Here is a 230686-nt window from a genome sequence, read left to right as displayed (position 1 = left end):
TTGTCGCTTCATCGAGAATAAGCATCGGTGCATTCTTGAGCATCGCGCGGGCGATCGTAAGCTGCTGCTTTTGACCGGCGGACAGATTGACTTTGTCGTTCAAAACGGTATCGTAGCCGGAGCTCAAGGTTTGGATGAAATGGTGCAAACCCACCGACTTGCAGGCTTCCTCAATATCTCTATCGGTTACCCCGGTTTTGTTATAGACAAGATTTTCTCTAATCGTGCCCTCAAACAACCAGGTATCCTGCAGAACCATACAGAATTGGTCATGGATGTTTTCTCTGGTTAAACTGCTGATCGGAGTGTCGTCGATGTAAATTTCCCCGCCGTTCAATTCATTGAACCGGATCAGGAGGTTTACCAGGGTGGTTTTACCTGCGCCGGTAGGGCCGACGATCGCGATTTTTTGCCCGGGCTTAACCTCTGTAGAGAAATCTTTAATGACAGGCTTATCCGAATTCTCATATGCAAATTGCACATGCTCAAACTTTACTTTGCCTTTGACGGTTTCAAGGCGGGCTTCCTTATGACTTTCATCGTCCATTTCTTCGGCCTCGAGGAATTCAAAGACTCGTTTGCTTGCCGCGGATGCCGATTGCAGGCTTTGTGCGGCTTGCGCAATTTGGGAGAGCGGTTGTGTGAAGTAACGGACATACATGATGAAAGCTACGATGACCCCGAAAGATATCTTCCCGTTCAAGGCAAGCACGGCACCTGCGACACAAACGGCCACAAAGCCCAGATTTCCTATGAACATCATAATCGGCATCATGAGACCGGAAAGGAATTGGGCTTTAAAAGCGCTATCCTTAAGGCTCTGATTCAATCCTTCAAAGGTGCTGCGCATTTGCGCTTCGCCGTTGTAGGCTTTGACTACAGTATGACCTGTATATACTTCCTCGACATGGCCGTTAATTTTCCCTAAATATTCTTGCTGGCTTTGGAAGTACTTTTGGGATTTCTTCATGATTGCCGCCATCAGACCGAAACCGACGACGGTGGCCACGATCGCGGTAATCGTCATGATTACGTTCGTTTTGAACATCATGATAAGGGATCCGACAAACATGGAAATCGCGGTAACCAGCATACCGACGCTTTGATTCATGGCTTGCCCGATCGTATCCACATCGTTTGTAACCCGCGATAAAATATCACCGGTTGTTGATTTGTTATAATAGGAGATCGGAAGTTTATTAATCTTGCGGGAGAGATCGGCTCTTAAGCTTTTGGAAACTTTTTGCGTAACTATGGACATGATCAGCCCTTGCGCTAAGGATAGGAGAGAGCTGAGGCTGTAGATCAAGACAAGGAAGAGTCCGATGGAAGTTACGGCGTCCATATCAATGCCGGTGACGATACCCTTAGTGATCAAGTCGGTCATCTCCGAAAGCTTATCCGGACCGATCAAAGTCAGTACCGTACCTAGGGCCGCGCTGATAACCGCAATAAGGACAACAGGAATATGGCTTCGGCAGTAGCGGAGAAGTTTGCTCCAGGTGTTGGGTTGCTCTTTGCTCTTGGTCATTAGGCCAGCTCCTCCTTGGAAAGTTGAGAATATGCAATCTCTTGATATACGCTGCAGGACTGCATTAACTCATCATGCGTTCCTATGCCTGCAATGCGTCCGGCTTCGAGGACAATAATTTTGTCCGCGTCTTTGATCGTGCCGATCCGTTGCGCGACGATCAGCATGGTGGTTCCGCGGGATTCTTTCTTCAGCTCGCTGCGCAATTTGCGGTCCGTCTTGTAATCAAGCGCCGAGAAAGAATCGTCGAAGATCAAGATTTCCGGACGCCGCGCGATGGCCCTGGCAATCGACAGCCGTTGCTTTTGCCCGCCGGACAGGTTCGAACCGCCTTGCGCGACATGGGCCTCGTAGCTTCCATCCATTTTTTCGACAAAATCCGAAGCTTGGGATGTATAAACCGCGTCCACGACATCCGAGGACAAATCACTGCCATTATCTCCAAAAGCAACATTGGAAGTCACCGTGCCTCCGAACAAGACCGCTTTCTGGGATACGTATCCCATTTTATTGCGCAGGGCGCTTTGGTCGTATTGGTTGACATTGATACCATCCACCAACACCTCGCCTGAAGTAGCATCATAAAAACGGGGGATCAGGTTAACGACGGTACTTTTCCCGCATCCGGTCGATCCGATAAATGCGACGGTTTCTCCTTGTTTCGCCGTAAAACTGATGTCCTTAATGACATATTCATCCGCATCCGGATATTTAAAGCTGACATTTCTGAATTCCACTTCACCAACCCGATTTGCCGGGGAGGAGGTGAGTGATCCGTTCTCCAGACTCGGCTTGGTATTCAGCACCTCGTTGATTCTTTTTGCAGATACGTGGGCCCGCGGCATTAAAATAAAGATCATGATCAGCATCATGAATGCCATAACCACTTGCATCGCATAGGATGAGAAGACAATCATATCTGAAAATAGCCCCATCTTAGCGGTACCATTCGCATTTTGAATCAGCACGGCACCGATCCAATAGATAGCGAGACTTAAACCGCTCATTATCAGAGAAATACTTGGCATCATCATGGATAACACATTATTGGCGAATAAATTTGTTCTGGTAAGTTCATGGTTGGCTACGCTGAATTTATCTTCCTGATAGCTTTCCGCATTATACGCGCGAATGACACGAAGTCCGGTAAGGTTTTCTCTGGCCACCCGGTTCAGGTTATCCGTCAGTTGCTGCAATTTCTGGAATTTCGGCAGCACGAGTACGATACATATCCCGACGATCAGAATCAACACGCCAACGGCGACACCGGTCGAAAGCGACCACTGCCAGCTCTTACCCGTGATTTTGAGTACCGCCCATACCGCAAGAATAGGGGCTTTAATCAGCACCTGCAAACCAATAACTATTAGCATTTGCACTTGCGTGATGTCATTTGTCGAACGAGTAATCAAGCTAGCCGTAGAAAAGTTGTTGATTTCTTCCATAGAGAAGGACTGTACTTTGTCAAACAATTTGGAGCGTAATCTGGAGGAGAAGTTGGCTGCAATTTTGGCGGCAATCCCTGCCACTATAATTGAGGTCGCCAAGCTTCCCAAAGCACAGAGCAACATCCAGCCTCCGGCGGCGATGATTTCGCTCATTTCACTGTCCGGCGTCTGCACAAGGCGGGTGATGTCGCTCATATAACCGGGTAATTCCAAATCCAGCCAAACCTGTGCAACGATGAAGAGAAGGCTTATACCGATTAAAGCCCATTCCTTCGATTTCAAGTGCTTGAGTATTGTGAGCATATGTCTGACTCCTTTATGTGATGTTGATTGTATAATATCGAAAAAAGATAAACTCAAGATTAACTTTTCTGAAAAATAAGAAAAAGTCTTGAAAGAACCATCCGGTTCTTTCAAGACTTTAGTTACAGTTCGGTTGGTAATGAAATCGTAAACGAGGTTCCCTGGGATAAGGTGCTGTCGCAAGTAATCGTCCCGTCGTGCAGATGAATGATTTGGTTCACGATCGCAAGTCCAAGACCATTGCCAGCAGTCGCGTGGGATGTATCCTGCTGATAAAACTTATCGAAGATCCTGGGCAGGGCATCCGGATCAATACCACTTCCGCTGTCACGGAATAGAATCATTAACTTATCCTCTTTTTTCTTCATGCCAACTTCAATTTCGCCGCCGTCCGGCGTGAACTTGATCGCATTATCCAACAGATTTAACCAGACTTGATTCAACAGCTCCTTGTTACCCGAGATCTCGTAGTCTTGCACGTTAACATTCAGCGAGAGGTTCTTTTTCTCCATTTTGGCTGCCAAGAGCAGCACGCATTGGCGAATTTGCTCCCCGACGTTAAACCGCCCTTTGTTCGTCAGGATCGTCTGGGCCTCAATTTTCGAAAGCTCAAGAACATTCGAGGCGAGAGAGGCCAGTCTGGCCGACTCCTCGATAACAATGTCCAGATATTCATCTCGTTCTTCTTTGGACAGATCATCGTACTTTAACACTTCGGCAAATCCTTTGATCGATACAATGGGTGTTTTAAATTCATGGGAGAAATTGTTTACAAAATCGGTTCGCAAAATTTCGATTCCCCCGAGTTCCTCGGCCATACGGTTAAAATTTTCGGAAAGAATTTTAAATTCCGGGGGACCTTTAAGCTCTAGACGGATGGAAAAGTCCCCGCCTGCAAGCCGGTCCGTGGCTTCTATAAACATCCGAATCGTCTTTACCATTCGTCGGCTGGTGAAGGCCGAGATCGTAGTGCCGATAATGGTACAGGCGATTAGAATAATTATGGGCAGAACGGTCCCGTCCTGAGCGATATCTTCATTCAACAGGCCAAAAAAATGCGCTAAAAAGAACAGTAGGCCAGTAATACTGACAGTAATGAGAAAAATGAAAAATACGGCAATGGAGAAATAGATGGGGAGGCTGATTCTATTGTTTAATTTGGCAGTCATTTTGCTCAATTTGTTCTCACCGCCTTGTATCCTAATCCGCGAACGGAAACCAGTTCGAAATCGGGATAAGCTTCAAAACGTTTTCGCAAACGATTAATGTGCACATTCACCGTTGTGTCGGTGCTTTCGCTTTCCATGCCCCATATTTCGTCCATGAGCTGAATTCGCGTGAAAATCCGATCCGGGTAGGATAATAGCTTATATAGCAAATAGAATTCTTTTTGGGGAAGAGTTTGCTTATCATCCTCTCGCGTCACCGTCAAAGCTTCATAATCAAGGGTGACCTTACCCACAACGAGCTTACGGGCATTTGCAATTTGGGAACGGCGCAGCAACGCTTGTATTCTGAGAAGCATTTCTTCGGTATCGATAGGCTTGGTCATATAATCATCGGTCCCGAGCCGGAACCCCTTTTTCTTATCTTCGGGAAGATGCTTCGCAGTAGCCATTAGTATCGGGATTAAACTATTGGCGGCCCTTACTTCTTTGGCGAATTCATATCCATCCATATTAGGCATCATGATATCCAAAATGATCAGATCAATATGCTGCACTTCAAGAACTTCCAATGCTTTTAAACCGTCTTCGGCAGTAAAGACATCATAGCCTTCCCGCTTAAGAACCGCTTCAAGCAGTCTCCTTACGTGCTTATCATCTTCCACAACAAGTATATGGATCATGGTTTCACTCCAATTCTTTTTCATCATTATTGCCAATAGAAAACTGTAAATAAAAAGCTTCAGAGCCATATTATCATCTTTTTTTCGTATATAACAAATTTAAGGCCATTAACTTTAGTCGCGATAGGCGAGTTAGATGTCACTTTCTGCTAGTTACAAAAGGACATGAGGGAGTTACTATAATAGCTGTCTCATTGACAAGCAGGACACTCTATCACAACCAAAACTGTTAAATGATAAAGGGGGCAGTAAGTATGAAGTCTCAATTCTCTGAACGTATCAAAATACCGCCGGGTTTTTGGGAAGGATTGCGTCAAATAGGGATCGCCGCCCATGATGTAGCTCGCAAAGCACAACTGCCGCTAACCATAATTACGGAGCCAACCGTCACTACCGCCCAATATTTTGCAATTTGGCAGGCTTATTCCGATCTTGTTGGCGACACTGCCAAAGGGATCATCGAGCTTGCAACCGTCTTTGAAACGGCAAAATACCCGCCGCCCGTCTTAGCGACATACCACGCTCGCGACTACCGCGACGCTCTAAAACGAATGGCTCGTTACAAACAACTGTGTCCTCCGGAAAGCTTACGCATCACCGAGGAGGGCGAGCATTGCACAATCGTGCTGGAATGGCTGAATACCGAGCAATCCGGCCCGCCTTTGCTGGTTGGCATTACGCTGGCATTTCTGGTGGAACTTGGGCGTCGGGGAACGGGTCAACATTTGACGGCGCGGCTCGTCGAGTTTTCGGACTCCATGGGCGATGTACAAGCCCTTGAAACTTACTTCGGTTGTAAGATCGAGATGGGGGCCAAATGTAATCGGTTGACACTACATCGAAGCGATCTGGACCGCCCCTTTGTCTCGTACAACGAAGAGTTGTTGGAGATCCTGACTCCAGCCCTGGACCAATCGCTTGATGAACGGCAGCGCACCCGCTCGACTACCGAGAAGGTGAAATGGATCATGAAGCGCAGCCTGACGGGAGGGCGCCCCGACATTCAGAACATCGCAAAGGAGCTCGGAATGAGCGATCGTACCTTGCAGCGACGGCTTACAGAAGAAAATACGAGCTTCAAGCATCTGTTGTCGGAAGCTAGACACGAGCAGGCAAGAGAGTACTTGGCAGACCCCTCGCTTGATATTAAAGAAGTGGCTTTCCTGATCGGATATGAAGACCAGAACTCGTTCTACCGCGCTTTCCGTCTTTGGGAAGGGGATACTCCTTCACAATGGCGAACCGAACATTTGGGGACAAACTGATTTTTTTGCATTTGGCGTGTTAAACAAGAACTTTGGCGTATTACGCTAGTTACCGATTGATTCAGACAAGGTAATATATTTCCTATCCGAAGCATAAGACTGCTTTGAAAATGACTTATATAGGAGAAATGCATGATGGATATGGGATTGAACAATAAAACGGCGCTAGTCACAGGATCAACGAAAGGTATAGGTAAAGCGATTGCCATAGAACTCGCCAAAGAAGGGGTCCACGTTCTGATAAATGGGCGAAATAATGAAGATGTGGAACGAACCGTTCATGAAATAAAGTCAGCTTTTCCGGCTACCTCTCCGCAAAATGCTGCAGCCGATATTGCAGATATCGGGCAAAGAGAAGCTTTATTCGACAAATACCCAAGCATCGATATTTTGATCAACAATACGGGCATTTATGAAATCATGCCATACGAAGACGTTGACGATGAAGTATGGAATAAATACTTCCAAACCAATGTTCTTGCCGCAAACGGGTTATCAAAATATTATTTGCCCCAAATGTTGAATAATAATTTTGGCCGCATTATCTTTATTGCGAGTGAAGAAGCCATTATGCCTTCAGGGCAAATGCCACAGTATGCCATGACCAAATCCATGCTGTTATCCTTGTCGAAAAGCTTGTCCAAATTAACAAAAGGGACGGAAGTTACGGTCAATACGATCATGCCGGGACCGACGCTCTCCGAAAAGGTGCAGCAAATCATTGAGGGCGTGTATGCAAATGAAAATATGACTTTTTCGGATAAAGAGAAAAAATTTATGGCTTCTAACCTGCCTCAATCCGAAATCCGGCGATTTATCAGACCAAGTGAAATAGGCAGACTTGCTACTTTTGTATGTAGCCCTTATGCATCCGCATTCAAAGGCTCTCCAATCCGCATGGATGGGGGAATGGTACCGACAATTTTTTAAGAAGGAATCTATAATGCAGTAAAGTTCGCTTCCTTTTCCGGTATTGGTTATTATAAACTGGATGAAAGTACTTAAAATTAAGGAAGTGTTGAATAAATGAATCTGGACATGGTAATGCAGGAGCTTGAGTCGCTCGGCAAGGAACGAACCAAGAAAATGTATATATCCAATGGGGCGCATGAACCGCTTTTTGGCGTAGCTACAGGTCAAATGAAACCGATCTTCAAGAAAACCAAAATAAATCAATCTTTGGCGGATCAGCTTTATGCAACCGGCAACTATGACGCTATGTACTTCGCCGGCATCATAGCCGACCCTAAAGCAATGACAGAAGACGATTTTGATCGTTGGATGGATGCGGCCTATTTTTACATGTTGTCCGATTACGTAGTTGCAGTAACCCTGGCAGAAAGTGATATTGCGCAACAAGTTGCCGATAAATGGATTGAGAGCGGGGAAGAACTGAGAATGTCCGGGGGCTGGAGTTGTTATTGCTGGCTTTTGGGCAATCGTCCCGACAGCGAATTTTCCGAAAGTAAAATTTCCGGGATGCTTGATATGGTGAAAAACAGCATTCACGAAGCTCCCGAACGAGCTAAATACGCGATGAATAACTTTATATACACCGTGGCGGTTTCCTATCTGCCGCTGCATGATCAGGCTGTCGAGACGGCAAAAGCCGTCGGCCCGGTAGAAGTCAACAAGGATCAGCCAAAAAGCAAATTCCTCAATGCTTCCGAAAATATTCAAAAGGCAGTAGACAAAGAGCAGCTTGGGTTTAAACGCAAGTATGTAAGGTGTTAAGCAACAGCAGCCGGTCCGTGCGACCGGCTGCTGTTCTTTTTTTCGGAGTAGTTTGAATTTATGGCATGACCAAAGTTATGATGGATACAGTGTGCTAAGACGAAGGAGAATGGAAATGTTTATCTTGATCGGGATCATCGCCATGCTAATTTATGGCGGACTTGTATACTATATCGGTTGGCGCGGGTACCGCTGGCTTCGACCGACTAAATCGTCCGGGAGATTCAAGACGATTTACATGATTGTGTTAGGATTGGCTGCCGTTTCATTTCTGATCGGCCGGATTCCTGGGCTCAAGATTCTGGGGATCATAGGCGCTTATTGGATGGCAGTATTTTATTTATTACTAATGCTAGTGCCGCTTGCCCATATTACCGTCATTTTGCTGCGGTTCACTCGGCTTCCCCGGCACAGAACCCAGTTCTGGGCGGGGCTTACGACGCTGGCATTGATGATTTCATTGCTGGGGTACGGTACTTTTAATGCCTACAACCCGATTGTAAGTACATACAAGATCAAGATGGATAAAGGTGCATCATCGGTCGCTTCAATTCATATTGCAATGGCGGCGGATACGCATTTTGGGTTACTGTCGGGCAAAGACCATGCGGAGCGGCTGGTAAAGGAAATGAAAGAACTAAAGCCGGATCTCATTTTGCTGCCGGGGGACCTGTTTGACGACGATATTCAGCCCTTCATCGATCAGAAGATCGATGTGATTTTATCTGAACTTCAAGCACCATATGGCGTGTACGCTACGCTTGGCAATCATGACAAACATAACGGCACGATGCAGGAATTGATCGATACGTTAGAGCGCAGCGGAATTAAAGTTCTATATGATGAAACAATAACTATAAATGACCAGCTGGCACTAATTGGACGCAAAGACAAGAGCGATCTCGACCGGCTCTCACTGGACAAGTTGATGAGCAATATCGACACGGAGAAGCCGGTAATTCTAATGGATCATCAGCCAACTGATTTGGATGTCTCCGAGCAAGCGGGAGTGGATCTCATCGTTTCAGGCCATACCCACCACGGCCAAGTGTTTCCCGGAAACTTGATTACAAATGCGCTCTTCGAGAATGACTGGGGCTATCTCAAAAAAGGAAACATGCATTCCATAGTTACGTCCGGTTTCGGATTCTGGGGACCCCCGATTAGGATCGGAACAAGGTCTGAAATCGTCAATATAAAGATAGAGTTCGAATAAAGAAATCCGATGAATCGAGCCGAAATTTTCGCCGGGAGCAAGCCTTGTATATTTTTGAGACGAGTATGATAGAATTAGGATTAACATACAATTATTGAGGAGTGAGGGCAGTGGAACACTTTTTGTTCAATCAATTGGCATTTGTAAGAGGCCAAACCTTAAAATTGTTGGATGGAGTCACGGAGGAACTCGCAGACCGGATCCCCGAAGGATTCCGAAATACGATCCGCTGGAATTTGGGGCATATTTATGTGGTATGTGAACGGTTTGCGTTTAAACATTTGAATCTTCCGCAACAACTGCCGAATGGGTTCAAAGAACAGTTCGAAAATGGCACTTCACCGTCAATCCAACCTGTATCTTTTCCCATCCCTACCTTGCCGGAACTGGAGATCCTGCTAAAAGAACAGCAAGACCGGATACGAAATGCCCTGGCGCATCGTTTACAAGAAAAGATTGTCCCGCCATATACTACGTCTGCCGGGATGACTTTGGAAACTCCGGAACAGTTCCTCAGTTTCAATTTATATCATGAAGGCATGCACCTGAGTGTCATTAAACTTTATAAGAAGTTATTATCCTGTTAATTCAACAAGAACCTTGCCTTGAAGGGCAAGGTTCTTGTTTTTGTACAAATATAGATCTTCTGAATTTACCGTTTGCAACCTTATCCGGCCATATTGAAAGTAAACTGCCTTCGGAGATAGCACATTTCTTTAATAATGAAGACTCTGAGTGAACAGTCGCCTAATGATCCCCTAATGAATATATCTGAAGTAAAAGATGATTCAGGAGAGGATGTTGGCCGTGCAAGCTGTTCCTCATGATTTCGTTCAAGGATGGATTGCCTACACGTCAGACCGCGGCGGAATGTTCGACATTTGGCTGTACCGACCGCAGAACGGTCGTAATATTCAACTTACACAGGGGCTTGGTGCGGAATTTTCCGTTCCCTATTGGTCTCCGGACAGCCGGCGAATCGCTTTCATCGGCATTGGCAATGTGGTTCACCTGCTGGATACCGTCACGTATGCCGTTGCCAGGATCGACCAAATCGAACCCTACACGCTGCTGGACTGGTCCCCGGACAGCCGCTATCTCGCATATGTAAAAAACTCGCGCATCGTAGTTTATGATACTTTTTTACATAACAGTCATTCTATCCCGGAGCCGGGTGCTAGCGATGTCCAGTGGTTCCCTTCGGGTACGGAACTTCTGTTCGCAGCTCCGGATTCCACCGGCAGCACCCAGCTCTTCCGCATCCGGGCCGATGGCTCCGATCGAAGACAAATCACGCAAAATACGAACGGACCGCTCCATGATGTTCGGATTTCCCCGGACGGAACCTTCGCACTTTATACGTTCCCAGGCGTAAGCATCTCCATCATTTCGACGGTGGATTTGGCCACGGGCACCGTCTATACGCTGGAAGGCGGACCGCTCGCCAAGAACTATTTTCCGGCCTGGTCGCCAGACTCCGGGAGCATCGCCTACAGCGCTACCGCTTATAGGGAGCCGAATTATTATTCTCTTATCCAAATCGATAGCCGTACCGGTCAGAATCAAAGGACTTTGGCGCTTTCAGACTGCTTCGCCACTCCCGTCGACTGGTCTCCGGACGGTGTAAAAGTATCTTATTTATCGGGATGCTCAGGTGTAGAAAGCGCAAGTCAGCTCTGGATTGTCGATCTCAGGGAGCAGATGCCTGTGAACGTCCTCAGCGGCGGCCGGATTACCGCCTTGCAGTGGTCTCCGCGAGTCGGAAGGGTTCCGGAAAGCATCTTCACAAGCTTCGTGTACCGGGTATCCTTTCCGTATCCCGCAAACTGGCTCCGGGTGAGCGAAGAGAGGTACGAAGGGGCAGACGGTTTCTTTCAGGTCTCCGCGATTTCAGCGGGCGACCGGATTGCCGATGTATGCCGCTCCGAAGCTTTTCATCCATTGATGCCTTACGGTTCTTCTCCTAAGATTGTTATGACGAAGATACAAAGCTGTGAGGCGTGTTTCATTTTTCCGTCCGCCGACCAACCGGCGGAGATGAACAAACAAGCCGCCCTCATCGTGAAATATCCCCGACCTGTGCAAATCGGGGAAACATTCTACAATTATTTTATTCTGTGGGCCGACTTCAACCACATTCGCCAAATTGGCGGGCGGCTGTCGTTCATATAGCCAACATCCAGATTGGCTAAGTTTATAGCACGAACGCAGATTTTCATACCGGAACGCTTGAGCACAACGCACACCCTGTATACGATTGATGTCAGCATGTGAAGACATGAGGAAGACGAAGACAGTTCCTTTGACCGACATTGGTCATTCCCTTCATATGCAAAACAGCAATATAATCATTAATAGCGATTGTATCTATCGTGAAGGAGATGAATTGATATTGGCTTACATCACTGCTTTTGAGGAAAGGGATTACGAAAAGCTTGTACGAATATGGCACGAGGCGGTTCGACGCACCCATCACTTCTTGAAGGAAGAAGATTTTGAATTCTTCTATCAGTTTGTGAGAAGAGGCGCTTTACGAACCTCTGAGCTCTGGGTGGAAATGAATGCAGGAGGAGAAGTTGTCGGTTTTATGGGATTGGAGGAAAGCAAGATCGCCACGCTATTTGTCGATACGGATCATTTCGGCAAAGGAGTTGGTCGGCGCTTAATTCGGCATGCCAAAACGTTGAAGGGAAGTCACCTGAAAGTTGATGTCAACGAACAGAATGAAGGAGCCTTGCAATTCTATTTACGATGCGGATTCGTTCCTGTCGGGCGTTCGGAACGGGATGATTCGGGAAAACCGTATCCTTTGGTTCATTTAGAAATGAATCCATCTTGCGAATAAGTTGAAGAAGAGGAGGAGGCGAATTGAAAGATTCCATCATTGAAACTTTCAATAAGCTGGCAATGAGAATCAGGATTCGCGTGAGCGCCCTTGCTTTTTTCAGTTCACCATCCATTCATCAATTCGACAACCGAATGGTTTGATCTGAAACGTATCTTGGAACCGCAGCCTGTCAACGGAGATATGAACGACATTACTTATCGTAACTGGCATGCCAAATGTTCGGACCCCTGACTAGCCGTCCTCATTTTTTAATCGTTCAAGCTAATAAATCCTAATTCTGCACACGAAAACAGCCTTATACCTGTAGATTCGATTACGCTCAAGGATCTACCGGATAAGGCTGTTTATTATTCTCGAAGATTTTAATAATTATTATTAGATTTCAAAAGCTTTAATCAGTTCTTTTAACTCGCCAATCATGTGATCCAGAGACTGGGCCGACCCTTTAATATCTTGCATGATACTGGATTGCTCCGCCGATGAGCTTGCCACAGATTTTGCATTCTCATTCGAATCCTTAGCGATGGTAAGCATGCCTTCCAGGGAAGCGGAAATCTCCTCCGTGCCGGCAGAAATCTCCTCGGTGGTTGCGGATACTTCCTGAATCTGTGAAGATACCTCTCCAATGGATTGCCGAATATGGTCGAATCCGACGCCGATTTGTTGCATTCGGTCGATTCCAACGTTAATTTCTTTCACACTGTTCTGCATGGAGCTTGTCGCATTGCCTGTAGATTGTTGAATGAATTGCACTAACTCGGCGATATGGATAATCGATTGGCTGGTCTGCTCTGCAAGTTTCTTAACTTCGCTGGCGACGACAGCAAATCCTCGTCCATGTTCACCGGCTCTGGCAGCTTCAATCGAAGCATTTAGCGATAATAATGATGTTTGTCTGGAGATGGCGGATATCACGTCAACAATTTGGCCGATCTTTTGAGAATGGTTATTTAATTGTTCAATATCCATAGCCGTTTGATGTGCCGTCGTGTTGATAACATTCATTTGATTAATCGCCGATTGGATCTCCGCATAACCCTTGTTTATCTCCGAAGTAACCTGCTCGGATTGTTCGGCAACTTGACCGGAAGCTTCGGCGATTCTTTGGATGCCGATGGCCATTTCCTCGGTCGCTTGAGCAGATTGTTCTGCTCCTTGCAATTGTGAGTCGCTGCCCTGAGCAACTTCCTGTATAGCTATACTTATCTGATTGGAAGCCACGGCGGACAGGTTAGCTGAAATCAGCAACGCATCCGATGCATTTGTCAGGTGACTGACGGTTGCCTGGACTTTTTGTACGATATCGGACATTGATTGAATCATTAGATTGATATTCTCGCTCATTTGTCCGATTTCGTCTTTGGATTTCACATTAACTCGTTCGTTCAAGTGTCCTTGCGCAACCTTTTTCATGACCTGAGATACGGCAACAATGGGTTTGATTGTAAATCTGGACAACAGAACAGAGAAAAGCAACACCATTACCGCCACGGCGACAGTAATAATAATCGTCAACACTTGGGCCCGATGGACAGTAGCGAATATTTCGCTTGTCGGAACAGAGATCAGCATTTTCCAATGAGTTGAAGGAACCGTTCCGTAGTATGAAATGATTTCTTTGCCATCTGTGTCCGTATAAGTAACAGAACCACTTTCATTGTTCAAAATCGTTTGAATCGCTTGTTTCATTTCATCTGTTGTGGCGTAATCCTCCATTTTCTTTCCGAACCGTTCTTCGTCAGGATAACTGTAATACATCCCCGTGTCCGATATGACGTATCCGAACCCGGAGTCGGCAATGCGGATGTCCTGGTTCATTTCCGTGAGCACGCCAGGGGTGATGGAAAATGCAATTGCACCGGCTGCTTTATTGTTTTGATCCGGAACAGGAACCACCGTCGAAATGATATGTTTGTTGAGTTGTTCAAGATACGTCATTTCCGCAAAAGCAGGTTTGTTGGTCTCCAGCATTTTAAGGTAATAATCGCTTGCCGACATGTCGGCCGTCATATTCATCATATTGGTTAATGTTCCACTTTTATCGATGATGCTATAACCTTCGGATTGTAAATCGCTTTGCTCAAGGATATTTAATAACGGGAAAATTTGATTTTTATCAAACGACTGAAATTGCGGATTTTGGTTGATCAATTCTTCTACCGCCGAGGTCTTCGAAAGGATCCAATCGTCAATTCTGGCGATGTTGATTTCCAAGGTGTTTTTGGCAAGCTGCTCGCTGTCGTTTTTTATAACTCCGTTAAAATAGTTAAGTAAAAAAGTCGTCGTGAAGAGTAACGGAATGAGCGAAATGCCCATAAAAACAAGCAATAATTTCTTTTGAAAGGACATTCCGTGCTTCATCAACCCGTGTCTTTCTTTTTTCATTATTAACCTCCGTGTTGTGAAATGATAATATGATAAACCACAAGAGATAGTGGATTATTGTCGTAATATGTAGAAATATATCGAAAAAGAAAAACGTATCTTGATAGAATATCAACATTCCGATATTTTCGTTATGACATTTTTCATCAAAATTAATGTGATAGTTCAACCGTGGCGGGACAGTTTCCGGATTACTAAGGTGTGCTAGATGAGAGGGAAAGCAGTCGATGGCTGCAATCTCTTCTATACATATGGTCAACCGTTGACTACTGCCAGGCTCGGAAGTTATTCTTTTATAATCAACAATATTACGATAATACTGAATCATTCAGTTATGGGGGCCCCCGGAATGAACATAAGAACAATTCGAGCAGAAGATAACAGCACCATAGAATCCATTATCCGAGAATGCTTGATTGAATTTGGCGGAAACCGCGCAGGTTTAGCGTGGGAAGATGAGAGTTTAAGCCATCTGTCCGATTTCTATAGCAGGGAGGGCAGGGCCTACTGGGTTGCTTTTGATGCAAACGGCAAGATGCTTGGCGGTTGCGGGATTGCGGAATTCGGAGTTCCCGGGGAAGGGATTTGTGAACTGCAGAAGATGTATTTGCTTCAGGATGCCAGAGAAACAGGGATCGCTGCGGATTTGTTGCAGACTGCAATCGCGTTTGCAAAACAGCATTATAAGGCTTGTTATCTGGAAACATTGCAAACGATGCAAGCAGCTAACCGATTTTATTCGAAACACGGTTTTCTAAAGTTGGAAGCGCCGCTTGCCGGTTCTGAACATTTTGCCTGCGACGCCTGGTATATTCACGATCTGGTGGATGCCGATCGGCTCGAATAGACTCAACTTTCTTTGTTCCGTATACCCAAGGCTCAGCGCAACCGCTAGTCATAGCGAACCGCCAGGCCTCGTATTGGACGAAGGGTCCGGGAGAGATGAAGATTTGACACTACCCAATGCAAAAAGTTATTATGGGCACATAAAGTCCATGATTGAGGTGAACGTCACTCTATGAAATTTTCAAAAGCGACAAACTATGCTCTTCACACCATGCTCTTTCTTGCCGCATCCCCGCCGAACAAACTTATCGGCGTACAACAATTGGCGGAACGGCAGGACGTTTCTCCTACGTATTTATCCAAAATCCTTACCAAGCTGGTTAAGGCGGGAATGATTGAATCCACTTCAGGCGCCAATGGCGGATATCGCTTAAAACGGAATTGGGAAGAGATCTCGTTCCTTGATATTATCCATGCCATAGAAGGTACGGCCTCCTTGTTCGAATGTGATATGAACCATGGTTCCGAATGTTTGATTCAGAAGGTGATGTTATCGGCGGAAGAGGAGATGGAGGACTATTTAAGAAACCAGAAGATATCTGAGCTCGCAAAAAAAATGACGGTTGTTCTGTGAAGAACGACTGTTTTTTTTGGAGAATATAATAGATATAGGGAATCCGTAAAGTCCCGAAAGGAGAATGATCGTGATTAACGATTTATTCAATGAAGCCGTTTGGGAAAAAGCATGGAAGGAAGATAGGCATACGGCCGTGAACATGATGAAAAAGGCAGGAATGGATCCGGCCCACGTACTTGATCACAAAGTAAACTCGTTTAACGAGCAGGCGTTTAATGAAGACGGTAGGAAAGGAACAAAGCGGATTATGAACTGGCTGGCAGGACAAGGAGTCAACTTTCAAGATGCATCCATATTGGACATTGGAGCGGCCTCGGGCGGTTTCTCCGTGCCCTTTTCAGAAGAAGGAGCGAGCGTTACCGCCGTGGAATCCAGTCTTCCTATGGTCCGGCTGCTGAAGGAGAATGCTGCTGGATTAACCAGCGGGAAGGTTGAGATTGTGGCGGAGCCGTTCGAAGACATCGATATTCAGTCCATGGGATGGGAGAAAGCCTTTGATTTCGTATTTGTTTCCATGTGCCCGGTGATTCTCGATTGGGAGAGCGTGGAAAAGGTGCTGCGTTGCGCACGAAAGTTTTGCTATATCAGCTTGTCTGTCGGCTCCAGAGAGCGTAGTCTGGTAAACGAGATCTGGCCTCTGGTTACCGATCAGCCCATGAAAAACGAACATCTGGAAATGGCTTATTTGCTCCATTTATTGTATCTGAAAGGCTATTCTTATGAATCGCTCGTAACCCGGGAAATGAAAACCAGGGAGGTATCTCATGGAACGGCGCTCGAGGAAGTCATGGAGTGGTTGAGTCTATTTGAAATGCCCGCAGACGACCGGAACCGGCAAATCGCGGCCGATTCGGTAAAGTTTTGATTCGTTTGCAGGATGAATCCATGTATACCGGGGAGTTATAATGGAAACCAGGCAAGGAGAAAAAAATTGAAATTATCCAATTTGCGATCCTTAGGTTATGTTACCGTGGAACGAGAAGGGCGGAGACTTTATATGTTAAGCGAAAACAATAAGAGAACACTGGAACGGATGGTCCGGGAACAACATTTCGAGCATGCGCTGGATTATTTAAAAGAGTCGGTGCGCCAAGGCGTACGCTTATCCAAAAACGGGATGGAAGATTACGCGGAAATATGCCCCTCCCGTATCGGCGGAGATCCGGATCTGCCACCGGACGTGGAATGGCCGCTGGATCCCGACGGAACGCCCATGACGTTTCTCGCCCAACTCCGGCTTCGTGATTTGGCGCCTCATGACGAATTGGCTCTGCTTCCCACAGGAGGCATGCTTTATTTCTTCATGGGGTTAAATGAACAAGCCTATCACATTGAGCACAAAGTGCTTTATCTTCAAGAAGAACAGTTGAAGGAAGCTCGCCGTCGCTCCTCGCCTGAAGTGACAACCCTAAATGAAACATTTACAGGTTACCGGGTGTCGGCAAGAGCCACGTTAGATCCACCAAATTACGGCTATGTAGATAACGAGCAGATAGAGGATGAGGAGCATGATTACGAGCTTTACGAGGAATTATGCTTCGAGTTGACCGGAGTGACTTCCAACGATCTTGCGGTCTTGTTCGGTTATCCGGCAACCCAGCATGGCGATTGCGAGTATGAAGCGGCGCTGATGCTGTTGACCGGTTCGAAATACAACTATTCCGTGAACGAGGCTATGGAGGAGATCACCGCGCATTTGAACGGCGATGCCGCCAAGGCGGAACAGGAAGTCCGCGATACGTTGTTGCTGCTCGCACTGGATTCTGACCGGGAGGTTGGATTTTGCTGGTGGGATGCCGGAGAACTGCAATTTTTCATTCGAAAAGAGGATCTGCTTGCAGGGAACTTTACGCATACTTATTGCTCCCTGTATTCGAGTTAATCGGACGATAGCGATTTCTAAGTAGAGAAATGCATGGAAGAAGGAACTATGCTTAATACAAAGAAATATGAACAAAATGAAGCTGCTGGCAGGATCGGCAGCTTCATTTCGTTCATCCTATATCCTCCAGATCCATAGAGGATTTGAATACCACCAGTTAATTAAGCTTGACATTTGTACATAATCGTTTAAAATTCCTCTTATTATAAGTATTTTAAAAACTGATTAAGAAAGGACATGCCGCCGTGAACCCTACAACCCATAATACACTGCAAGTCAAAAAAATTAATGTCGAGTTAGTGAAAAACACGTTAAAAACTGTGGGCACAGGGACGAAGGCAACCATAGCGAATATGACGCGATTAAGTGTCGCTACTTGCGGTACTATACTGAATGAGTTGGTTCAGAGCGGGGAAGTTCTGGAAAAAGAACTGGAGGAATCCAGCGGCGGTCGCCCGGCCAGACAGTACATGTTTAACGCCGATTACGCTTATGTTCTTTGTCTATTGGTAAGAACGGAAGGGGGCCTTCATTCTATTACCTACGCACTCGTTAATCTGATTGGCGAGAAAGTGGAAGAGGGAACAAGAAACTTAAATTTCATTGATGTTGAAACCATTGATCAAATGATTGAAGAATTCACACTGCAATATAACAATGTAAAAGCGATTGGAATTGGCATCCCGGGAGTTGCCCATCATGGAATCATTGGAATTTGCGATGTGGCCGCTCTGGCGGGAGAACCCTTGGGTCCTCGGCTTGAAGAAAAATACAACATTGACGTCATTATAGAAAATGACATGAACCTAACGGTTTATGGGTTTTATAATATGCAAAATTTTGAGGAAGATAAGACATTTGCCGTTGTGACATTTCCCAAGAATCATTTTCCCGGTGCAGGTTTTATTGTAAATGGACGTATGGTAACGGGCACCACCAATTTTGCAGGCGAAATATCCTATTTCCCCTTTGGAATCACACGCGAAGAACAACTGGAACAACTGCATAACAAAGATGAATTTGTTTCATTAGCGGTCAAGCTGTTAAGTTCGATTATTACGATCATAAATCCCGTAACCATTGCCATTACGGGCGATTTAACGCATCCTTCCATGTCGGAAGCATTAATCAACGGTTGTTTGCAGTATATACCGGGAGAACATATGCCTGCGCTCTTAATTAAGAACGACACTCAGGAGGAGTATTTGACTGGAATAATAGCACTCACGTTGGAGAGTTTAACTTATCGTTTGCAATTGGTGGAGAGAAGATGAGGCAGATTTCGGTAGCCGCTGATTGATTTAGGAGGATTTCAGAATTGAAACAACGATCAGAAAAATTTAATAAGATTTATGCCATGCAGCTGGCCACGACCTTTTTAGGCTTTATTATTTTTGGTATCTCAGAGAATATTAAAGGCCCTGCAATTCCAAGGATTCAATTTGATTTTAATTTGAATGAAGAACAATTGGGTAGTTTGTTATCCCTCAACGCCTTAGGTTATTTAATTGCTTGCTCGTTTACCGCTATTTTAGTGCGGAAATGGGGGATCAAAGCTGCAAGTATTCTATCTTTCGCCTCTATGTTAATTTCGGGTATTTTTATATTTATATCGCAAACATACCCGCTCTTTGCCGCTTCTTATTTTCTGATGTACATCGGAAACGGAATGTTGGAGATTGCGCTGGCGATATTGGGAGCGAGGATCTTTGTCAAGAATACGGGAACAATGATGAATTTGTCTCATGCCTTTTATGGATTAAGTTCAACGGTCGCTCCTTTGATTGCAACAGGGATCATGTCGGTTCAGGTGTTTGGCCATGCGCTGGATTGGCGCGGGATGTATCTGGTCATGCTTTCATTATCCTTGCTCCCGATCCTGACTGCTTTGCGCAGTACATTTCCTGGCGACGATCTTCCGAATGAAAGCCGGACTCCATTAAAGGAATTGATGCGAGATCCCGCATTGTGGTGGATGGTGCTTATTCTCTCTTTCGGCGTCGTATCCGAATTGGCTGTAGGGGGTTGGTTGGTCAATTTCCTGGAAAAAGCCTACCACTGGGACACCGTTAAGGCTTCCGGTATGTTGTCCATCTTCTTTCTTCTGTTTGCTCTTGCCAGACTCTTTTTGGGACCCGTGACCGATAAAATCGGATTTACTTTTTCTCTCATTATTTTCTCCGGTCTATCTGCGCTTTGTACATTTGCTGCTATTGCCGGGGGAGAAACGTGGTCTTTTCTTTTTGCAGCAGCGGGGATTGGGATCGCAATGATCTATCCGACAGTGATGGCCTTTATAGCAAAACGCTATCCGCGCGGAAGCGATACCGCGATTACTTTTACGGTTACTCTGATGGGGCTTGGTAGCGTTATCGGCAACTACGTTATCGGATTTGTCATAGAATTAGTGAAATCAATGTACGGTGAAGGTGACTCCATCGGATTGCTGCGCGGACTACAAGCGGGCTATGGATTTATTGGCTTATGTGCTCTTTTATGTACCGTCTGTGGTTGCATTTTATATCGTTATTTAAAAAAACGCGGTGAATTAATTTAATAATTATTCAATGAAGGAGTTCAAAACAATGACGATGATGAAAATGGATTGGAAAGCCGGGAGATGGCTCAATTCGCCCTTGTCCACCAGAATAGAAGAAAATTGCCTGAAGGTTGTGCCTGAAAAGGGAAGGGACTTCTGGAAAAAGACTTTCTATGGTTTTGAATATGAGGATGGGGCGGCTTTGTTGGCGGATTGGAATAACGACATGGCCGTGGAGGTATCATTTCAACTCTCGTCCTTCACGGAGCTTTACGATCAGGCAGGCATTCTGTTGTATCATGGCCCGGAACAATGGATTAAAGCGGGGGTTGAAATGAATGACGGGATTCCACAGCTTTCCGCAGTGGTAACAGACGGCTATTCCGACTGGTCGCTTGCCTCCGTTCCGGAATGGGTTGGGGAAGAGGTTACGCTTCGCGCTTCGATTATGAAGGATGCCGTGATTATCCGCGCACGGACTCAGCATCATGCTTGGCGTACGATTCGCGTTGCGCGTTTTCCGTATCCTGCCGGAAATCATGCAGGACCCTTTGCCTGCTCTCCGACCCGAGATGGATTCGAGGTTACTTTCACTCGCTGGGCTTTTACGAAACCGGATCAAGACCTCCACACCGATCCAACAGTAGAATAAACGAACAAGCGTTGTAGAATAGAAGTCTGATTGCATGAAGAAACACGAAAAAAAGCCGCGGAACCCGCGGCTTTTTTCGTTTTAACGAATTGTAAAGGTTGAATCAGGAATACACGCAGCTAAAACGTGTGAATTCAGCATTGCAATCGGGGTTTTCTCCGGTGGCATACAAACCGATAAGTACACCCGTAAATCCTCCCGCTACTTCCGAGGAGAGATATCTCGTTTGTGCAGCTCCAAGTAAAGTCTCAATACCATCCATCTGAATATAGAAACGATAATGAGTAGGGGTGGCTTTAATCACCAATGTGGCATGATTGCATTGGCCCAGATCTATAGCTTTTTCAATGGATTTGATATCTCCTATATTAAGTCGTTCGATGACCTCGTATCCTTGTTGACCGTTACGCAATGCCAAATCATAATGGTGATTTTCGTCCATATAGAGAGTAATGCCGGCTTCACCTCCGGTCAGGCTGATTTCACATGAAATGACCGCGTTGAAGTCCTTTTGACGAATACCTATAAATGTAGGGGATAGTGGAATATCCAACGTAATTCCAGTTCCCTTAAGCTTTACTCTATCGGATTCTAACAGATAATGTTCCGGAACCGGATGACGAAGATAACACCAGTCCAGATTCCAATCACTATTTTCGAACGTAAAGATCTTTTTCTCCTGTTGAATGATCGAGTCGGCGATGCGATCCGTCTCAAAACTCATAAGTGTGGTGCCATTATGACCTGCGGTAAACCAGCCGTCTTCGCCAAAGGTAACCGGAGTCAGGAAAACTTCGCGTCCCAAGTGGTGATAAGTAAGCCACTGGCCGGTCTGCCGGAATCCGAGATGAAAGAGCCACCAATTCCCTTCGTGGTCTTGAACCAGATCACCGTGACCAACCCCTTGCAGCTCGTAACCGCCCAGATTGCGATTAGTCAGTACGGGATTGTTCGCATAGGGTTCGAACGGGCCGGAAGGAGAATCTCCCCGCGCATAAGTTTCCATATGGCCATATTCTGTTCCGCCTTCAGCTGCCAGCAAATAATAACGCCCATCAATTTTGTACATATGAGGGCTCTCCAAATAACGTCCGCCTGACCCTTGCCAAATCGAACGGCTTGGCGTCAATTTGCGTCCGGACTCGATTTCGATTTCGCACTGGACGATACCGCCGACTCCATAATCGTCGGTTCCATTGCTCATGAAATACGTTTTGCCTTCTTCAAAGTATAAATCCGGATCAATGCCCCCCTGATCGACATAAATCGGATCGGACCATTCTCCGTAAATATCGTCAGTCCAGACATAGAAGTTTTGGTGAGTAGTGTCATTTGTGGTGGTCATGTAAAAACGGCCGCCATTGTAACGCAGGGTGGGAGCAAAGACACCTCCGGAACTGCTCACGGTCTCCAACTGAACCTGGCTCTTCCGGGTTAAACAATGACCGATTTGGGTCCAATTAATCAGGTCTTTACTTTCAAAAATCGGAACTCCGGGAAAGTACTGAAAAGAACTGCAGACCATGTAATAAGTGTCGTCTACTTTGCAAACGCTTGGGTCGGGATAGAACCCTTTAATGACCGGGTTATTGTATTTCATTGTTCCACCTCTTTTATATATTTACCTAAATAAGAATCCAATATAATTAACAGATAAGAAAATTAAACACTAATACCTGGCATCTTTCAATAAAGCGTGGTTGAATAATCATGTTTTAATCAGTTAAATTAATATAAATGTGATTTCAATTTGTGCGTTCAGGAGATTATGATCATGATCAAAGCAAACGGGGAAGCAAAATTCATGGCATTATACGAAGCTCTTGCAAGCGAAGTCCGCTGGAGAATTATGAGCCTCATTGCCGATAACGAAATGAATGTAAAGGAAATTGCGGCTGAGTTAGAGCTTAGCCCCTCCATCGTCACCATGCACATCCGGAAACTCGAAAATGCCGAACTAGTCGGAAGCCGCAGGGTCCGCCAAAACGGAGGGACGCACAAAATGTGTTTCCTCAAACATCAAAATGTCGAAATCGAACTGCCATCCCCCAACCAAACCGCGAAGATCAAGGAGCAGTCCATTTCAGTCGGTCATTATACCGCTTTTGAAGTTCATCCTACCTGCGGGCTGGGCACGCGTGAGAAGGAAATCGGGATTTGGGACGATCCGCGCTACTTTCTTGATCCCGAGCGCGTTCACGCCGGGATTCTGTGGTTCGGCAAGGGGTATGTTGAGTACAAAACGCCTAACTATCTGCTTCCGGATCAAACTGCCGAAGCCATTGAAATTTCGATGGAAATTGCTTCTGAAGCGCCTGGCTTGAGAGATCATTGGCCTTCGGATATTCAATTTGCGTTCAACGGTGTTTGGCTTGGAACCTGGACAAGCCCGGCAGACTTCGGAAGAGCCGCACGGGGCCGATATACGCCGGAGTGGTGGCATCGTAATGTCAATCAATACGGATTATTAAAGACAATCCGCATCGATGCCTTGGGAACATTTATAGATGGAGAACGAATGTCGGACGTAACCGTCGCGGATATCAAGCTACGGGAACAGTTCTGGAGTCTTCGTTTCGCGGTTGACGAGAATTCAGTTAACGTTGGTGGATTAACGCTCTATGGAGCCGGGTTCGGTAATCATGACCAGGATATTATCATTCGCGTATATCTTTAAGCGTCCCAATACGGAGCAAGCATTAAGGAAAAGTAATAGAGAGGGAGCGGGATCGCGCCGTAGGATCAACCAAAAATATTCTAGATAAGAGAAGTACTGAATAATCACGCGTTGTGACAAAAATGTTATGTTCGCGTGATTTCTGTTATATAAATCGATGGGTTCAATGGACGTTACTCGGTATACTTATTGTTAAGACATTCAGAGTTTGACGGAAGGGGGATTCTCACGATAACTGTGCTTGCGGCACGAGGTCTCAGCAAGATATTTAGCTCCAAGGGGGATTATCATTCATTTTAAGTAAGGAGAATCGAACATGAAGTGCTTCAGAATTCTTATCATGACCGTGCTTGCATTCGTGAGCGTTGTGACACCAAACACAGCGAGTGCAAATTCAAACCGTAGTATACAGTTAATTGAACAATTCGTTGAGGAACAACAAGAGTTAAGCAACATACCAGGACTATCCCTTGTCATCGTAGAGAAGGGAGAAACAGTTTATCAGAAAGGATTCGGATATGCAGATCTGCAATCGAAAAAACCAGTAACGTCTAATACCTTATTCGAGATCGGATCCACTTCCAAAGCATTTACAGGGCTAGCCATTATGCAATTGGAAAGGGAGGGGTTATTAAAACGAACCGATGATGTTCAGATGTATATTCCTTGGTTAAAACTAACTTATCAAGGCGAGCCCCAAACCATAACTATCGATCAGCTCCTCCATCATACAAGCGGCATTCCTTCGAATTCGATTACGCGCATTCCGGAGAGCACTGCCGACAACGCTCTGGAATTGACTGTAAGAACGCTAGTGAATCAGCCTCTGAATCGAAAATCAGGCAGTTCATTTGAGTACGCCACGATTAATTATGATGTCCTTGGACTTGTCATCGAGACCGTCACGAAGACGCCCTTCGATGTATATATGAAGCAGAAGATCCTTGAACCATTGGGCATGAACAGTACATTTGTAGGACGTCATCAAATGCACTCCGGCATGGAAATGGCTTCCGGTTACAAAATCGGATTTATGCAAGCGCAAGCTTATACTGCTCCCATATACCGGGGGAATATTCCTGCCGGGTATTTCATCACCAATGCGAATGATATTGCAAAATGGATGAATGTTCAATTAGGTTACGATCCGAGCAATACGATACACCAAGAGGTTTTCCGCGCATCGCATATCCCGGATCAGACTGTAGCGCCTTTTGACCAAGATACCTACTATGCCAGCGGTTGGGAAATTAAGGAGAAAAACAATGAACGTTATGTCTCGCATGCGGGACAAAATCCAAATTTTACTTCTTATATCATTCTGAAGCCTGAAGAACATGTCGGTGTTGCGGTCTTCTCCAATTTGAGTACGAGCCATACGACGGCTATTGGTCAAGGCGTGATGGCATTATGGGAAGGGGAAAAATTACCAACCATACATACTGACGGTTATCAAAAGTTGGATCAAATCGTGACCGTTGCGTGCATCGTACTCGTAGGAGCCGGTATAATGTTTCTCTTGTCAATACTAATGATGTTGAGGAAGCTGGTTACCAAACAACGCATTCGGGCATCGCTCAACGGCAAGAGGTTGCTACTATTGCTTGTCCATACTCTCATCGTAGTTGGAATCATAGCGTTCACAATCATGCTACCGAATTTGTTATTGGGTGGCTTGCCATGGTCATTTATTCACGTATGGGCACCGACTTCCATCACGGTTCTCCTGTATATTGTCATTGCGATAAGCCTTATTTATTTTGTTATGGGGGTATTACGCTGCCTGACCATTAAAAGAAATACCGCAGGGGAAGATTTTCATTCCATCGTTAATGGATAATTACCCGCAAACTTAGCGGTATAGGCGAAGGGAAGAATAAAATCAGCAGCGGAATACTGCTGATTTTGCTTTTTTTTGGTGAATATTATTAGAGCGGAGAGCCTAGCCTAAACAAGAAGAGGCAAAGAGGGTGAAAAATCATGATAGAGTCTTTCGTCTCCTCCAATAGCACGTGTACCGGTAAATGCCGAACGGTGATATGCTTTATTGCCGGCGTTCTGACCTATCGGAATAATTTTGAAGCCGGAGCGGGAGAAATCGCCAAAAGATTTCCCCATGCCAAAATCGTGGCGGTCTTTCCTTACGGGACAGCGGACGGAGCTAACCGTTCCTCGTTTATTACTCTGTTGGTGCGGCAGCTTACTCAAGTCGGATATGATCTGAGCCATAACCTATCTCGGCGCGTTAAAGCCGCAGCGCAGATCATTCTTGAGCATGCGGCATTTTCGGATCAGCTTATTCTGATCGGTCATAGCGCCGGTGGGGTAATTGCCTACAGGACTGGATTAAATCTGGAAGAGAAGTTCGGATTTCAGCAAGTTCATGTATTTGCTGTGGGGAGCCCCAAATTCCATTTGAAGGATATCACTTACAATAAGCGATTCACCTATATTACCGGTCAGAAACCGGACAGGATCACCCGGATCGGCAACTGGCGCAAACCGGGTTCGCGGGTATACCGCGGAAAGCCCGGACGGGAAATTCAAATGGATTTTAATCCCGGGCATCAAGGGTGGAAGTTTCATGCTTCCTATTTTCTGAAGTCGGCCTGGAGTGACGCAAACCAAGTTTTCCATTCCAATGCGGAAGATCTCATTTCCAAAATCCATGACCTACTAAACTCGGAAAACCCATGAAGGGTATGTATTAAGAATAGGTTTTAACGAAGGTCGGAATTTGAGCTGAGGGTGGTTATCTCAAATAACAAATAGTCCCATGGCGAATGAAATTCAAAATTGCAATAATGTACTATAGGGTCTTTAAACTAAGATGTAATATATGAGAATGACCGGAAAGAGGGGCTCTCATGGATATTACATCTATTTTGATTTACTGTATGGTTGCTACGTTTACACCTGGACCAACGAACATTGTTATTTTGTCCACCGTGCATCATCAAGGGGCGAAAAAAGCGATGAACTATTCGTATGGAGCAACGGTTGGTTTTGGTTTATTGCTGGTTATTTCCGCCTTATTGAATACGATACTCATTACGTTCATCCCGAAATTAATCATTGTGATGCAGATCATCGGAAGCATTTATATGCTCTATCTTGCTTATATGATTTACAGAATGGATGCATCAAACCCGACTGAAAACGAAACGGCTACCTTTTTATCGGGCTTACTGATGCAGTTTCTAAATCCCAAGGTAGTGCTGTTTACTTTGACTGTAATTCCAACTTTAATCATGCCGAAATATAACACGACCCCCGCGATAACGATAAGCATTTTAGCGATCACAGCCATCGGATTTCTGGCCTTTATTACATGGGTGATATTCGGGACGGTTTTCAAGGCGTTTTTACAAAGACACAGCAAGATCGTTAATATATTCATGGCGTTATCCCTTGCTTGTGCCGCTATCATGATTTGGATGTAGGGAAGCTTATGAAGAGGTGAATGGAATGAACAAATTTATATATAAAAAATCGGCGGGGATTACCGCATTGTCGGCAAGCATGACTGACTTTACCTATAAAAAGCACGCTCACCAGGAGTATGCCGTGGGTGTTACATTACGAGGGATTCAGGAATATAACCTGGAGGGGAGTTTACAATTATCCTATCAGAACGGCGTTATGTTATTTAATCCGGAACAGGCCCATGATGGAATGGCACATGATCGGACAGGCTTGGATTATGTCATGCTTTACATTGAGCCCCAACTGCTTATGGAAGTCATAGAAAAAAAGGATATTCCCAGGTTTTCAACCCCCATTGTGTATGATGCTCATCTTGAACAACGAATCATAAACCTTTCCGCGGCCATATTGAAAGAACAAGATGAGGCGTTATGCAGCGAATTATTCCTGTCCCTCACGAATAGCCTCGTCCAAACGAAGCTTTCCGTTGACGATAGGAAGGAAAATGTGCTGATTCGCAAGGCAAAAGAGATGCTTCATGCCAATCTGGAGCATGTTCTTAAACTTGACGAAATCAGCCGTGAGCTTCATTTATCAAAGTTTCAGTTTATCCGATTATTCAAAGCGAATACCGGAATTTCACCCTATCAATACTTTCTCAACTGCAAAATCGAACGTGCAAAGCGTTTGATCGAGAAGAATAAAGATGTATACTCCGCAGTAACTGCCTGTGGTTTTGTTGATTTGACTCATTTAAACAAACATTTTAAAAGCGTATATGGTACGACAGCGTTTGAATATATGTCGCATTTGCAGTAAGGGATAGTCATCTGGTAGGAGCGATCGATCCCGGTAAAATCTTGGGCTTCTTAGGCTGCAAGTAACATGATTGCGGCCTGCCATAATAATTCATCTTCCGTGATTTTCCTTCACTATATAACATAACTACTTTTATTTACTAATACTGATATTTTTTGCATCCAATATTTCCTCAATTTTCAGCCTTTTTTTACCTTAATGAAGTAATTGTCACAGACTATGAAGGAAGGACAAACCTATGATGAGGGGGAGTTCATGAACACCAATACATATTTATGGGAGGTAGTTTTATGAGAAAGAAGTCTTTCATTTCTTTAGCTCTAATGCTCTCAGTCATCATGTTGGCATTCACTTCAATTCCTGCAATAGCTTCAGAGGTTCCAAGCGACAAGTATACTTATTCAATATCCGGGGAAGTAGGTACCCAATCGGACAAAATCGAACTTGAAGAATTTGACGATAATCAGCGGTTTAGAGATATTCTTGCCGAAGAAAACTATAAAATCGTTCTCGTTAAAGAAGGCGCTGAAATCAAATTTTCACCAAAGGAAAAAATGCCTGCCGTAGTTAGTTATTATACTGTCGATGGAAGTTATGGCGGTGCAATGTCCTGGTCGATTGACGGTTCGGAACAAAGCGTAAGTGAACTTGAGGCAAATAAAACGGCAACCGTAAAACTTTACAAGAGATATGGCGGCTATACTTGCGATCTTTTTTACGTATTTAGTTTCGGCGATGCCGATAAGAGCTCCAAAATCATTTACATAGTTTCCGAAGGCGAAGAAACTGCGGCTTCAGCCCCTGCTGAGCCCGCTTCAAATCCTACTGAACCGGCTGCAAATCCTGTTGAACCGACTAAAGAGCCTGCTATAAAACCTTTGAAAACGGCAACTGCCGCTCCATCGGTTTCAAAGGTTTTAGTGGATGGCAAGCAGGTTTCTTTTGAAGCATATAACATTAACAATAATACCTATTTCAAGCTTCGCGACATTGCTAAGGCCGTGAACGGAACCGCAAAGAGCTTTGAAGTAGGTTGGGACGGAGAGCATAACGCCATCAGTCTGACAGCGGGTGAAGCATATACCGCCCAAGGAGGAGAACTGGCCGTATCTGCGAATCCAAAAGCAAAGAATGCAACATTATCGACATCTAAGGTTTACTTGGATGATCAGGAGGCACAGCTTACCTCGTATGTAATTGGTGGAAACAACTACTTCAAGCTTCGTGATATCGCGGATGCGCTCGACATTACAATAACTTTTGACTCCAAAACCAATACGATAGGCATCGAAACAACTGCGCAAGACGAATAAATAATGTCGTTAAAGGCTTGTGAGCCGTTTTTGGCTTGCAAGCCTTTTGTTTTTCCGGTAATGACCGATATGTCAAAATTATCTCAAGCAGATCAGCCTATACCGTCGCTTTCTAACAAGGAATAAAAATTATCACGGTCTTGATCATCAAATTTGCCGAGTGCCCGCACCCTGACATATTCATGTCCGCCATACATATCCATTTCCTCGCCGTACCCATTGTAAAGCGCGATCATATTGCCATCCTGATTCAACTCCATGTACCCGAAACAGTTTGCTTCAGACACTTCACCGTAAAAGACCGTAAATCTGATTTTAATCACTCTGTGCATACGGACATCCTCCTTTTCCGTCTTTTGTAATTGGCTTGGAATATATACAGTATCCTCCATCCAATGTCAAGAAATAAGTTTTTATGAGAACCAACTCCGGTTGCGGGACTCGCCCAGAATCGGGCTGGTGCCAGATAACAAGAGCTAACCTACTTGGCCGATATTGCCGTGTCCGATGCCAGTCCGTTCATGGGCCATATAATTTAATTCGCTCTTGTAAACCTTCCAAGACTTCCTCCGGCATTTGCCTGACCTTGATATCCCTACCCAGGAATAACAACCAATTTGTTATTTCGGTTAATTCTTCCGAATGTTGAACATGGATAAACGTCTTTAAAATAGCTGTCGTTTGGTAAGGGTTCGTATATGAAATTGAAACTTTTAAAGGATGATATTTTTTGAATTGGGCTATCGCCTGAGGTCCAAGCTCAATGACCAGGTTGGACGCTTCTTCCTGTTTACTTAGTTGTTCTAAAATCTTTTTCTTGCTTAATCTTCTTTTCGCAGGGTATGGTTCTACATTGATGAGATTGTCTACCGTAATAATACGTCTTTTTTCTCCCTCAAGGTCAAAGCCTTCAATTTGCCATAAACTTTTTTCACGATATAAGTGCAAAAGATAAATCGGATAAGACTTTATTTCATCCGTTTCTTTAACGCTAACCAATAAGTAACTATCCAAAAGAAGAATCTGGATCAATTTTTCCAACATAGGGTGGGGGAGGTCCGATAGATCAAGCAGGTCTGGATTATGGGGGTTGGTTCCTTCAAACAGCAAAATTTGATTCAATAAAACAAGGTCGTCTTGCTGGTTTTCCGAGATAAGTCCCAGTAATTTCTCTGCTAAAGAGTGCCGACTCTTTAAATAAGGGAGTTGTAGATTTCTTGTGGCCATAAAGGCAATAAATAGAGCTTTAATTTCATTATCCGTAAAGCGGACCGTGGGGAGGACGGAGTTGTTCATGACAAAATAACCCCCATCTCGCCCGACTTCAGCGACAAGCGGCATCCCCATGGCTTCAATTTCTCTGATATCCCGAATCGCGGTCGATCGAGAAATATTAAATTCTCGCATGATTTCAGAAATGGTAAAGTGGGCGCGGTTGTTGATATATCTCATGATGACATTAATCCGTTCAACTTTTTTCATCGGGCCCCCTAAACAGTATCATATTTTGACATGATTTAAGGTTATTATAAACCCATCAAGTAAAAAGACAAGTCAATTAAAAAATTTAAAGAGGACGGTGTTAAGAATGCAAGAATATTCTTTTCAGGAAAAAGACAGCTTTATCGTATTAGGGATTGGAACTGAGCTTAAGAGCGATTACACGGATTATGCTGGCATTAACAAAGAGAAGGAAGACTTTTGGACGGCCGTCAAACAGGATGGAAGGCTTGACACTTTAAAGTCCGTTGCCGCAAATGACTACATTTTTGCCGTGAATGAAGCAGTGAATAACAAGATGATGCATTATGCTGGCGTCATGACAGAAGCATCCGTACCTGAAGCAACCAGAGCGATCCAATTTCCTAAGGGAGAATACCTGGTCGTTAAGGGAGAAGGGAAGACGGCTGAGGAGTTGAGTAGCAAGCTTACCGGCATGGCCTTTGGTCAAGTCTTGCCGGAAACAAAGAATTTCGCCTATGTTGGCGGACCAAATGCAACGGTTGAGATGGGTCAGCAAAACGGCTTAATATTTGGAGAAATGTGGATTCCTGTGGTTAGAAAATAAAGAGTTAAGGAGAAATGCAAATGTCCTGCATCGTTGATTTCAAAAATGTGTCCACGGTTGGTTTAGAGTCTTCACCCGTAGCTGCAGCGCTTGCTGGCCTACGAGCTAATGAAGCCCGTTACTTTATGAACAAATATAAACATGAATATGCGGTTGTTCCCGCTAGCGAGAGCCAAGAAACCCTTGAATACGTGAACCGGATTTTGAAAGAAGAACGTAATATTGAGTTTTCGGCCAAACCTCTGGAAACATCCCGTTTTCAAGTGGAAAATATTCAATTTGCCTACGTTTTTTATGAAGATGGTCTAGGGCTCAATGTCATGTATACGGTGGACGACCCTAAGAAGCGGGCCGTTGGTTTTAAGTTATCTGAGGGGATGGAGGTACCAACGGAGTTAGAGGGGAAGTTTAAGTTTGCTAGGCAGAAATCTAAACTGGCTGGAACCATTCGAGGCTCGTTTTTTGTAATTAAAGGAGAATATTAAAGATAACAATCGAAGGCAATTTCGATTCCAAAGGCAACTAATCCTCGGATTAGCTGCCTTTGTTTTTGTCCAAGCCCCATGCATCTTGGGTATATTTGGAGAAAAGAGAGGGTTAACCCGATACCCAAAAGGTCATCATATAATCTCCGCAGGCGGTAAGCGTTCACGGCTCATTTCGCGGTTCTTCAAGAATAGTGTAATTCGCCCATGCGCCTGCGATAGCGCCGATCCCAGGCACCATCTGTGTGTAAACAAACTTCGCGTTTCTAATCCTTTATGGGGGTAATAACTCATAAATAATCATATTTTTATAACGAATCATATAATGATGTCGCTGTAACAGTAAGCTATGCACATTAGCGTAATTAAAGATGTATGGAATAACGATAGAAAGGCGTGATCAACCATGTATCAAAAGTATTCTGCTTTTATGAAGATCTCGTTTCTAGCCATGGCACTATCACTTACCGCTTGCTCCGGAACAACTGAACCTCCCGTGAGCCAGGAAACTTCAACACCGACTAACGAAGCGGTCACGGCTCCTGCGACTGATGACGAGAAAGAACCCGGCGCGACACGTCCCCGGACCGAAAATTTTGATTTGATGACTGGTGAGGGCAACCAATCTCACGCGGCCACCTTACATCAAGGTGAAGGCTTTTCTTTATACGTATTTGAAAAGTTTGCTTTCGATGCGACCGATGGACGTCTGTATCTTAGCAGCAATCCTGAATACAATGTCGATATCGAATCGCTACCTGCTAATTATGATTTAACGCAGCTTGAATCTGCCGGAAAAGAGGAATTGGAAGAGTTTGGCGAAGTATCCGATTATAGCGGGGAGCTTATCGAGCATCCCCTGGGATACGCCGAGATCTATCTGCAAGGCTCAAGTAGTGAAGGGATTAACGACTATATCGTGTGGAAGTCAGAAGCAGGCGACGCATTCCTTTTCCGACTTCACAATCCAAAAGGAGAGGAAGCTTCGGATTTTGCCGATCCGGTCCTTGTTTCGTTATCTACGGTTCAAAGTGATTCAGAATGAACGAGGTTTTAGCGCAAATTCGATTTCTTGCTTAAATCAAAAAAAGAACCCGGATTGTTTACCAGGTTCTTTTTTATTGCATACAAACAGGTACGATGATATAATCAGATCACGACTGTGTGAGTTGTGCAGACATATTTAACGCATCTTACACTTTAAATATAACATGCCACTAAACCCTTGTCAAATGTTTTTTCAATTTAATGGTTAGGAGAGATGTTGCATGAGTACTTTGGTTCTCGGTTTTCAGGAAATGGAAAAAACGCAGCTTTCGCTCGTTGGCGGAAAAGGGTTACATTTAGGAGAACTTTCAAAAATCGAAGGAATACAAGTGCCTGAAGGATTTTGCATTACAACCGGGGGATATCGAAAGGCCATTGAACAAAACGAAACGTATCATGCTTTGCTCCATCAACTAACCATGCTAAAAGCGGAAGATCGGGAACAAATCGGCGAAATCAGCAAGAATATTCGTCAAATCCTAATGGAAGCAGAAATTCCTTCAGAGGTTGTAGAAGCAGTTACTCGCAATCTCTCCAAGTTTGGGGAGGAGCATGCTTATGCCGTGCGTTCCAGTGCGACAGCTGAAGATTTACCCCATGCCTCTTTTGCCGGCCAACAAGACACCTATTTAAATATTATCGGCAAAGAAGCCATCCTGCAGCATATCAGCAAATGTTGGGCTTCCCTATATACGGATCGCGCGGTCATCTACCGGATGCAAAATGGATTCGACCACAATCAAGTTTATTTATCCGTTATCGTTCAAAGAATGGTTTTCCCGCAGGCTTCCGGAATCCTATTTACCGCTGATCCAATTACCTGTAGCCGAAAGGTACTATCCATCGATGCCGGCTTCGGACTTGGAGAGGCATTGGTCTCCGGCTTGGTATCAGCCGATGGTTATAAAGTACGGAACGGGGAAATCGTCGATAAGAGGGTAGCGACCAAAAAGTTGGCTATCTACGGACGGAAAGAAGGCGGAACAGAAACACAGCGGATCGATCCCGATCGGCAAAAGATTCAAACGCTTACTGATCAACAAATTTTACAACTGGCCCGCATCGGAAGACAGATCGAAGCTTTTTTTGGCCAGCCCCAGGATATCGAATGGTGTTTGGCGGATGATACATTTTATATTGTCCAGAGCCGGCCAATCACTACTTTATACCCGATCCCTGAAGCGAATGACGAAGAAAATCACGTGTATCTATCTGTCGGTCATCAACAAATGATGACGGATCCTTTGAAGCCATTAGGACTGTCTTTATTTGAATTAACATCCTATGGACCGAGGTTTAAAGCTGGCGGAAGATTATTTGTTGACGTTACGCACATGCTCGCTTCACCTGACGGCAGAGACATGCTGGTAAACAACTTTGGCCAAGGCGATCCGCTTATAAAAGACGCACTAATGACCATCATAGAGCGGGATTTCATAAAATTGTTGCCGGGTGAAAATAAAGAAGGGAGCCCCAAAGGAGTTCCATCTCCGGGATCACACCCGCAAATCCCTAGCGACCCGGCAATCGTGGCGGATTTGATCAAGAAAAATCAAACTTCCATCGAGCAGTTAAAACAAACCATCAAAATGAAATCCGGATCCGATTTAATGGACTTTATTCTGGAAGATATCCAGGTGCTGAAGAAGATTTTATTTGATCCGCAAAGTTCGGCTGTGTTTATGGCCGCAATGGATGCTTCCACGTGGATTAATGAAAATATGAACAAGTGGTTAGGTGAAAAAAACGCGGCAGACACCCTTACTCAATCCGTTCCCAATAATATTACGTCGGAAATGGGCCTGGCGCTTTTGGATGTGGCCGATGTGATTCGTCCTTACCCTGAAGCCATTGAATATTTACATCATGCAAAAAATGACGACTTTTTGGATGAACTCCTGAAGTTTAAAGGCGGACAGGAAATCCAGGCGGCTATTTATGCGTTTCTTCAAAAATACGGAATGAGGTGCGCGGGGGAAATCGATATTACGAAAACCCGGTGGAGCGAAAAGCCAATCACGCTTGTCCCCTTGATCCTCAGCAATATCAAAAACTTTGGGCCTCAAGAAAGTCGACGGAGATTTGAGCAAGGGCTGCAGGAAGCTTTGAAAAAAGAACTAGAGTTGTTAGCGCGGTTGAAGCAATTGCCGGATGGCAAACAAAAAGCCAAAGAAGCAAAAGAAAAGATCGACCTGATCCGGAATTTCATCGGGTATCGGGAATATCCCAAATACGGCATGGTGAATCGCTATTTCGTTTACAAACAGGCTATACTGAAAGAAGCCGAACGACTCGTACAAGCGGGCGTCATTCATGACAAAGAAGATATATACTATCTCACTTTTGAAGAACTACGCGAAGTCGTTCGTACGCATAAACTAAATGACCTGATCATCGGGAATAGAAAAGACGAGTACAAACTATATGAGAAACTAACTCCTCCACGCGTGATCACGTCCGACGGCGAAATTATTGCGGGCAAGTATAAACGAGAAAATCTCCCGGCCGGAGCTGTTGCGGGTCTAGCCGTTTCTTCCGGGGTTATAGAGGGGCGAGCGCGTGTGCTATTAAACATGGAATATGCCAATCTGAAACAGGGAGATATATTAGTCACCTCCTTTACGGACCCTAGTTGGACACCCTTGTTTGTTTCCATAAAAGGCCTGGTTACCGAAGTCGGCGGACTGATGACCCACGGAGCCGTTATCGCGCGGGAATATGGTTTGCCGGCCGTTGTCGGAGTGGAGAATGCCACCAAGCTGATCAAGGATGGACAACGAATTCGCGTGCATGGTACCGAAGGGTATATCGAAATATTGTAAGGGCCCTATTTGAGAATCATCGAAATGGCACAGAATGCCAACATAGCCGCGGAGTCAGTAAAACGATGATAGGACAAATCGAAAGAGGAGAATCAAGTCCAACGCTTACAACGGTTTGGAAAATTGCCAACGGATTAAAAGTTTTCTTTACCTCCCTGATCCAAAATCCGCAGCCCGATGCTGACGTCGTTTTGAAAAAAGAAGTGAAGGTTTGTACCGGGGACGATGGCAGGTACCGGGTTTACCCGGCATTTCCTTTTCAAGAGGATCGGCGTTTTGAATTGTATTCCGCAGAAATTGATCCGGAAGGGGTGCTCCGTTCAGAGGGCCATAAGGAAGGAACCGAAGAATTCATTACGGTTTTTGATGGAGAATTAACCATCCGCGTCAATGAGCGCAAATTTTCGTTGTTAAGCTGGGATTCGATCCGTTTTAAGGCCGATAGGCCTCATGTTTACTCAAACTTTGGGGAAGCTTGTACGCGCTTAAGCATGACGATATATTACCCAAGTTGATTACAGGTTCCGCGATGATTCCAAACTATCCCATGGAATGCCGCGCTTCACGGGCGAAACATATTTACTTCTTCGGGGGGTCAACGACTCGATTGAACATGCGGAGGCGATAGGTAGATTGTTGCGGGGAAGGGGATCTGGTGAGCATTTTTATCACGTAAATCTGATTCCTTACAATTCAACGGATGTCACCCCAAGAAGTTATCGGACATCCGATGCTAGCCGAATTGAAAGCTTTGTTCGGGTTCTGAGGTCAAATGGCATCAAAGTGACCATCCGAACGCAATTCGGATCGGACATCAATGCGGCATGCGGACAGCTTTATGGTGCAAGTAAACAAGGATGATGACCAAAAGGATGTCGCAATAAAACAAAACGGCAGCTTAATTCGGCTGCCGTTTTGAATTTAGCGTCTCATTCGCTTTTTTTCATAGAAAAATGACAGATATGAAGGAATTGCTTATTATAACTGTGATGCAATAAGTTTACTGGATTGAAGGGGATTCGAATTGAAAATCATTAAAGAAGCTGTAATTATTGCTGTAGTTATCGTGGCTTTTAATTTAATTCTTAAACTTATATTTGATCAAAAATTCATCGTAGACATATTTAAAGATGGATTCCTACCGGGAGTCGGAGTATTTGTATTTTTACTTATATTTGCTTTTATCATGATATTAATTATCTTAAGTATTGTTAGAATTATTTCTTCGCTGAAGAAGATAAGGTAAGCTTTGATTGATATAGCTGCACCGATCACGATGAAACGGGTGAAAGCTGTTCACGAAGCGGGGTACAGCATCGCGGTCCTAAATTCGCAGAATAAGACAGGTAAAAGGAGTGCGTTCATGATCTATTTGAGAAGCTTTAAGCTTTCCGATTATACGGATCGAAATCCAAACATATACCCTGATCATGCCTTAAAACACGTGGCTGGAGAGGTGCTTTTGTTTGATCGGATTACCGTGTTGTACGGCAATAACGGCAGCGGAAAATCCACTTTACTCAATGCAATTTCCAACAAGCTAGGAATCCCGGGAGCTGAAAGAATGACAAACTATGGGCATACGATTTATGCTCAGCGTTTCCTTGATTTGAGTAGTTATCAGCTTGGGCATGATAAGCAAGAGCATGAAATCAGGCAACTTCCGGAAGGAAGCCGATATTTGAAATCAGAGGATATTTTATATGAGATCAAAAAGATACAGCAATCCTCCGTGCTGCGTGAGGGGATCATGTATGAGCAAATGAACAAAGGGATGACCAAAGCTCAGGCAACACAATATGAAGCTACGTATGAGTTTAAGAAGAAGCTGGAGAATATTCAGTTTTCGCAAGAAAAATACTCCAATGGAGAAACGTCCATGCAGTTTTTTGAGGAATATCTGTTACCTGGGCAGTTGTATCTATTGGACGAGCCGGAAACGTCACTTTCTCCTGCCAATCAAATAAGAATTGCAGAACAAATAAATGAGCTGGCACGATATTTTGATAGTCAATTTATTATTGCCACTCATTCTCCCTTTGTTTTAGGCACGTTACATGCAAAAATTTATAATCTTGATGCCAAGCCTCTTCAAACCGCCGAATGGTTTGAATTAGACAATGTACAATTTTTTTATCGATTTTTCAATAAGCATAAGCAATTGTTTAAAGGAGAGTAGGGCATTATTGATCATCTAAAATGTACCTGCATAGTAGTACCTGTTTCTCCTTCAATCCTCACTCCTTTTATTCCTCGACGGCGATGCCGGCAGCTTTCAAATGTCCGTAGGCAACGATTCTACTAAACTGGGATGAAACCTCTTCTGCAGGAAGAGGTTTATCGTTTTTAATCCACCAAATTACAATCCCCATGAAAGACGATACGAGATATTCGAACAGCAATTCCTTGGATATCGTTAAAGGGGGATTTCCCTGAGCGGGATTCCATCCTTCTAATTTATCCTTAATGATATTCTCCATTTTCGTCCGAAACGAATAGATTCTATTTTCTTCAATCAACATGACGTAGTAAAAGGGGGTATTACCCGAAATATGCTCCAGTACAGTTTGCATTACTGTCTCTAGTATAGAAATACTGAAAGGATTCATGCTGATGGGACAAAGCACGACCGCTTCCTTTAATCCGCTTAACAATTCATTTATGCATGTATCCAATAAATCAGGTTTATTGGGGTAGTGAAGGTAAAAAGTGTTTCGATTGATCATGGCCCGATCGGCAATATCCTGGATGGTTATCGCTTCATAGCCTTTTTCTTGAATGAGCTCATAAAACGCTTTTCGAATCGATTGTTTCGTACGCACTATTCTTAGATCGGTTTTCTTACTCACGTTTTTCGTTCCCCCTAAATTATTTAGAGTCGTTAAGCGACAAAAGTTGATGAGTTGTCTTTTATCCCCCAAAACCAAAAATATTGAATATTGAGCGTGGTATTAACCTCCATTATAATGAGCAACAGATAAATAAACAACATAGCGTTCATTATTTATCTAATGACTATTAATTCTAAGGAGGATTTTTCCATGACATTCACCCATCAAAACGAGCTTGTGCTAAAGGCCATCGCCGTGCTGGAAAGCTTTGAGAGCGGCAACCCCGAAGCAATTACAGCTTACGTGCATCCCGTTCGATATATCCAGCACAATCAGGGCTTACCCGACGGTAGAGAAGCCATGCTTGGCGCCTTGGATCATTTAAAGGAGATTGGCACCAAGGTAAGCGTTAAGCGTGCAATAGTCGACGGAGATTACGTGGTTCTTCATTCCATTTATGATTTTTTCGGCCTCAAAATCGGCATTGATATTTTCCGTTTTGAGCATGGATTGATTATAGAACACTGGGACAATTTGCAGGAAATGGCGGAAAAGACACCCAGCAATCATTCGATGATTGACGGACCGGTCACGATTAAGGATATCGACAAAAGCGATGCGAACAAAGCATTTGTCAAAAGCTATGTTGAGGACATTTTGCTTGGGAAAAACCCTGAACGGCTTGCCGATTACTTTGATGGAGATACCTACATTCAGCACAGTCCGCATATTGCAGACGGCCTATCCGGCCTTCATGCGGCTTTGCAGGCACTGGCGGAGAAGAATATTGAATTTCAATATACTCGTATCCATCAGTTAATCGGACAAGGCGATTTTGTGCTTACGGTGAGCGAGGGCCTCTTTGATGGTCAGCCTACAGCTTTTTACGATTTGTTCCGCGTGGAGAACGGAAAGATTGCCGAGCATTGGGACGTCATTGAGGCTATACTGCCGGAGGAGAAAAGAAAGAATTCCAACCGTAGATTTTAAGGTCGATGCATCTAAATCACATGAAAGACATCACCGAATTAAATTACGGTGATGTCTTTCGCATCATGAATGTGCTTGGAGTGATTAATTTTGTTTTCAATGGGATGAGGAGTAAAAGATCATGAACATACTGAAACAAAAAATGACGTGGCTAGGAGTACCGATCGTCCTGGTCGTGTTGATTATTTTCGGGGCGGCAATGATGGGATCGGTGCTTGGATCGAAGCCGAAGGAACTCCCGGTAGCCCTCGTCGTTCTTGACCGGCCGGCGGAGCTGCCGACCGGAGAAGCGTTTACGGTAGGGGAGATGATCAAGGAGGAATTGGTTACGAACCCGGCACTCCCGTTCGTCTGGCATGTCGTGGATTCCGAGGAAAAAGCACGTGCAGGAATGGATAAACGCGAATATTACGGAGCGCTAGTGCTTCCGGCGGATCTGAGCAGTGGATTGGTCTCGTTAGCAACTTCCTCACCGGTTCACCCCAATGTGAAGATCATAGCCAACGAAGGGATGAGCAATCAAGCATCTACGGTCTTAAGACAGACATTGGGAGAAGCGATGAAAATGATCGGCAGGGAGCTGTCGCAACAGCAACTTGGTAAGATCGGGCAACAAAAGGAGCAAATTTCCGTGGAGGCGGCTAAAGCTTTAATCACACCGCTTAATGTTGAGGAGGAAGTCATACATCTCCCTGGAGTGAACAATGCGTCGGGAAATGCTCCGGGATTGTTGACCCAAATCCTGTGGATCGGGAGCCTGGTGACCGGAATAGTCTTGTTCCTGGCAAGCCGGAAAGCGGTCGCCGCCGGTTCCCGGAGATGGACGGTCAGTGTGCTTCAAGCGATTGCAGGACTTGCGATCGTCAGCTTCGCAGCGGGCTTTACCGTGTGGATGGCTTTGTCGTGGTACGGCATGGAATTGGCGAACACGGGGGAGACTTGCTTGTTCTTAGGCTTGGCCGGATCGGCGTTCTTCTTGCTGCAATCTTCCTTGCTGAATTGGATCGGATTCAAGGCGATGCCGCTACTCGTACTGCTGATGTTCTTTTCCTTGCCGCTGCTGAACATGTCTCCGGAGTTTTTGTCGCAAACGACGCAAGATTGGATTTATTCTTGGACGCCGCTGCGGTTCGCGGCAGGAGGGTTGCGGGAAGTGATGTACTTCGGAGGACTGGACGCGGCCTCTGTGAACGCCTCCGTATTGTGGGGCGTCTCCGGAGGATTTCTGATGCTGCTGCTCGCTTCCGGATTTAAGACCGGTCGTTAATCGAACGAAAAATGGGGGAGGGGCCTTCAAAAAGGCAGTTAATCCTATGGATTAGCTGCCTTGGTTTTTGTCCAATTAATTCAAGCCGCGAAATCATCGTGCAATCTGCGCAGGCGGTAAGCGTTCATGGCGAATTCGCGCAGCTCCTCGAGAATGGTGTAATTCGCCCATGCGCCTGCGATAGCGCCGATTCCGGGTACCATCTGCAGCATTTTCCGGAAGTCGATGGCATCGCGATACTCGATCTGAAATGTTTCCCAGTCCATATTTTGGGAGTATTCGGCGTCGGAGGACCATTGTTCCTTTTCGATATGCCAATTCTTGATGGAAGAGAGTAACCTGGCACGGTTTTTCGGTCCCGAAAACGTCATTTGAAAAACCTTGAGAATGAATACCCGCTCGGAAAAGTGTTTAGTGTCATAGCCATACACATGCGCTAGCTCGAACAAATATTTCATCTTGATCGCAATTAGCGCCGGAAAGTCTACCATGCTAAGCATAATGCCGCCAGCTCCAGTTCCTGCTCCTTCGGCAACCGCGATTTTTTGGTACAGGGCAAACAACTCTTTCGCTTCTTGGTCGGCAGATTCCAGTTCCGAAGTGTACTGTACCGGACGGCTGGGCGTATATTCAGCGCCGAACAAGGCTGTGCGCACGATCGATCGAATGGTAGTCGTAATGATGCTGTGTGCCTTCGGGGGAATCAACTGATTAATTCGAGTGCCGATTGTTTTCGATGCTTTTTCCAGCAATCCCGGCGGTTTGAACATTTTTTGTTCCCAGTCGGCAATTTCCCTCTGTACTTTATGTTCATAATTCATAATTAATCGCTCCTCCAAATGACACAGATTTAGCTATATTTTAACGAATATCTCCGTGATTCGAAACAGACCGCGGCAGGTAACGAACCTCGACTAAAGTCCAGTATATCAAAGGAATACATGGTTATTGACACTCGCATTCCCATCATGTTATTTTTTAATAATACCCATTTTATGGGTCCCATTTTAAGGAGTGTTTTGCATGAGGTTACCGGTACATGAACAATTTCTTGAAAGGGCAATAGAGATTTTACGACAAGATCAACGAATTACAGGTCTGCTTGCAGGCGGATCTATGGTGTACGGAACTATGGATGAGTTCAGTGATTTGGATCTAATCATTGTCTACCGCAATGAATTCCGAAATGAGATCATGGAACAACGACTTTGGATTGCAGAAGGGCTAGGTAACCTGCTGTCGGCATTCACGGGCGAGCATGTTGGCGAACCTCGTTTGATTATTTGTTTGTATGGACCTGTTCCTCTTCATGTAGACCTAAAATTCGTACATCCGCAAGAACTTGAATCCCGAATCGAAGATCCGCAAATTCTTTGGGAGAGAGGTTCTGACATATCGGCAATACTTAAAAAGACAACTGCGTCTTTCCCTTACCCTGATCCGCAATGGATTGAGGACCGCTTTTGGGTCTGGGTTCATTACGGAGCAACAAAACTAGGGAGAAGCGAGTTTTTTGAATTAATAGATCTTTTAACCTTTCTGCGAAGTACAGTTTTGGGACCGTTGATTCTCATTCGTAACGGCCAGCAACCGCGAGGGGTTCGCAAATTAGAGAAATACGGTGTCCATGAACTAGAGGACCTTAGAGGGACAGTTTCCCTTCACAGCTTTGATAGTTGCTACCAGGCTTTAAAAAATACGATAAAGATGTACCAAAGTTTACGTCAGGCTTCGGAAATTGCAATAAAAGCGGAGGCTGAACGCATCTCCATCGAGTATCTTAATCATGTATATTCAGCCCATTTTCAATAACACAATAGCAACTTGTTATAGATTCCAAATAAACTGGGAAAGCAGCTGAACATAAAAAACAGACCCCGCGATTCTTCCATCGAAATATAACTCCGTAAGCAACGATTAGATTTCTATATATTTACATAATTTGGAACACATGCTATATTTGCTATGAAAGCGCATCCATGAGTTGATAGATTGCATAATTATTTATCAAATTTTACATGGAAAGGAAAGATGGAAATGAAAAGTTGGCTCAAAAAGGCAATCATGATGATGCTGACATTTACTCTGGTATTTCCTCTGCTGCTTGGATTGATGACAGTGCCTGTTCATGCAGACACCGCACTTTTTACGATTGAAAGCGAGAATGCCGGGCTGACCTCCGATCTTCAAGTGGCGACTGAAATTTACGGGCAACCCAAGCCCGGATTCTCCGGGAGCGGATTTGTCTGGATGCAGAATTCCGGCACAATCACTTATACCGTGACCGTCCCGGAAACCGGCATGTATGCGATCTCCACCCGGTATATGCAGGAGTTGAGTGCCGACGGAAGGCTTCAATATTTAACAGTTAACGGCGTTACCAAGGGTTCGTATATGCTGCCCTACACGACCGAGTGGTCGAATTTCGATTTTGGCTTCCATAAGTTGAAGGAAGGAAGCAACACTATCCAACTGAAAGCTGGTTGGGGGTTCGCTTATTTTGACACCTTTACTGTGGATTATGCCGATCTTGATCCATTGGATGTGCAGCCTGTCCTCACCGATCCCGAGGCCACCCCGGAAACTCAGCTTCTGATGAATTATTTAACGGAGGTTTACGGCAACCACATTATCTCCGGCCAGCAGGAGATTTACGGAAGCGGAAATAACGGAAATTATGAGCTGGAGTTTGATTGGATCTACAATTTAACCGGAAAGTATCCGGCGATTCGCGGCTTCGATTTTATGAACTATAACCCGTTATATGGTTGGGAGGATGGCACAACCGATCGGATGATCGATTGGGTGAATAACCGGGAAGGCATTGCGACAGCTGCCTGGCATATCAATGTGCCCCGAAATTTCACCGACTATGAGCTCGGGGAGTTTGTGGATTGGAAAGACGCCACCTACAAGCCGACGGAAACCAATTTTAATACAGCCAATGCGGTGGTTCCCGGTACTAAAGAATATCAATACGTGATGATGACGATTGATGATTTGGCGGAACAGTTGCTGATTCTGCAAAATAACAACGTGCCGGTTATTTTCCGTCCCTATCATGAGGCGGAGGGCAACGGCGGGTTGAATGGGGAGGGCGCATGGTTTTGGTGGGCTTCAGCAGGCGCGGAAGTGTACAAGCAACTGTGGGATCTGCTCTATACAGAACTTACTGAGACGTACGGTTTGCATAACTTGATCTGGACATACAACAGCTACGTGTATAGCACTTCCCCCGCATGGTATCCCGGCGACGATCAGGTGGATATTGTCGGCTATGATAAATACAATACGATCTACAACCGCTATGACGGATTGTCCGGCGTACCTAATGAGGATGCCATTACCTCGACTTTCTATCAGCTTGTTGATTTAACCGACGGTACGAAAATGGTGGCCATGACGGAGAACGATACCGTCCCAAGCGTACAGAATCTGACAGAGGAAAAAGCGGGATGGCTCTACTTCTGCCCCTGGTACGGCGAACATCTTATGAGTTCCGCTTTTAATTATCCGGCCACCCTGACCACGCTTTATCAAAGTAATTATGTTATCACGTTGGATGAACTACCAAATTTAAAGGTTGACGATCCAACTCCAAGCGCGTCCATCACACCCGCAAGCGTCGAATTTGATAAAAATGCTCCTGATCAAAGCGACCAACCCATAAGCGTGAATTTTAACGGCAATACGTTAACCGCTCTCCGGGAAGGCGCCAATGCATTGGCCGAGGCTCAGGATTATACCTTAAGCGGAAGTACGCTGCTCCTGAAAAAGACATTCCTGGCTGGGCTGCCGGTTGGCGAGCATTACATCGTCTTTGATTTTAATCAAGGACAAGATCCCGTATTAAAAGTTAAAATCGTCGATTCAACACCGAGCGCTGCGATTTCGCCCGGAAATGCGACATTTGATAAAGCGGAGAATCTGCAGCAGGAAATAGCCGTATCCCTTACCTTAAACGGACACCAGCTTGCTAGCATATCAAATGGAAATGATACGCTTGTATCGGATCAGGATTATACGGCATCAAGCGCTGCTGTCATTCTGAACAAATCCTATCTTTCCACGCTGCCGTTAGGCCAGCATGCGATTACCTTTCATATCAGCGGAGGAAATAACGCTGTTCTTACGGTAAATGTTGTGGACAGCAGTGTTCCAGTACCTGCGGGAGACTTGACGATCCAAGCCTTTAACGGCAACACGAGTGCCTCCACCAACGGAATTTCACCCAAATTCAAAATCGTCAACAGCGGTGATTCGGCGATTCAGTTAAGTGATGTAAAACTCCGGTATTACTATACGATAGACGGGGAAAACGCACAGAGTTTCTGGTGCGACTGGGCCAGTATCGGGAATGCCAATGTAATCGGCAATCTCGTTAAACTGGATACTCCGGTTGCCGGAGCCGATTATGTTCTGGAAATGGGCTTTACGAGTTCGGCCGGAACGCTTAATCCCGGTCAGAGCGCAGAAATTCAAGCTCGGTTCTCCAAAACCGACTGGTCCAATTACAACCAGACTAACGATTATTCGTTTAAGGCATCCAGCAGTCAGTTCGTAGACAATGAACAGGTTACCGGGTATTTGAGCGGTCAGCTGGTGTGGGGGATTGAGCCGTAAAAGGATAAGAAAAAGGGTTGGATCGGGGAATACCCTGCTCCAACCCTTTTTGACGTTTTAAGCAAGGCGCCCTTAGCCAATCATGGATTCAATGTAAGCAACGTGAAAGATTTGTATGTATCGATCTCCATAGCAGGAGGGGGGCCCCACCTCATGGTTTCTTTCGATAACTCTGGCGCGGATTCCGGTTCAATTGGCGGAGACGTCTGCTCCGTAGTATTTCCTGCCGTCTGATTATGTGCCGGCCCTTGCTTGGATTTCGCGGCTTCTTTGTTTTAATATTGATTTAATCTTGTTAACTGATATTGATAATCAATATCAGTTAAAGTAAGATAAGAGCATGTGATTTATCGATTTAATTACTCATTTAGTCAGTAAAGGGGAGCGGAGAAATATGAAGTTAGACATTAACAAGCTCGCGGAGCATTTTGCGCATACCTCTTTTCAGGTAGAACAAGTTAGCCGTTACTGCCAAGATCCGGGAAGGCACTGTGAGGGCTATACCGAATCTTTTCCGGGCTTTGTATTTCCTTTAAGGGGGGAAGCAGAATTTGTCTTCAACGGTAAGCCATATCTACTAACTCCGGGAACTGTGGTTCATGGTGGAGCGAATATGAAATTGGACAGAAAGGTTATTGGCAATACCAGATGGGAGTATCTGCTTGTCCACTATCGGATCTGCGCTCCTGAGTCACCGGGCTTTTCTCTGCCAAAAAACCATTTCCAGCTTTCACCGGGCCAAAGCCCCCGTCTGACGGAACTGCTTAAGCTTCTGTGGCGATTATCCCGCCAGCCGGGAGGAGTTACGGCATTTCAGACTAAGACGATATTCCGTTGTGTACTGGAGGAACTATTCGTCTGTGTCCGAAACCAAAGCACCGACGGAGAGCAGGCGCTATTTGAGCAAATATCAAATTACATACACGAGCATTATATGGATGCACTAACCGTGCGCGCGTTAGCGGAACAAAACGATATAAATGAGAATAGGTTATTTTATGTGTTTAAGAAGTACACAGGTATGGGACCGGGAAATTACTTGATGGCCTATCGTCTTAACCAAGCCAAGGATTCCTTGTTGTCCAGCGATGCGCCGATCGGCGAGGTGGCCACCTGCGTCGGTTATGCCGATGCCTTATATTTCAGTCGTCTGTTTAGAAAACAGTTCGGAGTCTCGCCCGGTGAGTTCAGAAGTAATTTCAGGAATAATCCATATGGATTTCAGGATGGCTCCATTCACATCTAAAATTTGCTTTGCTAAACTGGCATAGCCAAGTTAGACAAGGCAAAACAAAGAGATCATTGGAGGAGTTAGCATGAAAAGACTTATGGGACTGATCGTCTCCATTGCGCTATTGGCAAGTATGGGCATATTAGCTGGGTGTACCGGAACACCTAAAGCTAACAGCTCTGAATCACCGAATCTTGCATCGTCTGTAACGGAGGTCGCCAATTCCGAAAACAACGAGGTGGAAGCGAATAAATGGCCGAGAACTTATGTGGATGTGCTTGGCCGAGAGGTCGTGTTAGAGAAAAAACCTGAAAAGGTTGCCCTCCTGTTCTTCCGTAATTTTGAACATTTGTTTTTATTGGACGAATCTCCCGTAGTCGCTACGGATATTAATGTGCTTGACGAGTGGGAATCGTTGGCCCCGTATAAGAACAATGCAATTGAGGATATCGGTTCCATAACCAGCCCCAATATAGAGAAATTGCTGGAGATTGAGCCGGATTTGATTATCGCGGTCTCCAGCCGGTATGAGAGCTACAACGGACAATTGGACAAAATCGCTCCTGTCATTACCGTGGACAGCAACGAAAACAATTGGCAAGGCGCGCTGCGGGAATACGGAAAGATATTTGGAAAAGAGCAGAAGGCGGAGGAGGAAATCGCGCGGATTGAAGGGTTCGTAGCGGAATCAAGAGAGCAATTACAGGCATATAGCGACAAAACGTTTGGTGTTACGATGCTGGGAGATAAACAATATTGGGCCTTTACCACCCAATTTGTATATAACAAAGACAATGGTCTTGGTTTAAATCCTCCAACCCCTTATGTCGATATGTCTTCAAAAGGAGAAGTGATTTCTATGGAGGGACTGGCGGCAATGGACCCCGATTACATGTTTGTCGCGGATATTGGGGGATCCTCCGAGAAATTGAATAGCTATTTGAAAGCCTTGGAAGCCGACTCTGTATGGAATTCTCTTCAATCCGTTAAGGACAAGCATATGTTTCCTCTAGACAGTTCGATTGCGGCCGGTGGGCCATTGGCTATTGAACTGGGTGTCCAAACGATTGTTGAAAATATTTTATCTCAATAGACATGACTCGTTGTAAGGGAGAGATTCAGATGATGAACCACGAGGACTTATACGACGTTACAATCATTGGCGGGGGACCTGCCGGTCTGTTCGCCGCTTTTTATAGCGGTTTACGGGAAATGAAAACCAAGTTGATTGAGTATCAACCGGAGTTGGGCGGAAAAGTCCATGTCTATCCGGAGAAAATGATATGGGACGTCGGTGGCCTACCACCGATTCTTGGCAAAAAATTAATTGAACAGATGATTGAACAAGGATTAACATTTGATCCGACCGTGGTATTGAATGAGAAAGTGGACTCGATTGAACGGGATGATTCCGGTTTATTTGTACTGCGGGCTGCATCTGGAGAACAGCATTATACAAAAACGGTCATCGTAGCGATCGGTGGAGGCATTCTTGAACCTCAAAGAATTGACCTGGAAGGCGCAGAGAAGTACGAGGTGGCGAATTTACATTATGTCGTCAAATCGCTCATGCGATTCAAGGACAAAACGGTGATTATTTCCGGCGGAGGGAATTCGGCGGTGGATTGGGCCAACGAGCTCGAACCCATTGCCCGTCAAGTGTATTTGACTTATCGAAAAGACGCTTTGTCGGGACATGAAGCCCAGGTTAATCAATTGCTGAACAGTTCTGTAAAATGCTTCTTTAACACCACTATAACGAAGCTGATTGCCCATCCCAACCACGATAATATTGAAACTGTCGAGCTGACCAACCATCTGACGGGCGAGATAGATGAACTACCGATTGACGAAGTAATCATCAATCATGGTTATGAACGAGACCGGTCCTTATTGGAGAATAGCAAAATAAATCTTAAGCTAATTGACGGACACTTCATTGATGGTCAAGCAGCAAGCGGCACTTCTGTGCCGGGCATTTACGCAGCGGGAGATATTCTGAAATATGATCAGAAACTGCACTTGATTGCAGGAGCATTTCAAGATGCGGCGAATGCAGTGAACCAGGCTAAGCTATATTTGCAGCCCGAAGCGCATCAAAGCGGAACCGTATCTTCACATAATGATATTTTTAACAGTCGGAATCGGGAGTTAATTAATCAGATCATGGTCAAGAACCTGCTATAACGGACATGCATGATCAAATATCGCAATTCTAAAAGGACTGCTCAAAAGTAGAAGCACCGCTTCAAGCCATATATCGGCTATGAAGCGGTGCTTTTTTTGCAGACCGCCATCTTCGCTGAGGAAGAAAAGGTAACTTTTCATTGATATATCTGTTTTAAATAGAAAAGGAAGGAGAATGTAATATGACAACAAAATAGTATAAACGCAACAAATGTTATATCGGAAGCGTCTAATCATGTATAAAACACAACTAGAGGGGTACAACAGATGAATGTAAAAATGATGACGATACTTGGTGCCGTGCTCGGTTCCATGCTTATTTCGGCGGGAAGTGCGGCTGCAGGAGAACGTTTTTCCGATTTGCAGCATTCCAAGTGGGCAGAGGACAGCATTAACTATATGGCTAAGAGGGGAACCGTTGCCGGGTACGGCAATGGCAAGTTTATGCCCGAAAGGCAGGTAACAAGAGCGCAGGCCGTGACTTTCATGGTTCGCGAACTCTATCCGCAACAGTTGCAGTCAGGAACGGAAGTTTCAACTTATTCCGATGTTCCAACCACACATCCTTTTTATCGTGAAATCGCCATTGCGGAAAAAAACGGGCTGGCCAGCGGATTTCCGGACGGCACATTTCATCCGGATACCGCGATGAGCCGCGCAGAGACTGCAGCATTCCTTACCCGCGCATATTCACTTGTGGCAGGGAAGCAACCCGCAAGTTTGACGGACACGGTAGATCATTGGGCGGCAGCTCCTATTCTCGTTATGAGCTCCAACGGATTGATCGGCGGTTATACGGATGGCACCTATCGTCCGAATCGACCAGTCACGCGGGCGGAGTTTTCCGTGTTTATGACCCGGGTGATTCGTTTCGAACGTGAAACAGCCATTCAGGCGCACGATTGGGATAAGCTGATATCCTATATGACGGTCAGCGAGCAAGTCGGACAAATGTTGATGCCGGATATCAGGCAATGGAAGGGTCAAGTGACAACGACCGTCAATGAAGGTTTAAAAAGCAGTATCCAAGATCTGGACCTGGGCGGACTTATTCTTTTTGACAAAAATATTATAGATACTCGGCAGGTCACGACACTCACCCATAATCTGCAGATGGAAGCGGGTGATATTCCGCTATTTCTCGGTATCGACCAGGAAGGGGGCGTTGTTAAGCGAATCCCAGGCGGGACGAATCTGCCCGGTCAAATGGCGCTTGGCGCAACCGGTGACACGGCGCTAGCCGAAGCAGCAGGTAAGCTGACAGGAGAAGAACTGAAGGCGCTCGGGCTGCAAGTCAATTTTGCCCCGGTGCTCGATATTAACAGTAATCCGGACAATCCGATCATCGGGATGCGTTCGTTTAGTTCGGATGCGGACCTGGTATCCCGGCTTGGGGTTGCAACCATAAACGGGCTGCGTCAATCCGGGGTTATCGCGGCCGTTAAGCATTTTCCGGGGCATGGTGACACAACGGTAGACTCTCATCTGGGCATGCCGGTGTTGACGCATAGCCGCGAACGACTCGATGCGGTCGAACTGAAACCGTTCCGGGCCGCGATCGAAAACGGCGTGGAGATGATCATGACCGCACATATTGCTTTCCCAGCAGTAGATAACGAGCACGTTACTTCACTCAAGGACGGAAGCAGCGTTCCAATCCCTGCCACGTTATCTAAAAAGGTGCTGACCGGACTGCTTCGGGAGGAGCTTGGATATAAAGGCATCATCATTTCCGATGCCTTCACCATGAACGCTATCGCGGAGCATTTTGGGGAAAATAAAGCGGTGGAACGTGCGGTTTCCGCAGGCGTGGATATCATCCTTATGCCGCAAGATCCGGCAGCTGCACATCAAACGCTAGTAACCGCGGTGAAGAACGGGACAATTCCGACCGAAACCATTCATAATTCGGTGAAACGAATTTTGGAGCTTAAATCTGAATATGGCTTGTTTGACCGCACCGAAAGCCTTACTCACAAGTTGAACACACTTAGCGCCGTTATTGGATCCGAGGAGCATCGAGCGGTGGAACGGAAAATTGCAGAGCGGGCGGTCACCTTCTTGGCCAGCCGCGACGGTGCGCTTCCGGATCAAATTCATCAGGGAGACCGTGTTGTTATTGTCGCAGCCGAGCAGGAGCAGGCCAAACAGCTTGAGAGTCAGCTGATGCAAGCCAAAGGCAACCTATCGCTGAAGACGGAAATTTCCGTTATCGGTCAAGGCAAAACGACGGAGGCTCTCAAAGCTGTCGAAGAGGCGGATTACGTCATCCTGGCTACGTATCAGTTCCGTAATGTGGCCAGTCAATTCGGATGGAGCGATGTTCAAACCTTGATTAATGAGATGAACAAGGATAATAAACGATACACTCTTTTATCGCTTGGCAACCCGTATGAGAATATCTATTTACAGAACATACGCTCGGGACTCGCGGTTTACGGAAAGCAGGAGCCCAATACAGCCGCTGGAATCAAAGTGCTGCTAGGCCAATTGAAAGCCAAGGGCATGTTGCCGGTGACAACGGATCAAAGCACAATGAGTGATAAATAATTCTCACAGGTGTAAGATGACTTGAATATCTATCTAATAAAAAACCGCGCACTGCGCGGTTTTATCTTTTCTTGGAACTGTTTCGCATCGAGAGCCAGGAACTTTTCATAATTGACTGTAGGCTTACCAAAATCCTTCACCTTACGCAATTCTTTATCATAGACATCCTTATCAAAATCAGAGGGGATGAAGTTCACGCCTAAACTAGAAATATAGATGTCTTTGTTTTGGTAATCCCCGCGGACATCAATGCCTAGTAATTCACCTATAAATCTTAAAGGGACAACTGTTCTTCCGTTAATAATCTGACTTAAATTTTTTATACATTATTCTCTTCTCCTAAACAATAATAATCTATTATAAAATATCCCTAATCAATAAAATATAACAATAGAAGATTCTATAACACGAAAAGAGTTCGGATCTGAACTAGCGTGGTAAGGAGGTAAGTCATGGATGACATTTCACTTAAAAAAGCGGTATTAAAAATGAAACGGTGGCCTAAAGATCCCATAGCGGCGGGTCGTCGTCATACCGTTGGTCTTAAGTCGGACGGAATGGCGACAGCTGTTGGGAATAAAAAAAATGGCCAATGCGATGTAAACGAATGGTGCGATATTGTGGCGGTTGCGGCTGGTAATGTTCATATGGCGACAAATACGGGTAATTCTCATACCATCGGACTTAAATCAGATGGCACGGTTGCGGCTGTGGGTTGGAATAAGCATGACCAATGCGATGTAACCGACTGGCGCGATATTGTAGCGGTGGCGGCAGGTTGGTGTCGTACTATCGGTATTAAATCGGATGGTACGGTTGTTGCCGCGGGTCGAAATAATGAAGGTGAATGCAGTGTAAGTGATTGGCGCGATATTGTGGCGGTAACCGCGGGAGACTGGCATACCGTCGGTCTTAGATCGGACGGAACGGTGACAGCTGTAGGAAATAATCGGTATGGCCAATGCAATGTAAACGGCTGGAGCGATATCGTGGCGGTAGCTGCGGGTTACCTTCATACCGTCGGACTGAAATCGGATGGAACAGTGGTTGCTGTGGGTTTGAATAAGCACAACCAATGCGATGTAAGCGGCTGGCGCAATATGGTGGCGATAGCGGCAGGCAGTAATCATACCATCGGCCTTAAATCGGACGGAACAGTGGTTGCTGTGGGCTCGAATGGGCATGGCCAATGCAATGTAAGTGATTGGCGCGATATTGTAGCGGTAGCGGCAGGTTGCGTTCATACTCTCGGCCTTAAATCGGACGGCACGGTGGTTGCTGCGGGTGATAATGAGTATGGCCAATGCGATGTAAGCGGCTGGCGTGATATCCAACTAATTGAGGGTGATTTTGGGGAATGAGGGTGAGTTTACAAGAAAAGTAAATGAATTGACAACGATTAATGAAAAAGAGGCTTTTCTCGACAATCATGATATGAGCTTTATCTATGTATCCACTCCTGATTGCAGCGTCTGCCACGCTCTGCTCCCCAAGTTGAGGGAACTCTTGGCCGATTATCCCCATATCTCTTTCGGTCATGTCGACGCCAGTCAAGTTAAAGAAGTGGCAGAAAAGTTTCTGATCCTGGAGGCACCGACCATGCTCTTCATCATTGAGAACAAAGAATATTTGCGAGAGGGTCGATTTGTGCGTTTCGGATTTTTGAAGGAACGGCTGGACCGTATTTATCGAATATATGACAAATAAGATTCAACCTGAGAATAAATTGTAAATTATTAACTCTTAACGAAACAGGAGCAGATGGCCTACGTGCATCTGCTCCTGTTTACTGTACAATCCAATGGTTAGCAGCCGCATTGAGCGGGGCAACAACAGCAGTTGCTAATCAACTTGGATCAACCTTAGTAGTTTCACTCCCAATAATTCGAGAATTAAGATAAGGAATTTTCATATTGAGTTATTGGGCATAGCCGTAACCTCATCTAGTTCCATGTTCGGGAAAATAACGGTTTAACTTTCGGTTATTTATTACGTCCATACTGCTTCCCGTAAGACAGAATTTTATGATATAAGCTCTTATCTTTTAATGCTTTTAGTGGGTATATTTGCGGCCGCGTGTTCACTTCCAGAATCCAGGCTTTACCTTTGGAGTCAACTGCCACATCCAAACCGAGTTCTTTGAATCCTTTATAATTTCGGTCAAAATTTTTGCCAACGGCAACGCCAAGTCTTTTGAGATCCGACTCCAGCTGTGGAGTAAAGGTGGAACTGAATTTAGCACCATTCATTGTATTGCGGAATGTTCCAATAGTGCCGCCTTGATTATAATTGGTGGCTACTTTCTTCGGATTGCCGACTTTGGTGAAGAGGGCGGTGCTGGCCCAAGTTCCTTGTTTGGTTTTCTGAACCATAACCCGGACATCGAATGGCTTTCCATTGCTTTTGGCTAATCGAATTCCCTTTTGCAAAAGATAAGGTCTGGTCCCCGCAAAGCGGTTCAGGTCACGAAACAACTGAGTTGTAGTTGAATATGACTTTCTAGTTGTGTTCAACTGGGTTTGGTAGCCACCGGCGGTTTTGCTGATACGAATAATGTTATTTCCGCCCGATCCATTTGTGGGTTTAAAGAAGACGGTGGTGTAGTTGGCAAGCATGCTGGAAAGATTTTTTTTGTTAAAGGGTAATGTGATTGGGATATACTTTTTAATATAGCTATCTTTAAGCAACCATTGGGTTTTCGTCCACTTACTCTTGATCGTGCTGCTTTTGTATTTCATTATGAAGAGTATCACCTCTTGTTTTTGATTAGCATATGCCGAAAAATCGAACGAGTCACCCTGATGGCATTGAACCAGTATATAAGCCTACGACCATTTTTATATAAAAATAAGTTGAAATTAATGCTAGCTACTTTTCCGGAAAAGTTCTTGATTTTCTGTAAAGAATGTTTTATCATTGACCCATCAACTATTGACGGGTCAATGGGTTAAAGGAGGTCTTTATCATTTCTAAATGTCATACAGAAGATCTGCTGTACTTGCTAATGCATCTAAACAAGCATATTGCGACCCGGTTTGAACGATGTGCTGGAGTTAGTCCCAATCGGCTCGAACTCCTTTGTAAACTGACAGGTGGCCAAATTAGCCAGTCGGATCTGCAAAAGGCTGTGTCTATTGATCCAGCTGCGGTGACCCGTCATGTTCAGCAATTGGAAGCAGAAGGAATCCTTATGCGCACTAGGTGTGAGAGCGACAACAGGATTACGTTAGTTCAGCTGACCGAAGAAGGCCAAAGTAAAGTAGCGATGTTTAAAGCGGAGAAAGACCGGTTTCTGGAGGAACTCCAGGCAGACCTCACGGAATCGGAACGACTTGGTTTAGTTCAAGCTCTACAGAAGCTGAACAGCCGGATTCAACAAATGAAATAAACCAGTAAAACCAATTAACTATAGAGATTAGGAGAGAATAACATGACTGCAACTACCCTAAGCAATGATTTTAAAGAAATTATTACTACCCGGCACTCTGTGCGCGTATACGATCCATCGGTCAAAATCAGCAGTGAGGAAATGACCGAAATGTTGGAAGAAGCGACTTTGGCCCCGTCATCCGTTAATCTTCAGCCCTGGAGATTCCTTGTCATTGATAGCCCGGAAGGTAAATCGACGCTTGAAGAACTTGCGCCAGGCAACAAAAACCAAGTTACAACCTCATCTGCAGTCATTGCTGTGTTCGGCGATATGAACGCATTTGACAATGCTGACGATATTATGAGTACTGATGTAGAAAAAGGCTTTATGCCACAAGAGATTAAAGAACAAATCATGGCTAACTATACTGATCTTTTCAGCCGTATCCCGGCCCAAGCTTTTCGCGAAATGATTCTTATTGACGGCGGCCTGGTATCCATGCAGCTTATGCTTTCCGCTCGCGCCCACGGATATGATACAAACCCGATTGGCGGATATGACAAATCCCGTATTGCTGAAGCCTTTGGTATGGAAAAGGACCGCTATGTACCGGTTATGCTCATTTCCGTAGGTAAAGCGGCTAAAGAGCCACGCAAAACTAGTCGTCTTCCTATTGACCGAATTGCGCAGTGGAAGTGAGGCTCTGACTACGATGATTATTATTCATGCAGAAATGAAAGTTAATCGCGAAGCAGAAGCGGAATTTCTGGAGTCCGTACAAGAACTTATTGAAGCATCCCGCGCGGAAGCAGGGAATGTATCGTATAAGCTCCTGAAGGATACGGATCAGGATGACACCTATCTTATGATCGAACAGTGGAAAGACCAAGAAGCAGTAGCGGCTCACAATGCAAGCAGCCATTTTCAGGCGTTCGTTGCTCAAGCACCAAAATACTTGACGGCTCCGTTACAGGCTCAAGCTTTTGCAGGTCAACCCATCAGCAAATAATTAAAGATCTAAAGACTGTTATTAAAGTTAATCATGGGATTTGAATGAGAAGCCTTAGAAGAGGAGTTCTCCTTCTTTAAGGCTTCTTTATTATTTATCTGATCCAAAGACATCAGTGGGTTGTCATTAACCGAAAATGCTGCACACGGACAAAGGTTGCTGCAGAGGCAAAGTGCTATGATGCGTAATGCGGAGGGGAAGGCGCAGGTCGAGAAGACTGCCGAGCAAAACCAAAAGCAAGAGCCGGAAGAGCAAGTGCAGAAGAAGGTTCAGGACTGGAGCCTCGCCAGTTATTATCTTCCAGACGCTGCTTGGCTCGTCTCGCGGCATCAATCCAAAGCGGGTGCGTTCGGCTTCGCCGCCAAAAGCGGGAATAACGGTGAGCCGCATAATCATAACGATCTTGGCCATTTCATTCTGTATGGACAGGGAGAGATATATGCCGCTGATCTCGGCAGCGGGGAATACACGGCCGATTACTTTGGAGATGGTCGCTATGGATATGACTGTAATGGATCGCAGGGGCATTCGGTCCCGATCATTGACGGTAAGTATCAACGGGAGGGGCCGGATCACAGCTCGACGGTACTTCGTGCCTCGGCTGCGGCGGACAGGGACGAGTTAACGCTTGAGTTGTCCGGTGCTTACAGAGTTGAAGGCCTACAGCGGCTGGTCCGTTCGATGGTGTGGCATAAGGAAGAATGGCCCCGGCTTGAGCTGACGGACGAATACCGGTATGCGGGTACGCCGGAGTGCTGGACGGAACGTTTTGCGACCTGGCGGCGCCCGGAAACGGTGCGGCCGGGTATGATGCGCATTCCCGGGACAACGGGTAGCGGTGTCGAGATTCAATATGACGGCCAAATCCTGGAGCCGGACATTGCCAGGCATGTGTACCGTGGCCATTTCGGCCGGGAGACTGTTTGGCACAGCATAGATTTTCATGTGAGCGAGCCTGGGGAGGAAGAGAGGTTCAGTTTTGTTTTTCAATTCGTGCCACTGGATTAAAGCGGTAAATTATTTTATTGTTTGTACGTAGTGATACTTCAAAAAATATGCATTGAATTAATTCACATATTCAGAAGTTTTGTATTCCTGTAAGAAGTCGCCTATACGGCGGCTTTTTATGTTTGAAGGGAATAAATCTCGTCCCGGAGTAATGAATGGCTATATCTATAGTTGACCTTTCATCGTTGTCTTCTTTTCAAATATGATGTTATTACATTGCAAAGCAGATACGATTGGAGGACTTCATAATGAGCGAAATAAAAGCCGAAACTTTGACACAGGTTTTAAACAAAACGCTCGGTACAAAAATAATCTGTGCAGATTTCCAAATCAAACAATTACATGGAGGTACACTGGGGGATGTACAGCTTGTAACGGGCAATGCCGAAACCACTGACGGCAGGAAATTACCCTATGAAATCGTTTCAAAAACGCAGCAGAAATTTGAACGCTACGGCGATCCCGATTCATGGCGTAGGGAATATGATTTTTATAAATCCAATTTCGGATCTCTGTTTTCTGAATCATTCCGTTGGCCTGAGTGTTATCACCTAGAAATGAACGAAGGAGAAAACGAAACGCAAATATGGATGGAATATATCGACGGCATATCGGGTTTAGACTTGACTGGCGATATGTATGAACGCGCAGCCGAGGAATTAGGACGGTTCCAAGGCAAGTTATATGCCGAACAGCCGGCTTTTTTACAGAACTTGACCAACCTGAGCAAGGTAGAGTATATGAAGAACTTCTATCTCCATTATCGGTCATGGAATAGAGTGTACGATTATATACGTTCAGACGATTGCGAAATCCCGAAACACCTATGTAAAATGCTCATCGACATTGATGAAAACGCAGACGAAATATTCAACCGGATTGATAAGCTCCCCCTCGTGCTGTGCCATAGGGATTTTTGGGTGGCAAACATAATCTATTCGGACGGTAAAATCATACTCATCGACTGGGATACCACGGGGTGGGGCTATTTAGGTGAAGATATGGCAAGTCTTATCGCGGACGAAGCCGATATTGAACATATGGTTGAATACTACCATAGATGTATCCCGGCGTATTACAAGGGATTTTCGGAATTTACGGATATTTCACACATAACGGATAACTGCGTTTATGAATTGATTCTACTTATGTTCGGATACAGGCTTGTAGAGTGGTATATGGACGCAGGATCGGGAAACAAACTCCAAGAAAATGATGATGAAAGAATATTGCACATCCATACCTTACAAAAAATCTATGAGATAGGGAATGAACAATGACTGAGGAGACTTGAATGTTGACGGCAAAGCTCCTAGAGCTAAAGCATTACAACTCATTCTAAATACCTTAAAGCTCAATTCCAAAATCAAAACGATGCTTGAGCTTTTATAGTAATTATATTGGTACAACAAAAAGCGCCAGGTTTTTGAGCGCTTTTTTTCTTTAATTATGCCTGGCCATAATATCTTTACGTATCCTAATTGCGAGGATGTCATTGTAAATAAATGTTGGATGACAATTCATAGTCACATTAACGAACGATAAAATAGTATCAACTGGAAAGCATTTTTTAAATTGTTTTAATCTGTCTAATAGTAAACTCTATTTAAAGAGAGGGATGTTACTTGAAAAGAAGCGTATTATACATTGAAGATAATGAGAAAATAGGCAGTTGGGTCAAAGAAGAATTGGAACAGCGAGGGTTTTCGGTTCACTGGCTGCTTTCTGGCGAAGGAGCCGAAAAAGAAGTAAATCAGTATGAAGTCGTTATTTTGGATATCATGTTACCCGGATTAGACGGTTTTACGGTGGGAAAACGATTAAAAAAGGCGGCTCCCGCTGTTCCTATCTTGCTGTTATCTGCTCGTACATCAATCGATGATAAAGTAGACGGATTACAATTTGCTGATGACTATGTAACGAAACCCTTCCATACGGATGAATTGGTTGCAAGATTAGAAGTATTAATCCGTAGAAAAGGTGGAAAACATTCCGAACGAATTTCATTAGGAAATCAGATCGAAGTAGATCCGGAAGGTCAAATGATATTTGACAAACGGACAGGAGAAGAAATTATTTTGACAGGGAAACAGCATCAAATATTAATGTATTTCCTGCGCCACCCTAATCAAGTTTTAACAAAAGAACAAATCTATGAAGCTATTTGGGAAGAAGCATACATAACCGGTGATAAGACATTAATGGTACACATCCACCGGCTGCGTCAAAAGCTGGAACGTCATCCCGATTCCCCGGAGATCATTGAAACGTTGAAGGGAATAGGCTATCGGGTGAAAATATGAAGCAAAACAGATCCTTATTTCGTCGTTTCCTAAAAGTACATTTTCTATTTATCTTTTTTCCACCCATAATGCTTATTTTCATCAGTGCGTTTTTTGGGGTTTCAGATCTCCATGAAAAAAATGTAAATACATTAAATCTGTTCTACGTTACCGTGCTATTGTTCGGTTTTATTATTGTCGCATTTGTTATCTTATCTTGGCTGTTCTTCTTGAAACTTCAAAAACGCCTCGCCTGCTTGCAGGAAATCATGTCATTTTCAGCTAAAAACAACTCCTTTCCTGAGCCCATATCTGTTCAAGCGGATCGTATGGATGAAATAGATCAGTTAGGAAGTTCATTTAACTGGATGATTCATCAGCTTGAGGGAAGCCGCAAGCGGGCATATGAAGAGGAATTGCTACGACATCGGCTCATCGCGAACTTATCTCACGACTTACGAACGCCGCTTACCATTTTGAGAGGGCATGTCACCAGATTAAATAATGAATCCATGAGTTTAGAAGGACAGCATTCCTTAACTGAGATCAACCATACGATAACAAGAGTCGGAGATCTAATGGATGATCTACTCTCCTATACCTTGCTTACATCAGGGAAACATCCTTATATTCCTGCTTCAACAGACATTGTACGTTTAGTAAGAGCATCTGTTGCCGCATGGTATCCAGTATTGGAAGAGAACGGATTTCAGCTTGATGTTGATTTACCGGCAGAGGAGACTTTTTATTGGGAAGCAGATCCTAAATGGATGACAAGGGTTCTGGATAATTTGTTTCAAAATATTATTCGCCATGCAGCAGAGGGGAAATATGCAAACATTGTGGTGGATGTAAAAAGAGAACTGATCATTGTTGCGGACAGAGGTCCCGGTTTGGATAAATCTTCACATGAGGGCGGGGCGGGGATAGGTTTGTCGACTTGTCATTATATGTTGAAAAAAATGAATCTGAAAGCGAATTTTACATCAAATGAATATGGCACAAAAGTAACTATTGGTAGAGCTTAACCTAAAGGTAATCCAGAAGTAAACAGGTTGAAAAACGAGATGTAACTTTGTTTCTCTATAATTGGAACCATAACAGAAAGGAAGTGTTATGGTTGCTTGAAATTAATAACCTGGTTAAACATCGCGGATCTCATGAAATCTTATCGGACATCAGCTTTAAGGCTAGACCTGGTAGAGTAACTGGTTTTTTAGGTCCGAATGGGGCAGGTAAAAGTTCTACACTTCGCATCCTGCTTGGGTTGGATCGTGCCACCTCAGGGAGTGCACTCATTAATGGCAAGCCATTCGCAGAATTACATAATCCTCTAGCTACCGTAGGCGCCGCACTTGATGGATCTGGAGCTCACCGCAGGCGAACGGGACGGGCACACTTGCGTTGGATTGCTCGTGCCGCAGGATTGTCTCGCTCACGTGTCGAGGAAGTTCTGGAAATCGTAGGTCTTGCTGATGCAGCGGGTCAAAGAGTAGGGAAGTATTCTCTGGGTATGGGGAAGAGACTAGGAATGGCGGCTGCGCTGCTGGGTGATCCCCAAATACTGGTTTTAGATGAACCTGTAAATGGACTCGATCCGGAAGGTATTCGCTTTATTCGGACATTTTTACGTAAACGTGCTGAATCCGGAAATACCGTGTTACTATCCAGTCATCTAATGGGAGAACTTGCGGAGACGGTTGATGACGTGGTGATTATTAAGCATGGAAAAATTGTTGCCGACGGAACCTTGGAAGAAGTTATAGGTAATCATTCCTCGCTGGAGGAAGCCTTTTTTGCCCTGACATCTGGCAAAGCGGGTGACACGGTATGAAGGCATTCAACGCGGAACTATCCAAATTGTTCTCCTTGCCGGGCATTTGGCTTGCCTTTCTTATTGGAGCATTTGCCCCAGCGGTCATAGCTGCCTTGGACAGTATGGCACAAAAAGAAGATATCCTTGCTGGAGTTGGCACACGGCTATCGGAAGTTGGATATATTGGATTAGCTCTTGGTTTGCAAGGTGTCATTATTCTCGGTGTGCTTGCCGTCAGCAGTGAGTATTTGACGGAGAGCAGTGAATCTGGTGGAGGACAACAGATTACAACAAGCTTAACGGTTGTTTCATCAAGGCTTCATTTTTTGCTGGCAAAAGCAGGCGCTGCGACAGTAATTAGCATACTGCTTAGTATTGTTGCTATTATGACAACTGTACTAGCAACCCATCTTGTTCTTGGTGAGTATACCCCTGCATTTGAAGGGTCTAAACTGCTCGGTGCTGTCTGTTACTGGACATTCACCGCTCTTATAGCATTTGGGATTACTGTTCTGACTAAAAATGGCATAATCCCGCTTGCTGTTCTCATCATAAATACATCCGTTGTATCATTCAGTTTCCTGCTTTCTAAGGTTACGAGGTTGGCGTTATACTTACCGGATCGGGCCGGCATGGACATGTTTATGTCTATGAGCGACAGAATTCATGCCCCGTTTACAGGCGGTTTAGTCATGTTTGCCTGGGTAATCGTTCTTTTCATTGTTGCGGCTATTGTATTCCTTAGGAGGGACGTTGCAGCATGAGTGTCTCTTCTGGTAGAAAAATAAAACGAATCCTTCGTGCTGAATTGGATAAATTAGTAACATTACCATGGACATGGCTCACTCTAATGGGCACATTCATTCTTAATTTACTTTTAGCCGCAGCTTTTACTTCGGTTGGTCTACAAGGTGCAGCAGGAACGCAAAGTATATTGAATATAGGGCTTGCCTCTATGGGATATCTTCAAGTAGGGTTCATTATTCTTGGGATCTTAGCTGCTTGTTCGGAGTATTCCGGTGGACAGATTCGAACTACATTAACAACGATACCTTGGCGTGGGCTTCAACTATCCATGAAGTATTTGGCATTAGCAATCATAACCACTCCCGCAGCGTTTATTATTGCTGCATCCGGTGTGCTCTATACCTTTGTAAGGATGAGAGACACAGCAGTAGGGTTTGAAATAGACACCGTGATAAAAGCATTAGCAGGTGCTTCGGGTTATCTAACATTAACCACACTTCTCAGTGCAGCTATGGGAGCTTTATTAAGACGAACCACTCCAACTTTAGTGATATTGCTTGGTTTTTATTTCGTTGTCAGTCCGTTGGCGAGAGATTATTTACCTCGTATTACAAAATTTTTTCCGGATACGGCAGGATCTTATATGTATATGGCGCCTTCCTCTGATGAAGTAAATGTCCTTACGCCTATGCAAGGTACAGGCATATTAATATTATGGACATTGATCTTTATGACAGCAGCTATTGTATTTTACCGTAGGCAGGATGCTTGAGGTTCGGTTTCCGGAAAAGGATTTCCCGGCGCTGGAACTCGCCCTACAAATTGGGCAGACGCATGGGAACTTTATTGTTATGGGGCTCTTTATGAAGTATATTCATGCTGGCAATGGACAACGCTTAAGGTTAAGTTATCTTATGCGGGAGGTTATCGCTGCTTGAAATTTGAACTAGGACGATGCTTATTGAATGAACGATTAATGGAATCCGGAAAGTCGGCGGAATGGCTGGCAAAAGATTTGCTTTTCAAACCGGAACGAGTTTACGACTTTATTGAAAACAAAAGAGTGATGCCACTCAAAATTGCCATATCGATCGCCGATTCCATCGGTTGTGATGTTCGTGCCCTTTATGAATTAATTCCGAACGATAATGAAGTAAAGGGAGATTAACGTATAAGTGGTAGGTTGTATTAAGACTATAACGGCGATCCATTAAGCTAAGCTAGCGGGAAACAATAGCTCAATCAAAATTAGAAGGCAGCCGATCATTGTGATCGGCTGCCTTTGTTAAACAAACGGCAGTTTAAATTAAAATATAATTACATTTCGAGTAAAGGGGAAGAAAAAAGGAATGATGTCGGAGGGCATCCCCAATTATTCAGGAAGTATATTATCGAAATTGGAGAATGGTTGGACAGAAAGAAATTGCTTTGAATATGAGGAGTAGAGAAGTTGAACTGGAGTGTTTTTATTTAGCAAAACGCTTTGAGAATGATGGCTTTTGACGGTACTGATACTGTGAAGAATTGTGCTGGAGGAAACAAAGAAGTTATGAAACTGCTCTAATTTCATTTAGTTGATTTAGTCAAGTAAAATCGATATAATGCATTTAGTTGACTTAGTCAAGTAAATGCATTGCGTTTATTGTAATACAGTTAAGCTAGGGGGCCTCCTTATGGATTCAGAAACATCTATAATTCCGATTATTCGAAAATTCAACCGATTCTACACAAAGGTCCTCGGGTTGCTCGATAAGCATCTTCTGGACAGCAATTTTTCACTATCAGAAGTTCGGGTGCTTTACGAAATCGCTAATACGGAGTATTGCACCGCCAAAATGCTCATCGACCTTCTAAGTATTGACGCGGGCTATTTAAGCCGGATTCTCAAACGATTTGAAAAGCTGGGCCTTACCTATCGCGTCCAATCACCAAACGATGGTAGATCATCTTTGCTGTACTTGTCGAGTTTTGGAGAAGAGACATTGTCAAAAATGAACACCTTGTCTGACGACCAGATTCGCAATTTGATCGTCAAACTGCCGAATCAAAGAAAAAAGAGCATTGCCAGAAGTATGACCGCCATTGAAAGGGCGCTATCTGGCAATCCTGAAGAGCGAAGCGTAAACATCCGGTCCATATTGAAACCAGGAGACGTTGGGATGCTTATTCATATGCATGGGTGGATCTATGCAATGGAATGCGGTTATAATCATTTATTTGAAGGATATGTCTGTAAGACGTTTTACGATTTGCTCCGCACTTACAACCAGGACGAAGATCGATTCTGGATAGCGGAAGAGGATGGAGAAATTGTTGGCAGTATAGCGATCATAGGCCATTCGAATGAAAAAGCACAGCTCCGGTGGTTTGTACTGCATCCGGATTACAGAGGAATAGGCATCGGAAAAACGCTTTTTCAAGAGGCGATGCGTTACTGCAAAGAAATGGGCTACCAGCGTATTTTTTTGGAAACAACGGAAGACCAGAAGACGGCTATTGCCATGTATAAGAAAGCAGGTTTTAAAAAGATAGCCGAACAAGAAAACGAATCTTGGGGGATACGTCTCATCGAACAGACTTATGAACTTAATCTGAGAAGCAATTAAGCTTGAAATCGTTGGCGGCCGGCTACACCCAGGATTCCCGGGAGCGGGTGGTGGCATCAAAGAAAAAGTACTATACGCGCAATTTGAAATCCAAAAAGACATTTCAAGCATTTCATGTTTCGCATGCACGTTAGCTTATTATTTAATCTTTTAAATTTTTTAAGAATCCGATGAATCAGGTCAATCGAACAACGTTTCGTAGTCCTAGTCAGATTATTAGAAACCTATTAGCATGTACACGTACCAAATGGGCTCTCTTAGCATATGAATAAATCGAAGCAATGCGCTAAGTGCGAAAGAGAGGTCCCCTATGAATAAAGAACTTACGAATCCAAGACAAATTCCTCCCTGCAAAGATCCTTTAATTTGCCACACTGTAATAGGTAAAGGCGATCATGAAATAGAGGCTATCGTAGATTTGTATTCTTTGGGAGGTTACGAGATCGATTTAGTCAAAGTACAGTTTCGCAAAAAATCCTCATATATGATTGTTCAGGGAACGTCCGAAACCCGGGTTTTATTGGATCAGGATAAGTTGGAGCAAGACGCCTGTTTCGTATCGGGATTACGGGATTGCCCGCAAACTTTCCGGGTACGTATCAGCTATGTTCCTGATGTGGGGAAGACCAGCGGCAGAGTGTTTGTACAGGGAATTTTGACCGACTATTTCGGAAGATCTCCCCAATCGTTGACTTATTTGATTGCAGCATGGTCAGGTTTTACGCCTTTATGTCCAGATACAACAGGTATTCTAAAACATATAGGACGCACGCATGAATGCGGGCCGCTCAAAATTTCAGTCGATATTCATCAAAACGTGCCGGGAGGTTTTTTAAATGTTGCCGAAGTCTTCTTCTCGGATTTGTCCACTAATACTTGGATGGTGAGGGACTACAAGCAAGGTTCCAGAAATGAAGATCCCTTGATCCTGTTCAATCAAAATATTGAAGAACATGATGTCCTTCTGTGCCCGGTAAACGGAAACCACTCCAAAAGCACGGTCCAGCAAGTCTGGATAAAAAGTATTGACTTGTTTATCCCTCAATTTCATGTTTGCGGCAAACTATGCATAGACGGAATGTTTATGATTAATAATATCTGGCATAACATCCAGCCACGAATATTAGCAAGCTGGACTCATGAAGGCAATGAATGCCCATAGAACAACAAGAAGTTTACACATACAGGGGTGACATTCCATGAAATCCGCTCTTCATTACTTGCCTACGGATCATACTTACAGCTTCTATGCTGCCGCAGAAATGGATACGGTAGGATGGCGGGGATTCCGGCCAAGAGGAACACTTCAATCCAATTCCTTGTCTTTAGGCGACGCCTGGAATAACAAGGGCATCTTCGTGTTTGCTGTTTCGGAGCCGGATTATGCCGATCTGAACGAGGCTATAAAGCTGTTGGGAGATCAACATGACCAAACCTGGCTGATATGGCTCAACCCCGATGGCTCCATACAAAGACCTATTGTAAGATTAAAACCCAATCGGCCGTCGGATTATCTATCTGCTAAGGATTATGATGTATCTTTAGGAGAGAGCATATCATTTATCATTGACAGCAACACAGCGGTGAAATTTAATTCGGATAAAGAACAACTCGAGTTTGTATTTAACAGGGAATCGAAAAATATTAGATTTATGGAAGAACTAGACGAGCAACCGCTTATCCAAAGTGTTGCGGTACTTTTACCCTTCGGCGGCAAAGATGGAGGAACGTTCCGGTTTACCGTCGAAATTGCGTCGGAAGAATTGAATAGCAAGTTTAACTTAGGTTTGAAATACTTTTATCTCAAAAAGGATCAACCAACCCCAACCGTCCCCGAGCAGTTCTATCCCGTATTTGAGCCGACGCCGGGATTAAAATTATTATTCCGCGTATCCTTGGATCCGACCGACCCGTATAACCGTGAATTTGCTCGGACTCCGCATGCCGGCCTGCGCTCATATATGGCATTTGATCGTACGAAAGATTCAATAATCCCCCTGTTACCCAGTCACTTCCGCACCTCTTTCGGGCATAAGATCACGCTTCTTCCGCAACTTGAGTTTGACAATCAATCCATATCCGAGGAGCCCCGCCCCTTGGCAGACAGCGCCCTACTGGTATTTTCCCCCGATTACAAACAAACAGCCTATACAATTCCGCAAGGGCATTTCTCCTTATCCATTGAAAAGCCCGTTCAATCCACAAATCTGCTCTGCGGCACCACAGGAACCGAGTCCGTAATTTTCAATCCCGCTTTCGGTGCTTATGCGGGCGATCGTATGTTGTTTGTGCCTGGCTGCGCTGCTTATTGGCCTGCCGATCCGGCACATTCCGGGGAGTTGTTGTCGGTTCCCGAATTAGAGAACTCCGCTTCTACAGCCTGGATATCGATTAGGCCAAGCGAGAACAGGCTGCCGGAATCGCCGCCGATCGTTTATTCCTCACAGCCAGAAGAAGAGCCCCATCATCGGCCTCTAACGGATGGAGTGAGCAGGTTTCATGAGCCCAAACTATATGATTGGATGAAAGAGGACCATAGTGTGCCTCTAGTCCCTTTTCAAGGAATCCGGAGGGAAAATGCCCCGGATATGGAGGCGGCATTGTCCTTTGAGCGGTTGGCCATCGCTCCTAACCGAAAACGGCTCATGGACCGTTTTTCCGAGTCCGCAAGCGCCGCACGTACGGCGAATTCATCTTCGGAAGACGGCTGGTCCGCAACTCCGCAAGGGTTGCTCGTCAGCGAATCGGCGGGCTCATGGGATACTCTTGTGCTTGGCCAGAATGACAGGAATCCCGATTCGTCAAAACTTGGACCGGAGAGGGAAAGAGTTGAATTCATGGGGCTATCGAATACTTTTCGTAACACTATGCTGTCCAGCCGCCTCTTTCTTGTGATGTCCATAAACAGTAAGACGCACTGGAATCAGTTTAGTAATAAAATCTCTATTTCGGATTGGCCGTTTCAAATAAATATTCCTGAATCTCTTCCGGGAGATCCCGAGAACCGCGATAACCGTAACATTGTAATTATGAAGTATGCCCCGGGAAAGCTGGCCGAATGGCTGAAGAAACCCGCCCTTTGGGGAAATCCGGAACAATTTAACAAACAACAGCTGGGCAAGCTTTCCGATGCGCTGATAAGTTATTGCCGAGTGGACGAAGAAGAGGATCGACTGCCGCCGGAGCTTATACCCTTTTACCGCCTATGCCACAAACCGGATTGGACAGGCATATTGGCATTAAATGTGGATATTAGAAAAGAAGATATGCCGATGGAGCTTATTGGATTGCTCGGGGGCATAAATCCGCAGAAACCGTTCCGGGCTCATCACATCGGCCTGAATGGCGGCAGGGTCGAATGGAAAGATGACGGATTAAGCATGGACAAGCTAAGTTCTTGGTTTGGGTATATCCACTATCAAGATGATGCCGATGTTTGGGGGAGCCAACCGTTCGGATTTCGGGTAACCGAACTAAAAGCACGTTTTGAAAACTCCAATATCGAAACTTTCGAGTCAAAAATGCAGCTTCTCATTCGGAAGTTATATGAAACCGAGATGTTTATCGGGGATCCAACCCAAGACCCGGTTGTGACATTAACCGGCTCTATCGAAAGGCACGAAGGAGTCCCTTCCTATGTTTTTCAAACGGACAGTGCAACTATTGCCAAAATGAAAGGTACTCACCCGATTTTAGAAGCTATGAAGATGATCAAGGTCAGCTTTCAAACTACGGATGCCACAGATATAAAGAACATTAAATCGCGATTCTCGATCTGGGGCTGGAAGTCCTTTATCGAAAAATTAATCGGTCCCATTCAGGCCATGGACATATTGGGGTATGGGGAGGGCGATAACGGTTTATTGTTCAATAATTTGGGAATCACCATGGAATTTAATGTAAGTGATCCTTTTACTCCACCGACCTTTGGCTTTGATCCGTTTCAGATCGAACTCGATCCTGACAAAAGCGCTCAGCGCATTAATAGCCTGGGTGATCATTTTCCGCTACGCCTGCGCAAGTTAATGGTTGCAAAAAACAAAGATGAATGGAAGCAAGCGGGGTATATGGAAATAAAACTAGACGGTTTAGGCGGTTCTCATCATGATGAGAACTGGTACGGGCTTGAATATGCCATCGATTTGGGAACCTTGGGAAAATTGGTACCGGAAGGGGCATTAGTCGGCAGTTTCCTTATTGGATGGAATGCACATGAAGAAGTCTATTGCGGGATAAAGATCCCCGGAGTAGATCCCAGCCGAGGGATGATGGCATTGCAGGAAATGATGAATTTGGTCATGCCGAATGCCTTCAAATTGTCGGTGAGTGAAAATAATACTTACCGTATGGTGACTGAAGCTTCCGTAAATTTGTTCGGTAGAAACTACAGTTTCAATTTTGGATTCTATGAAGATCCTCAAAATAAGAAGCGACTTGGTTGGTACGCAACGACAAATATTAAGCCGAGAGGAGTGTAAGGTTGTGAAAGAAGAATTTGCAGCGCTTGGGCAGTTTATTACTTCGGATGAGCTGGATGAATCCTTATCTGTTGAAGCTACGGTTGATAAGATGGAGGAAGTATTTGGACCTGCCGGTGACTCTTTCCCGGATAATCTAAAATATGACCCCAACAGCGGATGGATTGCCGGGCTTAAGTTTAAACCCCTTCGTTATATCCACTTGGCCGCATTGTTCCAGGATCTGCATCATCGCTACGGGCTTTTTATCGGACTCGATGATGATGGAATGGCTGGTCCGTTCAAGGGCCTGCAGGCAGAAGTGCAATATGAGAAAAGAGAAGGGGCCCCGGGCCTTTTTTCCGGAGCAATTCAACTTCCCGACGCGCAACGTTCAACCGATATGGGAGCCGTAAAAATAGTCATTCCGGAGGTTTCCTTCGATTTGTACCGTAACGGGGACTTTAAGATAGATATCGGATTCCCGGCAGGCCTTGATTTTTCACGGTCTCTTTGCATTGAAGCGCCTCCGTATATCGGCTGGGGAGGAATTTACTTTTCTCGCAAGAGTAATGAAACCTCGGCATATGCCAATGTCCCCGAGGTTAAAGAAGATGTAGGCCGCTTTGAATCCATCATTGAAGCGGGAATAGCCGTAAAGCTCGGTTACGGCAAGTCATTCGGACAAGGGATTCTGGAAGCGGGTTTGAGTATTACTGGAATTGGCATTCTTGAAGGGACTATCGCCACATTTAGATCAGCTGATGACATTCCGAAACACGACAAATTTAACTGGTACAAGGGCGTGCTTGGACTGGCAGGGAATATTTTTGGGCGAGTGGATTTGGAGGTCTTGACGGCGGAAATCGATTGTGAGGTAAGCACCACCGCCAATTTAATCATGGAGGCCTACAGAAGCTCAGATATTGTTTTTGATTTCAATGTGGACGCTTCGGGGGAAATTGAAGTCAACTTCGGATTCACTAAAGGAAAGATAACGAAAGAGTTTCATGAACATTTTGAAATGGACTTTACGATGGGCGAAGATCGGCCCGAAGACGCTCCTTGGTATAGTCCTGCTCTATTGTTGGATGCACCGGCATTTCAAGATGAAGATAAATTGGTCTGGAAGCGGGTTTTCCCGAAAAGCGGAAAAGAGAAAATTTCGCTGTACTTCTTGCCGCATCTGTCTATTCGAGACGAAGGGGGGAACAAAGATGCTCAGTGCGCAGCTATGCTATATATGTCTGCTCCGGGCTCCGAGGCAACAGATCCTTCTTTTTCGAAGTGGATCGAGGGATTATTTCTATGGGCGGTGAATGCGTATTTATTCGGCAGGGACACGAATTATGACGAATTAATGAGTCAGAACATCAGTGGACAGCAGCTGAAGAATATTCAAGATTTATTAATTAAGGACGGGATTTCGCAATCTCCAATTGATTATGAACAACATATCGTCCCTTTTCTAAATGATTATTTCGAATTTCATGTATGTCCTCCCGAGGCAGATGACTGTACTGAAGATCCTGAGGCAGAGATACAATCGTTCGTATTTTTCCCAATGCTTCCCGATTTTAAGTTGACCCTGGAAAAAACGAAGAATGATGGAACGATTGAAGATGACAAGTGGGATTATGACAAAAAAATGCCCCGTTCGAAACAAAATATCCAAAAAATAAAGAGCCATATGTACAAAAGTATGGCGGATCAACGAACGGATTCCCAGCGAAAATATGACGAATCTCTTCTACAGCCAAGCTCGAATGTATCAGCCCGTTCAAAGACGATGTGTGTGCACTGGATGCAAGACGCGATAACCCTGGTCATTAAGTCAATCATTAACTTTGCTGTGAGAACCATCGGCGATAGAACGGAGCGTATTGAAGTATTTATCAAAGAATTATTGGAAGCTAAAACGAATGATGATAAGACGACTCTCGTATCCAATCTGGCCGCCATGAAATCCCGGTTTGCGCTGTTTGGACTGCGCGTCACAGAGGGAGGTACCCAAAACTCCATTTACTCCGAAATCGGACAATTATTTGCAATCCAACCGGATGAAATCTCGAAATTAAAGTTTACCCTTGAGAAGGGAAACAAACTAGCGGTAAAAATGAATACATGTACGGAACCTCCTGGAGATGAAGATAAGCTGGAGGTCACTTTCCCGGATTGCGAACTCCAACGTATGCGGGATCTGTTGGATGTGGCAGTTCCATCGCCCGATCAAGAATGGCCCTGTATTCGACCGCTTCGGCCTTATGCCGAAGTCCCGCAATCCTTCCCGGCCAAGCCGGGAGCTAACTGGAGTATTAACTCCAGACCAAGTAAGGGTCTCCATGTATTCTCGGCGGCGCTGGGCCGCAGGCTTATGAGCGACGACCCTCCATTACTAAAATTGTGCCGCAGAGATCAATTAGAATGTAAGGAAATACAACGCTCGGAATATGATTTGGCAACCTTCGTGGAAGTCAAGCTGGTCAAGACACAGTATGACAACCTTTACGAATTGCGCGGTGCAACCGGCTATGGACAAAAGCTTCTCGAACGGCTGGCTCGGAAACTTCCGACGGACAACTTTCCGGCGGATGAAGTACACTTGAAAAGCGTTCATATCCTGCATTGCGACAGCCAGACAAGCGAATGGGTTTCCCATAATGAGCCCGTGATGATTTTCCGGAGCAATCTGACGACGTTCAGTGAGCCAAAAGATAGTGAAGGACTAACTCTAACCAATAGTAATAATGTATTGGATATCTTTGCCTCTTCGCTATATAAAAGCGGAACCGTAAATTCCGGCGGGTTTTATTTAAAATATATTTGCAGCGAGTGGTCCAATTACGGGAACGGCGATGTCTTCGAGGCTCAGCTAATATTGAGCTACAGTTCGCTTGCAACGCTCGCCCCTTACATGAATGCAGTAGTTACATCCGCACCTGTAACGGACAAGCCGGCCAGTTATTTTTTCCTGGATGAGTTGTTATTCAAAAAGGTGCCTATACTCCAGCCCGGTCATGTAGGTTTGGAAGTATATCGTCCGCATCCTGCTCCAACTCCGCCGGGTTCGTTCGATCCGGCCACCTATCTCCGCCGGATGTTTCATTTGATCGGTACGAAAGTTGAAGGAAACGGAGTATTTGACGATCAGGATGCTGCAGATGTACCCATTGCGCCTGTGTCCGTCGTTAATGTACTCCCATGTCCCGCGAATACAAATTCCGCCGAACCGGAGGAATGGCGGAAGTACCGTTCCGTGCTGCGCATTGAGAATATACCGCCTGTATCTGGCCCAATAGTTGAATGTCAGGAGCCCGAGTATGATCCATATTCCCATATCGGGGAGAACTTGCGCCTTAAGCTTACTCCCCGGGACGGATTCGGAAATGTGCTTGATAGCTGGAGTAAACAATATGAAATGCCCATTCTGTACCGGGACTTTGTCGTTCCGGTCCATCAATGGCCGGGAACAACGATGGCATACCGTTTGGAGAAAGGCATGTCGTTAAGCATCAGTCTCCATTTCGATCCGCGGGAGCTGGCGGACCCGGAAGTGGCCCAAGATATTTATGCTACGGCATATCATCATTTATCACGCACTGATGTGCAGGCATATTTAAGTTCCTCGATCGGTAATCATCAAGTTACGGTAACGACGGATTTGAAACAATATGCTCTGGAATGTTGGTGCAGCCTGATGTCAATAACGGCCCCAAGCCCAATTACAACAGTATTATCTGCAACAATTGACGTGAATTGGGACATTAAAGAGCCTGTTTTTGAATTCACCGTGGATCTGTCGATCAAACGAACCGAAGCGAAGCTAATCGATCCGGAGCTCATGAGCATTCCTGAAGCGAAAAACGGAAACAGCCGAATTGCTCACGAATCCGTAACCCAATTGACCGGCCAGCCCGGTCAACCTGGAACTTATGTTCAAGACAAGCAAACATTGAAGCAATTGGCCGATGTGATAGAGGAGAACCAAAAATACAAATTAGCCCGGGGAGCATGGATTGAGGGGGAGGATGCCAATCGTTTGTGGATAGTCGGCATCGGTGAGCACGGCAACATCAAAATTGAGCTGCAAACCGATACGTTCCTTTACGCGGCGGCCCCTTTAGAAACCGTGAAACATAAACGAAGCTTTCTTGTACAAAACTATGAAACATTCGCGGAGCCGGGGGAATCCGTTAATGATCCTGCGCTATTTGCCGAGCAAGAGGCAGATTTGGATCAATGGACCTTGGAAACATTTGAGTTTATCGATGAAATGCTTCGGCCGCCATATCTTCAGGTTATCGGGGAGATCGATCAAGGTCTGACCTTAGAATCCATTCTGAAATGCAAGGAAAACATCGCAAATTCGTTCACAAGCAATGTCAACCACCTTGGGAAGTTGTTGAAAGAGGCAACCTTCAGTCAAGATGATTTACCTGCCGCCCGAAAACGTTATTTGGACGCTATGCTCGTACATCTGTCCGCTTCCTATGATCAAGATACGATTATACAGCAGCCGGTGCGCGTCGAATTAGAGAACGGGGATCCCGAACTGATGAAATCCATTGGCCTCTACGGATCGATTACGGCGAATGTTACCGGGATAGAGGAGAAGTCAGAGCAACCAAGTGTCACAAAGATTCAGGCTTCTTTTTCTAAAGCCAAGCTGTCCCTGTCGGAAGGGATTAACCTGTTATCGTACTTATTCAATGTCAAAGATGCCGGAAGATATTCCCGGTATATGGCGAAAGATATTACTTACAAGGTGAGTCATATCGAGCATGTCGCAAGTGATGTGAAGGGGTTCAAGTCTTCTGCCTGGATTAAGTTGGTCAATCCTTCAGAACTCAAATTGGGGGATCGAATGATACCCGTTGTGCTTAAAGGACACCCCGTCCCTCCTGAATTAACGCGGCATGAATGGTCCGCCCCGGCGGACTCAAGCAGTTTGGAAGAGGTACGGAAATGGGACTATGCCTTTTCCTACAAATTAGGACACGATGCTCCTGCTCAGGAGGATGTAAAATATGTAATCGAATGGAATGAAGATGACTCGCCGGTTCTCCTTACGGAGGAAGACACTCTTCCGCAAGCGATGGCCCAGCTTCGGCATATTAGGAAAGACATCCGAACCCATATGCTTGATACGGGCAAAGATAAAGCAGTCGCTTGTTTGCTTAAGGCAGTTCAAGGTATCGCGGACAGCTGGAAGTCACCGACAAGACGACTTCCTAAGACCAAATCATCCGGTTTGTTCACTACATTTCATACCTGGACACGAATCGGTCAAGCAGAGGAGGAAGAGGGAAATACGACATTGGAAATGGTACTCGATTCAGTAACCGGACCTATCCCGGCATCGGATATCCAGATTCGGTTTGGCGGATATCAATCCGAAACGGTTTCAAAATCTAATAATCAATGGATATTCCGATTCTTCATCGAAGAGACGCTAAATGACGCCACATTCAAGCGGTATTTAACGAATAAGGAGAAGCTTCATCTGGCGGATATCGAAGAGACAGTAAAGTTTACCGGGATCGATATTCTTAGCTTTAGGAGCGCTCGTGCTTCTTTATACAAGACTCGGAACGAGTCGTTGCTTAAAGGAAGTTCTACCTACCAAGAGGCAACGGCGGAAGCGTTTGTGTATCGTGCTCCCAAAGTGACGCCTGCTGATCCTGTGGCGCCTGTTATTAAAAGCAATGCCGGCATCGATATTTCGGTGTTAAAGTCAAATGCATCGACCCAAACGGTGGAGGCCCACATTAAAACGCTGTTGGAGGAATTGTTCAAGCCCGGGTCGAATGAGATTTATCCTTGTACGCTTGTTTGCTCGGCCGTTTATCGATACCCGTATTTAAAGGTACAACCCCCTCACCCCTTAATGGATCAAGAAGATGAAGCGGAGGTATCTATTCCGATTTGCTTAAAGCATCCGTTCCTTTACACGGATGACGATGTTTCGATTAAAGCATTTTGCAGCGAGCTGGAGTACTGCTTGAATAGGGTGGACGGACCGATTGGAGAACAAGGGAGGTTCGTAATCAATCTCAAGGTTTACCCACACCACCCGGAGACTACCAATACGAAGCCCGTTCTTTCCTTGGGTAGGCTTGAACTCCCATTGAATAAATTAAGATAAATTAAACAAAAATTTTAGATATGAGAAGGCCCCATAGGAAGAGGATCCCATATTAAATTGAACAACCGACAAAGAACCCAGGAAAGGGTTCTTTGTCGTGCACCGAACAAGTGGAAGAATACGTGATAAAAATGAGTAAGGCGTGTTTCGCTTCCTATGAATGTTGGAGTACCCCGATATGAAAAAAGCATAACGGCTTGTTTAGATTTCAAGTTAGCAAATAAACTAAATAATCCTTGTTTAAACTCATTCTTTCTAACTTTTCCTTGTTATTGATAAAATATTTCATTCCTTTTTTTTCTAATATCCCGTCTTCATGGAATTGGTTAAGTGTGTATAATAAATGTCGATAACTCCTCCCCCAAGTATTCTGCTGTTTCGGTATGCTTCTCTTGAAAGCATCCATCATTTTCTATTTGAAGAATATATTTCGCCAATCGCTCAGATGGGCATTAAAGCGGTTAGCATCTCGTGTATCCTCATCGTTTTCGTCATTCATATACCTAAATACCGGCTCCCTTCCTACAGGAGAAAATACAAGGAATAAGTGAGAAAAGCGGCTAATTCTTAGGGCTATAATAGATTTTTCTCTAACATTATCGTCACTTGTTCTTCCATCATACGAGGGGGGTAAGGCATGCCATTAGTAAACCACCATTCCACGAGTCCTACGTATGCCGGCGCGAAAAATTGTATCATAACCTCCTCATTTAACCCGATCTTTTTCCCCTCAATCATTTCCCACCCATTGCGGATATCCTTGATGACAAAATCAAGGAATCTGCTGCGGAAAAAAGGAGCTCCTTTACTAGCAATCATAACTGAAAAAAATGAGTATTCTCTTTCGAAATACTCGAACCAGGTTAAATGAGCTGCGGAAGCTGATTCCGAGTAACATATATCCCAAAGTTCATTTATGTGCTCTTCAATAAGCTTATCCAATAAGTCATATTTATCCTTGTAATGAAGATAAATTGTTTTTCGAGTTACGTTTGCTCTATCGGAAATATCTTGCATCGTAATTAGATCGAATTCTTTTTCGTTCATTAATGCTACAACTGCATTTTTAATTGCTTCTTGGGATTTTAATATTCGCCGATCTATTTTAGACATAAAAACACCAACTTTCAAAAAAATAATACACAATATTTCACTTCATGTTTCCTAATACACAAATGATCCTGATCTGGTCATTGCAGAAAAGGTGACAACTATATAATAATACACACGAGGGTATTAATCCATCAGAGTGAATTATTTTTTTGAAAAGTGATTAGGGAGGTTGGAGTGGAAAAGAAAAATGGTTTGTTAGTATGGATTTTAACACTAGGTGTTTTTGGTATCCTCAGTACGGAAATGGGCATCATTGGTATACTGCCTCAAATTGCTCAGCACTTTGATGTCAGCATATCTAAGGCTGGGTGGCTGGTCAGTGTCTTTGCACTAGCGGTAGCTGTTTCTGGGCCGACCATGCCATTATTGTTTTCGGGTATAGACCGCAGGAAAGTTATGCTGCTTGTCCTTGGTATTTTTATTATGAGTAATATTGTCTCTCTTTTTGCAGCAAACTTTACGATAGCACTAATTGCTCGTGTGGTCCCAGCCTTTTTCCATCCCATTTATTGTTCACTGGCACTGACAGTAGCTGCGACTTCTGTCAATAAGGTGGAAGCTCCAAAGGCTATTTCTAAAGTCATGTTGGGCGTATCGGCAGGTATGGTGCTTGGTGTACCCATAAGTAATTTTCTTGCCAATCAAGCTTCGCTTGAAGCCGCAATGTCATTTTTTGCGATCGTTAATATCGTAGCACTCATTGCGACAATCCTGTTTGTTCCTTCCATGCCAGTTAAGGAGAGACTCTCTTACGGAGCACAAACAAGCGTATTAAAAAGATCGATGGTTTGGCTATCGATTGCTGTGTTTCTTTTTATCGCTTCAGCAGTATCTGGGGTTAGCAGCTACATTTCAGAGTATCTGGGTACGGTTGGAAATATCTCTGGAACCACTTTAAGTTTAATGTTATTTCTTTATGGTTTGGCAAGTATTATGGGCAACATTATGGCAGGGAAATTAATTGCCAAAATGGCTGAGAAATCCGTGGCATACTATGTGATCGTTGTAGGGATCGTTTCATTACTGGCATTTGTTGTCGGAAAGTATGCCAGTCCGCTGGTTTTGATTATTGTTTTGATTTGGGGAATTCTATTTGCAATAGGGAATAATATGGGTCAATATTTGATCGCATCATCTGCTGAAGAAGCACCAGATTTCGCGAATGGTTTATTTCTTACTTGTAGTAACTTGGGAACGACAATTGGAACTGCTGTAGGTGGATTAATAATTTTTGGAATGGGTATCGAATACCTTGTTTTAGGAGGAGTCCTATTCCTGATCTTGAGTGCAGCAAGTCTTATGATCAGAAACTATGTAAATAAATGAAAAAGCAGATCTCAAAACATTATAAGAGTGAAAATTCGAAGGATAGGGGAATGAATGATGCAAAAAGTAGTACTGAATAATGGCGTTGAGATGCCTATTCTTGGATTTGGCGTTTATCAAATCGAAGATCCAAACCAGTGTGAACAAGCTGTTTATGATGCCCTTATGGCTGGTTATCGTCTGATTGATACGGCAACTTCTTATATGAATGAAGAAGCAGTGGGTAGAGCCATCAAAAGAAGTGGTGTTCCAAGAGAAGAATTGTTTATTACGACAAAACTTTGGATTGCTGATGCTGGTTATGAAAACACAAAAAAAGCCTTTGCAAAATCATTAGAGAAACTGCAATTGGACTATTTAGATTTATATTTAATTCATCAGCCGTTTGGGGATGTATATGGGTCTTGGCGAGCTATGGAAGACCTTTACCGTGAGGGTAAAATAAGGGCAATCGGGGTCAGCAACTTTTATCCGGATCGTCTGGTAGATTTGATTTCTTATAATGAAGTCGTTCCGGCCGTAAATCAGGTTGAAACTCATCCTTTCTGCCAGCAAATCGAAAGCGCAAAAATTATGAATGAGTATAATGTTCAGATCGAATCCTGGGGGCCTTTTGCTGAGGGAAGAAATAACCTCTTTAAGAACGAAGTTTTAATGTCCGTGGCTGAGAAGTACAATAAATCAGTCGCTCAAGTGGTTTTACGGTGGTTGACACAAAGAGGAGTTGTTGCAATCCCAAAATCCGTTCAGAAGCAAAGAATCATTGAAAACTTCAATATCTTCGATTTCGAATTAAGCCAGGGGGATATGGAGATCATTACTACGTTAGATACGGGTAAGAGCTTGTTCTTATCGCATAATGATCCGGAAATTGTAAAATGGATGGCTAACTATACGTTTGGTGAAGAAAATAAATGAACAATCAATTTAATTAGCATTAAGGAAGGGTGTATTTGAATGTCTAATATTCAAGATAAAGTTATTGTTATTATGGGAGCATCAAGCGGGATTGGTGAAGCTACCGCCAAGAAGCTTGCACAAGAAGGAGCAAAACTAGTTATTGCTGCTCGTCGTGAAGACCGCTTGAAAGCACTTGTAGAATCGCTGCCAAATGCTGAAATTTCGTATTTAGCTGCAGATGTAACAAATAAAGACGAAGTTCAAGCGGTTGTTGACTTAGCAATAAAGAAATATGGTCGTATAGATGTACTTTACAATAACGCTGGTATCATGCCGCTTGCTCTAATGTCAGAAAATCACTTTGATGAGTGGCGACAAATGTTAGACATCAATGTAATGGGGGTCCTTAACGGGATCGCTGCAGCTTTGCCAATCATGAAAAAACAACAATCCGGTCATATCATTACGACTGATTCCGTTGCTGGTCATATTGTTATCCCTACCGCCGCTGTTTATTGCGGAACGAAATTTGCCGTTCGAGCTATTATGGAAGGTCTGCGCCAAGAGGAACATGAAAACAATATCCGAACTACGATGATTTCACCGGGAACAGTGGATACTGAGCTGCCGAACACTATAAAAGACCCACAAGTAGTACAAGCTTTAAAGGAAAATGCAAGTAAGGAAGGTTATGGATTAAGATCAGAGGATATTGCTGATGCAGTAGCTTATGCGATTAACATACCTGAAAGTGTTGCTATCAATGAAATTTTAATCCGTCCAACTAAACAACCGATGTAATGAGGGAACCTAAAATTTGATAGATACCGCTTTTACGCGTTTGAAATCATGAGAAAAACCGAATTTCCATTCAGGAGCTTCGGTTTTTCTTATTAAGATTACAGTGAAGTGTAGTTTTTCGTTAAATATATTGAAATCATTTATAAATTGTAAAAGGACGTATAGCAATCGTAGGGGATGCTGCACATCTACCTACACCATTAACTGCATCGGGATTTAATGCATCATTACAAGACGCCGCTACTTTAGCCGAATGCGTTGCAGTTAGAATCATAGGAATGACAGCAACTGAAGCTCTTTTAAAGTATGAAACTATCCGTCTTAGGGAGGCGCGCCGTATTGTTCAATCCGGGCAATCCTTTAGCCGATCTTTCGGACGGTAAAATGTATACCTGCCTCTCAGTTACCAAATAAAAAAAGTTATTTTTAGTCCACCAGAATTAAACTAACGGAAACGTTAATTCAATGGAACAGCGTCGCTTTGGACTTTATTTTCTCGTTCTTTATTGTCGTTGTTACATTTACTAGGCTCAGTCTAAAGCTAATTTTATGGAATCTGACGGGAAAAAGGTGCGGAATAAAGTCATCCGTCTCAAAAATACTTAGTAAGCGCTTAAAGCCTATGCATAGAGAGCAAAACGATACATCTTTCGGATGTAACGCCTCTTTTTTGTGCTTGTTCATATTCCGTTCATATTGCCGTCTCGAAGGGGACATCTTCCTTGATTAAACTTTAAATATGTCGCCAAGGTGGATCTACAGATATAAGGACAGGAGAAGATGAACTTGATAGAAACGGTGAAAATAAAAAAAACCGGGACCAAAAGCCGCAAGAAACGGAACTTATGGTTAAAAATAATTGGAGGTATTCTCGGGGCGCTTGTGCTGTTCATGGGCATCGTGTTTATCGTTAATGCAATCAGTAACGGAGTCGAGAGAAAGAAAATCGAACCGTATGGCCAGTATGTCCATGTGGATGGAAAAAAAATGAATGTGCTCATTCAAGGCAGAGGCGAACAGACCGTCGTCCTCCTTCCGGGACAAGGAACTCCGTCGCCTGCACTTGATTTCAAATTGTTGATCGATGAATTAACTCCGAATTATAAAGTCGTTGCGATCGAGCCTTTCGGTTATGGATTGAGCGACGAAACCGAGAAAGAAAGAACAACGGAGAATATCGTCAGCGAAGTTCACGAAGCTGTGCAGCAGTTGGGGATTGACCGTTACGTTCTGATGGGACATTCCATCGCGGGACTTTACGGAGTGTCCTATGTGAACACCTATCCGGATGAAGTTCTTGCATTTGTCGGCATCGATAGCAGCGTCCCTAATCAACCCGGCATGGATGTCAAATTACCTTTGAAATCCATGCAGTTTCTTCAAGAATCAGGTCTGATGAGATTGCTCAAAAAAGTGAGCGGAGATCCATATGAGTCGCTTGCATTCGATGAGCATACCAAAGAACAGATGAATTTGATTTCGAATCAAGTCACGAGCAATCCAACGATGATGGATGAGTTAAGACACCTCGGTTCCAATTTCAAAAATGGAGAACGACTCACCTACCCTCGTGATTTGCCGTTGCTTCTCTTCGTTCAATCGAATAACGAGAACAATGAGCAGTGGGTTCCGCTGCATGAGGAGCAAATCAAACAATCTGCACAGGGCAAAATGATCCCGATGGAAGGTTCACATTACCTGCATCATACGAAATTCAAAGAAATCGCTGAGGAATTCAAAGCGTACATGAAGCAAATCCAATAGTATGGTTGATAATTTGACTGCGGTGCCGAACTCGGTGCCGTGGTTTTTTTGTTTTATCGGTACAAGTTCATGTCCCAAATGCGAGGACAAGAACATGTTCCGATAACCCTTAGGAATATATCTAATTTGAAAACGAACTTCTCAATAAAGTTTTTTAGGCTTCAGTGAACGATTTCATGAACCTCTTCGTAATATGTTTGATTGCATGAGTCGCGTACGTGCTGATGTGGTCATATGGCAAACATGCGGGAGAGAAGGAGCGCAGAACGCTCGAAAGTCTGCCGTTCGCCCCGATCGAGGTGAAAGACCTGTTCATGGGTAAATTAGTAGAGGAGGCGAGTTCATATGTCAGATAATTCATACAAAATAATCAATACGTCGACTTGGAAGAGAAAGCTTCATTGCGAAATTTTCAGGAATGCACTCCAACCACAATATAATGTGTGTCTTGAACTGGACATTACAAATTTCATAAAAAAGGTAAAGGAAAATAAATGGTCGTTTTCTTTAGCCTTTATACATACTGTAACGAAATGCGCCAATGATATTGAAGAATTTCGATATCGTTTTTTAAACGATGAGGTTGTTCTATATGATACTATCCATACCTCTTTTACTTACTTAAATGCTGAAACTGAACTGTTTAAGGTCGTAAATGTCCCCATGATTGATGACATGGAAGAATATATTGAAATTGCAAGAGAAACCGTCGCTAATCAAAAGGAGTATATTACAGGCCCAGTTGCAAACGATGTATACCAATTTTCATCTTTACCCTGGATCCAATTTACACATTTTTCGCATACACATGCAGGGAAAAGTGATAAATCCAATTCTATGTTTGATTGGGGAAAATTCTTTGAGAGAGACGGAAAAGTTTTACTGCCATTTTCTATTCAAGTGCATCACTCTTTTATAGATGGTTTTCATGTTGGGAAATTGGTTGAGCATATACAGAAACATCTTTCGTACAATAGCTAAAATTGGAATTGATGTAAAGAAAACTTACCCCGACTATACAATGAAAATTATTCGACAGTTTGAAGATGATAACTATGTTATTTCAGAGTTCATAATGGAAGGAACACATGAAGGTGAATGGCTCGGTATGAAGCCGACACATAAAAAGCTTACTTTTACAGGGGTTGATATTGATAAGGTAGTAGATGGAAAAATAGTTGAACATGGCGGCGCTGTAAATACTTTTGACACTTTATATGCTGAGGGTATGTTAAAACCTGTATAACATGATGCGCTTTTCAACATGAGTTGAAATGTGCATGGGTTATTAAGCTATAGCTGCCTGTGTGATCGACCGTTTTAGGTGAGTTTTTAGATTTCTCAATTAAATGATTAAGTATCTTTGAAGAAGAAGCCGTCTCCGAATAGATGGCTTCTTCTATTTCTAAGGGTGACGAAAGATTCCCCTGGTACCAACGTGTGCAATAGCCGCGATCTTGAAATATTTTGTGTATAAGTTTGAGGAAGAATTTTCTGATGACAAGCATTTTCAATTTCAAACTCTCCACTATGCCACCACTGTATAATTTGATGGTATGTTTCTTATGATAACTCTGGTAGAGGCAGCAGAAACCCAAGGAGGTGGATTCATCATGACATATAAAACCGCTCAAATAGCAGCATTAGTAGGAGTCCATCCCAATACCATACGGCTTTATGAAAAGCTGAAACTGCTTCCTCCGATACCAAGGACTGAAGGCAACTACCGAATCTTTAATGACAGACATCTTAAACAGCTTCGGCTGTTGCGTACTGCCTTCCGCGCGGAGATTATCAGTGACAGGCTCAGGCAGGAAGTCTATGAAATCGTGAAGATTGCGGCAACGGATGATATTGAGGGCGCGTATCAAAGCACATTGAACTATTTAGAGCATTTGCTGATCGAAAAAGTCAGAGCGGAGGAAGCGATCAGCATCGCGCTTAATATCATTGAGAACAGCAAAAAATCAGTAGAAACGATTGTGTTCAATGGCAGAGTTGAAGCTGCCAACGCTCTCGGTATCACAAAAGACGTTCTTCGGGATTGGGAGAGAAACGGTTTGATTGAGGTGCCGCGGAGTGCCAACGGATACAGAAGATACGGCTCCAAGGAAATGAGCCGGCTGAAAATCATCTCTATCCTTCGGAATGCCCATTATTCCATGATGTCCATTCTGCGCATGCTGAATCGTCTGGATCGTGGAGAAGGAAATATACGAGAAGCTATTGATACGCCAGGCGAAGAGGAAGACATTGTTTTCGCTACGGATCGGTATATTACGGCACTCGACATGGCAGAAGCGGATGCACAGGAAATGCTGAAAATACTTGATGCCATAAGGAAAGGCAATGTCGAAAAACATCAAAATTAGGAGTAAAACAATGACAGTTATTTTATCTGATGAAATAAAGCATCTGAACATGATCATGGAAAAATTGGAGGATTCTTTAGATGAATTGAATCAAACGGTCTCCAGATATGAAGATGAATTTAAGGAATCCATGAAAGATCTTTGGAAAAATAGAAGTGATATGGATTCCATGGAGATTTTTTCAAACGAGCAGTCGATTGGCCGAAACGTAAACTTAGGTGAATTCACCGTAAAAAGGCGAGAAATGATCGAAAAGTTAATGGATTCGCCTTATTTCGCCAGAATTGATTTCAGGCCTAACGATGAGGGCGGAGCAGAGCCGTTTTATATTGGACGGTTTTCTTATGTTGATCAAAAAGGCAATATGCTGATATGCGACTGGCGAGCCCCGATATCCGGGATGTACTACGATTTTGAGCTTGGGCCTGCCTTTTATGATGCTCCTGTGGGCAAGATCGAAGGGGAAATGACCCTGAAAAGGCAATTTAAGATTAAAAACAGCATTATGGAATATGCTCTTGAGAGCTCAATCGGTATTAGTGACGAGGTGCTTCAAAAAGAATTGAGCCATACCTCGGATCAAAAAATGAAAAATATCATTGCGACCATCCAAAAAGAGCAAAATCAGATTATCAGAAATGAAAAGGCCAATGTCTTGGTCATTCAGGGCGTCGCCGGATCGGGGAAGACATCCATTGCCCTGCACCGGATAGCTTACTTTTTATACAAGTACAAAGACCGATTAGCCGCTCAGAATATTATGATCATTTCCCCTAACAGGGTATTTGCCGATTATATCTCTAACGTATTGCCGGAGTTGGGCGAAGAGCCTGTGACAGAAACGGGGTTTGAAAATATTGCGGCGGAGATGCTGAATAATTCCATCGATTTCGAGAGATTTGCCGAGCAGATTGAACTGACCCTAGAAGGGAATGACAAAAAGCTGGCGGAACGAATTCAATTCAAGTCCTCCATGGAGTTCCTATCCCTTTTGGATGAGTACCTTGAGTATGCGGATGATCATCTTTTCTCCCCCTGTGATTGTTCTTTTGGACAAACTGCCATTTCAAAGGATTTTATCCAAACGAGATATCATGCTCTGAAAGCAAGGCCAATTCTTCAAAGAATGGAAGAAATCGCTGGAAACATTCTTGGGAAAATAAAATCGGAAACCAGAACGAAGCGAAACATCCCTGGAAAAAAGGAGGTCATAAAAAAGCTAGTTTCAATGTTGCATTATGATAGTACTTTGTCATTCTATAATGGCTTTTTTGAATATATCAAAAGACCGGATTTATTCTCGCTTAAAAGCAAAAATAAATTAGAAGCATCGGATGTGTACCCTTATCTCTATTTGAAAATATTTTTTGAAGGGATACAGGGATATGATGACATTAAACATGCCGTGATTGATGAGATGCAGGATTACACGCCGGTGCAGTATGCGGTCATTAACAAGCTGTTTCGTTGCAGGAAAACGATTTTGGGTGATTTCGGTCAATCCGTTAACCCTTATAACTCCATTTCACGAGAGGATTTTGTTAAGCTCTACGAAAATACAGAGTACGTAACACTCACTAAAAGCTACAGATCCACCTATGAAATCATCAAATTTGCTCAGAATATACAAAACAACAGCATTGAGCCTATCGAACGACATGGAAAGGAACCGGAGATTATCCCATGTGATGATTGGATTTCTGAACTGTCTGTGGTAGACGGTAGGCTTAAGGAATTTAAAAACAGTGGTTTAGCAACAGTTGGTATTGTCTGCAGATCAATCGGTCAAGCAGAAGAACTCTACCGAGAATTGAAAAAGAAACATGAAGTTACCCTTCTGAATTCCGACAGCTCAAAATTTGAAAACGGGATTATTATCACCACTATATATATGGCCAAAGGTCTTGAGTTTGATGAAGTAATTGTTCCTTCCGTAAACTCTGATGTTTATCAATCGGAATATGACCGGAGCTTACTGTACATTGCATGCACAAGGGCTATGCATAAGCTTACACTGACCTATCACGGAGAACTTACTAGCATCCTTAGTTCCATTCAGCGAGGGCACAAACGAAATCAACGGTGAATAAGTCTCCATTATGCCACCAGTTGATAGGCTGGATGTATACTTTTTTAAGTAATTATTTTTGTGGTGCTTGGTAGGAGGAACAACATGAATCTTAATAAAAAACAATCTCAAAGCTGGAAGGGAAGAGTTGCGGCTTTTCTGTTCGGGCAGGGCATTTCACTATTCGGCTCCCAACTTGTACAGATGGCAATCATCTGGCATGTAACGCTGGAAACCTCGTCAGGGATTTGGGTTACGATACTGACATTGGCTTCATTCCTGCCCCAAATGCTGATCTCACCCATTGCGGGAGTATGGGCGGATAGATACAACCGCAAAGTAATCATGATTCTATCCGATGGGGTTATTGCCATCACAACCCTGCTGCTCGCTCTGTTTATGATGTCGGGTAACACCGGCAATGCGACTCTGCCGGTAATCATTATCGTATCGGCCATCCGATCTCTTGGCGGAGGAATTCATTCCCCGGCAGTAAACGCTGCCCTTCCGCAAATCGTCCCCCAGGACAAGCTTTCCCGAATAAACGGATACAATGGCACGATTCAGTCCATCGTGCAGTTTGTTTCCCCTATAGCGGCAGGTGCGATTATGGCTATCGGTCCGATCTACAACATCCTTTTTATTGACGTTGCGACTGCCATGATCGGAATCGGTATCCTTTCGACTCTAAAAATACCAAAGCATCAGCCCGTTCCCAAGGCAGAGAAAACATCTGCATTTGAAGAAATGAGGGAAGGGTTCCGCTTCACATGGAATAACAGATTTTTAAGAAAGCTGTTCGCGACTTACGGTCTGTACATTTTCCTGTGCGTTCCTTCGGGATTCCTCGCAGCCCTCATGATTAAACGAACCTTCGGCGACAATATCATGTTCCTGACTGTGAGTGAAGTGGTTGGTTTTGCCGGATCCGTGCTTGCTGGCCTACTGCTCGGTGCAACCGGAGGATTTAAGAACAGAGTTAAGACTCTTTTCTTGGGGATGCTGGTTTATGGTGTAACATCACTTGCAATTGGATTCACAAACGTATTTTGGCTCTTTGTAGTGCTCATGTTCTTTATCGGTTTTACTATACCGTTCGCTCAAACATCGGTTTACACACTGGTGCAGGAAAAGGTCGAACCTTCGATGATGGGCAGGGTTTTCAGCTTGCTGAATGTCATGTTTAGCGGCTTCATGCCCCTCGGCATGGCCATCTTTGGTCCCTTAGCCGATGTTGTGCGAATACAGACAATGGTAATCGTGTGTGCTGTCCCGATTATCCTTCTTGCTATGAATCTCCGCCTGTCTCGAAGCTTCTATCGAGAGGGGATCTATACTTCGGAAACTAGAGAAATGGGCGATAATCAAGTGTAATATCGTACCCTGTACACACACTTAAAAGGCTTCTCCAATTATGGTAATTGGGGAAGCCTTTTTTGCATGCAGAAAGCACAAGGAAATGAACAGATTATAAGTTAGCTATTTTGGCAAATAAGTAACGCATGGTTACTAACACCTACGCAGGACGGGCTTTGACTCATAACGTCAGACAGTACCATCCATTGCTCCAATTGTTCATCAGACATTGCATTAATTGCTTCTGCACAAAATAAAAAATCAACTCCAACATTTTTAATAACGGTTAAGTTGTGTTTGGTGGCGGACATTTCCATTTCTTCTGGACTTGTGAAGTAGAACACCTCTGGTCGTATATCGTCAGTTCCTTTATTGAAAACGAAGTCGGTAGCATTTTTACTCGGATAAGCTTCAGGTGCCATAAAGCAGCCTCCCAAATAAGCACCAACTTTATTGATATATGCAAAAACGATAGTACCATTTTCTTTACATATTCGTTTGCTTTCTTGTACTACCAAATTGCGTTCCTCCGGCGGGAGGTGATACATCGGGCCCAAAATTAATACAAGGTCATAGCTTTTATCTAATATGCCTTCGAGTTTTGTTGCGTCACCAACTTGAGCTGTAATATTTTTTAAGCCGGAGTTCAATATTTTCTGATTAAACAATGCGATGTTTTCGGGTGTAATATCAATGCCTAAATAAGAACTGCACTTTTCAGCAAAATACATTCCATAGTGACCTGTTCCACAGCCAATTTCAATAACATTCTTTTCTGAGGAAAGATACTCGCCAATATACTTTTTAGTATAGAAAGACTCCATTTGGCTAGCCTTATCGCGAAGAAATCTTTCATCCTCTATTAAAGCATCTTTATAGTTCACACGAATTTTCTCTTGATTTGATGACATGGATTAAACCCTCCATCATATGTAATTAAATTTCAGTTTACCATATGTAACAGATAAGTGAAGGGCGAACTTAAAGCCCCTCTGGTCAGCTTGACTACAACAAATTATGGGTGGTATTATAAATTAATCATTACTAAGGAGAAATGTTTGATGTCGGCGGTAGTTCTTAACTAACCAAATTCCATACTTGAAGTTTTCAACAATCCCAAAAACCAATTGCTGAAATTGCATGGTTTGTTTCTTTATGGACATTTTGAGGGCTTCGGAATTAGTTAAGAACAACGGATATTAATCTAAGCCTTAGTGCTGACTATTGTTATGCACCCGCAATCCGTGCTGTTTTGAGCTCGGATTTTTTTGTTTTTTTGAGGTGTATATTTAGGCAGTTTCCAAAAAGGGCAGGGATGACGTATGTTCATTCCTGCCCTTTTTGTATTTTCACAATGGCGAATTTACAATTTTAGGAGGGATTGCATGAAGAATTATGTTGAACAAGCAAGTGAGTATGTTCGGCTGCAAGAAGGGCCACAGGTGATCGAGCAGCTCTTACTCGAATGTTATTTGAACCCGGGAATTTCAACGAAAGAATTAGCGCGAAAAACGCTGCTCCCGACCCCTGTCGCTGCGGCTATTAAACGGGAATTGATTAAAGCGGGGGCACTCGTGCAGGATCGAGGTGTCCGCTGCACAACTGACGGACTTGCATGGATCGAGCGGGAATGGGGGTTCCGCGGCTTGAACCATTCCCTTTATCACAATTTGTTTGATGAGACAAAATGGAAAGAGAGTCTAAAAGATATATTGCCTATACTGGAGGAACTATTATCGCATCGGCCGTCTGTGGATGTTCAGATCGATCAGTCCAAATGCACGCCAGAAACAAGCTTACGCCGAGCTATTCTTTGTTTGAAGCACCATGCGTTGATCGGAAAGAAGATTTTATGTGTCGGAGATGATGATCTGGTAAGTGTGTCTATAGGTATGCTGCTACAGCAGTTGTTTCCGGATACCGGGCACACCGTTACCCATGTGGATGTTCTTGATATAGACGAAAGATTCCTAAAATATATTGAATCGATTGCAGAGGAGCGGGGATTATCGGTTAGATGCCACCGAGTTGATTTGAGGGAGCCACTACCGGAAAACCTTCACAAGCAGTTTGATTGCTTCTTTACGGATCCTCCGTATACGCTTCAGGGAATGGGGCTGTTCGTATCACGCGGTATTCAAGCTCTGAAAAGAGAGAAAGGACTGCCGATATTTCTCTCTTTTGCCCATAAATCGCCTGCCTTTATGCTTGCCATGCAGCGGGAATTTGTCCGCATGGGGCTGACGGTCAACGCGAATTTCCCGCAATTCAACGCCTACGAAGGCGCAGAAATGATCGCAGGCCGGAGCCAAATGTTTATACTGCGGACGACGGATCAGACGAAACCCGAATATACGGAGAAATTCACGGATGCCTTGTATACAGGCGAGGTGAAACAAACCCTTCGTACTTACCGCTGCAAACAATGCACAAAAGATGTGCTTGTCGGTATCAACGAGGAGTTTGCGACTATAGAGCAGTTAAAGAATGAAGGGTGCGGGGGCTGCGGCCATGATACGTTTGAACTGGTGGCCAAACAACGGGTCTCTTCAGAGAGGAAAGACAAGGGGGATCATTCGACGGATTTAAGCTCGTGAATTGACCGAGGTAGCGAAATGGGAGCGGGGGAATCAAGGACAAGAATTTGCACCGATTGATGGCATAGTGGTAGCTGCCGGCTTAAATCTATATTTTCACAGACGAATCTGTTAGTTCGAAATACCATTCTAGAAAAGAGTTGAAGCTTTTCCATTGCGGATTCAATTTACCGGCAAAAAAATCTTCTAACTGCTGACCCAATCCTAAGCCTAACACTTCGTCTGTGTTCTTATTATAGAAAAAGCAGAACTCCCCTTCAAAATTATCCAAGGGAATATATTGTTCAGGTAATTTTAATACTGCGTGAGTTCTCTCCATACCTAACCGATAATCAGAAGAATTGACCATAAACCAACAAATCTGATAGATTTCACGTCGTCTATGAATGAAAGTCGGCCCGTCCTCTGCATGCAAATAGAAGGCGGCAAAATCTGAACCCAAATCGATGCCTAACTTTTCTAAAACTTTTTTGTACTCTTCTAAAACGTCTTCAAACCACCAGTTTTTGCTTTTGCAATAATTGACTACTTTTTCTGATAGCATCTCGACGGCTCCTCCGATGATATATAATATAATAAACTATCTTAATTATTTCCCTGAGTATAACATATCTTCCCATTATAGAAATAAAGACACAGATGAGATCTCTATCGCCAAATCTATTGACGGAAGAAATATTTTCCTGATACTCTTACAAAATATGACACCCGGGGGAAGCATTTTATTACAGTGAATTATGGACCAGTTGTCTTCATTTAATTAAATTGGAAAAGAGGTTTTGAATCAATGAACAATAGCAATATTATTTGGGGGACAGTATTTTTATTGCTGATTTTGTTTCTGAATCCATTATTGGAGATTGTCGGGCTAGATGAAAGATTGTTCGGATTGCATTTGCAAGGTGAGACTGTGTTTTCATTGAGTCCATTCTTAGTTCGGATTATTCTGGCAGTAATTGGGGTAATCATGCTTATCATCGGCGGTATGCAAGTTGCAAAGCAGAAGAATAAATAATTGAAAGATATTCGCCGTCGAAGGGGATTAATATGGACAGTTGTGCTATTTTTGGCGGGATGGCCCACGTCCTAGCTGAAACGTTAGAAGAGATAAGACAGGGAGAATATAAGGATTATAGCCATTTGAAAATGGTATGCATCCTTCTTGAGGATAAACTAGAATCCGGGGCAATTGAACAGCCTTGTCTGGATTGTGACGATTGCATGACCTTTGTGGAGAACAGATTGTTAGTATATGGCTATTTGTTTGAAGGCAAAGAGCTGCAATGGTTGAAAGAAAGTGAGCAATATGTGAGAAAAGCAAGAGGCCAGGATCAAATCCTTCGACACTTGCATGCGAGTCAGGCAAACCCTGAAGATTTCAATAGAACCCCATACATACCGAATAATAAACAACTTGTTTATTTGGACCACAATGTAATTGACAAATTCCATAAAGAGGAAGAAAAGAGGATAAGGCTTACCCCTGGCTATGTTGACGTCGAATACGTCTTCAGTCCTTCTCATCTTGAGGAAATTAAACGCATGAACAATGAAGAAGAGGAACAAAAGATAATATCAAATATCCGGGAAATCACCAGTTCTCTCTTTATTTCCAATTTTGATGGTAACGAATTAAGCCTAGCATACGAGGATCCGGAATATGGTATGCGCAGGGTACTAAAAAGTGAAGTCGCATCTGACATCGAAGCTTACCGAATTATTACCACGGATGATCGTAAAATATTTCATCCCGAACGTACCGATGAAGTCTACCTGAGCAAATTAACCTTTGATCAGGTATTTAACCACCCAACTGTTATTGGTGTATCTGAGAAGTTTCAAGAGTACATCGACGATAAAGGTCGAATTAAACAATATTCTTTTGTCCATCAAGCTATATATGCACTTGTTCGTGCGTTAGATAATCTAGGATATAAGACAGATAAGAAACGTGCAATAAAAAGCAGTGCACACGATATCGAGCATATGAGCTATGCAGCGGGGACGGATCTTTTTGTTACAATGGATAAAAAGTTAAAGGAACGTTCGATGTTAATCTATCAAAGACTCGGTATTAGCACTAACGTTATGGATTGGGACCAATATAAGAATTACTTAGATTCTTTGGTTCAAGTAAAAGTCCGGAACATTATTAAAAAAGATGATTTTCCATTAAAAATCTGTCGGATTGGTCCGGTAAAAATATGAATCTCTTTACTTAAACAATGATCGAGGAGTATAATCCGTTAAGACATCGGAGTGAGAAGAGGGAAATTGATTATGAACAACGGATTGGTCAATGCAATTATCGCTTATATCATGTGGGGGATTCTCCCGCTTTATTGGAAGTTGTTTAACGATGTGCCGGCAGGAGAGATTCTGTCACATCGGGTTGTCTGGTCGTTCGTCTTTATGGGTATTCTCGTCGCAGTTCAGCGTCGCTGGGGTGACATGAAGCGGATTGCGTCTAGCCGCTCGCTACTGCTGTCGCTTACCGCTAGCGGACTGCTGATCGCTGCTAATTGGCTCATCTTCATCTGGGCGGTCAACAACGACCATGTCGTCGAGACAAGCCTTGGCTATTATTTGAACCCGTTGCTGAACGTGCTGCTTGCGGTTGTCTTCCTTCGTGAAAAGCCAAACCGTGGCCAATGGCTCGCGATTGCCATCGCTGGCGCCGCGGTGCTGATCATCGCCATCGACTACGGACGATTCCCATGGATCTCGATCTCACTGGCCGCGACGTTCGGCTTGTACGGCCTCGCGAAAAAGAAAATCGGACAAGACGCTTCTGTAGGTTTACTATCGGAGACGGCTGTAGTCCTGCCCATTGCGCTCGGCTACTGGATCTATTTGGCAGCCGCGGGAAAGACGACGGCATGGACGCTGCCTGCGTCCACATTCATTGAACTGCTTCTTTCAGGCGTAGTAACAGCGCTGCCGCTGCTTTTCTTTGCGCGAGCGGCAGCCCGGATGTCGTTGTCCACGCTCGGCTTCGTACAATACATCGGGCCGACGATCATGCTGTTACTGAGCATATTCGTGTTCAAGGAATCGGTCTCACCGGTTCTTCTCATCGGCTTCGCGCTTATCTGGACAGCGCTTGTCGTATACGCCACGGCATCGGTTCGCGGCATGAAACTAGCGAAGGCGAGCTGACGGCAAACGTGTCCACGCGGTACCATCATATCAGCCATTTCCGTCCGTAGGGGAGGAGATGGCTGATTTCTGTTTGGGGTTAAACTCCCTCGGTACGATGCAGTTTTCTCACGAATGCTCGCTTATTCGCAGGATTTCACCAATGATAAATCGTAAGCCGTATAGAATGGGACAAGAGCCGTCTAAATGGGCAACCGGCGAGCATACGGGAACAGAAGGGGCGAGTTTTCGTGATTTCAAAAAGAAATATGACCCCGATGGAGAGATTAACTTTTTTGTGGTGGATCCTAATATTCTGTGCGCCCGTGAAATGGCGGCCCGCCTTGGTCTAGCGATTATAGGTCAACCCATTAGCTTTTAGGGCTTTTAAAAATACCTGGTCCGGAAGCTAAATCTTTTATTGACCAATCAGTCTATAAATGTTATGATCAAAATCAGAAAAATCGAGGAGGAGAGCAAGGACATGTAGAAAATTAAAATTTTTTTGATCTTTCCGGACTGTTTGGTCTATAATAAAAAGGGGGGGTTAATTGATAATGAAGTATCTTCTGCAATTAATAACTTCATGGGGAGGCGGATAAGCATGGCGAGAAGCAAGGAATTTGACACGACACAAGCATTACATAAAGCGACGCAAATATTCGGGCATTATGGGTATGAAGGTACTTCCCTTCAAATATTGCTCGATGGTTTGGGGATAGCGCGTCAAAGCCTGTATGATACATTTGGCACCAAACAAGAGCTGTTTACAAAGGCAGTCCACCATTACCTGAATGAAAAATCATCCGCGGTTGTCAACTATCTGCAACAGCAGAAGTCCGTTAAACAAGCGATTAGTGTCATTTTCAATGAGATCGTTACAACGCTTCAAGATGCCGATCGGCGAATGGAATGTTTCATTCTGCACAGTGCGATTGACCAGGTACCACACAATCCGGAAATCGCATTGTTGTTCGAAAAGGATAAAGCGCTATTGGAACAAGCCTTCTTCGATGCATTAGTTCGTGCCCAGCGTAACGGTGAAGTGGATCGGGATAAGGACTTGCACTCGCTAGCGCAATATTTGTATCATTCACGGTATGCCTTAACACAAATTGCCAAGTTGACATCAGATGTTCAAACACTAAATCATTTTGCTGCATTTACTCTCGCGGTTTTGGAGCATTAATTTAAGTTAGAGGCGGCATTGAGTCGCTTCATTATTTTTCTCTATTCTAGAATGTTTAGTCAAAAATTTTTAATCAAATTGGACTAATCGGTCCATAATAGGAGAGTTGTTAATAGTGAATACCAAGCGTTTTAAAGGGTTAGCATTACTCATTCTCGCCATCTCACAGCTGATGTTGGCGCTTGATTATACGATTATTTTTGTTGCCATGCCTTCTCTGGGAAGTGAATTGGGATTTTCAGCGAACAATCTACAGTGGGTTGTTAGTGCATATTCGCTTATTTTTGGTGGGTTTCTACTGATCGGGGGGCGTCTTTCAGATCTTATTGGGCGTCGACGCATGTTTGTTGTAGCAATGGCGTTATTCGGATTAGGTTCGTTACTTGGAGGACTTTCCGATTCTCAAATCATACTGATTGCGGCTAGAGGCCTCCAGGGGCTTGGGGGAGCGATGTTATCACCAGCCACGCTATCGCTTATTATGTCTAATTTTGCAGAGGGTGCTGAGCGAAACCGCGCAATGGGAGTATGGGCTTCAATGGGCGGAGTAGGAATGTCTCTTGGGCTGCTGCTAGGGGGAATCCTTACAAGTTACGTGGGTTGGGAATCGATTTTCCTCGTTAATGTACCTATTGCACTATTGGCAATTATCCTTGCTCCGATCGTACTAGCAGAAAGCAAAATAAAATCCCAAACGAAGCATTATGACGTTGCTGGCTCAATTTCTGTGACGGCGGCTATGCTGCTGATTGTTTACTATTTGATTCAAGCACCTGTTGACGGATGGTTCAACATATTCACATGGCCATTCGCTCTGCTTGGTATTTTACTGCTGCTGGCCTTCGTAATGATTGAACAACGCTCCAAGGAGCCTCTGCTTCAGTTTAAGTTGTTCCGCAACCGAAATTTGACAGGAGGAGCTTTGATTGCCTTTTTGTTCTCAGCTTCCTTCGGCTCGTTATATTATTTTCTGACGCTATACACGCAAGGGGTACTTCATTATTCTGCGATTGAATCTGGATTAAGTTTTCTCCCTTTAACACTCAGTGCTTTCCTGGGGGCAAGGCACATAAACCGTGTACTGTCTTTTGCAGGTGTATCCGGTACGATCGCTATCGGGATGGGGCTTGGTACATTGGGTTTACTGCTGCTCACCCCGATATCGCCTTCTGGTAATGCGTGGGGAATCATTCCGGGAACGGTTATTGTTGGTTTGGGTCAAGCCCTTGTATTTACGACGATGTTTATTGCAGGCGGAACAGGGATTGAGCCTAAAGATCAGGGCGTAGCTTCCGCAATTATCTCTACGGGCCAACAAATCGGTGGTGCTATTGGACTGGCGGTGATTATGGCCATTATTTCTGCAAGTCTAGGCTTTAACACGACGCTGGAATCGATGCACCCTGCAGATTTGAATTCTGCCATCCAGACTGCCTTTTTCATCTCGGCTGGCATTACGCTAATAGGCATTTTCTCAGCCTTTCTTACACTTAAGTCTAATGAGGGGAAGTCGAATGACCAAGCTTCAGTGTAATCTTTTTAAAATCGCAGAGGATCAGTATAAGCAGCTTTACTACTCGTGCTTTAAGTTTATTTCATAAAAGGAGAACAAGATTAGATGATGAATCAACGAAAGATACTTATTACAGGCGGAAAAGGAAAAACAGGAACGAGAATCTCCAAAAGACTGGACCAATTAGGATATTCGTATATCAGTACTCTTAGGAACCCTAAAGACATAACAGACCCGATAAAAGAAGTACATTTCGACTGGTACGACAACTCTACATTCCTTCCGGCTTTACAAAATGTCGATCGAGTTTATCTGGTCGCACCTGTAGGGGATTTTGAACCGATAAATACCATGAAACCTTTTATTGATTTAGCGTTGGAACAGGGAATAAACCGTTTTATTCTACTCAGCAGTGCATCCATACCGGAGGATGGGCCAGTACTTGGACCAGTTCATCAATATATAAAGAAGGTAGCCCCAGAATGGGCTGTGCTCAGGCCTTCCTATTTCATGCAGAATTTCACAGAAGGTCAACACGTAATAACCATAGCTCAACAAAATTTAATTATCAGTGCTGCAGGGCAGGGCAACATTGCTTTTGTGGCAGCTGAAGACATTGCAGAAGTCGCTTTAAGAGCACTTATCGATGATGAAGCCCATAATACGGAGCATATTATTACAGGACCGGATCCGCTTTCATATGATGACGTCAGCCGCTTTATTAGCGAGGTAACGGGGAGGAGCGTCGTCCACAAATCAATTTTAGATGAACAACTAACCAATAGTTGGTTAGAAGCAGGGCTAAGCATGGAATACTCTGTTTTCATGGCGGATCTGGATCGCAGAATACGTGAGGAAGGCGCGGAAGAAATAGTTACTGATACAGTACGAAGGGTAAGTGGGAAAGATCCTGTTTCCTTCCTTCAATTCGCAAATAAAAATGCAGGTGTTTGGAGGCTTGCAGATACCCCATTTAAGATTGATTAATCAAAATCCAGGTATATTAAAGATAGAATACAGCAGTCGCCAAATTGAAGGATTGTCGGTCTGGATTTGGCGATCCTATGGTATTCCTGTTAGAAGTCGCCTATACGGCGGCTTTTTTGTTTTAAGGATCAAGGAAATATGTATGTGAGCTAACGGGTAGGCAAACCGCAGTGAGCACACAAGTGGAACATGTTGGTGGAGGGCAAGAACATAATCCCATAAGAGCCCGCGCCATCACGGATTTGCTGTTTTAGGGACCAAGTTCTTGTCCTTTTCTATGGAATCCGCGTTGTTCATTACTACGGAGTGTTACATCCGGTTTCCGCTTTTGACCGTGCCTAAGCAAGGGGAGACTGTGGCTTGAGGAAAATGAGATTTTGGAAAATTGTGGGTTAAAGTAGGGGCAAGTTTTAGTATAATGGGTTACAAGCGGAGAAAATTTATTTTTTCTAAGGAGGTGGTTGTATGAGTGAAAGCGATATTAGTGATATTACCTCGATTATAAAACCAAAAATTAGAAGGAGATGCTTTTATGAGTTACAACCCCGAAATTCCAAGAAGCCGATATGATAACTATGGTGACCGTGAATGGACACGTCTTGAAAAAGATGGGCATGGCGAACTTTTATATCAGGTACATCTTGATATTTTGAAGCGTTATATTAAACTAACCGATAAAGTTTTAGAGATTGGTGCGGGTTCAGGAAGATATACAAAGGATATTGTTGCAATGTGTGCTGAATTGACCGTTGCAGATATATCTAGTCATCAAATAGAGTTCAATAAGTCCAAAATGCGCGAGCTATCACTGATTGACAGAATAGAGGCATACCATGTTTTAGATGTTCTTGATATGAGTGTTTTTGAAGATTCTTCTTTCGATTGCGTTGTCTGTATAGGTGGTGTAATCAATTATCTTTTGGACAAAGAGAAAGATGGAATACAAGAAATTCTAAGAGTATTAAAATCGGATGGCGTATTGATTGTTGGGTCCATGAGTTTCATTGGCGCTTCGCTTTATTATCTTGAAGGTATAAGGTATGAAAAAGACCAATTCGGGCTTGAAGCTACAAGGTGGGTTTTTGATACAGGTGTTCAAGACGAAGAGCATTATCCAGTTGAAAGCAAGCATTACGTCCATATGATGAGAAGCACCGAAATGGATGCTTTATTTGCTCAGTTTCCTGTAAGAGTTCAAGAGAGAAGCTCCGCTGGTTTATTTACGCAAGCAGGGGATTCTGCTTTAGAAAATGCTCGCAACGACAAAGAATTTTGGAAGCTAATTCTCGAAAAAGAAATTGCGTTTACCAAATTACAGGGCACTCTTGATTGTGGAATGAATATAATCTATGTTGTGCAAAAGTTGTAATTCCCGCCACTAATAAGCATTTTCTACCGTTTCGTTTAACCGTTCTGCAGCTTATTGAAAAGTTAGAGAATCACCTCAGAACAGAAGGTGTATCATTAAACCAGTTTGACTCTGTTGCTGAATTCGAGTCATTTTACAAAAGAAGGCAGCCGGCCATGTGTGATCATCCAGGATGAAGTTGAATGGCACGAATCCCTGTCACATTTCAAAACACAAACAAGGAGCAAGATCCATAGTGATCTTGCTCCTTGTTCTACATGAGGAATAGACTGCTGTTTAATTCAGCGGCTCGGTGCCACTTTTATGATCATTCTGGATGATATAGATGTTCTAAGAAATTATTTCGTTTAAACTGGATCGTCAGGTACTTCTTTGCTTAGATTAGTGATAATTAGTTGATTTTCATTTGGCTTCTCCTCATTCGTTTATATCAAATTTAATAATTCTTTTCCCTTGGTTAGGGCCTTTTTCAAAATCCAGATGAGCTTGTTTAACCGAATCTAGCATGAATTGGTATATTTTAGAAATTTTTAATTTTAGTATTCCTTCGCTATACAAGCGGATGATAGAAGCAAGGTCTTCTGGGGAAATCAATCCCATTGTATATGTCGCCTCAATACCCATTGTGACGGCTTTATCTTTGTCTGGAACACCATTTGTAGAAGTGAGTTTTGCCCCTTTCTTTACTACTTGATAGCTTTGCTCGAGAGTAGTAGGGCCAGTTAAATTAACGACCAAATCCACATTAGAAACTAGTTTGGTAAAATCTTGGCTTCTATAATCGATTACTTCATCTATACCTAATTCCATCAAGTATTCTTTTGAATAAGAGCCAGCTGTTCCAATTACATAAGTCCCGAAATGTTTGGCGAGCTGCGCGGCCATACTACCAACCCCTCCGGCAGCACCATGGATTAGAACTTTCTGACCTGGCTCTACTTTTCCATTTGAGACAATGGCAGCCCATGCAGTGGCAGCTGTTACGTATAAGCCACCAAGAGGGACAAGGTCTAGGTCTGATGGTACTTTAGTCAGAAAACTGTTTTCGTCGAGAGTGAGATACTCGGCACTAGTGCCATTCAATGTAAGGCCAATTACGTGGTCACCAACGTGGTATTTGCTTACACCATCACCAACTGCAGTAATAATTCCAGAGAAGTCCTCACCAATCATGTGTGGAAGAATAGGTCGTAATTCTTTGGGCATAGTAGGGAAGGGGCCATTTTGCCTGATTTCAATATCTGGATCATTAACGCTTGTTGCAACAAGCTTAATCTGTATTTCCCCTTTTCCAGGAGTTGGGACGGGCTCATTGATTTCATGAAGAACATCTACAGTTCCATATTCATTTAATAAGATTTTTCTCATTATAGATTCTCCTTATTTACTATTTATATTGCATTTTTTTCGTTGTTACATACAATATATTTGATACATATTTTTTTGAAAAGTACGTTATTTTTTGATAGGTACTATCAAATATGATAGTACTGGAGGGAATATGGTAGAGAAGGATAATGAAATCGTAGATTTGAGCTGTCCTGTGGCAGATGTACAAAAGATAGTTCATGGAAAATGGTCAATGGTTATTATCTACTTTCTAGGTCAGGGCACCCTTCGATTTGGAGAAATTAAAAGGAGAGTGCCATATATTACAGAAGCTAACTTAACAAAGGAGCTTCGCATGCTTGAACAATACGGACTCGTGCATCGTGAAGTTTATAAGCAAGTACCACCGAAAGTGGAATACTATCTAACTGAAATAGGGAGAGAATTTTTACCTGTGATTGAAACACTTGCGAATTGGGCAGAAAAATACAGGGAATACAATAAAGATAGTTGATGGATATTGAGGATTATAATGAATAGAATCGAAGTATACAACGGCGTGAACAGAATGGAGAGAGCGTTCCCCTCTCTCATTGCGCTAACGGGAAACGAAAGCGCTATGATAACAGGCTTTCGGGATCATCGACAGCCTGTTCACATTTACTATGACTTCATCCGAAATGCCCGCCACATGGATATGCTGATTGTGGCTGATTTAGATCCGAGTGCGACAGACTTCAACTTCAAGTCAGACACTGGCGACAAGTGCTCCTGAGAAAGCGGCATTGCTTACCGAACAATACGGTACGACCAGCGTAGCTATGGAGATTGTTCTACAGCCAAAGCAACTGCCGCGGTAAAAGTCAAGGCAAAGGAAATCCGAGAGTAATGGGACGGAATGGCAGCCAGGAAAAGTTAAAGGAATATAATTCCGGTGCCGTGTCGGGAAGTCGAAGCTCTTTCTTTTGGGAGCGGCCCAGTAATTGAGTACACATTAACTACTGAAAAATTGGAGAAAGATGGTCATATCAAGAAGGGGAACGGGCCACGTGAACTGTAGATTGTTGAGCGGTAAAGACACAAACTGTGAATGATCCAAGTTTACTTAATCCAACAATTCAATATGATTTCGCACAATTCTCCAGGCTGTAAAAACTAAAAGGTAAGCAACATAGTAAGAAATAAATGTCCATCCTATGTTCCAACCATTGTCGTATATAACAAGATCAAATTTTAATGTAGCAAACTCCATTAATGTAGTTAATACGCTATAGAGCAAGTGAATAACTATGGGGTGAATTCCAAAAGGCTTTTTTACAATGGAATAAATAAATATCGTTCCTAATATGGCGTATAAACCCACATCTAAAGGCATTGCCGAGAGAGCTTCATACTCTTTAATTATGGGCTTGAAGTGCCAGTAATCAAAATAATAGCCAACAGTATTAATGTATATCGATATTAACGCAGAAATCGGGCTAATAACGATAAATAGTTTCGGCTGCTTCAAAGTTAGTGGGCTAACCATGAACCAAGGTAAAATAAATCCCCAAATAATGTTGTGAAACATTAGCTACAACTCCCTTTGACTACTTTCTTTAAAATCATGGTCAGAATAAATAGTCAATATTCATTGGAAAAGTGATTGTCGAAAGCTGACCCCTTGCTGAGATTGAGAAATTGAACAGAATGATGTTCAACTTGGTGGAATCAGGTACAAGCTGCGGGTTGATTAAAAGGGGTATCCAGATAAGGATTAATTAAAAAATAGCTTAATGGGGGAGTAATCATGCTGGATATGAACATTAAACGTGAGTTTTGAACTCATAGCTCAACAGGTTTCCGAATCCATAAACTCGCTCCACGAAAACTGGATTTCATATGTCGATATTCAAAAGGGTATTCTTAGGGGACCGGAAGAGCTTAAAGAGCTTTATGAAGATTACAGTGAAAAGGTAGGAACCATGTCAAAAGTTGTAGGCGGCATATGTACCATTGACTCGGTGTGCCCGACTAAAATGGCTTGCGTCGGATGTGGAGCAAAGGTTCCACGACCGGAGTTTAAAGAGGAAATAACCGCCTTCTTTAATTGGGCGGACGAGAGTGAAAAACGATTTGAACAGTTAGGCTTACTCCTTGAAGCGAAGAAGATGAAGATCGCAAAAAATAGAGCTAAAAACGAGCTTAAGGAGATCCAACTGATAGAGAAATCTCAAAGGGATGAGACATGTGCGCCGGAAATCCGTATCTCAAACAAATGTCGAAGGACAAGAACATAGTCCTTTAAGAAACCGCGGCCCGCGCGGTTTTTCTAATTTAAGGGATCAAGTTCTTGTCCTTTGCTCGAGACAAGAACTTGATCCCTTTGCCGATAATGGACAAGAACTTAGTCTCATTGCCGATTTGTTAAAGTAGAGGTAACAAGAGCTCAATAGTTACGATGGATGAGTACCTAGTAGCTGTAAATGAATCATTTCATAAGATTATCTTATTTTCTTTTCCTAAAGGCATACTACAAGAAAACAACTCCCCGCAAATATGGTAAAATTTAGGTATAGTTGGAAACATATAAAAGGAGCTGTCGAAATGACGCGAAAATCACGTTTTATGCGACCGCTGACATACACCTTTATACTGCGCAAATGGAACAGTCGACAATCGTTGTTTTTATCGTAGATGAGCTTGTCGGAAGCGGAAAAATCGAGGATATAACGGGCAATAGCGTGAGAATCGGCGGTGAGATGTTTCTTCGCGGACTGTGACGGGTGATCATACTTCGATTATGCTTGACCTATTCTATAAGAAAGTCATCAAAAATATGAACGATAATGGTGCAATATCATGAGTAAAGATTTGATTGAACGGCTTAGACCTCTTGGTGAAGGATTCGATAAAGAGCCATTCGATGCGTATAAGTTACGTGTTGCATCGAAACTGCCGAATTTTCCTGAGTGTGCGTTGGAGAGTTGGATTTATAGACACTATTCTCAAATTAACGATTATTCGTTCCTAGGGTTTGGAAAGATGGTCTTTAACGATGAGCTATGGTCAAAAGAAGATATTTTCAATAACATCAAGTCATATTACTCTGATATGATTGATTCCTTGGGGTATCAGATTTATGAACGGCATGATAAAACATGGTTGCAGAAATATATGCTTGAGCATAGGACATGGAATGTGCCTATTATTGTATACCAGAACAACTCACATCCAAACATGGGTAAACCATATCATTTGATAGAAGGTCATCTTCGTCTAAACTATTTTAGGACGATATACCGCAACGAGAAAGAGACACTGAGGGATACACATAGGCTTTGGGTGGTCACAATACCATGAGATAGGGATGATTAATAATATTTAAGTGAAGGAACGTGAGAATTCAATGGGAGATGATTCTAAAAGCAATAGAATGAATCAGAAAGATAGACGGTGTTCTGCACACGAGTGTATTTGATATGTGTATTTGATATGTGGATTAGACATTATGATGGGTCGAAATATATCGCGAGGTAAAGTATGAAGTAGAACTAAACAAAAATGATCCTCGGAATGATAGAACTCTGCGCCAGATGATGGATGGCATATTATTAGTCGGAGGACAAGAACATGTACGCTTAGCCGAAATGGACAAGAACATATAGCCATACTCGAATCATGACAAGCAGCTTTACGGATTCATTGAATTTTCAAGACATTAATACGAAGGATAATTCAACTACAAAAGGGTGATCGTTTTGCGGGGGATAGATTTTGAAGATGAAATAAAAGCAATAATCCTGTCCAAGAGAGAAGATGATTACTGGGACTTTAAGCAGCAGTATCATTCCAATAAAGCCAACCTGCTCCACGATATTATCTGCATGGCAAACAACCGTGTTGACAGGGATGCCTACATCATCTTCGGTATTGCTGATGGAACCTTTGATGTGGTCGGAGTTGAGAATGACGAAAACCGCAGAAATCAGCAACAGATGATCGACTTCCTGAAGCCCAAGAAGTTTGTTTCCGGAATCCGACCGCGAGTAGAAATGCGGACATTAATGCTGGCTGGACACGAGGTCGATGTCTTGCTTATTAAGAACAGCACCGACACACCTTATTTTTTGACCGAGGACTTCTCTGACAACGGCAGAAAGGTTCGCGCCAATCACATCTACACCCGCGTTGGCGATACCAACACCGATATAGATAAAAGTGCGGACATCAACAATATAGAGTATCTCTGGAAGAAGCGCTTCTTATTGACGCGCTCTCCCTTCGAGCAGATCATCAGGCGTCTTAAAAACAAGGATGAATGGAACCGCGATGAGGATATTTACTATAATATCTTTAATCCAGAATTTACAATCACTATGGAATATCATGCTGATGGACGGGAAATCCCACCGCAGTTCTATTCTTATGCGATGACCAATTCATCAACTATGTTTCAAATGTTGAATATCAAATATTTTGGAACGCAGTTATATGGAAGACAAGTAGCGATACTGGATGGTGGCAGGTATACGACAACCATACCCGAATGGGCTTATCTCTCGTTTGGTGAATACAAAATTCACCCTGATTATGCATTGAAATATTTCACAAAGGATAGTCCGCACTATAATTTAAACGAGTTCTTATTCGACGAAGATAATCACGAAGAGGGGTATGCCCGACGGAGGTTCTTCGAAGTCGTTTTATTGTTTGAGGACTTGCTGGAGAAGGACGCGTTTCTTAAATATGTCCATCAACATCAGGATGATTTCTTGAAAAGATTGGAAGCCCTAGACGGTGAGTGGTCTTGGATCGAGTCAAATACCCAACGAGAGCAGGAGCAAGTCTTGATCCGATTAAAAACTGGAAAAGTGCTGAATCAAATGCTTGGAAGTTTTCGAGAATCAGAATGATGGAATGATTGCGGAATAGAAGGAGGGTTTTATTTTTGCTAAATTTTACTGAATTATCCCAAGATGGTACCGACCTAGAACGGTTAGTCAGAGAGATTTTTGTCCGTGAGGGGTATGAGACTCATTGGACTGGGAAAGGTCCCGATGGTGGTCGAGATTTATTGGTTGTTGAAAAAGTGCAGGGACCCTTAAGTAAGTTTGAACGGACTTGGTTGGTTCAATGTAAACATAATGCACATTCGGGAAAGAGCATTGGAAGAGAAGAGTCAAACTCCTTAGTAACTGATTGTATGAGTGCAAAGGCTGGGGGTTACTTACTGGTTTGTACAACTGCATTGACAACTGGACTTGTTACTACTTATAGAGAATTACAGACAAATAGTAATCTAGTTATTGACTACTGGGATGAAGTTAAGCTAGAAGATAGGCTCTTAAAACCTTGTAACTTTTCTTTAATCGACCAGTTTTTCCCGAAAAGTTCTAAAATGGTAGGCTGGAAGATTCATAATACATATTATCCTTCATTCTGGACTGCTCACTATAAGAAGGCATTTTTATATCTATCTTCTAGATTAAGCGTTCATTTTAGTACCGTGCGGTTTATTACAAAAATCTATGATTATGTACAAGATGTTTTCACCGAATTGGATCTCGGCATCAAAGGAATAGATTTGCAGTTAAGGGCAATTTATTATGATGACAAATACACAAATTACTTAGCATACGTTGATTTTCTAGCAGATAAAACTGATGCACCTGATAACCCATTTGAATTATCAAGTTTAACGAAAGAGATTGAGAATACCTTTAGAGATAGCTTGTTACCTTACATGATTGAATTGGAGGAAGGAGGGGGGATTTCACTATCGTGGGATGTAAAAGCATATTTTGTTCGTGGTCATAATGATGATAGTTTCGATCCTCATGATAAGGACTTCTATGCCCCTTATATTGATAACTTTAAACAAGGGTATGGTAGATAATTGAAGGACTCGTATACTTCTAGAAGCAACAAACGAAGAGTGGGATACATGCTCTTGTCCCTTTCTCTAGAACTTGGTACTATTGCCGATTTGATATCCATTTAAACTTACCCTACATGTTTTAATTCAAACTTCGGAAAGTCGGGCGCTCCGATTGGTTTCCGGATTAATGCAACGTCCGTCGCGCCGAATGACCGCAGTCTCTGCAACTTTAGCTTCAATGATAGTGCAACGGCTCTTACGAACAGGCAATGGTTATTGGCTTGAAAGAATAGGAAACAATTGGCTAAATCTGAATCTCTCTGCAACACAAAGATGGTCAATCTTCAACAGTCAGTACCGTTAGAGGCAAGTAATCCAATCGGTGCGTCTTATGGACATTTAGAGAGATATATGAAGAGTATGGGGTTCACAATGCGGGTATGAAGGGATATAAAATAAAAAAACAAGGCAATGGCCGGCGGACTTCGACGTTCTTTTTGCTGAAGAGTGTGATGGATATGAGCTGTTACACAGTTCATTTTAATCAAACCGCTTAGTGCGAGATATAGACGAAGCTGCTGACAGAAATAGGAGCCTCGTTAATCTATTTGGGTAGTTGGCCAATGCTAACCTCCCTCGGATGAAAGCCAAATTTGATGTCATCGGCAAGCAACTCGTTATGCATGTATACGGAATCGATTTTACTGCCACTTATCACAAGCCAATCCTGAACAACGTAATGGTCTTGCTCAGAAGGGATTTGGATCTGGAATTACACTTATGCGTTATTACTCCGGCGGAGGTCATTACAGAGCTCTTAGACAGGGTATTTGAGGTCGATTACCGCTCCAGAGAGGTAAATATAATATGGCAGGAGACCATAAGCTTAGGAAGCTAGTTATGTAACCACTTTTCAATTGATTAAACTAGGGAGATTGTTAGAAGTTGTAAGATACAACAATTGAATATGACTGATTAATGTGAGATAATATTTAGAGAACATAGGTTCTTAATACAAATAATAGGACTGTGATAAATGGGGAAAGCCATTGATGCAATTAATGCCGGTATGACGTATCAAAATCTATATTTTTGGTTTTTTGCATCCGAGTTACTACATAATAATACCAATATTAAAGAAGTATCCTACGAAGATGATCGAATTAAATCTCTTGATGATGTTGTAGTAGAGTATTTCGAACCCATAACAGGTGATTATGATGTTGCAGACGAAATCACCATGGACTTTTATCAGGTCAAATATCATGTCAAGAATACACAACAAATTGAATTGTTAGACCTCATTAATCCTTCTTTCATTAATGCCTCTACACACTCGTTCTTAGATCGTGTACGCGATGCTTTAACGCAAGGGTACACCAACGCTCGTTTTCATTTAATAACACCCTGGAACATAAAAAAAGGCGATCTTTTAGAAAAGTTATTGGATAATCATCACAATAAATTAAATTTGAATGATTTTTTTGACGAAAAAAAAGGAACTAAAGTAGCACTGGCTCGAAAATCCATGATGAAATACCTTGGTTTAAATGATGAAGAAGATCTGCGGAAAATCTTAAGAAGTATCCGCATTCAGCATAGTAAACCCGGTATTTCTATGCTAATTAGAGATATGCTTAATTCGAAATTAATGCTTGCAGGGCTTAAACCCATTGATTTTAAAGTGCTCGTTAATCCTTATAACGACTTAATCGTTAATTGTGCGAGCAAAGGAAGTAAGCGTTTCAATAGGGAAACTCTCTTGAATTTGTGCCGAAGAGAGGGACTATATACGGGCCTGCAACTAATTATAGACGAGATTCCTGTTGGCATTCGTAGTTTCTTTTCCCATGCAGAAAATTTGGAGGAAGAGACTAGCCACTTACTATGTCTTTGTGACCACTTCGATGGAAGACTTATTAAACCAGAAAAAACCTGGAACGACGATATTGCACAGAAGTTAAGAGAGTTCTCAAAGGAAGTCTTTTTACCAGGTAATGCCTACTTACTTCAGCTCAACGCACACCTCTCCATAACATTTGCTTTAGGATTAACCCTAAATCCTAAATCAGGAGTAAGAGCATTTCCTGTACAGCGCGGAGACGGTTTAATTGCATGGATTCCCGATGTACAATACCAGGACCAAGGTTATTTAACTTTCATCGAAGAGGTTTCAGATGGTACTTCAACTGAAGGAGATACGGTTGTTGCCATTAGTGTAACTCGTGATGTAAAACCTCATGTTGAGTGGCACATTGAGAATAGCCAACTCTCCGTGAAAACCTTTTATCATTTCCGTATGCCATCAGAAGGATTTAAAGCTGTCAAGGATGGTACGCATGCCTGGAAACTAGCTGAGCAAGTAATCAAAGCTTTAGATAAACGAAATCCTAATCAAAGGAAAGGTAAAGTTCACTTTTTTATTTCGGGGCCTAATGGCTTTGTTTTCTTCCTTGCTCAACAAGCTGCAAATATTCCAGAGATTGTTCTATATGAACATAATATTTCTGGCGATGGAACATATATCCCGTCTTTTTTTCTCCCAAACTAATAAAATGGAGGTCTTAATATGAATATTCCAACTTACTTTGCAAGATTCCTTAAAGAAATTCGGCTAACAAGTAATCAAGTGAATGATCTGATTAAAGGTCACACTACTTTAAGGAAAAGATTAGAAGAAGACGAAGAAATGTCGAAGATAATTGTAAGTACGTTTCTTCAGGGAAGTTATCGAAGATCTACCGCTGTTCGACCAAAAGGAGAAAGCCGCTCCGATGTCGATGTCATTGTAGTAACAAAATTGAGTATGGAGGAATACAGCAATCCTGAGGATGCTCTTCAAGTTTTTGTACCGTTTATGGAGAAGTACTATGCTGGCAAATACAAGATTCAAGGTCGTTCAATAGGAATCTCTTTAAGTTATGTTGACCTAGATGTCGTCATAACGGCAGCGCCTTCAGAAAGTGAAGAAGGAATTCTGGAGTCAATTAGTGTCACTGATACTCGTGCACTGGAAGAGATTGAAACATGGACCTTAAAGAAATCATGGGCAGTCCTTGATGAAACGTTGGATTCAAACTTTGTATGGAAGACCTATTCCAACGAAAATGAACCTGAATGGAAGTCGGTTCCTCTCTGGATACCTGATCGAGAGGCTAAAGAATGGAAACAAACCGACCCTTTAGCTCAAATTAAATGGACACAAGAAAAAAACAAATCATGCAATCGTCATTATGTCAACGTAGTTAAGGCTTTAAAGTGGTGGAGAAGATTGAATGATGTGCCGAAATATCCAAAGGGTTATCCTTTTGAACATTTGATCGGCTTATGTTGCCCTGATGATATCAGTAGTGTCGGCCAAGGGGTAACTGAAGTTTTAGAGGCTATTGTTAACGATTACCCAACAAAGCCTTTTATGGCAGACCATGGTGTACCTGAGCATGACGTTATGGGAAGGGTTACTGATGAAGAATACGATGAGTTCTATAAGCTTATCCAAGAAGCAGCTATAATTTCGAGGAAGGCTACAGATGCGACCACAGTAAAAGAAAGTGCAGAAGAATGGAATAAACTCTTCGGTTCTAAATTCCCTACATCAGAGGCAACAACCGACACGGATAACAGGGCAAGTGTAGGATTTTCAAAAAGAGAAAATCCTACGACTCCTAATATTGTAGGTGGACGTTTCGGATGATTAAATCAACCCCTGAACGTATAAATACTGGATGTGTTCACCTAGAAGTATTGGAGGGGTACCAGCAGCTAGAAGAGGTGTACTGGTTTGAGAGGCTTAAGAGTTGGGTTCTTCATTTTAGCTTAAAGGTACCGGGGCTAGATATAAATTCATCAATACCCAGAACAACGCAGTGGTATTTGCTTATAGATCCCCTTTATCCAAGGGGATCTATAAGCATATTTCCCGATAGAATAAATAGTATAACCCTGACCTATCAACATATGAATGAAAATATTGAACGTGATCACCTCCCTTGGAGGTTAGGAAGGATTTGCACTGATTGGGATACCAGTCAACTGGAATTACTGTCTGACAGTGATGAACTCATGGATGCAGAACAGCGCATTTATTGGCATGTGCAGCGACTGAAACAGTGGCTGCTTGCTGCTTCAAATGAATCTTTAGCCATGCCAGGAGACCGTTTCGAATTGCCTCATTCTCACTTCGAACCGAAGTTTTCAGTGGTTTTTGCTGAAGAACAAAAGCATCTTAAAATATGGAACCAAACCAAAATAAGATCAGGACATGTATCTCTTAAGGAGGTAAATGAATATCCTGACACTTTATTTGTGTCGAATTTCTTTGGTAGGAAGTCAGAGGTGATCCATACATATGATTGGGGAAAACTTATCGGAGCTGATTCTAATAAGTTATTCCTTGGTGTATGGGTGTTGCTTCCGTTTCAACCTATAGTAAAGCCCTGGTTCTATCCAAGAACCATCAGAGAGTTGGAAAGACTCTGCAAAGAACACCATTTTGATCTCTGGAATGAAATTTATGAACATATGAATATTTTCAGATTAGAGAACCAGAACCGAAATTTTTTGCTAATTGGATTTCAAATCCCTGAACACATTGGGGGACAAAACGCAGTCGTCCACTGGATCAGTTTTGAAGTCGCCAGGTTAACAAAAAAAGTGAAAAAGACTAAAGGATTTAGACGAGCAAAAGATTACTATTTTCACCGTGATCGCTTGACTCAGTTAAAGCCAGAACGAGAATTAAAATATATCCGTGCAGAGAACTGGAGTAAGGAAGCGATTCTGAGCCGCGGTAGTTTAGATGAGAGAGTCCAGAGGGATGGAGCCATTTTAATCGGTGCTGGTGCACTCGGTTCAGCTATTGGAGAATTACTAAGCCGAACCGGTATATCAAAAATCTTGGTCTGTGATGAGGATATTCTAAAAGTCGGCAACCTTTCTCGGCATACACTTGGCATAAACCATCTATCTATGAATAAGGCAGAGGCTTTATCGAACCGAATAAATCATAACAGTGTACACGTCTGGTCCTCAGCTATAAATAAGTCCTTTCCGAATTTGTCTGAGGATGAGGTGGATATAGTAGAGGGATATGACATACTTATCGATACTACAGGTAGCGATACAGTTATCGATCACTTGTACTCTTTCGACTGGACACTACCGAAAAGATTTGTTTCTGTATCCCTTGGGTTTGGAGCTAAGAGGATGTTTATTTTCCTATCGAACAAACACCCGTTTCCTCGCCAAACTTTCTATGATCTTGTCAAACCATGGATTGAGTTAGAACAAGATGAAAACAAGGACATTATCTTACCTAGAGATGGAATCGGATGTTATCATCCCTTGTTCCCGGCTCGTTCCGATGATATTTGGGTTATGGCTGGATTAGCAATAAAAGAGATGGAACCATGGTGGCTCAATCCGCTCGGTCCCAACATATTCGCTATCTATGAACAACAGCAAATAGATGGCATGCCGGCAGGTGTTATACTAAAGCATCGCGAGGTGTTTTAATGCTTGTTCATAGATACAAAGATATTGAGAGCGATCTTGAGGTTGAGTTCTGTGACGACATTTTAGCGTTTATGTTGGCTCATTGCAGTTCAAGTGGGGATTTAGAAACTGGGGGTATTCTGGCTGGATATTATGATGACGCATTAAAAAAAGCCGTTATTGTAAGGAGCAGTGCTGCACCCAAAGACTCCAAATTCACAAGAACTCGATTTTATAGAGGCGTAGAAGGTTTAAAGGACTGGCTCGATTCGTTATGGAAAGCCGAGAAGGCATTTTATCTGGGAGAATGGCACTTTCATCCTTTTTCCTCGAGCAAGATGAGTACCATTGATTCCAAACAAATGATTTCTATATCTTCTAATAGGTCAATGAATTGTCCTGAACCTATTTTGCTAATTATTGGGGGAGATCCTAAAGGTCAATACTCAGTGTCCATCATTGTTTTTATTAAAGGTAAGACTCAAATCGAACTTAGAGAATATTCATCTATAAGAATGTAACCAGTCTGATTGAATGGTTTTTGAGAACAGTGTGTTCTTATTTGTCACATGACAAGAACATAGTCTTTTAAGAAACCACGCTGCGCGTGGTTTTTCTATTTTAAGGGATCAAGTTCTTGTTGTCCTTTGCTCGAGACAAAAACTTGGTCCTTTGCTGATGATGGACAAGAACATGGTCTCATTGCCGATTAGATAGTTATTAAATCATATTTCGGTGGTAAAATCACGCAGGAAAATATACATTCAGATGAAATATCGACACTTTAGGCACCAACGAAGTGAGAGACAAGATCAGACAGTTTTATATCAAGGACTATGTTCTGGAGGTCTTGATCGAATACTGTTCGAAGTACCAGGTAAGTAAAGTGGATCATAATAACCTTAGTATTCGACTTTTTGTAATGCTTCTCAAATTGGAGAGAGAGCAGTCAAGATCACTATCTTAATAAAATTCAGATCCGCCCAAAGAATCCCCTCAACCGAAAAATATGAAGATTGGCGAAACAATTGACGTGTTTAACCCCTATATATTGACGGATACAAAGAAAAATCAAGATCGTACGTATTTCGCCCTTAATTTAACGAATAATGAGACGTCTATAATACCCAAATTCTTCATGTTACAATTGAATCATGAATAGTGGAGGTGGAGAAATGTCAATCATTACTGCAGAGAGTCATATACGAAATTATATTAGTGATCCAAAGAAAGTCGAAAAACTCTTGTCTTATATGGATAGACACGAAACCATCGGAGAAGAAATATTTCCATACCTTGGTGAAAGTGATAACCGACTATATTTCAGCGCTCCGTCAGTGCCCAAAGAAGTTTTTCTTACGCGCATCCCTTTCTATTTTTACAAACCGGAAATAATCAGCCTTGAAAATATAGGTGATCTTAATGAATACATCATGGGTATATATAGTACGCCAAGGTTAGCCAAGAATGTTGCGGAAAATACGGACCTTCTATACAGCGTTATAGAGAAGATGCACTATCACCATCAACTCACAATGAAACAAATATTTAACTATCCTCATCAACAAACAGGCATGGGAAGCCAGACTGAGTTTGTTTTTAAATGGTCGCACTACTTGGATCTGACAGAGTCTTTCCCAGGTGCAGAGAAAATGCCGAAGAAGTTTATTGTATCCTATAACAATATACTTGAAAGTGTCGGACTTCCACCGATAATTTATTATCTGCAAGAAAGTTACACATACGAATATATCAGTCGGAAGGGCCAGGTGTTCGAAGTCTCTGGTACATTCCCATGTGATGACGATGGGAAACCAATACTTAGGTGGATCGGGCTCAAAATAAAAAATCCAATGCGAGTATGGGCTGAAGTAAACAAACGTTTTAAGGGCAAGATTTTCATAGAGGCTGGTCCAAAGACAGCTATTTGGGGATTGAATCTATGGGAGGAACCTGAAGATGTTGAGGAGCTATGGACTCCTTTGCACATAGGCCCGCAGCTTATGGAATTTGATAATATTGAACTCAAATATATTCGCGATCGTGAAGGGTACACTCAGAAAGAAGTTGCCACAGCAATCGGTACATCGATTCGCACTTATCAAAAATGGGAATCTGGAGAAACCACACCTGACAGCCATAATCTACTTCGACTTATGAACTTTTTGGATATCAGCGATACTAAAGAATTAACTAGGTATATGGACATTAAAGATGTATCTACCGAATGATATTCCAGAAACTGCAGCATTAGGGTCCGTAGCTGGTCAGCACGCACCAAATCTTCGAAGGCCGTTCTGTGCCACGGCAGCCTTGGGGCATCCCCATTTCGCTCTTCAAAGGCTGAATGAGCGGCTTACTTATGTACTGATGAGCGAAGTGTGCCGTATGAGGCGAATCCGGACTACGATCGGCGCTGGTGTGGATCCATAATAAATAAAACTGCCGGAAGACAAGAACTTATATCGTTAGATGAAATAAACAAGAACTTGTATTCGCCAAGTAGATAATTGTACACCAATACAAGTAGCCAGGGACCCTGTATGGAAATTACATAATTAATTTAGGTTGTGGAGCAGCACAGGGCGAACTCGAAACACCGCAACAGAAGAGGGGGAGTAATCGCTAATTAGTAACTCAAGCATTCTGAGCTTCTCCGGAATAAGTCTGATCAGTGCAAACGACCCTGCAGCGCGAACTTAGTCTCATCCCCGATTTGTTAAAGTAGAGATAAATTAATGATAAATTTAATTTTCTAACCTCGAGGAAGAGAATATAGTCTCTTGACACCGGTAAGAATAATGGGTATATTTGTTAACAAATCCGAAAGCATCGGTCAGATTGGTCTGCGAGTTCTGCTTGCAGACTTTTTTGTTTATTATTATCAATTAGATTCTTATAGGTAGGTATTTAATATTATTAACTATATTTGCATAAAGGAGGATTTAAAATGAAAGAAAAGGTTACGGTAAGAAGTTTAATAAAACATAAAGGTATCGATAAAGACTTTACACCTGTACCAACTGGATTATTTGATAATGGTTGGATGGGGGTTCTTCCAGTTTATGACGCAAAATTAATCACTACGTTAGCTCATTTAATAAGTATGGGACTCACGAAATCCGAGGTTCTCGAGAAACTTGATCAGTATATGGATAAAGAAGATTTCAATACATTAGTTTTGAAAGATAGTTTTGAAACAGAAGAAGAGGGGGAAGATTTTTTAGTATCATATCAGCGTGAATTTTCAGTAAAAGAACGGTTAGAGATGAATGGATACTCTTATCCGAGTAACATAGAAGAAGCTCTAGCTTTATTTTTGGAATTTAATATATTAATGGAAATCGTTGAAGATAATGTTGAATACTTCGATTTAGCAATAAATCCATTTCCAAATCCAGTAGATTATTTTGACAAATAGAAAATGTAAATCGGTAAAGCTACGCGTACTTGACATAAAGCCTCGTCTTCTAAGACGAGGCTTTTAAAAATATTTTACGACTGCAATATGTGTTGAATCTAGTCGAAATGAAGAAGGGGTTCGAGTAACGAGTAGGGAATTTTACTATACATAGGGTTAGTGAAATATTTTTAGAAAAGAGTGATTAAATGGAAAAGTATAAACCGTTTGATGAAAAAAGCTCAAAGCAGCTTACTGATATATTGAAGGAGTTATTTGGAGACAGCGAACCGTTCCCAGTGCTAAAAAGTGAATATAAGCCAATCCCATTAAAACAAAAGGATGATATTAATTACGAAATTCAATGGCAGACCGATAATATTGAGAATGAAGGACATAAGGTAATCCATGTAGACCAGAACCGACATGGTGAAACTATAATAATCTATCGTTTGGTGTACCAAGATGATATAGATGATAGGAATATTCACTTGCGTATAAGGATCATTACTCCGAAGGGGGTTAAGGCACCTGACTCGAACGCTTTCCTGGTTATCTACCCTGAAACCAAGCGTATGGAGATTGCGGACATACGAATTGAAGGTGACAGAGTTAGTCGCGGCTACGGATCAATCACAATGAATGCCATTTTGAAGCTTGTCGACCAGATGCATATCCGGTTTATCACTGGTTGGATTTCGAGTGTCGACTGGGATCACATCAACCGATCGGAGCAATTTTACAGTAAGTTTGGCTTTGAGTGCGATCTAAACCATGAAACTAAGTATGGCACGATCACTTGGATCAATCAATCACTCGGGGCTACTCGAGAAGAACTAAAGAACCTAATGAAACCTATAAAGGCAAGATCAGAATAAGTCTCAATGAATTTATTTTACAACATTTTCCTTTCTGTTCAATAGTATTGCCTAATCATTTTTGGAATAATCAAATGGCTGCTTGCACTTAATGAACCGATTATAGGAGGAGTATGTTTGGCAAATGTAACAGTAAGAGAGGCAGATGGAAATTCTTTACCTCATATTCTACGCATCTATAATCAGGGGATTGAAGATCGTATCGCAACGTTAGAAGTTGAGCCAAAAGACATGGATTACATGGAAAACTGGTTCAACTGTCACCAAGAGAGGTATAAAGTTCTTATCGCCGAGAGCGAAGATCAAATTGTTGGTTGGGCTTCATTAAATCCATATTCACATCGGTGTGCATATAAAGGTGTTGCCGATCACTCAATTTATATAGATCGGAAATTTCGAAATAAAGGAATTGGCAGCTTATTACTGCGAAGCTTAGAAGAAGTAGCTGTAAATGAATCATTTCATAAGATTATTTTATTTACTTTTCCTATAAATACGCTAGGACAAGGATTGTATAACAAACTGGGTAGTTGGAGTATTTGAAAGACAAGGGATAATGGACAATAAATATATAGATGTAATAATTATGGAAAAAGTTCTTTAACAAGTTGGAAATATCAATTTGATAATGGTTAAGGTATGAAAGAAAGCACCTTATGCAGGGTGCTTTTTTTCATACCTAATGATTAACATAAATTCTTTCTAATGCTTCCATCTGAATTGGTTTGATTGAGAGGATAGGGCGAATTTTCTTAGCTTGAGCCTCAGCTTCCTGGAAGTTCGTTATCCGTACAAGGGTAAGAATCACAAAGCAGATGATAAGATCCTTGACTTATTGTTTAGCAAAGACAGGAATAACTACAACTGATTTAACCAAAAAAATCAAATCTAATAAAAAAGTAAACACGGGACCCTCTTAAAGGTCCCGTGTTCTTTTATAAAAATTCCTTTAGTATTGTCTTTACTTTCTTTAAATCAGATCGATCAATTTTCAATAGTATGTCTAGCGTCTCTTGGATGATCGGGTCCTGATCAATCTTTTTGAGTCCTTTACTGTAAGAGAAAAAATCATATATTTGGACTTCAAGAGCTGCAGCAACTTTTTGTAAATTTATTAAGGTTATATTTTTTTCTCCACGTTCTAGGCCACCAATATATGAGAAATGTAAACCAGCTTTCTCACCAAGTAATTCTTGTGACCAACCTTTTTGTTTTCGTATATCTCGTATTCTTGCTCCAACTAATTTCAAAATGGAAGACATTTATCCACACCTCTTATTGAAAGTGTAGACAAAGAATAATGTTAAAAACATACACTTAAAAGTATCATAGTTACTATTTGATATATATACGTATTAAATTATTTATGAATGATTATACTACTACTATAAATCACCAAATTTAAAAGGAGTGTAGTAGTACATGAATATTGATGAAATTAAAGTGGGTGTAGCTAGAGTAACAGCCGACGGCCTGGTGTTCAAAGGGAATATTTATACCAATGCTCAAATGATTAAGCACCAGTGGTTTGAACATGCCGCTAATTATGGGGAATGGGAATGTCCAGTTGGGTACATCGAATCAAATCTCGAGTACCTTGTATTGTTTAATCAAAAAGAAATGGAGGTAGCAACTAGTGTTGAAATAAAGGGATTACTTCCAGATGAAGCAACGTTACAGGCGTATTATGAAGGTATAAATAATTTAAAAACAAAATTCTTTTCAATGCGAGAACACAATAATTAAGCTGTTACAAGTAAAAATAATTGATACTGGGAAGTACCAACGATGTATCGTATACTCTTTCACGGTAATAAATCATGTATAGAAATCTGGAGAGCATCGGCAATTCGATAGAGATAATGAATCCGAACAGGTTGACGACCAACTTCAATGTTTGCAATTGTAGGTCTGGAAAGTTGAACGATCAGTGATAAAGCTTCTTGGGTTAAGCCTCGATTTTCTCTGTTAACCCGTATTAAATCACCTATTTCTTTATAGCATATTGTTTTGCTCATCTTTATTTCTCCTCTCTGAATCTACAAAGTCTAGTATTTCCAGAATACAAGAGATCTAGAACTTAATCGTTCAACATTTACATAATGATTAAAACATAAACAATTAGGAAATACAGAGTATAAATAATCTATGTTTAGGAATGAAACGTTCGATGAACAAAAGGATGTTACCCTATACACCTATAGTGATGCCCAGAAATAAAAAATACGGAAACAACTATTGGAAGATGAGGGGACCAAAAGTTAATCGTAATGTGATTCTGTACAGTGATTTAGAATACGATCATTGGGTGACAGTGGAGACAGATCCAACTGTGATTACTTATTGCGAGCAGCCTTTAGAGATCACATATGTTCTGGAGGGGAAACAGCGTAGAACGATATTTGATATGTGCGTGCTTAAAGAGGATGGTAATGAATATTTTATTGAAGTGAAATATGAGAAGGACCTACTCTCAAGTAGTCGGAAGTATGATCAAACCATGCGACAAATTGAAGCACAGAAAGAATGGTGCCGGCTTAAAGGAAAGTTACATGAAGTGAGGACGGAAAAAGACATCCGCACAGGGCCCTATGCCATTGAAAATCGCATTAAGGTTTTAACGAGCATTTCAAATTCTATGGCTTCCTTATCTCTGCAAGACATTTCTTTATGCATTAGTAGTAAAAAAACTAGCATGAGGGATCTTTGTAACCAACTTGGCAGTTTTAATACTTATGATGTATTTCTTGCATGTTACAGGCTTTATTACAAAGGAGAAATTAAAGCTGACTTAGAGTCAACAATTTGGAATATGGATATGGAGGTGTGGAAAGATTGAGCCGAATAAGGATATATGAAGCGGCAGATTTACTTCCTGAACAAATAAATCCTGAGTTGTGGCCAATCGTTGATGAGTTGCTTTTAGCTGAAGAGGATAGGAATATTTATATTGCCCGAAAAAATGCTGTTAATATGTATTTCAAAGGTACTAAAGTAAAGGAAATTCATGAACTGACAGGTATTCATCCTAAGAATCTTCGCAGAATCGTTCGACGCTGCATGTCGATATCTGATAATGGAGTTGTTTGGGGATTTAGAGCGTTGATTCCACAAAAAAAGGTAAAAAACTATCAGCTTATAATAAAAAATGGAAAGAAAAATGCAAGTAGAAAAACAGGAGAGTTTAATCTTCTACTGGAAACTTATCCTGTACTTCCAGATTTAATTAAGGATCTTTATCTGGGAAATCACCGTCGATCACTGGAACCCGCTATGAAGCCTAAAGACATACATAAAAAGTTTATAGAACAATGCAGAAACTTAGGTATTCCCTTAAGCCAGTATCCCTTTAATACGGATCATCTGGGTTATAAAGCACTACAAAGATATTTGAATAAATTGAGTTGCATTTATTTTGGAAAAGGCAAAACTCGTTATGGCCAAGATACTATAACTAAAGCTAAACATACAGGGGAAGGGGAACAAAATCACCCTTCAACACTACATCCATATCAAAAAGTACAATTCGATGCTCATCGTATTGACGGATTTTTTATTATAGAAATTATGACACCAGAAGGTGATTTGGTTCCTGTTGTGCTTGATCGATTTTGGGTTCTGACATTGATTGATGTGGCCACTAGATGTGTTTTGGGATACGCAGTCAGTCTAAGCAAAGAATATAGTGCTGCAGATGTTATGCATTGCTTTAGGAACGCTGTAATTCCTCATAAAAAAGTTAGCATCACTATTGATGGTCTAAGGTATAACGAAACCGGTGGGTTCCCTTCCGAGATTTATCCAGATGCAACCGCCTGGGCTGTCTGGGATGTGATTTGCTTCGACAACGCTAAATCTCACTTGGCCAACCTGGTACAAGATCGACTCACTCATTTAATTGGGTGCGCAATGAATCTGGGCCCAGTTGCTTTACCCATGAGAAGGGGAATTATCGAACGTTTTTTCGAGACATTAGAAGAAACAGGGTTTCACAGACTTCCTAACACTACAGGAAGCAATCCTGATGACCCAAGAAGAACAAAGCCGGAGAAGAATGCGTTGAAATATAAAATGACATTTGAACATCTAAAGGAACTCATTGACGTGCTTATTTCTGATTACAACGGAAAACCGCATGGAGGAATTTATCACCAAACACCTCTTGAACTGCTGGGTAAACGTATGGGCGTTGGATTGCTACCCAGACTTTTAGAGGAAGAAAAACGAAGAGAGGTGTTATTTATGCAGACTACACTGTCAAGAACTATCCGGGGCTCTCTAAAATCAGGAAAGAAGCCATATATTCAGTTTGAAGGTGTCGAGTATAGAAGTGAAAAACTTGCCCATTCAGCTCATTTAATCAATAAAGAGCTTGTTATTCATGTGAACGTTGATGATCTGCGAACGATTAGAGCATTTTTATCTGACGGGAGCGAATTTGATTATCTGACTGCAGCGGGCAAATGGTCTATAACTCCTCATACATTACAAACTCGAAAAGCAATAAATTCATTAGTTCGCCGGCGATTAGTTTACCTTACCACTTGGGATGATCCCGTATTTATCTATACTGAGTATCTCATGATGAATGCGGCTAACGGAAAGAGAGGAGCCGCAAATAAAGTTACACAAGTAAGAGAATCAACCAAACAAAAGCGAAAAACTGTTAATGAACCCGAGGGTCAGACGATCGCATTAGAGGAAGCTGAAAAGCAAAATTCTGCTCTAGATAGAGCTAGAGAACTTGCGAAAAAAGAGCAAATTGATAAGGAGTTTGAAGAGTATAAAGATTTGATGAAGTTGTATAAAACGAAACTTTAAGTAAGGGGATTGTTATGGATAATACACCTCATGTGAAAATAGGGACACATCCGATTGAAACAGGTGACTACATTATACCTACCAAAGAAGTTCTACGATTAATGGGAAGCATCATGAAGATTGTGAATAATCGTCTCCCAGGAATGATAGTGTACGGCAGACCGAGAATCGGAAAAACCTGGGCTCTGAAGTTTGCTATCGAGCATTTACCTACCAGCTTTGGAGCTCCATTGCCCATTCTGTTAGCAAACTGTAATTCATATAGAATGCCAAGTGAAGAAAAGTTTTACTCAGATCTACTTGATGACTTTGATTTCCCTTTTGCCACAAAACGTAATCCATCAGAGTTACGAAGACAGATCGTCAATTTAATGCTTGAGAAAGCTGAGAAATCAAAGATTCGTCGTTTGGTACTTATAATAGATGAGGCTCACCGATTGACGGAGTTTCATTATAGTTGGCTAATGGATATATATAATGCACTGGTTCAGAAGAAAGTTAGCATGACTATTATTTCAGTCGGCCAAGAAGAATTGTTAGCACGCAGAACGTTTTTCCTGGAACAAAAAAAGTCTCAGATCATTGGTCGCTTTATGACACATGAACATCATTTTCATGGAATACGAACAATAGAGGACATTCAACTAATTTTAAGTGGTTATGATTCTCCAGAAGTCTCTTGTTTTCCGGAAGGAAGCGGTTGGAGTTTCAGTCGATACTTTTTCCCTGAAGGTTACAATAAAAAGGAAAGATTAGAGAAAGAAGCTAAAGTCTTGTTCAACCTATTCGTGGAGCTGCGTAAAGAACATGGAGTTTCTGCAGCTTTGGAGATACCTATGGAGTATTTCTCCTTTACGATAGAAAATGCTTTGAAAAAAAATGGATTACATGGAGATCAGCATTACTGGATAAACAAAGCACAATGGAGAGAAGCCATTGAAATGTCGGGGTACGTAGAATCGGAAATCTACATGGCCCTTGTTTAATTAGAAAAGAGGGCGATTCAATGAAAGCGATTTGGAGGAAAGAATGGATACATGACTATGAAACTCCCTGGTCAATGTTTGAAAAATTGTCTTTAGCTAACGGCGTGAATAGGGACGATATTCTTGTAATTCTTGGTAATGACCACGTCAAGAGACTAACAAAGAAATCCATCGGGGATACGAGAAGAGAATTATTTGATCTTAGCAGTTTTGATGAAACAACTTTAGAGCTCATATTTGGATTAAACATCATGAAATTCTCTAAGAATTCAATACAATCGTTGACGTTTCCGTTAAGAAATCAAAAATATCCAATAAAGTCTTGGTTCTATCAACATCTACGGTGGTGTAAACATTGTATTTCAAGTGGATATCATAGCTGGTTCCACCAATTTAAACTAATGAATTATTGTCCTTTTCATAACTGTGAATTGCTAGAAGTATGCCCTTATTGTAAGGGACAAATACCGTTTCTTTTATCAAATAAACAAATGGGAAAACCATTTTCTTGTAAGTGTACATATGAGTTATCTGATTTTTCCAAATCACTATGGGATAGCTGGGAGAATCAATATTCAATCACTGATCCAGCTACATTACAATGGCTATCAATGAAAGAAAGTTCACATGAGGGGAAGTACTTGTTTTTCCCAGAAGTCAGTGATTTAAAGGTTTTAGTAGATCCATCCTCTATTATTTCAAAAGTACTCTTAAAACAAAATGAAAATCTCGTATCTATAGACGATTTTTACTCTTTATCGAGTCTTAGCAAAGAACTCTATAAAAAAAATGTTGATTCCTTTCATACAATTGATCGTTATATCAGAAGAAAGCTAGTAAAAGATCATTTACATTGTATTAGACAATTTTGGGATCTTCTTAAAAATGAAGATGAAGAGTTTCCTGAGATTTGCCCTGTTGCATATGCTTATGTGAACTGGAGGAAGGCCCTTTTGAAATCAGCGCATTTTTATCGATACTCAACGAGGAAAAATAAGGTACCTTTAATTAGTGGTCGATATGGGTATCAATTACTGACAAATTCGATAACTGACGAGATAAGAAGTATATTAGATGGATTTTTAATGATGAAAGAGGAGGGAGTCAATAGAAAAATTCTAGAATGGATACAAGAACAATGGACATATCAATTTAGCTTAAACTTTTTTTATAACTGTTTATCATCTTCTAGTTTGATACTGCAGCAAGATAATAATAAAGTATTATATTGGGATAGATTACTCAAAAAAACAAAAGAGGAGTTTAAGGTTGTTTTTAGATATTCTGAAATACAGGATAGTCGCTTAAAGAACATCTTAACATTAGAAATGATAACGAAAAATAAAAAACGTGCAAATATCTCAGAAAATCAATGTCCTAACAATAGTGTAAGTAAAAAAAGAGCCATTTCAAAAATGGAGTCATTCTCACCATTAAGATTGGCTATTGATGCTATGGATGGGTTAAACAAAAAACAAATAAAATATGTAGAAGCATATATTAAAAAGCATGATTCATTAGATTAAGTCCAAATCATGGGTTTTTTTTTGTGCCTAGATTTAGGGAGAATCAGCTAAGGGATCAAGTTCTTGTCCTAGAAGGGACTATGTTCTTGTCCTCCGACAACAAATGAGCTGGAATGGCTTCAAGCATACGGAAAGGGATTTGTACGATTTCTAGACATATGTACAAAATACAAGTTTTGTGAATATGTAATTCAAAAAGACTGTCAGAACCGGCTTCGACCGGTTCCTGGCTATCCGTATAACTCGATTTATTTATCCATATTGTTAACGGCAATGCGCATCTCTTCATCCGTTAAGTGCGTATAAATCATCGTGGTTTGAATCGATGCGTGGCCTAATTGATTTTTAAGCCGCGGTACGTCATTGTTTTCCTGATGATATCGCGTGGCAAAAGAATGTCTTAATGCATGTACGGTCAAAGCCGGTTTACCGTAAGCTGCAGCGTATTTTTCGATAAGTTTTTCTATCGATCTTGGCGTTAATCGCTTGTCTTTGCCTTTGCGTCCGATTGGCGCCGCCATAAACAAGTATGTTTCCGATTTTTCCGGTTTATACCGATTTTCGCGAACTTTTAAATAATTGTCCAAATCCGACTTTGCCTGTTCGCTAAAATATACGTATTGTTCTTTATTGCCTTTGCGAATGACCCGCACCAAACCCTTGCTTAAGTCGAGATCTTCCAAGTTGATGCCGGCGACTTCCGATAAACGCAATCCGGATCCGAGAATCAAGGAAACGATCGCCGTGTCGCGTTCGCGGTTGAATTCGTGAAACTGATAGAGCCGTTTATTGTCGCGGTTTTGCTCGCCGAAATCATAAGCAACGAACTGACGGAACAACTCAAAATCATCCGCGCGTAAAATTTTGCCTTCGATGCGATTGGCGATCGTTTCCTGGCTTTCTTTCATGGTATTAAATTCGATTTTGGCCATCACGTTGCGCTCAAGATATGGTTTAAGATCAGCGGTTTCGGCTTTGTTTTGCAAGTAATCAAACAGCGATTTAAGTGCCGAAAGTTTCCGGTTAATCGTGAGCTTCGAATTACTCAATTGATATTCCAGGAACGTCAAAAAGCTTTCGATTTCCCGGACCGTCAGTTTTTCAAGTACCGAAAGCTCAACGTCTTTACGGCTGGGGGCTGCGAAACGTTCTGCTACGAGCCAATCAAAAAAGATAATATAATCATGGCAATAATTCAATAACGTGGTGTGCGACAATTTGCGTTTGCGCGTATCGATGTATTCGGTCACGTACCACGGTAAATCCGTCAGTTTCTCATCGATGCGGCTCATATAATGAGATTTCGCGATTTTGTCCATTTTCGGCACGCACCTCCTTGTTCTAGAATAATCCATATCTATTTATTCGTCAAATTATTATTTTACGTAATAATAAATATCTTGCGTTGTCCTCCTGATAATATCTACCTCCGATAATTGATTGATGATTTCTGTATCACCATCTTCTGACGAGAATCGCTTACGTATCATATCGACTTCCCATAACTTTAGCGCGGGTAAGAAGCACCCACTGATTAACTTCATCGTATCCAGATACTTCGGCGATCACACGATAGCGTGGGTACATCCATTCAGCAGGGGTTTCAGATTTCAGAGCGGATGTATCCGTTAGACCTACGGCCTGAGGCTCTAATAAGTTAATCAAGGTACCTTGTGGAAAAAAAGCTTCTATATACCCTTCCACTCGAGTCCCGACAGGGAACAGACTTTGGGTCCGATACCAGCCTTCCATACCGAGTTGAAGCTGCTCTTGCCAGAGTTCCTCGAATTCCGCCTGACTAATTTCCTTGTAATAAGATTCCTGCGCATCTAGTGGGTGTTCTGCCAGCATGAAATGATTGGGATCATGATTTCGATTCGATGTGATACAGATCCCGTCATCATGATAAACCATCTGTCTGTATGCCACACCGTCGTTGTCAATTTCAAAATACCAGGTTCCCATTCCCGGTTCCTGTATATCTTTTAAATATTTCAAAACAGTCACTCCTATCAGCTTTAGATAATTCCCTGAAATCGATTTCCCTGAATGATATCCTACGAAGGTGCTCCCTCGATTATCTCTTGGTCCTTTTCCCCTCCCGTAATAACCCATTGTCATATATTTTAAAGCACGATAGTGCAATATATAAAGCTTAATAAATATTTAAATCTAATTATTTATTCATTAATCCCTTCGCGTTTAGCTTCAGATCCATCATAAAATTGATTATAAACTCATTTATTTCTGTTAAGCCCGCAAAAAAACAAGCACACCGATTATATTGGAGTAAGCCCAAATTAACTGTGTGCTTGTTAAAATGTCATTGTAACGAGATATATCAACTACTATTCCAACGAAATGTTAAATGAAGATCCCGCCGTTCCAGCAAATACAATCGTTCCGTTCTCAGGGAGAACAACTTCGTTACTGCCGCTGATTATGGTGTAGTTCACGCATGTTCCATTTCCGTCGTATACCGCATATGCTCCTTCCTCTGGCATCGCTACTATCATTTTTTTACCAGCAACTGCTTGGGGTACGCTATACCATCTGGCATGGCCATCAGTTTGCACTGTAACGGTAGAATTTTTCCCTTGATAGAGAGGTTTTACTTTATCCTCACTGACATACAAACTTCCAGCCGACTCAAAGTATTCGATACCTTCTTTCATATATAAACGAAATTCAGCACTATCTCGGCTTCCCGTTCCAGGGACTTGATGCTGGCTTACTGCAGTATCCGGTCCCGTAATTTTCTTATCCCCTAGATAATCCTTTAATTCCGGGGTACGGGAAACCTTGACGGTTGGATTAACCATGTATACAAGAGAGCTATACTTCTCACTCACAGCGAAATAGGATTTGCCTTCTCTCTTTTCCCATACCTCTTCACTCTCTTTAGATAAGGCCTGACTTTCCAGCTTCTCGGCTGCGTACTGAGATACTGCCAATTGTCCCAACCCCGGAACGTTTGCATATTCTCTAGTCCAAAGGTAGGTGCGTCCATTTTTTTCAGTTACAATGTTGATTTTCGAACTTCCTTCTTGGTTAACAAAAGACCCATCCGATGTATATACATATTTCTGCTCTGGATACTCGGGGACACTCGGTACCGATATTGATAGTTCTCCATCCTTTATAACAACTTTAAATTGTTGCCCTGTAGCACCATAATAGCCCGAGTACTTTGTGATATCGCTAGGCATGTCAGCCTTAACAGGCGTGCCGAATGATTTCTCCGCTTTAATGTCTTTGATTGCCCCCTTCTCTTTCAACGCCTGAAGAAGAAGTTCGTGTGCCAGAAGTTCGTTTGTCGAACTGCTTCCGCCTGAGGAGAGAACTGCAGCAGCCATGTTCTGCTCTGGAAGCACCACGAGAGAAGCGTGATATAAAATCGTGTCTCCGCCCTTGCTGAGACCCTTTATTTTATAATCACCGAACGGAAATAAATTTACACTATCCCAACCCAGCCCATAGTCAATTATATTATCCGCTTCTTTGGGCCACATCCCTTTCTTGTATTCCGCTTGCTCCATTGCTAGTACCGAACTGTCCGAGAGAATATCTTTATCATGTTTCATAAATATTTGCGAAAATTGTACCAAATCCTCTGCTGTGGAATAAATTCCACCCGTTCCAATCGCGTTGACAGTTTCATTTGGAAGCTGCTTTTGAAATGTTGGATAATAAAGACCAGGGAATTTGCTTGATTCTAATGCATCTTGCGATGTCTTCGTATGCTTCATATCTAACGGTTCGATAATATATTTATGAAGAAATTCGGTAAATTTCATACCACTGACTCTTTCTACAAGAATCTCAGCCAGGGTAAATCCGTCGTTGCAATAAACCGAGAATGCCCCCGGATCAGCTTTCAAACTCTGTGTAGACAATTGCTCTAACAGGTTATCATGCGCATACGTGTCATTATCATTGAACAGAAATGCATTACCTAGACTCGACCCTTGTAGTCCGGAAGAATGATTCAGCAGCATACGTGGCGTAATTTGTTTATATCGTTCATCTTCCATTTTGAAATCAGTTAAGTACTCCACTAAAGGGGTATCCAGATTGATTTTCCCTTCATCTACCAATTTCATGACGGCAACCGTCGTAAACATTTTGCTCGTTGACCCGATACCATACATGGTTTCTTCGGTTAAAGGGACCTTCCCTTCAATATCGTTTAATCCCGCCTGTCCTGTCACAGTAATCTTGCCATTGTCGATCAGTGCATACTGTACGCTGGTCGTACCGTACTGTTCGGTAAGCAGTGCCGCTTTCTCAGAAGCAGTAGTCGCCAGTGCCTGATTTGAAGTTGCAACGTTCTCGCTAGAAGCTAGTGCTGCAGTCGGGACAAGCGGTGCTAGTGCAATAGCAGCACTCAGAATCCATAGCAACCTTTTTTTCATTAAAAAACCTCCTTAAATATATAACTTATTTTGTATTACGTTTCATAAGATTGAATGGTTCATATTTCCACAAGAAAAATCTAACTCGATACAAAAGTCCCGCAATCAACTTTCATAGATTGCGGGACTTTTATGTAATTGATTTTCTACTACAGGATTTATTTATCTTTAAGTTTATTAATTAAAGCTAAAATTCGGTTATTCTTTGTTTCTTCCTTTATAGCAATTTCAATATAATTTATCTGCTCTCGCTTAATGTAATCAGGCTGAATTAGGAATGTATTCAGAATGTGGTGATCTTCAAGTTTTTTTGTAATGTAATCTGGCAAAACCATATTACGGTCAGTCTCGCATTTTTTAAGAATTACACGGAGTTTGTCACCGAGCTCTTTATGTACTGCTCTTCGAATAAATTCATTATAAACAAAATAATGCCCATTTTTTGACGGCAACAACGTATGGTCAAACTCGTGCCCGTCAACGATGATTTGAATAGGTACTCTACCATTAGTATTGAATATTTCCTTTACTGAGTATGGGAAATAAACTACTTTCCATTTCATTTTACCTTCCAGCATTTTTATCTCACTATCAAATTCATAAACCATATAGGATAACACTCCTCATTGTAGGGAATCTAATTCCGATTCCATAATTTAGAACTGTGACTATATTCTTGATCCCATTAAACAAAACCTTTTCTTTCTCAGCAGTGCTATTGGCAAATTTGTGAACCGCAAAGCTAGCTCCGCCCAATAAAACTACGGCGACCTGAGATTGTCTTTACTGTTGCTAAATTCATGACTGCTAATATCTCGGTCTCCCTCTTCAGTGACAAGCATACAATAAGAAAGCAGGACTGGCTTGTTACTCCAATCTATGAAGGATGATTGATTCCATATGAACTTGCCGTTCATCCCTAACCGATACAAAGCACTCTTCTATCGCCGCGTCATCAAGAAATTTGCCCTGATCACCGCCGGATCCGCCATGCAGGGCTTCGCCATGGCTGTTTTTCTGTTTCCTCATGCCATTCCTTCCGGAGGAGGGGCAGGAATCGCCGTTCTTTTAAATCACGCGTTCGGTTTGCCGATGGGCTTCGGGTTGTGGTTTGCTAATATTATTTTTCTTGTCTTTACGGTCAATTATTTGGGAAAGATCAGTGCCATAGGTACCGTATTTGTCATTACGGTAACTTCCGTATCCGTTAATTTCTTCGAGGAGTTCATTGACCCTCCGTTTGCAAACGTATGGATCGATCTGTTGTTCGGTTCGGCCATTCTCGGGACCGCCGTCTCCATCCTGATCAAACAACGGGTATCAAACGGAGGAATCGGTTATGTAGCCTTGGCGATCTACAAATACAAAAGAATCAATCCCGGTACATCCTTGTTCTGGATGAATGGATTTATATTCGCCCTAACAGCATACGTGATTGATTGGAAAATAATTATTCTTGCCGTTGTGTGCCAGTGGCTGTCAACCCGAATTATCAACGGGCTCCATCAGTTCCCTGGTTTGAAAGCGGCCTTTTCGCCTGCATGGCGCAAAAAGTAAAAACCAGCCTTCAGATAGGCTGGTTTTTTCACGGAGTGTTTTGATGTTTTTCAAGCTGCAAAATGAGTTTACTGTGCCTGCACCTTCTCGATAACCGGAAGTTTGTCCTTATAATTCACTCTCATAACAAATTCAGCGGATAGCTCTTGGGTACAAAACGCAATGTCCTCTTTCAAGAAGTCCGGTTTCCCATCATCATAAAATTTTTCAGCCGCTTCCGATTTTCGAATCCGCTCGATCGTTTCATCAGCCGATAAACGGCTGGTATCTTGTAAGATTCCCGATATATATTGCGCGCATGCCAGGTCGTCGTCCCCGGATGGATGCGAAGCAATTAAATGAATAGAGGACACCGCCGAGCCTTCATTCAATAAGTTATTCTTTATAAACTCTGCCGTCGTTCTTGCATTAGTGAAACCCGTAACAAAAATATGATCAGCATTTAAGGAGTTTAAGGTTGCTTTTACTCCGTTAGTTGTTTTCTGAATCAGGAATTTTCCCCGAAGATCTGCATTTTGCAAACGTGAAGGCGAATTGTCCAGATCAAAACCCGCAATCGGAAGCCCCTGTATTTCTCCCGCTAAAATAAACTCCGGGTATTGATTTTTTAACCGGAAGGCCTCGTCTAAAGTATCTGCCAGAATAATCCCTTGAGCTCCATTAATAAAAGCGTAATGCGCTACAGCAAAAGCTCGTATTACATCAATTATTACATTAATTCTTGAAGCTTCAGGTGTATGGTTGTGCCCCTGTATAATTTTTATCTCCATTTAACGTCCCCTTCAGCCAGCATAATGTGATTTGTAATTACAGTATATTGGCCTAATTTAAAGAGGTGCTCTTCCAAAGTAAACATTAGATATTCTGAGAAGTCACCATTCCTAAGAAATAAAAGGAATACTAATTTTGTAGTATACAAATAATAACCAAACATACCAGGTCAAGGGAGCTATTACAAAATGGAAAAAACAAAATCGCGAAGACTAAATATAAGCTTCCAGAGCGATATAGCCCAGACGGAACCTTCAAAGAAAAAGAACGCTGCGGAAAAATCGGATCACGGTTCAAAAGGACGCATCTGGGAGTTTATTGCTATTGCCACGATTCCTATCGTGCTTGTCTTCGGCAACTCCATGCTGGTACCGGTTCTCCCTGAAATGCAAAGAGAACTCGGAATCAACAAATTTCAAAGCAGTTTGATTATCTCCATTTTTTCTTTAGCTGCAGGAATCTTCATTCCGGTCATCGGCTATCTGTCAGATCGTTTCGGCAGAAAGGTCATTATAGTCCCGGCCCTGATCATTTATGGCGGAGCCGGTATCTTGGCCGGGTTTGGTGCCATATGGGACTCCTATGCAGTTATTATTGCGGCTAGAGCGATCCAGGGCCTCGCTGCGGCGGGAACAGCTCCGATTGCTATGGCGCTCGTAGGCGATTTATACGACGGCGGGACGGAGAGTAAAGCTCTTGGCTTAATCGAAGCATCGAACGGGACGGGAAAAGTTCTCAGTCCCATCATCGGTTCCCTGCTTGTTTTGATCGTTTGGTATGCCTCTTTCTTTGCCTTTCCCGTTTTTTGCGCTATGTCCTTGTTAGCAGTGATTTTTCTAATAAAGGAACCAAAACACAATGAGAAAAACGAATTATCAAAATACATCAAAAAAATAGGCAAAATATTCAAGGAAAAAGGCAAATGGCTCATAACTTCATTTTTTGCGGGTTCGTTGGGGCTTTTTATATTGTTTGGGATTCTATTTTATTTGTCCAACATTCTTGAAGAGAAACCTTACAATATCGACGGCGTCATGAAAGGATTGGTATTGGCCATTCCCTTATTAGGTATGGTCATCACTTCATATACCACGGGAAGCCTGATCAAAAAAAATGGCAAAGTAATGCGCTGGCTTATGAATATCGGGTTGGTTGCCATGACGTTATCTCTCGCCGCCACCTTGTTCTTTTTAGAAAATATATATGTATTTATCGGGTTGCTAACGATCAGCAGCATCGGAACCGGCATGCTTCTCCCCTGCTTGAATACGATGATCACAGGCGCGATTCAAAAAAGTGAACGGGGTATGATCACGTCCCTATATAACAGTTTGCGCTTTTTAGGTGTGGCGGCGGGCCCTCCTTTGTTCGGCTGGATGATGGATAAATCCGATAACCTAGTTTTTATAACGGTTTCCGCATTATCGTTGGTAACGCTCGGACTTGTGTTTTTCATGATTAAACCTCCTCCTCAAATTGACTGAATAGCTTTTAAATTTCAGGGCAATGGGCACACCACAAGAAAACTCAGCATATGATGCCTATGTCATTGGAATGAAGCGACAAGTTAATAAGAATTGAGGAGAATTCAGATGAAAAGTTCCTTACATGAAATCTGGCCAACAGAATTATGTGACCCGTGCGGATTTCGCAAGCAATCTGTACTTGAAAGTACGCGCAATACAAGCAAAATCACAAGTCGAGGCCATACCATGGTCATCGATAAGGGTCTTGGCAGAAACTCATTTATGGATCTGATGGAAACAGGTTCAAACTATATCGATTGCGTAAAATTCGGGTTTGGAACAGCGCCCCTCTATAATACTGATTTGTTGCTCTATAAGATCAATTTGGCCAAAATGCATGGGGTCACGATTATGCCGGGCGGTACATTGTTGGAGACGGCAGTACAGCAAGACGTAGTTTCGGAATTTTTCAACACCATATGTAATCTCGGTTTTAACGGGGTTGAAATATCCGACGGGACCATTGAACTCCCCCGGGAAAAACGTACAGAATTGATCCAAGAAGGTAAAAAGTGTGGCCTTAAAGTCTTCACGGAATATGGTAAAAAATTGTCGGGATCGCTAATCGATGCAGCCGTGCTCGCCGACACGCTTGAAGCCGATTTGAAGGCTGGGGCAGAGTTATTAACGATTGAAGCCCGTGAATCAGGTATCGGGGTCGGTGTTTTCGATGAACATGGAGAATGCCGGTTGAATCTTCTGGATGATGTTCTGAAGTTTGTAACGGATACGGATCAATTGATATGGGAGGCGCCCTTAAAGAATCAACAGGTGCTGTTTCTGAACAAATTTGGCCCTAATGTGAACTTAGGCAATATTTCACCAAGCGATATTCTCTCTCTGGAAACGCTGCGGCGAGGTCTCCGTCAAGATACTTTTACCTTTGGGGTAAAAGCGAAAATGGAAAAGGAAAAAGAATATTTTTACGTGATTTAACCTCAGATATTCATTTCGCAAAAAAAAGAAGCCACCTATTAGGTAGTCCTTAATAAAACAGTATGTATTCGGAAGTGTGGCGTAGCGTAAAAGCTACGCCATTCCTTCGTTTGCAACTGGTCTGATATACTTAAAAAAATGTTCCGGATTATAATATAAGTAAATTATTCTACCGGGGGACGTATCAAAGCAGTAACCAGTGCCCGCAAAATCAAAAGTTGCCATAGACTTTTCAATCTTTTCCTCCACACTACGATTTTCTTGATCATAATCGAATGACCCATGTTCAAAAACAATATACTCGGCTTCGGGAACATCAATCATAAGCATTTGGGGTGGCACTTCGCCTTTATAATCAAAAGGAAGTCGTACACCATAACATTCTACACGGGGAATACCCCAATCGCAGAGTCTGCCGTCCGGGGCATTGATGTACGCCATAATTTGGCCGCTGCCTCCGTTAGTTTCACTCCCACCATCGTCATCCAATTTGCCCTTGATGCTATCGAGCAAGCCGCAAATTGTTTCGCAGTCCTGTCCCGGAATAAGACTTTGCTTTTGCCAAAAATCCCAATACCCATTACTCTCATAGTTTTTAATATGCAAAAATTTGTGTGCGGGAATGGTTACAAAATAAACTTTAACATCATCTGTGGATTTCATCATCCCAATCTCTCCCAATCCTAAAAAGTAGCGGTCAAAAGGGTTTATTTTGGTGCGGAGAACAACGGGCTTAGGCTTTTTTCGGTATTCACTTGGAGTTACGCCATATGTTCCTTTGAAAGCTCTGGTAAAGGCTTCATGTGATGAAAAACCATAATCAAAAGCAATATCTAAAAAGCTTTTTTCACTATCCCGAACCTCTTTTAGTGCAAAGGCCAATTTTCTATGCCGCAGATAATCCCTAAATTGCATACCCGATATTTCTTTGAATTTTCTCGTTGTATAAAATTCGGAATAGCCCAGCCCGCGAGAAAGAAAGCGTAGTGTCAAGGCTTCGTCATTATAATTTTTAATACATTTGTCAATTTCATCGACAATTGTTTGAATTTGCTTCTGCCACTCATACATCTTTCTGTTCACCTCGTTTCAATCGCCCTGCATTAATAATAAAGAAATAGGGTGATTACTACTTGATTTTACTTGCTGTTATTCGTACTATAAACAGAAATTTTGGCGGTGTAATATTTCTCTGCTTATTAAGACAGAGAAAAAACAAGCGTATCGCTCATTGTGAACGATACGCTTGTTTCATACATTTTACTTGGCAGTTGCCATAAACATTATAGTTTTCTTATACTGTCTTATGCAGGACTGCCTTTAGGGTGGCTTCTTTTTCAAAGTCGGTTAGTTTCGAATCAAATAATCGAAAGCGCCTAAGGCCGCGGTTGCCCCGGAGCCCATCGAAATGATGATTTGCTTATAAGGGCTATTGGTGCAGTCCCCTGCTGCAAACACGCCAGGAAGAGTCGTTGCGCCATGGCGGTCGACGATTATTTCACCCATTTGGGTCCGTTCAACCGCACCGGCGAGCCAATCGGTATTAGGTACCAGACCGATCTGCACGAACACGCCTTGCAATTCAACATGCTGTTCTTCCCCGGTGTCGCGTTGGACGTAGGTAATCCCGTTGACCTTGTCGGTTCCGGTAATTTCCTTGGTCTGAACATTCTTGAGCACCGTGACGTTTGGAAGACTGTAAAGACGATCTTGCAACACGGAATCCGCCTTTAATTCCGGCGCAAATTCAAGGACCGTTACATGACTGACGATTCCCGCGAGGTCGATTGCCGCCTCGATCCCGGAATTGCCGCCGCCGATTACCGCAACATGCTTGCCGGCAAACAACGGACCGTCACAATGCGGGCAATAGGCAACACCCTTGTTCTTGAATTCGGCTTCACCCGGAACACCGACGTTACGCCAACGCGCACCTGTGGACAGGATAACGGTCTTGCTCTTCAGCACGGCTCCGTTTTCAAGTTCCACTTCGATGAGTTCCTTTTTCTCCAGCCGTTTAGCGCGCTGGAGCTTCATGATATCCACGTTGTAATCCTTGACATGCTCTTCCAAGCTTGCCGCGAGCTTCGCACCTTCGGTATGTTTAACGCTAATAAAGTTTTCAATACCTACCGTATCCAACACTTGACCACCGAAACGTTCAGCGACAATCCCCGTGCGGATACCTTTACGTGCCGCATAGATAGCGGAGCTGGCGCCCGCCGGACCGCCCCCGATAACAAGCACGTCAAACGGTTCTTTATCATTGAATGCAGAAGCGTCCGGAGTATCGACTAGTTTGGCGACGATCTCTTCGATGGACAGACGTCCGCTGCCGAAAAACTCTCCATTCAGATATACCGATGGGACGGCCATGATGTTTTTGCTCTCGACTTCTTCCTGGAATGCCGCTCCGTCAATCATTGTATGCGAAATACCGGGATTCAGAATACTCATAAGATTCAGAGCTTGAACCACATCCGGACAGTTATGGCAGCTCAAACTGATATAGGATTCAAAAGCATACTTCCCTTGAATGCCCTTGATTTGATCAATCACGCTTTGTTCGACCTTCGGTGCCCTTCCGCTAACCTGTAACAAGGCCAGGACTAGCGACGTGAACTCATGCCCAAGAGGAATACCGGCGAAAACGACTCCGGTGTCTTCTTCACCGGTCCGATTTACGCTAAAGCTCGGAGTTCTATCCAATTGAGCCTGTTCCATCGTAATCCGGGAAGACATACCGGCCAGTTCGTCCAAGAAGGCCAGCATGTCTTTGGATACGGCGTCGGAGCCTGCGCTAACTTTAATTCGCACATCTCCTTCAAGGAGCTGAAGGTATTGGTTTAATTGTTGCTTGATATCAGCATCCAACACCACAAATCGCCTCCTTAAATTTTACCTACAAGGTCAAGGCTTGGTTTCAATGTTTGCGAACCTTCTTGCCATTTTGCCGGGCAAACTTCGCCTGGATTGTTACGAACGTATTGAGCAGCTTTGATCTTGTTGATCAACGAGCTGGCATCGCGGCCAATGCCGCCTGCGTTGATTTCTACCGTTTGAATTACTCCGTCAGGATCGATGATGAACGTACCGCGGTCAGCCACGCCTTCCGCTTCAATCAGAACGTCGAAGTTGCGGGAAACCGTATGGGAAGGATCGCCGATCATAATGTAAGTAACTTTGCCGATCGTTTCGGACGAATCATGCCATGCTTTATGTGTAAAGTGGGAATCTGTCGATACGGAATATACTTCAACACCAAGCGATTTCAACGTTTCGTATTGATCTTGAAGATCTCCAAGTTCCGTTGGGCATACAAAGGTGAAATCTCCAGGATAAAAGCAAACCACGCTCCATTTTCCTTTGAAATTAGCATCGGTTACTTCGAAGAATTTCCCGTTTTGGTAAGCTTGTGCTTTAAAAGGTAGTACTTCAGTTCCAATCAGTGACATGTTAAAAATCCTCCTATTTAATTTAATTTTTAATTAACTGAGAACCATTAGCAGTTAATAATCATTATTATCTGCTGCTGATTTAAATAATATCATTAGTTACCCAATTTTGCATGAAGAATACATGAAGACAGTTTGACCATTATGTGAACAAATGAACATCACTTCGAAACTAAAAAAAAGCCTGCTATGAAAGCAGACTTTCAAGGTATCCAGATAATTAGTACAAACTCTCCTATCCCAAAGCCACATCAAGAATCATCATTAAGATAAAACCAAACATTAAACTCATCGAAGCCAGATCCTTATTGCCCTTTTCTTGGGAGCTGGGAATCACTTCTTCCACTACGACGAAGATCATGGCCCCCGCTGCAAAACTTAATGCATAAGGTAATAAAGGTTCGACAAATGCAACAGCGAATGCGCCAATGACCGCGGCTATCGGTTCAACCATTCCTGAAAATTGTCCATAGAAAAAGCTTTTTCTGCGCGACATCCCTTCGCCTCTCAGAGGCATGGACACGGCAACCCCTTCGGGAAAGTTCTGAATGCCGATTCCAAGCGCCAAGGTCACTGCTCCGATGAGCGCACCTTCGGTCCCGCCGTTAGCAAGTGCGCCAAAAGCAATCCCTACCGCCAAGCCTTCCGGGATATTGTGAAGCGTGATGGCAAGCACCAACAGCGTACTTCTTTTTCTTTTATTCGGATAAAATCCTTCCGCTTTACCAATCGACGTATTCGGATGAAGGTGAGGCAAAATCTTATCGATTCCCCAAATGAAAATGCCCCCAAACAAAAATCCAAATGCTGCCGGAAACCAGGTTCCAATGGCATTGTTCTCCGACATTTCAATAGCGGGAGCCAATAAGGACCAGTAACTGGCTGCAATCATGACACCGCCGGCGAAACCCAACATGCTATCCAATAGTCTCTGGTTCAATGTTTTTGTGGCAAACACGAGAGCTGCGCCCAAAGCTGTCATTCCCCATGTAAACAAAGTTGCCAGTAAAGCTTGTAAGATAGGATTAAGATTCTGAAAAAAATCTACCAATAGAACAGCTCCTTTTGCCGAAAAGATGAAGTTATAAAAAATTGTTTCTCTCAGTAAACATTTTAGCCTATTCTTTAAAACCGTCAAATACTTTTCGCTTCAGCATATTCGCGTTTGTATGGGGCTGTGCCTAGCAATTTAACTACATAAATTTCCAAGGTGCCAAATGTTGTGGGTTGCCCTCTCTCTTGTTCCAACATAAAATCAGTCAGGAAAGGAAGTGATGTGTAAATGAAAATTTTTCGTGCATTCATCATATTTATTATTGCAGCATTTGCAACAGGATTGCTCGGCGGTTCCACGCAAGCGGCAGCTCCGGGCAAATTAAGCGTGGGCAGTACAGGCGGCGATGTATGGGATCTGCAATACAGGCTGAAAGCGCTTGGTTTATTTAATTTGCAGCTAACCGGCTATTACGGAAACTCCACCAAAAGCTCCGTACAAAGCTTTCAGCAAACTTATGGTCTACAAACTGACGGCATAAGCGGTTCCCAAACCTGGCAGGCGCTAAAAAAATACTCTCTAAATCAGAGTGAAATGGATATTCTGGCAAGAGTGATCTATAGTGAAGCACGTGGAGAATCCTATAAAGGGCAAGTGGCCGTCGGTGCCGTCGTCATGAATCGGATCCAGTCCGACCAGTTTCCGGACAATATCAATGATGTTGTCTTTCAACCGGGCGCATTCACGGCGGTGGACGACGGGCAATACTGGCTGACACCCGACAGCACGGCTTATAAGGCCGCACTCGATGCCGTACGGGGATGGGACCCGACATATGGCTCTCTTTATTATTTTAACCCGGACACGGCGACTAGCTCCTGGATTTGGTCTCGTCCGCAGAAGATCAAGATAGGAAATCATATTTTCGCCGGCTAAAAAACAAAGACAGGATCGCAGAACTGCCGATCCTGTCTTTTTCATGTTTTTATTGGCGACCGGAGCTTTACCGACCACATTAAACCAATTGCATAGTGGTGATGCAAGTGTTATCGCCTTCGAATGTCGATATTTCGGAATTCGCCGTTTTCCCGTCATGACGGATCGTTACTTTATAGGTTCTGTCCCTTGGCAACCACAAGTCTACAAAGCCATTATCATAGGTCTTCATCTTCTTATCCACGACCGTATTCCCCTCATCGTCAACAATGGTGACGTCAAATTCCTGATCTGCCATTTCCCCCTGACAGCCGGTCAAACTATGGATTTCACAAGGATGCGTACTTTCGACGAACGGAGCAATGGATACGAAAAACTCGTCTTGGGGCAGATCATAAGTAGAAGTATCCTCTTCCCCATCGGACACGGTAAGTTTATGCGACGTAATTGAAGCTGAATCGGCTGCCTTCATTCTTGTGCTGTAATCCTGAACCAGTTGTTTGATATCCTGGGTGCTCGCGCTCTTTGGTTCTTTATTATTGCTATTCGATAAGATGAAAGCGCCGCCTAATGCTATAACTATCAATCCAACCGATATTGCTAGAGTTTTTGTCTTCATTATAAACACCTTTCCTATCGTTTATTTAAGCCTACTTAAACAACTATACCATATTATGTAAGTATCGGGATAGACGGCTTTTCTTATACCGTTTATAACACTACCACATAAAACAAAGCCCCAGTCCCTTATAGGCTGGAGCTTTATTTCTTACAATGATTCCTTAATAACGCGCTTATAGAAAAGTACCGATAGAAGCCCGAAGATGGAATATAGCACCGTGTACAGTAACATGACCAGAATCATTGGGGTCCACAGTTCGGTTCCGAACAAGAACCAGCCGGATTTGACGGCAAAATAGCTATGGGACAATCCGACGACGAGCGGGATGCCGAAATTGAACATTTGCTTGAATTGAATTCCCCGAAGCAAATTTCCCCGCGTAAATCCGAGCTTTCTTAAAATCGTATAATTCGGACGTTCCTCTTCTCCTTCGTCCATCTGCTTGAAATACAGAATACAGCCCGATGTGATCAGGAAGGTTAGGCCCAAAAAGGCGACGATAAACATGATCAGACCCATGTTGCTTTTTTGATTGTTAATAAGTTCTAGTTGAGAGAAGTATCCCGGTTCATCTTTAAAACCCATTCCCTTAAACAACTCGTTTGCCTGATCGAGTAAATCCGGATTCAGGATATCGATCCCTAAATAAGTCCGGCTTTGTCTTTGAAGATCCGGATTCAAATCATCGGCCAATTTGTCAAAAACACTTTGATCGACGATCGCGGTCGGCATGTTGGCCGTGTAATACCACGAAATCACGGCCTCTTTGTTCAAACCGATCAGATTTTGCTTCCAGGATCCGGTCAGCCCTTTAATCGCAAGCTCGCCTTTTTCTTGGATGGACATGAATTGCATCAGCATATCGCTGGTACCGCTAAATAAGGTCTCTTCCGGAGTAACGTCCACCCCTTCAAGAGATGTATCGCTAACCACGGCGGCCGTAAAATCATCGCCAAATTCGCTTATGCCGCCCCCTACGATTTTGGACACATCCAAATCCGCTTTAATGACATCCCGTCGGATTTCCTTGAATTCGATATGATGATCGCGGAGCGCTTGGCTAAACTTGGCGAGATCGTCTTCATACAGGACGGAAAAATGGTTCGGCACGCTTTGTTGCGCTGATTTTTCCGCGGAATAGTATGAAATGTAACTTAACGATAACAAGCCGATGGCAAGCGCCGATACCGTAGTAATAATGGTCAACAGCAACGCGTTCGATTTCATCCGGAACATAATGGACGAAAGCGACAATACTTCGTTTAGCGATAAATAACCGCCCTTGCTTTTACGTATCACATTGAAAATAAAGCTGACGGAGCCCTTATAGAACAAGTAAGTCCCGAGAATGACGGAGCCCAAAATCAGAATCATCGCCATAAACAGCTGGGTCATTTCCGTGAAATCCCCGCCGAACAGCTTTGTCGATACATAGTATCCGAGCAGGATAAGACCAATCCCGAGAAGACCGATCAGCATTTCGGAAAGAGGCATTTTCTTGATTCTGTTCTCGGTTGTGGATACTACCCTAAATAGGGACAAAATGCTTTGGCGTTTGATAAACATGAAATTCATGATCATGATGAGTAAATAAATGGCCGCAAACACGATAACTGTTTGAATTAACGCCTGCGAAGAAAAATTCAGGGAAGCCTCGGCGTCCACGTCAATGATTTTGAACAGAATCATCAGGAGCAGCCGTGAACAGGAAAAACCGATGAAGATACCGATCAGCATGGACCCGAAATACAAAATCAGGTTTTCGCTGCTTAAAATCCTGAAGATTTTTCCTTTTGTTAATCCGATTAATTGAAACAGGCCGATTTCCTTGCCCCGCCGTTTGATAAAGATCGTGTTGGCATACAGCAGGAATATCGCGACGATGGCGACGAGAAGCACGGATGCGGCGGCAAGACCGGCAGCTCCCTTCACCGATCCCTTGATCTCGTTCAGCGACGGATCATATTGCAAGGTGACAAAGGCAAAGTATAGTGCAACGCTAAAAATCAACGCAAAGACATACAGGTAATAGTTTTTGATGTTCTTTTTCAGATTTCGGTAAATCAGATAGTTCATGTTCATCCCTGAACACCGCCCAGCACGCCTTGGGTTTTCATAATGTCATTAAAGAACGCTTGTCTCGATTGCTCACCCTTGTTCAGCTGAGTATAGATTTGACCGTCCTTGATAAACACGACTCTGCTGCAATAACTTGCGGCGACCGGGTCATGCGTTACCATAATGATCGTCGCGTCAATTTTCTGATTGAGCTCGCTTAGCTTGTTCAACAGATCGGAAGCCGATTTAGAGTCCAGCGCTCCTGTCGGTTCATCCGCAAAAATGATGCTGGGATCATGGATAAACGCTCGCGCGGCGGAGGTCCGCTGTTTTTGCCCGCCGGATATTTCATTCGGATACTTATCCTTGATTTCATAGATCCCCAGTTCGGATGCCACCAGTTGAAATTTCCGGTCGGCTTCGCTTTTGGACACTTTCTTGATGGAGAGCGGGAGAAGCACATTCTCTTTAACGGTCAACGTATCCAGCAGATTATACTCCTGAAAAATAAAACCCAGATGATGCTTCCGGAATTCAGCCAGTTCTTTCTCTTTTAGTCCGGTAAATTCTTTCCCTTCGATTTTAATGCTGCCCAGGCTAACCTTATCGATGGAGGAAAGCACGTTCAGCAAGGTTGTTTTCCCGGACCCGGACGCCCCCATGATGCTGACGAACTCGCCTTTTTCTACGCTAAGGTCTATCCCTTTCAGTACCTCTTGTTTATTGAACTTGTTGCCATAGGTTTTATGAATTTTATTTGCTTCCAGTATCGCCATATTCACTCACTCCTTTAAGTATGTCCTTATCATAACCGCACCGGGTTCCTTTTTCCTTCGTTTCCCCGAACAAAGTACAAAAGCATGTGACGATGTTGTCACATGCCTGTCAGGTTCATAAAATCGTTCTTTCTCGGAAACGTAAGCTTAAAGGTAGTTCCTTCGCCAAGCTTGGATATGACATCTATGGTGATGGATAAGGAGTCGGCAACCTTAAGCGCCAAATAAAGCCCCATACCGGTAGCCGCGCTGTCCTGGTGCGCCGTCGTCGACGTAAAGCCTTTGTCGAAGATACGGGGAAGATCCTTGGGGTCGATACCCCGCCCGGAATCTTGAATTTGGAGACAGACTTGCCCGCCCTTCATGCCGCTTTCGATTACGATATCCGAAGCCTCGCTGTATTTCACGGCATTCGTCAAGAGCTGCCTCATAATGAAACCGAACCATTTGGCGTCTGTGAGTACCTCGACCACCGGCAGGGAAACATCAAAGCCGATGCCTTTTTGCATGCACCAAGATTTAAGTGCCTTGATCTCCGCATAGATGAGCGGTTCCAACGCTGTAATCTCAATAAATACGTCGTTCTTGATAAACGGAATTCGCTTTTGATGAAGCTGTTGGTCCAGCAGCAAATGAATGCGAAGCCATTCGTACATCATCTGTCCTTTAAGCGTTTCGTCGTTCAATCGCTCGATCATTAATTGCAGCGTCGTAAGCGGCGTTTTCACTTCATGAATCCAGGACAGCAGTTCATCCTTCTCTTGCTCAAGTTCGATCCGAAGTAAGGAGGAATCCTGCTTGTATCGCTCGGCCTGCAAGTTCAGCACGCTCATCGCCATAACCTCAAATGGACTTTCCGGTTCAGGGATGGAAGTTACTTCGTAGGTATCGTCCCACGATTCCAGATTTCTGTAAAATTTGGTCTCCTTCTGATACCTGACCATTAGAAAGATCGTAAAAATCAATACGGACAAAAACACGATATATAGAACCGACAAAAAGGGAATGGTCGTATCCAACGCGGCAACAGATAAAACCAGCAGTTGCAGGACCGCAAACATCAAGATCCAGCTAAGCCGTTCCCTGAGATATTTCGCAATCACAAGGAATCCGCCTCCTCCGTTGCCATATACCCCTGACCCACCTTCGTTTCAATATAAGGCTCCAATCCGATCTGCTCCAATTTTTTGCGGAGCCGGTTAACGTTAACGGTCAACGTATTGTCGCTGACGAAGTGCTCGTTGTCCCAAAGACTCTTGATGAGTTCTTCCCGGCTCAGAATCTGATTTTTTCGCTCAATGAGCATCTTTAGAATGAACATCTCGTTCTTGGTAAGTTCCACGAAGCCCTGTTGAGTAGTAATGGTATTTTTAACATATTCTACGGTCGCCCCGCGCCAGGTGCGGAGTTCAACGCGCTCGGTGTTGTAATTATACACCCGGCGGAGCGTAGCCTGAATCTTGGCGATCAGCACCTCAAAGTGAAACGGCTTTTGGATAAAGTCGTCCGCGCCAAGCTGCATGGACATCACCATATCCGTCGGATGATCGCGGGAAGACAGGAAAATGATCGGGACATTGGAATGGGACCGGATCATTCGGCACCAGTGAAACCCGTCGAACTTCGGCAACTGAATATCAATGATAACAAGATCAGGCCGAAAATCCGTAAATTCCTGCAGGACTTTGCTGAAATCCTGAACGCCGTAAACGTCATAGGACCATTGCACAAGCCGTTCTTTAATCTCATGAAATAAAGTGATATCATCTTCGATCAGCATAATTTTAAACAAGGAAGTCACCACGCTTTATGTAATCGGAATGCCTCGTATTCCCTTTCACAGTTTATAGTAAAACTGTCGGTTATGCCATCAAAGGATGGAAGTTTACATAATATAAGTTATGGTACTTCTCAGGAACGACATTTACATTTCATTATAAAAAGTATCACTGACCAATTTCATCAGACGTGTTGAGCCAGGATCAGACGCCATGAGTTGCAATAGCTCATTCATATTCGTGGTGAGCCTTTTTTCCATCCTTTTGATCTGTTCTACTTGATCGTCCGATAAATCTACGCTGTAATCATCATTGCCGATGACTTTATTTTTGACTGCGGCTTGCATTTCTTTTCTGAATTCCTTCCAATCATCTTGAAGCCAACCATACGTGTCGTATTCCTCATTCGTTTCGAACGGCTCATTCGAAGCATAACGATTCAGTTCGATCTGCAGATCCAATTCCGCATAAGCATTAAAGGTGTTCCACATCGAGCCGCCTTCATATTTAATCTCGTTAAACATTTCGGCATCGGTTATAATTTGTGACAGCAGCTTCTCATATTGCCGAACTTGGTTGGCCAATGCTTCTTGTCCGGCGAGTGCGGCTTCTCTATGATCGGCAAAATATTCTCCGATCAATCCGACCAAGCGAATCTCGTCAGCCGGCGAGTTCTGAGAAAAAATCAACAAGGAAGCATCTAAAGCCGCATAATCCAAATCTCCGGTATGAAGGAGCTTTCCATTGCAGATCAAAGATGCTAAAGCTTTGATTTCTTGCTCAATCTCCGTATTGTCCGCATTCGGAGAGATTTGTCCCTGTATCCGGCGGCCCTCCTTCACTAAGTTATTAATCGTATCGTTTTGGCCTGAGTCATCCAGCAAATCATTGTACCACGGCAAAACCGTATAATATTCCCAGGTTGAAAAATAGACGGCTGCCCGCGTAGCCTGATCGCCGCTTTCCGCGGATTTGTATTGGCTTAGGATCTGGATGTCCTTTTTGCCGTCCGCATTCATATCCTTGAAAGCTATGGCTTTGATGTCCGTAAATGTATCATTCCCGGTTTCCACGACAGGTAAAGTATAGGTTACGGTTTGATCCGAATTCAGGATATGATATACCGGTTGTTTGACTCCATTCTCAATATAATAGCCGGAAAGAAATGTGATTTTCCCCCACGGCTGCATTTCCGTCTCGAAAGATTGATCTTCAATTATCTGATAACCATGATCCGCCAATTGCTCCAGGGTTGCATTTTCATCCTGCAAGGCGTAGTTTGGCTTCTCCGCCGTATCATCAGAGACAACTTCAAGTACCTCATCCGAGGCTTTGATCTCCCCTACTTCCGTAACCTCTTTCGTAAAGGGCTCGACGTGGATTAAGCATAGGCCTGGGACAAGCCCTCCCGGTTTGGTAACTTCATACTCCATGGTTCCGTCACCTTGAAATCCGACAAAAGAATCATCCAGTTTGCCATCAAGCTTATATCCCTGCTCTAAAATCAGTGTGGTTACAAGCTCTTCCAACGCAGAAATATACGTTTCTCCATTCAATTCATTTAAATTCGGGGACTCGATCAAGACGTTAAGCAAAGGCGACCCGCTAACGGCATCCACTACGGTGCCTGTTCTTGGATTCAGGTTATATTGCGCAGTCTCGGTCCCTTCGGGGACATCGGCGTAAAACACCAGCATCTCATCCGCAGATCCTTTAACGGATTCTTTTCCCCGGTATTTCAAGTTTTCGCTGATATGGGTCTGCATCAGCTTGGTCAACCGCTCGAGTTCCGTTTCACTCTGATTCTGCTGATGATTCTCCGCTTTGCTCGGCTCCGCATTCCCGTTTCCCTGTTTTGATGTGCAAGCCGTTAAATTCATGGTCAACAACAGTAACGCAATGATTCCCCAACATCCCATCCGTCTCTTTCTGGACATGATTTCCTCCTTCTTGGACTGTTCGGCAGCCCGACCGTTTTCCACTTTTTCCCTCAAAATCCCCCTTCTATTATTTCGTCCAGAACGGTGTTATTCCTCCACGACAAAACCCGACGGATACAAAAAAATCCCGTTCACAGACTAATGTCTTGGGAACGGGATTCAAGTCACGAAGATGGTCTGTCTTTTTTGCTGTTTCTAAGATTCTTCACATTGGACAGCACAGTTCCTTGCGGGACCGGAATCCAAAGGCTTTTAGAGATACCGATCTGCTGCGAAGTATAAATGCCGGTATGTCCCGAGAACAAGTAGCTTACGATGCAAGCGATAAAGAGGTAAATCGCTCCGTCCGAACCGAACAATTCAATCCCCATCAAAAAGCAGGCAATCGGCGTGTTGGTGGCGCCGCAAAACACGGCGATAAATCCGAGACCGGCCAAAAAAGGCGCATACAAGTGAAGAAAGCCGGAAAGCGCGTTACCCAATGTTGACCCTATCACGAACAAAGGCGTAACTTCTCCTCCCTGGAAGCCTGCACCGAGCGTGAGAGAAGTAAACACAAGCTTGTACAAAAAGGCGAATGGCGATACCAGTTCCGAAAACGAACTCTGAATTAATGGGATACCCAAGCCCAAATAGTCTCGGCTGCCCACGACATAGACCAACGCGATAATGACCACGCCCCCAACCGCACTTTTAAGTACTGGGTTCTTGAACAGCCGTGCGTAGCCTCTTTTCAAGGCATGAGTCAGTTCGCTGAACACCCTGCTTGTTAGTCCGAACAAGATAGAAGCAAATATGACTTTAAGGACAACAAGCCAGTCCAATTGTGGAATTACGCCCATCGAGTAATGAATATGGGAGACGCCCCAGAAAGAAGAAGTAACCAGATCGCCGACGAAAGCGGCAATAAATGCCGGAATGATCGCTTCGTGGCTAATGAGTCCGATCGCCAGCACTTCCAGGCCAAATACGGTTCCTGCCAAAGGAGTTCCGAAGATCGATCCGAATCCGCCGCTAATCCCGCATATGAGCAAAATTTTGCGGTCGACCGGACCGACGCGCAGCAATTTTCCGAACCATTCGGCCAGGCTTCCGCCCATTTGCACAGCCGTGCCTTCCCTGCCGGCCGAACCGCCGAACAGATGCGTAACAATCGTACCGAACAAAACAAGCGGCGCCATACGGAGCGGTATCGTTTCATGCCCGCCATGGATTTGCTCCAGGATCAGGTTGTTGCCCTTGGCGCTATTCTTCCCGAATTTCCAATACAGATAACTGACCAGGGCCCCGCCTGCAGGCAGAAGAAATAATAACCAAGGGTGTTCCAGCCGGAGGTTACTCGCCATATCCAGGCTCTTCAAAAAGAACGCGGACGCCGTGCCTGCCAGTATCCCCACTCCGCTCCCCAGGAGGATCCACTTGAGCAAGGTGCCCGACAGGGCCAGCAGGTCCCATTTTTCCGGCCGTTTGGACCAGATTTGTCTAAATTGTCTCATCTCTTCTTGTTCCTTTCCATTCCTCGGCGAGCAAAAAAATAGACTCCTACCAGGGAAATGTTCAAATCTCTGGTAGGAGTCATCAGCTCTTCAGCGGTTATGGCGAACTCCATCGCCTATAATAGATAATTGCATTTTAATATAGCCAAGTAGTTCAGTCAACCGACAATTAGTGTACAACTTGTCGGTTTTGCGCCGGATGCCAAGCTACTCCCGGTTCTCCAAGTATTGACTTTTTAACAGGGAAAAGATCACGCCGTCCACGAATTGATTTTTTTCATAAAAGCACTGCTTCAAATAACCTTCTTCATGGAATCCCGTTTTCTCCAGCAAAAATCTGGACCGGATATTGTCCGGGTCGATATAGGCTTCAATCCGGTTGAGCCCCAGATCTTCAAAACCGAACCGCATAATTTCCTGCAGCACTTCGGTCATGACGCCTTGCCCCCAGTAAGCGGGATTCAGTTCGTATCCGATTTCCGCTTTGTAATGCCGCTTGGCCCAATTGTGATAACCGATCGTTCCGATCACCTTGTTGCCCGGTTTGACCGTGATCGCCCAGCGAAATCCTTTTTTCTCCATATACCGGCTGTTCCAGGATTGAATCAGGTCCTCCGCCTGCCGAAGCTCCACAAAACTGTCCACGTCATAATACTTGGTTACTTCATCATTGGAAAAATAATGAAACAAATCGCCGGCATCTTCTGAAGTCAGCTTGCGCAATATGAATCTTTCCGTCTCCAATTGAGGGAACAGCTGCATGGCATTCGGTCCTTTCGTACTGAATTGGTAATCTATATTATAGGCGAAAGGACGAAGCAGAGAAAGCCCTTTCTGGGGGCTTAAGATTCAGATAATACCGTGACCTTCTCCCGCGCAAACGGAATCAGGACTGCACGACAATCTTCATCCCGATCCCGAAAGGATCAGTGAGCGAGATACAATCGGCTTGAGACTCGAACGAAACGCCCTCAGCGCTAATTCGACGCTCTATCTCAGCAAGTGCCCCCCGGTCGGGAGCCGTTATCGTGAAGTAGCGCAATCCAACGGCGTCTTCAGGTGCAGCCGGGGCACCGGCACCGGCCCAAAGGTTCAAGCCGATATGGTGATGATATCCCCCTGCGGAAATGAACAGTGCTGCGCTTCCATAGTGTGCGACGATATCGAAACCGAGGATGTCGCAGTAAAAATGCTTGGCGGTCTGCAAATTCCCGACATGGAAATGCACGTGGCCGATTTTCGTTCCGGACGGCAAGCCGTTCCACTCCGCCCCTTCCGAAATCGCCAGCAGGCCATCGATATCCACCGGATCGGTGGTCATCATAATTTCACCCTGATCGTCTCTTTTCCATGTATCACGGGGCCGATCTGCGTACACCTCAATCCCGTTTCCGTCGGGATCGTTCAAATACAGTGCTTCACTGACCAAATGATCCCCTTGCCCGAGCGGGATTTTATGATGGGCCATATTTCGCAGAGCTACCCCAAGAGTAAGGCGATCCGGTACCAATATGGCAAAATGGTACAGACCTGATACGGAGCGCTCCGGCAATCGCCGATACTGCGGGTCTTCCTCAAGAATGAGCAGCGGACTTTGGCCGTCTGTGGTAAGCTCCGCAACCGATCCCTGCCGGTTTAAAATCCGTAAGCCGATCACTTCCTGATAAAACGTGAGCGAATGCTCCATATTCGTAATTTTCAAGCGCACGGCGCCAAGTTGAGTTTCCGGATGAATACTTTTAGACACAGCTTCATCCTCCTTTTTTATGATTTTTAGTTGTAAACAAATTTAAGTGTAACTTAGCTGGTTACAGTTTATCGATGTAACTAGTATAGTTACAGTTATTGCTCATGTCAACCCACGAATCTGCCCGCTCTTAAATTTGATCTATAAATCACTGTTTATTATTAAGTGATTCCTCCAAAAATATAATGACAACAAAAAAGCCCCAAAAGGGGCTTTTTATAGTTCATCAGGTTAATTATTTATTCGTTTTGTTTTATCCGCAGGAATCTTCACTTTCCGACGACTGAATCGAACCGACAATTTCTTCAAGCGTTACCCGCTCCAGCGTAAGTTCCAACGCGGCTTGAGCCGATGAAAAAACGGGCTCGATCGAGGCCTGGATATGGCGTCCGACCGGACATTTTGAATTCGGTTTATCATGGATCGAAAATAAAGCATCTTCTTCCACGACATGTACCGCACGGTAAATATCAAGCAGCGTGATCTCAGATACCGGCCGCTGCAGCTTACTCCCGGCAACGCCGGACCGCACCTTTACCAGCCCGGCCTTATTCAGCATGCCGAGGATCCGCCGGATGACCACCGGGTTCGTATTCACGCTTTCTGCAATATACTCCGAGGTATTGACGCCTTCCTTGTTCAGTTCAAGCAGGGACAAAACATGAATGGCAACGGAAAATCGCGAGCTGATCGTCATGGCTATCCCCCTTTTCCTTTTCACTGTAACTATAATAGTTACACAAAAGGCCGATGTCAATCCCTCTTGATGATTGCTCCTTATCCTTAACGCTCAAACAAATTTCCGAGTCCTCCAAGCAGACTGCCTTCGTCTTTTCCTCCATGACGCGCAGCGGAAAGCACCTTATCGGCCAAGCGGCTAAACGGAAGCGACTGTACCCATACTTTACCAGGGCCGCGGAGCGTAGCAAAGAATAAGCCTTCACCGCCAAACAGCGCGGTTTTTACGCCCTTAACGAACTCGATGTTATAATCGACTGAAGCGGTCATCGCCACGAGACAGCCGGTATCAAGACGCATTACCTCGCCAGGAGCAAGATCACGCTCGAGTACTAACCCGCCGGAATGGACGAAAGCGAGGCCGTCCCCTTCGATTTTTTGCATAATGAATCCTTCACCGCCAAAAAAACCGGTCCCCAACCGACGCTGGAATTCAATTCCGACGGATACGCCTTTAGCCGCGCAAAGAAAGGAATCTTTTTGGCAAATCACTTTGCCCCCCAGCATTTGCAGGTCAAGCGGAATGATTTTACCGGGATACGGTGAAGCAAACGTCACGCCCTGACGCTGATAACCGGCATTGGTGAACACGGTCATGAACAGACCTTCACCGGTAATGAGACGTTTTCCGGCTCCCATCAATTTCCCCATCAAGCCTCCGCCCTGGTTGCTGCCGTCTCCGAAGATCGTCTCCATCCGAATGTCGGGATCCATCATCATAAAGCTGCCGGCTTCCGCCACTACGCTCTCTCCCTGATCAAGATGTACCTCGACGCATTGCATTTCCTCACCGATAATCCGATAATCGATTTCATGAGCATTCATTAGTTTGGCCTCCCGCTAATAATTAATTATATTAATTATGTAAAATAGTTACCGTGAGCGTTAAAGTCTTTCCAGCATAATCAGCATATGATCCAGCATTTGCGGCAAGTCTGAGGCAACCTCTTCCCCAAACCTTCTGTTGAATTGAACAATGATTTCGTCCAGCGGAAGAGACTGGGCATCGCCATAAACCGAGAATATCCTCTGAATCTGATGGATATGACTACCCCATATTTCCGTAGTCAGCCGCTCGATCACCGGACACTCGCCAGCAGGATCTTTCAGATGTTTGTAGAAGACCGGCTGCATCTGACATCCAAGTGTGACGGAATTCAGCTCCAGTATTTCACCCGCCAAATCCTCCGTATCCGCCCACAGCCTTAATTCGGCCCAGACCTCCGGTTTATCGGGCAAACTGAATTGAATCGAGTAATACCTGGACATCGTCGACAACTCCACCCGATCAATTCGACCGCTAATACGAAGCTGCTCACGCAGGTCCAAATCGTATACGGCGCCTTCAAGTACGACCTTCAAATTGTCAAATACCGTAGGATCAAACATGCCGATACTCCTTTTCCAGGATAGACATGATGTACAGCGAAACATAGCCATTACCGCTCTCATTGCGGAAGCGGTCGCGAAGCAATCCTTCCTGAACGAAACCTTCAGACTCATAAAGTCCCTTCGCTCTTGAATTGATACTTTTCACATCAAGCTGAAGCCGATGCGCTCCTGCATCATTGAAAGCCCAATCCTTCACGAGTCTCAGGGTTTCGCGCCCGTAACCTAGACCTTTGGAAGCAATGACAAGACGTTTCAAATCTATACATCCGCTAACTAACAAGATTCCTTCCAGCAGCATATACCCGACATATTCCTTTGTTTCCTTGTTCTCAATAATTAAATGAAGATGATCTTTTTCAAGTTTGAACTCTTCGTGCTGTTCCCGTAGCCAAGGGCTAATGAAGCGCCGGTTTTCCTCATGATGCTCCAGCTCCAGTACAAAATCCATGTCCGCACCCGGACGGCTAGGCCTGATCCGCAGGCGCGTCCCCTCCAGAACAAATTCCCGTTGCTTCATATGTTCTTCTCCTTACCGCTTCAACATGGAAGCTATCACGGAATAGGAGATGAGCGGGCGAGCCTCGGTTACGGATCGAACCGCATTCGGGTGCTCGCCTAATATTCCATTCTGCAATATGGCCGCACCGAATCCTCGTTCGCGGGCTCCGTTGTAAGTGAAGGTCACGCAATGCTCTGCAGCGAAGCCGCAAACAACAACGAAATCAACGCCTTGTTCAAGCAGTAACTCCTCTAAAGGAGTTTTCCAAAACGAGTTTGACCACTCTTTTTCAACGCGCAAATCAGATTCCTGCACATCGATTTCGGGAATCAGTTCGAAGCCTTCACTCTCTCTGCCGCATTCGGTGTCTTGTACGATCACAACCGGTAGACCGGCATTCCGAAACAACTCGGAGGTTGCATTAATGTACTCGCATGCCCCTTCAATTTCCCCGCGTCTTCGCGGACCGGAAACAAAACCTGTTTGCAAGTCGATAATCAATAAAGCCGGTTTCATTTGGTTCCTCCTCCATATGAATTGGCGAATTTACGACTTCTGTCCCGACAAGCTGACCTTCATTCGCTCATTTCATTATACACGGTTCGGATACTAGAGAAAAATAGATTGACCCTAACACTAATGTCAGGGTTTATAATGGCAGTACGTTACCGAAACCGCACTAAAGGCAGGTGAAGCGTAAGCTATGAAAATCGGCGAATTATCCAAAGCCACGGGGGCCAGCATTCGCTCACTGCGTTACTATGAGCAGCAAGGATTGATTGCCTCGCGGCGGATGGACAACGGATATCGCGACTACAACAGCCTATCCGTTGAGCAAGTCAAGACGATTCAGTTTTATCTCCAGCTGGGTCTGACCACCGAACAGATTTCCGGTTTTCTAAACTGCGTAATGGCTAGCAAGGAAGCGTTTTGCGAACAGATTATGCCTGTTTATCGCAGCAAACTGAGAGAAATCGAAGAGCAAATCACTTTGCTGTCCTCGATAAAGTCCAATCTGCAGGAAAGGATTGCTTATCTGCAGGAAGAAAATCCGAATTTAAAGGAGAGAAATGAAGCATGAGTATAAAAAGAGTAACGAGCCCCACGGAGTTCAACCAGGAACTGCTGGCTCAAGGAGTAACCCTTGTGGATTTTGATGCCCCGTGGTGCCCGCCGTGTAAAGTACTAGGGCCTATCCTCGAACAACTGCACGAAGATTACAAGGGAAACGTCAACCTGATGAAAGTGAACGTCGATGAATCCCCGGAACTCGCGGCAACCTACGGAATCATGTCTTTACCGACCGTGATCTTCTTCAAGGGCGGCGAGCCGGTGGAGAAACTGGTCGGATTAAGACCTAGAGAAGTCTATGATGGAATTATCGGGAAATATCACTAAGCATCCAATCCGGTACGTAATAAAAAAACAGCCGCTTATTGAGGGCTGTTTTTCTCTTGTTCGGGAGAAATAATGTCCAAAGCCGGCAGGATCTGCTTTAAGGCTTTAAAATCACTTTAATGCAGTTTTCTTCTTTATCGTTAAATATTTTATACGCATGCTCTCCCTGGTCGAGAGGCAGACGATGCGTGATAATGTCCGTTGGATCAAAGCGCCCCGTCCGGATTTGCTCATACAGTTCGGGAATCAGATGAATCACCGGAGCTTGCCCGGTTTTAATGTTGATGTTCCGTTCAAAAAGGTCGCCAAACGGAAACAGATTATATTTCAGGCCGTAAACTCCCGTTACCTGGATCGTCCCCGCTTTTCGAACCACTTTGGATGCCAGGTTAAATGCGCTAAGGGAGCCGCCCTGCAGCATTAAAGCGGTCTCCACTTTTTCGGCAACCGACTTTTTGGCGTCCAGACCTACGCAGTCGATTACGACGTCCGCGCCGCCTTGCGTAATTTCTTTCAAGTGTTCCTCCAAATTGTCCGTTTTTTCAAAATTAAACACCTCAACCCCATTGCTCCGCTTGGCGTGTTCAAGGCGATAGTCGAGATAGTCCACGGCTATAACCCGTTTGGCTCCTTTCTGCCAGGCGAATTTTTGCGTAAGCAATCCAACCGGGCCGCAACCAAGGACGATAACCGTATCCCCGGCCTTCACGCCTCCATTGATTACGCTCCAATATGCGGTCGGGACAATGTCGGACAGAAACAGCAGTTTCTCGTCCTCCATTTCCGCATTCTCGGGAATGACGAAAGGTACGAAATTGCCAAAAGGAACCCGAAGCAGTTCCGCCTGACCCCCTGCATAATCGCCATATCTGGAGGAATATCCGAAATATCCGCCGGTATCCCGGTTATCATTGGCATTGTCGCATTGGCTCTCCAGCTGATGCTTGCAAAAATAACATTCTCCACACGCCACATTGAACGGGATGATCACGCGATCCCCTTTCTTTACCCGGGTTACCTCGGGCCCGACTTCTTCCACAATCCCCATCGGCTCGTGACCGATTACATAATCATCGTACATCCCGAGAATTTCCCCGTTATAAATATGCAGATCCGAACCGCAAATCGCCGTCGAAGTGACGCGTACGACGATGTCGTCTTTTTTTTCCAGCTTGGCATCTCTCACGTCTTTGACACGGATACTCTTTTTTCCTTGGTAAGTAACTGCTTTCATGAAATCGCTCCCTTCATTCATGTTCATTTTGCGTAAGTGAACGGCAAACTATGATTCATTACCCGAACAAATCTTCTTTCGATCATCGTATGAAATTAAAAAAGGCTCCCCGCGTATTTACGCAGGAAGCCTTCTGACATTTATGAACTTGCTTATTCGTATACCGTCATGCCTCTGACTTGTTTAGCCAATTCAATATAAGGCCCATCAGCCAGATTGTTGAACGCCAGATGCGTAGCTCTCAAACTAAGCAGCTTGTCACCAGGGTTCACGCCGAATTCGGCCCATGTTTGCAGCGGTAGCTGAATGTAGTGATCACTGCCTAGATAAGTCCAGCAAAACACTCGTTCTTTGAAGGTGATCGTTTCTCCCTCCGGAATTGAGAAGCTTTGCAACTGCGGCAGGCTCGCAAACACCTTGGCCAGCGGAGAATTATCGATCAGTTCTTTGCAAACGACGCTAAATCCTTTGGCGGTATTGCGCCCTGACATCAAAATGACTTTCGAATCGGTCCGGATATGATATTCCTGCAGGGCTTGATCCGGCAGGTAAAAGGATCCATCGGGAAGTATCTTGCTCCAGGCATAAAAGTACTTCCCGTTTTTGGCGGTTACTGCCATTTCTTATCATCCCCCGAGAATTTTTGATAACCATTTTATTAGGTTAATCATCTCGCAAGGAGTGGAACTGGTGATATGATTTTCGTCACCAATTCAATTGGAAATGGAAATATTTTGGATTACGTATTCAGTTCCTCTACCTTCTCGGACAAAAAGATTTGATACACGCGAACCACGAGTATTTTCACCATCATATACAGCGGAATCGCCAAAATCATCCCCAAGATTCCGCCAAAGTCACCGGCAATCAGCAACAGCACAATCGTGGTTAGCGGATGAATGTTGATCGTTTTTCCATAGATATAAGGTGAAATCAGATTTCCTTCGACTTGCTGCGCAATGACTACAATAATGATGACCCAAACCACCATGGAAGGAGATTCGGTAAAAGCGACGATCACGCAAGGAATCGCGCCAAGCAGCGAACCGAAATACGGAATGAAATTGAATAGCGCTCCGACAATAGCTAGCAGCAACGGGTATGGCAACCCGATCAGCCAAAAACCGAGGAAGCACATCACGGCAAGCACCACGGCACTGATCATTCTTCCCGCAATGAATCCTTTCAGCATCGTGTCGATGTCATGCACTACATTTTCGCCCTCCCGGCGGTAACGCTTAGGAACCATGCGCACCAGTGACGGGGTCACCCGGTGATCTTCTTTGAGCATGTAATACAACATAATCGGTACTGTACCGACGACAATAAAGAAGTCGTTCAAGAAACTGAACACATGGGAAATGTACCCCGTTGCGCTCTGAATGCCCGCATTAACATACTCCGTGATTTTGTCCATCAGTTGCGTATCTTTGTTGTCGAACATCGAAAAATAACGGTTGTTCCTGATTTCATTCATTTGGCTTTGCAAGCCGTCGATCAGTTTCGGCACGTTATTGATGAACTCGGTAATCTGCTTCTGAAGCGGCGGCCATACCACCATCAGAAATATAGTGACAACTCCTGCAAACAGCAGGTATATGAACAGAATGGACAGCATCCGGCTCATCTTTTTTTCTTCCAGGAATTGTACGATCGGCCGCAACAGATAATACAAAAACCCGGAGATCGTTAATGGAACGATCAGTATCTTGATCAGCGTCACCAGTGGATTAAAAATAAAATGAACCTTGTGAATCAAAAAAATGATGGTCAGGATCATGATGATCCCCAGACACCTTCTGTAAAAAGGTTTCTCCATCAATGACGCTCCCCCCTTTCTTTGCTCACTCCGATTCCGATTCCGGAAGCTTGCTCAAGGCAGCCTCCAGCAATTCATCAAACCGTTCGTCATCCTGTTCGACCATTTCGTCCACTTTTACAAATTCCGCTTCAATCCCGGACTCGTGGGCATAATTCAAACTATAATCCCACTCCTTGCCACGCTTGCTGAAGAACGTAATTTCATAAGCCGCCTTATGGCCTTCCACTTCAAATATGGTTTTACCCAAAAAAGCTCCTTCCTCATCTTTATGCATGTCCGCTTGCACAATGTTCAGCTTCATGACAGCCATGACTCCTTTTTCTGTAATTTCTCATCTAAAGTCGATCAAATCCGTTGTTTCTACTATAATAGGATGATTAAGGAACGATCTAGCCATCCTTATTGAAATATCGTACCATGTTTTACGTCAATAGCAAGATCATGTATGAGGTGAAAACACATTGTTTAGAAAACGCAGCAAGACCAAAAAAATTCAGGCCTTAACTCCGGCCAAAACCTTGTCCTACGGCTTCGGTATCATCATCATATTGGGTACCTTCCTGCTATCGCTGGGTCCCGCCTCAACCGACGGAAAACCGATGAAACTGATCGACGCCTTTTTTATGGCAACTTCCGCCACTTGCGTAACCGGGCTGACCGTGGTCGATACGGGAACGCACTTTTCCCTGTTCGGGGAAATCGTGATTGTGGCGCTTGCCCAGATTGGCGGCCTCGGATTTATGACCTTCGGCACGTTGATCGCCCTTGCGTTTAACCGGCGGATTTCGCTACGGGACAGGCTCTTGTTGCAAGAAGCCATGAACCATAATTCTATGGAAGGGCTCCTTACGCTGATCCGGCGCGTTATTACTTACGCATTAGTGATCGAAGGCACCGGCGCGCTGTTGCTGGCCGCAAGATGGGCCATGGACATGCCTTGGCATCAAGCGCTTTATTTCGGTGTCTTCCACAGCATTTCGATTTTTAACAATGCCGGCTTCGACTTGTTCGGATCGATCCATGGCAAATTTAGCGGTCTTGCGGAATACGGCAGTGATCCGTTTGTCAATATCGTCGTTATGATTCTGATCGTGCTTGGGGGTATCGGATTTATAGTCATTTCGGACTTGCTGCATTACTCCCGTACCCGGAAGTTGTCCCTGCATACGAAAGTGGTCCTGAGTATGTCGGCGCTCCTGATCGTAGGCGGAGCCCTAATGATGTTTGCCCTTGAATTGAACAACCCCGATACCCTGAAGCCGCTTGGCTGGGGGGATCGGGTCATGAGTTCGTTCTTCCATTCGATCAGTTCCAGATCAGGTGGCGTCACTACGCTCAGCATGGCCGACATGGAGCTCTCTACACAATTCTTGTTCATCTTGCTCATGTTTATCGGGGCCGCCCCAGGATCCACCGGCGGGGGGATTAAAGTAACCGTGTTTGCCATCCTGCTCGGCGCTATGTATGCCATGATCCGGGGGCGCGAGGATATTGTCTTCTTCCGCAGACGCTTGTCCAAAGGATCGATCATGCGGGCGATTACCCAAACCTGGCTGGCGCTGTTCCTCGTCATCTTCGCGGCGATGATCATGTCCGTCATCGAAGACAGGGAGTTCCTCCCCCTGTTGTTCGAAACCACGTCCGCTTTCGCTACGGCGGGACTTAGCCTCGACTTAACCCCGCGGCTAACGGACATAAGCAAAGCTGTACTTTGCATCGTCATGTTCCTGGGAAGAGTGGGTCCCGTAACCTTGGCCTATGCATTGGCACCGAAATCGGACAAAGAATTGTTCAAATACCCTGAAGGAAAAATAACCATTGGTTAATTGGATAGAATATCTAATTCGTAGTATGATATAGCAATAACCATTTTTCTATATGGAGGAACGAATATGTCAGATTTTCAAGAGAAGTTGCAGAAATACGCGGAATTGGCCGTCAAAATAGGTGCCAATGTACAACCAGGTCAAACCCTGATCGTAGTCGCTACTGTGGATTCGGCTGAACTCGTACGTTTAATTGTAAAGCAAGCTTATGAAGCGGGAGCAAGATTCGTGAAAGTGAACTGGAGCGATGACACCGTCACCCGGTTGCGCTACGAGCTGGCAGCGGAAGAATCCTTCCTGGACGATCCGAAATGGTATGCGGGAGAAATGCTTGAATACGTGGAGAACGGCGCAGCCGTACTGCACGTCATCTCTTCGGATCCGGACTTGCTGACCGGCGTCGATCCGCAGCGGATTACCAACCATCAAAAAACGTACGGCAAAGCAATGAGCAAGTACCGTGAGATGCAAATGGCCGACAAGTTCAGTTGGTCGATCGTTGCCGTTCCTTCGAAGACCTGGGCGGCTAAAGTGTTCCCCGATGTTCCGGAAGCGGAACAAGTGGACGCATTATGGGAAGCGATTTTCCGGACCGTAAGAATCGATCAGCCTGATCCGATCGCCGCTTGGCGGGAGCATATTGCCAATCTGACCGAAAAGTCGGAATACCTGAATGCCAAACGATACAAAAAGCTTCACTATGTAGCACCTGGCACGGATTTAACGATCGAACTGCCGAAGGGGCATCTGTGGGTCGCCGCAGAAAGCATCAACGCACAGGGTAACACCTTCCTGGCGAATCTTCCGACGGAAGAAGTGTTCACCGCTCCGCTTAAAACCGGGGTCAACGGCACTGTGTCGAGCACCAAACCGTTAAGCTACAACGGAAACATTATCGACCGCTTCAAACTGACGTTCGAAAACGGCCGAATCGTGGATTATGCTGCGGAAGTCGGAGAGGCAACCCTCAAGCAGCTCGTTGAGCTGGACGAAGGCTCGCATTATTTGGGCGAAGTCGCCCTGGTGCCGCATGGCTCGCCGATTTCACAGTCGGGAATCTTGTTCTATAACACGCTGTTTGACGAAAATGCATCCAACCATTTGGCGATCGGCAATGCTTACGCCTTCAACCTGGAAGGCGGCAAATCGATGAACAGCGAAGAATTGAAGCAGCATGGACTCAATGCAAGCTTCGCGCATGAAGACTTTATGGTCGGTTCGGCGGAGATGGACATTTTCGGCATCACGGAAGACGGCAAAGAAGAGCAAATCTTCGCGAAAGGCAACTGGGCGTTCTAAGCAGTTTTATTTAACAAATGCCGCACAATATATTAAATCACCCCGCCGGGATTCTGGCGGGGTGATTTATTCCTAAGGGGCTTATTTACATGGACAGGTCCAGTAAGCCTACCAGCAGCAAGGCGATCACCAAGATAGAGCCGCCATAAATCAGCGTCAGTTTGACGAGGTTCTTTTTCGTCCGCCGGTCATAATCCGGGTTACCCGTACGATTCTCCTTGGAATTTCCGATGATTAACGTGCCGACCGCGGCAATAACCACGAGCGCAATGATCACGACATACAGCCACATACCATATCCCCCCCTTGACTACTTACCCCCATTGTAAGATAAAGCTGCCCTTGCGTCACCCTCCTTCATTCCCGGGTAAACCATACTTAGGCTGGATCACGGAGCTTGGCCTAATTATTTGAGGAGGGAAAGTTCATGAGCCATCTGACTAAAACTCAGCTTCAGTATCTGAAAGAGTCTCTTCAGGAAGAAAAACAGGAATTTGAAAATCATTTTGACACGGAGTCGTCACCTTCCCATTCCGAGGAGTCGCTTCGGGCATCCACCGGAGAGCTATCCGCCTATGACAACCATCCGGCCGATGTCGGAACGGAAACCTTCGAACGCAGCCGCGATATGGCGGTTGACGATAATTTGGCAAGACGCCTCAAAGACATTAACAGGGCATTGGACCGGATCAACGATTCCAGCTACGGAACTTGTTCCGTCTGCGGGAATGAAATCCCTTACGAGCGCCTTGAGGCGATTCCTTATACCTCGTACTGTGTGGAACACACCCCGGAACGGAATGTCGGTGACTACAGGCCTGTTGAAGAAAATCTGATCACCTCCCCTCCAAAAGGAGCTGGGGAGAACAGACAGCGCGATGCGGGAAAATTCGACGACGCAAGCGCATGGCATTCGTTGGAGCAGTACGGCAATTCCGATTCGCCGGCCATGGCCGCCAAACGAAATGCTATAGATTATGATTCCTTAACGGTGGATGAAGACTAATACCCGATAACGTATATGTGGAATTTTTATCCAAGGTTCAAAGGCATTCTTCTGGAGAAGTCTGCCTTTGAACCTTTTTTCTTTGGAAAATCATTCCTTTCGGGAACGCGTTATAGTATTATCGAGGTATTGGTTTTTATATAGATTGACTTGCCTTAACGGCTAGAGAGGGGAGTACCATGCCGGAACGGTTGGAATGGCTGCTCGGAGCCGACTTTCATAATTTGTCAGTCAACATTCAAGAAGAAGTCTATTATGCTTTTTATGATCTTGTATATGGGACCATCTTCTATCTCGTGAAAGATCATCAGGCTACCGAGGATATTATTCAAGAAGCTTTTATTAAAGTTGTAACGAAGAAACCCCATTTCGAAAATGAAAGCGTTATGAAATCATGGCTAAAAACAGTGGCGCGGAATACGACCATTAATTATTTTAGAAAAAATAAAAAATTCCGTAACCACTTGGACTTAGAGCGTGTTTATATGGATATAGATCCTATTAGTCCGAATGTCCCATCCGTAGAACAAACCGTCGAAGCCAAAATGATGGAAGAAGCGATCTACGCTCATTTGAGCAAGTTGAAACCGGAATACCGCCAATTGATCGAATTGCGCTGGAAACAGGGGTTAAGCTATAAAGAAATTGCCGAGCGGCTGAATCTCTGCGAGAATATCGTCAGACAGCGGCTTTTTCGTACCCGGGAAGGGATCAAGAAAATGCTATTCAGAGAGTGGGGTGGCGAATATCAAAAACGAGAACATGGAAAATCAAAAATATCCCGCTGAGTTTGAGACTTTATTTAATGATGCTTTTCAAAAAGCGATCGACACCCTCCCTACTTATTCTGAAGCAGAGCGCCGCAAATCCTGGGAACAGATTCAAAAGAAATTGAACCGGCGCAGAAACTTCGGCAAGCGCCGCCGCCATGCCAAGCTGTTTGGCATTGTTGCCGCCTCCATGATCCTGGGAGCCGTCTTGTTCAGTCCTCCTTTAGTGACTAAAGCGATCTCCCCCATTTTCCAGGAGCTCAAAAACCTGGGCAGCGGGATGTCGCAAATTGTATTTGGCAATGTTCCACAGCAACCGGATCCTTCCAAAGCCAAGACGCCGCCTCCGCCGGACGGTTTTACCGAAGAAGAACTTCAGGAAATGAGTAAGTCGGTCCATCTCGTCGACTCGGGAACGTATTCCCATGTGGAGATGGATATGGATCAAGCACGTGAGACGCTGGCCTTCTCCTTGCCTCGGATTAGTTATATTCCGGACCGTTTCACCTTGAAAACGCTGGAGGTCGTCATTCCGGCGGGTACCCCTGATGATCCGAATACATTCGGCAAAAGCGCGCACCTGCTCTACACGACGCAGGATAACCAATCGCTCCGGCTGATTTTCGATTTGTTGATGAATAACGAAATCCTCTCCACCATAAGCAAAGAAAGCACGGAAGAAGTTGAAATGAATAACGGCAGCATTGCCTATATCAGCACCGGGACCGTAACGGAAATTAATATGATGCTGGGTAATGTCTACTTTAACGCATTCGGCGATGTCGACAAGGAAGAAATGATCGCGATAGCCAACGGGTTAAATCAATAAACGAAACGGCGGGCAGACCTTATAGGGCTGCCCGCCGTTTCTACATGTATGTTATGCGCCGGCTTCCTCGATGGGAATGAACTGCTGTTTAAACAGCTTGACGCGCGAAATTCTCTTGTTGTCGGTCTCCTCCACCATATAAATGTAGCCTTCGTATTCCACGGTTTGACCGATTTGCGGCGGAAGGATTTCAATCCTGGAGTACAGCCAGCCTCCGATCGTGTCGTAATCCTCGGAATCCAGTTCGAAGCCGAACCGGTCGTTGATCGATTCGATCAGCATGAGGCCGTCTATGGAATAATGATTTTCATCCAGTTGCTCGATGCCTGGCCGCTCTTCATCGAATTCGTCCTGAATTTCTCCGACGATTTCTTCGACGATATCTTCCAGCGTGACCATCCCGGAAGTGCCTCCGTATTCATCGATAAGGATGGCGATTTGCGTTTTACCGCGCTGCATGCGTTTCATGAGCTCGCTGATTTGAATCGATTCAGGGACAGCCATGATCGGGCGCAGCAAGTCGCGATAATCCTGGGTATTCGAGCGGATTAAATCTTTAATATGAATAAATCCGATAATATGGTCCTTGTCGATGTTGCAGACAGGATATCGCGTACGCGTGCCTTCCAGCGCAATCGTCAGATTTTCGTCCAGCGAATTTTGCGTATACAGGCAAATCATTTCCGTGCGAGGAATCATGATCTCCCGGGCTGTCGTTTCGGCAAATTCGAAAATATTGTCAACGAGCGACATTTCCGTACTGTCGATCAGTCCGCTCTCCGTACTCTCCTTCATCATCACCCGGATCTCTTCCTCGGTGTGCAGCGAATCCTGCTCCGATACGGGGGCGATTCCGAACATTCTCAGCAGTCCGGAAGACAGACGGTTCAGCGTCCAAATGAAAGGAAACATCAGCTTGTAAAAAAAGCGCATCGGACGAGCCGACATAAGCGTGATTTGTTCCGCTTTACGTACGGCGATCGTTTTGGGGGCAAGTTCCCCGAGAACAATATGCAATACGGCAATCAGTAAAAAGGAAACCAGCAGCGATACGATATGAACCGGTTTTTCGCTAAAACCCGCAAGCTCGAACAAGGGGTTAAGCATCCGGGCCACCACCGGTTCGCCGAGCCAACCAAGCCCCAGGGAACAAAGCGTGATTCCCAACTGACAAGCGGATAAGTATCCGTCAAGGTGGTTTAATAAGCTTCTCACGATAACGGCGTTTTTGCGTCCTTCTTCGACCAAGGCATCAATCCGGCCGCTTCTGATTTTTACGATTGCAAATTCCGCAGATACGAAAAATCCGTTAAGCAGGACCAATAACAGCATCAGTCCTATTGAAAAAAGACTCGGTAAAGGGTCAGTCAATACGTTTCCTATCCCCGCCATCAGTGCGGTGAATAGGTGCACCTCCTTCGCGGTTTGAAATGATATTGATGTTTAATGTCGGCATATATCGTCAACTTCCCAATGGATTCATCTCCCCTGCTTTGAACATTTAAAAACGGGTTGCCACCAACTAAATGAATTACTATTAATTATATAATTATACACTACACAGTCAAACCCTGGTGTATGCCATGGAAACAGGCCTGCATCCGCTCTATTTTTTGGGATGACGCAAAGAGGACCTCCATAGGAGGTCCTGATACCATGCGTGCTTTATCTGCGGGTCGTCGGCGGGTTGCCGATCGTTCCGGGATATTGATAAACCAGCGGTTGATCGAATGTGGCGTAATCCAGGTTTACCATCAACAGGATCGTACGCACTCCCGTATTCGGATCGCTTATGATAATGTGATCGCGGCCGGCAGCTTCGAGCACCCCTTTAAAAATCTTCGCATTCCATTGGGAATTGTTCTCGTAAGTCATGTAGAACGTACCGACTTTCCCCAAGTTTAAGCGCAAAATGTTCTCGATGTAGGATTGCTCATAAGTTGGGATTTGCACGGGCATTACGGTTCCGGATGGCGTCATCGGGCTGCCGCTGGGCACTTGCGGCGGCTGATAACCCGCAGTTCCGGTGCCGGTGCCGTTGCCGGTTCCGGTTCCTCCTACGGATGGATAAGCACCTGCAGGGTTTCCTCCAATTTTGTAAGTCACCGGCCGATAAGGTTGATTAAACATGGACATAATTCCTCCTCAATGGTTTCTTGCTCTTGTTTTGAAGCCTTGCATGTATTGAAAAATCACAATGGTGAGCCTTGCCATCATTTCAAGTCAATATACAGCCGGGCAGTCTTCCGCGGTCGGAGCGAAGAAGCAATGCGCCTTGAATCTGCCGGTGTTCGTCTGGTTATACCAGGTCCCTGGACAACCGCCTGCCGGTCTGAAGAACCAGAGCGCATTGGATGCAGGCCTTATTTTTTCTCCGTTTATGACGCGCTGGGCCAGCCGGATTTCCCGGTCACGGGCCCTTTGATAAAAATAGCCTTTTTGCGTGGCCTCGAATCCCCCTGGCGATTGAAAGACCATATCGTTCATGCTGCGTATATTCCGAAAGTCCAGGCAACCTCCGAGAATCCGGTTAACCCCGACGTTACCGACCATCAGCATCCCCTGCTCGCCTTCTCCCTCGGCTTCCGCCCGCATCAGCCTTGCGAGGAGTCTTACATCCTCGGAATTGGTTTTGATAACGGCCAAATCCCGTTTCCCCCTTTCCTCACTTCTCAACGGTATATCCTATGTGCGAATGCCTATCATGGTGCAGATGCCTAACAAAAATTGCCGACAACGCAGAAGATCGCATCCTAGCCTGTCAAGGAAAAATTCTCATTCCACTTATGAATGCGATTACAAATTTGAATATTTAGTGTCCGTTTCTATGGACGCGCTTACATGAATAGCATATACTGTTAAATGAATACGGTTTTTGCACAAATGGATTTCTATCATACAGAAACTTTTTTCATTCAAAACCTTTTAGGAGGTTCTCCCATGAAAATCGCAATCATTGGCGGCGGTTTGGCCGGTTTAACGGCTGCCGCATATCTGTCCGACAGTCCGGATACCGAAGGAACGGTGTTCGAACGCAGTCCTCAATTGGGCGGGCGTGCATTTACCTATGAGAAATCCGGCTTTACGTTAAATTACGGTGCCCATGCGGTTTACGGCATCGACAGACACACGCTGCAGGACATGGAACAAGAGTTACAACTCAAATTCCAAAGCAAACAAGTGGATAAGCGGAAAGTCGTTTACGCCAAGCACGGCAATTTGACGCCCGCTCCCCTCGATTTCGTCAACATTATGAAGACCGACGTGTTGAGTACGTTCGAGAAAGTGAGATTCGTGGCCGAAATCGCCGCGGTGATTGGAAACATCCATCATTTGAAGCGCTACCGGACACTGGGGGAGTATTTGGACCAATCCAATGCCGCCCCGGACGTCAAGGAATTATGGGAGCATTTGGTCAGTTCCAACTTTTTTATTACGCCCGAAGATGCCCGTAAAGTATCCGGCGAAGTCATTGCGGACTATTATCACAATTTGTTCCTTTCCTCTAAACCGGTCAACTATATTCTCGGCAGTTGGGCAACGATCACCGATCAACTTGTGCAAAAAATCGGCGGGAACGAGAAATGGGATATCGCGGTTAAAGAGCCGGTGGAATCGATCGCCATGGAAAACGGGAAATTTAAGCTCAACACCAAAACCCGCGAAGCGCTTGAATTCGATCAAATCATTTTTGCAATGCCGGTACAGCAAGTCTCAAAATTGCTTGAATCCTCTGCTTGGGACGGGCAGCTTGACGCTTATAAAGACAACAGCTGTACTGAAGTGATGGTTTACGACGTTGGATTCTCGAAAGTGGTAGCCCGCCCTTTCCATTACATCAGCGATATGGATAACAAAGTATTTATCAGCGACGTCTCGGCGACGGACTATACGGTAGTACCGGTAGGCGGCCAGCTTCTTCAGGGCATCGCCTATCTGAATGACGATTTCACGGACGAGGACCAAAAGAAGCAATACCTGGAAAGCAAAACACAGCAAATGGAAGCATTGTTCGACACTTATTATCCGGACTGGCGCGAACATACGGCTGTAAAACGGATATCCAAAAAAGCCATGGTATCCAGCGTCAAAAATATCCATACCAACAAACTGCTTCCGAACAAATTGCAGGGTGTTCCGTTCCTCTTTTGCGGCGATGGTTGCGAAGGCAAAGGCGAACTCGCCGAACGTGCTTTCTCCAGCGGCAGGGCAGCCGCACAAATACTGCTGACCGAAAAGGTGAGAACCAAAGCATTGGCGCATTAATTCATGAGTATAGGCGAGCAGTAGTTAGCCAACATACAACAAAAAGAGCTGTCCGCCGGACAGCTCTTCATTATTTGATCAGCAAGGTCATTCTAATAGTGACGATACTCTTGGAGCGCAGCACGATAAGTTTTGCTAAGCCTCTCGAATCCGAAATACCGGCTTCCTTGAAAAGTCAGCTTCCCTTCATCTCCTTCCGAGCATTGGCCGTATTCCTCTCCGCTCACCAGGAATTCCATCCGGTCCCCACTCTCCACCTCAAACGTCAAATAATATTTGCTGTCCGAACGGTTAATGGAGAGATCCGTATCATGCCTATGGGTTACTTCCGTCCGTTTGGATACAATGACGGACGAAACGATAAGCACCGGCTGCCGGTTGTTCGACAGGTGTCTTTTTAAGCCGCCAGCCGTTGTTAGAACGATAATACCGAGAATGACGACGACGAAGATCGGGAAAGCCGTATTCATCACCCCGAACATTTCCATCCAAGATTGCACGCTTCTCCCTCCTTATCTGGCGCCGGCCAATGCAGCAGCCTGCTCGCCCTCTCCTTCTCTCTTATGTATATGCCGTCCAAATCAAAACTTGTTATTCCGGCACTTGTGAAAATATGCCACCCTTGTCCGATTATTTTGTTTTCTTCAAGACAACAAAAAACCTCCGGTTCCTGGGCCAAGAACCGAAGGTTATTTGAAAGATGAGGTTGATGAATTATGCATAATAGAATTGCAGAAGTTCACGAGTTTCGTCCGCACCGTCTGCTTGTTGCTCGCACAGTCCGTTTTCCGCCCAGCAAGCTTGGCAAGCTTCCTCGGTTGTGCACAGGTGAGCATCTTCGCAAGTATAGCAAAATTGGAGGAAGTTACGGGTAATCGTTTCTTGGTCAGCTGTTTTCATTTTGACTCACTCCTATAATTTTAGTTAAAATTCTGTCTTTCATTGTCTTTCGTTGTCTGTTTCCTTCTTACAAGTTAAATATATCACAAAGTCTGAACAGTGCACGTGATAATTTTCACAAATTAATGAACATCACATTTTATGCTATTTTCCTTTTCGGTTCAGACAAAAAAAGTTGACGCTACCGGTTAAAGTACGCGCCAACTGATTCCGCCGTCCTGCGTTTGCAGGAGCAGGGATCGTTTTTTATCACTTTTTTCAACAAGCAGCCAACCTGTCTTGGCGGAATAAAACTGGATTTTTACCACTACGGGATAATCGGCAAGCACTTTGTTCAGCTTCTTGCTCTCCGGCAGCAAGGTCCAGCTATTGCCCTGATCCAAGGTATGATATAAACCGGAGTCCTGAAGGGACCAACCTTCTTTGGTATTAATAAACGTGGTTGTCATGTTCCCATAGGAGCCGGCTTGCCATGGCAAGCCAAAAGGAGCCAGGCTCCAGCTTTTTCCGCCGGAGGTAGTAAAGTAGCCGTTGAATTTTAACGCATTTTCCCTTCCGCACCCGAAAGGGATCCATCCCGTGTTACCGCTATTAAAAAAGCTTGGTTCTCCCACTGTAAAACGTTCGCAGGTAGTGAATTTATCTTGCTCGAAAAACCGGTCGCTCATCACCCAATGCCTGCCTCCGTTTTTTGTCGCATACAAAGCGGGGAACCCGGCTTCAACCATCGTGATGTAGCCGTTTTTGTCATCCGTGAACACCATGCCCATGGGATCTCCCAGTTTCGGAAGCGTTTGATCCACGACCGAAGTATCGGTCGGGAGAATCGGCGTACTCATAATTTTTTCCCAGGTTGCTCCGCCGTTATTCGTTCTGTATAACGTTTTTGCTTCACTGCTGTCCGGTCCCTGTCCCACCGTCAAAATCCATCCCAGACTCTGATCCAAAAAGTAAATGGAAGCAACATCATCCGCCTCTGGCAGCGAGGTCATTTTCCAAGTCGCTCCGCCATCTCCGGTCCGAAGGACAATAGCTTCACCCGCTCCGAGTGAATTGCGAACGATCCAGCCATGGTCCGTATCCACGAAGAACAAATCCTTACCGTACTGAGGATTATTGGGAAACTGGACGGAAGCGGCCGGCGATATGTTGATCCATGTCTCCCCGTTATCCTGAGTCACATAGAGCCGCAATTCGCTTCGTGTTGAGCCCCAGGCTAATCCCTTGGAAGCACTCAACAATCGGAAATCGGTTAGCCGGGTTTGGATCTGATATTTCTTCCCCTCTTCCGTGGATGGAAGATTTGTGGAGTTACTCATGGAGGATTCAGGATTGATGACAGTTAGCGTCTGTCCTTCTTCCTGCATCTCTTCCTCCTGACTGATAGGACTATTTGGGGCCGGCGGTTGCTTCGAAGAGCAAGCAGTCAGCAGCAGACAGGCCGCAACAGCGCATCCGGCTGCTTTGTACCACCATCTCACCAAGAAACCACCTCTCCTTCAAAATCTCGCAGATTCAATTAATTATAGCATAGGCGGAATACTAGACTACAAGCGCTCATCTTTTGCAAAGTTTACGGAGAAATGCTGATCCGGTTTATATACAGCGAACGAGTACCCTTTTTTCTTCAAATACTCTATGATTTCCGGCAACGCCTGCACGGTCTGCGACTTCTCATGCATGAGAATAACTTCGGTATCCCGATGAACCTGACGCTTGATTTCCTGTATAATCCGTTCCGGCTTGCCGGGATAATACCAGTCCTTGGAATCGACGGTCCAGTCCCACATCTTAAATTTGGCGGCTGCGATATCATCGAGGAATTTGTCGTTGATTTCCGGTTTGCTGCCATACGGCGCCCGGATTAGCCACGGCTTGGTCCCGGTTATTTTAGAGATCATTTCCTGCTCTTGTTTAAACTCTTTAATGAATCTAGCTGAACCGGAGCTTTTGTATAGCTTTTTCTTATCGTGGGTCATACTGTGCAGGCCTACGTAATTCCCGTTTTCCGCTGCCGTCTTTATTGCCTTCTCATTGCCGGAAACCTGGTTTCCGATCATGAAGAAGGTGGCATGGATTCCATGCTTGTTTAAGATACTTACTATCTGATCCGTATATTTACCCGGTCCGTCATCAAATGTGAGATAAATGACTTTTTGCGCTTTCTTTTTCTCGGATTTCGCACCCGTCTTCGCTTCCTTACCTTCCTTTTGCGGGACTGCCGGAGGAGTCTGGGTAGTAACGGAATCGCTTGCATCTGCCTGCGGTGCATCTTTAGGGTCCGTACTCTCTGTAGTCACTCCCGGAGTTTCATCTCCAGATTCCGATTCCGGTTCGGTTATATCATTTTGATGATTAATGAGCTGCTCTTCTTCGCCTGTAGACGGTTCGGCGGAACCCGCAAATTTTGGAGTGACTGCCGCCGCAGAGCCGTGGCTCGCTGAATTGCCATGCCAGATGTTGTTCGCGGCAAAAGCGGACATAACCAAAGAGGCGGAAGACAATACTAATGCTATAATGACCATGGACTTCATCCTGCGGGATGATCTCTTATCTTTGTTTCGTTTTGTTTGCCGAAGCTGTTGTTCCTCTTCCATTCGTTGTATGTAAGACATTTAAAATCACCATGGTCCTCTCTCTATTGATATTACTAGAATAATATAAAAAGAGCCACGGCGTCCTTACAGAATGGTTACATACACGGTTACAAAGTTCTCATAATCCAAATTAAGTTTACATAACATTTTTTATGTATATTATATTATCTATTTATATATTAAAATTTTTAAATATATGATTTTTCCATGTTTTACTTTAAATTTTTGTTGTTTCATGTACAATGTAGGGAGTAATAAGTACATATCCGCAAATTTTTCAAAAAGCGGATCGTTTCTCATTCCTTTGCCAGGCTTCTCGGGCTGATTAAGGAAACTTATTCTGAGCATCCTATAGGTTGGAAAACAAGAATCAAGGAGATGATGAAATCATGAAAACTCAATTGCGTTCCAGTAGAGTAGTTATTATTGGGACCGGTGCGGTGGGCTCGACAACCGCTTACACTTTGCTGCTTCGCGAGCGGGTGTCCGAACTCGTTCTGATCGACGCCAACAAAGATAAGGCGCTTGGCGAAGCACTCGATATGAACCACGGCTTGCCTTTTACCGGCGGCGTTAAGCTTTGGGCCGGAGATTACAGCGATTGTGCGGATGCCGACATCATCGTCATCGCTGCCGGGGCCTCGCAGCGTCCGGGTGAAACCAGAATCGATCTGCTGAAGCGCAATGCCGGCATTTTCGACAGCATCATTCAAAACATCGTTAAATATAACGATCACGGTATCATTTTGGTAGCTACAAACCCGGTTGACATTTTAACCTATGTATCTCTCAAAAAGAGCGGCTTCCCTTCCAATCGGGTCATCGGCTCGGGTACCCTTCTGGATAGTGCCCGTTTCCGCTACCTGATCGGACAAAATAAAGGAATTAACCCGCGCAGCATTCACGCGCATATCGTCGGCGAACACGGGGACTCCGAGCTTCCGCTTTGGAGCCTTGCCAACGTGGCCGGAATCGGGCTTGAATTCTCCGATCAGGACCGGGAGGATATATTCAACAGTACGAAAAATGCCGCTTATGAAATCATCAATGCTAAGGGTGCCACTTCCTATGCCATCGCTCTCGCTTTGGACCGGATCATCGTGTCCATTCTGCAAGATGAAGGCTCCGTGTTGAACGTTTCTACCCTCTTGAGCGACTATAACGGCGTCTCCGATGTCTACCTCGGCGTGCCGAGCATCGTCGACCGTACGGGCGTACGCCAGGTTCTGGACCTCGAGCTGAGTGATCAGGAGCTGATCCAGTTCCAAAATTCGGCGAACAAGCTGAAATCGGAAATCGCCAAGTTGGAATTATAAATAATAACAGCCGTTCCCCATATCGGGAACGGCTGTATTTTTGTGTTACGGTTATGGCTTGATCCCTTCCACGGACAACAGGTACATCTTCTGGAACTCCGCTTGCCCGGCCGCCCACTTCCGGTATTGCTCTTCCGCTACCGCACGTTCGCTCTCTTCCATATACCCGTCCTGCACCATCTGTACACCCTTAAAGCTAGCTACGCCCGCCCAGATCAGGGTATGGCTGTCAAAATCGGGAGCGCCCCGCAAAGCAGTCTCATGTTGGGCTGTCACTCGAATCCGGCTCAAGCCTTGTTGTTCAAACAAGCCAGCCAAATGGTCGGCAATTTTGTTATCCATGCCGGCATCCTTCCGCCACCTCAGGAAAGCAGCATAGAAGTTGACCATAGCTTCCGGAATCTGCGGATGCCATTCGATCTTTTCGTGATTGTAATCCAGAACAAGCACGGTTCCGCCGGACCGCGCGGATTGAACCATCTGTCCCAGCGCTTTCCCCGGATCTGCGAGCCATTGCAGCACTCTTGCGCAGGTGACGACATGAAACCGGTCTTGATACGGGAGCCGGTAGATATCTCCGGTTTCAAAAGACAATCCCGGAATCCCCTCATAGTTGTGACGGGCTTTGGCGATGAGTTCCGGGTTGTAATCCACGCCGATTACTTGGCCGGTCGGGCCTACAGCCCTGGCGATGCCGTGCGTGATCGCTCCCGTCCCGCATCCTACATCCAGTACGGTCATTCCTGGAGCCAATATTTCTGCCAGCCTCATATGCGAAGTCTCTAACGATCGGGCGTCGATCACGCCCGAATGAGATAGAACCGCTCTTTTAGACGCCTGATCCTGGTTCATGCAATGCCCCCCGCTTCCCGTTTTATCCCTTCCTGCCTTAATAAATGACGATATTTCCTTCCCGTTCGCGTTCCTGACGTCCAGCCATCCGGTTCATGGCATCGATATACGCCTTGGCGCTGGCTTCGATGATATCGGTGCTAACACCGCGTCCCGATACGGCAACGTCATCCTGTTTCAGCACGACATGGACTTCTCCCTGGGCGTCCGTACCTTGCGTGACGGAATGGATCGAGTAATCTTCCAGCTCTGCCCGGGAGCCGGTAGCCTTAGCCAAGGCCTGATACACGGCGTCCACAGACCCGTTACCTACCGAAGCTTCATCGGTGATGGTTCCATCCTGTTTAATTACCCGGACGGAGGCGGTTGGCAGCGATCTGTTTCCGTAAGAAACATGAATACTGTCCAACACGAAAGGCTTAGGACCGCTCACCATGTTCTCTTCAAGCAGGGCCCGGATATCTTCGGCAAGCACGTTCTTCTTCCGGTCTGCGAGCTCCTTGAATTTGGCGAAAGCAATGTTAAGCTGCTCTTCATCCACCGTGTAACCAAGGTCCGCCAGCTTTTCCTTGAAGGCATGACGGCCGGAGTGCTTGCCCAGCACCAGCTTGCTGGAGCTCGCTCCGATCGTCTCCGGCGTGATGATTTCATAGGTGCTGCGGTTCTTTAGCATCCCGTCCTGATGAATGCCGGATTCGTGCGCAAATGCGTTGGCGCCGACGATCGCTTTGTTCCCCGGTACGCCCATCCCCGTCATTTTGCTGACCATCCGGCTCGTTTGATAGATCTCGCCAAGATTCAAGCTCGTTTTGGCCCCGTAAAAGTCGCTTCTTGTCTCCAAGGCCAAAGCCACCTCTTCGATGCATGTATTGCCGGCACGCTCACCGATTCCGTTGATTGTTCCTTCGAACTGATCCACGCCGTTCGCGATCGCGGCCAGCGTATTGGCCGTCGCCATACCGAGATCATCATGACAGTGCGTGCTGAGCTGAATTTTCTCGATTCCCGGAACGTTTGCTTTTATCGTTCTGAACATCGCTCCGAACTGTTCAGGCGTAGCGAAGCCTACCGTATCAGGCAAATTGACGACCGTAGCCCCGGCGCGGATCGCCATCGCCGTCATCTCGCACAGAAAATCGATCTCCGTCCGGCTGGCATCCTCTGCGGAAAATTCGATTTTGTCAAAAAATTTCCGGCCATACCGAATAGCGGCTTCCGCCGTCTCCATCACTTTGGCTTTATCCATCCGCAGCTTGTATTCGCGGTGGATCGGCGAAGTGGCCAGCACCAGATGCAGGCAAGGATCTTCCGCATCTTTCAGCGCTTCGACAGCCGCGTCGATATCCTTGGTGTGGCAACGGGCCAAACTAAGCAGCGTGGCGTTCTTCACCTGCTTCGCCACTTCGCGGATGCTTTGCAGATCCCCGGGCGAAGTCGCCGCAAACCCGGCTTCAATTCGATCGATGCCAAGCTTCTCCAGTTGAAGGGCGATCGCCACCTTCTCTTCCGTTGTCAGGCTGACGCCCGGAGATTGTTCCCCATCCCGCAAAGTCGTGTCAAATACATAAATTTTCCGCATGCTTAATCCCACCTTGTTATAATTTTTGTAAAATAAAAAACCTCTTTCGCTCCTGCTCCAAGCCATAAGGCTGCAGCAGGGGCGAAAGAGGTTGCTTTCACGGTACCACCCTGATTTACCGCAGGCTTCACAATCGGCGGTCTCGATAGGAACAGTGCGGGTAACGCATCGGTTCCTTGTACGGTAACGAGTACAACCCGGCGTTCCTTGTTCCTGCTTGCAGCCAATGAATTGCCGCGGCAAGTTGGGGAACGCTGCTCCAAGGCGAGTCGGCACCGGGATTAAGACGGCGATTTCAGCTTGCTCGCCGCTCTCTGGACATAAGAGCCCGTTTGGCCTGCTCCTCTTCTCTGCTTCTTTCTGTATCCGAATTAAACAAATATACAACTAAAAACCCCTCTCATCCCGTACGCCAAACAGCGCACTATAGGGACGAAAGGGGTTATCTTCCGTGGTACCACCCATGTTCACCGCGTCATTTCCATGCCGCGGTCTCATGATCAAACGGACCTGATCCGCTTGACGCGCACGATAACGGGTGCTAATCCGGTTGTCCTTACTCCTGAACTCAGGAATCGGGACAACGGCTCCAAGGCGAGTCGGCACTCGGGGTTAAGACGGCGATTTCAGCTGGTTCGCCGCTCTCTGGACATAAGAACCCGGTATGGCCTGCTCCTCTTCACTGCCTGTGTCATTGAGGAAAACTTGGTGCTATTATATGCCGATATCTAAAATTTAGTCAACACTTGATTTCCACAAATTCATAAACAAGATGGTCAACCCAAGATAGTTAATATGATTAATCTTATATAATTAATGCGCTAAATTAACATCATTTAATGTTATTAACTAAATATTCAAAGCCTATAGAATGGCGGAAGATCGTCCTTATCGGACTCTTTCCAACATCCGCTGAGCCGCCACTTCAAAATGATCCGGCAGCAGCAGCTCAATCGGCGAAAATGCTTTGTCTCATCAGGCCACTTATTTTCGACAAATAGAACTGCCGGGCTCGACATTAGGTTTACATAATATTATTTATGACTCCTACATTCAAATAATGAGCATTAATGCCCCGCTCCTGCGTGATCCACATGCTTCACATGATGCTGATTGCTCAGAATAAGCACCACGGACAGCAAGACGAATCCAGCGCCGACGACAAACGGAATATGCGGATTAAACCACTCGGCCAGTTTGCCGGCCAGAAAAGGAGCTATCGCACCGCCCAAGAAACGAAGAAAGCTGTACGCCGCCGAAGCCGTCGAGCGTTCGACCGGAGAGGCATTCATCACGGCTGCGGTGATCAATGTGTTGTTATTCCCGAGCAGAGCGCCCGCAAAGACAACGGCTGCGATAACAACCCATTGTACATTTGTCCAAATACCCATCGTAAGCAGCGTCAGTGCAAAAAGAAACAGCATGACACTCATGGATTTGACCGTTCCAAAGCGTTGTTGAAGTCTGGGAGCCATAAACACCGAAGTAAAGGCCAGCAGAACCCCCCATCCCAGAAAGACGAAACCAAGTCCGTGTTCATCAAGCCCCATTACGAATGGAGCATAAGCCATTAAAGTAAAGAAGCCGAAGTTATAAAGGCATGCGGTCAAGCCGAAGATAACAAGCGAACGGTGTCTCAGTGCACGAAACGGCTCCATGATCGAGGTTTTGGGACGTTCTTTTTTTGAAGAATCAGCCGCTTTCGGCATTAATGCACTCAGTCCAATGAAGGCCAAGACCATGAGTACGGCAACTCCAAGGAAGGGTCCTCTCCAGGTAATTGCGCCAAGCCAGCCGCCGAGTAGCGGCCCTACCGAAATACCAAGTCCTACGGCCGCTTCATACAAGATTACCGCTTGGGTGGTTCCGCTGTTCGACAACGAAACGATCGCCGATAACGCCGTGGCCACAAACAGCGCGTTCCCGAAGCCCCAACCGCCTCTCAATCCGATAATCGTCCAGATGTTATCCGATATTCCGCCGAGCGCGGAAAAAATCGCAATCACGATAATCCCGAGCAGCAAGGTCCACTTCATCCCCAAACGCGATGAAATGGTCCCGGTTACCAGCATCGCTACAGCCATAACAGCGTTATAGCTTGTGAACAGCAATGTTACCTGGCTCTGGGAAGCATTCAGATTTTCAGCGATCGCCGGCAAGATCGGATCGACCAGGCCGAGCCCCATGAAGGCGATAATTCCCGCAAAAAAAACAGCCCATACGGCTCGAGGCTGCCTGAAAAATCCACCATTCTCCAATGTGGCCGATCCCGTATCGGGATCGGTTTGAACTACATGATTAGACATTCATGATCTCTCCCTTTAATCTATATATAGAATCTCGATCAACATTTACTTTCAAAATAACTAGTTGTATGATGAAAGTACATGATTGTATTATACAACTATAAGTAAATATGTCAACATACTATGCCATTAAATAAGCGAGGTTACGAACATGGATGAACATACTTTGGATACGATTGAAGTGGAACTGGCCATTCTGTATCGCCGGATTTCGAACCGAAAACACGGTAATCTTGACCGCTCTGCCTATCTTCTGCTCCATCAAATTAATACGAACGGAGCCGTTGGAGTTAAATCGCTTGCAGACGAATTCCACCTTGACATTTCAACGATAAGCCGGCAAACGGCTGCTCTGGAACAAAAAGGCTATGTTACCCGCACTCCCGATCCGGCGGACAGAAGAGCCTATTTTCTGCAAATTACGGAACACGGAAAACAGGAATTGCTGCATTCCAAAAAAGCCCGTACCGAGCGGATCGAGTACTTAATCCGGGACTGGACCGAAGAAGAAAAGAATATTTTCGGCGAACTGCTTACTAGATTTAACCGGACGTTTTGATTAAATCACTGTTAATCTCTATTTAAGTGAGATAAGTAATGATGAATGTTGCATTATAGGTGCAGAAACTAAGTACATTTTTGCAATATCCTGTTGTGAATTTTTCACATGATGTTGTTTTCGAATTATAATGGTATAAATTTACAAATTATTTTCTTTCCACTATATTCGGATTGAATCCGGTCCAAACAGAGTACAGCAACTTACAGTAGTCGAAATCGACCAAAAAATTATAGAATGGAACAAGACGGTTTTGACTCCGGTCTCCAGGCACGCCTTTTTCCATCCAGAGAGTAGTCTCATGCATGCCGAACGGCGAACCGGACTACCTATTTTTGATACAGAGCTGATTTAATACGGATACCAGCCGTAGCCGATGACATTGCGGGGGTGTACAGATGAACATTCAAAAAACAATCGACCGGAAAAAACTCGACGAGCGCATTCCTTCCATGCCTTGGTTCGTACAACAATTTATCGATTACAAGCTGCCGGACTTGTCCCCTTCCACGCTGCTTGAATATATTCGGGATTATGAGCAGTTTTTTAACTGGCTTCGGGCCGAAGGGCTATCGAATGCCGAAGCCAACGGGCAAATCACATTGAAAGATCTGGAAGTTTTGCGTATGGAAAGCATCGTCGGTTACCGTTTGCATTTAACGACCAGAACCGAGGGAACGAACGCGAAAATAACCGTTTCCCGGAAGATGTCTTCGCTCCGTTCACTTTTTCATTATTTGAGCCAGATTGCCGAGGATGAAAACTTTTATCCGCTGCTCAAACGGAACATCATGGCCAAAGTGGAGATCAAACGGATTCATAAGCCCAAGGACACCGCGGCTAAGTTGAAGGGAAAAATACTGGAAGAAGACGAACTTATCGAATTTATCGCCTATATTGCCGAAGGATACGGTCAAGATATCCAGGAGAACAAACAAGCATTGTACTCCTATGAACTCAACAAAGAGCGGGACGCCTGCATCGCCAGTTTGATTCTGAATTCGGGACTACGGGTATCGGAAGTCATCAACCTGAACGTGGACGATCTTGATTTGGCCAACAAGCTTCTATATGTGTATAGAAAAGGGAATAACGATGAGACGTTCAAAACGCCGGTTTATTTTCGCGAACAATCCAAAGACGATTTAACCTATTATTTAAACTTAAGGCAAACCCGCTACCGTACGCCCAAACGTGAAAAGGCCTTATTCGTTACGATTCCTAACGGGCAGAAGGAAGGTAAGCGGATGACAAAACGGGCGATCCAGGCCATGATCATCAAATATGCCAAGCGGTTCGGTAAACCTTATCTGACCGTGCACAAGCTTCGCCATTCTTTTGCCACGGACTATTATTTGCAAAACGATATTTATAAAACCAAGGAGCAGCTTGGCCACGCTTCTACCGAGACAACCGAAGTTTATGCCCATCTCACCGACAAGACGATGTCGGAAGCGATTGAACGCAGAAACGACGAAGCTTAAACAAGTGACTGAACGTTGACTATATACTCCCCGCTAATGAAAAAAGGTGGTTGTGCGGAGTTAAACTCCAGCCCAGCCACCTTTGTTTTTTATTGTTCCCTATCCCGGCGTTTTGCGATGAATTCCGCGATCCTCTCCACTTCATCGGCATAAAAGACCGGTACTCCATATTCTATCGCCAGAGGAGTTACAGAAATAACGTCAGCGCTTTCTGTATCACGCCGGATCACCAATGCGATCAAGCCGCTCACCTGATGGATCAAGCCCAGATCTTCCGGGGCATGGATCAGCACGATTTTCGGATATGGTTCCTGCTTGAATCCTTCTACCAGAATTAGATCGTAGTATTGAAACCCTTCAATCAGATCCTGGAGCGACGTTTCCCGTTCCTCCACGACCGCCGTTCTCCAGGGGGATGTAATAGCCGTAGCTGCGGCACCGGCACTCCGGAGCTTAAACGTATCCGTGTCTTTCACGTCGCCCTCAAAACCGTGCAGATCATGCTTGATGACCGCCGTAGAGATATTCATGCTGTTAAATAACCTCAGCAAAGAGCTAATCAGCGTCGTTTTTCCGCTGTTCTTATATCCGCAGATCTGAACGACCGATTTCATCGCGACCCCGGAAGCTGCAACACCGTTACCGTTTCACCGGCCTGGACACCGCGGCTTGAAGGAGGAATGACGATAAGCACGTCGCTGTCCTTGATCGTAACCATAACGCTGGATTCATCTAGCGCAGCCGGGTATGCCACGAGACGGCCTTCGGCGAGTTCGAGCCTTCCCCGCACAAACCGCGTAAAATTGTTGACCTTCACATACTCCCGCCCTAATGTCGCCTGAATCTCTTTCAGGAAAGGCTGACTTATCCCGAGCATAGTTCCGATGGCCGGGCGGACAAACAACTCGAACCCGACAAAGCAGGCTCCAGGATTTCCGGACAAGGCAAATAAGAGCTTGCCGTCCTTCACCGCGGCGGTCGTGACGCTCCCCGGTCTCATCGTGATCTTGTTAAACAGCATGTCGACATCTTCACCGGACACCAGATCTGCCATGATGTCGAAATCGCCGACGGAAACGCCACCAGTCGTGACTACAATGTCGTAAAGAGCGAATGCATCCTGCACTTTTTGCCTCGCCGTAGCCAAATCATCGGCAATGGCCTCCAGAATGTAGGGCTCACCTCCGGCATCACGGATTTGGCAGGCCAGCATATATGTATTGCTGTTGCGGATGCGACCGTCCTGCAGCGGTTCCTCCACGCCCAGCAATTCCGAGCCGGTTGAGAAGATCGCGACCAATGGCCGCTTGATGACCGGAACGCTATAATTTCCGAACGTTGCAAGGACCGAGATTTCCCCGGCCGATAACCTGCGCCCCTTTTCCAAAATGAGGTCGCCTTCCTTCAATTCCAGGCCGACCGGCGTAATATTGCTACCCGGTTTGATTTCTCTTTTTAGCTGGATATAAGCCTTCCCCTGGCTTTCCGTGGATTCCGTCATTTCAAACATCACAACGGCGTCGGCTTCGTCGGGAACCTTCGCCCCCGTCATAATTCTGGCGGCCGTACCCGGAACAAGAGATACCGAAGGCAAGCTGCCGCAAGGAATCTCGTCCACGACTTCCAAAAATAACGGCTTGTCGGTGGAGCACCCTATCGTATCGTTACTAAGAAGGGCAAATCCGTCCATTCCGGACCGGCGGAAATGCGGATAAGGATGCGGAGCGTAAATATCCTCGGCGAGAATTCTTCCCTGAGCCTCAGGCAAAACAACCCGTTCCGCTTCGCCCTGACCGACAAACGATAAAATCTTTGCTTGTCCTTCCTTGACGGATATGGCCTTTCGTTTGAATTTTTCATCTTGACCGTCCCGATTTAACGCACTCATATAGACCCCCCGTTCTGCTTTCAGCCAGCAATTGCTCCAAGAGAGATTTCGTAATTTGAGATATTTGCTGTATTTCTTCTCTGTTCAAACCGTCATAATGGATGCCCATGACTACGGTAACCGTACGCCGAAGGTAATTCGCGGCCCGCTTGGCTAACCCGGCGGTCAATACATGTTCTTTATGGCCCGGCACGGCCGATGTCTGAACTTCGATCCCCTGATCCGAAAAATAAGCGGTAGAAGCAGCTCCGATATGAGCTTCTCCTCCCGTCAGCGTAAGCAGCAAATCCCGCCCCATCGGTATAGCTTGCAGTTTGATATCGTCAAAGTTGTTCATTCGCGAGACCTCCTTGGCATTGCCTGATCTCTATTCTATAGGATGCCGCGAATTTCGTCCAAATTCGTCAAGTTCTGCTGAGCCATAAACTGTTCCAAGCCTTCGATCAGTTGAATGCCCGCTCTTAAGTTAATAAAGTTATAAGTCCCCACTTGAATCAAGGAGGCCCCCGCCATGATGAATTCGATGATATCCTCGGCGCTGGAGATGCCTCCCATGCCCATTACGGGAATGGTGACCGCCTTGCTTACCTGGTGCACCATACGCAGCGCGATCGGCTTGATCGCAGGGCCCGAGAGACCGGCATACAAATTATCAAATACGCTGCGGCGCTTATAGATATCGATTTTCATGGCTGAAAAAGTATTAATCAAAGAAACGCCATCCGCCCCCTCCTGTTCGCACATTGCAGCCATGCCTACAATATCTTCGGCGTTCGGGGAGAGTTTGATGACGAGCGGCAGCGAGGTGACCGCACGGATTTCCCGAACCACTTCCCTGGCCGTTTCAGTCTTGATGCCGTAAGCCATGCCGCCGGCTTTCACGTTAGGGCAAGAGATGTTCAACTCGATCATATCGACGGCCGTACGTCCCGCTTTTCTTCTGGCAGCCGCGTCTTCCTCGATCAAAAGAGCGCCATCCACGTAATCCTGCATGCTATTTCCGCCCAAATTAAGGATCCGCGCCGTATCCAGTTGCTCCCACCTCGGACACTCATCGCGTAAAAATGCCGGAATGCCGGGATTTTCAAGTCCGACACTGTTCAGTAACCCTGAAGGAGTCTCATAGACGCGTAGTCCGGAATTCCCTTCCTTCGGGTGAAGCGTAAGCCCTTTGCCGGAAATGCCGCCAAGCATGTTTAAATCATAATATTTGCCATACTCTTTGCCGAATCCAAACGTCCCGGAAGCCATCACGACCGGATTTTTAAAGTGCACACCAGCGATTTTACAGGACATGTCCATCATGACAACACCACCTCTTCCGCTCGAAATACGGGGCCGTCGGCACAAGCCTTTTTACGGCTATCCTTGCACTTGACGCTGCAAACGAGACATGCGCCGATACCGCAAGCCATCCGGTTTTCCAGCGACACATAAACCTGCGCTTTCGTTCCCGAATGGATCTGCTCCCGCTGCACGGCTTCGAGCATCTTATGCGGCCCGCATGTATAAATAGTGTCGTAAGCGTTAAAATCGACCTTGTTCAAAATCACGCCGCCAATATCCACGACGACCTGCCCCGTTGTTCTGCCGCGGAATTCTTCTACCATATATGGCTCTTTGCTGAAGCCAAGATAGACATCGGCATCGGGTATTTGCTCCAAGGCATAATAAAACGGAGCGATTCCAATCCCTCCGCCAACGAATGCCGTCTTCCCGGCCGGTTTAGAAAAGCCGTTGCCCATCGGCCCTTCCAGGTTAATCCGGTCGCCTGCTTTCAGCCTGGAGAACAGCTCCGTCCCTTCTCCGGCAACGAGATACAGAAACTCTATCCTGTCTTCCGTTATATCAAATATACTCAACGGCCTGGAGAGCAGAGGATAACGATCCCAAGCCCGCAGCATATAAAATTGTCCCATATTCCCGGCGAAATTACCTGCCACCGCAAGCCGGTATACCCCCGCCGCAACCTGCTCGTTAATCAAAACTTCCGACATACTTTTCTCTCCTCTCTAGTAAAACGCCCATCGCTTTGCTTTATGCTTCATTATAAGATGCAATTTTTCAGCCCTTCGAGTCTGTGACGAATGTCACAATCAAACCGCACATAACTTCGGGAAATCCTGGGCATACCTAAGCTTATTACGGTTTCCGGGTAAAGGAGAGGTTTTTACTATGTTCAGAACAGTCAAACAGCGGTTAAGGGCCGCAGGAGCCGCCTTGATCATGACGGCTTTGTTCTTTTTTGCACTCTGCCCGGCCCCCGGAGCCGCAATGCCCCTGAAGACGACAGCGAAGCTCATAGCCGCCTCAAAGATGATAGAGCCCGATGAAGCCAAACCTGCCGGCGTCACGGCAGAAAAGGGCACAAAGCCGCTAAACTTAGGGGAACTGCGGCGGAAGTATTCCGAAACATTCAAATTCCGGGGGCCGGAAGTAAAGCAGGTCGCGCTGACCTTCGACGACGTTCCCGATCCGCGGTTTACTCCGCAAGTGCTCGATGCGCTCCGCAAAGAGGATGTCAAGGCCACTTTTTTTGTCGTCGGCCACCGGGCTAAAAAATACCCGAATCTGCTCCGCAAAATCCATCAGGAAGGTCACATCATCGGCAATCACTCTTATAGTCATCCCCAGTTTAAAAACAGGTCCCTGAAACAATTTCAAAATGAAATCCTCCGGACCGAAAAGATCATTGCCAACGTTATCGGTTACCGACCGAAACTGATACGTCCTCCCTACGGAGAAATCAACGAGGAGCAAATCAAGTGGGCGAAGACACACGGCTATACGATCGTAAACTGGAATGTAGATTCCCTTGACTGGAAGGGGCTTAATGCGGAAAAAGTGAAACAGAACGTACTTCAAGCCCTCGGTCCGGGATCCATCGTACTCCAGCATGCCGGCGGCGGCACGGGATCCGATTTATCCGGAACGATCCAGGCCTTGCCCGACATTATCCGGTCTCTAAAAACGCAAGGATACCATTTCGTAACGCTTCCCGAGTTATTGCATACCCCGAAATACAAATAAGAAACAAACTAAAAAGCAGCTTCCGAAACGGAAGCTGCTTTCGTTGACTTAAATTTATTCGATAACGTAAAGCTTGACGTCCTGATATCCAAATTGGCTAACCGACTGCTGACTGCCCGGAATGAAAATATCGATGCGATTGCCTTTAATGGCCCCACCCTGGTCGGTTGCGGTCGCTACAAAGGCATTCTTCGGCAAATTGGCATGGGAATGTCCCGTCACCAATACTTTTGTGCCCATTGGAATTACTTTGGGATCTACCGCAATCGTACCCAGCTGCAGCGGTTCACCGAAATAATCCACCGCTCCCCACTTGCCATTCTCGCTGGCAGCGGATGAATAAGCCGTTGCTTTGACGTCGATCGTTTTGGAATAGGCGAAAGATTTGCCCCAAGCTTCAACAACCTTGTCGGACGTTGAGACTTTCAAAGCAGACAAAGTTTGCGGGTTTTGCGTTTCGTTTGCGCTGGCGGAAGCCATCGAAACCAAGGCGTTCGATCCGGTTCCCGGTATGACGATATCCAAGCCGCCATAAATGTTAGTCGCTTTAATACTCGGATTTGCGCTGATCAGCTTGTTCAAATCGACGCCGTACTTCTTGGCGAGAATGTAGAAGGTGTCTCCCTCCTTCGCTTTATGTACCGAATCCGCATGAACAGGAATAGTTTGTAATGCTCCTGCCATACCTACTGCAATGATTGCCGCCTTGAAGGCAAGTGCCATGTTCTTATGTTTGATCATGATGTTCCTCCTTTTACTTTCGCCTGCGGAGTTAGTTGTCGGGTTCGGGAAAAAAGGATTGGTTCCCTGCGTCGTTTCTTACGCTTCACCCCAAGAACGCTGTCCACGGTTCAAGTCTGACAGCATTTCGGTAAATCGTCCCCCGCACCTGCGCCATGGCAGGTTTTGGCCTAATCAATATATCACAATTTTGTAACCAAAAGGCGATGAAAATGTTTCCATACTACAAAAAATGGCGGGATGACAACGAAATTCGATCGTCATTCCGATGACAATTTAGTAAGAGGATGGATCAATTACAACAGCAAAAAACCGCCGGTCATCCTATTCCGGCGGTTTTAGTGTTATTGATAAGATTACAGCACTTTGCTGAGAAAATCTTGAGTACGCTGATGTTTCGGCGCACCGAACACATCCTGGGGCGTACCTTGTTCCATTATGACGCCCTGATCCATGAACAGGATCCGATCGCCCACTTCGCGGGCAAAGCCCATTTCGTGCGTGACGATCACCATGGTCATGCCTTTGTCGGCAAGGTTCTTCATGACGTCCAGCACTTCGCCGACCATTTCGGGATCCAGCGCTGATGTCGGCTCGTCAAACAGCATGACGTGGGGCTCCATCGCCAGCGCGCGGGCAATGGCGATCCGCTGCTTTTGTCCGCCGGACAGCTGCGAAGGATAAGCGTCCCGCTTGTCTTCCAATCCGACCGTCCGCAGCAAATCCATAGCAAGGATTTCCGCTTTGCCCTTCTCGGTTTTCTTCACGCGGATCGGCGCCATCGTAATGTTGTCGATCACGCTTTTGTGGGGAAATAAATTGAACTGCTGAAACACCATCCCCATTTTTTCCCGGGTTTTATTGATGTCGTGGCGTTTCTCGGTAATCGATTGACCCTCAAATGTGATTTCGCCTTCAGTCGGCTCCTCCAGCAGGTTCAGGCAGCGCAGAAATGTACTCTTGCCCGAGCCGCTGGGCCCGATAACGACAACGACCTCTCCTTTGGCGATTTCCAGGTCGATGCCCTTCAGTATGTGAAGCTGACCGAACTTTTTATGCAAATTTTTAACGGTGATCACTAGCTCTCAACTTCCTTTCGAACAGACCCAGAATGCGGGACAATGTGAATGTCAAAATAAAGTACATGATAGCAACAATCAGATAAGGCGTCATGCCGTCATAAGTAATGGTTACCACGGCACCGGATTGGAACATGAGTTCCGTAATCCCGATAAAGGATACGATCGATGATTCCTTGATAATCGTGACAAACTCGTTCCCGATCGCCGGAAGTACCGACTTGATCGCTTGCGGAACAATGATAAAGCGCAGCGACATCCACCGGCTCATCCCCAAAGAACGAGCGGCTTCCCCTTGTCCGCGGTCCACGCCCTGAATCCCCGCACGGAAAATTTCCGCGAGATAAGCCGAGCTATTGATGGAAAGCGTAATCGCGCCGGACTGAATCGGCGAAAAATTGATGTTGAAGGCCGTAGAAAAACCGTAGTGAATAATTAACAACTGCACAAGCATCGGGGTTCCGCGCAAAAATTCAACCCAGGCATGCCCGATAAAGCGGACAATTCTCCAAGGAGACATCCGCAAAAGAGTGATGATTAAACCTAAAATAAATCCGCAGAGCACCCCCAGGGCAGCCAGAAGCAGCGTGTACTGCAAACCGGTCAGAAAATAACTGCGGTACTCCCAAAACATCGTAAAAAGCTCCATGTCCCAACATTCCTCCTATTTTACCTCAAAAGCCTTGACAAAAAAACAGAAAATAGCGAATAGGCTCCGCTATTTTCTGCAACAATCGGTCCGTGATTATTTTTCGGCAAGCGCGCTGGCTTCGGTAACGAATTTATCGATCGAGCCATCGCTCAGAAGACGGTCAAGCGTTGCGTTCACTTGATCGAGCATTTCCTTATTGCCTTTCTTCACGCCGACGACATAGCCTTCGTCTTCGGTTACCGGTTTGGCGTCAGTGATGCTGAGGCCTTCCACGTTTTTGACGAACGATTCGGCAACAGGTCCTTCGATGATCGCCACATCCACGCGGCCCGATTTCAGTTGCATAATGATATCGTTAATTTTCCCAAGGGAAGTCAGCTTGGCATTAGGCACCGTTTTGGCCATATCTTCTTGGATCGAACCTTTTTGTACGCCGATTTTCAAACCTTCCAGCGACTCCATGGTCGCGTATTTATCTTTGTTTTCCGTGAGCGAAACGATGGATTGCTCGGCTTTGTAATAAATTTGGGACATATCGATTTGCTCCGCACGCTCCGGTTTCGGGCTCAAGCCCGAAATGACCAGGTCCACACGTCCGCTTTCCAGTTCATTCAGCAGGGAATCGAACTGCATATCCTTGATTTCCAGTTCGGCGCCAAGGTCCTTGGCGATTTCCTTAGCGATTTCGATATCGAAACCAACGATTTCGTTATCGCCTTTCTCGTTTTTGATCTTGAATTCATACGGCGGGAAATCCGCGCTCGTACCGATGATCAGCTTCTTGGAGGCTGCACCGTTATCGGCCGCTCCCTGGTTATTCGCCGGAGTGTTGCTGGCATCGTTATTCTTATTTTGTCCGCATGCGGCAAGTACGGTTGTCACCATCATCAGCGCTACAAATAAAATACCCCATTTTTTCATCTGTCTCTCTCCCGTCAAAAAAATATTTATGTTCGACAATTAATTTACTGGGCTAATTATAAATCAACCTGTATATATATGCAAAGAGATTTCTCAATGATTCATCATAATTTCACACATTATTTTTTATAATTATTTATAATACGCCATTTTATTATAACTTTGGTCAATTTAGCGTGAATGTTATTTGGTGAGTTAATTCAAAATTTATTATAAATTTTTACAATATTCAGAAGGCTCATATTTTATATTCCCCAAAACTCAGCCTATATATCAGAGATTCCTTTCATGCATTCCGGCTGTATTTTTATTAAAATTTATAATTTTCAAATATAGGCGAACTCTTCGGTCAAAATAAACATACATGTGTAAAGTGTGGGAATAATGGTTCATATCAGGTCTCATTTGGTTATTAATTAGCTGATAAACATGACTCATTTTTCCAAGCTACGTAAGGAGGTGGCCCTATGCTACTTGAAGCTCTATACCATGTACCGCGAGATAAATGGGCCTATGCCTACGACACTGCAACTATACATTTGCGGGTGCGAACCAAGCGGGACGACGTGGAGCAAGTGTTTGCGATGACTGGCGATAAGTATGACTGGGATGGAACGTATCAGGAAATCCCATTGGAAAAAGCGGCTCACGACCGGATGTTCGATTACTGGGAAGCCGCCGTGAAACCCAAATTCAAACGCCTTTCCTATGCTTTTAAACTGATTGCGGGATCTGAAACCGTGTATATGCTGGATACCGGAATTCAGCATGATGGACCGACTCCGCCGGGAGAACTTTACGAATTTCCGTATATCCATGAAATCGATTTGTTCAAAGTGCCGGAATGGGCAAAAAAAGCGGTGTTCTATCAGATCATGCCGGAACGGTTCGCCAACGGAGATCCCTCTAACGATCCCGATCAAGTTCAGCCTTGGGGCGGCCAGCCGGCTGTCAATAATTTTTTCGGCGGCGATTTGAAGGGCGTCCTTGATCACCTGGATGACCTGATTGATCTGGGCATTAATGCGATCTATTTTACGCCGCTCTTCGTATCCCCCTCCAATCACAAATACGACACCGTGGATTACAAAAAGGTCGATCCCCACTTTGGAGACAACGAACTGTTAAAAGAGGTCGTGGAAGCGTGCCATGACCGCGGGATCCGGGTCGTGCTCGATGCCGTATTCAACCATTGCGGCGAACAATTCCCCCCTTTTCAGGACGTGCTGCGAAATGGCGCCGACTCCAAATATGCGGACTGGTTTCATATCAATGAGTACCCGGCTCAAATCAAAGACGGGATCCCTACGTATGATACATTCGGCTTTTTCGGCAATATGCCCAAATTCAATACCGCGAATCCCGAAGTCAAAGAGTATCTGCTCGGTGTCGCAGATTACTGGATTCGCGAAATCAAGCTCGACGGCTGGCGGCTTGACGTAGCGAATGAAATAGACCATCATTTCTGGCGCGACTTCCGCAAGGTCGTCAAAGAGGCTAATCCGGAAGCCTATATTATCGGCGAAGTTTGGAGCGATTCCCTCACCTGGCTGCTTGGAGACCAGTTCGATTCCGTGATGAACTATCCGTTTGCCGACAAGGTGCTGGAGTTCTTTAACGGCGGCATGGACGGCTATAATTTCTCGAACGAAATGGGCTCCTTGATTATGCGCTATCCGCAACAGACGAACGAAGTGGTATTTAACATGCTGTGCAGTCACGATACCCCTCGGCTGTTGACCCGGGTGGGCAGCGATAAAAGGAAATTGAAACTCTGCGTCGTGTTCCTGTTTACGTACATCGGCACGCCATGCATTTTTTACGGCGATGAGGTAGGAATTACGGGTAACAGCGATCCCGATTGCCGGAAATGCATGGAATGGGATCCCAAAAAGCAGGACCGGGAACTGTACGATTTTTATAAAATGATGATCGCGCTGCGCAAGAAACACGGCGCCCTCCGCCACGGACGGTTCCGCTTCCTGCAGGCGAATCCTAACGATCCCTGCATCGTTTATGAACGAATGGACGAACACATGCATTTCACGATCTGGATGAACAACACCGGAAAATACCGTACGCTCTCCCATCCGATGGAAACGGAAGACTGGCGGGATGCGCTGTCCGAGGAGAAAGTAAAGCCCAAGGACGGGATGATGAATATCGGGCTCGATCCGTTCGGATTCCGGATTCTGTACCGCAAATTAAAATAACCTCGCAACAAAATCCCCCTGTTCGAAGCTAGCTTTCGAACAGGGGGATTTTTGCTGTTTGCTGTCCCTAAGACTTTTGGGCAAGGCGTTTGTAAATATCGATATACGCTTCAGCCGAGCTGTCCCAGCTGTAATCTCCGGCAAAGGCGTTAGCGACGATTCTTTTCCAATCCTCCGGACGGTGATAGAACGAGACGCCTCTTCGCAGCGTATACAGCAGATCATGGGCATTGAAATTCTGGAAGGTGAACCCGTTGCCTTCCCCCGTATCTTCATTGTAAGCATGCACCGTATCGTTCAGCCCGCCGGTTTCCCGGACGACCGGAATGCTGCCGTAACGAAGGGCTAACAACTGGCTGATGCCACAGGGTTCAAACCGCGAAGGCATCAGAAACAGATCGCTGCCGGCATAGATCCGGCGGGACAATCCGTCGCTGAATTTAATCTGAACCGACAATTTCTCCGGATGCCGGTATGCGGCTTCCCTGAACCAGTCTTCATAGGCACGGTCTCCGGTTCCTAGGACGACGAATTGAACATCGTCAAAATGCAGCCACTCATCCAATATCCGGGTGACCAAATCGAGTCCCTTCGGCTCCACGAGCCGAGTAATCATGCCAATCAGCGGAACTTCCGAATTTACGGGCAGACCGAGTTCCCGCTGCAGAACGGCTTTATTTTCCCGCTTCTTGGCCAGGCTCGATCGGTAACGGACCGCCAGCTCGTGATCGGTAGACGGATTGTAAAGCTTCACGTCAATCCCGTTTACGATGCCCGACATGCGGTCTCCGAGCGAACGAAGCAAACCGTCCAGCCCGTAACCGTAATGCTCGGTTCGAATTTCGGAAGCGTAAGTCGGACTCACCGTAGTCACATGATCGGCGAACACCAGGCCTGCTTTCATAAAGCTGACGTTCCCGTTATACTCGACCCCATCCGGCGTGAAGTAGCCGTGCGGCAGGCTCAGCAAGTCACCAAGCACCTCGTAAGGAAAAATCCCCTGATACAGCAGGTTGTGAATGGTGAAGACGGTCCGGATGCCGACATAATCGGAGTTCCAGCGGTAATGCTCCTTTAACAGCAACGGAATCATTGCGGTATGCCAATCATGGCAATGCAGCACATCCGGGAAGAAATCGATGGCCGGAAGAATTTCCAGCACGGCCCGGTTCAAATAGGCGAACCGTTCGCCGTCGTCCCAATAGCCGTACACCCCGTCCCGGCCAAAATAATATTCGTTGTCGATAAAATAAACCGGTACACCGTCCCAAACCAGATATTGGATCCCTCCATATTGCTGACGCCAGCCTACAGGAACGGTCACTTCGCCCAGATGCTGCAACATCTCGGTATAAGCTGCCGGGATATCCTTGTATTTGGGAAGCACGACCCGGACATCATGCCCCGCCTGTTTAAGCGCCTTGGGCAAAGCCCCGATCACATCGGCCAGTCCCCCGGTCTTGATGAACGGTCCCGCTTCGGCGGCTGCGAATAAAATTTTCACTTTTTCTTCCTCCCTTGCGTTGTCGATTTTACCGTTGCGGCTGCGGTTCTTTTCCAAATGGAAATACTAAGCGGCGGCAGGGTCAACTCCAGGCTGTCCTTCTGATTATGCCAAGCGATTTTGTCGCTCTTCACGCCCCGCTTGTTCATAAGTCCGCTGCCTCCGTAATCCGGAAGTTCACTGCTGAATATTTCCTCATACAAGCCGGCTCTCGGAACGCCCAAGCGATATCGAGCCCGAGTTACCGGCTGAAAATTAATGATGACAAGCAGCGTATCCTTGACCTTTTTTCCCATACGCAAATAACAAATTACGCTCTGATCGGCGTCATCCGCATTGATCCACTGGTAACCTTCAAAGGTATGGTCCAGCTCCCAAAGCGCCGGTTCCAGTAAATACAAATGATTCAGATCAGCCACATATTTCTGCATTTTCTTGTGCGACTCGTACTCCAGCAGGAACCAGTCCAGTTCCCCCTGATCCCGCCATTCGATAAACTGGCCGAACTCCCCGCCCATAAACATCAGTTTCTTGCCCGGGGAGGTTATCTGATAACCAAGCAGCAGCCGGAGTCCGGCGAATTTCTCTTCATAAGTGCCCGGCATTTTGTCCAGCAGCGATTTCTTGCCGTGGACCACCTCGTCATGCGAAAGAGGCAGCGTGAAATTTTCAGAATAAGCGTAGCATATCGGAAACGTAAGCAAATGGTGGCGTTTCGGACGGTCTACGAAAGGCGTTTCCACATAAGCAAGCGTGTCATTCATCCATCCCATATTCCATTTGTAGTTGAACCCTAGCCCGCCGTCATGAACCGGGGCCGTAACGAGCGGCCAGGCGCTGGATTCCTCCGCCATCATCAAGGTATGGGGAAAATAACGGAACACAGCCTCATTCAGCTGCTGCAGGAAAGAGATCGCCTCCAGATTTTCCACACCGCCGCGCTCGTTTCTGACATATTGCCCTTCACGTTTCTCGAAATCCAGACGCAGCATACTGGTTACGGCATCTACGCGCAGCCCGTCAAAATGATACAGTTCGAGCCAATAAAGCGCATTGGAGATCAGAAAAGACCGGACTTCCGGCTTGCCGAAATCGAAGCTGAGCGTGCCCCAGCCCGGCTTCTCCGCCTTCGCCGGATCATCGTATTCGAATAGCGGCGTGCCGTCGAACATACGCAATCCGTGGGCATCTTTCGTAAAATGTCCCGGAACCCAATCGAGCAGCACCCCGATCCCCGCCGCATGGCAGCGGTCAACGAAATACATCAGATCTTTCGGTTCACCGAACCGGCTGGTTGGGGCAAAATAACCCGTAGCCTGATAGCCCCATGATAAATCATAAGGATGCTCGGTCAGGGGCATAATTTCGATATGCGTGTAACCCATTTGTTCAACGTAGGGAATCAGCAGATCGGCCATTTCGCGGTAAGTGTACAAGCTTCCGTCTTCCCGCTGTTTCCAGGTCCCGAAATGAAGTTCATAAATGTTCAGCGGTCTTTGGTAAGGAGCTCGTTTTCTCCGCCTCCAGGCCGCATCCCCCCAGGAATAACCATCAATCGATTTTACGACGGAGGCGGTGGCCGGTCTTACTTCAGCAAAAAAAGCATAGGGGTCGGCTTTCAGAAATTTGTTGCCGTCCGGTCCCGTGATCTCGTATTTGTAAAAAGTTCCTTCCGGTACCCCGGGAAAAAAACGAGTCCAAATCCCGGAATCGGGTATCTTATATAATAAATCATTCTCCCCGTTCCAACCGTTCCAATCGGAGGCCAGGGAGACTTGACGCGCGGCTGGCGCCCATACCGTGAACCGGACCCCGGTCAGGTTGTTTTCTTCCGTTACATGTGCGCCAAATGTCCGGTAACTTTGGTACAGCGTTCCTTCATGAAATAAATAAATATCTGTCCCGGATACAGCATCATTTTTCAATAATTCAGACAATTGATCACCTGCTTTTATGTATAGTCCCACTTAAATATTTACCCAGAAATCCGGGAAACTGAACAACAAAATTTAGAAATGAAAAAATAAATGTAATATTTTCTTCAGTTTTCCATAATTCTAGTTTCAACCACATTATATCTCGTTTATGTATGTACTACACAGACGAAACCTTACGGGAGGGAAACGAAATGAAAAAGAAAGACTGTATTGCTATGCTGCTGGCCGGTGGTGAGGGTAGACGATTGTCTCCGCTTACGTCCAAACTCGCCAAGCCCGCCGTTCCTTTTGGCGGCCATTATCGGATCATCGATTTTCCTCTCAGCAATTGCGTAAATTCAGGAATTGACACGATTGGTGTACTTACTCAATATGAAGCAGAGTCCTTGCATGAACATATCGGAGAAGGAGAAGCCTGGAACCTTCCGCGATCGGCTAATAACGGAATTTCGCTGCTTCCTTCTTACAACGCTGGCGTGGAGGAATATGCTGGAACTGCAGACGCTATTTTCAAAAATATTGAGTATGTAGACAGTCATGATCCGGAAAATGTACTGATTTTGTCGGGTGACCATATTTATCATATGGATTACCGCGAAATGCTCCAGTTCCATATTTCATCAGATGCATCAGCAACGATTTCTGTCATGCCTGTTCCATGGGATGAGGCTCACCGCTTCGGCGTCATGTCCACGGACGAACAATCCAGAATTACGGAATTTGCCGAGAAACCGGAAAAACCCGCCAGTAACCTGGCTTCAATGGGCATTTATTTGTTCAAGTGGGACTTCCTTAAACAGCATTTAATTGAAGATGCCATGAACGAAAACTCCAGCCATGATTTCGGGAAAGACGTAATACCGAAAATGCTGGCCGGCGAAAGACCGCTGCACGCTTATGAATTCAAAGGCTACTGGCGGGACGTCGGTACCGTTCAAAGCCTGTGGGAAGCCCACATGGACCTGCTTGCCAAAGATTCGGACTGGAAGTTTTTGAATGAAGCATGGCCTATGTATACCCGGGATCAATCCAGTTCCAAGCCGAGAGCCCTGAAAACGCGCAGCGTTCAGACCAAGAGCTCCCTGATCCACGATTGCTGTGCGCTTGAAGGATATTCCGAGCGTTCCGTCCTCTTTGGCGGGACAGAGGTCGGCCGCTACACCAAAATCAAAGACAGCGTGATTATGCCTAACGCCCGAATTGGACGCGGAGCTTTAATCGAACGGGCGATCATTGGCGAAGGCGCAGTGATTCATGACGGTGCGGTAATCAAAGGCACGGCGGATGATATTATCGTAATCGGTCCATACGAGACCGTGGTAGCCAAACCGGCCGTACGCCCTCAGCCTTCCCGCCTGTTGAAGGAAGTATACGACAAGACGGCCCGCTTGCGCGCCGAAGGTTTGTCTTCCTAACCGCATCATCAGTGTTTCTTTATATAAAGAAAGGGTGTCAGCCAAGTTGTCTTGGCCGGCACCCTTTGTGTTTGTTCAGGTTAAACCGTTTGAAAAACCGTCGCATTCATCTCGTACAAAATATACTGCCTGCCGTTCAATTCCCCGAGGGCCTGTTCTTCCATGCCCAAATCCCGGTAATAGGGATTCAGCTTCCGGTTCTCGTTCCAGCAGTCAAACCGCAATCCTATCCGCCCCAAACTGCGGCTGCGCTTCGCCGCCCAATAAATCAATTTACGGCCCAAGTCATGCCCTCTATAGTCTGGCCTTACGGTTAAACGGTGCAAATAGTTATACCCTTCGTCGTTAAGCTCCCCCCAGTAATCCGGATCCGATGTTTGCAAGGTGAACAGCCCTGCGGGTTCATGATTGTCAGCCCTTAATAACAAGTAAATGTCCCGATTGACAAAATAGGAAGAGATTACTTCCTCCGTAAATTGTTCCGGATTCCACTGTTTGATTCCGGAGGATGCCATCCAATTCGCCGCTTCAATCAACAAGTTCCGTACAAGCTCTGAATCATTCTTATCCGCAAGTGCGATTTGAAAAACACCGGCAGTGGTTTCAATGGTATCTAGCGACTCTTTCATAACGTTTCCCCTTCTCCGTCTGTGCCTGGCTTGTTATCGGGTCGCTCTTCGACTGAGAGCGTGCTTTCCCCCGCGGCGTCGTTGCTTTCCAGCTCTTCATCCTCAGGCTCCGCCAGCGGCAGTTTGACGGAAACCGTGGTCCCGACGCCCAACTCGCTGTGGATGTCCATTTCCCCATGATGAAGCTCAACGAGCTGCTGGCTGATCGCCAGCCCGAGACCGGTTCCGCCTCCCTGGTGGTTAACCTGGAAGAAGCGGTCCTTCACTTTGTTCAAGTGCTCCTCGCTGATCCCGATTCCGGTATCCACCACTTCCACCAGCACTTTCTCCGGTTCGGTCCGGCTGACGACAAGGTGGATCCAGCTGTTTTCATTGGAGAACTTGATGGCATTGTCGACCACATTCAAGAAGACTTGTTTCAACCGGTTGCCGTCCCCGATGACGGTAATATTTTGCATGGTCCGGTCTTCCAGTTTGACTTGAATTCCTTTTTGCTCTGCTTTCGCCCAAACATTCAGCATCGTCTCCTGTAGCAGCTCCTTGAGATTAACGCGGCTGATGACGAGCTTCATTTCGTTCTGCTGCAGCTTGGAGAAATCGAGCATCTCTTCCACCAAGCCGATCAGGCGGTCCGTTTCTTTCGCGATAATCCCCATTCCGATCTTCGTTTCCTCCGGATCAAAGCCGCCGAGCGTCAACGTTTCGCTCCAGCCCTTGATCCCTGTCAGAGGCGTTCTAAGCTCATGGGAAATGGAGGAGATAAAATCGTCCTTGATCTGGTTACTCCGCACGATTTCCTGTGCCATATAGTTGAGCGTAGCCGCGAGTTCCCCCAGCTCATAACGGTAGTCCCCTTTAATCCTGGACTCAAACTTGCCCTTGGCCATCTGGGCTGAGACCGCCCTGATATTATTGATCGGCCTCACGATCGAATTGGCAAGCCCGATACTGAATAAGGTGACGAGGGCTAGAACCGCCAGGCACACCGCTGAGGACAATAGCGACAGCTTCATCAGATTAGAGTTGACCGATTCCAGAGAGGTGACGAACCTGACGATATATCTGTTTTCTCCCCGGACTTGAAGCGGCGTTGAAACGGCCATCACCATTTCCCCGGTGGACGGCTGTCTCCCGATCCATTTACCTACGCTTCCCGCTGCCGCCTGCGATACGTCGCTCGTCTGTATGGCCTTATCCGCCTGAAAAGCGTTACTGCTGGCCTCAACATCGCCCTTCCGGTTTAGGATCATCAATTCCGTATTATCGAGTTCAAACGTACGGAGCATTTCCGTAAAATAATCGGGATCACGCTCTGCGTTCAGGCGCACGAATTTTTGGAAGAAGTCGGAAGCCCAAGTCGAGTGAGTGGACATATGATTATAAATCGTATCGTAATAATAAACGCGAATGGCCAACGAAAAGATCACTTCGACCATGAACAAGGTTACGAATACGACGATGAAGTACTGTAAAACGATTTGCCGGCCGATGCCTTTTTTGATCATTGTCCCTCGCCTTTCCACTTATAGCCGTGTCCCCACACGGTTTGCAGAAAAGCCGGCTCGGACGGATTGTTCTCGATCTTTTGCCGCAGCCTGCGGATATTCACGTCAACGATTTTCGGATCGCCCATGTATTCCTTGCCCCAGACATGATCCAGCAGCAGATCGCGGCTGAGCGGCGTGTTTTCCTGCTCCAGAAAATACTGGATCAGCGAAAATTCCGTCGGTGTAAGCTCTATAAGCAGACCGTTCTTTTTAAATTGCTTGGAGATCAAATCCAAGGTAAACGGACCTGAAGTAAAAGACACTTTGGCGCTGCTCTCCCGGTACACATTAACCCGCCGCAGCAGCGACTGGATTCTCGCGATCAGCTCCGTCGGACTGAACGGCTTGCTGACATGATCGTCCGCACCGACAGACAAGGCGTAAACCTTATCCTGCTCCTGAACCTTGGCCGTCAGAAAAATAATGCCGATCCGTTCATTAGTCTCCCGGATCCGCCGGCACACCTCGAACCCGTCGATTCCCGGTACCATCACGTCCAGTAGCGCAATATCTATATCCGGCACGCTTTGCAGCTTGGCCAAAGCCTCATTTCCCTCTGCCGCTTCTATGACCTCAAAGCCGTTACGCTTAAGGTTGATCACGATAAAACTGCGGATGGATTCTTCATCTTCCAATATCAATACTTTGCTCAACTTGGTCTCCTCCCTCGTATTACTGTAACTTAACGCTTGATCTCTTTTTCGCCTTTATTGATTTTCAAGTCGGTGTGGCTCAGGAATCCAATGACCTTGTCATTGTCGCGGGCCATCAACTCCCAATCTCCTTTGTTTCGTTCCCATTCCGAAAGCGAGAAGAACTTGATTTCCGCAACGGTTTCGCCCGTCTCGATCTTGGTAAACCAAAGGTGCTCATTTTGATCCGATTTAGGATCAATGGTGATTGTCCCCCACCATTCTTTCGGAAAATTGAAATAGAAACGGCCCGCTAAATCCATATATTGCTGCATGACGAATTTCAGACCTTTATCTTCTTCCCATTGAAAATAGGAAAATAGCGGTATATCATCGTACGGCCGTGTTTCCCAACCTTTCGGCTTCTCGGAACGGCCGACCTCCAGAATGCCGTCGCCATCCACGTCACCGCTAAGGACGGGATAATTCTTAAACGTGGAGTCTTGCGACGGTAACAAATCGATCAGTTTCCCGTCTTTCATCACGACCAGATGGGAATAGGCATAATGGGTGCCAAAGGCGGCATCCAGCACGATCCCCTTCAGTTTGGGGGTAATATTGCCGCTGACCGAATTGTAGTATTCCTTAATCGGATCATCGAGCTGGATATGGTCCAGTTCCTGGAACGAATCGTTGTACTGGTACACCGTTACCGTTGCATTCTGATCCCGTTTTAATGTCACGACGGTCAAATCGAGCAAACCGTCCTGGTTGAGATCATCGATGAGAAAATCGTTATAAGGCAGTGTCAACAGGTTCTCGACCTCAGAGCCGTTATAGGTGTATACGGTCAGACCTTTCTGAGGATCCTCTTCGCCGCTAGTAAATCCGGCGATAATATCCAGATGGCCGTCTCCGGTAATATCCCGAAGCTCAAAAGTCTCCAGCACCTGTCCCTCGCCGTCAAACTTGACCTTCGGTACCCAGGTATCCCCCTGATGTTCCAGGATCATGCCGTGAATCCGTACCGCTTCATCCGGGGTTTCGTAAAAGACGATCGCTTCCTTTACCCCGTCATTGTTCAGATCAGGCGTACGGATCGAACTGATGTCGCTGACATCCCGGGGCCGGATAATTTGCGCCCCCTTGATCTCGGCATTAATCACGCTGATCAGCGACTCCTTGTCGGAAGTCAGCTGCGGCGTTTCCATCAGCGATTTCGGATCCTTGATAATACCGCATCCGCTTAGCGCCACGAGTAGCAAACTTCCGGCCGCCGCGGTAATCCATGCTTTGTGAATCAATTTCATCACTCTCTTCATACCAGATCGATCGACCGCTTCTCGCCTTCGGTCAACCGTCTGCCCGATACATCGAGCTTAAGTTCCCCTTCATAGAGTCCCCAAATTCTCGTACAATAGCGCTCGGCCAGTTCAATCGGCAATGCGGCGACTACCGTTTTGCCCTGATCGCTGCACAGCGAACGGAGGGTTGTAAGCACGCGCTCCGCCGATTGGGGGTCCAGCCCGACTACAGGCTCGTCTGCAGCGATAAACCCGGCTCCATGCACCAGCGCGCGGCAGATAGCGACGCGCTGACGTTCGCCGCCGCTCAATTTGCCTGCTTTTACATGAGCTTTGTCGAGCAATCCGAATTTCTCGAGCTCGTCCATTGCGCCCATATAATCATCGGACCGGACCATCCCGGTTACCCGTCTCAACAGGGGAGTTTGTCCGGCTTGTCCGATCAGCACGTTTTTCAGCGCCGTTTTATCTGGATATAATGAAGGATTTTGTTCCAGGTAAGCGCATTTCGACCGGTATTTTTGCGATCCCTTGCCGCCGTTCTTGATGACCTGGTCCCCATCCCAGGAATATTCCCCGGCATTCCAGCTTTCGCGCAGGGCGAGACAGCGGAGCAAAGTGCTCTTACCGCTTCCGCTGGGACCGACGACACCGATGATTTCCCCTTGTTCAAACCGGGTGCTGATATCGCGCAAAACTACTTTTTTATTGCCATCCACACTTTTTTTCAAGTGGTTTACTTTCATCATCTGTCCGATTCTCCTTTGACTGTTCCGCTCTTCTCTTAGTGTATTGGAAATAGCGTTGAAAATCCATTACAGCATCTTCATATTTACTCCTAAATAAAGCAAGAAAATCGCAGGAGAACCGGCGACTTTCCGCATGGTGACATTCATGTAAGCTTTTAGAAAAAATAAAGTCACACTTTTCCAATCATCTATAAACATTATAGTAGACAAGCTCATTGCCAACAAGCCATAATGAACATGTATGCATTGACTTGTAGGAGGTTTAGTCATGTACTATGACGTGAAAATCGACGTATCACCGGTGTATGAACTACTGAGCAGCTTTATTATATACACAACCCGGAAATGGGTAAACAATCTGGATGTCGGTTCGGAATGGATCCAATCCATTGAAGCCCGTATTGACGAGAAGGAGCGGCATAGTTTCGCGGAAGCGGCAGAACTGCCTTTTTCGGATTACGATTTGCTCTACGCCTTGATTTTGGAACGGAAGCCGGACGCCGATATCGATCGGTTTTTAACCGAACTAGCCGAAACTGACGAGAATACGCTACTTCATATCTTGAAATCCTATATTCGAACTGTGAATAGTGAGGATATTTCACGGCTGAAAAGTTACGTTCCGCTGCTGCGCATTTGGAATGACTTATATTTTCGCCACATTGAAAACCAATATGTTTCCCTGCTGGAAGAAGATGCAGCTGAGAAACAAGCGCTGATGCAAAAGATGGATCCCGATGCTCTGCTGGAATACGCCTCGGGCGGATTGGTTCTGGAACCTCAGCTCCCCATCGAAAAGGTCGTATTGCTGCCTTCGATTCATTTTCGGCCGATCAATACCTATTGCTTCTATGAAAATACGCTTTTGATCCAGTATCCGCTTGATTTGCCTGAACTAGACGAGAATGAACCGCCGATCTGCCTCCTGAGGTTGACCCGGGCCCTCGTCAAACCCGAACGCCTTCGCTTGCTGCGCTATGTTGCGGATGAGCCGAAATCGCTTCAAGATCTCGCGCAAAATCTGCACGAATCCGAAGAGCAACTGATGCACCACTTAATGCGGCTTCGCGTAGCCGGGTTGCTCCGCATTCATCTGGTCGACCGGGATACCGAGAAATTCAGCATCCGTCCGGACGGCGCTTCCGAACTGCAAATGTTCCTTGAGTCTTATATCCGCCTATAGCGTTGCCAAGATATAATCCCTTTTTCACCGGCATTTGCTTTTCCGTCAACCCTTCTGCTATGTTAGGATACATAATAACCACCTGCTTTTCTTCAGAAGGAGTGACCAACATTGAGTAAGCCGCTGCGGCAACAAATCATATTTGACCTGGACGATACCCTGGTCCATTGCAATATTTATTTTGACCAAATCCTTGACGAATTCGCCGACTTGCTTGCCGATTGGTTGAGTGAATACCGCGTAACAAGCTCTGAAATCCGGAGTAAACAAATCGAAATCGATGTCGCCGGCGTTCAGAAAATCGGGTTTGTCAGCAGTCACTTTCCGCAAAGCCTGATCGATACCTACCGCTATTTCTGCCGGATCTTGGGGCGGGATCTCCATATTGCCGAAGAAGACAGACTGATGCAGCTAGGGATGAGCGTTTACGATCGAAAGGTGGAGCCTTATCCCGGAATGGTGGAGACGCTGACCCTGCTCACTTCCCACGGACACGAGCTATTCCTGTATACCGGGGGAGAAACCGTCATTCAACAACGAAAAATCGAACAGATGAAACTGGCCGATTACTTTCAGGACCGCATCTACATCCGCCAACACAAAAATATTGAGGCGCTGGAACAAATTTTGTCTTCCCGCACGTTCGACCGGAAAAACACCTGGATGATCGGCAACAGCCTGCGCACGGATATCGAGCCTGCCCTTACCGCAGGCATCAACGCGGTGTACATCAAACATCCGAACGAATGGACCTATAACCTTATTGAGCTGAAAAAAGATGCCGATACGGTCATGTACACCGTATCCTCGCTTGAAGCGGTCCCCGGCATCATCGCCGAGAGCCTGACAATGGCGCAAGCCGGCCGCAGCGCGACCCGCAATTAACAATTGAAAACGGCAGCCCTGAACTTGTGAACTTGTTCCGGGCTGCCGTTTAATTATTCAGGAATCCGCTCGCGAAATCTCCAACTTGCCGCTACCGGGGTCTGCCAATTGAATCCGGGCTTTGAAATCGCCTTCCGGATGCTTGAATGTCAACAGCTGTGTCTGTCCCTTCTCCAACAGGGCGTTAAGCATGTTCAGCGAGATCTGTTTACCCTCGAACTCCTTCCAGACCACAAAGCCGCAGCCCTGTCTGAAATGATTGCAGCCGTAGCCTTTCTTGCCTTCGATCAATTGGCCGCCGCAGCCTTCACGCGGGCAAGGGGCCAGCGGCTGCAGGCCGCCGGTTACCGAGGATGACGCACGCAGCGTGGTCTTTTCGGTCCCGGACCCGCTATTCCCTTGCCTTCCGCTGCTTTTGGCGGTTGCCTTACCTTCATCCTTCCCGGCTCCGCCTGTACGCTTGCGTTTTCCTTTATCCTCTTCGGTGGGCTCAAACAACGAAGCGTCCGCCTTCCGCTGCGTCCGCACCTTATCGATGATCGAAACCGTAAACCGTTTGACGTTTTCCATGAACTTCTCGCTGGCCGCTTCCCCTTTGGAAATCTGATGCAGCCTCCGCTCCCACTGCCCTGTCATCTCGGGGGAAGTGAGCAGCTCAACGCCTGCATGCCGGATCAGTTCCACCGCCATCCGGCCTTTCTGCGTGACCGTGATTCTCTTTCCTTGCATCGTAATGTAGCCGACCTTCTTCAGGCGTTCGATCGTTGCCGCACGCGTAGCCGGAGTGCCGAGTCCCGCCTCCTTCATCGCTTCGCGGAGCTCTTCGTTCTCGAGCTGTTTCCCCGCGCTTTCCATCGCCTTCAGCAGCGTACCTTCGGTAAAAGCTTTAGGAGGCTGGGTAGCCTTCTCCTTCGCTTGGGCATCCGTACACTGCACCGGCTCATCCCGGTTGATCGTAAACGGCTCGCTCACAAGTTCCTCCGCGTCGTCCTCCTCGTCTTGCTTCTTGCCGCGTCCCGAAGCTTTGGAGCCCCCGTCATCGCCGGGAAGGCACACTTTCCAGCCAAGCGAGAGCAACTCTTTAACGTTCGTCTTGAACGTTTCCGACTCGACTTCCGTCAGCAGCGTATGCTGCTTGTACTCTGCCGGAGGGTAGAAATGGGACAAAAAGCGGCGCACGACCAGATCATATATATGCTGTTCCTCTTTCGTGAGCGTTCCCGGACGTCGAAGCGTAGGCAGAATCGCATGGTGATCTTCCACCCGGGAAGGGTTGCAGACCGACTTGTTGTTCACGTGCACGATGCGCTGATCCGCACCCTCCGCCAGGTCCCGGTAAGGAGACGGAGACGACTTCAGCATATGCAGCGTCTTGTGCATCCCGTCGATATTTTGCTCCGTCACATAGTTGGAGCTTGTCCGAGGATACGTGATCACCTTGTGCTTCTCATACAGCGCCTGGGCCAGATCCAGCGTCTTCTTCGCGGAATAGCTGTATTTCGCGTTCGCTTCCCGTTGCAGCAAGGTCAAATCGTACAGCTTGTAAGGATACTCGCGGGTATCCTTCACTTCATATTCTGCGATAACGCCTTGTTTCCCGCGTACCTTGTCCGCGATCGACTTCGCCTTCTCCCCGTCGGTCAACCGCTCGCCCTGCCAGGTCCCGACATATTTACGTTCCTGCTGTTCAAAATCCGCCTTGATCTCGTAATACGTGAGCGAGTCAAAGCTTTCGATCTCCTTCTGCCGGTCATAAATAAGCGCCAATACCGGGGTCTGTACCCGGCCTACCGACAACAGCGTACGATGTTTGGTCGTGAATGCGCGCGATGCGTTCATGCCCACAAGCCAATCCGCTTCGCTTCGCGCCCTTGCCGCCAGTTCCAGATTCTCGAACTCGGAACTGTCGTGCAGCCCCTCAAACCCTTTGGCAATACTTTCCGCAGTCAGGTCGGAGATCCACAATCGTTTTACTGGCTGTGTCAGTTTCAGCTGCTGACGGATCAAAGCGAAGATGTATTGGCCTTCCCGCCCGGCGTCACAGGCATTAACGATCGCTTGGCACCGCCCCGCAAGCTCCCCGATGATTTTCAGCTGGTCCTTCGTTCTCGGATTGGGCACAATTTTAAAATGTTCCGGCATGATCGGCAGATCACCGAAGTTCCACCTTTTGTACTTCTCGTCATAGGCGTCCGGTTCGGCCAGCCCGAGCAAATGGCCGATCGCCCAAGTAATGATGTAACGGTCTCCTTCCAGATAAGACCGGTTGTTTTTCGCCCTCGGCTCGATGACCGCGGCGATCGTTCGCCCCATATCCGGTTTTTCGGCGATAACGAGCGTTTTCATCTTTTTTCGGGCCCCACTTTCTTGCATGTTTCGCATATATTTCATAGGATAACGCTTAAACTCAATAAAAAGGGCCGCGCTCCGCGCAGCCCTGTAGCTGAAACTAGTATATCATATTTTGGTAGCTTTCTGCATGCTCTGTTCTTGTTTATGCGAGAACGGTAGCGCCCATCAAATATTTATCCACTTCCCGGGCCGCCTCGCGCCCTTCATGAATCGCCCAGACCACGAGGCTTTGACCGCGGCGCATGTCCCCTGCGGCAAACACTTTGTCCACGTTCGTGTTGTATTTGCCGTAACGGGCCTTCACATTGGTGCGACGATCCGTTTCAAGACCGAGCTCACCCACGATCCCTTGCTCCGGTCCGTCAAAACCGATGGCGATCAGGGCCATCTGGGCCGGGAACACTTTCTCCGTACCCGGAATCGGCTGATAAATTTTGCGCCCCGTCTCGTCCACGATCCGTTGAATCTGAATCGTATGCAGTTCTTTCAGGTTGCCTTCCTCATCGCCGACGAACCGTGTTGTCATGATCGAAAATTCGCGCGGGTCGCTGCCGAACAAGGCTTTGGCTTCCTCCTGGGCATAATCAAGCGTATAGACATTCGGAAACTGCGGCCAAGGGTTGTTGATACTGTCCCGCGTAAGCGGAGCCATGGCATGCGTCCCGAATTGCGTGATGCTGCGGCAGCCGTGACGCAGCGCTGTAGCCACGCAGTCGGATCCGGTATCCCCACCGCCGATGACAATAACATCCTTGCCTTCGGCCGACACGTACTCGCCATCCTGCAGCCCGGAATCGAGATAGCTCTTGATCGTTCCGTTCAAGTACGGCATGGCGTACTGCACACCTTTAAGATCGCTGCCCTCGATATTGAATTCGCGGGATTTCGTCGCCCCGCCGCAAAGCACAACGGCATCGAATTCGTCAACAAGCTGCTGCGCTTTGATGTCCTTGCCGATTTCCGTATTCGTTACAAATTTAACGCCTTCCGCGGCAAGCAGATCTACCCGGCGCTGAACGACGGCTTTGTCTAGCTTCATCGTCGGGATGCCGTACATTAGCAGGCCGCCGATCCGATCGGACCGTTCGAACACGGTTACCTCATGTCCCGCTTTATTCAACTGTGCGGCGCAAGCCAATCCCGCCGGGCCGGAACCGACTACGGCCACTTTGCGTCCGGTCCGCTGTTCCGGCGGCTCGGGAACGACCCAGCCCTCTTCGAAGCCTTTGTCGATGATCGCCTGCTCGATGGTCTTGATCGTGACAGGCTGTCCGATCAGTCCTACGGTACAGGAGCCTTCGCAAGGCGCAGGGCAAATCCGCCCCGTAAACTCCGGAAAATTGTTTGTTTTATGAAGACGGTCGAGCGCATCTTTCCAAAGGCCGCGATACACAAGATTGTTCCATTCCGGAATCAGGTTGTGTACCGGACAGCCGGAGGTGCCTCCCGTCATATCCATTCCCGTATGACAGTAAGGTGTGCCGCAATCCATGCAGCGTGCTCCTTGCGTCCGCAGCTCTTCATCCGACATATGCTTATGAAACTCCTGCCAGTCCTGGACCCGTTCGGACGGGCTCCGGTCCCCCGGAAGCTCTCGGTTATATTCCATAAACCCCGTTGGTGTAGACATCAAAACTTCCCCCATCCGTTAGACGTAAAAGCTTCTAAATCGCTCCGAAACTCTCACATTTCAGTGTATCTTGATGTTAGCATTCGCGGGATTTCTTATTAATGGATTAATGATATGATAATTTGCACTATTGCGCAGCAGTCTTGTGCCGTTCGTAAGTCAAAAAGCGGTAAGCATAAGGATTTTTCTCATCACGAATTCCCTCTTTTTCAAGAACCAATTCAAATTCGGACCAGTCGAAGTGGGGGAAAAACACATCGCCTTCGACGTCCTCATCGATTTGGGTAACAAGCAGACGGTCGGCAAGCGGAAGAAAATGCTGAAACACGCCGGCCCCGCCGATCACCATGAGTTCTTCAGCCTTGGCAAACTCCATGGCTTCCTCAACGCTATGGACGATTTCCGCCCCTTCTGCCTTATAAGCATGATCCGCCGTCAGAACGACGCTCCGCCTATTCGGCAGCGGGCGGCTGCCCATGGACTCCCAGGTTTTCCGGCCCATCACCATCGTCTTACCTGTAGTCTGCTCTTTAAAAAACTTCAAATCCTCAGGCAGACGCCATGGAAGTTGATTGTTCCGGCCGATCGCCCCGTTTTGCGACATTGCCCATATTAGCGTTACACTCAAATCTGATCGCCCCTTTCGTCCTTTACAGTTTGCATTTTTCCGTTATACGGCAACCGTTGCCTTAATCGTCGGGTGATGCTGATAGCCTTCAAACTCAAAGTCTTCATAAACATAATCAAAAATCGAGTCCGGCTTCCGCTTGATCACAAGCTGAGGCAACGGGAAAGGTTCGCGCTCCAATTGCGTTTTCACCTGTTCCAGATGGTTGCTGTAAATATGCACGTCGCCGCCGGACCAGATAAACTCTCCCACCTCAAGACCGCACTGTTGAGCTACCATATGCGTTAACAGCGAGTAACTGGCAATATTGAACGGCAGACCCAGGAAGGTGTCCACCGAACGCATCGTCAGCATGCAGGACAGTTTGCCGCCAGCGACATAAAACTGAAACACGAAGTGACACGGGGGCAATTTCATGTTGTCGACTTCAGCCACATTCCAGGCGCTGACCAGATGACGCCGGGAATCCGGATTTTTCTTGATCGCCTCGACGACGTTCGCAATCTGGTCGATTCTGCGGCCGTCCGGCGCTTCCCAGGCGCGCCACTGCGAGCCGTAAACCGGGCCGAGATCCCCGTTCTCATCCGCCCACTCATCCCAGATGCGGACGCCATGCTCTTTTAAATAAGAGATATTGGTTTCTCCCTTTAAAAACCATAACAGCTCATGAACCACCGATTTAAGATGTATCCGTTTCGTAGTTACTAAAGGAAATCCCTTACTGAGATCGAATCGAAGCTGTCTGCCGAACACGGAAATCGTTCCCGTGCCCGTGCGGTCTTCTTTCGGCGTTCCATTTTCCATAACGTCTTGCAGCAAATTCAAATAATTTCGCATCTATAGCACACCCCGTAACATTATATATAAGATCTTGTCTATTATATCAAAGTAATAAAGAGAAGGAATGTCCATTTTCAAAAGGCCGTTCATGTTCAGGAGAAGAGGACCGGATAACATACACCGTTCTTGCTTAATCTGCCCAGGATTTCTGTAAAATACTGCGGTAGAGATCGTTACCGGTTCATGTATTGATCCGCCTACCCTGTTCCTTCATCACAATAAGGAACCTCGTGCCCCGCTCCGACGAGACCGCTTAATCCATTTTCATAATACGGCATTAAGACGTCCGCCCGTTCAAGCTCGATCCAGGATACCGCGGAAATCTCGTCCGGCATCATCGTAACTTCCCGGCCGCCGGTCATCTCCGCCCTGAATGTCAGGAGCACGAAATGCTCTTCCTTGTCGGGAAATACGACTTCATTCACCGCCATAACTCCGTGAATATCAATCTCTATTCCGGCTTCCTCTCTCACTTCGCGGCGCAGCGCCTGGACCAGCGTCTCCCCGGGTTCAACCGTTCCTCCGGGCAAAGTCCACGTATTCCGGTTATCGCGGTTCTGGACCATCAATACCCGCTGCTTGTCCGGGCTTGTAATCAATGCGTAGACGATATCGATTCTTCTCATGGTCTGCCGTCCTTTCTATTGATGAACATGTTAATGTACATCTGCCCTATAAGGTCAAATAGTAATGGTAAAATTCATCGTCCCGGACATATCCGAATTGCTCGTACAGCTTCTGAGAACCGAGATTACCGACTCCGGTTTCCAACGCGATTCCTTTGGACTTGGTGAAAACGGCATATTCCGAAACCGCAGCCAGCAGTTGATGCCCGATGCCCTGATTCCGGAATTCCTCCGCAACAAACAGATCGTTAAGAATCCATGACCGCTGCATGGACAAAGAGGAAAATACCGGGTACAGCTGGGCCAAACCCGCCGCCTTTCCGCTTTCGTTGTCCCTGGCCAGAAAAACGACGGATTCTCTATGCTCCATCAGACTGTGCAAAAATGCTCTTGCCCCGTCCAAATCGGACGGTTTTCCATAAAAGACCCTGTAATCGTTAAACAAAACTGCCGTATCATCCAAATCCTTGATCGAGGCTTGTGATATATGTACATGTTTATTCACTTTCTTTCCCTCCCCAAATTTTAAACCGCAACAAGGTTACCTATGCCTTAACAAAAGAATTGCTACTTAAATAATTTAAGTTACCCTGATTTTTATGCAACCCATTTTTCACTTATTTAATCCAATTGATCAAAAGAATTAAATTATTATTGTATTTATATTAGAACACCACAATATTTAATGCATCGTTTATAATCATAAACAACATAGGAACGAGAAGGAGCAGTGATTTTCATGGATAACGTAGATGTTCAAATCGTTGAACTGCTAAAGCAAAACAGTCGCATAACCAGTTCAGAAATCAGTAAAGCCGTCCACCTGTCGGTTCCCGCCGTATCGGAAAGAATTCGCAAACTTGAAGAGAAAGGCACCATCGAGAGGTTTACTTTACGCCTGAATCGGGAAGCGGCCGGCCGACAGTTGTTAGCCTACATATCCGTCATCATTGAACATCCCAAGTATATTGAAGCATTCACCAGACAGGTGGTCAAAGAATCATGTATTCTGGAATGTCATCATTTGGCCGGAGACTACGATTACATGTTAAAAGTCGGCGTTCGGGACATCAACTCCCTGGAACAATTTATTTCGGGAACGATGAAACAATTTGCGGGCGTCGTGAAGACCAAAACGACCATCGTGCTATCGACATTGAAAGAGGATTAACAAAATTTCGCTGAACTTATTTAAAGGAGATATTTCGATATGATCCTTCTTATTCTTATTAAGAGTATGCTTACGGGGGCCGCCATTGCAGCTCCCATAGGTCCGATGGGGATGTTATGTATACGATCCGGCCTTCTTGGGGGATGGAAAAAGGGAGTAGCCGCCGGGATGGGAATTGCGACCGCTGATGCCTGTTACGCAGCTATTGCTGCATTCGGCGTGAGCGCCATCTCCTCCCGATTGATGATGTATAGTCATGTGAATAAAATCGGCGGCGGCCTTCTCATCATCCTCCTCGGTCTCTCCGGCTTTCGCCGCAAGCAGCCGGCCTTGCAAGATCCGAATCCCGCACGGTCTAACCGCAAGCTGCTCACCTTTGCCTCCGCTTTCCTGCTTACTCTTACGAATCCGATGACGCTGATTTCCTTTACGGCATTGGCCGCAGGTTTAGGATCGCAGTCATTAACGACCTCCTGGGTGGGGGCTGCGGCCTTCTCAGCAGGAATCTTTCTTGGCTCAGCCTTGTGGTGGATTGTCCTTACGACGGCTGTGAACCTGTTTCGCAAGCGCCTACTGGCACCGGCGACCGTTCGGACGGTGGACCTCGCCTCAGCCTTGATCTTGACGGGAATGGGATTATGGAGCGTGCTTTCGGCTTTGTTTAATACATAACTTAAATAAAGGATAACCTTTGTCAGGACTCGGGCTCGGATTTGTTGAATTTTTCCTTTGCCGCTAATAACGAAGCCCGGGCCGGAATAGTTGCCTATTCCGAGCCCGGGCTTGAACAATATATTGAATTTTAATGGAAAAATCCGGCGATCCCCGCCACCAGAACAATGATTGCAAACACCATCCGATAGTATACGAATACTTTCATCGGTTTCTTCTGCAGGTAGGAGATAAACTTGCTGATGACGGCAAGGGCCACCAGGAACGATACGACAAAGCCCACGCCCAGCGATATTAGCTCGGTAGAGGTCATGCTCGAAAACCCGCCGATTTTCACGATTTTCAGGAAGCTCATCCCCACCATGACCGGAATGGCCAGGAAGAACGAAAATTCAGCTGCCGCTACCGTAGTCAAACCGGCGACCCAGCCGCCGATGATGGTTGAAGCGGAGCGCGACATCCCCGGGATGATCGCCAGCACTTGAAACGCACCGATAATGAGCGCCTGTTTTACCGTGACGTTCAGTTCGTCACCGCCGCCGCCGAGGCCGTTGTTGCGGAATTTTTTCTCAGCATATAGCATCCACAGGCCGCCGAAGAACAAAGTGAAAGCAACAACAACCGGCGTAAACAGATGCTCATCCGCCCAATCATTAAGCAGAATACCGAATACGCCGCCGGGAATGCAGGCAATCGCCAGCATCAGCCAAAACCGGAATCCGGATTTCTCGAACCCGACTTTCTGAGGAAAGAAATGGATCAACGTATCTTTGATTTTACCCCAATACAAAACGATGACCGCCAGGATGGCTCCCAGCTGAATGACATAAGTATACATTTCAACATAAGAAGGCGTCGTGCCAGTGAAGCCCAGAAAATTTTCAAAAATAACGAGATGGCCCGTAGAAGACACCGGCAAAAATTCGGTGATCCCTTCTACAATCCCCAAGATGATAGATTTAAGAATTGAAAAAATCGTTTCCATTGCCTTTAGCTCTCTCCTTTTCCAATCAAACTTCTAAATTAGCTTCATATTCTACACTGAAAATTACTATGTACTCCAATAACGGGAGATAACACCGGTAGAAACATTGCAGCATCCATCCTACCACAAAAGCGAGTCACCAGGCTACTGCGGCTCGGATCAAATAGGTTCAAAAGAACTGCTGCATTACAACGACGGTGTGACCTTTTTACTTTAACAGTCCGTATACAGTTAATGCAACCAACACTCCGCCTAGTAATATTTAACGGAGAAAATATACCTTCTATATCATCCTATTGTTGCTGCTGTTAGCATATTCGTCCCGCAAACCGGATCTGCTTTGTAGATTAAATCATATTTGACAACTAAATTTATATATCGTAATATTGCGATATAGCAATACAAACTATGACTGGAGTGATTCATTTGGACAACAATTTCAAAGCTTACGAAGAAGCTGCCGAAATCCTGAAGGCACTGGCCCATCCGGTCCGGTTATGCATCGTCAAGGGCTTGATCCAAAAACGCGAATGCAATGTCACCTATATGCAGGAATGCCTGAATCTGCCCCAATCGACCGTTTCCCAGCATTTGCAGAAGCTGCGCAGCATGGGCATCGTTGAAGCCGAGCGGAGTGGGCTTGAGGTCAAATATCGTATAGCGGACGACAAAATCAATCAACTGATAAGCATTTTATTCAAGGAGGAAATGTGATGAGCAAAAAAGTCATCATTGTCGGAGGTGTCGCCGGAGGCGCGTCAGCCGCAGCCCGATTGCGCCGTCTGGACGAAGAAGCGCACATTATTATGTTTGAACGGGATTCATACATTTCTTTTGCCAACTGCGGCCTTCCCTATTATATCGGAGACTCTATCAAAGAACGTTCCAAGCTGCTTGTTCAGACCCCCGAGGCGATGTACAAACGCTTTAATATCGATGTCCGGATTGATAGTGAGGTAATTGGAATTAACCCTGTTAACAAAACGGTAAACGTACGAAGCAAAGACCGTGGAGAGTATGAGGAATCGTATGACGCGGTCATTTTGTCTCCCGGAGCGAAGCCGATCCGGCCTAATCTGCCGGGGATCGATAGCCCGAAAATACACACCCTGCGTAACATTCCCGACACAGACCGGATTAAAAAACGCGTGACAGAAGACGGAATTTCTTCCGCAGTCGTCATCGGCGGCGGTTTTATCGGCGTGGAAATGGCGGAAAATCTGAAAGAAATAGGGCTGAATGTAACATTAATTGAAGGCGGGCCGCAAATCTTGGCTCCATTCGACGCGGAAATGGCAGGTATTCTTGCCAAAGAACTCGAGGATCATGGCGTGAACCTGCTCATGTCGCAGAGCGTTCAAGGCTTTCAGGACAAGGGGGAGCTTATTGAAGTTACCACGGCCGGCGGAGTCACCTTGAGTGCCGAAATGGTTATCCTGGCGATCGGCGTATCGCCGGATACCGGATTCTTACAAGGAAGCGGCATCGAATTGGGACCGAAGGGACATATTCTTGTCAATGATCATTTGCAAACTAGCCAACAGGATATTTTCGCGGCTGGCGATGCCATAGAAATTAAAGATTATGTCAATGGCACGAAAACAGCCATCCCGCTTGCGGGCCCGGCCAATAAACAAGGGAGAATCGCAGCGGACAATGTTTGCGGCCTTGGCACTACGTTCAAGGGCGCCCAAGGAACGTCCATTATCAAAGTGTTCGGCATGACCGGCGCAAATACCGGAAATAACGAAAAAACGCTGCAGCGTCTCGGTTTGCCTTACCATGTCACTTATGTTCATCCTAATTCTCATGCCTCCTATTATCCGGGAGCCACGCCACTTACGCTCAAGCTGCTGTTCAATAACGATGGAACGGTGCTCGGCGCGCAAGCGGTCGGATTTGACGGCGTGGATAAGCGAATCGACGATATCGCAACAACGATCCGCTTCCGGGGTACGGTGAACGATCTTACAGAACTGGAGCTGGCGTATGCCCCTCCATACTCCTCTGCAAAAGATCCGGTCAATATGGCCGGTTACACGGCGGAAAATGTATTGACCGGCAGAACCGCCGTCTTTGTTCCTAAGGATCTGGAAAGCCGGGATGAAGACACTACCCTGCTTGTCGATGTGCGCTCGGAAATGGAGCATCGTAACGGACACATCCCGAATTCCTTGAACATTCCTGTCGATGATTTGCGCGCCCGGCTCGGCGAGCTGGATCCCGCCAAGGAAATCTGGGTGTACTGCCAGGTTGGTCTGCGCGGATACACCGCCTCGCGAATTTTGCAACAAAAAGGATTCCGGGTACGCAATCTGACCGGCGGTTACAAAACCTACCTTATGTCACAATATCGACCTGGCCAAAAATCCAGCATTGGCGGAGGGAATGAACCTGCCAAAGCTATCCCGGCTGAAACTGAACGCAGCACCAAAGCGGCTCAGGAAATCGCAGCCACGGCCCAGTCTCCAATCGGGGAACTGCGTGCCGATGCCGAACTGGACGCCTGCGGTCTCTGCTGCCCGGGCCCGTTGATTCAAGTCAAACGGACGATGGACCGGCTTCAGGACGGTCAAGTTCTACGAGTGACCGCATCGGACCCCGGTTTTTACGAAGATGTACAGGCGTGGGCCGTCATGTCCAAGAACAAAATGATTCAGGTCCATAAACAAGGCAACGGCATGATCGAAGCCTATCTTGGCAAAGGAAGAGATTTGAATGCAACCGAAACCGAGCAGCCTAAAGTGCCGGTCTCGTCCCAGGATGGTACTTCCATGGTCGTATTCAGCGGCGATCTCGACAAAGCCATCGCTTCGTTTATCATTGCGAACGGGGCGGCCGCAAGCGGTAAAAAGGTAACGATGTTCTTTACGTTCTGGGGGTTGAACGTCATCCGGAAATCGGAAAAGGTAAACGTATCTAAAAACCTGATCGGCAAAATGTTCGGGGCTATGATGCCGCGCGGAAGCCGGAAGCTTTCCCTGTCAAAAATGAACATGATGGGCATGGGTGCGAAAATGATCCGCGGCGTCATGAAGAACGGTAACATCGCTTCCCTTGAAGAACTGATGCAAAGCGCGCTAGACCAAGGCGTGGAAATCGTTGCTTGCCAAATGTCCATGGACGTCATGGGGATCAAACAGGAAGAATTAATCGAGGGCGTCAAAATCGGCGGAGTCGGTTACTATTTAGGCAAGGCCGATCAATCCGGCATTAATTTGTTTATTTAATTCATAAAAGATAAGCCCGATCCCTGAACGATTATCAGGATCGGGCTTTATTCATTCCACAAATTCGGTTCCGTCAAAACGGAACACCTTCATCTTCGTCTCCGGTTTGCCCACGACGGTTTCATCATCGTCAGCCAACTTGGTGAACGTTTCCCAGCTATACAGCGTGTTATCAATAACCTGATAGCTTCCCGCAAGCAGGGAATGTCCGTCCGGAACCATTGCAAACCTTTCCTTCATGGTACCTCTCCATGCCTCCTTCATGATACCATTGTCCAGATACCATAGGTGGGCATAATGCACGTCGATTCCCGTACCACCCGTCCTTTCCACCGTTTCAAATACTTTCTTCAGTTCCACATCCTTCGCAACCCCCGGGTCCAACTGTTCGACCTTCCAATTTTTTTCCGCCAGCAGTTTATAATTGCCGGAAGCGTTACGATCAAAAATAAAAAACTGTCCCAGATGCACCCCGCCGTCGATTCCCGCAATCACTTCAAGTTCGTCATCTTCATCCAGCTGAACTTCTTCAAACGACAGCCCTTCCAGATAATAGTTCGATCCGGCTCCCTGTTGTTTGACCCAGGAAGCAACCTGCTTCAGGGTTACTTTGGTATCTTCCATACCGTTCTGTGCTTCGGAATCCCCAGGGCCACTTTTCACATGAACTTGGTTTCCTTTCGGATCCCAGGTAACGCTAGCCCCTAATGATTCCGCCAAGGAGCGAACCGGAGCCATGATCATGCCGTCTTTCCGATCCACCCGCATATCCTGCGGCTTTCCGTCTATCCATAAATTCAAGGAAGGGTCCGCCTTGGCCGGACCGGACAATAATATACCCGCCGTCAACAACAAAATAATTCCCGCCGATCTTATTCCGGTTTTTCTGCCCATGAAGACTACGCTCCTCGCCGTATGTGCTGTCTATATCCCAAACGTATCCAGAAACTGAAAAGTTAGTTTTATTGTAACAGCTTGGCATGGGTGGAAGGTGATTATTTTGTCATTTACAGGATAGGATTTTGTAAAACTATGTCCTAGCGCAAAAAAACTGCTTGAGCACTATTGCAGCTAAAAAAAGGGCAAGACCGATTGAATTCGGTCTTGCCCTATCAATTAGCTTAGGAGATCTCCTGGCTACCTAAATTAAGCGGCTCGGAGTGAGAAATCAAACATTAACGGGAGATCACGTGGATCGGATGTCCTTCGACCAATTCGGCCGTTTCCATCACGATTTCGCCCAGTGTAGGGTGAGCGTGGATCGTAAGCGAGATATCTTCCAGGGTTGCACCCATTTCGATCGCGAGTCCGAGCTCGGCGATCAGGTTGGAAGCTTCGATTCCGACGATTTGCGCACCAAGCACCACGTTGTTTTCTTCGTTGGCTACGATCTTGATGAAGCCGTCAGGCTGATTCAGCGAAGTTGCACGACCATTGCCCGCGAACGGGAATTTGCCGGCTTTGACTTTGTAGCCTTTTTCCTTCGCTTCTTTTTCCGTATAGCCCACGCTGGAGCATTCAGGATCCGTGAAGACTACAGCAGGAATAGCTTTGTAATCCACCACGGACGGAAGTCCTGAGATAACTTCTGCAGCAACTTTACCTTCGTAAGAAGCTTTGTGGGCCAAGGCAGGTCCGGCCACGATATCGCCGATGGCAAAGATGTTCGGGTTGCTCGTACGGCCTTGGTGATCGACTTCCACCAGACCACGGTCCGTAAGCTTAACGCCAGCCAGATCCAAGCCCAGGTCTCCATCCGTGTTAGGGCGACGTCCAACGGTAACGAGCAGGTAATCGGCAGTCACTTCTTTCGTTTCGCCGTTTACGGAATATTTCACAGTAACGTTCTTGTCGGTTTGCTCAGCACTTTCAGCTTTTGCATTGGTGATGATTTCGATACCCGTTTTTTCCATGCTCTTGGTTACAAGACGGGTCATATCTTTGTCAAAGCCGGCAAGTACGGAATCCATACCCTCGATAATCGTTACTTTCGTGCCGAATTTCGAGAACATTTGGCCCAATTCAGCGCCGATGTAGCCGCCGCCGATAACGATCAGGCTGCTAGGGATTTCAGGAAGTTCCAATGCTTCCGTCGAGGACAGGATGCGTCCGCCAAACGGGAAAGGCTTCAGTTCGATCGGACGGGATCCGGTCGCAAGAATGCAATGCTTAAAGCGGTAACGCGGCGATTCATGATCGTTGAAGGCACGGGCTTCGTTTTCGTTGATGAACATAACTTCACCGCTGAATACTTCGATTTTGTTGCCTTTAAGCAAGCCGGATACGCCTTGGGTCATTTTCTTAACTACGCCGTTTTTGAAATCTTGTGTTTTGGAGAAGTCCACTTTTACGTTCTCGGCAGTTACGCCGAAAGCGTCGGCATGCTGTGCGTTTTCGTAAGCGTGCGCTGCGGAGATCAAAGCTTTGGACGGAATACAACCGCGGTTCAAGCACACGCCGCCGAGTTCCGATTTGTCCACGATAATTACTTTTTGGCCCAGTTGGGCGGCACGAATGGCCGCCACATATCCGCCGGGACCGGCACCTACAACCAATGTATCAATATCCAGAGAAGCGTCTCCTACTACCATATTGTTACACCTCCATAACGAGCAACTCAGGGTTAGCGAGCAGCTGTTTGATATAGTTCATGAAGTTTTGAGCTGTTGCTCCGTCGATGAGACGGTGGTCGAAGCTGAGGGACAGAGCCATAACCGGAGCGACAACGATCTCGCCGTTCTTAACAACCGGTTTTTCGCTGATGCGGCCTGTACCCAAGATCGCTACCTCAGGGTAGTTGATGATCGGAGTAAAGAACATACCGCCGGCGGAACCGATGTTCGAAATCGAAATCGTGCTGCCCTTCATTTCGTTGGCGGACAGCTTGCCGTCACGGCCGCGGGCTGCCAGATCACGGATAGCGTCGGCGATCATCCAGATGCTCTTGCGGTCGGCATCTTTGATAACCGGTACGATCAAACCGTTATCCGTATCGGTAGCAATCCCGATATCGTAATGTTTCTTGTAAACAATTTCGTTGTTTTCTTCGTCGATCGAAGCGTTCAGCGCCGGGAATTGGCGGGAAGCCGCTACGAGTGCCTTAACGATGAATGGCAGGTAAGTTACTTTGATGCCTTTCTTCTCGGCGATCGGTTTCATGCGAGTACGGAAAGCTACCAATTCCGTAACGTCCACTTCGTCCATGATCGTTACATGCGGAGCTGTGTATGCCGATTTCACCATAGCGTTCGAAATCGCCTTGCGGATACCCTTGAACGGTACGCGTTCTTCTTCTGCGCTTACGCTGGCCGCGGAAGCTGCCGATGCCGCAGGAGCCTTCGCTGCTTCGTCTTTGCCGCTTGCAGCTGCAGGTGCTGCTGCCGCGCCGCCGTTTTTGAATGCTTCCACGTCTTCGCGAGTGATTTTACCAGCGTTGCCTGTGCCGCTTACTTGTGCAATATCAACGCCTTGCTCGCGGGCAAATTTACGTACGCTAGGCGTAGCAAGCACTTCACGGTTTGGAGCAGCAGGTGCTGCCGCGCCGTTTGCGCCGCCTTCTTTCGCATCGGCCGGGCTGGAAGCTGCAGGAGAATCTTGCGTATCGGCTCCGCCCTTAGCCGCATCGGCTTCTTGTGCGTTAGCTTCTTCATGTGCCGGTTCCTGTTCAGGAACATCGCCTTCCGCATCGATGACAGCCACTACTTGGCCTACGCGGAATACGGCGCCGTCGGTACCGAACACTTCGAGCACCGTACCGTTTACCGGACAAGGTACTTCAACGACCGCCTTGTCGTTCTGTACCTCCATCACGATATCTTCGTCTGTAACTTTGTCGCCGGCTTTGATATGCATTTTGATAATTTCGCCTTCATGCAAACCTTCGCCCAGCTCTGGGAAGCGATATTCAAATTTTGCCACCTGGAAGACCTCCTGTTTTCAATAGTTTTAAAAGTAAAAGTCAATTAAAATTCGAGAACTTTGTTTACGCCGTCAATGATGCGGGCCGGAGTAGGAAGCCATTGATCTTCGATTTGCGCGAACGGATAAACGGTATCCGGAGGCGTAATGCGGAGAACCGGCGCTTCCAAATGGAGAATTGCCTTTTCATTGATTTGAGCGATGATTTCGGCAGCCATACCGGCGGATCTTTGTGCTTCTTGCACGACGATTGCGCGGTTTGTTTTCTTGACCGATGCCAGAATCGTATCGATATCCAGCGGTACCAGGGTACGCAAATCGATGACTTCGGCTTTGATGCCTTTTGTTTTTTCAAGTTCTTCCGCAGCTTTTACAGCCGTGTGAACCATCATGCCGTAAGCGATGATCGTCACGTCGGAACCTTCGCGAACCACGTTGGCTTTGCCTAGTTCGACTGTATATTCACCTTCCGGCACTTCGGCGCGGAATGCATGGTACAGGTTAAGATGCTCCATGAAGAATACCGGATCGTTGTCACGGATTGCGGAGATCATGAGGCCTTTGGCATCATACGGGTTCGAAGGGATTACCAGTTTAATACCCGGAGTTTGCGCAATCAAACCTTCCAGGGCGTCCGTATGCAACTCGGCCGCTTTTACGCCGCCGCCATAAGGTGTACGGAACACGATCGGCGCATTATAACGGCCGCCGGAACGGTAACGCATCCGTGCCGCTTGCACCAAAATTTGGTCCAGGGCTTCGAAGATAAAACCGACAAACTGGATTTCGGCAACAGGACGGAATCCTTGAATCCCGAGGCCCACCGCCAAACCGCCGATGGCGGATTCGGCCAGCGGTGTATCGAATACGCGATCTTCGCCGAATTCTTTTTGCAAACCTTCCGTTACGCGGAATACACCGCCGACATTACCTACGTCTTCCCCGAAAAGCAGGACGTTTGGATCCCGATTCAACTCTACGCGCATACCATCGCGGATTGCTTCTTTCATATTCATTTGTGCCATTGCTTCATATCCTCCTCATTAGAACTTCTTCAAGGCTTATTTAAAATCGGCTTTTTGTTCTTCCAGATGTTTAGGCGTTTGTTCGAACATGCTGTCAATCAGACCGGAAACACTCATTTTCTCGGTTTGTTCGGCCTTTTTGATTTGTTCGTTGACTTTTGCCTTAGCTTCCTCTTTAACACGAGCCGTTTCTTCGTCGTTCCAAAGGCCTTTCTTCTCCAGATACTTGGCAAGACGGGCAATCGGATCTTTCTCGCTCCATTGTCCTTCTTCTTCCTTCGTCCGGTATTTGCTTGTATCGTCGGACAAGGAATGCGGACGGAAACGGTAAGTGACCGCTTCGATCAAGGTAGCGCCTTCTCCGTTACGGGCACGTTCGGCCGCTTCTTGAACCGCGCTGATGACCGCAAATACGTCCATCCCGTCGATTTTCACGCCGCGGATCCCGGCAGCAACCGCTTTGTGAGCGATCGAAAGAGCAGCCGTTTGTTTAGAGAATGGAGTTGTGATCGCATAACCGTTATTTTGCACAAAGAAAATAACCGGAAGCTTGAATACTCCAGCATAGTTCAGCGCTTCGTAGAAATCGCCTTCGGACGAACCGCCGTCACCGGTATAAGTAATGGCGACTTGTTTTTGTTTCTTCAATTTGTAACCCATGGCGATCCCCATGGCATGAAGAACTTGAGCGCCGATAATAATTTGAGGCATAAGTACGTTGACGCCTTCCGGAATTTGGCCGCCGTGTTGATGACCGCGGGAATACAGGAATGCTTGATAAAGCGGAAGACCATGCCATACGAGTTGCGGCATATCGCGATAACCCGGGCAGACGAAGTCATTCTTGTCCAAAGCGAATTCACTGCCTACCATCGTAGCTTCTTGTCCGGAAACCGGAGCATAGAAACCGAGGCGTCCTTGACGACCCAGGTTGATGGCACGCTCATCCCAAGTACGGGTAAATACCATACGGTACATTAGTTCTTTCAATTGATCATCTGTCAAGTTCGGGACTTTATCTTTGTTTACAATTTCACCATCCGGCGAAAGGACGGACAAAGCCTCGACTTCCTCCGTATATACTTCATAAGGAATCTTGCTCATTTTCTTCACCTCGACAAAATATTTGATTATCATGTTCCGCTGTTATAGAATTATTATACATCTGTTGTAGTCATTAAGTCAAAGGAATTGCGCTGAAATGACTTAATTATTTATTTTTGTTTGTATAACAGGCGGAACATAATTATGTAACACATTTTCCGTATTGGAAGTGTATGCGTTTACCTCTCCAACGGTTATCTTAACGTAATGAGAGGTCAAAAGCAAAAATAGAACCCCAAGGAGCGTGCCTAAATATGACGGATTCCCGATATTTGAAACGGACGATCATTAGAGAGGAAGTGGAGTGCAACAGCTTGGGAGAAAAACGAAAGTTGCGCATTTACCTGCCTCCCGGCTACAACGAAATTTTGAGTTATCCTGTCGTTTATTGTCAGGACGGGGAAGAATTTTTCAACTTCGGCCGCATCGCCACTCATGCGAACCGGTTGATTCTGGACGAAGGCATCGAACCTTTCATCATCGTCGGCATTGAAGTCGATACTTCCATCCGTACGGAAGAATACGCTCCTTTCGGCAATCGGTTTGAGGCCTACTGCACCTGTATTACTGAAGAAATTATACCCTTTGTCGAGCGCAATTATCCGGTTCGCCGCGAGCCGGACCAGCGGGTGCTTGCCGGGGATTCCCTCGGAGGTTCGTTTTCGCTTCATCTCGCTATGAAAAACCGGCAGCTGTTTTCCAAAATCATCAGTTTATCAGGTGCCTTTTACAATGCATCCCTTGAGCTCATATCTTCCGAGGAGGATTTATCTTATCTTTCCCTCTATATGATTGTAGGTTTACAAGAACAGCAGTACACCACCGATACGGGCACTTACAATTTTGTTGAATTGAATCGCCAGGCCAAGCAATTGCTGGAGGAACGCGGATCCAAAGTTAAGTATTTCGAAAAAGACGGCAAACATCTCTGGGGATTCTGGCAGCAAGAGTTGCCGGATGCGCTTGTTTATTTCCTGAAATAAAAATAAAGAGGATACAGGCCTGAACCAGGCATGTATCCTCTTCTTCTATAGAAGTAAATAACTTTATCCGTTTTCCGACTTCGCACCGATGTTACCGGTTTGAAGCGAACGGCTAGGGAGTTTCCATTTGTAATGGACGGACAGCATCCGGAAGAACACAACCAGAATAAACAGGAGCAAGAGCCCGACGGTAGAAGTAAGAAATCCAAGCCCGATAACAAGTCCGGCAATTATTGCCCACACGGCATATATTTCATCCCTGAGTACGAGCGGCTTCCGTCCGGCTAACAAATCCCGGATGATCCCACCCCCGATTCCGGTCAACACCGCAGCAACCAGTATCGCGCTGATCGGATGCTTCATATCACTCGCATATAATGCCCCTTGTATTGCAAAAGCCGACAAGCCGATGGCGTCAAAAAGCGCCTCCGTCTTCTTCCAATGGTGAATCCAAGGCAGCGGCAGCACGAACGCCACCAGGACGGACAATACCGCCAGCAAAATCAAATCGCCCTGACTCCAAAGCGTCGTTACCGGAACGCCGATCAGCACATTGCGGACGATTCCTCCTCCGAACGCCGTGACGAGTCCCAGGACGAGGACCCCGAGAATGTCGTATTCCTCTTCCATCGCCACAAACGCCCCCGACATAGCGAAGGCGATTGTTCCTATAATACTGAATATATCGAATAAATGCATTCCCTTGCTCCCCTGCCCTCTCTCTTCTGATGATGTGTCCATTGTATTCCCGACAGCTTCAATTGTGCAAGCCTAAAAACTGAACTATACTGGTAATAACCGGGTTTTTGAACAGAAAGGGAGTAATTGCATGGAAAGAAATCGAGTGCTAATTTTTGCCGGCGGTAATATTGACCCTGTTTTCTTAAAGGATATCAGGCAGGATGATATGATTATCGGCGCTGATCGAGGAGCATTATTTCTTGTGGAACATGGAATCTCCCCCGACATTTCGGTCGGGGATTTCGACTCCGTCAGTCCCGAGGAACTGGATCATATTAAAAACAGCAGTAAAGAAATGATCGCTTGCGATGCTGTTAACAAAGACCTGACCGACACCGAGTTAGCATTCGATCTGGCGATCGAACGGCACGCCACCGAAATCGTAATGATCGGCGTACTTGGTTCAAGACTCGACCATTCTCTAGCCAATATACAGATGATGCTCCGGGGGATGCAGCATCAAATCACGAGCGTAATTTGGGATACCCACAACTATGTAACGCTCACCGGAACGAGCTGCGAAGTCGAAGACCGGGGCTATACTTACGTATCCCTGCTCCCGCTAACACCTGAAGTCACCGGTATTCATCTGGAAGGGTTCATGTACCCGCTGGAGAATGCGACGCTGAAAATGGGTCAATCCCTCGCTATCAGCAATCGGCTAATCGATAAAAAAGGAACCATCCGGATCGAAAGCGGTCTGCTGCTCATCATTCAGAGTAAAGATTAAGAAACAAAAGGGGGTATAAATAAAACATTTTTGTAACCTCTTTGTTACGACTTGGTTACCATACAAAACATGAAAGAACCCTTGATTTTTCAAGGGTTCTTTCATGTTTCTTTACATTGGTAAATCTAAATTTCTTACTTTTTTGTAAACTTTAATCGTTTTTTAATAATTGCAGCCAAACCCTTGCGTACCAAGACATTGAGCAGTGCCTGCCAACATTTAGGAAGTTTTAAACCTGTTATACTTCATTTCGAACCGGTCAACTAAAACAAGAACTTTGGAGGTAAACACAACATGAGAATGCAACACCTTTTCCAAAAAGTATTGACGGTAGGTATCGTCTCGACTATCGGATTCAGCACCCTGCTCGCCAGCGGCGCTGGAGCTGCACCGGCCCAAGCAGCAGAAAGTGTAGCAACTTCTAAAGGAACCCAAGTCGTAAACTACGGTAAAAAATACATGGGCACTCCTTACAAATTCGGCGCATCAACATCAACTACGAGAGTATTCGACTGCTCGTCCTTTATGAAGCACATCTTCAAAAAATATGGTGTGAATCTTCCGCGGACTTCTTCCGCTCAATCGAAAGTTGGACATGCCGTTTCCAAATCGAATCTTAAAGCCGGCGATCTCGTGTTCTTCTCGAGCGGCAGCCGCGCTAACGGCAGAAACGTTACTCATGTAGCTGTTTACATGGGCAACGGTAAAATTTTGCACACGTACGGCAAACCGGGCGTTACGATTTCCAACCTTAACTCCGGTACATGGAAAAAAACGTACCTGAAAGCTCGTCGCGTACTTTAATCAACGAATGAACTAATTTTACGTCTTCTATTAAAAATAACCCGATAGCCTCTCTATCGGGTTATTTTTTTTTTATATCTTACTGGATTAAATATCCGGTTCCCCTCACCGTATGAATCAGTTTGCGTGACCTCCCTTTGTCGACTTTTTTTCTTAGGTGGCGAATATAAACGTCCACAACATTGGTCCCGGTCGAAAAATCATAACCCCAAACTTCCTGAAGAATGGCTTCCCGCTGGCAAACCTGTTCCGCACGCTTCACCAGATACCGGAGCAAATCGAACTCTTTGGGGGTGAGCTTGATCAGTTCATTCCCGCGATACGCTCTGCGTCCTTTCAATTCAATGCGGAGGTCTTCATAGGTCAGTTCCGTCAGATAACCGTCGGCAAACCGCCTGAAGAGGCGAATCAAGCTACGGATCCGGGCTTCCAGTTCCTGAAATGGAATAGAATCGCCAACCACCTCATTGACGCCTGCCTCCAGTGCGGCCACTACCTCATCGGTATGCCATTCCCGTAATAGTACTATGACGGGGAAAGGAAGAGCCTCACCCGTTTTTTCCATTAACTCAAAAACAACCCGGCTATGCGTTTCCGGACTCAATACCAGGATCCCCGGGATATCTTCTTCCAACACAACGGCGGCATCCTCAATTTCGCGGAATAGAGTAACCTCAAAACCAGCCTGCTCCAATAGGAGTTTTCTTTGGGAGCCCGCGGCTTCATCTTTTTGCACCAGCAGCACGCTATCCTTCATGTCTTTCCCGCCTCTGCCCTGTAATCTCCGATCCATCGTACTCTTAAGATGGTCAAAATAAAAACAAACCATTCCGCAACATGCGCGAATGGTTTGCTTAATTAGTCCGGACAAAAATGCGGAATGATCAATTAACCCATATACCTGTCATACATCGCTTTGGCTTCTGCTATATCTTTCGTCCCGTGAATCAGCGCTCTTCCGTCCTCAAAGAGAACCATCCTTTGCTCGCCCATCGAAAAGGAAAGCAGAAAAGGATTGCATTCCACCTTCCCTTCGGACAGCCGTTCCAGCTTCGCGGCAATTTCCGGAAGTTGCAGCTTTCGTTTGAAGGCAGGCCGGATCTGAACGGTGTTTCTCCCGCAAAGCACCTCCGATTTGCGGGTATTGGCCGCCGACAAGAACGGAAACGTACGGTGTCTTCCGCAAGACAAGCAGTCCTCCCGTTTGGCGGCGCCTACCTTCATTGAGGTCTGCTCATTCCGCCATAAATCGAAGGTCAGCAAAGTTCCGCGCAGGTTCTCGGCATGACCTGTCAACAATTTCAGTGCTTCCGTAGTCTGATGAGCAACGACCATCTGCACTGCCGGAGGAATAACGCCTACCGTATCGCAGGTATCGCCACCGAGCGGGATCGTGCCCAAAAGGCAATTCAGGCAAGGCGTTTCATCCGGAAGGATCGTATAAGTCATCCCATAACTTCCGACACATCCCCCATAAATCCAAGGTATTCCGTACTTTTGCGATATATCGTTGATCAACAAACGAGTATCGAAGTTGTCCGTGGCATCCATCACCAAATCGGCTTCCTTGGCCAGCGTTTCGATTTCTTCTATAGTTACGTCCATGACATGACATTCTATTTTAATCGTACTGTTGACCGCCCGAAGACGTTCTCCGGCCGCCACGGCTTTCGGCAACCGTTGCAAAGCATCCGCTTCGGTATACAACTGCTGACGTTGCAGATTGCTCCATTCCACATAATCGCGGTCCGCCAGGATCAAACGTCCCACGCCCGCACGGGCAAGGGTTTCTGCGATTCCCGTCCCCAATGCGCCTGCACCGATGATCAGGACGCTCGAATCGGCCAACCTTTGCTGTCCGGCAGGCCCTATCGGCGTAAACAATACCTGGCGGGAATAGCGGTCTTCATATGCACTCATCCCTGCTTCACGATCCTTTCGCGGAATATCTTCTGCGGAATCCGGCTTACCGGATTCACGGCTTGTCTGTTAATCGTTATACAAGAACTTATTCTAGCATAGGAAAGCCTACGGCGAAAAGCCGAATTGCAACCTATGGATCAACCGCTCGGAAACCGGCGATACGTACTTGCTCCCGGCGGTGACCCAGCCATAATAGATCGGTGAAGCTTCCGAGGCTTCAAGGTCAATCGTTACCATATTCCCTTTTTGCGAATGAATAAACGAATAGTCCAAACCTACGGTTACGGCCATCCCTTCACTTACCGCATTATGGGATGAAGCGAGTGCGATCAACGGTAGCGTCGTGATGGCTGATGAAGGGTATGCTTCCTTCAAATAATTCAAGCTTCCGTTGGACAATTCCATCATATAATCGGCATTCAAACAACTATCTTCTATAGCAAGATGCCCCGTTCCTGTCAACTCAAGAAGACAAGGTGCGGGGCACTTTTTATATATCAACAAGCATCAGATTGTCGGATCGGTTATCCATAAAAAATTCCCTACTTCCAATATCAAGGGACTTCTCCCCCGCATACTTGTTCGAAATATCCGGCAGCCGCCGCATCCCTGGCGCTCCTGAACACTTCATCCTGAAGGAATGGCGGCTGGCATTTTTTCTCCGAAGCATACTTGATCCCCGAGACCGGATTCCTTCCGCCGTAAACCTGCTTATTTTTAACCAGTCTTCCCCCGCCAAGCGCATAGTTGTTATAATACTTGTTTCCCGCCGGAATTCCTTGCAGGAACACAATGATACCCACGTCGTCGATCGTATTGTTCCAATCTTCCTGCGGGATTACCGGCAACGTAAACGTATACTGAACCCCCAGTTTGCGGGTTACCCGATTATGAGTATTGATGACTTCTCCCAAATCATCCTCTATGCTATGAACAATAACCGATCTTCTTACTTGTTCAAAGGTATCCGCGCTTTGCAGTAACGGGATCGGCAAACTGGAAGCAAGGGTATCACGCAATCCGCTCACCGCTTCCCCCGTGACCGGATTGATGGAGGTGATCTGCTGATCCAGCGTAAAAGCAAGGCTGTTTCCTTCAGAATCCCGGTATATGAAGGGTTTTTTGGGCCGCCAGCGGTGCTCCGCGATGAGATTTCCGTCTTCTCCTGTCAACTCTTCCAAAGCATAGATGTAATAACCGTCATAATCGATCACGACAACCGCGGGTATGTAGAGCATCAGCGCTTTAAGCGCTATTGGGTCGTCGATGAGTCCGAAGTTTACGCCTAGCGTGTTCATCAAAGCCGAAAGAGCGGCCTCTTTATCGGCACGCATAAATTTGGCGGATCCGTAACCGGATTCGTAAGCTTGCAGTTCATTCCGGTTCAAGCTAACCCCCGCGTCCTGAGCCGCTGTCCTTAATACGGCAGTATAACGGATTTGTAGTCGATTAGCTTCCCTGAGATATTCCGCATCCCAACTGGTAACCCACAATATCGGTCCCACGATTAGCACAAAGATGACCGCCCAATCAGTAATCTTCATTTAACACCATGCCTCCATAAACTAAACGCTGCGAATGACCGCTCCCGGGGAACAAGCCGGAAATAAATCCGGTTAAGGCATCGAATGCGGTTTGGGAACGCTTCTCCAGGGTTACATTCACGTAGTCGCCGGCTTCCAGCTTATATTTCCGCAAAGCGGAGTTACCCGCCGGTAAAGTTGCCGGATACATCACCTGTAAGAATGCCGTGGTGAAGTAGGAATCGTAAACAACGCTGAAGTCGTCCATAAATGTTGCCGGATCCGCAGGATCTCCATATTCGGGATGATATTTCTTTTGGCGGTGTTCCAACTCAATATCATATATGGTTCCGGTGTATTCCAGTTCGCGGGAAAAATCTTCATACATCTCCGGCGAAAGATAGCCTTTGGTCCGGATGGCGTCCGTAAACTGGACGAGACTGTTGTATGCCGCCAATACCCGAAGGTCCTCCTCCCGTTGAGCCGATTGGATCGCCGGAAACAAGTACAACAGAATGACCGCAAGCAGCGCAGCCGTAATTTTTGATAATGCATTGCTCATGCTCCGCCCCACCTCATCATCTCAAGAAAAAAGACAGCTTTGACATTCGGCCTTGTCCGTCAAGCAAAGAAACCGCCTCGTAAACGCCCTGCAAATCCAGCACGGTTAGCGCAAACCGCAAATCTTGATCATAGGGCTGAGCGGGCTCACTCCCATTTAGATGGGGTACAGGGATTAACGTACCATTAACACTTACCGGTACCCCTTCGGACGCCCACCCCCGCAGCCCGTACAAAATTTCCAGCCCGCTATATGCATTGACGGCTATCCCGCTTTCCACATCAGTTCCAGGTATTCCATCTACCGAAGACAGACTGGCTTTTTGATTCTGAATTACAGGTATAAAACGGTTCGCTGCCGTTTCATAAAGAGAATTGGAATCCAACGTAAACCAGACGGCTCCCAGACATAATGAAACGGAGGTACATAACCACAACATATTTTTCAAACTGCCCAGCATCTCAAACTGCCTGTTCTATGGCGCGACTGTCGTCTGCGTGAAGATCAATCCGCGCACGACATTGGAATTGTCCTTAATGACTGCCGCTTTAAATTTTCCGCTCGGATTCACGTATTCATTCAGCTTTTCGTTCCAGGTGTTTGCGATATTGGCCAGACTGGAGCCGCTAACCGAACCGTATTCCTCGTTGGTCAGTGTCCCGCCTATCCGCAGAATGTCCCCGTACCATTGACCGGTGCTGTTCTTGCCGGTCTTGATTTGAATGCCGAACTCGTCCCGGTCCTTGAATTTTCTCAGGGCATTCGTCACCTGGGATCCGCTCACCGTCGTGTCGTCGTATACGGTAAATGAAGCCTGCGATAGCTCGGTTTGAATATCCGAGAAATTGTTCTGGGCCGTCTTGGTTGCCTCCTGGGCCGAAACAAACAAAATAACGACTATAGTAATCAAGGCGATTGTCAAAAAAATTCCCGCCGCCACCTTAAGCGCGGAAGATGCGTTATTCATAATTTACTTCCTCCTTTTAGATGTGTTGAATTTGCTCAAAATAAATGCCCATTTGCTGAAAGCTCATCCAAATCAACGGAATGACCAGATAGGCAAACACAAGGCAATACATCGGTGCAAACCCGATGAAACGTCCGATGCCTGCTTTATTATCCAACGATTTCTCATAATCGAGCCGCCTCCGTTCAAAATGGTAAGCCATCTCGCTCTCAAGTTCGTCAAAAGCGTCGGAAATCGTGATTTTCTCGGCAGCCAGCAACAGCTTGTCCGCCAACTGACGGAACTCGTCAAGCCCTGCCTCCTCCTTCATTTGCCGCAATGCCTCTTCTCCTCCGTGTCCGTAATGAAGCAGACATTTCTGCAGCGGTATTTTAAAGATCACGGCGTACGAATGCAGCCATTCCAATATTTCCTCGACCGAAATCCGCTCAAGTTCCCGTAAAATGGTAAGCATATTCTGAAACTGGTATACTTCATGCCGCATGTCCATAAGCCGCATTTTCCGTTGAAACATCAAGGCCCATAACGGTACGTAATACCCGATTACTCCACCTGACAGTGCAGACAACAGTTCCCACCATTTCAAATATTCATTGCTCCGCCGCTCCAGCTTGTCTTTGATTCTTTCAACTATTGGGGCAAGCGTACTCTTATCCGGCCGGCTCCCAGTTTCATTCCATGCTTCGGTTATTTTTGCGGCAATCAAGTCATTATCGCTCGCCTTGTTATTTCTGATTTCCTGCATCACCTGCTTGTCCAGTTCGGCTGCCTGAGCAGCCGCCTTTGCATCTTCCTTTGACATAGTGCCGAAAAACACGTAACTGGCCGGGGGTTCATTCATGATCCAGGTGATGCTTTTCCAGTGGAGGTAGTATAAAGTGCCGGACATAACCAACGTGCAGAGCACAAATATGACGATCCGCCTGAGCTGGAAAAATTCGACGCTCAAATGTTGATTCGTATCCTTCAACAACCGTTGCATTTGCTCATAGGCAGCCGAGAAAGGTCTTGGTGTAAACCAAGCGGACAGTTTGCGAACAAAAGTCAAACGGCTTATTTTAACTTCCCACGGCTCCTTGCCAGTCCCTGCGCGGTAAGCCGTTTCTTCCTCTCCCTTCATTTTCTGGAGCAGCATATAGCAAATCAGGATGATCAGAAACAACCCGATTTTTATCAGCACGCCGGCTTTACTCAAATAAAACTGGTCCATAAGCGGAAAGTTTCTCCGCGCCCAAATCTCGATCGGTTTCGTAAAGAAGACCGGCACCAGTGCGATCAGATTCAATCCTTTTAGCAAATAATCGAGCTTGCCGCGACGAATAAGTTCTAACTGAACTTCACCCGAAAGACTGGAAAGACCTCTTAAATAGAGGGAGCCTTTATCTTTTTTGCGGTCCCCGAACTCCATCACCATCCGGGAAATTCCCGCAAAAGCTTTCAAAAAACGATGGGGTGCAGTTTCGTAATATCGTTCCAGCGCTTCGTCCGGTTTTCCGTGACTCAGGGCTTCATGAATCATTGTCGCGTGCAGCGCGATTTCCGGCCGGAGCCCTTCTATCGATTCCTCAATAGCATCGCTTACGATGCCATGTCTGTGATACGAGAGCCGCACAGCGGTGAACAAATCAAGCGTTTGCTCCAGCAGCTTCTTCTCCAACCGGTTTACATACCCGTCAAGCAGCAATCCTTGAATGACGGCCGCGGCGATCAGAAGCGACAAAAGAAAGAACAGCCCGGGATTCATTGCCGTCAGTACGGCGATTACCGATATAAAGGAACCAGCAAGCAAATATACGAATTTCATCGTCTCTCTTCTTAATACAAATTCGTCAAAGACATGAAGAACGGCTATACGAAACCGCACTTTTACCACATAATAACGAAGCGGCGGAATCTTCATCGAAATCGCATATGACCTGAGCAAAATTGCCGTAATTTTGCCACGAATCCATTGAAGAGACGTACGACTTTCTCCGGTAAGTGAAATTCCCTGCCTTTCCTCGCGACTAACCATGTATCGCCCAAAGCCGTATAACAAAACGAAGCCGCAAAGCGAAAGACTTGCGAGGATATAGAGGACATTTTTAAGCTCCAATGGCCTCCCTCCAATTCGCGCCTATAAACTTTTCAAAGTTTGCTGCATCACCGGTCGTCATTTCTCTGATCATTTCATTCACGATTCGTACGGATATCGGCTCAACGGGAACGTACGCACCGTTTCGATATTCGAGTATCACACGCTCCCTGTACCCCTCATCCAAGCGGCAGCATTCCGTGATTCGCTCGATGTATCTGTTTCCGGATGGATCCTTGCAGAGATGAATGTCAAAATCAAGTACACTAGCCACCTGCTGCTCGGCAATTTTTTCATCCCGGAACACGCCGACCTTCAGCAAGGAATTGCGCAATGATTCGATTAAGTCGCGGAACGTTTTCGCATGGTGAGTAAACAGCGTAAACAAACTGGCCACTTGCGCCATCTGCACCATCCACGCCGCGACTTCGTCGGTCGCCACTTCCCCGAGAATATTCACGGTTCCGTCCGTCTTTTTCTGCAAATCCAGACCGGCTTGCCCTGACACGTATTCCGTTTCGCGGAACGTCAAAATATTTCGCGCGGTATACATCCTTCGCAAATGAAGTTCAAATGACATCTCCTGAACCCGCAAAGTATAAGAAGGATAAATATGTTTGACCATAGCCATCAGAAGCGTTGTTTTGCCTGACCCTTGCGAACCCGTAATCGACGTAATCCGGCTCCCCTTCATCAAATACTTCAGCAGCATGATCGGCAAACCGGCATTTCTACCCTGGATCAGTTCTTCCAGTACCGAGTTCTTCACGTCAAACTTGCGGATAAAAAACGCCCAGGTTTCCGCAAATGGCGGGCGCACAACAACAACCCGGGAGCCATCCTTCATTTCATTTACTTTAAACCCGTTAGCCTCGGACAACTGACCCGGCAAATTGAATTTATAAATATTTTGGCATACCCGTTTCAGTTCGGCCTCACTGCCGAAAGACAAAAAAGACAAACGCATACTCTTTCCTTTATAAAAAATCCAGACGCTGTCCCAGGAACGGGATATTTCCCTGCCATCCTGATCCAGTGCAATTTCATGCCAGCCAGCTACGTCTGCCTCCTCCATTTCCCGCCATATAGAGCCGTTCCCCGGAATCCCGCTGACCCCGCCGCTCACGCCATCGATGTCCTGCTCCCGAATCGTATCGATAACCGAGAAGCCTTTATACATTTGATAGACGCGTTGAACGACCAAATCGAGCTTTTCCGGAAAGGACAGCAGGCGATATTCGCGATAGAATACCGTGTCGACATCTTCGGAGTTCATTTCGTAAATCCCGGCCTCCTCCTCACCGGGCAGCTCCTTAAGTTGATCTAGACCATAGTCCTCGATTAATGCGGACAATGCCTGGCATCCATACCTTTTTTCATATAAATAGAGCACGATATCAAACCTGTCCTCCGTCGTAAGCCGCTCCCGATCCTGAAACGGAATAATCCGGTCGATATTCTCCTCCGTAATACCGTACCCTTTCATCAGCAAATCGCGAATGTAGGACTTAACGTATCGCTTATCCTGCTGATCCCCGGATGTGCAGCCTCTAAGCGCTTGCCGTAGCTCAGCCCTTATCTTCACTTTTCTTATCCAGGCTTCTTCACTCATTCCCCACTCATTGGCAGGGTTGCGGCTCAGTTCATGAATTTCGTGCTTCACGTAGGAAATGAGCTCCGGAAAACAATATCGGTCACGACCTTGAGGACGATAAGGAACGTGTTCTCTGGATAAGTTGGATCTTAGCCAGAGAATCACGAGACAAACGGCAACCAGAAGAATGATCCCCAGCGTATTCTCAGTTGGGTTATCTATGGTCAGGCCCCCCTTTTCCCGCTTTGAGTAATCTCTGTCCGGCCGGCTGCAAGCTCAAGCAATCCTTCGCAAAGACTCAGCAAGCTTGGCAGTATTCCGCGTTTCAAAGATCCCTTATGCAACATCAGGCGATGCAGTCGGATATATTTCAGAATGTTCCGATTATTCCAGGCATCCATAAACTCCGTATTATACGGAATGGGGAACATCGGAATTTTGCTTTCAAACCGTCTTCGAATATTCGCCGCTGACCAACGGGACTGAGGGTCATAATGCTGAAGCACAATAGCATCCGCAAGAGGTGAAGCAGGCTGCCCATGAGCGAATTCGTCAAAGAAGCGCTCAAGTTCAAGCCGGTTTTGCCTGAGCGCCACTACACGGATGTGAAGATCAGCGTAATTCGGCGGGTGTTTAGACCGGGTGAAAACCATATCAAAGGCTTGTTCAGCCGCGGAATATAGCAATCGCAGACTCTCCTCGTGCATTGCCGGATTTTTCTTCGCCATAACTCCAAACCCGGAAACAAGATCGAGTTTGTCTTTGATCACCGGATACGTATAATCCGAAAAATTCCCCGGAGTCAACCGCTGATTGGCGGCTAACCGCTGCAATGCATCCATGCCGTATTCCGGTAGCGACTGGATGTCGCCGCCGCGTATATGATCAGGAAAGGAAAAGCCGGCCTCTATGCCGGTACCACCCTGCTCTTCGTTTAAAAGCAATATCCGTCCCGGATAGGCCAGCGCCATGCAAACAGCCCCGGCGGCAGCAAGTTCCGCCGAACCGTCATGCCCGTAATCCCAAAACACTATTCTGCTCATGCCCTCTTCCTTCCCGCTATCCGAAGCGCTTTTTTCGTGAGCGGGCCGCTCCATCCTGCAAGTTCAACGATCAAAGACAGAAGAGCCTTTTTATATGGCCTTGAGATTCGGCCCATACGCAGACTTTGAGCATGCTCATTTTCCATCTGCACAATCGCATTGGTTTCACTCCATGGAATTTGCAAGGCGTCACCGCTCCAGTAAACCGGTAATTGTTCGACATAGCCCATGATATAGTCTGCAGTTAAAAAACTATCAAACGTTCGTATAAAGACAGGCTTTATGGTCAACTCTTTCAATTGCGGCCATCTGAGAAACAAATGCGTAAACCACTCGGCACTGCTCTCTACTTCGTACCGGTCATAGGAGGTAACCCATAATACGGAGTCCGCCTCTTCCCATAAATCTCGAGATCCAAATTGCAGCGTCTCCAGATCATACAGACAATAATCATAGTAAACGGCTTCTCCTTTGCCGATGCTTTCACATATATCAAATCCGCAAAATTCGGTAATCGGCAGAGTCGTCTTTCCGCTTTTGATCAAATACCTGTATTTCCTTCCATCCGTCATATCCACGAGCAACACTCTTTTTCCTAAACCGGACAATACCTTGCAAATATAAAGCAGTAAATCCCGTTTATCGCTCTTGCCGGTAAACAACCAGTTTTTCATCTCGCATCCCCCTATTCCGGTGAACCCATAACAAACTGTTCTTGATCGCCTTCTGCCGAAGATGACTGTCGCTGTAGTGGCTGTGCCGTAACGGAAGATTGCCGGCCGGCAAACTCGGCAGCACTTTGTGCCGAAACCCCGTCAAGATCAGCCTCGAGACCGCTACGCGCCGATTCATTTAATGCATGCTCAGCCCGTTTTATAATATTGGGGTCCTTCTTGATTAATTGCAGCACGGCATCATTTGCCGGGTAAGTCGGAATCGCCTTGGCCTGTAGGCTTGGTTCCACATAGAGCAAGGCATAAATCGACGCTTTATGTATGTACGCATCCACGATAGCACTGGACAAGGACAGGATTTCCGCTTCATTCATCGTCATTGTTACCGTTCCGGATAAAAGCGACTCCACTTTTTTCTTGGACATTAAAATGTAATCCTGCCCTGTAGGAAACTGGATCCGGATATCGACGATATCCTTTTCGCCCAGTGCCCCTGGAAGCTGGATAAACCCCATTTCCCGGTAACGCAAATCAGCCGGAGTAGGCTCCTCTTCATACAACAGCGTTCCGGTCAACAGCGTGTTTGGCGGCAGTCCGAGCTTGAGTATTTTCCCGGCTATCTGCTCCCTGGAATGAAGCCAATCCGCCGGTACGCTCCCTTCCGGAAGTTCAACAGGAACGATATCCTCCATGGTGATCACATGTCCCGCCGGAAGCTCGCGTGCAGGTGCCCACCCCTGGATTTTGCTACGGATAGACGCCTGTTTGAGCGACTGAATTTCCTCCTGCAATTGTTGCTGTACTTCCTTGCTCTCATTCTTCAACTGCCTGGAATGGGCTGCACCATACCCAGTGAAAACCAACCCGGTGACCATTACGCCAAGAAAACCGGTCAAGACCAATTGTTTCGTTTTTTTCCTCATTCTTACCACCTAATCACTTCCTCTCTTGAATTTCCGGTTCCACCTCAAACCGCTTCTTCCTTGCATGACACTCTGCGGAAACAATCCTCCGCACAGCTCGGCAAGCGCAAGCTCCGTCTCCTTCCCCGGTGAAAACGGGTTCCTTTCAACCGGCAAGGCATAAACATTCCTTGAGTTCATGTTCTTCCGAATGCGCCGAACGGCATCCATGTTAGCCAAGGGAACGCAGCACACCCAATTTCGTCTTCCGGACAACGGATTCTCCCCGAATGGCGACAAATCCGTCCGACGCCACTCGGCGGCCGGGCAAACAAGAACCGAAAGGTCTGCTCGCTCGAA

Annotated in this window: 214 protein-coding genes, 3 pseudogenes and 2 riboswitches (2 of these 219 only partly in view); of the genes and pseudogenes, 118 read left to right on the top strand and 99 right to left on the bottom strand. The window is 45.5% G+C overall.

Annotated elements, in window-relative coordinates:
• The 4 genes from ACLB09_RS05850 to ACLB09_RS05835 all read right to left on the bottom strand — a co-directional run.
• Positions 1-1531: the 5' portion of an ABC transporter ATP-binding protein gene (locus ACLB09_RS05850; RefSeq protein ID WP_410768810.1), read on the bottom strand. The gene continues 230 nt to the left of window position 1, outside the view; 1531 of the gene's 1761 nt are visible here — the first part of the coding sequence; the start codon lies at positions 1529-1531; its stop codon lies beyond the left edge, outside the window.
• Positions 1531-3282, bottom strand: a complete 1752-nt coding sequence (locus ACLB09_RS05845) for an ABC transporter ATP-binding protein (RefSeq protein WP_410768809.1) — start codon at positions 3280-3282, stop codon at positions 1531-1533. Before ACLB09_RS05845 ends, ACLB09_RS05850 begins: the two co-directional genes overlap by 1 nt.
• A gap of 122 nt (positions 3283-3404) precedes the next feature.
• Positions 3405-4451 carry a sensor histidine kinase gene (locus ACLB09_RS05840; protein ID WP_410769013.1) on the bottom strand — a complete coding sequence of 349 codons (1047 nt, stop codon included), beginning with the start codon at positions 4449-4451 and terminating at the stop codon, positions 3405-3407.
• 5 nt (positions 4452-4456) lie between these two features.
• Positions 4457-5131, bottom strand: a complete 675-nt coding sequence (locus ACLB09_RS05835; RefSeq protein ID WP_410768808.1) for a response regulator transcription factor — start codon at positions 5129-5131, stop codon at positions 4457-4459.
• A gap of 254 nt (positions 5132-5385) precedes the next feature.
• Here ACLB09_RS05835 and ACLB09_RS05830 point away from each other — a divergent pair, with 254 nt between their 5' ends.
• The 7 genes from ACLB09_RS05830 (at position 5386) to ACLB09_RS05800 (ending at position 12191) form a co-directional block, all read left to right on the top strand.
• Positions 5386-6396 carry a helix-turn-helix domain-containing protein gene (locus tag ACLB09_RS05830; protein WP_410768807.1) on the top strand — a complete coding sequence of 337 codons (1011 nt, stop codon included), beginning with the start codon at positions 5386-5388 and terminating at the stop codon, positions 6394-6396.
• Positions 6397-6531: 135 nt separating this feature from the next.
• Positions 6532-7326: an SDR family NAD(P)-dependent oxidoreductase gene (locus ACLB09_RS05825; protein WP_410769012.1), complete on the top strand. Its 795-nt coding sequence runs from the start codon at positions 6532-6534 to the stop codon at positions 7324-7326.
• Between the two features lie 96 nt (positions 7327-7422).
• Positions 7423-8130 carry a DNA alkylation repair protein gene (locus tag ACLB09_RS05820; RefSeq protein WP_410768806.1) on the top strand — a complete coding sequence of 236 codons (708 nt, stop codon included), beginning with the start codon at positions 7423-7425 and terminating at the stop codon, positions 8128-8130.
• Positions 8131-8245: 115 nt separating this feature from the next.
• Positions 8246-9346 (top strand): metallophosphoesterase, encoded by a 1101-nt coding sequence (locus ACLB09_RS05815; protein ID WP_410768805.1) that lies wholly within the window; start codon positions 8246-8248, stop codon positions 9344-9346.
• 110 nt (positions 9347-9456) lie between these two features.
• A complete protein-coding gene (locus ACLB09_RS05810) occupies positions 9457-9933 on the top strand; it encodes a DinB family protein (RefSeq protein WP_410768804.1) in 477 nt (158 codons plus the stop codon).
• A gap of 211 nt (positions 9934-10144) precedes the next feature.
• On the top strand, positions 10145-11518 hold the full coding sequence (locus ACLB09_RS05805; RefSeq protein ID WP_410768803.1) for a hypothetical protein: 1374 nt from the start codon (positions 10145-10147) through the stop codon (positions 11516-11518).
• A gap of 220 nt (positions 11519-11738) precedes the next feature.
• Positions 11739-12191, top strand: coding sequence for a GNAT family N-acetyltransferase (locus ACLB09_RS05800; RefSeq protein WP_410768802.1), 453 nt, complete (start codon positions 11739-11741; stop codon positions 12189-12191).
• Positions 12192-12569: 378 nt separating this feature from the next.
• Here ACLB09_RS05800 and ACLB09_RS05795 read toward each other — a convergent pair whose 3' ends face one another.
• Positions 12570-14579, bottom strand: a complete 2010-nt coding sequence (locus ACLB09_RS05795) for a methyl-accepting chemotaxis protein (RefSeq protein ID WP_410768801.1) — start codon at positions 14577-14579, stop codon at positions 12570-12572.
• Positions 14580-14928: 349 nt separating this feature from the next.
• On the opposite strand from ACLB09_RS05795, the gene ACLB09_RS05790 reads away from it, so the two are divergent.
• The 7 genes and pseudogenes from ACLB09_RS05790 to ACLB09_RS05760 all read left to right on the top strand — a co-directional run bounded on the left by ACLB09_RS05790 (position 14929) and on the right by ACLB09_RS05760 (position 21075).
• A complete protein-coding gene (locus ACLB09_RS05790) occupies positions 14929-15426 on the top strand; it encodes a GNAT family N-acetyltransferase (protein WP_410768800.1) in 498 nt (165 codons plus the stop codon).
• 171 nt (positions 15427-15597) lie between these two features.
• A complete protein-coding gene (locus tag ACLB09_RS05785; protein WP_410768799.1) occupies positions 15598-15999 on the top strand; it encodes an Rrf2 family transcriptional regulator in 402 nt (133 codons plus the stop codon).
• 70 nt (positions 16000-16069) lie between these two features.
• Positions 16070-16908: pseudogene (locus tag ACLB09_RS05780) on the top strand (class I SAM-dependent methyltransferase).
• A gap of 25 nt (positions 16909-16933) precedes the next feature.
• Positions 16934-17884: a YwqG family protein gene (locus ACLB09_RS05775; RefSeq protein WP_410768798.1), complete on the top strand. Its 951-nt coding sequence runs from the start codon at positions 16934-16936 to the stop codon at positions 17882-17884.
• A 245-nt stretch (positions 17885-18129) separates the two neighbouring features.
• Positions 18130-19158, top strand: a complete 1029-nt coding sequence (locus tag ACLB09_RS05770) for an ROK family protein (protein ID WP_410768797.1) — start codon at positions 18130-18132, stop codon at positions 19156-19158.
• Positions 19159-19241: 83 nt separating this feature from the next.
• Positions 19242-20441 (top strand): MFS transporter, encoded by a 1200-nt coding sequence (locus ACLB09_RS05765; RefSeq protein WP_410769011.1) that lies wholly within the window; start codon positions 19242-19244, stop codon positions 20439-20441.
• 28 nt (positions 20442-20469) lie between these two features.
• A complete protein-coding gene (locus ACLB09_RS05760; RefSeq protein WP_410768796.1) occupies positions 20470-21075 on the top strand; it encodes a DUF1349 domain-containing protein in 606 nt (201 codons plus the stop codon).
• A 103-nt stretch (positions 21076-21178) separates the two neighbouring features.
• Here ACLB09_RS05760 and ACLB09_RS05755 read toward each other — a convergent pair whose 3' ends face one another.
• A complete protein-coding gene (locus ACLB09_RS05755; protein ID WP_410768795.1) occupies positions 21179-22675 on the bottom strand; it encodes a glycoside hydrolase family 43 protein in 1497 nt (498 codons plus the stop codon).
• 174 nt (positions 22676-22849) lie between these two features.
• On the opposite strand from ACLB09_RS05755, the gene ACLB09_RS05750 reads away from it, so the two are divergent.
• From ACLB09_RS05750 to ACLB09_RS05725, 6 genes are all read left to right on the top strand, one after another.
• Positions 22850-23752, top strand: coding sequence for an ArsR/SmtB family transcription factor (locus ACLB09_RS05750; RefSeq protein ID WP_410768793.1), 903 nt, complete (start codon positions 22850-22852; stop codon positions 23750-23752).
• A gap of 316 nt (positions 23753-24068) precedes the next feature.
• Positions 24069-25592 carry a serine hydrolase domain-containing protein gene (locus ACLB09_RS05745; RefSeq protein WP_410768792.1) on the top strand — a complete coding sequence of 508 codons (1524 nt, stop codon included), beginning with the start codon at positions 24069-24071 and terminating at the stop codon, positions 25590-25592.
• Between the two features lie 140 nt (positions 25593-25732).
• On the top strand, positions 25733-26449 hold the full coding sequence (locus tag ACLB09_RS05740; protein ID WP_410768791.1) for an alpha/beta hydrolase family protein: 717 nt from the start codon (positions 25733-25735) through the stop codon (positions 26447-26449).
• Between the two features lie 170 nt (positions 26450-26619).
• A complete protein-coding gene (locus ACLB09_RS05735; protein WP_410768790.1) occupies positions 26620-27195 on the top strand; it encodes a LysE family translocator in 576 nt (191 codons plus the stop codon).
• A gap of 25 nt (positions 27196-27220) precedes the next feature.
• Positions 27221-27997, top strand: coding sequence for an AraC family transcriptional regulator (locus ACLB09_RS05730; RefSeq protein WP_410768789.1), 777 nt, complete (start codon positions 27221-27223; stop codon positions 27995-27997).
• 290 nt (positions 27998-28287) lie between these two features.
• Positions 28288-29310 (top strand): stalk domain-containing protein, encoded by a 1023-nt coding sequence (locus tag ACLB09_RS05725; protein WP_410768788.1) that lies wholly within the window; start codon positions 28288-28290, stop codon positions 29308-29310.
• Positions 29311-29402: 92 nt separating this feature from the next.
• On the opposite strand, the gene ACLB09_RS05720 is transcribed toward ACLB09_RS05725, so the two are convergent.
• Entirely contained in the window at positions 29403-29642 is a 240-nt protein-coding gene (locus ACLB09_RS05720) for a hypothetical protein (RefSeq protein WP_410768787.1), read from the bottom strand.
• Positions 29643-29829: 187 nt separating this feature from the next.
• The gene (locus ACLB09_RS05715) at positions 29830-30792 is read right to left on the bottom strand and encodes a helix-turn-helix transcriptional regulator (RefSeq protein ID WP_410768786.1); all 963 of its coding nucleotides are present in this window, start codon (positions 30790-30792) and stop codon (positions 29830-29832) included.
• A gap of 106 nt (positions 30793-30898) precedes the next feature.
• On the opposite strand from ACLB09_RS05715, the gene ACLB09_RS05710 reads away from it, so the two are divergent.
• From ACLB09_RS05710 to ACLB09_RS05675, 8 genes and pseudogenes are all read left to right on the top strand, one after another.
• Positions 30899-31378: a GyrI-like domain-containing protein gene (locus ACLB09_RS05710; protein WP_410768785.1), complete on the top strand. Its 480-nt coding sequence runs from the start codon at positions 30899-30901 to the stop codon at positions 31376-31378.
• Positions 31379-31398: 20 nt separating this feature from the next.
• A complete protein-coding gene (locus ACLB09_RS05705; protein WP_410768784.1) occupies positions 31399-31863 on the top strand; it encodes a phage tail protein in 465 nt (154 codons plus the stop codon).
• A gap of 406 nt (positions 31864-32269) precedes the next feature.
• Entirely contained in the window at positions 32270-32908 is a 639-nt protein-coding gene (locus tag ACLB09_RS05700) for a hypothetical protein (protein ID WP_410768783.1), read from the top strand.
• A 223-nt stretch (positions 32909-33131) separates the two neighbouring features.
• The gene (gene ppsA, locus ACLB09_RS05695) at positions 33132-35732 is read left to right on the top strand and encodes a phosphoenolpyruvate synthase (protein ID WP_410768782.1); all 2601 of its coding nucleotides are present in this window, start codon (positions 33132-33134) and stop codon (positions 35730-35732) included.
• Positions 35726-36247: a helix-turn-helix domain-containing protein gene (locus ACLB09_RS05690; protein ID WP_410769010.1), complete on the top strand. Its 522-nt coding sequence runs from the start codon at positions 35726-35728 to the stop codon at positions 36245-36247. Before ppsA ends, ACLB09_RS05690 begins: the two co-directional genes overlap by 7 nt.
• A gap of 61 nt (positions 36248-36308) precedes the next feature.
• A pseudogene (locus ACLB09_RS05685) lies at positions 36309-36593 on the top strand (23S rRNA (adenine(2503)-C(8))-methyltransferase ClbB); the annotation flags it as partial.
• A 163-nt stretch (positions 36594-36756) separates the two neighbouring features.
• A complete protein-coding gene (locus ACLB09_RS05680; protein WP_410768781.1) occupies positions 36757-36978 on the top strand; it encodes a hypothetical protein in 222 nt (73 codons plus the stop codon).
• Positions 36979-37095: 117 nt separating this feature from the next.
• The gene (locus ACLB09_RS05675) at positions 37096-37911 is read left to right on the top strand and encodes an AAA family ATPase (RefSeq protein ID WP_410768780.1); all 816 of its coding nucleotides are present in this window, start codon (positions 37096-37098) and stop codon (positions 37909-37911) included.
• Positions 37912-37978: 67 nt separating this feature from the next.
• On the opposite strand, the gene ACLB09_RS05670 is transcribed toward ACLB09_RS05675, so the two are convergent.
• The gene (locus ACLB09_RS05670; RefSeq protein ID WP_410768779.1) at positions 37979-38581 is read right to left on the bottom strand and encodes a TetR/AcrR family transcriptional regulator; all 603 of its coding nucleotides are present in this window, start codon (positions 38579-38581) and stop codon (positions 37979-37981) included.
• Between the two features lie 192 nt (positions 38582-38773).
• Between ACLB09_RS05670 and ACLB09_RS05665 the strand changes: the two genes are divergently transcribed.
• The gene (locus ACLB09_RS05665) at positions 38774-39553 is read left to right on the top strand and encodes a nuclear transport factor 2 family protein (RefSeq protein ID WP_410768777.1); all 780 of its coding nucleotides are present in this window, start codon (positions 38774-38776) and stop codon (positions 39551-39553) included.
• Positions 39554-39674: 121 nt separating this feature from the next.
• Positions 39675-40820, top strand: coding sequence for a YhgE/Pip domain-containing protein (locus tag ACLB09_RS05660; RefSeq protein WP_410768776.1), 1146 nt, complete (start codon positions 39675-39677; stop codon positions 40818-40820).
• 80 nt (positions 40821-40900) lie between these two features.
• Here the strand turns inward: ACLB09_RS05660 and ACLB09_RS05655 are convergent, their stop codons facing one another.
• Positions 40901-41641, bottom strand: coding sequence for an EcsC family protein (locus tag ACLB09_RS05655; RefSeq protein WP_410768775.1), 741 nt, complete (start codon positions 41639-41641; stop codon positions 40901-40903).
• A gap of 202 nt (positions 41642-41843) precedes the next feature.
• On the opposite strand from ACLB09_RS05655, the gene ACLB09_RS05650 reads away from it, so the two are divergent.
• The 6 genes from ACLB09_RS05650 to ACLB09_RS05625 all read left to right on the top strand — a co-directional run bounded on the left by ACLB09_RS05650 (position 41844) and on the right by ACLB09_RS05625 (position 51411).
• Positions 41844-42632 carry a nucleotidyltransferase domain-containing protein gene (locus tag ACLB09_RS05650; protein WP_410768774.1) on the top strand — a complete coding sequence of 263 codons (789 nt, stop codon included), beginning with the start codon at positions 41844-41846 and terminating at the stop codon, positions 42630-42632.
• 225 nt (positions 42633-42857) lie between these two features.
• A complete protein-coding gene (locus tag ACLB09_RS05645; protein WP_410768773.1) occupies positions 42858-45443 on the top strand; it encodes a glycosyl hydrolase in 2586 nt (861 codons plus the stop codon).
• A 394-nt stretch (positions 45444-45837) separates the two neighbouring features.
• Positions 45838-46689, top strand: a complete 852-nt coding sequence (locus tag ACLB09_RS05640; protein ID WP_410768772.1) for an AraC family transcriptional regulator — start codon at positions 45838-45840, stop codon at positions 46687-46689.
• Positions 46690-46759: 70 nt separating this feature from the next.
• Entirely contained in the window at positions 46760-47767 is a 1008-nt protein-coding gene (locus ACLB09_RS05635) for an ABC transporter substrate-binding protein (protein WP_410768771.1), read from the top strand.
• A 32-nt stretch (positions 47768-47799) separates the two neighbouring features.
• A complete protein-coding gene (locus ACLB09_RS05630) occupies positions 47800-48861 on the top strand; it encodes an NAD(P)/FAD-dependent oxidoreductase (protein WP_410769009.1) in 1062 nt (353 codons plus the stop codon).
• A 267-nt stretch (positions 48862-49128) separates the two neighbouring features.
• Positions 49129-51411, top strand: coding sequence for a glycoside hydrolase family 3 N-terminal domain-containing protein (locus tag ACLB09_RS05625; RefSeq protein WP_410768770.1), 2283 nt, complete (start codon positions 49129-49131; stop codon positions 51409-51411).
• Between the two features lie 29 nt (positions 51412-51440).
• Here ACLB09_RS05625 and ACLB09_RS05620 read toward each other — a convergent pair whose 3' ends face one another.
• Positions 51441-51713, bottom strand: coding sequence for a hypothetical protein (locus tag ACLB09_RS05620; RefSeq protein ID WP_410769008.1), 273 nt, complete (start codon positions 51711-51713; stop codon positions 51441-51443).
• A 150-nt stretch (positions 51714-51863) separates the two neighbouring features.
• Between ACLB09_RS05620 and ACLB09_RS05615 the strand changes: the two genes are divergently transcribed.
• A complete protein-coding gene (locus tag ACLB09_RS05615) occupies positions 51864-52772 on the top strand; it encodes an RCC1 domain-containing protein (RefSeq protein ID WP_410768769.1) in 909 nt (302 codons plus the stop codon).
• On the top strand, positions 52762-53118 hold the full coding sequence (locus tag ACLB09_RS05610) for a thioredoxin family protein (protein ID WP_410768768.1): 357 nt from the start codon (positions 52762-52764) through the stop codon (positions 53116-53118). The genes ACLB09_RS05615 and ACLB09_RS05610 overlap by 11 nt, the downstream gene beginning before the upstream one ends.
• A 275-nt stretch (positions 53119-53393) precedes the next feature.
• Here ACLB09_RS05610 and ACLB09_RS05605 read toward each other — a convergent pair whose 3' ends face one another.
• Entirely contained in the window at positions 53394-54149 is a 756-nt protein-coding gene (locus ACLB09_RS05605; protein ID WP_410768767.1) for a YheC/YheD family protein, read from the bottom strand.
• A gap of 266 nt (positions 54150-54415) precedes the next feature.
• Between ACLB09_RS05605 and ACLB09_RS05600 the strand changes: the two genes are divergently transcribed.
• The 15 genes from ACLB09_RS05600 (at position 54416) to ACLB09_RS05530 (ending at position 74851) form a co-directional block, all read left to right on the top strand.
• Positions 54416-54799 (top strand): MarR family winged helix-turn-helix transcriptional regulator, encoded by a 384-nt coding sequence (locus ACLB09_RS05600; RefSeq protein ID WP_410769007.1) that lies wholly within the window; start codon positions 54416-54418, stop codon positions 54797-54799.
• A gap of 42 nt (positions 54800-54841) precedes the next feature.
• A complete protein-coding gene (locus ACLB09_RS05595; RefSeq protein ID WP_410768766.1) occupies positions 54842-55480 on the top strand; it encodes a nitroreductase family protein in 639 nt (212 codons plus the stop codon).
• Positions 55481-55493: 13 nt separating this feature from the next.
• Positions 55494-55790, top strand: a complete 297-nt coding sequence (locus tag ACLB09_RS05590; protein WP_410768765.1) for a putative quinol monooxygenase — start codon at positions 55494-55496, stop codon at positions 55788-55790.
• Between the two features lie 177 nt (positions 55791-55967).
• Positions 55968-56798, top strand: a complete 831-nt coding sequence (locus ACLB09_RS05585) for a heparinase II/III family protein (protein WP_410768764.1) — start codon at positions 55968-55970, stop codon at positions 56796-56798.
• A gap of 248 nt (positions 56799-57046) precedes the next feature.
• Complete coding sequence (locus tag ACLB09_RS05580; protein ID WP_410768763.1) at positions 57047-58078, top strand: aminoglycoside phosphotransferase family protein; 1032 nt, start codon at positions 57047-57049, stop codon at positions 58076-58078.
• 345 nt (positions 58079-58423) lie between these two features.
• The gene (locus ACLB09_RS05575) at positions 58424-59101 is read left to right on the top strand and encodes a response regulator transcription factor (RefSeq protein ID WP_410768762.1); all 678 of its coding nucleotides are present in this window, start codon (positions 58424-58426) and stop codon (positions 59099-59101) included.
• Positions 59098-60108, top strand: coding sequence for a sensor histidine kinase (locus ACLB09_RS05570; RefSeq protein WP_410768761.1), 1011 nt, complete (start codon positions 59098-59100; stop codon positions 60106-60108). Before ACLB09_RS05575 ends, ACLB09_RS05570 begins: the two co-directional genes overlap by 4 nt.
• Positions 60109-60200: 92 nt before the next feature.
• The gene (locus ACLB09_RS05565) at positions 60201-60914 is read left to right on the top strand and encodes an ABC transporter ATP-binding protein (RefSeq protein ID WP_410768760.1); all 714 of its coding nucleotides are present in this window, start codon (positions 60201-60203) and stop codon (positions 60912-60914) included.
• On the top strand, positions 60911-61660 hold the full coding sequence (locus tag ACLB09_RS05560; protein ID WP_410768759.1) for an ABC transporter permease: 750 nt from the start codon (positions 60911-60913) through the stop codon (positions 61658-61660). The genes ACLB09_RS05565 and ACLB09_RS05560 overlap by 4 nt, the downstream gene beginning before the upstream one ends.
• A complete protein-coding gene (locus tag ACLB09_RS05555; protein ID WP_410768758.1) occupies positions 61657-62415 on the top strand; it encodes an ABC transporter permease in 759 nt (252 codons plus the stop codon). Before ACLB09_RS05560 ends, ACLB09_RS05555 begins: the two co-directional genes overlap by 4 nt.
• Before the next feature lie 162 nt (positions 62416-62577).
• The gene (locus ACLB09_RS05550; protein ID WP_076106729.1) at positions 62578-62811 is read left to right on the top strand and encodes a transcriptional regulator; all 234 of its coding nucleotides are present in this window, start codon (positions 62578-62580) and stop codon (positions 62809-62811) included.
• A 505-nt stretch (positions 62812-63316) separates the two neighbouring features.
• Complete coding sequence (locus ACLB09_RS05545; RefSeq protein ID WP_410768757.1) at positions 63317-64249, top strand: bifunctional helix-turn-helix transcriptional regulator/GNAT family N-acetyltransferase; 933 nt, start codon at positions 63317-63319, stop codon at positions 64247-64249.
• Positions 64250-64559: 310 nt separating this feature from the next.
• On the top strand, positions 64560-65411 hold the full coding sequence (locus ACLB09_RS05540) for a hypothetical protein (RefSeq protein WP_410768756.1): 852 nt from the start codon (positions 64560-64562) through the stop codon (positions 65409-65411).
• 250 nt (positions 65412-65661) lie between these two features.
• A complete protein-coding gene (locus ACLB09_RS05535; protein WP_410768755.1) occupies positions 65662-68727 on the top strand; it encodes a hypothetical protein in 3066 nt (1021 codons plus the stop codon).
• A 4-nt stretch (positions 68728-68731) separates the two neighbouring features.
• On the top strand, positions 68732-74851 hold the full coding sequence (locus ACLB09_RS05530; protein ID WP_410768754.1) for a hypothetical protein: 6120 nt from the start codon (positions 68732-68734) through the stop codon (positions 74849-74851).
• Positions 74852-75424: 573 nt separating this feature from the next.
• Here ACLB09_RS05530 and ACLB09_RS05525 read toward each other — a convergent pair.
• Positions 75425-75964 carry a TetR/AcrR family transcriptional regulator gene (locus tag ACLB09_RS05525; RefSeq protein WP_410768753.1) on the bottom strand — a complete coding sequence of 180 codons (540 nt, stop codon included), beginning with the start codon at positions 75962-75964 and terminating at the stop codon, positions 75425-75427.
• A 174-nt stretch (positions 75965-76138) separates the two neighbouring features.
• On the opposite strand from ACLB09_RS05525, the gene ACLB09_RS05520 reads away from it, so the two are divergent.
• The 11 genes from ACLB09_RS05520 to ACLB09_RS05470 all read left to right on the top strand — a co-directional run bounded on the left by ACLB09_RS05520 (position 76139) and on the right by ACLB09_RS05470 (position 86569).
• Entirely contained in the window at positions 76139-77290 is a 1152-nt protein-coding gene (locus ACLB09_RS05520; RefSeq protein ID WP_410768752.1) for an MFS transporter, read from the top strand.
• Positions 77291-77347: 57 nt separating this feature from the next.
• Positions 77348-78208 (top strand): aldo/keto reductase, encoded by an 861-nt coding sequence (locus tag ACLB09_RS05515; RefSeq protein WP_410769006.1) that lies wholly within the window; start codon positions 77348-77350, stop codon positions 78206-78208.
• A 39-nt stretch (positions 78209-78247) separates the two neighbouring features.
• A complete protein-coding gene (locus ACLB09_RS05510) occupies positions 78248-78991 on the top strand; it encodes an SDR family oxidoreductase (RefSeq protein WP_410768751.1) in 744 nt (247 codons plus the stop codon).
• 146 nt (positions 78992-79137) lie between these two features.
• Complete coding sequence (locus ACLB09_RS05505; RefSeq protein ID WP_410769005.1) at positions 79138-79374, top strand: FAD-dependent oxidoreductase; 237 nt, start codon at positions 79138-79140, stop codon at positions 79372-79374.
• A gap of 397 nt (positions 79375-79771) precedes the next feature.
• On the top strand, positions 79772-80755 hold the full coding sequence (locus ACLB09_RS05500; RefSeq protein ID WP_410768750.1) for an alpha/beta hydrolase: 984 nt from the start codon (positions 79772-79774) through the stop codon (positions 80753-80755).
• Positions 80756-80973: 218 nt separating this feature from the next.
• Positions 80974-81111, top strand: coding sequence for a hypothetical protein (locus tag ACLB09_RS05495; protein WP_410768749.1), 138 nt, complete (start codon positions 80974-80976; stop codon positions 81109-81111).
• Positions 81101-81736 (top strand): CatA-like O-acetyltransferase, encoded by a 636-nt coding sequence (locus ACLB09_RS05490; protein ID WP_410768748.1) that lies wholly within the window; start codon positions 81101-81103, stop codon positions 81734-81736. The genes ACLB09_RS05495 and ACLB09_RS05490 overlap by 11 nt, the downstream gene beginning before the upstream one ends.
• A complete protein-coding gene (locus ACLB09_RS05485) occupies positions 81684-82001 on the top strand; it encodes an ester cyclase (RefSeq protein WP_410768747.1) in 318 nt (105 codons plus the stop codon). Before ACLB09_RS05490 ends, ACLB09_RS05485 begins: the two co-directional genes overlap by 53 nt.
• Before the next feature lie 367 nt (positions 82002-82368).
• On the top strand, positions 82369-83127 hold the full coding sequence (locus tag ACLB09_RS05480; protein ID WP_410768746.1) for a MerR family transcriptional regulator: 759 nt from the start codon (positions 82369-82371) through the stop codon (positions 83125-83127).
• 10 nt (positions 83128-83137) lie between these two features.
• On the top strand, positions 83138-85213 hold the full coding sequence (locus ACLB09_RS05475; RefSeq protein WP_410768745.1) for a HelD family protein: 2076 nt from the start codon (positions 83138-83140) through the stop codon (positions 85211-85213).
• Between the two features lie 87 nt (positions 85214-85300).
• Positions 85301-86569: an MFS transporter gene (locus tag ACLB09_RS05470; protein WP_410768744.1), complete on the top strand. Its 1269-nt coding sequence runs from the start codon at positions 85301-85303 to the stop codon at positions 86567-86569.
• Between the two features lie 101 nt (positions 86570-86670).
• Here ACLB09_RS05470 and ACLB09_RS05465 read toward each other — a convergent pair whose 3' ends face one another.
• The gene (locus ACLB09_RS05465) at positions 86671-87462 is read right to left on the bottom strand and encodes a class I SAM-dependent methyltransferase (protein ID WP_410768742.1); all 792 of its coding nucleotides are present in this window, start codon (positions 87460-87462) and stop codon (positions 86671-86673) included.
• Positions 87463-87936: 474 nt separating this feature from the next.
• Here ACLB09_RS05465 and ACLB09_RS05460 point away from each other — a divergent pair, with 474 nt between their 5' ends.
• Complete coding sequence (locus ACLB09_RS05460) at positions 87937-89148, top strand: bis-aminopropyl spermidine synthase family protein (protein ID WP_410768741.1); 1212 nt, start codon at positions 87937-87939, stop codon at positions 89146-89148.
• Positions 89149-89236: 88 nt separating this feature from the next.
• On the opposite strand, the gene ACLB09_RS05455 is transcribed toward ACLB09_RS05460, so the two are convergent.
• On the bottom strand, positions 89237-89692 hold the full coding sequence (locus ACLB09_RS05455) for a hypothetical protein (RefSeq protein ID WP_410768740.1): 456 nt from the start codon (positions 89690-89692) through the stop codon (positions 89237-89239).
• A 243-nt stretch (positions 89693-89935) separates the two neighbouring features.
• Between ACLB09_RS05455 and ACLB09_RS05450 the strand changes: the two genes are divergently transcribed.
• The 8 genes from ACLB09_RS05450 to ACLB09_RS05415 all read left to right on the top strand — a co-directional run bounded on the left by ACLB09_RS05450 (position 89936) and on the right by ACLB09_RS05415 (position 97344).
• Entirely contained in the window at positions 89936-90163 is a 228-nt protein-coding gene (locus tag ACLB09_RS05450) for a hypothetical protein (RefSeq protein WP_410768739.1), read from the top strand.
• Between the two features lie 32 nt (positions 90164-90195).
• Positions 90196-91356 carry a hypothetical protein gene (locus ACLB09_RS05445; protein WP_410768738.1) on the top strand — a complete coding sequence of 387 codons (1161 nt, stop codon included), beginning with the start codon at positions 90196-90198 and terminating at the stop codon, positions 91354-91356.
• A gap of 72 nt (positions 91357-91428) precedes the next feature.
• Positions 91429-92307, top strand: a complete 879-nt coding sequence (gene rarD / locus ACLB09_RS05440) for an EamA family transporter RarD (protein WP_410769004.1) — start codon at positions 91429-91431, stop codon at positions 92305-92307.
• Positions 92308-92365: 58 nt separating this feature from the next.
• Positions 92366-92668: a hypothetical protein gene (locus ACLB09_RS05435; RefSeq protein ID WP_410768737.1), complete on the top strand. Its 303-nt coding sequence runs from the start codon at positions 92366-92368 to the stop codon at positions 92666-92668.
• A gap of 222 nt (positions 92669-92890) precedes the next feature.
• Complete coding sequence (locus tag ACLB09_RS05430; RefSeq protein WP_410768736.1) at positions 92891-93475, top strand: TetR/AcrR family transcriptional regulator; 585 nt, start codon at positions 92891-92893, stop codon at positions 93473-93475.
• Positions 93476-93590: 115 nt separating this feature from the next.
• Positions 93591-95009 carry an MFS transporter gene (locus ACLB09_RS05425; RefSeq protein ID WP_410768735.1) on the top strand — a complete coding sequence of 473 codons (1419 nt, stop codon included), beginning with the start codon at positions 93591-93593 and terminating at the stop codon, positions 95007-95009.
• 84 nt (positions 95010-95093) lie between these two features.
• Positions 95094-95975: an NmrA family NAD(P)-binding protein gene (locus ACLB09_RS05420; protein WP_410768734.1), complete on the top strand. Its 882-nt coding sequence runs from the start codon at positions 95094-95096 to the stop codon at positions 95973-95975.
• A gap of 532 nt (positions 95976-96507) precedes the next feature.
• Positions 96508-97344: a class I SAM-dependent methyltransferase gene (locus ACLB09_RS05415; RefSeq protein WP_410768733.1), complete on the top strand. Its 837-nt coding sequence runs from the start codon at positions 96508-96510 to the stop codon at positions 97342-97344.
• Positions 97345-97761: 417 nt separating this feature from the next.
• Here ACLB09_RS05415 and ACLB09_RS05410 read toward each other — a convergent pair whose 3' ends face one another.
• Entirely contained in the window at positions 97762-98712 is a 951-nt protein-coding gene (locus tag ACLB09_RS05410; RefSeq protein WP_410768732.1) for an NADP-dependent oxidoreductase, read from the bottom strand.
• 133 nt (positions 98713-98845) lie between these two features.
• On the opposite strand from ACLB09_RS05410, the gene ACLB09_RS05405 reads away from it, so the two are divergent.
• Positions 98846-99187, top strand: a complete 342-nt coding sequence (locus ACLB09_RS05405) for a winged helix-turn-helix transcriptional regulator (protein WP_410768731.1) — start codon at positions 98846-98848, stop codon at positions 99185-99187.
• Positions 99188-99778: 591 nt separating this feature from the next.
• On the opposite strand, the gene ACLB09_RS05400 is transcribed toward ACLB09_RS05405, so the two are convergent.
• Complete coding sequence (locus ACLB09_RS05400; RefSeq protein WP_410768730.1) at positions 99779-100243, bottom strand: hypothetical protein; 465 nt, start codon at positions 100241-100243, stop codon at positions 99779-99781.
• Between the two features lie 241 nt (positions 100244-100484).
• Between ACLB09_RS05400 and ACLB09_RS05395 the strand changes: the two genes are divergently transcribed.
• The 12 genes and pseudogenes from ACLB09_RS05395 (at position 100485) to ACLB09_RS05340 (ending at position 114908) form a co-directional block, all read left to right on the top strand.
• Positions 100485-100952, top strand: a complete 468-nt coding sequence (locus ACLB09_RS05395) for a hypothetical protein (protein ID WP_410768729.1) — start codon at positions 100485-100487, stop codon at positions 100950-100952.
• A 562-nt stretch (positions 100953-101514) separates the two neighbouring features.
• Positions 101515-102015: a hypothetical protein gene (locus ACLB09_RS05390; RefSeq protein WP_410768728.1), complete on the top strand. Its 501-nt coding sequence runs from the start codon at positions 101515-101517 to the stop codon at positions 102013-102015.
• Positions 102016-102413: 398 nt separating this feature from the next.
• Positions 102414-103568 (top strand): ATP-binding protein, encoded by a 1155-nt coding sequence (locus ACLB09_RS05385; RefSeq protein ID WP_410768727.1) that lies wholly within the window; start codon positions 102414-102416, stop codon positions 103566-103568.
• 35 nt (positions 103569-103603) lie between these two features.
• The gene (locus tag ACLB09_RS05380) at positions 103604-104551 is read left to right on the top strand and encodes a restriction endonuclease (protein ID WP_410768726.1); all 948 of its coding nucleotides are present in this window, start codon (positions 103604-103606) and stop codon (positions 104549-104551) included.
• 1018 nt (positions 104552-105569) lie between these two features.
• Positions 105570-107084, top strand: coding sequence for an SAVED domain-containing protein (locus ACLB09_RS05375; RefSeq protein ID WP_410768725.1), 1515 nt, complete (start codon positions 105570-105572; stop codon positions 107082-107084).
• 18 nt (positions 107085-107102) lie between these two features.
• The gene (locus tag ACLB09_RS05370; RefSeq protein WP_410768724.1) at positions 107103-108227 is read left to right on the top strand and encodes an SMODS domain-containing nucleotidyltransferase; all 1125 of its coding nucleotides are present in this window, start codon (positions 107103-107105) and stop codon (positions 108225-108227) included.
• A complete protein-coding gene (locus ACLB09_RS05365; RefSeq protein ID WP_410768723.1) occupies positions 108224-110047 on the top strand; it encodes a ThiF family adenylyltransferase in 1824 nt (607 codons plus the stop codon). Before ACLB09_RS05370 ends, ACLB09_RS05365 begins: the two co-directional genes overlap by 4 nt.
• Positions 110047-110547, top strand: coding sequence for an MPN domain-containing protein (locus tag ACLB09_RS05360; protein ID WP_410768722.1), 501 nt, complete (start codon positions 110047-110049; stop codon positions 110545-110547). Before ACLB09_RS05365 ends, ACLB09_RS05360 begins: the two co-directional genes overlap by 1 nt.
• Before the next feature lie 654 nt (positions 110548-111201).
• Positions 111202-112257 (top strand): helix-turn-helix domain-containing protein, encoded by a 1056-nt coding sequence (locus ACLB09_RS05355; protein WP_410768721.1) that lies wholly within the window; start codon positions 111202-111204, stop codon positions 112255-112257.
• Positions 112258-112976: 719 nt separating this feature from the next.
• On the top strand, positions 112977-113447 hold the full coding sequence (locus tag ACLB09_RS05350) for a DUF6042 family protein (protein ID WP_410768720.1): 471 nt from the start codon (positions 112977-112979) through the stop codon (positions 113445-113447).
• Between the two features lie 188 nt (positions 113448-113635).
• Complete coding sequence (locus tag ACLB09_RS05345; RefSeq protein ID WP_410768719.1) at positions 113636-114304, top strand: hypothetical protein; 669 nt, start codon at positions 113636-113638, stop codon at positions 114302-114304.
• 117 nt (positions 114305-114421) lie between these two features.
• A pseudogene (locus ACLB09_RS05340) lies at positions 114422-114908 on the top strand (arsinothricin resistance N-acetyltransferase ArsN1 family A).
• Positions 114909-115239: 331 nt separating this feature from the next.
• On the opposite strand, the gene ACLB09_RS05335 reads toward ACLB09_RS05340, so the two are convergent.
• Positions 115240-115566 (bottom strand): helix-turn-helix domain-containing protein, encoded by a 327-nt coding sequence (locus ACLB09_RS05335; RefSeq protein ID WP_410768718.1) that lies wholly within the window; start codon positions 115564-115566, stop codon positions 115240-115242.
• A 160-nt stretch (positions 115567-115726) separates the two neighbouring features.
• Between ACLB09_RS05335 and ACLB09_RS05330 the strand changes: the two genes are divergently transcribed.
• Entirely contained in the window at positions 115727-116050 is a 324-nt protein-coding gene (locus ACLB09_RS05330) for a hypothetical protein (RefSeq protein ID WP_410768717.1), read from the top strand.
• Between the two features lie 59 nt (positions 116051-116109).
• Here the strand turns inward: ACLB09_RS05330 and ACLB09_RS05325 are convergent, their stop codons facing one another.
• Entirely contained in the window at positions 116110-116322 is a 213-nt protein-coding gene (locus tag ACLB09_RS05325; RefSeq protein ID WP_410768716.1) for a helix-turn-helix domain-containing protein, read from the bottom strand.
• Between the two features lie 152 nt (positions 116323-116474).
• Between ACLB09_RS05325 and ACLB09_RS05320 the strand changes: the two genes are divergently transcribed.
• From ACLB09_RS05320 to ACLB09_RS05305, 4 genes are read left to right on the top strand one after another with little or no spacing between them, the layout of a single operon-like run.
• A complete protein-coding gene (locus tag ACLB09_RS05320; RefSeq protein ID WP_410768715.1) occupies positions 116475-117143 on the top strand; it encodes a TnsA endonuclease N-terminal domain-containing protein in 669 nt (222 codons plus the stop codon).
• Positions 117140-119125, top strand: coding sequence for a hypothetical protein (locus ACLB09_RS05315; RefSeq protein ID WP_410768714.1), 1986 nt, complete (start codon positions 117140-117142; stop codon positions 119123-119125). Before ACLB09_RS05320 ends, ACLB09_RS05315 begins: the two co-directional genes overlap by 4 nt.
• A 14-nt stretch (positions 119126-119139) precedes the next feature.
• Positions 119140-120111: an ATP-binding protein gene (locus tag ACLB09_RS05310; RefSeq protein WP_410768713.1), complete on the top strand. Its 972-nt coding sequence runs from the start codon at positions 119140-119142 to the stop codon at positions 120109-120111.
• A gap of 20 nt (positions 120112-120131) precedes the next feature.
• The gene (locus tag ACLB09_RS05305; RefSeq protein ID WP_410768712.1) at positions 120132-121637 is read left to right on the top strand and encodes a TniQ family protein; all 1506 of its coding nucleotides are present in this window, start codon (positions 120132-120134) and stop codon (positions 121635-121637) included.
• Between the two features lie 248 nt (positions 121638-121885).
• Here ACLB09_RS05305 and xerS (ACLB09_RS05300) read toward each other — a convergent pair whose 3' ends face one another.
• From xerS (ACLB09_RS05300) to ACLB09_RS05285, 4 genes are all read right to left on the bottom strand, one after another.
• Complete coding sequence (gene xerS / locus ACLB09_RS05300; RefSeq protein WP_410768711.1) at positions 121886-122956, bottom strand: tyrosine recombinase XerS; 1071 nt, start codon at positions 122954-122956, stop codon at positions 121886-121888.
• Between the two features lie 160 nt (positions 122957-123116).
• Complete coding sequence (locus ACLB09_RS05295) at positions 123117-123635, bottom strand: hypothetical protein (protein ID WP_410768710.1); 519 nt, start codon at positions 123633-123635, stop codon at positions 123117-123119.
• A 350-nt stretch (positions 123636-123985) separates the two neighbouring features.
• Positions 123986-126052 (bottom strand): serine hydrolase domain-containing protein, encoded by a 2067-nt coding sequence (locus ACLB09_RS05290; RefSeq protein WP_410768709.1) that lies wholly within the window; start codon positions 126050-126052, stop codon positions 123986-123988.
• A 158-nt stretch (positions 126053-126210) separates the two neighbouring features.
• A complete protein-coding gene (locus ACLB09_RS05285) occupies positions 126211-126660 on the bottom strand; it encodes a DUF1905 domain-containing protein (RefSeq protein ID WP_410768707.1) in 450 nt (149 codons plus the stop codon).
• 292 nt (positions 126661-126952) lie between these two features.
• Between ACLB09_RS05285 and ACLB09_RS05280 the strand changes: the two genes are divergently transcribed.
• Positions 126953-127609 (top strand): YitT family protein, encoded by a 657-nt coding sequence (locus ACLB09_RS05280; RefSeq protein WP_410768706.1) that lies wholly within the window; start codon positions 126953-126955, stop codon positions 127607-127609.
• Positions 127610-127677: 68 nt separating this feature from the next.
• Here the strand turns inward: ACLB09_RS05280 and ACLB09_RS05275 are convergent, their stop codons facing one another.
• Positions 127678-128379, bottom strand: a complete 702-nt coding sequence (locus tag ACLB09_RS05275; protein WP_410768705.1) for a 2-phosphosulfolactate phosphatase — start codon at positions 128377-128379, stop codon at positions 127678-127680.
• 189 nt (positions 128380-128568) lie between these two features.
• On the opposite strand from ACLB09_RS05275, the gene ACLB09_RS05270 reads away from it, so the two are divergent.
• Both ACLB09_RS05270 and comA read left to right on the top strand, forming a co-directional pair.
• Entirely contained in the window at positions 128569-129864 is a 1296-nt protein-coding gene (locus ACLB09_RS05270) for an MFS transporter (RefSeq protein WP_410768704.1), read from the top strand.
• Between the two features lie 108 nt (positions 129865-129972).
• On the top strand, positions 129973-130842 hold the full coding sequence (gene comA, locus ACLB09_RS05265; protein WP_410768703.1) for a phosphosulfolactate synthase: 870 nt from the start codon (positions 129973-129975) through the stop codon (positions 130840-130842).
• Between the two features lie 93 nt (positions 130843-130935).
• Here the strand turns inward: comA and ACLB09_RS05260 are convergent, their stop codons facing one another.
• The 4 genes from ACLB09_RS05260 to ACLB09_RS05245 form a co-directional block, all read right to left on the bottom strand.
• Complete coding sequence (locus ACLB09_RS05260; RefSeq protein WP_410768702.1) at positions 130936-131913, bottom strand: helix-turn-helix transcriptional regulator; 978 nt, start codon at positions 131911-131913, stop codon at positions 130936-130938.
• A gap of 276 nt (positions 131914-132189) precedes the next feature.
• Complete coding sequence (gene ahpF / locus ACLB09_RS05255) at positions 132190-133722, bottom strand: alkyl hydroperoxide reductase subunit F (protein ID WP_410768701.1); 1533 nt, start codon at positions 133720-133722, stop codon at positions 132190-132192.
• Between the two features lie 11 nt (positions 133723-133733).
• On the bottom strand, positions 133734-134297 hold the full coding sequence (ahpC, locus tag ACLB09_RS05250) for an alkyl hydroperoxide reductase subunit C (protein ID WP_114495488.1): 564 nt from the start codon (positions 134295-134297) through the stop codon (positions 133734-133736).
• A 235-nt stretch (positions 134298-134532) separates the two neighbouring features.
• A complete protein-coding gene (locus ACLB09_RS05245) occupies positions 134533-135348 on the bottom strand; it encodes a ZIP family metal transporter (protein ID WP_410768700.1) in 816 nt (271 codons plus the stop codon).
• A gap of 231 nt (positions 135349-135579) precedes the next feature.
• Between ACLB09_RS05245 and sleB the strand changes: the two genes are divergently transcribed.
• Positions 135580-136227, top strand: coding sequence for a spore cortex-lytic enzyme (sleB, locus tag ACLB09_RS05240; protein WP_410768699.1), 648 nt, complete (start codon positions 135580-135582; stop codon positions 136225-136227).
• 79 nt (positions 136228-136306) lie between these two features.
• On the opposite strand, the gene ACLB09_RS05235 is transcribed toward sleB, so the two are convergent.
• The 14 genes from ACLB09_RS05235 to ACLB09_RS05170 all read right to left on the bottom strand — a co-directional run bounded on the left by ACLB09_RS05235 (position 136307) and on the right by ACLB09_RS05170 (position 149789).
• Positions 136307-136846 (bottom strand): CueP family metal-binding protein, encoded by a 540-nt coding sequence (locus tag ACLB09_RS05235; RefSeq protein ID WP_410768698.1) that lies wholly within the window; start codon positions 136844-136846, stop codon positions 136307-136309.
• A gap of 150 nt (positions 136847-136996) precedes the next feature.
• Positions 136997-138931 (bottom strand): FtsX-like permease family protein, encoded by a 1935-nt coding sequence (locus ACLB09_RS05230; protein WP_410768697.1) that lies wholly within the window; start codon positions 138929-138931, stop codon positions 136997-136999.
• Positions 138928-139683, bottom strand: coding sequence for an ABC transporter ATP-binding protein (locus tag ACLB09_RS05225; RefSeq protein ID WP_410768696.1), 756 nt, complete (start codon positions 139681-139683; stop codon positions 138928-138930). The genes ACLB09_RS05230 and ACLB09_RS05225 overlap by 4 nt, the downstream gene beginning before the upstream one ends.
• Positions 139684-139781: 98 nt before the next feature.
• A complete protein-coding gene (locus ACLB09_RS05220; RefSeq protein WP_410768695.1) occupies positions 139782-140786 on the bottom strand; it encodes a sensor histidine kinase in 1005 nt (334 codons plus the stop codon).
• Positions 140783-141475 carry a response regulator transcription factor gene (locus ACLB09_RS05215; RefSeq protein ID WP_410768694.1) on the bottom strand — a complete coding sequence of 231 codons (693 nt, stop codon included), beginning with the start codon at positions 141473-141475 and terminating at the stop codon, positions 140783-140785. Before ACLB09_RS05215 ends, ACLB09_RS05220 begins: the two co-directional genes overlap by 4 nt.
• Positions 141476-141607: 132 nt before the next feature.
• Positions 141608-143398: a hypothetical protein gene (locus ACLB09_RS05210; RefSeq protein WP_410768693.1), complete on the bottom strand. Its 1791-nt coding sequence runs from the start codon at positions 143396-143398 to the stop codon at positions 141608-141610.
• 167 nt (positions 143399-143565) lie between these two features.
• On the bottom strand, positions 143566-144897 hold the full coding sequence (locus ACLB09_RS05205) for a voltage-gated chloride channel family protein (protein WP_410768692.1): 1332 nt from the start codon (positions 144895-144897) through the stop codon (positions 143566-143568).
• A gap of 66 nt (positions 144898-144963) precedes the next feature.
• Positions 144964-145023: riboswitch (Fluoride riboswitch) on the bottom strand.
• Between the two features lie 81 nt (positions 145024-145104).
• Positions 145105-145659 (bottom strand): GNAT family N-acetyltransferase, encoded by a 555-nt coding sequence (locus ACLB09_RS05200; RefSeq protein ID WP_410768691.1) that lies wholly within the window; start codon positions 145657-145659, stop codon positions 145105-145107.
• Between the two features lie 124 nt (positions 145660-145783).
• On the bottom strand, positions 145784-146644 hold the full coding sequence (locus ACLB09_RS05195) for a VOC family protein (protein WP_410768690.1): 861 nt from the start codon (positions 146642-146644) through the stop codon (positions 145784-145786).
• Positions 146645-146897: 253 nt separating this feature from the next.
• Positions 146898-147341: an Rrf2 family transcriptional regulator gene (locus ACLB09_RS05190; protein ID WP_410768689.1), complete on the bottom strand. Its 444-nt coding sequence runs from the start codon at positions 147339-147341 to the stop codon at positions 146898-146900.
• 86 nt (positions 147342-147427) lie between these two features.
• Positions 147428-148207, bottom strand: coding sequence for a TIGR00266 family protein (locus tag ACLB09_RS05185; protein ID WP_410768688.1), 780 nt, complete (start codon positions 148205-148207; stop codon positions 147428-147430).
• A 60-nt stretch (positions 148208-148267) separates the two neighbouring features.
• The gene (locus tag ACLB09_RS05180) at positions 148268-148771 is read right to left on the bottom strand and encodes a hypothetical protein (RefSeq protein WP_410768687.1); all 504 of its coding nucleotides are present in this window, start codon (positions 148769-148771) and stop codon (positions 148268-148270) included.
• Complete coding sequence (locus tag ACLB09_RS05175) at positions 148764-149291, bottom strand: GNAT family N-acetyltransferase (RefSeq protein ID WP_410768686.1); 528 nt, start codon at positions 149289-149291, stop codon at positions 148764-148766. Before ACLB09_RS05175 ends, ACLB09_RS05180 begins: the two co-directional genes overlap by 8 nt.
• Positions 149292-149303: 12 nt before the next feature.
• A complete protein-coding gene (locus ACLB09_RS05170; protein WP_410768685.1) occupies positions 149304-149789 on the bottom strand; it encodes a cysteine hydrolase family protein in 486 nt (161 codons plus the stop codon).
• Positions 149790-149976: 187 nt separating this feature from the next.
• On the opposite strand from ACLB09_RS05170, the gene ACLB09_RS05165 reads away from it, so the two are divergent.
• Positions 149977-150354, top strand: a complete 378-nt coding sequence (locus ACLB09_RS05165) for a MerR family transcriptional regulator (protein WP_410768684.1) — start codon at positions 149977-149979, stop codon at positions 150352-150354.
• Positions 150351-150671: a thioredoxin gene (gene trxA, locus ACLB09_RS05160; RefSeq protein WP_410768683.1), complete on the top strand. Its 321-nt coding sequence runs from the start codon at positions 150351-150353 to the stop codon at positions 150669-150671. Before ACLB09_RS05165 ends, trxA begins: the two co-directional genes overlap by 4 nt.
• Before the next feature lie 97 nt (positions 150672-150768).
• Here trxA and ACLB09_RS05155 read toward each other — a convergent pair whose 3' ends face one another.
• The 4 genes from ACLB09_RS05155 to ACLB09_RS05140 form a co-directional block, all read right to left on the bottom strand.
• Complete coding sequence (locus ACLB09_RS05155) at positions 150769-151905, bottom strand: zinc-dependent alcohol dehydrogenase (protein WP_410768682.1); 1137 nt, start codon at positions 151903-151905, stop codon at positions 150769-150771.
• A 152-nt stretch (positions 151906-152057) separates the two neighbouring features.
• Complete coding sequence (locus tag ACLB09_RS05150; protein WP_410768681.1) at positions 152058-152525, bottom strand: hypothetical protein; 468 nt, start codon at positions 152523-152525, stop codon at positions 152058-152060.
• A gap of 119 nt (positions 152526-152644) precedes the next feature.
• The gene (locus tag ACLB09_RS05145) at positions 152645-153724 is read right to left on the bottom strand and encodes an AI-2E family transporter (RefSeq protein ID WP_410768679.1); all 1080 of its coding nucleotides are present in this window, start codon (positions 153722-153724) and stop codon (positions 152645-152647) included.
• A gap of 25 nt (positions 153725-153749) precedes the next feature.
• Positions 153750-154028, bottom strand: coding sequence for a hypothetical protein (locus tag ACLB09_RS05140; RefSeq protein WP_410768678.1), 279 nt, complete (start codon positions 154026-154028; stop codon positions 153750-153752).
• Positions 154029-154188: 160 nt separating this feature from the next.
• Here ACLB09_RS05140 and ACLB09_RS05135 point away from each other — a divergent pair, with 160 nt between their 5' ends.
• Together ACLB09_RS05135 and ACLB09_RS05130 are read left to right on the top strand one after the other, a co-directional pair.
• Entirely contained in the window at positions 154189-155553 is a 1365-nt protein-coding gene (locus ACLB09_RS05135) for a TrkH family potassium uptake protein (protein WP_410768677.1), read from the top strand.
• 66 nt (positions 155554-155619) lie between these two features.
• Positions 155620-156852: an aminopeptidase gene (locus ACLB09_RS05130; protein WP_410768676.1), complete on the top strand. Its 1233-nt coding sequence runs from the start codon at positions 155620-155622 to the stop codon at positions 156850-156852.
• Between the two features lie 85 nt (positions 156853-156937).
• Here ACLB09_RS05130 and ACLB09_RS05125 read toward each other — a convergent pair whose 3' ends face one another.
• Positions 156938-157144, bottom strand: a complete 207-nt coding sequence (locus ACLB09_RS05125) for a hypothetical protein (RefSeq protein ID WP_410768675.1) — start codon at positions 157142-157144, stop codon at positions 156938-156940.
• 135 nt (positions 157145-157279) lie between these two features.
• On the opposite strand from ACLB09_RS05125, the gene ACLB09_RS05120 reads away from it, so the two are divergent.
• From ACLB09_RS05120 to ACLB09_RS05110, 3 genes are all read left to right on the top strand, one after another.
• Positions 157280-157858 (top strand): TraR/DksA C4-type zinc finger protein, encoded by a 579-nt coding sequence (locus ACLB09_RS05120; protein ID WP_410768674.1) that lies wholly within the window; start codon positions 157280-157282, stop codon positions 157856-157858.
• Positions 157859-158037: 179 nt separating this feature from the next.
• Positions 158038-158646 carry an RNA polymerase sigma factor gene (locus tag ACLB09_RS05115; RefSeq protein WP_410768673.1) on the top strand — a complete coding sequence of 203 codons (609 nt, stop codon included), beginning with the start codon at positions 158038-158040 and terminating at the stop codon, positions 158644-158646.
• Positions 158621-159457, top strand: a complete 837-nt coding sequence (locus ACLB09_RS05110; RefSeq protein ID WP_410768672.1) for a hypothetical protein — start codon at positions 158621-158623, stop codon at positions 159455-159457. The genes ACLB09_RS05115 and ACLB09_RS05110 overlap by 26 nt, the downstream gene beginning before the upstream one ends.
• Before the next feature lie 51 nt (positions 159458-159508).
• On the opposite strand, the gene ACLB09_RS05105 is transcribed toward ACLB09_RS05110, so the two are convergent.
• The 3 genes from ACLB09_RS05105 to ACLB09_RS05095 form a co-directional block, all read right to left on the bottom strand.
• Positions 159509-160828, bottom strand: coding sequence for a hemolysin family protein (locus ACLB09_RS05105; protein WP_410768671.1), 1320 nt, complete (start codon positions 160826-160828; stop codon positions 159509-159511).
• Between the two features lie 294 nt (positions 160829-161122).
• Entirely contained in the window at positions 161123-161587 is a 465-nt protein-coding gene (gene gerQ / locus ACLB09_RS05100; RefSeq protein ID WP_410768670.1) for a spore coat protein GerQ, read from the bottom strand.
• Between the two features lie 93 nt (positions 161588-161680).
• Positions 161681-162103, bottom strand: coding sequence for a cell wall hydrolase (locus tag ACLB09_RS05095; protein WP_410768669.1), 423 nt, complete (start codon positions 162101-162103; stop codon positions 161681-161683).
• Positions 162104-162397: 294 nt separating this feature from the next.
• On the opposite strand from ACLB09_RS05095, the gene ACLB09_RS05090 reads away from it, so the two are divergent.
• Positions 162398-163723 (top strand): FAD-dependent oxidoreductase, encoded by a 1326-nt coding sequence (locus ACLB09_RS05090; RefSeq protein WP_410768668.1) that lies wholly within the window; start codon positions 162398-162400, stop codon positions 163721-163723.
• Positions 163724-163815: 92 nt separating this feature from the next.
• Here ACLB09_RS05090 and ACLB09_RS05085 read toward each other — a convergent pair whose 3' ends face one another.
• The 4 genes from ACLB09_RS05085 to ACLB09_RS05070 form a co-directional block, all read right to left on the bottom strand.
• On the bottom strand, positions 163816-164223 hold the full coding sequence (locus ACLB09_RS05085) for a DUF2500 domain-containing protein (protein ID WP_410768667.1): 408 nt from the start codon (positions 164221-164223) through the stop codon (positions 163816-163818).
• A gap of 214 nt (positions 164224-164437) precedes the next feature.
• Positions 164438-164623, bottom strand: a complete 186-nt coding sequence (locus tag ACLB09_RS05080) for a hypothetical protein (protein WP_410768666.1) — start codon at positions 164621-164623, stop codon at positions 164438-164440.
• Between the two features lie 188 nt (positions 164624-164811).
• Positions 164812-166104 carry a WD40/YVTN/BNR-like repeat-containing protein gene (locus ACLB09_RS05075; RefSeq protein ID WP_410769003.1) on the bottom strand — a complete coding sequence of 431 codons (1293 nt, stop codon included), beginning with the start codon at positions 166102-166104 and terminating at the stop codon, positions 164812-164814.
• A 66-nt stretch (positions 166105-166170) separates the two neighbouring features.
• Positions 166171-167148 (bottom strand): polysaccharide deacetylase family protein, encoded by a 978-nt coding sequence (locus ACLB09_RS05070; protein WP_410768665.1) that lies wholly within the window; start codon positions 167146-167148, stop codon positions 166171-166173.
• A 461-nt stretch (positions 167149-167609) separates the two neighbouring features.
• Between ACLB09_RS05070 and ACLB09_RS05065 the strand changes: the two genes are divergently transcribed.
• A complete protein-coding gene (locus ACLB09_RS05065; RefSeq protein ID WP_410768664.1) occupies positions 167610-168536 on the top strand; it encodes an L-lactate dehydrogenase in 927 nt (308 codons plus the stop codon).
• 51 nt (positions 168537-168587) lie between these two features.
• Here ACLB09_RS05065 and ACLB09_RS05060 read toward each other — a convergent pair whose 3' ends face one another.
• From ACLB09_RS05060 to ACLB09_RS05050, 3 genes are all read right to left on the bottom strand, one after another.
• Positions 168588-169388, bottom strand: coding sequence for a methyltransferase domain-containing protein (locus ACLB09_RS05060; RefSeq protein WP_410768663.1), 801 nt, complete (start codon positions 169386-169388; stop codon positions 168588-168590).
• 37 nt (positions 169389-169425) lie between these two features.
• The gene (locus ACLB09_RS05055; RefSeq protein ID WP_410768662.1) at positions 169426-170967 is read right to left on the bottom strand and encodes a 2-isopropylmalate synthase; all 1542 of its coding nucleotides are present in this window, start codon (positions 170965-170967) and stop codon (positions 169426-169428) included.
• 1067 nt (positions 170968-172034) lie between these two features.
• A complete protein-coding gene (locus ACLB09_RS05050) occupies positions 172035-173273 on the bottom strand; it encodes an MFS transporter (protein ID WP_410768661.1) in 1239 nt (412 codons plus the stop codon).
• A 151-nt stretch (positions 173274-173424) separates the two neighbouring features.
• On the opposite strand from ACLB09_RS05050, the gene ACLB09_RS05045 reads away from it, so the two are divergent.
• Together ACLB09_RS05045 and xerS (ACLB09_RS05040) are read left to right on the top strand one after the other, a co-directional pair.
• Positions 173425-173832, top strand: coding sequence for a MarR family winged helix-turn-helix transcriptional regulator (locus ACLB09_RS05045; RefSeq protein WP_410768660.1), 408 nt, complete (start codon positions 173425-173427; stop codon positions 173830-173832).
• 398 nt (positions 173833-174230) lie between these two features.
• Entirely contained in the window at positions 174231-175316 is a 1086-nt protein-coding gene (gene xerS / locus ACLB09_RS05040) for a tyrosine recombinase XerS (protein WP_410768659.1), read from the top strand.
• An 89-nt stretch (positions 175317-175405) separates the two neighbouring features.
• Here the strand turns inward: xerS (ACLB09_RS05040) and mobB are convergent, their stop codons facing one another.
• The 5 genes from mobB to ACLB09_RS05015 are packed head-to-tail and all read right to left on the bottom strand — an operon-like array spanning position 175406 to position 179201.
• The gene (gene mobB, locus ACLB09_RS05035; RefSeq protein WP_410768658.1) at positions 175406-175930 is read right to left on the bottom strand and encodes a molybdopterin-guanine dinucleotide biosynthesis protein B; all 525 of its coding nucleotides are present in this window, start codon (positions 175928-175930) and stop codon (positions 175406-175408) included.
• Positions 175927-177204 (bottom strand): molybdopterin molybdotransferase MoeA, encoded by a 1278-nt coding sequence (locus tag ACLB09_RS05030; protein ID WP_410768657.1) that lies wholly within the window; start codon positions 177202-177204, stop codon positions 175927-175929. Before ACLB09_RS05030 ends, mobB begins: the two co-directional genes overlap by 4 nt.
• Positions 177173-177541 (bottom strand): prenylated flavin chaperone LpdD, encoded by a 369-nt coding sequence (gene lpdD, locus ACLB09_RS05025; protein WP_410768656.1) that lies wholly within the window; start codon positions 177539-177541, stop codon positions 177173-177175. The genes ACLB09_RS05030 and lpdD overlap by 32 nt, the downstream gene beginning before the upstream one ends.
• Positions 177542-177576: 35 nt before the next feature.
• Entirely contained in the window at positions 177577-178509 is a 933-nt protein-coding gene (locus ACLB09_RS05020; RefSeq protein ID WP_410768655.1) for a dihydroorotate dehydrogenase, read from the bottom strand.
• Positions 178506-179201, bottom strand: coding sequence for a dihydroorotate dehydrogenase electron transfer subunit (locus ACLB09_RS05015; RefSeq protein ID WP_410768654.1), 696 nt, complete (start codon positions 179199-179201; stop codon positions 178506-178508). Before ACLB09_RS05015 ends, ACLB09_RS05020 begins: the two co-directional genes overlap by 4 nt.
• 178 nt (positions 179202-179379) lie before the next feature.
• On the opposite strand from ACLB09_RS05015, the gene ACLB09_RS05010 reads away from it, so the two are divergent.
• Entirely contained in the window at positions 179380-180234 is an 855-nt protein-coding gene (locus tag ACLB09_RS05010) for a polysaccharide deacetylase family protein (protein WP_410768653.1), read from the top strand.
• 54 nt (positions 180235-180288) lie between these two features.
• On the opposite strand, the gene ACLB09_RS05005 is transcribed toward ACLB09_RS05010, so the two are convergent.
• The 4 genes from ACLB09_RS05005 to ACLB09_RS04990 all read right to left on the bottom strand — a co-directional run bounded on the left by ACLB09_RS05005 (position 180289) and on the right by ACLB09_RS04990 (position 183627).
• Positions 180289-180972, bottom strand: coding sequence for a 3D domain-containing protein (locus tag ACLB09_RS05005; protein ID WP_410769002.1), 684 nt, complete (start codon positions 180970-180972; stop codon positions 180289-180291).
• An 8-nt stretch (positions 180973-180980) separates the two neighbouring features.
• A riboswitch (cyclic di-AMP (ydaO/yuaA leader) is annotated at positions 180981-181156 on the bottom strand.
• Positions 181157-181331: 175 nt separating this feature from the next.
• A complete protein-coding gene (locus tag ACLB09_RS05000; RefSeq protein ID WP_410768652.1) occupies positions 181332-182054 on the bottom strand; it encodes an amino acid ABC transporter ATP-binding protein in 723 nt (240 codons plus the stop codon).
• A complete protein-coding gene (locus tag ACLB09_RS04995; RefSeq protein WP_410768651.1) occupies positions 182041-182703 on the bottom strand; it encodes an amino acid ABC transporter permease in 663 nt (220 codons plus the stop codon). Before ACLB09_RS04995 ends, ACLB09_RS05000 begins: the two co-directional genes overlap by 14 nt.
• A 96-nt stretch (positions 182704-182799) precedes the next feature.
• Positions 182800-183627 carry a transporter substrate-binding domain-containing protein gene (locus tag ACLB09_RS04990; protein WP_410768650.1) on the bottom strand — a complete coding sequence of 276 codons (828 nt, stop codon included), beginning with the start codon at positions 183625-183627 and terminating at the stop codon, positions 182800-182802.
• A 467-nt stretch (positions 183628-184094) separates the two neighbouring features.
• Between ACLB09_RS04990 and ACLB09_RS04985 the strand changes: the two genes are divergently transcribed.
• Positions 184095-185840, top strand: coding sequence for an alpha-glycosidase (locus ACLB09_RS04985; RefSeq protein ID WP_410768649.1), 1746 nt, complete (start codon positions 184095-184097; stop codon positions 185838-185840).
• Positions 185841-185907: 67 nt separating this feature from the next.
• On the opposite strand, the gene glgA is transcribed toward ACLB09_RS04985, so the two are convergent.
• Together glgA and glgB are read right to left on the bottom strand one after the other, a co-directional pair.
• Entirely contained in the window at positions 185908-187344 is a 1437-nt protein-coding gene (gene glgA, locus ACLB09_RS04980) for a glycogen synthase GlgA (protein WP_410768648.1), read from the bottom strand.
• The gene (glgB, locus tag ACLB09_RS04975) at positions 187341-189281 is read right to left on the bottom strand and encodes a 1,4-alpha-glucan branching protein GlgB (protein WP_410768647.1); all 1941 of its coding nucleotides are present in this window, start codon (positions 189279-189281) and stop codon (positions 187341-187343) included. Before glgB ends, glgA begins: the two co-directional genes overlap by 4 nt.
• 191 nt (positions 189282-189472) lie before the next feature.
• Here glgB and ACLB09_RS04970 point away from each other — a divergent pair, with 191 nt between their 5' ends.
• Positions 189473-190696, top strand: a complete 1224-nt coding sequence (locus ACLB09_RS04970; RefSeq protein ID WP_410768646.1) for a glucose-1-phosphate adenylyltransferase — start codon at positions 189473-189475, stop codon at positions 190694-190696.
• Between the two features lie 80 nt (positions 190697-190776).
• Here ACLB09_RS04970 and ACLB09_RS04965 read toward each other — a convergent pair whose 3' ends face one another.
• From ACLB09_RS04965 to ACLB09_RS04945, 5 genes are read right to left on the bottom strand one after another with little or no spacing between them, the layout of a single operon-like run.
• Positions 190777-191325 carry a GNAT family N-acetyltransferase gene (locus tag ACLB09_RS04965; protein WP_410768645.1) on the bottom strand — a complete coding sequence of 183 codons (549 nt, stop codon included), beginning with the start codon at positions 191323-191325 and terminating at the stop codon, positions 190777-190779.
• Positions 191322-192830 (bottom strand): sensor histidine kinase, encoded by a 1509-nt coding sequence (locus ACLB09_RS04960; RefSeq protein WP_410768644.1) that lies wholly within the window; start codon positions 192828-192830, stop codon positions 191322-191324. The genes ACLB09_RS04965 and ACLB09_RS04960 overlap by 4 nt, the downstream gene beginning before the upstream one ends.
• Positions 192827-193525 carry a response regulator transcription factor gene (locus ACLB09_RS04955; RefSeq protein WP_114495436.1) on the bottom strand — a complete coding sequence of 233 codons (699 nt, stop codon included), beginning with the start codon at positions 193523-193525 and terminating at the stop codon, positions 192827-192829. The genes ACLB09_RS04960 and ACLB09_RS04955 overlap by 4 nt, the downstream gene beginning before the upstream one ends.
• Positions 193526-193554: 29 nt before the next feature.
• Positions 193555-194814 (bottom strand): hypothetical protein, encoded by a 1260-nt coding sequence (locus ACLB09_RS04950; protein WP_410768643.1) that lies wholly within the window; start codon positions 194812-194814, stop codon positions 193555-193557.
• Positions 194815-194822: 8 nt separating this feature from the next.
• The gene (locus ACLB09_RS04945; protein WP_410768642.1) at positions 194823-195557 is read right to left on the bottom strand and encodes a phosphonate ABC transporter ATP-binding protein; all 735 of its coding nucleotides are present in this window, start codon (positions 195555-195557) and stop codon (positions 194823-194825) included.
• A gap of 268 nt (positions 195558-195825) precedes the next feature.
• Between ACLB09_RS04945 and ACLB09_RS04940 the strand changes: the two genes are divergently transcribed.
• Both ACLB09_RS04940 and ACLB09_RS04935 read left to right on the top strand, forming a co-directional pair.
• Positions 195826-196740, top strand: coding sequence for an ArsR family transcriptional regulator (locus ACLB09_RS04940; protein WP_410768641.1), 915 nt, complete (start codon positions 195826-195828; stop codon positions 196738-196740).
• Between the two features lie 111 nt (positions 196741-196851).
• A complete protein-coding gene (locus tag ACLB09_RS04935; protein WP_410768640.1) occupies positions 196852-197625 on the top strand; it encodes an HAD family hydrolase in 774 nt (257 codons plus the stop codon).
• A 57-nt stretch (positions 197626-197682) separates the two neighbouring features.
• On the opposite strand, the gene ACLB09_RS04930 is transcribed toward ACLB09_RS04935, so the two are convergent.
• From ACLB09_RS04930 to ACLB09_RS04905, 6 genes are all read right to left on the bottom strand, one after another.
• Positions 197683-199971, bottom strand: coding sequence for a type IA DNA topoisomerase (locus ACLB09_RS04930; protein ID WP_410768639.1), 2289 nt, complete (start codon positions 199969-199971; stop codon positions 197683-197685).
• A 148-nt stretch (positions 199972-200119) separates the two neighbouring features.
• Entirely contained in the window at positions 200120-201607 is a 1488-nt protein-coding gene (locus tag ACLB09_RS04925) for a glutamate synthase subunit beta (RefSeq protein WP_410768638.1), read from the bottom strand.
• A gap of 127 nt (positions 201608-201734) precedes the next feature.
• Positions 201735-202235: a dihydrofolate reductase gene (locus tag ACLB09_RS04920; RefSeq protein ID WP_410768636.1), complete on the bottom strand. Its 501-nt coding sequence runs from the start codon at positions 202233-202235 to the stop codon at positions 201735-201737.
• Positions 202236-202277: 42 nt separating this feature from the next.
• The gene (thyA, locus tag ACLB09_RS04915) at positions 202278-203072 is read right to left on the bottom strand and encodes a thymidylate synthase (protein WP_410768635.1); all 795 of its coding nucleotides are present in this window, start codon (positions 203070-203072) and stop codon (positions 202278-202280) included.
• 200 nt (positions 203073-203272) lie between these two features.
• A complete protein-coding gene (locus tag ACLB09_RS04910) occupies positions 203273-203701 on the bottom strand; it encodes an NUDIX hydrolase (RefSeq protein ID WP_410768633.1) in 429 nt (142 codons plus the stop codon).
• A gap of 46 nt (positions 203702-203747) precedes the next feature.
• Positions 203748-204206: a GNAT family N-acetyltransferase gene (locus ACLB09_RS04905; protein WP_410768632.1), complete on the bottom strand. Its 459-nt coding sequence runs from the start codon at positions 204204-204206 to the stop codon at positions 203748-203750.
• Between the two features lie 234 nt (positions 204207-204440).
• Here ACLB09_RS04905 and ACLB09_RS04900 point away from each other — a divergent pair, with 234 nt between their 5' ends.
• Positions 204441-204872: an Lrp/AsnC family transcriptional regulator gene (locus ACLB09_RS04900; RefSeq protein WP_410768631.1), complete on the top strand. Its 432-nt coding sequence runs from the start codon at positions 204441-204443 to the stop codon at positions 204870-204872.
• Positions 204873-204911: 39 nt separating this feature from the next.
• Entirely contained in the window at positions 204912-205544 is a 633-nt protein-coding gene (locus tag ACLB09_RS04895; protein WP_410768630.1) for a LysE family translocator, read from the top strand.
• Positions 205545-205674: 130 nt separating this feature from the next.
• On the opposite strand, the gene ACLB09_RS04890 is transcribed toward ACLB09_RS04895, so the two are convergent.
• A complete protein-coding gene (locus tag ACLB09_RS04890) occupies positions 205675-206529 on the bottom strand; it encodes an undecaprenyl-diphosphate phosphatase (protein WP_410768628.1) in 855 nt (284 codons plus the stop codon).
• Between the two features lie 426 nt (positions 206530-206955).
• Here ACLB09_RS04890 and ACLB09_RS04885 point away from each other — a divergent pair, with 426 nt between their 5' ends.
• Together ACLB09_RS04885 and ACLB09_RS04880 are read left to right on the top strand one after the other, a co-directional pair.
• The gene (locus ACLB09_RS04885; protein WP_410768627.1) at positions 206956-207243 is read left to right on the top strand and encodes an ArsR/SmtB family transcription factor; all 288 of its coding nucleotides are present in this window, start codon (positions 206956-206958) and stop codon (positions 207241-207243) included.
• The gene (locus ACLB09_RS04880; protein ID WP_410768626.1) at positions 207243-209759 is read left to right on the top strand and encodes a DsrE/DsrF/DrsH-like family protein; all 2517 of its coding nucleotides are present in this window, start codon (positions 207243-207245) and stop codon (positions 209757-209759) included. The genes ACLB09_RS04885 and ACLB09_RS04880 overlap by 1 nt, the downstream gene beginning before the upstream one ends.
• 51 nt (positions 209760-209810) lie before the next feature.
• Here the strand turns inward: ACLB09_RS04880 and ACLB09_RS04875 are convergent, their stop codons facing one another.
• The 5 genes from ACLB09_RS04875 to pdhA all read right to left on the bottom strand — a co-directional run bounded on the left by ACLB09_RS04875 (position 209811) and on the right by pdhA (position 215806).
• On the bottom strand, positions 209811-210653 hold the full coding sequence (locus ACLB09_RS04875; RefSeq protein ID WP_410768625.1) for a stalk domain-containing protein: 843 nt from the start codon (positions 210651-210653) through the stop codon (positions 209811-209813).
• A 281-nt stretch (positions 210654-210934) separates the two neighbouring features.
• Positions 210935-212350: a dihydrolipoyl dehydrogenase gene (lpdA, locus tag ACLB09_RS04870; RefSeq protein ID WP_410768624.1), complete on the bottom strand. Its 1416-nt coding sequence runs from the start codon at positions 212348-212350 to the stop codon at positions 210935-210937.
• Between the two features lie 4 nt (positions 212351-212354).
• The gene (locus ACLB09_RS04865; RefSeq protein WP_410768623.1) at positions 212355-213677 is read right to left on the bottom strand and encodes a dihydrolipoamide acetyltransferase family protein; all 1323 of its coding nucleotides are present in this window, start codon (positions 213675-213677) and stop codon (positions 212355-212357) included.
• Positions 213678-213721: 44 nt separating this feature from the next.
• Entirely contained in the window at positions 213722-214702 is a 981-nt protein-coding gene (locus ACLB09_RS04860; RefSeq protein WP_410768622.1) for an alpha-ketoacid dehydrogenase subunit beta, read from the bottom strand.
• Positions 214703-214738: 36 nt separating this feature from the next.
• Positions 214739-215806 (bottom strand): pyruvate dehydrogenase (acetyl-transferring) E1 component subunit alpha, encoded by a 1068-nt coding sequence (pdhA, locus tag ACLB09_RS04855; protein ID WP_410768621.1) that lies wholly within the window; start codon positions 215804-215806, stop codon positions 214739-214741.
• A 254-nt stretch (positions 215807-216060) separates the two neighbouring features.
• Here pdhA and ACLB09_RS04850 point away from each other — a divergent pair, with 254 nt between their 5' ends.
• Positions 216061-216789: an alpha/beta hydrolase gene (locus ACLB09_RS04850; RefSeq protein ID WP_410768620.1), complete on the top strand. Its 729-nt coding sequence runs from the start codon at positions 216061-216063 to the stop codon at positions 216787-216789.
• A gap of 63 nt (positions 216790-216852) precedes the next feature.
• Here ACLB09_RS04850 and ACLB09_RS04845 read toward each other — a convergent pair whose 3' ends face one another.
• Complete coding sequence (locus ACLB09_RS04845; protein WP_410768619.1) at positions 216853-217488, bottom strand: trimeric intracellular cation channel family protein; 636 nt, start codon at positions 217486-217488, stop codon at positions 216853-216855.
• A 130-nt stretch (positions 217489-217618) separates the two neighbouring features.
• Between ACLB09_RS04845 and ACLB09_RS04840 the strand changes: the two genes are divergently transcribed.
• Together ACLB09_RS04840 and ACLB09_RS04835 are read left to right on the top strand one after the other, a co-directional pair.
• The gene (locus tag ACLB09_RS04840; protein WP_410768618.1) at positions 217619-218260 is read left to right on the top strand and encodes a thiamine diphosphokinase; all 642 of its coding nucleotides are present in this window, start codon (positions 217619-217621) and stop codon (positions 218258-218260) included.
• Positions 218261-218554: 294 nt separating this feature from the next.
• Positions 218555-219064 (top strand): C40 family peptidase, encoded by a 510-nt coding sequence (locus ACLB09_RS04835; protein ID WP_410768617.1) that lies wholly within the window; start codon positions 218555-218557, stop codon positions 219062-219064.
• 79 nt (positions 219065-219143) lie between these two features.
• Here ACLB09_RS04835 and ACLB09_RS04830 read toward each other — a convergent pair whose 3' ends face one another.
• The 13 genes from ACLB09_RS04830 to ACLB09_RS04770 all read right to left on the bottom strand — a co-directional run.
• The gene (locus ACLB09_RS04830) at positions 219144-219821 is read right to left on the bottom strand and encodes a winged helix-turn-helix domain-containing protein (protein ID WP_410768616.1); all 678 of its coding nucleotides are present in this window, start codon (positions 219819-219821) and stop codon (positions 219144-219146) included.
• 131 nt (positions 219822-219952) lie between these two features.
• Entirely contained in the window at positions 219953-220984 is a 1032-nt protein-coding gene (locus ACLB09_RS04825; protein ID WP_410768615.1) for a MoeB/ThiF family adenylyltransferase, read from the bottom strand.
• A gap of 108 nt (positions 220985-221092) precedes the next feature.
• Complete coding sequence (locus tag ACLB09_RS04820; RefSeq protein WP_410768614.1) at positions 221093-221410, bottom strand: hypothetical protein; 318 nt, start codon at positions 221408-221410, stop codon at positions 221093-221095.
• Positions 221411-221541: 131 nt separating this feature from the next.
• A complete protein-coding gene (locus ACLB09_RS04815) occupies positions 221542-222531 on the bottom strand; it encodes a hypothetical protein (RefSeq protein ID WP_410768613.1) in 990 nt (329 codons plus the stop codon).
• The gene (locus ACLB09_RS04810) at positions 222518-223072 is read right to left on the bottom strand and encodes a hypothetical protein (RefSeq protein WP_410768612.1); all 555 of its coding nucleotides are present in this window, start codon (positions 223070-223072) and stop codon (positions 222518-222520) included. Before ACLB09_RS04810 ends, ACLB09_RS04815 begins: the two co-directional genes overlap by 14 nt.
• Positions 223073-223088: 16 nt before the next feature.
• Positions 223089-223520, bottom strand: coding sequence for a hypothetical protein (locus ACLB09_RS04805; RefSeq protein ID WP_410768611.1), 432 nt, complete (start codon positions 223518-223520; stop codon positions 223089-223091).
• Positions 223521-223547: 27 nt separating this feature from the next.
• Complete coding sequence (locus ACLB09_RS04800; protein WP_410768610.1) at positions 223548-224039, bottom strand: ABC transporter permease; 492 nt, start codon at positions 224037-224039, stop codon at positions 223548-223550.
• Positions 224040-224055: 16 nt separating this feature from the next.
• A complete protein-coding gene (locus tag ACLB09_RS04795; RefSeq protein ID WP_410768609.1) occupies positions 224056-226134 on the bottom strand; it encodes a hypothetical protein in 2079 nt (692 codons plus the stop codon).
• Entirely contained in the window at positions 226124-227776 is a 1653-nt protein-coding gene (locus ACLB09_RS04790; RefSeq protein ID WP_410768608.1) for an ATPase, T2SS/T4P/T4SS family, read from the bottom strand. Before ACLB09_RS04790 ends, ACLB09_RS04795 begins: the two co-directional genes overlap by 11 nt.
• Before the next feature lie 155 nt (positions 227777-227931).
• Positions 227932-228750 carry a hypothetical protein gene (locus ACLB09_RS04785; RefSeq protein WP_410768607.1) on the bottom strand — a complete coding sequence of 273 codons (819 nt, stop codon included), beginning with the start codon at positions 228748-228750 and terminating at the stop codon, positions 227932-227934.
• Positions 228747-229424 carry a hypothetical protein gene (locus tag ACLB09_RS04780; RefSeq protein ID WP_410768606.1) on the bottom strand — a complete coding sequence of 226 codons (678 nt, stop codon included), beginning with the start codon at positions 229422-229424 and terminating at the stop codon, positions 228747-228749. Before ACLB09_RS04780 ends, ACLB09_RS04785 begins: the two co-directional genes overlap by 4 nt.
• A gap of 11 nt (positions 229425-229435) precedes the next feature.
• The gene (locus ACLB09_RS04775) at positions 229436-230347 is read right to left on the bottom strand and encodes an SAF domain-containing protein (RefSeq protein ID WP_410768605.1); all 912 of its coding nucleotides are present in this window, start codon (positions 230345-230347) and stop codon (positions 229436-229438) included.
• A gap of 9 nt (positions 230348-230356) precedes the next feature.
• Positions 230357-230686 carry the end of a serine/threonine protein kinase gene (locus ACLB09_RS04770; protein ID WP_410768604.1) on the bottom strand. Its footprint extends 1191 nt past the window's final position, so the window shows 330 of its 1521 coding nt (coding positions 1192-1521); the start codon falls outside the window, past its right edge; it ends in the stop codon at positions 230357-230359.

The organism is Fontibacillus forbon, from assembly GCF_046559655.1.
Taxonomy (GTDB): Bacteria; Bacillota; Bacilli; order Paenibacillales; family Paenibacillaceae; genus Fontibacillus.
The sequence above is the reverse complement of the archived record's forward strand: the minus strand, read 5'-3'. Positions and strand labels throughout refer to the sequence as shown.

Coding starts and splice junctions, on each gene's coding strand:
- ACLB09_RS04945 (WP_410768642.1), bottom strand. CDS start 195,557: ATGATGAAAGTAAACCACTTGAAAAAAAGTGTGGATGGCAATAAAAAA.
- ACLB09_RS05585 (WP_410768764.1), top strand. CDS start 55,968: ATGATGCGTAATGCGGAGGGGAAGGCGCAGGTCGAGAAGACTGCCGAG.
- ACLB09_RS05600 (WP_410769007.1), top strand. CDS start 54,416: ATGCATCTAAACAAGCATATTGCGACCCGGTTTGAACGATGTGCTGGA.
- ACLB09_RS05475 (WP_410768745.1), top strand. CDS start 83,138: ATGACAGTTATTTTATCTGATGAAATAAAGCATCTGAACATGATCATG.
- ACLB09_RS05735 (WP_410768790.1), top strand. CDS start 26,620: ATGGATATTACATCTATTTTGATTTACTGTATGGTTGCTACGTTTACA.
- ACLB09_RS05045 (WP_410768660.1), top strand. CDS start 173,425: ATGGATGAACATACTTTGGATACGATTGAAGTGGAACTGGCCATTCTG.
- ACLB09_RS05030 (WP_410768657.1), bottom strand. CDS start 177,204: ATGAGTGCGTTAAATCGGGACGGTCAAGATGAAAAATTCAAACGAAAG.
- ACLB09_RS04970 (WP_410768646.1), top strand. CDS start 189,473: ATGAAAAAGAAAGACTGTATTGCTATGCTGCTGGCCGGTGGTGAGGGT.
- ACLB09_RS05540 (WP_410768756.1), top strand. CDS start 64,560: ATGAATAAAGAACTTACGAATCCAAGACAAATTCCTCCCTGCAAAGAT.
- ACLB09_RS05625 (WP_410768770.1), top strand. CDS start 49,129: ATGAATGTAAAAATGATGACGATACTTGGTGCCGTGCTCGGTTCCATG.
- ACLB09_RS04910 (WP_410768633.1), bottom strand. CDS start 203,701: ATGAGAAGAATCGATATCGTCTACGCATTGATTACAAGCCCGGACAAG.
- ACLB09_RS05070 (WP_410768665.1), bottom strand. CDS start 167,148: ATGGTCATTATAGCATTAGTATTGTCTTCCGCCTCTTTGGTTATGTCC.
- ACLB09_RS05260 (WP_410768702.1), bottom strand. CDS start 131,913: ATGTATGAGTGGCAGAAGCAAATTCAAACAATTGTCGATGAAATTGAC.
- ACLB09_RS05050 (WP_410768661.1), bottom strand. CDS start 173,273: ATGTCTAATCATGTAGTTCAAACCGATCCCGATACGGGATCGGCCACA.
- ACLB09_RS05060 (WP_410768663.1), bottom strand. CDS start 169,388: ATGAACCAGGATCAGGCGTCTAAAAGAGCGGTTCTATCTCATTCGGGC.
- ACLB09_RS04835 (WP_410768617.1), top strand. CDS start 218,555: ATGAGAATGCAACACCTTTTCCAAAAAGTATTGACGGTAGGTATCGTC.
- ACLB09_RS04895 (WP_410768630.1), top strand. CDS start 204,912: ATGATCCTTCTTATTCTTATTAAGAGTATGCTTACGGGGGCCGCCATT.
- ACLB09_RS04850 (WP_410768620.1), top strand. CDS start 216,061: ATGACGGATTCCCGATATTTGAAACGGACGATCATTAGAGAGGAAGTG.
- ACLB09_RS05765 (WP_410769011.1), top strand. CDS start 19,242: ATGCAGCTGGCCACGACCTTTTTAGGCTTTATTATTTTTGGTATCTCA.
- ACLB09_RS05280 (WP_410768706.1), top strand. CDS start 126,953: ATGAACTTGCCGTTCATCCCTAACCGATACAAAGCACTCTTCTATCGC.
- ACLB09_RS05330 (WP_410768717.1), top strand. CDS start 115,727: ATGAATATTGATGAAATTAAAGTGGGTGTAGCTAGAGTAACAGCCGAC.
- ACLB09_RS05335 (WP_410768718.1), bottom strand. CDS start 115,566: ATGTCTTCCATTTTGAAATTAGTTGGAGCAAGAATACGAGATATACGA.
- ACLB09_RS05445 (WP_410768738.1), top strand. CDS start 90,196: ATGGACAGTTGTGCTATTTTTGGCGGGATGGCCCACGTCCTAGCTGAA.
- ACLB09_RS05590 (WP_410768765.1), top strand. CDS start 55,494: ATGATTATTATTCATGCAGAAATGAAAGTTAATCGCGAAGCAGAAGCG.
- ACLB09_RS05310 (WP_410768713.1), top strand. CDS start 119,140: ATGGATAATACACCTCATGTGAAAATAGGGACACATCCGATTGAAACA.
- ACLB09_RS05755 (WP_410768795.1), bottom strand. CDS start 22,675: ATGAAATACAATAACCCGGTCATTAAAGGGTTCTATCCCGACCCAAGC.
- ACLB09_RS04775 (WP_410768605.1), bottom strand. CDS start 230,347: ATGAGGAAAAAAACGAAACAATTGGTCTTGACCGGTTTTCTTGGCGTA.
- mobB (WP_410768658.1), bottom strand. CDS start 175,930: ATGAAATCGGTCGTTCAGATCTGCGGATATAAGAACAGCGGAAAAACG.
- ACLB09_RS04815 (WP_410768613.1), bottom strand. CDS start 222,531: ATGAAGATTACTGATTGGGCGGTCATCTTTGTGCTAATCGTGGGACCG.
- ACLB09_RS05715 (WP_410768786.1), bottom strand. CDS start 30,792: ATGAAAAAAGTTGAACGGATTAATGTCATCATGAGATATATCAACAAC.
- ACLB09_RS05480 (WP_410768746.1), top strand. CDS start 82,369: ATGACATATAAAACCGCTCAAATAGCAGCATTAGTAGGAGTCCATCCC.
- ACLB09_RS05630 (WP_410769009.1), top strand. CDS start 47,800: ATGAACCACGAGGACTTATACGACGTTACAATCATTGGCGGGGGACCT.
- ACLB09_RS05365 (WP_410768723.1), top strand. CDS start 108,224: ATGATTAAATCAACCCCTGAACGTATAAATACTGGATGTGTTCACCTA.
- ACLB09_RS05150 (WP_410768681.1), bottom strand. CDS start 152,525: ATGGCAGTAACCGCCAAAAACGGGAAGTACTTTTATGCCTGGAGCAAG.
- ACLB09_RS05455 (WP_410768740.1), bottom strand. CDS start 89,692: ATGCTATCAGAAAAAGTAGTCAATTATTGCAAAAGCAAAAACTGGTGG.
- ACLB09_RS05400 (WP_410768730.1), bottom strand. CDS start 100,243: ATGTTTCACAACATTATTTGGGGATTTATTTTACCTTGGTTCATGGTT.
- ACLB09_RS05515 (WP_410769006.1), top strand. CDS start 77,348: ATGCAAAAAGTAGTACTGAATAATGGCGTTGAGATGCCTATTCTTGGA.
- lpdA (WP_410768624.1), bottom strand. CDS start 212,350: ATGGTAGTAGGAGACGCTTCTCTGGATATTGATACATTGGTTGTAGGT.
- ACLB09_RS05605 (WP_410768767.1), bottom strand. CDS start 54,149: ATGAAATACAAAAGCAGCACGATCAAGAGTAAGTGGACGAAAACCCAA.
- ACLB09_RS05560 (WP_410768759.1), top strand. CDS start 60,911: ATGAAGGCATTCAACGCGGAACTATCCAAATTGTTCTCCTTGCCGGGC.
- ACLB09_RS05730 (WP_410768789.1), top strand. CDS start 27,221: ATGAACAAATTTATATATAAAAAATCGGCGGGGATTACCGCATTGTCG.
- ACLB09_RS04875 (WP_410768625.1), bottom strand. CDS start 210,653: ATGGGCAGAAAAACCGGAATAAGATCGGCGGGAATTATTTTGTTGTTG.
- ACLB09_RS05080 (WP_410768666.1), bottom strand. CDS start 164,623: ATGAAAACAGCTGACCAAGAAACGATTACCCGTAACTTCCTCCAATTT.
- ACLB09_RS05745 (WP_410768792.1), top strand. CDS start 24,069: ATGAAGTGCTTCAGAATTCTTATCATGACCGTGCTTGCATTCGTGAGC.
- sleB (WP_410768699.1), top strand. CDS start 135,580: ATGAAAATTTTTCGTGCATTCATCATATTTATTATTGCAGCATTTGCA.
- ACLB09_RS05290 (WP_410768709.1), bottom strand. CDS start 126,052: ATGAAAAAAAGGTTGCTATGGATTCTGAGTGCTGCTATTGCACTAGCA.
- ACLB09_RS05120 (WP_410768674.1), top strand. CDS start 157,280: ATGAGCCATCTGACTAAAACTCAGCTTCAGTATCTGAAAGAGTCTCTT.
- ACLB09_RS05840 (WP_410769013.1), bottom strand. CDS start 4,451: ATGACTGCCAAATTAAACAATAGAATCAGCCTCCCCATCTATTTCTCC.
- ACLB09_RS05210 (WP_410768693.1), bottom strand. CDS start 143,398: ATGTCCAGAAAGAGACGGATGGGATGTTGGGGAATCATTGCGTTACTG.
- ACLB09_RS05815 (WP_410768805.1), top strand. CDS start 8,246: ATGTTTATCTTGATCGGGATCATCGCCATGCTAATTTATGGCGGACTT.
- ACLB09_RS05370 (WP_410768724.1), top strand. CDS start 107,103: ATGAATATTCCAACTTACTTTGCAAGATTCCTTAAAGAAATTCGGCTA.
- ACLB09_RS05055 (WP_410768662.1), bottom strand. CDS start 170,967: ATGCGGAAAATTTATGTATTTGACACGACTTTGCGGGATGGGGAACAA.
- ACLB09_RS04930 (WP_410768639.1), bottom strand. CDS start 199,971: ATGAAAACGCTCGTTATCGCCGAAAAACCGGATATGGGGCGAACGATC.
- ACLB09_RS05230 (WP_410768697.1), bottom strand. CDS start 138,931: ATGAACATGAACTATCTGATTTACCGAAATCTGAAAAAGAACATCAAA.
- gerQ (WP_410768670.1), bottom strand. CDS start 161,587: ATGTTTAATCAACCTTATCGGCCGGTGACTTACAAAATTGGAGGAAAC.
- ACLB09_RS05740 (WP_410768791.1), top strand. CDS start 25,733: ATGATAGAGTCTTTCGTCTCCTCCAATAGCACGTGTACCGGTAAATGC.
- ACLB09_RS05140 (WP_410768678.1), bottom strand. CDS start 154,028: ATGAAGCTGAACATTGTGCAAGCGGACATGCATAAAGATGAGGAAGGA.
- ACLB09_RS05845 (WP_410768809.1), bottom strand. CDS start 3,282: ATGCTCACAATACTCAAGCACTTGAAATCGAAGGAATGGGCTTTAATC.
- ACLB09_RS05305 (WP_410768712.1), top strand. CDS start 120,132: ATGAAAGCGATTTGGAGGAAAGAATGGATACATGACTATGAAACTCCC.
- ACLB09_RS05325 (WP_410768716.1), bottom strand. CDS start 116,322: ATGAGCAAAACAATATGCTATAAAGAAATAGGTGATTTAATACGGGTT.
- ACLB09_RS05345 (WP_410768719.1), top strand. CDS start 113,636: ATGGAAAAGTATAAACCGTTTGATGAAAAAAGCTCAAAGCAGCTTACT.
- ACLB09_RS05205 (WP_410768692.1), bottom strand. CDS start 144,897: ATGAGACAATTTAGACAAATCTGGTCCAAACGGCCGGAAAAATGGGAC.
- xerS (WP_410768711.1), bottom strand. CDS start 122,956: ATGGACAAAATCGCGAAATCTCATTATATGAGCCGCATCGATGAGAAA.
- ACLB09_RS05145 (WP_410768679.1), bottom strand. CDS start 153,724: ATGGAGAAACCTTTTTACAGAAGGTGTCTGGGGATCATCATGATCCTG.
- ACLB09_RS04995 (WP_410768651.1), bottom strand. CDS start 182,703: ATGGAGCTTTTTACGATGTTTTGGGAGTACCGCAGTTATTTTCTGACC.
- ACLB09_RS05825 (WP_410769012.1), top strand. CDS start 6,532: ATGGATATGGGATTGAACAATAAAACGGCGCTAGTCACAGGATCAACG.
- ACLB09_RS04830 (WP_410768616.1), bottom strand. CDS start 219,821: ATGAAGGATAGCGTGCTGCTGGTGCAAAAAGATGAAGCCGCGGGCTCC.
- ACLB09_RS05010 (WP_410768653.1), top strand. CDS start 179,380: ATGTTCAGAACAGTCAAACAGCGGTTAAGGGCCGCAGGAGCCGCCTTG.
- ACLB09_RS04950 (WP_410768643.1), bottom strand. CDS start 194,814: ATGAAATTGATTCACAAAGCATGGATTACCGCGGCGGCCGGAAGTTTG.
- ACLB09_RS05490 (WP_410768748.1), top strand. CDS start 81,101: ATGTCAGATAATTCATACAAAATAATCAATACGTCGACTTGGAAGAGA.
- ACLB09_RS05155 (WP_410768682.1), bottom strand. CDS start 151,905: ATGAAAGCAGTTACTTACCAAGGAAAAAAGAGTATCCGTGTCAAAGAC.
- ACLB09_RS05640 (WP_410768772.1), top strand. CDS start 45,838: ATGAAGTTAGACATTAACAAGCTCGCGGAGCATTTTGCGCATACCTCT.
- ACLB09_RS04810 (WP_410768612.1), bottom strand. CDS start 223,072: ATGAGCAATGCATTATCAAAAATTACGGCTGCGCTGCTTGCGGTCATT.
- ACLB09_RS05545 (WP_410768757.1), top strand. CDS start 63,317: ATGGATTCAGAAACATCTATAATTCCGATTATTCGAAAATTCAACCGA.
- ACLB09_RS05595 (WP_410768766.1), top strand. CDS start 54,842: ATGACTGCAACTACCCTAAGCAATGATTTTAAAGAAATTATTACTACC.
- ACLB09_RS05510 (WP_410768751.1), top strand. CDS start 78,248: ATGTCTAATATTCAAGATAAAGTTATTGTTATTATGGGAGCATCAAGC.
- ACLB09_RS05465 (WP_410768742.1), bottom strand. CDS start 87,462: ATGTCATCAAATCAAGAGAAAATTCGTGTGAACTATAAAGATGCTTTA.
- ppsA (WP_410768782.1), top strand. CDS start 33,132: ATGAGTACTTTGGTTCTCGGTTTTCAGGAAATGGAAAAAACGCAGCTT.
- ACLB09_RS05645 (WP_410768773.1), top strand. CDS start 42,858: ATGAAAAGTTGGCTCAAAAAGGCAATCATGATGATGCTGACATTTACT.
- ACLB09_RS05110 (WP_410768672.1), top strand. CDS start 158,621: ATGGAAAATCAAAAATATCCCGCTGAGTTTGAGACTTTATTTAATGAT.
- ACLB09_RS05525 (WP_410768753.1), bottom strand. CDS start 75,964: ATGTCTAAAATAGATCGGCGAATATTAAAATCCCAAGAAGCAATTAAA.
- xerS (WP_410768659.1), top strand. CDS start 174,231: ATGAACATTCAAAAAACAATCGACCGGAAAAAACTCGACGAGCGCATT.
- ACLB09_RS04900 (WP_410768631.1), top strand. CDS start 204,441: ATGGATAACGTAGATGTTCAAATCGTTGAACTGCTAAAGCAAAACAGT.
- ACLB09_RS04990 (WP_410768650.1), bottom strand. CDS start 183,627: ATGAAAAAATGGGGTATTTTATTTGTAGCGCTGATGATGGTGACAACC.
- ACLB09_RS04780 (WP_410768606.1), bottom strand. CDS start 229,424: ATGAAAAACTGGTTGTTTACCGGCAAGAGCGATAAACGGGATTTACTG.
- ACLB09_RS05405 (WP_410768731.1), top strand. CDS start 98,846: ATGGTAGAGAAGGATAATGAAATCGTAGATTTGAGCTGTCCTGTGGCA.
- ACLB09_RS05125 (WP_410768675.1), bottom strand. CDS start 157,144: ATGTGGCTGTATGTCGTGATCATTGCGCTCGTGGTTATTGCCGCGGTC.
- ACLB09_RS05720 (WP_410768787.1), bottom strand. CDS start 29,642: ATGCACAGAGTGATTAAAATCAGATTTACGGTCTTTTACGGTGAAGTG.
- ACLB09_RS04845 (WP_410768619.1), bottom strand. CDS start 217,488: ATGCATTTATTCGATATATTCAGTATTATAGGAACAATCGCCTTCGCT.
- ACLB09_RS05665 (WP_410768777.1), top strand. CDS start 38,774: ATGACATTCACCCATCAAAACGAGCTTGTGCTAAAGGCCATCGCCGTG.
- ACLB09_RS05660 (WP_410768776.1), top strand. CDS start 39,675: ATGAACATACTGAAACAAAAAATGACGTGGCTAGGAGTACCGATCGTC.
- ACLB09_RS05350 (WP_410768720.1), top strand. CDS start 112,977: ATGAAAGAAAAGGTTACGGTAAGAAGTTTAATAAAACATAAAGGTATC.
- ACLB09_RS05820 (WP_410768806.1), top strand. CDS start 7,423: ATGAATCTGGACATGGTAATGCAGGAGCTTGAGTCGCTCGGCAAGGAA.
- ACLB09_RS05360 (WP_410768722.1), top strand. CDS start 110,047: ATGCTTGTTCATAGATACAAAGATATTGAGAGCGATCTTGAGGTTGAG.
- ACLB09_RS05065 (WP_410768664.1), top strand. CDS start 167,610: ATGAAAACTCAATTGCGTTCCAGTAGAGTAGTTATTATTGGGACCGGT.
- ACLB09_RS05700 (WP_410768783.1), top strand. CDS start 32,270: ATGTATCAAAAGTATTCTGCTTTTATGAAGATCTCGTTTCTAGCCATG.
- ACLB09_RS04960 (WP_410768644.1), bottom strand. CDS start 192,830: ATGATCAAAAAAGGCATCGGCCGGCAAATCGTTTTACAGTACTTCATC.
- ACLB09_RS05785 (WP_410768799.1), top strand. CDS start 15,598: ATGAAATTTTCAAAAGCGACAAACTATGCTCTTCACACCATGCTCTTT.
- ACLB09_RS05430 (WP_410768736.1), top strand. CDS start 92,891: ATGGCGAGAAGCAAGGAATTTGACACGACACAAGCATTACATAAAGCG.
- ACLB09_RS05420 (WP_410768734.1), top strand. CDS start 95,094: ATGATGAATCAACGAAAGATACTTATTACAGGCGGAAAAGGAAAAACA.
- ACLB09_RS05165 (WP_410768684.1), top strand. CDS start 149,977: ATGAAAATCGGCGAATTATCCAAAGCCACGGGGGCCAGCATTCGCTCA.
- ACLB09_RS05795 (WP_410768801.1), bottom strand. CDS start 14,579: ATGAAAAAAGAAAGACACGGGTTGATGAAGCACGGAATGTCCTTTCAA.
- ACLB09_RS05450 (WP_410768739.1), top strand. CDS start 89,936: ATGAACAATAGCAATATTATTTGGGGGACAGTATTTTTATTGCTGATT.
- ACLB09_RS04785 (WP_410768607.1), bottom strand. CDS start 228,750: ATGAGCAGAATAGTGTTTTGGGATTACGGGCATGACGGTTCGGCGGAA.
- ACLB09_RS05675 (WP_410768780.1), top strand. CDS start 37,096: ATGATCTATTTGAGAAGCTTTAAGCTTTCCGATTATACGGATCGAAAT.
- ACLB09_RS04940 (WP_410768641.1), top strand. CDS start 195,826: ATGTACTATGACGTGAAAATCGACGTATCACCGGTGTATGAACTACTG.
- ACLB09_RS05615 (WP_410768769.1), top strand. CDS start 51,864: ATGGATGACATTTCACTTAAAAAAGCGGTATTAAAAATGAAACGGTGG.
- rarD (WP_410769004.1), top strand. CDS start 91,429: ATGAACAACGGATTGGTCAATGCAATTATCGCTTATATCATGTGGGGG.
- ACLB09_RS05790 (WP_410768800.1), top strand. CDS start 14,929: ATGAACATAAGAACAATTCGAGCAGAAGATAACAGCACCATAGAATCC.
- ACLB09_RS05470 (WP_410768744.1), top strand. CDS start 85,301: ATGAATCTTAATAAAAAACAATCTCAAAGCTGGAAGGGAAGAGTTGCG.
- ACLB09_RS05185 (WP_410768688.1), bottom strand. CDS start 148,207: ATGAATGCTCATGAAATCGATTATCGGATTATCGGTGAGGAAATGCAA.
- ACLB09_RS05435 (WP_410768737.1), top strand. CDS start 92,366: ATGGCTGATTTCTGTTTGGGGTTAAACTCCCTCGGTACGATGCAGTTT.
- ACLB09_RS04825 (WP_410768615.1), bottom strand. CDS start 220,984: ATGAGTGCATATGAAGACCGCTATTCCCGCCAGGTATTGTTTACGCCG.
- ACLB09_RS04890 (WP_410768628.1), bottom strand. CDS start 206,529: ATGGAAACGATTTTTTCAATTCTTAAATCTATCATCTTGGGGATTGTA.
- ACLB09_RS04860 (WP_410768622.1), bottom strand. CDS start 214,702: ATGGCACAAATGAATATGAAAGAAGCAATCCGCGATGGTATGCGCGTA.
- ACLB09_RS05485 (WP_410768747.1), top strand. CDS start 81,684: ATGTTGGGAAATTGGTTGAGCATATACAGAAACATCTTTCGTACAATA.
- ACLB09_RS05020 (WP_410768655.1), bottom strand. CDS start 178,509: ATGATGGACATGTCCTGTAAAATCGCTGGTGTGCACTTTAAAAATCCG.
- ACLB09_RS05460 (WP_410768741.1), top strand. CDS start 87,937: ATGAAGAATTATGTTGAACAAGCAAGTGAGTATGTTCGGCTGCAAGAA.
- ACLB09_RS05830 (WP_410768807.1), top strand. CDS start 5,386: ATGAAGTCTCAATTCTCTGAACGTATCAAAATACCGCCGGGTTTTTGG.
- ACLB09_RS05170 (WP_410768685.1), bottom strand. CDS start 149,789: ATGAAACCGGCTTTATTGATTATCGACTTGCAAACAGGTTTTGTTTCC.
- ACLB09_RS05355 (WP_410768721.1), top strand. CDS start 111,202: ATGTCAATCATTACTGCAGAGAGTCATATACGAAATTATATTAGTGAT.
- pdhA (WP_410768621.1), bottom strand. CDS start 215,806: ATGAGCAAGATTCCTTATGAAGTATATACGGAGGAAGTCGAGGCTTTG.
- ACLB09_RS05320 (WP_410768715.1), top strand. CDS start 116,475: ATGAACAAAAGGATGTTACCCTATACACCTATAGTGATGCCCAGAAAT.
- ACLB09_RS05015 (WP_410768654.1), bottom strand. CDS start 179,201: ATGTCGGAAGTTTTGATTAACGAGCAGGTTGCGGCGGGGGTATACCGG.
- ACLB09_RS05570 (WP_410768761.1), top strand. CDS start 59,098: ATGAAGCAAAACAGATCCTTATTTCGTCGTTTCCTAAAAGTACATTTT.
- ACLB09_RS05275 (WP_410768705.1), bottom strand. CDS start 128,379: ATGGAGATAAAAATTATACAGGGGCACAACCATACACCTGAAGCTTCA.
- ACLB09_RS05285 (WP_410768707.1), bottom strand. CDS start 126,660: ATGGTTTATGAATTTGATAGTGAGATAAAAATGCTGGAAGGTAAAATG.
- ACLB09_RS04985 (WP_410768649.1), top strand. CDS start 184,095: ATGCTACTTGAAGCTCTATACCATGTACCGCGAGATAAATGGGCCTAT.
- ACLB09_RS04925 (WP_410768638.1), bottom strand. CDS start 201,607: ATGTCTACACCAACGGGGTTTATGGAATATAACCGAGAGCTTCCGGGG.
- ACLB09_RS05710 (WP_410768785.1), top strand. CDS start 30,899: ATGCAAGAATATTCTTTTCAGGAAAAAGACAGCTTTATCGTATTAGGG.
- ACLB09_RS05270 (WP_410768704.1), top strand. CDS start 128,569: ATGGAAAAAACAAAATCGCGAAGACTAAATATAAGCTTCCAGAGCGAT.
- thyA (WP_410768635.1), bottom strand. CDS start 203,072: ATGCGAAATTATTTGAATTTGCTGCAAGACGTTATGGAAAATGGAACG.
- ACLB09_RS05415 (WP_410768733.1), top strand. CDS start 96,508: ATGAGTTACAACCCCGAAATTCCAAGAAGCCGATATGATAACTATGGT.
- ACLB09_RS04880 (WP_410768626.1), top strand. CDS start 207,243: ATGAGCAAAAAAGTCATCATTGTCGGAGGTGTCGCCGGAGGCGCGTCA.
- ACLB09_RS05650 (WP_410768774.1), top strand. CDS start 41,844: ATGAGGTTACCGGTACATGAACAATTTCTTGAAAGGGCAATAGAGATT.
- ACLB09_RS05190 (WP_410768689.1), bottom strand. CDS start 147,341: ATGACGATCAGCTCGCGATTTTCCGTTGCCATTCATGTTTTGTCCCTG.
- ACLB09_RS05835 (WP_410768808.1), bottom strand. CDS start 5,131: ATGATCCATATACTTGTTGTGGAAGATGATAAGCACGTAAGGAGACTG.
- ACLB09_RS05375 (WP_410768725.1), top strand. CDS start 105,570: ATGGGGAAAGCCATTGATGCAATTAATGCCGGTATGACGTATCAAAAT.
- ACLB09_RS04800 (WP_410768610.1), bottom strand. CDS start 224,039: ATGAATAACGCATCTTCCGCGCTTAAGGTGGCGGCGGGAATTTTTTTG.
- ACLB09_RS05500 (WP_410768750.1), top strand. CDS start 79,772: ATGAACTTGATAGAAACGGTGAAAATAAAAAAAACCGGGACCAAAAGC.
- ACLB09_RS05410 (WP_410768732.1), bottom strand. CDS start 98,712: ATGAGAAAAATCTTATTAAATGAATATGGAACTGTAGATGTTCTTCAT.
- ACLB09_RS05225 (WP_410768696.1), bottom strand. CDS start 139,683: ATGGCGATACTGGAAGCAAATAAAATTCATAAAACCTATGGCAACAAG.
- ACLB09_RS05705 (WP_410768784.1), top strand. CDS start 31,399: ATGTCCTGCATCGTTGATTTCAAAAATGTGTCCACGGTTGGTTTAGAG.
- ACLB09_RS05390 (WP_410768728.1), top strand. CDS start 101,515: ATGAGTAAAGATTTGATTGAACGGCTTAGACCTCTTGGTGAAGGATTC.
- ACLB09_RS05090 (WP_410768668.1), top strand. CDS start 162,398: ATGAAAATCGCAATCATTGGCGGCGGTTTGGCCGGTTTAACGGCTGCC.
- ACLB09_RS05635 (WP_410768771.1), top strand. CDS start 46,760: ATGAAAAGACTTATGGGACTGATCGTCTCCATTGCGCTATTGGCAAGT.
- ACLB09_RS05805 (WP_410768803.1), top strand. CDS start 10,145: ATGTTGGCCGTGCAAGCTGTTCCTCATGATTTCGTTCAAGGATGGATT.
- ACLB09_RS05760 (WP_410768796.1), top strand. CDS start 20,470: ATGACGATGATGAAAATGGATTGGAAAGCCGGGAGATGGCTCAATTCG.
- ACLB09_RS05175 (WP_410768686.1), bottom strand. CDS start 149,291: ATGAAGCAACGGGAATTTGTTCTGGAGGGGACGCGCCTGCGGATCAGG.
- ACLB09_RS05115 (WP_410768673.1), top strand. CDS start 158,038: ATGCCGGAACGGTTGGAATGGCTGCTCGGAGCCGACTTTCATAATTTG.
- ACLB09_RS05180 (WP_410768687.1), bottom strand. CDS start 148,771: ATGTTTGATCCTACGGTATTTGACAATTTGAAGGTCGTACTTGAAGGC.
- ACLB09_RS05235 (WP_410768698.1), bottom strand. CDS start 136,846: ATGAAGACAAAAACTCTAGCAATATCGGTTGGATTGATAGTTATAGCA.
- ACLB09_RS04965 (WP_410768645.1), bottom strand. CDS start 191,325: ATGAAAGAGTCGCTAGATACCATTGAAACCACTGCCGGTGTTTTTCAA.
- ACLB09_RS05130 (WP_410768676.1), top strand. CDS start 155,620: ATGTCAGATTTTCAAGAGAAGTTGCAGAAATACGCGGAATTGGCCGTC.
- ACLB09_RS04840 (WP_410768618.1), top strand. CDS start 217,619: ATGGAAAGAAATCGAGTGCTAATTTTTGCCGGCGGTAATATTGACCCT.
- ACLB09_RS05655 (WP_410768775.1), bottom strand. CDS start 41,641: ATGAATTATGAACATAAAGTACAGAGGGAAATTGCCGACTGGGAACAA.
- ACLB09_RS05725 (WP_410768788.1), top strand. CDS start 28,288: ATGAGAAAGAAGTCTTTCATTTCTTTAGCTCTAATGCTCTCAGTCATC.
- trxA (WP_410768683.1), top strand. CDS start 150,351: ATGAGTATAAAAAGAGTAACGAGCCCCACGGAGTTCAACCAGGAACTG.
- ACLB09_RS05555 (WP_410768758.1), top strand. CDS start 61,657: ATGAGTGTCTCTTCTGGTAGAAAAATAAAACGAATCCTTCGTGCTGAA.
- comA (WP_410768703.1), top strand. CDS start 129,973: ATGAAAAGTTCCTTACATGAAATCTGGCCAACAGAATTATGTGACCCG.
- lpdD (WP_410768656.1), bottom strand. CDS start 177,541: ATGAACAACTTTGACGATATCAAACTGCAAGCTATACCGATGGGGCGG.
- ACLB09_RS05200 (WP_410768691.1), bottom strand. CDS start 145,659: ATGCAGCTGTTCCCTCAATTGGAGACGGAAAGATTCATATTGCGCAAG.
- ahpC (WP_114495488.1), bottom strand. CDS start 134,297: ATGTCACTGATTGGAACTGAAGTACTACCTTTTAAAGCACAAGCTTAC.
- ACLB09_RS05580 (WP_410768763.1), top strand. CDS start 57,047: ATGAGCGAAATAAAAGCCGAAACTTTGACACAGGTTTTAAACAAAACG.
- ACLB09_RS05750 (WP_410768793.1), top strand. CDS start 22,850: ATGATCAAAGCAAACGGGGAAGCAAAATTCATGGCATTATACGAAGCT.